At 47.8% G+C, this 185,010-nt stretch carries 157 protein-coding genes and 3 tRNA genes; 115 read left to right on the top strand and 45 right to left on the bottom strand.

Going from position 1 to position 185,010, the window contains the following annotated elements:
* Positions 1 to 595: 595 nt before the first annotated feature.
* Positions 596 to 1,252, top strand: a complete 657-nt coding sequence (locus tag MAQ5080_RS06150) for a hypothetical protein (protein WP_067206996.1) — start codon at positions 596 to 598, stop codon at positions 1,250 to 1,252.
* On the opposite strand, the gene MAQ5080_RS06145 is transcribed toward MAQ5080_RS06150, so the two are convergent.
* Complete coding sequence (locus tag MAQ5080_RS06145; protein ID WP_067206994.1) at positions 1,230 to 2,171, bottom strand: LysR substrate-binding domain-containing protein; 942 nt, start codon at positions 2,169 to 2,171, stop codon at positions 1,230 to 1,232. The genes MAQ5080_RS06150 and MAQ5080_RS06145 overlap by 23 nt on opposite strands.
* Positions 2,172 to 2,280: 109 nt before the next feature.
* Here MAQ5080_RS06145 and MAQ5080_RS06140 point away from each other — a divergent pair, with 109 nt between their 5' ends.
* Entirely contained in the window at positions 2,281 to 3,177 is an 897-nt protein-coding gene (locus MAQ5080_RS06140; RefSeq protein WP_067206991.1) for a DMT family transporter, read from the top strand.
* 42 nt (positions 3,178 to 3,219) lie between these two features.
* Here MAQ5080_RS06140 and MAQ5080_RS06135 read toward each other — a convergent pair whose 3' ends face one another.
* A complete protein-coding gene (locus tag MAQ5080_RS06135; RefSeq protein WP_067206988.1) occupies positions 3,220 to 3,783 on the bottom strand; it encodes a hypothetical protein in 564 nt (187 codons plus the stop codon).
* A gap of 234 nt (positions 3,784 to 4,017) precedes the next feature.
* Between MAQ5080_RS06135 and iscR the strand changes: the two genes are divergently transcribed.
* The 18 genes from iscR (at position 4,018) to MAQ5080_RS06045 (ending at position 21,985) form a co-directional block, all read left to right on the top strand.
* Entirely contained in the window at positions 4,018 to 4,509 is a 492-nt protein-coding gene (gene iscR / locus MAQ5080_RS06130; RefSeq protein WP_067206985.1) for a Fe-S cluster assembly transcriptional regulator IscR, read from the top strand.
* A gap of 50 nt (positions 4,510 to 4,559) precedes the next feature.
* The gene (sufB, locus tag MAQ5080_RS06125) at positions 4,560 to 5,996 is read left to right on the top strand and encodes a Fe-S cluster assembly protein SufB (RefSeq protein WP_067206982.1); all 1,437 of its coding nucleotides are present in this window, start codon (positions 4,560 to 4,562) and stop codon (positions 5,994 to 5,996) included.
* A 19-nt stretch (positions 5,997 to 6,015) separates the two neighbouring features.
* Complete coding sequence (gene sufC / locus MAQ5080_RS06120) at positions 6,016 to 6,801, top strand: Fe-S cluster assembly ATPase SufC (RefSeq protein WP_067206978.1); 786 nt, start codon at positions 6,016 to 6,018, stop codon at positions 6,799 to 6,801.
* Between the two features lie 2 nt (positions 6,802 to 6,803).
* The gene (gene sufD / locus MAQ5080_RS06115; RefSeq protein ID WP_067206973.1) at positions 6,804 to 8,027 is read left to right on the top strand and encodes a Fe-S cluster assembly protein SufD; all 1,224 of its coding nucleotides are present in this window, start codon (positions 6,804 to 6,806) and stop codon (positions 8,025 to 8,027) included.
* Positions 8,028 to 8,038: 11 nt separating this feature from the next.
* Entirely contained in the window at positions 8,039 to 9,256 is a 1,218-nt protein-coding gene (locus MAQ5080_RS06110; protein WP_067206971.1) for an aminotransferase class V-fold PLP-dependent enzyme, read from the top strand.
* 8 nt (positions 9,257 to 9,264) lie between these two features.
* The gene (locus tag MAQ5080_RS06105) at positions 9,265 to 9,618 is read left to right on the top strand and encodes a HesB/IscA family protein (RefSeq protein WP_067206969.1); all 354 of its coding nucleotides are present in this window, start codon (positions 9,265 to 9,267) and stop codon (positions 9,616 to 9,618) included.
* A 4-nt stretch (positions 9,619 to 9,622) separates the two neighbouring features.
* Positions 9,623 to 10,153, top strand: a complete 531-nt coding sequence (sufT, locus tag MAQ5080_RS06100; protein WP_067206966.1) for a putative Fe-S cluster assembly protein SufT — start codon at positions 9,623 to 9,625, stop codon at positions 10,151 to 10,153.
* 128 nt (positions 10,154 to 10,281) lie between these two features.
* Positions 10,282 to 10,707, top strand: coding sequence for a SufE family protein (locus MAQ5080_RS06095; protein WP_067206963.1), 426 nt, complete (start codon positions 10,282 to 10,284; stop codon positions 10,705 to 10,707).
* Between the two features lie 24 nt (positions 10,708 to 10,731).
* A complete protein-coding gene (locus MAQ5080_RS06090) occupies positions 10,732 to 11,883 on the top strand; it encodes an IscS subfamily cysteine desulfurase (RefSeq protein WP_067206961.1) in 1,152 nt (383 codons plus the stop codon).
* Between the two features lie 157 nt (positions 11,884 to 12,040).
* The gene (ndk, locus tag MAQ5080_RS06085) at positions 12,041 to 12,448 is read left to right on the top strand and encodes a nucleoside-diphosphate kinase (protein ID WP_067206960.1); all 408 of its coding nucleotides are present in this window, start codon (positions 12,041 to 12,043) and stop codon (positions 12,446 to 12,448) included.
* Between the two features lie 154 nt (positions 12,449 to 12,602).
* The gene (gene rlmN, locus MAQ5080_RS06080; protein WP_067206959.1) at positions 12,603 to 13,718 is read left to right on the top strand and encodes a dual-specificity RNA methyltransferase RlmN; all 1,116 of its coding nucleotides are present in this window, start codon (positions 12,603 to 12,605) and stop codon (positions 13,716 to 13,718) included.
* Positions 13,719 to 14,027: 309 nt separating this feature from the next.
* Complete coding sequence (locus MAQ5080_RS06075) at positions 14,028 to 15,029, top strand: RodZ domain-containing protein (protein ID WP_067206952.1); 1,002 nt, start codon at positions 14,028 to 14,030, stop codon at positions 15,027 to 15,029.
* An 8-nt stretch (positions 15,030 to 15,037) separates the two neighbouring features.
* Positions 15,038 to 16,150 (top strand): flavodoxin-dependent (E)-4-hydroxy-3-methylbut-2-enyl-diphosphate synthase, encoded by a 1,113-nt coding sequence (gene ispG, locus MAQ5080_RS06070; protein WP_067206948.1) that lies wholly within the window; start codon positions 15,038 to 15,040, stop codon positions 16,148 to 16,150.
* A gap of 11 nt (positions 16,151 to 16,161) precedes the next feature.
* A complete protein-coding gene (gene hisS, locus MAQ5080_RS06065) occupies positions 16,162 to 17,442 on the top strand; it encodes a histidine--tRNA ligase (protein ID WP_082861030.1) in 1,281 nt (426 codons plus the stop codon).
* Positions 17,443 to 17,485: 43 nt separating this feature from the next.
* Positions 17,486 to 18,127: a YfgM family protein gene (locus MAQ5080_RS06060; RefSeq protein WP_067206945.1), complete on the top strand. Its 642-nt coding sequence runs from the start codon at positions 17,486 to 17,488 to the stop codon at positions 18,125 to 18,127.
* A gap of 6 nt (positions 18,128 to 18,133) precedes the next feature.
* Complete coding sequence (gene bamB / locus MAQ5080_RS06055; protein ID WP_067206942.1) at positions 18,134 to 19,264, top strand: outer membrane protein assembly factor BamB; 1,131 nt, start codon at positions 18,134 to 18,136, stop codon at positions 19,262 to 19,264.
* Positions 19,265 to 19,361: 97 nt separating this feature from the next.
* Positions 19,362 to 20,699: a ribosome biogenesis GTPase Der gene (gene der / locus MAQ5080_RS06050; protein WP_067206938.1), complete on the top strand. Its 1,338-nt coding sequence runs from the start codon at positions 19,362 to 19,364 to the stop codon at positions 20,697 to 20,699.
* A 167-nt stretch (positions 20,700 to 20,866) separates the two neighbouring features.
* Complete coding sequence (locus MAQ5080_RS06045) at positions 20,867 to 21,985, top strand: enoyl-CoA hydratase/isomerase family protein (RefSeq protein WP_067206935.1); 1,119 nt, start codon at positions 20,867 to 20,869, stop codon at positions 21,983 to 21,985.
* On the opposite strand, the gene rsmS is transcribed toward MAQ5080_RS06045, so the two are convergent.
* Entirely contained in the window at positions 21,936 to 22,121 is a 186-nt protein-coding gene (gene rsmS / locus MAQ5080_RS17205; protein ID WP_082861033.1) for a pleiotropic regulatory protein RsmS, read from the bottom strand. The two genes, MAQ5080_RS06045 and rsmS, sit on opposite strands and share 50 nt — an antisense overlap.
* 104 nt (positions 22,122 to 22,225) lie before the next feature.
* Between rsmS and MAQ5080_RS06040 the strand changes: the two genes are divergently transcribed.
* The 5 genes from MAQ5080_RS06040 to MAQ5080_RS06020 all read left to right on the top strand — a co-directional run bounded on the left by MAQ5080_RS06040 (position 22,226) and on the right by MAQ5080_RS06020 (position 27,127).
* Complete coding sequence (locus MAQ5080_RS06040) at positions 22,226 to 22,867, top strand: thiopurine S-methyltransferase (RefSeq protein ID WP_082861029.1); 642 nt, start codon at positions 22,226 to 22,228, stop codon at positions 22,865 to 22,867.
* A gap of 99 nt (positions 22,868 to 22,966) precedes the next feature.
* A complete protein-coding gene (locus MAQ5080_RS06035; protein WP_067206930.1) occupies positions 22,967 to 25,273 on the top strand; it encodes a YgiQ family radical SAM protein in 2,307 nt (768 codons plus the stop codon).
* Between the two features lie 264 nt (positions 25,274 to 25,537).
* On the top strand, positions 25,538 to 26,137 hold the full coding sequence (locus MAQ5080_RS06030) for a YitT family protein (RefSeq protein ID WP_067207031.1): 600 nt from the start codon (positions 25,538 to 25,540) through the stop codon (positions 26,135 to 26,137).
* Positions 26,137 to 26,634: a GNAT family N-acetyltransferase gene (locus MAQ5080_RS06025; RefSeq protein ID WP_067206928.1), complete on the top strand. Its 498-nt coding sequence runs from the start codon at positions 26,137 to 26,139 to the stop codon at positions 26,632 to 26,634. Before MAQ5080_RS06030 ends, MAQ5080_RS06025 begins: the two co-directional genes overlap by 1 nt.
* A gap of 31 nt (positions 26,635 to 26,665) precedes the next feature.
* Positions 26,666 to 27,127 (top strand): methyltransferase family protein, encoded by a 462-nt coding sequence (locus MAQ5080_RS06020; protein ID WP_197464564.1) that lies wholly within the window; start codon positions 26,666 to 26,668, stop codon positions 27,125 to 27,127.
* On the opposite strand, the gene msrB is transcribed toward MAQ5080_RS06020, so the two are convergent.
* Positions 27,124 to 27,609 carry a peptide-methionine (R)-S-oxide reductase MsrB gene (gene msrB, locus MAQ5080_RS06015; protein ID WP_067206926.1) on the bottom strand — a complete coding sequence of 162 codons (486 nt, stop codon included), beginning with the start codon at positions 27,607 to 27,609 and terminating at the stop codon, positions 27,124 to 27,126. The two genes, MAQ5080_RS06020 and msrB, sit on opposite strands and share 4 nt — an antisense overlap.
* Positions 27,610 to 27,794: 185 nt before the next feature.
* Here msrB and efpL point away from each other — a divergent pair, with 185 nt between their 5' ends.
* Positions 27,795 to 28,367: an elongation factor P-like protein EfpL gene (gene efpL, locus MAQ5080_RS06010; protein ID WP_067206924.1), complete on the top strand. Its 573-nt coding sequence runs from the start codon at positions 27,795 to 27,797 to the stop codon at positions 28,365 to 28,367.
* A gap of 84 nt (positions 28,368 to 28,451) precedes the next feature.
* On the opposite strand, the gene MAQ5080_RS06005 is transcribed toward efpL, so the two are convergent.
* Positions 28,452 to 30,287, bottom strand: coding sequence for an ABC transporter ATP-binding protein (locus MAQ5080_RS06005; RefSeq protein ID WP_067206922.1), 1,836 nt, complete (start codon positions 30,285 to 30,287; stop codon positions 28,452 to 28,454).
* Between the two features lie 169 nt (positions 30,288 to 30,456).
* Here MAQ5080_RS06005 and MAQ5080_RS06000 point away from each other — a divergent pair, with 169 nt between their 5' ends.
* Genes MAQ5080_RS06000 through MAQ5080_RS05965 form a run of 8 tightly spaced genes read left to right on the top strand, consistent with a single transcriptional unit; the run spans position 30,457 to position 38,904 of the window.
* Positions 30,457 to 32,214, top strand: a complete 1,758-nt coding sequence (locus MAQ5080_RS06000) for an AAA family ATPase (RefSeq protein ID WP_067206920.1) — start codon at positions 30,457 to 30,459, stop codon at positions 32,212 to 32,214.
* A 47-nt stretch (positions 32,215 to 32,261) separates the two neighbouring features.
* Positions 32,262 to 33,587 carry a cobyrinic acid a,c-diamide synthase CobB gene (locus MAQ5080_RS05995; protein WP_067206918.1) on the top strand — a complete coding sequence of 442 codons (1,326 nt, stop codon included), beginning with the start codon at positions 32,262 to 32,264 and terminating at the stop codon, positions 33,585 to 33,587.
* A gap of 6 nt (positions 33,588 to 33,593) precedes the next feature.
* Positions 33,594 to 34,715, top strand: coding sequence for a cobalt-precorrin-5B (C(1))-methyltransferase (locus tag MAQ5080_RS05990; RefSeq protein WP_067206915.1), 1,122 nt, complete (start codon positions 33,594 to 33,596; stop codon positions 34,713 to 34,715).
* 8 nt (positions 34,716 to 34,723) lie between these two features.
* A complete protein-coding gene (gene cobK / locus MAQ5080_RS05985; RefSeq protein WP_067206912.1) occupies positions 34,724 to 35,500 on the top strand; it encodes a precorrin-6A reductase in 777 nt (258 codons plus the stop codon).
* Positions 35,497 to 36,138, top strand: coding sequence for a precorrin-8X methylmutase (locus MAQ5080_RS05980; protein WP_067206909.1), 642 nt, complete (start codon positions 35,497 to 35,499; stop codon positions 36,136 to 36,138). The genes cobK and MAQ5080_RS05980 overlap by 4 nt, the downstream gene beginning before the upstream one ends.
* Positions 36,139 to 36,158: 20 nt before the next feature.
* Positions 36,159 to 37,436, top strand: a complete 1,278-nt coding sequence (locus MAQ5080_RS05975) for a bifunctional cobalt-precorrin-7 (C(5))-methyltransferase/cobalt-precorrin-6B (C(15))-methyltransferase (protein ID WP_067206906.1) — start codon at positions 36,159 to 36,161, stop codon at positions 37,434 to 37,436.
* Positions 37,433 to 38,149: a precorrin-2 C(20)-methyltransferase gene (gene cobI, locus MAQ5080_RS05970; protein ID WP_067206903.1), complete on the top strand. Its 717-nt coding sequence runs from the start codon at positions 37,433 to 37,435 to the stop codon at positions 38,147 to 38,149. Before MAQ5080_RS05975 ends, cobI begins: the two co-directional genes overlap by 4 nt.
* A complete protein-coding gene (locus MAQ5080_RS05965; RefSeq protein WP_067206900.1) occupies positions 38,146 to 38,904 on the top strand; it encodes a cobalt-precorrin 5A hydrolase in 759 nt (252 codons plus the stop codon). The genes cobI and MAQ5080_RS05965 overlap by 4 nt, the downstream gene beginning before the upstream one ends.
* 7 nt (positions 38,905 to 38,911) lie before the next feature.
* On the opposite strand, the gene MAQ5080_RS05960 is transcribed toward MAQ5080_RS05965, so the two are convergent.
* The gene (locus MAQ5080_RS05960) at positions 38,912 to 40,063 is read right to left on the bottom strand and encodes a methionine aminotransferase (protein WP_067206898.1); all 1,152 of its coding nucleotides are present in this window, start codon (positions 40,061 to 40,063) and stop codon (positions 38,912 to 38,914) included.
* 192 nt (positions 40,064 to 40,255) lie between these two features.
* Between MAQ5080_RS05960 and MAQ5080_RS05955 the strand changes: the two genes are divergently transcribed.
* The gene (locus tag MAQ5080_RS05955) at positions 40,256 to 40,687 is read left to right on the top strand and encodes an acyl-CoA thioesterase (protein ID WP_067206894.1); all 432 of its coding nucleotides are present in this window, start codon (positions 40,256 to 40,258) and stop codon (positions 40,685 to 40,687) included.
* Between the two features lie 81 nt (positions 40,688 to 40,768).
* On the opposite strand, the gene MAQ5080_RS05950 is transcribed toward MAQ5080_RS05955, so the two are convergent.
* From MAQ5080_RS05950 to MAQ5080_RS05925, 6 genes are all read right to left on the bottom strand, one after another.
* Positions 40,769 to 41,281, bottom strand: a complete 513-nt coding sequence (locus MAQ5080_RS05950; protein ID WP_067206891.1) for a chemotaxis protein CheW — start codon at positions 41,279 to 41,281, stop codon at positions 40,769 to 40,771.
* Positions 41,282 to 41,389: 108 nt separating this feature from the next.
* A complete protein-coding gene (locus tag MAQ5080_RS05945; RefSeq protein WP_067206888.1) occupies positions 41,390 to 42,262 on the bottom strand; it encodes a Tim44 domain-containing protein in 873 nt (290 codons plus the stop codon).
* A 16-nt stretch (positions 42,263 to 42,278) separates the two neighbouring features.
* Positions 42,279 to 43,289, bottom strand: coding sequence for a tryptophan--tRNA ligase (locus tag MAQ5080_RS05940; protein WP_067206884.1), 1,011 nt, complete (start codon positions 43,287 to 43,289; stop codon positions 42,279 to 42,281).
* 99 nt (positions 43,290 to 43,388) lie between these two features.
* Positions 43,389 to 44,009: an alpha-ketoglutarate-dependent dioxygenase AlkB family protein gene (locus MAQ5080_RS05935; RefSeq protein WP_231870794.1), complete on the bottom strand. Its 621-nt coding sequence runs from the start codon at positions 44,007 to 44,009 to the stop codon at positions 43,389 to 43,391.
* Positions 43,999 to 44,850, bottom strand: coding sequence for a methylated-DNA--[protein]-cysteine S-methyltransferase (locus MAQ5080_RS05930; protein WP_067206877.1), 852 nt, complete (start codon positions 44,848 to 44,850; stop codon positions 43,999 to 44,001). The genes MAQ5080_RS05935 and MAQ5080_RS05930 overlap by 11 nt, the downstream gene beginning before the upstream one ends.
* 108 nt (positions 44,851 to 44,958) lie before the next feature.
* A tRNA-Ala gene (locus tag MAQ5080_RS05925) sits at positions 44,959 to 45,034 on the bottom strand.
* A gap of 259 nt (positions 45,035 to 45,293) precedes the next feature.
* Between MAQ5080_RS05925 and MAQ5080_RS05920 the strand changes: the two genes are divergently transcribed.
* Both MAQ5080_RS05920 and MAQ5080_RS05915 read left to right on the top strand, forming a co-directional pair.
* Positions 45,294 to 46,523 (top strand): EAL and HDOD domain-containing protein, encoded by a 1,230-nt coding sequence (locus MAQ5080_RS05920; protein WP_067206873.1) that lies wholly within the window; start codon positions 45,294 to 45,296, stop codon positions 46,521 to 46,523.
* A 60-nt stretch (positions 46,524 to 46,583) separates the two neighbouring features.
* Positions 46,584 to 46,669 (top strand) — tRNA-Leu (locus MAQ5080_RS05915).
* A gap of 40 nt (positions 46,670 to 46,709) precedes the next feature.
* Here the strand turns inward: MAQ5080_RS05915 and MAQ5080_RS05910 are convergent.
* Positions 46,710 to 48,008 (bottom strand): inosine/guanosine kinase, encoded by a 1,299-nt coding sequence (locus MAQ5080_RS05910; RefSeq protein ID WP_067207026.1) that lies wholly within the window; start codon positions 48,006 to 48,008, stop codon positions 46,710 to 46,712.
* Positions 48,009 to 48,076: 68 nt separating this feature from the next.
* Here MAQ5080_RS05910 and MAQ5080_RS05905 point away from each other — a divergent pair, with 68 nt between their 5' ends.
* Both MAQ5080_RS05905 and trxB read left to right on the top strand, forming a co-directional pair.
* Positions 48,077 to 48,829 carry a HesA/MoeB/ThiF family protein gene (locus MAQ5080_RS05905; protein ID WP_067206870.1) on the top strand — a complete coding sequence of 251 codons (753 nt, stop codon included), beginning with the start codon at positions 48,077 to 48,079 and terminating at the stop codon, positions 48,827 to 48,829.
* Between the two features lie 125 nt (positions 48,830 to 48,954).
* Positions 48,955 to 49,911 carry a thioredoxin-disulfide reductase gene (trxB, locus tag MAQ5080_RS05900; RefSeq protein WP_067206866.1) on the top strand — a complete coding sequence of 319 codons (957 nt, stop codon included), beginning with the start codon at positions 48,955 to 48,957 and terminating at the stop codon, positions 49,909 to 49,911.
* A 74-nt stretch (positions 49,912 to 49,985) separates the two neighbouring features.
* On the opposite strand, the gene ppa is transcribed toward trxB, so the two are convergent.
* A complete protein-coding gene (ppa, locus tag MAQ5080_RS05895) occupies positions 49,986 to 50,516 on the bottom strand; it encodes an inorganic diphosphatase (RefSeq protein WP_055463314.1) in 531 nt (176 codons plus the stop codon).
* 206 nt (positions 50,517 to 50,722) lie between these two features.
* Here ppa and ihfB point away from each other — a divergent pair, with 206 nt between their 5' ends.
* The 5 genes from ihfB (at position 50,723) to MAQ5080_RS05870 (ending at position 53,700) form a co-directional block, all read left to right on the top strand.
* Positions 50,723 to 51,028, top strand: a complete 306-nt coding sequence (gene ihfB / locus MAQ5080_RS05890; protein ID WP_471779520.1) for an integration host factor subunit beta — start codon at positions 50,723 to 50,725, stop codon at positions 51,026 to 51,028.
* 66 nt (positions 51,029 to 51,094) lie between these two features.
* Positions 51,095 to 51,415, top strand: a complete 321-nt coding sequence (locus MAQ5080_RS05885; RefSeq protein ID WP_067206863.1) for a lipopolysaccharide assembly protein LapA domain-containing protein — start codon at positions 51,095 to 51,097, stop codon at positions 51,413 to 51,415.
* Between the two features lie 4 nt (positions 51,416 to 51,419).
* Positions 51,420 to 52,592, top strand: a complete 1,173-nt coding sequence (gene lapB / locus MAQ5080_RS05880) for a lipopolysaccharide assembly protein LapB (protein ID WP_067206860.1) — start codon at positions 51,420 to 51,422, stop codon at positions 52,590 to 52,592.
* Positions 52,593 to 52,614: 22 nt separating this feature from the next.
* The gene (pyrF, locus tag MAQ5080_RS05875; RefSeq protein ID WP_067206857.1) at positions 52,615 to 53,322 is read left to right on the top strand and encodes an orotidine-5'-phosphate decarboxylase; all 708 of its coding nucleotides are present in this window, start codon (positions 52,615 to 52,617) and stop codon (positions 53,320 to 53,322) included.
* A 102-nt stretch (positions 53,323 to 53,424) separates the two neighbouring features.
* A complete protein-coding gene (locus MAQ5080_RS05870; protein WP_067206853.1) occupies positions 53,425 to 53,700 on the top strand; it encodes a ComEA family DNA-binding protein in 276 nt (91 codons plus the stop codon).
* Between the two features lie 48 nt (positions 53,701 to 53,748).
* Here the strand turns inward: MAQ5080_RS05870 and MAQ5080_RS05865 are convergent, their stop codons facing one another.
* Together MAQ5080_RS05865 and MAQ5080_RS05860 are read right to left on the bottom strand one after the other, a co-directional pair.
* Positions 53,749 to 55,467, bottom strand: a complete 1,719-nt coding sequence (locus MAQ5080_RS05865) for a SulP family inorganic anion transporter (protein ID WP_067206850.1) — start codon at positions 55,465 to 55,467, stop codon at positions 53,749 to 53,751.
* Between the two features lie 8 nt (positions 55,468 to 55,475).
* Positions 55,476 to 56,345: an MBL fold metallo-hydrolase gene (locus MAQ5080_RS05860; protein ID WP_067206847.1), complete on the bottom strand. Its 870-nt coding sequence runs from the start codon at positions 56,343 to 56,345 to the stop codon at positions 55,476 to 55,478.
* A gap of 204 nt (positions 56,346 to 56,549) precedes the next feature.
* On the opposite strand from MAQ5080_RS05860, the gene uvrB reads away from it, so the two are divergent.
* From uvrB to MAQ5080_RS05765, 20 genes are all read left to right on the top strand, one after another.
* A complete protein-coding gene (gene uvrB / locus MAQ5080_RS05855) occupies positions 56,550 to 58,583 on the top strand; it encodes an excinuclease ABC subunit UvrB (protein WP_067206844.1) in 2,034 nt (677 codons plus the stop codon).
* A 96-nt stretch (positions 58,584 to 58,679) separates the two neighbouring features.
* Positions 58,680 to 58,756 (top strand) — tRNA-Val (locus MAQ5080_RS05850).
* Between the two features lie 395 nt (positions 58,757 to 59,151).
* Positions 59,152 to 59,943, top strand: a complete 792-nt coding sequence (locus MAQ5080_RS05845) for a substrate-binding periplasmic protein (RefSeq protein WP_067206841.1) — start codon at positions 59,152 to 59,154, stop codon at positions 59,941 to 59,943.
* Complete coding sequence (locus MAQ5080_RS05840; protein WP_067206837.1) at positions 59,940 to 66,332, top strand: response regulator; 6,393 nt, start codon at positions 59,940 to 59,942, stop codon at positions 66,330 to 66,332. The genes MAQ5080_RS05845 and MAQ5080_RS05840 overlap by 4 nt, the downstream gene beginning before the upstream one ends.
* A gap of 25 nt (positions 66,333 to 66,357) precedes the next feature.
* A complete protein-coding gene (locus MAQ5080_RS05835) occupies positions 66,358 to 66,744 on the top strand; it encodes a response regulator (RefSeq protein WP_067206834.1) in 387 nt (128 codons plus the stop codon).
* Positions 66,745 to 66,780: 36 nt separating this feature from the next.
* Complete coding sequence (locus MAQ5080_RS05830) at positions 66,781 to 67,893, top strand: response regulator (protein WP_082861027.1); 1,113 nt, start codon at positions 66,781 to 66,783, stop codon at positions 67,891 to 67,893.
* A gap of 476 nt (positions 67,894 to 68,369) precedes the next feature.
* Positions 68,370 to 69,524: a methyl-accepting chemotaxis protein gene (locus MAQ5080_RS17665; protein WP_067206827.1), complete on the top strand. Its 1,155-nt coding sequence runs from the start codon at positions 68,370 to 68,372 to the stop codon at positions 69,522 to 69,524.
* Positions 69,525 to 69,541: 17 nt separating this feature from the next.
* Positions 69,542 to 69,826, top strand: a complete 285-nt coding sequence (locus tag MAQ5080_RS05820; RefSeq protein WP_067206823.1) for an STAS domain-containing protein — start codon at positions 69,542 to 69,544, stop codon at positions 69,824 to 69,826.
* A 10-nt stretch (positions 69,827 to 69,836) separates the two neighbouring features.
* Positions 69,837 to 71,495 carry an ATP-binding SpoIIE family protein phosphatase gene (locus MAQ5080_RS05815; RefSeq protein ID WP_067206820.1) on the top strand — a complete coding sequence of 553 codons (1,659 nt, stop codon included), beginning with the start codon at positions 69,837 to 69,839 and terminating at the stop codon, positions 71,493 to 71,495.
* Between the two features lie 8 nt (positions 71,496 to 71,503).
* Positions 71,504 to 71,869 carry a response regulator gene (locus MAQ5080_RS05810; RefSeq protein WP_055463302.1) on the top strand — a complete coding sequence of 122 codons (366 nt, stop codon included), beginning with the start codon at positions 71,504 to 71,506 and terminating at the stop codon, positions 71,867 to 71,869.
* Between the two features lie 36 nt (positions 71,870 to 71,905).
* Complete coding sequence (locus MAQ5080_RS17575; RefSeq protein ID WP_231870793.1) at positions 71,906 to 73,264, top strand: Hpt domain-containing protein; 1,359 nt, start codon at positions 71,906 to 71,908, stop codon at positions 73,262 to 73,264.
* A 47-nt stretch (positions 73,265 to 73,311) separates the two neighbouring features.
* A complete protein-coding gene (locus MAQ5080_RS17570; protein ID WP_231870792.1) occupies positions 73,312 to 74,127 on the top strand; it encodes a chemotaxis protein CheA in 816 nt (271 codons plus the stop codon).
* Entirely contained in the window at positions 74,105 to 74,587 is a 483-nt protein-coding gene (locus tag MAQ5080_RS05800) for a chemotaxis protein CheW (protein ID WP_067206818.1), read from the top strand. The genes MAQ5080_RS17570 and MAQ5080_RS05800 overlap by 23 nt, the downstream gene beginning before the upstream one ends.
* 80 nt (positions 74,588 to 74,667) lie before the next feature.
* The gene (locus tag MAQ5080_RS05795; protein ID WP_082861026.1) at positions 74,668 to 76,629 is read left to right on the top strand and encodes a methyl-accepting chemotaxis protein; all 1,962 of its coding nucleotides are present in this window, start codon (positions 74,668 to 74,670) and stop codon (positions 76,627 to 76,629) included.
* 89 nt (positions 76,630 to 76,718) lie between these two features.
* Positions 76,719 to 79,373 carry a methyl-accepting chemotaxis protein gene (locus MAQ5080_RS17500; protein WP_067206815.1) on the top strand — a complete coding sequence of 885 codons (2,655 nt, stop codon included), beginning with the start codon at positions 76,719 to 76,721 and terminating at the stop codon, positions 79,371 to 79,373.
* 32 nt (positions 79,374 to 79,405) lie between these two features.
* Positions 79,406 to 80,203: a CheR family methyltransferase gene (locus MAQ5080_RS05785; RefSeq protein WP_067206811.1), complete on the top strand. Its 798-nt coding sequence runs from the start codon at positions 79,406 to 79,408 to the stop codon at positions 80,201 to 80,203.
* A gap of 16 nt (positions 80,204 to 80,219) precedes the next feature.
* A complete protein-coding gene (cheD, locus tag MAQ5080_RS05780; RefSeq protein ID WP_067206808.1) occupies positions 80,220 to 80,831 on the top strand; it encodes a chemoreceptor glutamine deamidase CheD in 612 nt (203 codons plus the stop codon).
* 17 nt (positions 80,832 to 80,848) lie between these two features.
* Positions 80,849 to 81,901 carry a protein-glutamate methylesterase/protein-glutamine glutaminase gene (locus MAQ5080_RS05775; RefSeq protein WP_067206805.1) on the top strand — a complete coding sequence of 351 codons (1,053 nt, stop codon included), beginning with the start codon at positions 80,849 to 80,851 and terminating at the stop codon, positions 81,899 to 81,901.
* Between the two features lie 37 nt (positions 81,902 to 81,938).
* Complete coding sequence (zapE, locus tag MAQ5080_RS05770) at positions 81,939 to 83,066, top strand: cell division protein ZapE (RefSeq protein WP_067206801.1); 1,128 nt, start codon at positions 81,939 to 81,941, stop codon at positions 83,064 to 83,066.
* Positions 83,067 to 83,308: 242 nt separating this feature from the next.
* A complete protein-coding gene (locus MAQ5080_RS05765; protein WP_067206798.1) occupies positions 83,309 to 84,916 on the top strand; it encodes a sensor domain-containing diguanylate cyclase in 1,608 nt (535 codons plus the stop codon).
* Here the strand turns inward: MAQ5080_RS05765 and fdhD are convergent.
* The gene (gene fdhD / locus MAQ5080_RS05760; RefSeq protein WP_067206795.1) at positions 84,913 to 85,701 is read right to left on the bottom strand and encodes a formate dehydrogenase accessory sulfurtransferase FdhD; all 789 of its coding nucleotides are present in this window, start codon (positions 85,699 to 85,701) and stop codon (positions 84,913 to 84,915) included. The genes MAQ5080_RS05765 and fdhD overlap by 4 nt on opposite strands.
* A gap of 337 nt (positions 85,702 to 86,038) precedes the next feature.
* On the opposite strand from fdhD, the gene MAQ5080_RS05755 reads away from it, so the two are divergent.
* Positions 86,039 to 87,415 (top strand): peptidoglycan DD-metalloendopeptidase family protein, encoded by a 1,377-nt coding sequence (locus MAQ5080_RS05755; protein ID WP_231870791.1) that lies wholly within the window; start codon positions 86,039 to 86,041, stop codon positions 87,413 to 87,415.
* Positions 87,416 to 87,479: 64 nt separating this feature from the next.
* On the opposite strand, the gene rsgA is transcribed toward MAQ5080_RS05755, so the two are convergent.
* The gene (gene rsgA, locus MAQ5080_RS05750) at positions 87,480 to 88,463 is read right to left on the bottom strand and encodes a GTPase RsgA (protein WP_067206792.1); all 984 of its coding nucleotides are present in this window, start codon (positions 88,461 to 88,463) and stop codon (positions 87,480 to 87,482) included.
* Between the two features lie 331 nt (positions 88,464 to 88,794).
* Here rsgA and MAQ5080_RS05745 point away from each other — a divergent pair, with 331 nt between their 5' ends.
* On the top strand, positions 88,795 to 90,486 hold the full coding sequence (locus MAQ5080_RS05745) for a diacylglycerol kinase family protein (RefSeq protein WP_067206790.1): 1,692 nt from the start codon (positions 88,795 to 88,797) through the stop codon (positions 90,484 to 90,486).
* Here MAQ5080_RS05745 and MAQ5080_RS05740 read toward each other — a convergent pair.
* Both MAQ5080_RS05740 and hisA read right to left on the bottom strand, forming a co-directional pair.
* Positions 90,483 to 91,223, bottom strand: a complete 741-nt coding sequence (locus MAQ5080_RS05740) for a hypothetical protein (protein ID WP_067206788.1) — start codon at positions 91,221 to 91,223, stop codon at positions 90,483 to 90,485. The genes MAQ5080_RS05745 and MAQ5080_RS05740 overlap by 4 nt on opposite strands.
* 126 nt (positions 91,224 to 91,349) lie before the next feature.
* A complete protein-coding gene (hisA, locus tag MAQ5080_RS05735; protein ID WP_067206785.1) occupies positions 91,350 to 92,114 on the bottom strand; it encodes a phosphoribosylformimino-5-aminoimidazole carboxamide ribotide isomerase in 765 nt (254 codons plus the stop codon).
* A gap of 128 nt (positions 92,115 to 92,242) precedes the next feature.
* Between hisA and arfB the strand changes: the two genes are divergently transcribed.
* From arfB to MAQ5080_RS05705, 6 genes are all read left to right on the top strand, one after another.
* Complete coding sequence (arfB, locus tag MAQ5080_RS05730) at positions 92,243 to 92,656, top strand: alternative ribosome rescue aminoacyl-tRNA hydrolase ArfB (RefSeq protein WP_067206782.1); 414 nt, start codon at positions 92,243 to 92,245, stop codon at positions 92,654 to 92,656.
* A gap of 390 nt (positions 92,657 to 93,046) precedes the next feature.
* Positions 93,047 to 94,624: a cytochrome ubiquinol oxidase subunit I gene (locus tag MAQ5080_RS05725; RefSeq protein WP_067206779.1), complete on the top strand. Its 1,578-nt coding sequence runs from the start codon at positions 93,047 to 93,049 to the stop codon at positions 94,622 to 94,624.
* 1 nt (position 94,625) lies between these two features.
* Positions 94,626 to 95,762 (top strand): cytochrome d ubiquinol oxidase subunit II, encoded by a 1,137-nt coding sequence (cydB, locus tag MAQ5080_RS05720; RefSeq protein ID WP_067206776.1) that lies wholly within the window; start codon positions 94,626 to 94,628, stop codon positions 95,760 to 95,762.
* A 44-nt stretch (positions 95,763 to 95,806) separates the two neighbouring features.
* The gene (gene cydX / locus MAQ5080_RS05715) at positions 95,807 to 95,923 is read left to right on the top strand and encodes a cytochrome bd-I oxidase subunit CydX (RefSeq protein WP_055463284.1); all 117 of its coding nucleotides are present in this window, start codon (positions 95,807 to 95,809) and stop codon (positions 95,921 to 95,923) included.
* A gap of 42 nt (positions 95,924 to 95,965) precedes the next feature.
* Positions 95,966 to 97,690 (top strand): thiol reductant ABC exporter subunit CydD, encoded by a 1,725-nt coding sequence (cydD, locus tag MAQ5080_RS05710; RefSeq protein WP_067206773.1) that lies wholly within the window; start codon positions 95,966 to 95,968, stop codon positions 97,688 to 97,690.
* Positions 97,656 to 99,326, top strand: coding sequence for an amino acid ABC transporter ATP-binding/permease protein (locus MAQ5080_RS05705; RefSeq protein ID WP_067206770.1), 1,671 nt, complete (start codon positions 97,656 to 97,658; stop codon positions 99,324 to 99,326). Before cydD ends, MAQ5080_RS05705 begins: the two co-directional genes overlap by 35 nt.
* 71 nt (positions 99,327 to 99,397) lie before the next feature.
* On the opposite strand, the gene MAQ5080_RS05700 is transcribed toward MAQ5080_RS05705, so the two are convergent.
* A complete protein-coding gene (locus tag MAQ5080_RS05700; protein ID WP_067206767.1) occupies positions 99,398 to 99,658 on the bottom strand; it encodes an HP1242/YdcH family protein in 261 nt (86 codons plus the stop codon).
* 365 nt (positions 99,659 to 100,023) lie between these two features.
* Between MAQ5080_RS05700 and MAQ5080_RS05695 the strand changes: the two genes are divergently transcribed.
* Both MAQ5080_RS05695 and MAQ5080_RS05690 read left to right on the top strand, forming a co-directional pair.
* Positions 100,024 to 102,999, top strand: coding sequence for an NAD(P)-dependent oxidoreductase (locus MAQ5080_RS05695; RefSeq protein WP_067207017.1), 2,976 nt, complete (start codon positions 100,024 to 100,026; stop codon positions 102,997 to 102,999).
* A gap of 115 nt (positions 103,000 to 103,114) precedes the next feature.
* Positions 103,115 to 104,245 carry a glycerate kinase type-2 family protein gene (locus MAQ5080_RS05690; protein WP_067206765.1) on the top strand — a complete coding sequence of 377 codons (1,131 nt, stop codon included), beginning with the start codon at positions 103,115 to 103,117 and terminating at the stop codon, positions 104,243 to 104,245.
* 85 nt (positions 104,246 to 104,330) lie between these two features.
* On the opposite strand, the gene MAQ5080_RS05685 is transcribed toward MAQ5080_RS05690, so the two are convergent.
* The 3 genes from MAQ5080_RS05685 to rnt form a co-directional block, all read right to left on the bottom strand.
* Positions 104,331 to 107,549 carry a DUF748 domain-containing protein gene (locus MAQ5080_RS05685; RefSeq protein ID WP_067206762.1) on the bottom strand — a complete coding sequence of 1,073 codons (3,219 nt, stop codon included), beginning with the start codon at positions 107,547 to 107,549 and terminating at the stop codon, positions 104,331 to 104,333.
* A 164-nt stretch (positions 107,550 to 107,713) separates the two neighbouring features.
* A complete protein-coding gene (locus tag MAQ5080_RS05680) occupies positions 107,714 to 108,094 on the bottom strand; it encodes a YbaN family protein (protein WP_067206760.1) in 381 nt (126 codons plus the stop codon).
* Between the two features lie 124 nt (positions 108,095 to 108,218).
* A complete protein-coding gene (gene rnt / locus MAQ5080_RS05675; RefSeq protein WP_067206757.1) occupies positions 108,219 to 108,887 on the bottom strand; it encodes a ribonuclease T in 669 nt (222 codons plus the stop codon).
* A 155-nt stretch (positions 108,888 to 109,042) separates the two neighbouring features.
* Between rnt and MAQ5080_RS05670 the strand changes: the two genes are divergently transcribed.
* The 4 genes from MAQ5080_RS05670 to MAQ5080_RS05655 all read left to right on the top strand — a co-directional run bounded on the left by MAQ5080_RS05670 (position 109,043) and on the right by MAQ5080_RS05655 (position 113,300).
* Positions 109,043 to 109,894: a flagellar protein MotY gene (locus MAQ5080_RS05670; protein WP_231870790.1), complete on the top strand. Its 852-nt coding sequence runs from the start codon at positions 109,043 to 109,045 to the stop codon at positions 109,892 to 109,894.
* A gap of 152 nt (positions 109,895 to 110,046) precedes the next feature.
* Positions 110,047 to 111,276: an argininosuccinate synthase gene (locus MAQ5080_RS05665; protein ID WP_067206755.1), complete on the top strand. Its 1,230-nt coding sequence runs from the start codon at positions 110,047 to 110,049 to the stop codon at positions 111,274 to 111,276.
* 162 nt (positions 111,277 to 111,438) lie between these two features.
* On the top strand, positions 111,439 to 112,332 hold the full coding sequence (locus MAQ5080_RS05660) for a ribokinase (protein WP_067206753.1): 894 nt from the start codon (positions 111,439 to 111,441) through the stop codon (positions 112,330 to 112,332).
* 17 nt (positions 112,333 to 112,349) lie between these two features.
* Entirely contained in the window at positions 112,350 to 113,300 is a 951-nt protein-coding gene (locus MAQ5080_RS05655) for a nucleoside hydrolase (RefSeq protein WP_067206750.1), read from the top strand.
* Between the two features lie 46 nt (positions 113,301 to 113,346).
* Here MAQ5080_RS05655 and MAQ5080_RS05650 read toward each other — a convergent pair whose 3' ends face one another.
* The 9 genes from MAQ5080_RS05650 to metG form a co-directional block, all read right to left on the bottom strand.
* Positions 113,347 to 113,676 carry a hypothetical protein gene (locus tag MAQ5080_RS05650; RefSeq protein ID WP_231870789.1) on the bottom strand — a complete coding sequence of 110 codons (330 nt, stop codon included), beginning with the start codon at positions 113,674 to 113,676 and terminating at the stop codon, positions 113,347 to 113,349.
* 96 nt (positions 113,677 to 113,772) lie between these two features.
* Complete coding sequence (gene nth, locus MAQ5080_RS05645; RefSeq protein WP_067206745.1) at positions 113,773 to 114,408, bottom strand: endonuclease III; 636 nt, start codon at positions 114,406 to 114,408, stop codon at positions 113,773 to 113,775.
* A gap of 22 nt (positions 114,409 to 114,430) precedes the next feature.
* Positions 114,431 to 115,189 carry an electron transport complex subunit E gene (locus MAQ5080_RS05640; protein ID WP_082861024.1) on the bottom strand — a complete coding sequence of 253 codons (759 nt, stop codon included), beginning with the start codon at positions 115,187 to 115,189 and terminating at the stop codon, positions 114,431 to 114,433.
* Positions 115,190 to 115,197: 8 nt separating this feature from the next.
* Positions 115,198 to 115,815: an electron transport complex subunit RsxG gene (rsxG, locus tag MAQ5080_RS05635; protein ID WP_067206742.1), complete on the bottom strand. Its 618-nt coding sequence runs from the start codon at positions 115,813 to 115,815 to the stop codon at positions 115,198 to 115,200.
* Positions 115,815 to 116,873, bottom strand: coding sequence for an electron transport complex subunit RsxD (rsxD, locus tag MAQ5080_RS05630; protein ID WP_067206740.1), 1,059 nt, complete (start codon positions 116,871 to 116,873; stop codon positions 115,815 to 115,817). Before rsxD ends, rsxG begins: the two co-directional genes overlap by 1 nt.
* Positions 116,874 to 119,906 carry an electron transport complex subunit RsxC gene (rsxC, locus tag MAQ5080_RS05625; RefSeq protein ID WP_067206737.1) on the bottom strand — a complete coding sequence of 1,011 codons (3,033 nt, stop codon included), beginning with the start codon at positions 119,904 to 119,906 and terminating at the stop codon, positions 116,874 to 116,876. It abuts the gene before it with no gap.
* Positions 119,906 to 120,499, bottom strand: a complete 594-nt coding sequence (gene rsxB, locus MAQ5080_RS05620; RefSeq protein ID WP_067206734.1) for an electron transport complex subunit RsxB — start codon at positions 120,497 to 120,499, stop codon at positions 119,906 to 119,908. The genes rsxC and rsxB overlap by 1 nt, the downstream gene beginning before the upstream one ends.
* A 9-nt stretch (positions 120,500 to 120,508) precedes the next feature.
* On the bottom strand, positions 120,509 to 121,090 hold the full coding sequence (rsxA, locus tag MAQ5080_RS05615) for an electron transport complex subunit RsxA (protein WP_067206732.1): 582 nt from the start codon (positions 121,088 to 121,090) through the stop codon (positions 120,509 to 120,511).
* Between the two features lie 237 nt (positions 121,091 to 121,327).
* A complete protein-coding gene (gene metG / locus MAQ5080_RS05610; protein ID WP_067206730.1) occupies positions 121,328 to 123,376 on the bottom strand; it encodes a methionine--tRNA ligase in 2,049 nt (682 codons plus the stop codon).
* A gap of 229 nt (positions 123,377 to 123,605) precedes the next feature.
* On the opposite strand from metG, the gene apbC reads away from it, so the two are divergent.
* The 12 genes from apbC (at position 123,606) to MAQ5080_RS05550 (ending at position 138,122) form a co-directional block, all read left to right on the top strand.
* Entirely contained in the window at positions 123,606 to 124,667 is a 1,062-nt protein-coding gene (apbC, locus tag MAQ5080_RS05605) for an iron-sulfur cluster carrier protein ApbC (RefSeq protein ID WP_067206729.1), read from the top strand.
* Between the two features lie 8 nt (positions 124,668 to 124,675).
* Positions 124,676 to 125,260 (top strand): dCTP deaminase, encoded by a 585-nt coding sequence (dcd, locus tag MAQ5080_RS05600; protein ID WP_067206727.1) that lies wholly within the window; start codon positions 124,676 to 124,678, stop codon positions 125,258 to 125,260.
* 175 nt (positions 125,261 to 125,435) lie between these two features.
* On the top strand, positions 125,436 to 126,632 hold the full coding sequence (gene fdhA / locus MAQ5080_RS05595; protein ID WP_067206720.1) for a formaldehyde dehydrogenase, glutathione-independent: 1,197 nt from the start codon (positions 125,436 to 125,438) through the stop codon (positions 126,630 to 126,632).
* Positions 126,633 to 126,809: 177 nt separating this feature from the next.
* On the top strand, positions 126,810 to 127,859 hold the full coding sequence (locus tag MAQ5080_RS17495; protein ID WP_067332951.1) for a CobW family GTP-binding protein: 1,050 nt from the start codon (positions 126,810 to 126,812) through the stop codon (positions 127,857 to 127,859).
* 185 nt (positions 127,860 to 128,044) lie between these two features.
* A complete protein-coding gene (locus tag MAQ5080_RS05585) occupies positions 128,045 to 129,844 on the top strand; it encodes an acyl-CoA dehydrogenase C-terminal domain-containing protein (protein ID WP_067206713.1) in 1,800 nt (599 codons plus the stop codon).
* 40 nt (positions 129,845 to 129,884) lie between these two features.
* A complete protein-coding gene (locus MAQ5080_RS05580) occupies positions 129,885 to 130,199 on the top strand; it encodes an SCP2 sterol-binding domain-containing protein (RefSeq protein ID WP_067206710.1) in 315 nt (104 codons plus the stop codon).
* 80 nt (positions 130,200 to 130,279) lie between these two features.
* Positions 130,280 to 131,962, top strand: coding sequence for an AMP-binding protein (locus MAQ5080_RS05575; RefSeq protein WP_197464563.1), 1,683 nt, complete (start codon positions 130,280 to 130,282; stop codon positions 131,960 to 131,962).
* A 99-nt stretch (positions 131,963 to 132,061) separates the two neighbouring features.
* Positions 132,062 to 132,814, top strand: a complete 753-nt coding sequence (locus MAQ5080_RS05570; RefSeq protein ID WP_067206707.1) for an enoyl-CoA hydratase-related protein — start codon at positions 132,062 to 132,064, stop codon at positions 132,812 to 132,814.
* A 283-nt stretch (positions 132,815 to 133,097) separates the two neighbouring features.
* A complete protein-coding gene (gene fadB / locus MAQ5080_RS05565) occupies positions 133,098 to 135,248 on the top strand; it encodes a fatty acid oxidation complex subunit alpha FadB (protein WP_067206705.1) in 2,151 nt (716 codons plus the stop codon).
* Between the two features lie 26 nt (positions 135,249 to 135,274).
* Positions 135,275 to 136,450 carry an acetyl-CoA C-acyltransferase FadA gene (fadA, locus tag MAQ5080_RS05560; RefSeq protein WP_067206702.1) on the top strand — a complete coding sequence of 392 codons (1,176 nt, stop codon included), beginning with the start codon at positions 135,275 to 135,277 and terminating at the stop codon, positions 136,448 to 136,450.
* Positions 136,451 to 136,540: 90 nt separating this feature from the next.
* Complete coding sequence (locus tag MAQ5080_RS17200) at positions 136,541 to 136,996, top strand: hypothetical protein (RefSeq protein ID WP_082861023.1); 456 nt, start codon at positions 136,541 to 136,543, stop codon at positions 136,994 to 136,996.
* The gene (locus MAQ5080_RS05550) at positions 136,989 to 138,122 is read left to right on the top strand and encodes a GGDEF domain-containing protein (protein ID WP_067206698.1); all 1,134 of its coding nucleotides are present in this window, start codon (positions 136,989 to 136,991) and stop codon (positions 138,120 to 138,122) included. Before MAQ5080_RS17200 ends, MAQ5080_RS05550 begins: the two co-directional genes overlap by 8 nt.
* Here the strand turns inward: MAQ5080_RS05550 and MAQ5080_RS05545 are convergent.
* On the bottom strand, positions 138,119 to 138,586 hold the full coding sequence (locus MAQ5080_RS05545; RefSeq protein ID WP_067206696.1) for a hypothetical protein: 468 nt from the start codon (positions 138,584 to 138,586) through the stop codon (positions 138,119 to 138,121). The two genes, MAQ5080_RS05550 and MAQ5080_RS05545, sit on opposite strands and share 4 nt — an antisense overlap.
* 211 nt (positions 138,587 to 138,797) lie before the next feature.
* On the opposite strand from MAQ5080_RS05545, the gene MAQ5080_RS05540 reads away from it, so the two are divergent.
* Positions 138,798 to 139,205, top strand: coding sequence for a GFA family protein (locus MAQ5080_RS05540; RefSeq protein ID WP_067206694.1), 408 nt, complete (start codon positions 138,798 to 138,800; stop codon positions 139,203 to 139,205).
* Positions 139,206 to 139,249: 44 nt separating this feature from the next.
* Here the strand turns inward: MAQ5080_RS05540 and MAQ5080_RS05535 are convergent, their stop codons facing one another.
* The 4 genes from MAQ5080_RS05535 to MAQ5080_RS05520 all read right to left on the bottom strand — a co-directional run bounded on the left by MAQ5080_RS05535 (position 139,250) and on the right by MAQ5080_RS05520 (position 145,064).
* Positions 139,250 to 139,996, bottom strand: a complete 747-nt coding sequence (locus tag MAQ5080_RS05535; RefSeq protein WP_067206691.1) for a siderophore-interacting protein — start codon at positions 139,994 to 139,996, stop codon at positions 139,250 to 139,252.
* A 146-nt stretch (positions 139,997 to 140,142) separates the two neighbouring features.
* The gene (locus MAQ5080_RS05530; protein WP_067206689.1) at positions 140,143 to 141,606 is read right to left on the bottom strand and encodes a diguanylate cyclase domain-containing protein; all 1,464 of its coding nucleotides are present in this window, start codon (positions 141,604 to 141,606) and stop codon (positions 140,143 to 140,145) included.
* Positions 141,607 to 141,816: 210 nt separating this feature from the next.
* Positions 141,817 to 143,625, bottom strand: coding sequence for a sodium-extruding oxaloacetate decarboxylase subunit alpha (oadA, locus tag MAQ5080_RS05525; RefSeq protein ID WP_067206686.1), 1,809 nt, complete (start codon positions 143,623 to 143,625; stop codon positions 141,817 to 141,819).
* Between the two features lie 23 nt (positions 143,626 to 143,648).
* Positions 143,649 to 145,064, bottom strand: coding sequence for an acetyl-CoA carboxylase biotin carboxylase subunit (locus tag MAQ5080_RS05520; RefSeq protein ID WP_067206683.1), 1,416 nt, complete (start codon positions 145,062 to 145,064; stop codon positions 143,649 to 143,651).
* Positions 145,065 to 145,205: 141 nt separating this feature from the next.
* Here MAQ5080_RS05520 and MAQ5080_RS05515 point away from each other — a divergent pair, with 141 nt between their 5' ends.
* Positions 145,206 to 146,150, top strand: a complete 945-nt coding sequence (locus MAQ5080_RS05515; protein ID WP_067206680.1) for a LysR family transcriptional regulator — start codon at positions 145,206 to 145,208, stop codon at positions 146,148 to 146,150.
* Here MAQ5080_RS05515 and MAQ5080_RS05510 read toward each other — a convergent pair.
* The gene (locus MAQ5080_RS05510) at positions 146,147 to 147,646 is read right to left on the bottom strand and encodes a glycosyl hydrolase family 79 N-terminal domain-containing protein (RefSeq protein WP_082861022.1); all 1,500 of its coding nucleotides are present in this window, start codon (positions 147,644 to 147,646) and stop codon (positions 146,147 to 146,149) included. The genes MAQ5080_RS05515 and MAQ5080_RS05510 overlap by 4 nt on opposite strands.
* Positions 147,647 to 147,841: 195 nt before the next feature.
* On the opposite strand from MAQ5080_RS05510, the gene MAQ5080_RS05505 reads away from it, so the two are divergent.
* From MAQ5080_RS05505 to MAQ5080_RS17490, 3 genes are all read left to right on the top strand, one after another.
* Entirely contained in the window at positions 147,842 to 149,185 is a 1,344-nt protein-coding gene (locus MAQ5080_RS05505; RefSeq protein WP_231870788.1) for a DUF3422 family protein, read from the top strand.
* 148 nt (positions 149,186 to 149,333) lie between these two features.
* On the top strand, positions 149,334 to 150,515 hold the full coding sequence (locus MAQ5080_RS05500; RefSeq protein ID WP_067206674.1) for an AAA family ATPase: 1,182 nt from the start codon (positions 149,334 to 149,336) through the stop codon (positions 150,513 to 150,515).
* A 69-nt stretch (positions 150,516 to 150,584) separates the two neighbouring features.
* Positions 150,585 to 150,737 (top strand): hypothetical protein, encoded by a 153-nt coding sequence (locus tag MAQ5080_RS17490; protein WP_197464562.1) that lies wholly within the window; start codon positions 150,585 to 150,587, stop codon positions 150,735 to 150,737.
* Here the strand turns inward: MAQ5080_RS17490 and MAQ5080_RS05495 are convergent.
* Positions 150,720 to 151,340, bottom strand: coding sequence for a Fic/DOC family protein (locus MAQ5080_RS05495; RefSeq protein ID WP_067206671.1), 621 nt, complete (start codon positions 151,338 to 151,340; stop codon positions 150,720 to 150,722). The genes MAQ5080_RS17490 and MAQ5080_RS05495 overlap by 18 nt on opposite strands.
* Before the next feature lie 74 nt (positions 151,341 to 151,414).
* Here MAQ5080_RS05495 and MAQ5080_RS17195 point away from each other — a divergent pair, with 74 nt between their 5' ends.
* From MAQ5080_RS17195 to MAQ5080_RS05485, 3 genes are all read left to right on the top strand, one after another.
* Positions 151,415 to 151,672: a hypothetical protein gene (locus tag MAQ5080_RS17195; protein ID WP_231870787.1), complete on the top strand. Its 258-nt coding sequence runs from the start codon at positions 151,415 to 151,417 to the stop codon at positions 151,670 to 151,672.
* 172 nt (positions 151,673 to 151,844) lie between these two features.
* The gene (locus MAQ5080_RS05490) at positions 151,845 to 152,801 is read left to right on the top strand and encodes an LpxL/LpxP family Kdo(2)-lipid IV(A) lauroyl/palmitoleoyl acyltransferase (RefSeq protein WP_067206668.1); all 957 of its coding nucleotides are present in this window, start codon (positions 151,845 to 151,847) and stop codon (positions 152,799 to 152,801) included.
* 19 nt (positions 152,802 to 152,820) lie between these two features.
* A complete protein-coding gene (locus tag MAQ5080_RS05485) occupies positions 152,821 to 153,153 on the top strand; it encodes a YnfA family protein (RefSeq protein ID WP_067206665.1) in 333 nt (110 codons plus the stop codon).
* Here the strand turns inward: MAQ5080_RS05485 and glpD are convergent.
* A complete protein-coding gene (gene glpD, locus MAQ5080_RS05480) occupies positions 153,150 to 154,676 on the bottom strand; it encodes a glycerol-3-phosphate dehydrogenase (RefSeq protein ID WP_067206662.1) in 1,527 nt (508 codons plus the stop codon). The genes MAQ5080_RS05485 and glpD overlap by 4 nt on opposite strands.
* 311 nt (positions 154,677 to 154,987) lie before the next feature.
* Between glpD and glpK the strand changes: the two genes are divergently transcribed.
* From glpK to MAQ5080_RS05455, 5 genes are all read left to right on the top strand, one after another.
* The gene (glpK, locus tag MAQ5080_RS05475) at positions 154,988 to 156,469 is read left to right on the top strand and encodes a glycerol kinase GlpK (protein ID WP_067206659.1); all 1,482 of its coding nucleotides are present in this window, start codon (positions 154,988 to 154,990) and stop codon (positions 156,467 to 156,469) included.
* 132 nt (positions 156,470 to 156,601) lie between these two features.
* Positions 156,602 to 156,901 (top strand): antibiotic biosynthesis monooxygenase family protein, encoded by a 300-nt coding sequence (locus tag MAQ5080_RS05470; RefSeq protein ID WP_067206656.1) that lies wholly within the window; start codon positions 156,602 to 156,604, stop codon positions 156,899 to 156,901.
* Positions 156,902 to 156,937: 36 nt separating this feature from the next.
* Complete coding sequence (locus tag MAQ5080_RS05465; RefSeq protein ID WP_067206653.1) at positions 156,938 to 157,435, top strand: DUF7482 domain-containing protein; 498 nt, start codon at positions 156,938 to 156,940, stop codon at positions 157,433 to 157,435.
* A 152-nt stretch (positions 157,436 to 157,587) separates the two neighbouring features.
* Complete coding sequence (locus tag MAQ5080_RS05460) at positions 157,588 to 160,347, top strand: DUF2339 domain-containing protein (RefSeq protein ID WP_067206650.1); 2,760 nt, start codon at positions 157,588 to 157,590, stop codon at positions 160,345 to 160,347.
* The gene (locus tag MAQ5080_RS05455) at positions 160,344 to 161,741 is read left to right on the top strand and encodes a DUF3999 family protein (RefSeq protein ID WP_067206647.1); all 1,398 of its coding nucleotides are present in this window, start codon (positions 160,344 to 160,346) and stop codon (positions 161,739 to 161,741) included. Before MAQ5080_RS05460 ends, MAQ5080_RS05455 begins: the two co-directional genes overlap by 4 nt.
* Before the next feature lie 64 nt (positions 161,742 to 161,805).
* Here the strand turns inward: MAQ5080_RS05455 and trpA are convergent, their stop codons facing one another.
* Both trpA and trpB read right to left on the bottom strand, forming a co-directional pair.
* The gene (gene trpA, locus MAQ5080_RS05450) at positions 161,806 to 162,594 is read right to left on the bottom strand and encodes a tryptophan synthase subunit alpha (protein WP_067206644.1); all 789 of its coding nucleotides are present in this window, start codon (positions 162,592 to 162,594) and stop codon (positions 161,806 to 161,808) included.
* Positions 162,595 to 162,596: 2 nt separating this feature from the next.
* On the bottom strand, positions 162,597 to 163,847 hold the full coding sequence (trpB, locus tag MAQ5080_RS05445; protein WP_067206641.1) for a tryptophan synthase subunit beta: 1,251 nt from the start codon (positions 163,845 to 163,847) through the stop codon (positions 162,597 to 162,599).
* A gap of 650 nt (positions 163,848 to 164,497) precedes the next feature.
* Here trpB and hsdR point away from each other — a divergent pair.
* The 5 genes from hsdR (at position 164,498) to MAQ5080_RS05420 (ending at position 173,002) form a co-directional block, all read left to right on the top strand.
* On the top strand, positions 164,498 to 166,948 hold the full coding sequence (hsdR, locus tag MAQ5080_RS05440) for an EcoAI/FtnUII family type I restriction enzme subunit R (protein WP_067206638.1): 2,451 nt from the start codon (positions 164,498 to 164,500) through the stop codon (positions 166,946 to 166,948).
* Positions 166,949 to 167,038: 90 nt separating this feature from the next.
* On the top strand, positions 167,039 to 168,538 hold the full coding sequence (locus MAQ5080_RS05435) for an N-6 DNA methylase (RefSeq protein WP_067206635.1): 1,500 nt from the start codon (positions 167,039 to 167,041) through the stop codon (positions 168,536 to 168,538).
* Complete coding sequence (locus tag MAQ5080_RS05430; protein ID WP_067206632.1) at positions 168,538 to 170,313, top strand: restriction endonuclease subunit S; 1,776 nt, start codon at positions 168,538 to 168,540, stop codon at positions 170,311 to 170,313. Before MAQ5080_RS05435 ends, MAQ5080_RS05430 begins: the two co-directional genes overlap by 1 nt.
* A gap of 206 nt (positions 170,314 to 170,519) precedes the next feature.
* Positions 170,520 to 172,142 carry an ATP-dependent nuclease gene (locus MAQ5080_RS05425; RefSeq protein ID WP_067206629.1) on the top strand — a complete coding sequence of 541 codons (1,623 nt, stop codon included), beginning with the start codon at positions 170,520 to 170,522 and terminating at the stop codon, positions 172,140 to 172,142.
* Between the two features lie 2 nt (positions 172,143 to 172,144).
* The gene (locus tag MAQ5080_RS05420; RefSeq protein ID WP_067206627.1) at positions 172,145 to 173,002 is read left to right on the top strand and encodes a hypothetical protein; all 858 of its coding nucleotides are present in this window, start codon (positions 172,145 to 172,147) and stop codon (positions 173,000 to 173,002) included.
* A 105-nt stretch (positions 173,003 to 173,107) separates the two neighbouring features.
* Here the strand turns inward: MAQ5080_RS05420 and MAQ5080_RS05415 are convergent, their stop codons facing one another.
* A complete protein-coding gene (locus MAQ5080_RS05415; protein ID WP_067206624.1) occupies positions 173,108 to 174,034 on the bottom strand; it encodes a restriction endonuclease in 927 nt (308 codons plus the stop codon).
* Between the two features lie 526 nt (positions 174,035 to 174,560).
* Between MAQ5080_RS05415 and MAQ5080_RS05410 the strand changes: the two genes are divergently transcribed.
* The 6 genes from MAQ5080_RS05410 (at position 174,561) to MAQ5080_RS05385 (ending at position 181,738) form a co-directional block, all read left to right on the top strand.
* Complete coding sequence (locus tag MAQ5080_RS05410) at positions 174,561 to 175,385, top strand: TnsA endonuclease N-terminal domain-containing protein (protein WP_067206621.1); 825 nt, start codon at positions 174,561 to 174,563, stop codon at positions 175,383 to 175,385.
* Positions 175,378 to 177,579: a TnsB C-terminal domain-containing protein gene (locus MAQ5080_RS05405; protein ID WP_067206618.1), complete on the top strand. Its 2,202-nt coding sequence runs from the start codon at positions 175,378 to 175,380 to the stop codon at positions 177,577 to 177,579. Before MAQ5080_RS05410 ends, MAQ5080_RS05405 begins: the two co-directional genes overlap by 8 nt.
* Positions 177,580 to 177,632: 53 nt before the next feature.
* Positions 177,633 to 179,081, top strand: coding sequence for a TniB family NTP-binding protein (locus MAQ5080_RS05400; protein WP_067206615.1), 1,449 nt, complete (start codon positions 177,633 to 177,635; stop codon positions 179,079 to 179,081).
* Complete coding sequence (locus MAQ5080_RS05395) at positions 179,082 to 179,966, top strand: TniQ family protein (protein WP_067206612.1); 885 nt, start codon at positions 179,082 to 179,084, stop codon at positions 179,964 to 179,966. It begins immediately after the preceding gene.
* A gap of 1 nt (position 179,967) precedes the next feature.
* Positions 179,968 to 181,347, top strand: coding sequence for a TnsD family Tn7-like transposition protein (locus MAQ5080_RS05390; protein ID WP_067206608.1), 1,380 nt, complete (start codon positions 179,968 to 179,970; stop codon positions 181,345 to 181,347).
* Positions 181,348 to 181,453: 106 nt separating this feature from the next.
* Complete coding sequence (locus tag MAQ5080_RS05385; RefSeq protein WP_067206605.1) at positions 181,454 to 181,738, top strand: hypothetical protein; 285 nt, start codon at positions 181,454 to 181,456, stop codon at positions 181,736 to 181,738.
* Between the two features lie 1,001 nt (positions 181,739 to 182,739).
* Here the strand turns inward: MAQ5080_RS05385 and MAQ5080_RS05380 are convergent.
* Complete coding sequence (locus MAQ5080_RS05380) at positions 182,740 to 183,705, bottom strand: integron integrase (RefSeq protein ID WP_067206602.1); 966 nt, start codon at positions 183,703 to 183,705, stop codon at positions 182,740 to 182,742.
* A 362-nt stretch (positions 183,706 to 184,067) separates the two neighbouring features.
* Here MAQ5080_RS05380 and MAQ5080_RS05375 point away from each other — a divergent pair, with 362 nt between their 5' ends.
* A complete protein-coding gene (locus MAQ5080_RS05375) occupies positions 184,068 to 184,853 on the top strand; it encodes a hypothetical protein (RefSeq protein ID WP_156731483.1) in 786 nt (261 codons plus the stop codon).
* Positions 184,854 to 185,010: the final 157 nt, after the last annotated feature.

The following is a 185,010-nucleotide window of genomic DNA, read 5'->3' as shown; positions in this document are numbered from 1 at the left end:
CACTAAGCAGGCTGCTTCATGCTTAAACTCTGTTGAAAATGTACGACGTTGTTTTGTCATTGGACACCTCTTTTGATGTGGCTATATTACCACCTTAAATGGTGTCCGGTTTTATTAGACCACTACAGGACGCCTGAGATACCGCAACACAACCGCGATGTGTGGGAGGGGGCTCACCCCGATATGATATCCCGGTAGAATCGGGTCGTACGAGCTATCCTCTGACAGTGACATTTTCCCGCGGGAACCGCGGTCCTACAATGTGGTGCAGGCTTCGTAGGACTTCGCTGTGTGAAGTAAATTACCCCATGATAAAGCCTTTGCTCCTCGAACGGAGTCGGGTCGTACAAGTGGGGTAATGATGTCATTTCGATCCCCCCTTAACAGCGACTCAGGTTTGAAGGGAAAGAATCTGATCTCTGAAAATCCAGCGAATCCCATTTCGAATTCAAACGTTGGTGGCTGTTTCTGTTATAGCGCTCCTAATGCACGTATTTTGCATAATGATAAGTATTTAGGAACGCATCTTTGTCATGTATATCTAGGTTTGGAAATTGCTTAACATTAGCTTAATAAAAGTGTGTTAGGTGATCTAATGTTTATTTTGCGTGGTTTAATCTACTTATTGGCATTAGCAGGGATTGCACAGTGCATCGCTTTAGAGGCATTTCAATTCGGCACGGCTGCTGAGTATGGTGAGTCGTCTTTGGTGGAGCATCTGCAAGACCTATTTACCTTCTCGAGTGCGTTAACCTTTATGGTGTGTGCTTATCTGTCAAAGCCTTTGCGTCAAGCTTGTATTCTGCTTGGGGCACTCATGTTTATGATGTTTGTCCGTGAGTCGGACTCTCTGTTAGACGCTCAAGTCTTTGACGGCGCATGGCAGCTCATTGTCGGTGCAGTGATTATTGCCACTGTGTATGGCCTGCGTAATCAAGTAAAGGACAGCTACGACTCGTTAAAGCGTTTCTCTCAGACCTCAAGTTTTGGTTTTGTGGTCGCAGGCTTGGTGGTTGTGCTGGCATTCTCTCGCATGTTTGGTCGTACCAGCTTTTGGCAAAGTGTGATGGGCGATGCCTATGTTCGTACGGTAAAAAACATTGTCGAAGAAGGGACTGAGTTGCTTGGTTACAGTATTGTGATGATTGCTGCCACCGAGTTGTTGTTCTTTGTCTTGGCGGTAGCAAAAGAGCGCAAACATGTGCAGGCATCTGCCAAGGCCAGCTATGCTAAGGCAGAGTTAGCTCGTTAAGTTCATTGCGTAGCCAGCTTCTTAATTGAGTTAAAGCTGGTTCATGTCGTCTACTGTGCTTGTAGGCAATATAGAAGCTGTCTTGTGCATTGTGTATGGTGCAAGGCAGCTTAACCAAGCCATCCTCTGGCGTAGTTTCATTAAACATATAGTCATTCACTAGGGCGATGCCTAATGAATGCGCTGCGGCTTCATGGGCCAACATCAAGTGACTAAAGCGATGGAAGTTAATTCCTTCTGGTAGTGCTCTCTCTTGTTCTAAATACCACCTTCTCCAGTCCTCTGCATAACGCTCATACATACTGTAAGAAGTGATTAGTGGAAACTTTGCTAGCACTTCCGGTTGTTGTTTAAGAAGAGCTTCCAGTTCTTCCGTGGTGTCGATACCAAGTTCCGAGAGAAGGTCTTGATAGAAGCTTTGGCTACAGACAGGGAATAGTCGCTCGGTATAAAACCAATCAAACTCAAAGCCACGCTTATCGTTTTCAACCGTGATAAAACAGTCAGCAATACGGTCGGAGAGTTCTGGTTCTGAAAAAGTCATTTCAATGGTGAGATCGAGGTTGGGGTGTTGGCGCTTCAGCTTAGGTAACCTTGGGATGAGCCAATATACGGCAAAAGAGCTGTACACCGCTAAGCGAAGTTTGGTTTCTGTAATGCCTCTGACGTTTTCGGTGGCTCGCGCGATTTGGTTGAGGGAGCCGGTAATGTTGTCTAAGTATTGTCTTCCTTCCACCGTTAACTCGAGCTTTCTCCCAGAGCGGATAAACAGCTGCTCACCTAGGTAATCTTCTAGTCCTTTGATGTGGTGTGAGACTGCACTTTGGGTGATGTGTAGTTCATTGGCAGCCAAAGAGAAACTGTTTAAACGTGCCACAGCCTCAAACACAGGCAGGGATTTTAGTGGAGGTAGGTTCATATTTTTTGATCTAAAAAACTAATACTGAATAAAATTATATCATTTTATTGGATTTTAGACCGGCTCTATACTTCGCGCCAGTTGCAAATATGGGTGAGGAAGTTTTGCCATGTCTGGAAAGACGGTTAGTAGTGCTATTTTGGTGTTGGTACTGGGAAATTTGATGGCCACCATCTGTGATGTGTTCATTAAGTTAGCGGGGGCTGGTGAAGCGGTATTTCAGTTTACCTTTTACCGTGTTTTGTTTATGTGTCTGGTGTTGGCACCATTTGTGTTATGGCAACGTGCGGAGCAGCCTTTTGCGGGTCTTAAGCTGCATGTACTGCGTGGCAATCTATGGGTATTGACGTCAGTGCTGTTGGTGGTTTCTCTATCGCAGTTACCCTTGGCAACCGCCAATGCCATTTTCTATACCGCGCCTATTTTTATTATTTTACTCGCGGTGGTGTTTTATCGTGAAAAGTTAACCAAGACCGTGCTATTCGCAGCGTTGTCTGGCTTTCTTGGTGTGCTGGTGATCCTTAAGCCAAGTTATATTGGTTGGGGGATGGTGAGTGCGTTAGGGTTTGCGTTTGTACTGGCGGTCAATAGTTTGCTGGTGCGCAAGCTGCCACAAGGGCAGGGCGCGATGCATGGTCTATTTGTTGCCCAAGTATGTGCCTTACCTGTTGCCGCAGGGTTGGCTGTTTGGGAAGGTGGTGCGCTCTCTTGGGAGCAGCTCGGCTTGGCTTTTGGTTCATCGATCTGTTCCGTGTTATATAGCTTGGGATGCTTGGTGGGCTATCGCTATGTAGCGTCAAGCCAAGTGAGTTCGGCGGAATACTCAGGGCTGTTGTTTGCCATCTTAGCGGGTTTTGTGATGTTTGGTGAAACGATCGATATGAGCTTAATGCTTGGTGCAGCATTGATTGTGGTACCACTGCTTTACATTGGGCGAAAGGATATTTTGGCGGAACGCGCAAAGAATCGAGAACGTATGTCGGTGGAAGCAGCGGTAGAAGCGTAAGCGATGCCGACTAAAAAAGCCCGATCACGGATCGGGCTTTTTTTATGGGCTAGTGGTGGACTGTGCGGGCACGCTGGTGGAAGAAGCGGGTGGCTCGCCCGTTTTTAAGAGATTGAGTAGGGTGGTGCGCTCCATACTGGCCTTCAGAGCAATATCCATTTGATATTGATAGGTGGTTTCCCAGTCGCTGCTTCTTGGAACGAGTTCCCCTAAGTCACCAATTGCTTGTCGCATGACGGATAGATAGGCTTGGATGTTCTCTTCTTGATTGATCAAGATGTTCTTTAAAGCGGTAGCGCTGCTGTGGCGTAGATAGGTTTTAAGGGTTTCGTTTTCGGCGTTAATAGCACTTAAGGTGGCATTTTGCTGCTCTATACTCTGGCGCATGGCGGCAAGCTGTGTTTCGACTTCTGACTGCTGCTCAGTGATCAGTTGTGTCGGGTTGTTGGAGGTGACCAAAGAGTAGGTGATGCCAGCTGACGCGGCGACACTGAGCAAAAAGCAAATTAAAAAGCCCACGATAAGGCCGATTGGCAGGTTGCGTTTTGCCTTCTCAGTGCTGTCAGAGTTTTCTGTTTGTTCTTTATTTTCCGCTAACTTACTCATGGCGGCTCCTTAGTCGCTGGAAAGTTGGTTACTTATTATACGTATCGGACAAAACCATAAAGATATAACAACAAATATGCCGGAATTTATTCAGTTTTAGCATGGTTGCCCTTAAAATACCGCATAATCTAGGTAAGGGCTAATAACCTACTAACTTAGTCGGGTAAATACTTGATCAAAATAGTAGGTTTTTGTATGATCAAGGTTACCCAATAGCATGTAAGTGGAAAGTTTATGCGCTTAACAACAAAAGGTCGTTACGCGGTAACTGCAATGCTTGATCTGGCTCTGCACACTGATAATGGGCCTGTGTCGCTCTCAGATATTTCCAGTCGCCAAGGTATCTCGTTATCTTACTTGGAACAACTGTTTGCGAAGTTGCGAAAGCGTCAACTTGTGATCAGTGTCAGAGGACCAGGTGGCGGTTATCGTCTAAGTCGCGACCGAAGCGAAATCTTTGTCGCACAGATTGTTGATGCGGTAAATGAATCCGTGGATGCAACTGGTTGCCAAGGCCGCAGTGATTGCCAAGGTGGACATACGTGTCTGACTCACCATTTATGGTGCGACTTGAGTAATCAGATCCATGATTTTCTAAGTCAAATTAGTCTGGAAAATCTGGTCAAGCGCCAAGATGTTCGGCTGGTAGCCGAACGACAAAATAATGACAGCAAGATGTCGGCTTCAGCTTCTCAAGAGAAGATCTCTGCAGCCCTCATCGGTTAACGAACACAACTAGCAGGGTGTTACCCTGGAAGAATGAGTGAGTTTCTAATATGACTGAGCAGATTGATAAGGCGTTAGCTCGAGAGTACGAAGCGGGCTTCGTTTCTGCAGTGGAATCAGAAACCTTCGAGCCTGGTCTCGATGAAGACGTGATTCGCCGAATCTCTGAAGTCAAAGGTGAACCTGAGTGGATGCTCGAGTGGCGTCTCAATGCGTTTCGTGTTTGGCAAGAAATGGAAGAGCCTGACTGGGCTCACGTGTCCTACCCTAAGATCGACTACCAGGCGGTGTCATACTACTCTGCTCCAAAGAGTATGAAAGACAAACCTAAGTCGCTTGATGAAGTGGATCCAGAGCTTCTGCGTACCTACGAAAAGCTAGGTATCCCACTGGTTGAGCAACAAATGCTAGCGGGTGTGGCGGTGGACGCAGTCTTTGACTCGGTTTCAGTTGTAACCACTTTCCGTGAGAAGCTAGAAGAAGCCGGCGTTATCTTCTGCCCGATTTCTGAAGCACTTCACAAATACCCTGATCTAGTTAAAAAGTACATCGGTAGCGTTGTTCCGACTAAGGACAACTACTTCGCGGCATTGAACTGTGCGGTATTTACAGACGGTTCATTTGTTTACATTCCAAAAGGCACACGTTGCCCAATGGAGCTGTCGACTTACTTCCGTATTAACGAGCAGAACACTGGTCAGTTTGAACGTACCCTAATCATTGCTGATGAAGGTTCGTATGTAAGCTACCTAGAAGGTTGTACCGCGCCGCAACGTGATGAAAACCAATTGCACGCCGCAGTGGTTGAGCTTGTTGCCCTAGACGATGCTGAGATCAAGTACTCAACGGTACAGAACTGGTACCCAGGTGACGAAGAAGGTAAAGGTGGTATTTATAACTTCGTAACTAAGCGTGGTGTGTGTCACACCAATGCTAAGATCTCTTGGACTCAAGTTGAGACGGGTTCTGCAGTAACTTGGAAATACCCAAGCTGTGTCCTAAAAGGTGATAACAGTGTTGGTGAATTCTACTCTGTTGCCCTAACCCGTGGCCGTCAGCAAGCGGACACCGGTACGAAGATGATCCACATCGGTAAGAACACTAAGTCGACGATCATCTCTAAGGGTATTTCTGCCGGTAAAAGTAACAACTCTTACCGTGGCCTAGTGCGTATGAACCCAGGTGCAGAAGGGGCGCGTAACTTCACACAATGTGATTCCTTGCTGATCGGTGATCAGTGTGGTGCACACACATTCCCATACGTAGAAAGTCGTAATCCATCGGCGATCGTAGAGCACGAAGCGACCACGTCTAAAGTAAGCGATGACCAGATGTTCTTGTGTCGTCAGCGTGGCGTAGATCCTGAAAAAGCAGTCTCTATGATTGTAAACGGCTTCTGTAAAGAAGTATTTAAAGAACTCCCTATGGAGTTTGCCGTTGAAGCAGGCAAACTTCTCGAAATTAGCCTTGAAGGCTCTGTTGGTTAGGTTGAGGAACCCATTGAACATGTCAAACGAAAACACTTTGTTATCGATCAAAGATTTGCACGCGAGTGTAGAAGAAAAAAACATTCTCAAAGGTCTCAACCTAGACATTAAACCAGGTGAAGTTCATGCCATAATGGGCCCGAACGGTGCTGGTAAATCGACTACAGGCTATGTTCTGTCTGGTCGTGATGGCTATGAAGTAGACAGCGGTTCTGCCACTCTAGATGGTGAAGATCTACTTGAGATGGAAGTAGAGGATCGTGCCCGTGCAGGTCTTTTCCTAGCGTTCCAATACCCAGTTGAAATTCCTGGCGTGAGCAACCTTGAGTTCTTGAAAGTAGCGGTTGATGCGCAGCGTGAAGCACGCGGTGAAGAAGCATTGACGTCTGCTGAATTCCTGAAAATTGCCAAAGAAGCGTGTAAGCAAGTGAACTTGCCAGTGTCATTCCTTAAACGTGGTGTGAACGAAGGCTTCTCCGGTGGTGAGAAGAAACGTAACGAAATCATGCAGATGATTTTGCTACAACCAAAGCTTTGTATCCTAGATGAAACCGATTCAGGTCTAGATATCGACGCCATGCAAGTGGTCGCAAACGGTGTTAACAGCCAGCGTTCTCCTGAGCGTAGCTTCATCGTTGTGACGCACTACCAGCGTCTACTGGACTACATCAAGCCTGACTTTGTACACGTGCTTGCAGACGGCAAAATCGTGAAAAGCGGTGATGCGTCACTGGCGAAAGAGCTGGAAGCACAAGGTTACTCTTGGTTGCAAGCTGAGCCTACAGAAGACGAGCTAGAGGATTAATCATGAGTGAATGGTTACAACAAGCCATCGCTCGTGCCGACAGCATTCAAGATGGTTTTGAAGACCAGCGAGCGACGTCGCTTGCGCTATTAAAAGACATTAAATGGCCAACCCGTAAAACGGAAGCATGGAAGTACACACCACTTCGTGCAGTAGAGCGCAGTGCGGCCATTTTTAAAGAAGAATCTCCTGAGCTTGAACCGGTAGCGGTTGAAGGTCTTGAATTCCTTGAGTTGACGTTTGTGGACGGTCAGCTGGTATCGCTACCAGAAGATCTACCTGAAGGTCTGACGATTGAAATGCAAGAGTCGAGCTTGTTCGCAGAGATCAAGCCCGAGCGTCATGTATTCGGTCTAGTCAATGATGTGCTAGCCGCTGACGTTGCTGTGGTAACGGTTGCGGAAGGCGTAGCAATTGAGCAATTGCTACGTATCAACAACTTGCTAAGCAATGGTGCCCAAGGCCACATTCGTGTGATCGTTGACATCAAAGCCGGTGCTTCCCTTAAAGTAGTGGAAAACGCTGAAGGTCAGGGTGCGTCCCTAACCACAGCTTACACCGAATACCAAATCGGTGCTGAAGCAACGCTTGAGCATTACCGTTTTGCGTTGCAGGCTGCAGACAATGTGGCCATCGGTGGGTGTCACTTTAAACTGCTAGAAAGTGCGTCTTTGAACAGCAGCATCATTGGCTTTGGTAGCGATTTACAGCGTATTGATACAGATATCATTCACGCGGGTGAAAAAGCGGACGCTAAGCTGAATGCCATCTACCTGCTAGACGGTAAAGAGTTGTTCGACTTGCACGCTAACGTTGAGCACGCGGTGCCAAACTGTACCACGGAAGAAAATATTCGTGGTATTGCTGGCGATAGCAGCCGTGCGGTATTCAACGGCCGTATCCATATTCACCGTGATGCGCAGAAGACCTTGGCTGAGCTAAATAACCGCAACTTGTTGATGTCTGACAAGGCGGAAATCAATACTAAGCCTGAGCTGGAAATCTACGCTGACGATGTGCGTTGTGCCCACGGCGCGACCATCGCAGAGATCGATAAGAAGGCCTTGTACTACCTGCAAACACGCGGTGTTAGTCGTTCCCAAGCACAGCTAATGTTGAGCTTTGGTTTTATTAATGAGTTGATCGACCAGATGCCAACTGCAGAGTTGGCGGAATGGGTGCGTCCGATTATTCGTGACCGATTTTCTCAGATGGAAGTGAAATAAGCGAGAAGTCCATGAGTCTTGATGTCGCTGCTATTCGCGAGCAGTTTCCCATTTTAAAACGCGAAATCGATGGCAATCCTCTTATCTATCTTGATAACGCGGCGACGACCCAGAAGCCGCAGTGTGTCATTGATGCGCTGGTGGAGTATTACTCTCACTATAACTCGAACGTACACCGTGGCGCGCACCGTCTAGCGGATGAAGCGACGCGTAAGTTTGAGAATGCACGCGACATCATTAAAGACTTCATTAACGCGCCTAAGCGTGAAGAAGTAATTTGGACGTCTGGTACGACTGAAGGCATCAATATGATTGCCAACGGTTTGTCGAAACTGCTTACAAGCTCTGATGAAGTAATCGTGACGGGCATGGAACACCATGCCAACATTGTTACTTGGCAGCAAGCTTGTAAAGCAGCAGGTGCGACGCTTCGTACTGTGCCAGTAACCGATAAAGGCGAGCTGGACCTAGACGCGTACGTTTCATTGCTAAATGAAAATACCAAGCTGGTGGCTTTCCCGCATGTATCCAACTCGCTGGGTACGGTAAACCCGGTTAAATGGTTGACGGAGCAAGCGAAGCAATTTGATGCTTGGGTGTTCATCGACGGTGCTCAAGGTATTGCCCACGGTAATGTCGACGTACAAGACATTGGTTGCGATTTTTATGCCTTTTCAGGACATAAAATCTACGGTCCGATGGGCATTGGTGCGTTATGGGGCAAAGAAGAGTTGTTGGCTGAATGGCCTGTATGGCAAACCGGTGGCGAGATGATTTCTGTCGTGACGCTACAAGACGCGACTTGGAATGTGTTGCCTTATCGCCTTGAAGCGGGCACGCCAAATGTTGGTGATGCCATTGCCATGGGTGAGGCTATCCGTTGGTTCAGTTCATTTGACTATGCTGAGGTGGCGGCGCATGAAAAAGCTCTGATGGCGCGTGCAACCGAGCTTGCCAAAGAGTTTGATGGTTTGCGCATGATCGGTGAAGCGGAAGACAAAGTTGGTGCGTTCAGTTTTGTATTGGACCAAGGTCACCCTGCGGACATTGGTTTCTTGCTAGACCGTCAAGGTATTGCGATTCGTACCGGTGATCACTGTGCCCAGCCTTTGATGGCTCGTTTTGGCGTGCCAGGTACGGCACGTATGTCGTTCTCGATTTACACTACGATTGAAGAAGTCGAGCAATTCTTTAAAGCTTTGAAAAAAGTGTACATGATGTTGGCCTAGGAGGCATTATGTCGACAGAAACATTCGATCCGAATCAGTCGGTCACCATGACCGATGCTGCACGTAAGTTTTTTGCATCCAAGCTTACGTCGCAAAATGAAGGTAGCCTTGTCCGCCTGAGCACCAAAGAGAGTGGCTGTACAGGTTACGCTTATGTACTTGATATCGTTGACGCGGCGCAAGAGGGTGATGCCATCATAGATTTTGATGGTGTGAAGCTCGCGATTAACGATGAGTCTTTGACCTTGTTAAAAGGTACGGAGATTGACTTGGTGCGCGAAGGCATTAACCAAGTGGTAAAATTTAATAACCCCAATGTGGTTGCGGAATGCGGCTGCGGCGAAAGCTTTAGTGTGAATTAACAGCATGCAGAAAATGGTCGTAACTCAGCGCGAGTGTCCCGCTCGCCGAGTCCCAAGCGGTGAACCCACCACCATTCCAGAAGGTCAGTTTATTACCATCAACCAAGCGTTGGGTGGTAATTACACGGTGACTTTTCAAGGCAACATGCTACGTATTGATGGCACTGATGCGGATGCTATCGGTCAGGAGCCAGAAGTACTGAGCTTCGCGGACGATGGCTCAGGTCAGATTGTTGAAGAGCAAGTATGGCAAGCATTGGACAGTGTCTATGACCCAGAGATTCCCATCAGTTTGGTGTCCCTAGGTTTGGTTTATAAGGTAGCGGTTGATCAAGCAGACAAGGGCGTTGCTATTCAAATGACGCTAACGGCTCCAGGCTGTGGCATGGGACCTGTACTGGTAAGCGATGTGAAATATCGTGTGGCAAAAGTACCAAATGTTGCCAATGTGAATGTTGAGCTTGTATTTGATCCACCATGGTCACGTGAAATGATGAGTGAAGAAGCACAGCTTGAAGCTGGCTTGTTCTTCTAACGCATACAGTTCCAGCGTAAAATCGACTACAATAGCGACGGCCAATGACTTCAACCATTGGCCGTTTCTTTTTGTGCCATTCAATCTATCGCACTATTTAATTCAGAGACTCAATTTAGCGAGGCGTTATGTCTTTACCGACACCAGAAGAGATTATTGATGACATTTCTTTCTTTGATGATTGGGAAGAGAAGTACAAATACATTATCGACTTAGGCAAGTCTCTGCCTGAGTTCGACGACGCTTGGCGTACCCCAGAGCGCTTAGTGAAAGGTTGTCAGAGTAATGTCTGGATTCAACCTGGCAGTGCGCAAGATGCGACCAAAGGAGAGGTGTTAACCTTTTCTGTCGATAGCGATGCGGTGATTGTGCGTGGCTTGTTGGGGTTAGTGATGGCGGCTTACAACGAGAGAACGCCGGCCGACATTTTAGCATTCGACATTGATGGCTATTTCTCTGAGTTGGATCTTGAAAGTCACTTGAGTCCTACTCGTGGTAACGGCCTACGCTCGATTGTGGGGCGTGTACAAGCCATTGCCCAAGCATCTGTTTAACCTGCGTTACCTCGGAGAGTTCTAATGCAAACACCTGTTTACCTCGACAACTCAGCGACGACACCGGTAGATCCACGTGTTGCCGAAAAAATGATGCAATGTCTGACCCAAGACGGCAACTTTGGCAACCCTGCTTCGCGCTCGCACCTATTTGGCTGGCGTGCAGAAGAGGCTGTGGAAGATGCGCGTTTGCAGGTGGCGGAGCTAATCGAGGCGGATGCCCGTGAAATCGTTTGGACGTCCGGTGCAACAGAAGCGAACAATCTGGCGATCAAAGGTGTGGCGCAAGCGAATAAGCTGAAGGGGCGCCATATTGTGACCTCAATGATTGAGCACAAAGCCGTACTGGACCCTTGCCGCCAGCTTGAGAAAGAAGGCTTTGAAGTGACCTATTTACAGCCTAATGCTCATGGCGAAGTTGCCGTGGACAGCGTTGTTGCAGCGCTGCGTGACGATACGATTTTAGTATCGTTAATGCACGGCAATAATGAGTTAGGCGTCGTGACGGATATTGCGGCCATCGGCAAAGAGACTCGTGCCCGTGGTATTTATCTGCACGTGGATGCAGCACAAACGACTGGCAAAGTTGCGATTGATGTCAATGCAATGAACGTTGACTTGATGTCGTTGACGGCCCATAAAACCTATGGCCCGAAAGGCATTGGTGCCTTGTATGTACGCCGCTCGCCGAAAGTGAAGCTGGAAGCACAGATTCATGGTGGTGGCCATGAGCGTGGCATGCGTTCAGGTACATTGGCGACCCACCAAATCGTGGGCATGGGCGAAGCCTTTGCTATTGCCAAAGCGGACATGGCAAGCGACTGCGAGCGCATCACGGCATTACGTGAAAAGCTGTGGCAGGGTTTGTCGGAAATGCCTGGCGTACACCTAAATGGCGATTCAGAAAATCGTGTCGCTGGCGTGATCAATGTTGGCTTTGATGGTGTTGAAGGGGAAGTGCTGTTGATGTCGTTAGCCGACGTGGCGCTTTCATCTGGTTCGGCGTGTACTTCTGCCAGCCTAGAGCCTTCCTATGTGCTGCGTGCCATTGGTTTATCAGACGAATTGGCCCATGCATCACTGCGTATGTCGGTGGGGCGCTTTACCACAGCAGAAGAGATCGATTTCGTTATCGAAACCGTGAAAAACGCCGTATCTCAGTTGCGTGGCGCATAAATTGTTTAAAAACGCGTATTTTCGCGTTTTACCCTAAAAAAAAACGCTGTGGATACATACAAATTTCATAAAGACATGCGTATAATCCGCACGCTAAAACTTATTAGTCGGCCCCACAATATCGTGTGGCCATTGAAATTCAAATTTGGAGTTTAACATGGCGCTAGAACGCACTCTATCTATCATCAAGCCAGATGCTGTTGCTAAAAACGTAATCGGTGAAATCTACACTCGTTTCGAGCGTGCTGGTCTGAAAATCGTTGAAGCGAAAATGATTCAACTAGACGACGAGCTAGCTGGTGGTTTCTACGCTGAGCACAAAGAGCGTCCATTCTACAACGACCTAGTTGCATTCATGACTTCTGGTCCTGTTGTTGTTTCTGTTCTTGAAGGCGAAGGCGCTGTTCTACGTCACCGCGAGCTAATGGGTGCAACTAACCCTAAAGAAGCTGCTGCTGGTACTCTACGTGCAGATTACGCTGAGTCTATCGATGCGAACGCTGTTCACGGTTCTGACTCTGTTGAGTCTGCTGCACGTGAAGTTGCTTACTTTTTCGGTAAGTAATTGATTTAAGACCTACCTTTTCAATTTAGAAAAGCAGGTTTAAGAGGAAGCGGGCCTATGGCCCGCTTCTTTGCAGAGGCTTCTGAAAAGCGTAATCCCTTTTCAGAAGCTTTTTTGTCTACACTTAACGCTTTAGAGCGAATGATTGATACCTATGACTGACACCCCAAAAGTTAATTTACTTGGCCTTTCACCTGATAAACTCATCGAGTTCTTTGAGTCGATCGGCGAAAAGAAATTCCGTGCAACCCAAGTGATGAAATGGATTCATCAAAAGGGCGCTGAGTCCTTTGAAGAAATGACGGATGTTAGTAAGAAGTTGCGCGCTAAGTTGGAAAACATCTGTGAGATCCGTGCACCGGAAATTGTTTCACAGAACATTTCTACCGATGGTACGCGCAAGTGGATCATTCGCACTGAAGGTGGCCAGAATAACTGTGTTGAAGCGGTTCTGATTCCGGATGGTGATCGTGCGACCTTATGTGTGTCTTCACAGGTTGGTTGTTCTTTGGATTGTAGTTTCTGTTCGACCGGTAAGCAGGGCTTTAACCGTAACCTAACGCCTGCAGAAATCATTGGTCAGGTGTGGATCGCGATCAAATCTTTTGGTCCGATGGATCCAAACGGCCCGCGTCGCGTCACTAACGTGGTCATGATGGGCATGGGCGAACCGCTGATGAACTTTGAACCAGTGGTGGATGCCATGACGCTGATGATGCATGACAATGCTTACGGTTTGTCTAAGCGTCGCGTGACACTGAGTACTTCTGGTGTGGTGCCACGTATTTACGATTTGGTTAAGCGTACCGATGTATCCTTGGCGATCTCTTTGCACGCACCAAATAACGCGCTGCGTAATGAATTGGTGCCGATCAACAAAAAGTACCCAATCGAAGATCTGCTAGAAGCCTGCCAGCATTATTTGGACAACCTGCCAGACAAGCGTCATATCACCATCGAGTACACGGTCATGGCCGGTGTGAACGATCAGGAAGAGCATGCGCGTCAACTGTCGAAGTTGCTTGAAAACTTAGAATGTAAGATCAACTTGATTCCATTTAACCCGTTCCCGCATTCCGGTTACGAAAAGCCATCGAATAACCAAACGCGTCGTTACCAAAAAATCTTGGCCGACGACGGTTACACGGTAACGGTACGTACTACCCGTGGTGATGATATTGATGCAGCGTGTGGTCAGCTGGTGGGTGATTTCCTTGATAAAACTCGCCGTTCACAGAAATACATTGAACTGCGTGAAGTGACGGAATAAGCCCGTTATTGTAGGAAAAGAGTCTGATGTGGACGCCTGTTGTCAGTAACACGTCAGATTCACTCAAAAACCTGCCGTTGATAGAAAAGATTTTCATCATTTTCGCGTGATTGGTTTGATGGGCGGCCGCAATCTTGATTTAATACAAAGCGAATAAAAGAAAGTGCTTTTTATTAATATTCAGGCATTGGTTGGTCCGCTACATTGGACTGGTTACGCTACCGTTTTGTCAGTCCTGCGCGTCATTGCAGGGGGGGGCCTACATTTGGGTAGCTAAGCACTTTCCGCCTGCTTTACCAAGGTAAGATCATGACAACCGAATTAGAGATGGATATTGCTCCTGAGCAAGGCAAACAGGCTTTGGATATTGGTCAGACCCTCAGAGCGAAACGTCTAAGCCTGGCGCTGGATGAGCGACAGGTGGCTACCGAATTAAAGCTGTCCATTGACAGTGTCTATGCCCTAGAAAATGGTGCCTTTGAGCGCTTTCGTTCCGCTACTTTTGCCCGTGGCTATCTAAAAAGCTACTGCCGTCTATTAGGCCTAGATCATCATCAAGTGTTGGCTGCTTTTGATGAGCAGCAGTCTGTGAAAGAAAGCCATTTACGCCCAGTGGATAATGTTCAAGCGCAATCCTCTGGTCGTGACCCCATCTTTGTGATCGTTTCCGCGATCATTATTGCCATCATCGCTTTTGTAGTGTTTTGGTGGCCGTCGCAATCCTCAGAACCAGAAGAGAGCTCTGCTGTAGCACAAGAGCAAGTGAGCGACGAAATGACGCAAGCAGCGGAAGATGAAAACACCTCTAATATGGATACGATTGAAGCGCCTGCGGCAGCCACTCAAACTGATTCTGAAGTAACCGATGCTGAGATTGACTTTGCAGCGCTAACTGAGAGCCTAAGTGATACCACAGAAGAGGCGGCTGACGAGGTAGTGACAGGGTTGTCTGCTGAGACCATTGCCTTATTAGAAGATGCTGGGGTCGATACAGAACAAGTCGCCGAAGCGGCCCGTGAACCAGAAAACGTTGCCGAGCCTGCTACGGTAGCGCCTGAGCCCGTCGTCGCAAGTCATGACATTGTGCTGCAGTTTTCAGCCGATTGTTGGACTGAAATTCGTGATAGCAGCGGCCGAATTCTTTTTTCTGGCGTAAAATCTGCTGGCAGTAGCCTTGAATTAGATGGCCAAGCACCATACCGAGTAACTCTAGGTTATGCGCCTGGTGTGTCTGAATTTATTTACCAGGGAGAGCAGTTCGACTTCTCTTCTTACGTACGCAAAGATCTAGCTCGATTTGAGCTTGAGTAGAGAGAAACATGCATTTCGAATCACCTATTAAACGCCGTCAATCACGTCAAATCATGGTGGGCAATGTGCCGGTTGGTGGTGGTGCCCCAATCAGTGTGCAAAGTATGACCAACACAGAAACCTGTGATGTGGCGGCTACGGTTGCGCAAATTCGTGCGATCCAAGATGCTGGCGCGGACATTGTTCGCGTATCTGTGCCTTCTATGGACGCAGCGGAAGCTTTTAAGGCGATCCGTGAGCAGGTATCTGTGCCATTGGTAGCAGACATTCACTTTGACTATAAAATCGCTTTGAAAGTCGCTGAATATGGCGTCGATTGTTTGCGTATTAACCCCGGCAACATCGGTAACAAAGACCGTGTTCGTGCTGTGGTGGATTGCGCACGCGACAAGAATATCCCGATTCGCATCGGTGTGAACGCGGGTTCTCTGGAAAAAGATCTACAGAAAAAGTATGGCGAGCCAACACCTGACGCTCTAGTAGAGTCGGCCTTCCGTCAAATTGAGTACTTTGATGCGCTCGACTTCCAAGAGTTTAAGTTGAGCTTAAAAGCCTCTGATATCTTCATGACGGTGGACGCTTACCGTAAAATTGCCTCGCAAATTGATAACCCGCTGCATTTGGGGATCACCGAAGCCGGTGGCTTACGTTCTGGTACAGTGAAATCCTCGATCGGTCTTGGTTTGCTATTAATGGATGGCATTGGCGACACCTTGCGAGTGTCGTTGGCGGCGGATCCGGTACAAGAGGTAAAAGTCGGTTGGGATATGCTACGCAGTTTGAAATTGCGTAACCGTGGCATCAATTTTATTGCCTGCCCAAGTTGCTCGCGTCAGAACTTTGACGTGGTCAAAACCATGAATGAGTTAGAAGAGCGCCTAGAAGACATCAAGGTGTCGATGGACGTGGCCGTGATTGGCTGTGTCGTCAATGGTCCAGGTGAAGCTAAAGAAGCGGATCTTGGTCTAGCCGGTGGCTCACCAAATAACTTGGTTTACCTAGACGGTAAGCCCAACACAAAAGTTAAAAATGAAACTTTGGTAGACGATCTTGAACGAATGATTCGAGAAAAAGCAGATGCCAAAGAGAAAGAAGAATCCAATCTTATCGCTAAGTCATAAGGGCACGAATAGTGGGTCGTAAAGTACAAGCAATTCGCGGAATGAATGACATTCTGCCGGGCCAATCATCAGTTTGGCAGTACCTAGAAAAAACAGTTACTGAAGTGGTTAGTGGCTACGGTTATCAACAGATCCGTTTCCCAATCGTTGAACATACAGAATTGTTCAAACGTGGCGTGGGTGAAACAACGGACATTGTTGAAAAAGAAATGTACACCTTTGATGATCGTAATGGTGAGTCCCTAACCCTACGTCCTGAAGGTACCGCAAGCTGTGTTCGTGCAGCCGATCAAGCGGGCTTACTGTTCAATCAAACTCAGCGCCTTTGGTATGTTGGTCCGATGTTCCGTTACGAGCGCCCACAAAAAGGCCGTTACCGTCAATTCCACCAAATCGGTGTCGAATCATTCGGTATGTCGACCCCTGATATTGACGCTGAGCTGATTATTTTAAGCGCGCGTCTATGGAAAAAACTTGGCCTGCTAGAACACGTTGAACTGCAGCTAAACACCATCGGTGTGGCGGCTGCCCGTGAAGCCTTTAAAGCGGCATTGGTAGAATACCTAACCGAATTTAAAGATCAGCTAGACGAAGACAGTCAGCGTCGTCTTTCAACCAACCCACTGCGTATTTTGGATTCGAAAGATGAAGCAACGCAGAAAGTGTTGGCCAATGCGCCAAGCCTTGAAGACTTCATTGATGAAGAATCGCAACAGCACTTTGAGCGTTTACAAGCGATCTTGAAAGCCAACGATGTGCCATTCGTGATCAACCGTAAACTAGTTCGTGGTTTGGACTACTACGGTAAAACGGTATTTGAGTGGGTGACGTCTCACTTAGGTGCTCAGGCGACGGTTTGTGCCGGTGGTCGTTACGATGGTCTGGTTGAACAACTCGGTGGCCGTGCCACTCCTGCAGTGGGCTTTGCTATGGGCGTTGAGCGTCTCGTACTGTTGCTGGAAACGTTAGAGTTGATCCCAGCAGAAGCCAAAGACACGACTGACATTTTTGTGGTGAGCTTTGGTGACGCAGCGGAACTTCAATCATTTGTTGTGGCCGAAGCTCTGCGTAATGCTGGTCAAGGCTGGACCGTGCTACGTCATTGTGGTGGTGGTAACTTCAAGAACCAAATGAAGAAAGCCGATAAATCTGGCGCACGTTTTACCCTCATTCTAGGTGAAACGGAAGTCGCAGAAGGCGTGGTACAAGTAAAAGACATGCAGACAGGTGAACAGACGTCTTGCGCAAATGATGCGCTGGTCGCAAGCTTGTTGGAAAAGCTTAACGGTTAATATTGAGCACAGCCGTTCGCAATAGGATTATGAGGAACACAGTGTGTCTGAAGTAAAAACTGAAGAAGAACAAATCGAAGCGTTTAAAGCGTGGTGGAAGAAAAACGGTACCTCTCTGGTATTAGCGGTAGCTGTCGGTGTCGGTGGCTACTTTGGTTTCCAAGCATGGCAGACCAGCCAAGCTAACCATCTAGCGGAAGCCTCTTCGCTGTACCAAAATCTGACCGAAGCAGCGTCAGATCTGGATAAGGAAGAAAACCAGAAAACGGTACGTTTTATCGCTCAGCAATTAGCGGACGATTACGATGACACAGGCTATGCCATGTTTAGTCAGCTGTTCGTGGCGCGTATCGATGCCCAAGCAGGCAATTACGATGCTGCTGTGACGGCACTATCGACCGTGGTTGAACAGTCCGAAGATGCGGCGTTTGATGCGGTGGCGAATATTCGTATCGCTCGCTTACAAGCTGAGCAAGAACAATACGATTCAGCACTTGCAACATTGAATGCGGTACAACAGTCAGAGTTTGCTGGTCAGGTTGAAGAGTTACGCGGTGACATTCTGTTAGCGCAGGGCAAGCGAGACCAAGCTCGTGAAGCCTACGAAAGTGCCTCGGCAGCCATGGGCGAAGGTGCACAGCACCCTCTATTAGAGATCAAACTAAAAGATCTGGTGAAGGGCTAGTTAACTATGTGGAAGCCAATGATCGCGGCAGCCGTTGTCAGTGCTGCATTACTACAGGGTTGTTCAACTCGATTGTTACCGCCGCCAGCGGGTATTGATCAGCAAGTGTACTTCGATGCTCATTGGCGTACCAAGGTCAACGGCCAAGCGGGCGAGCAAACGGAAACCTACAACATGGTTGCCCAAGGCGACACCTTAGCGCTAGTCACCAATCGTGGTGATGTCTACGAGCTAGAGCAGTCTTCCGGTGGTCAAATCGTTCACGTTGCAACAGGCTTTCGTCCAAGTGCCGGCGTTTCTCGCTACGGTGATGACGTCTTCTTTGGTACCTACGATGGCGAGTTAGTCGCAGTTTCCTTAGCCGAGTCGAAAGTGCTGTGGACGAAATCGTTAACCTCTGAAATTTTATCAGAAACGGGTAACGGTCAAGGCCGTGTGGCCGTCTTAACCGGCGACGGTTGGCTAACAGTGATGGACGCAGAGACGGGCAATACCCTGTGGCGCGACAAAGAAGATTTGCCTGCCTTGACAGTGCGTGGCAACACGGCGCCGGTGATTGCCGATGGCAAAGTCATTGCTGGTTTTGCTACGGGTAAAGTGAAAGCTTACAACCTGCAAACGGGCGACCAGATTTGGGAATATGCAGTCGGCAAACCGGAAGGTCGTTATGAAATTGAACGCCTTTCTGATATTCGTGGTCGCTTTGTCGTGAGCAATGGCCTGCTTTATTCCGTGGCTTACAACGGCACGGTGACGGCGCTTGCACTGCAAACCGGTCGTCCTGTTTGGCAGCGTAGTATTTCCAGTGCGGTAGGGGTTGCGGTCAATGGCAGCGAGTTAGCGGTGATTGATCAAAATAACGTAGTGCACAGCTTAAATGCACGTAACGGCTCAACCCTGTGGGAAAACGATAGCTTAAAAGATCGTGATCTAGCATCACCGGTTTTTTATAAAGATTATGTAGCGGTGTTGGACCGCGGCGGCTGGATCCACTTGCTGAATCGCTCCACTGGAGAGGCAGAGGCTTGGACCTTAGCCGATTCTCGTCGTCCGGCTGGCAGTCGCATGGTGTCGAATGATGAACAATTGTTTATACTTACGCCAACTGCAAATGTGACAGCTTTACACTATTGGTAGTAGACGTTGTCTAGAGCGAAAGCTCAAAGCAATTTTTGAAGAGGCTGCTTCGCTCAAAAGGCGTAGCAGCCACTTTGTATTTTTATAGGTTGAAAAAATGATCCCAGTTATTGCATTGGTCGGTCGACCCAATGTTGGAAAATCTACCCTGTTTAACCAGCTGACACGCTCACGTGATGCGTTGGTAGCGGACTATCCTGGCCTGACGCGTGACCGAAAATACGGTGACGGTAAAGCAGGGGAACACGAATTTATTGTTATTGATACGGGTGGTATCAGTGGTGATGAGCAGGGTATTGATGAGCATATGGCGCGTCAGTCGTTGCTTGCGATTGAAGAAGCGGATGTGGTGCTATTCCTAGTGGACGGTCGTCATGGTCTGAACCCTGCCGACGAAATGATTGCCAATCACCTACGCCGTTCTGAAAAGCCGGTTTACCTAGTGGTCAACAAAACCGATGGTATCAATGAAGACATCGCACTAGCAGACTTCTACGCATTGGGCATGGGCGAACTTTACCCATTGGCTGCGGCCCATGGCAAAGGTGTTCGTTCACTGATCGATACGGTTATGCTGCCTTTCGCAGAACGTATCGCGGAAATGCGCGATCAGATCGAGTTTAATGCCAAAGGTATTCGTATCGGTGTGGTAGGTCGTCCTAACGTTGGCAAATCAACACTGGTGAACCGCATGCTGGGTGAAGAGCGTGTGGTGGTGTATGACATGCCGGGAACGACGCGTGACAGTGTCTACATTCCGTACAAACGCCATGACAAAGATTACACCCTAATCGATACTGCAGGTGTGCGTCGTCGTAAGCATGTTAAGGAAGCGGTTGAGAAGTTCTCCATCGTTAAAACTTTGCAGGCGATCCAAGACGCTAACGTGGTAATCTGTGTGATCGACTCCCATGAAGACCTGGTAGAGCAAGACCTGCACATGATTGGTTACGTTCTAGACGCGGGCCGTGGTTTGGTGATTGCCATCAACAAGTGGGATGGCTTGAAGAAAGAGGATCGTGAGCACATTAAGAAGGAAGTCGAGCGTCGCCTTGGCTTCGTACCCTACGCTAAGGTGCATTACATCTCAGCGCTACACGGTACCGGTGTGGGTGACCTGTATGACACCATCGAAGAGACTTACGAGTCTTGTTACGCTAAGTGGTCAACGAACCGTCTAACGCGTATTTTGGAAGATGCGGTAGCCGAGCACCAGCCGCCAATGGTCAGAGGTCGTCGTATCAAACTACGTTACGCCCACCAAGGTGGCTCTAACCCACCGCGTATTGTGGTACACGGTAACCAGACGGATGCTTTGCCAGGCAGTTACAAACGTTACCTCGAGAACAAATTCCGTACCGTATTGAACATTACAGGTACGCCGATTTCGTTTGAATTTAAGTCGTCTGATAACCCTTTTGCGCCGAAGCGCTAAGTCAGGTGATTGGTTCTTTTCAAAAGCCCCGTTTGAGTGACATCAAACGGGGCTTTTTTGCCTCTGCTCGACATTAGTCTTAAAACTATTGTTCCGCTCGCCCAGTTCCGCTACTTTGAAACAACAATAGGACGAAATAGACCAAGAAAAATAATAACGGAGCGCTTATGTCTCACTCGGTGGAATTCTCATCTCTGCCTTTTGCCAGCCATTTTAAGCTGGGTCGCATTCGGCTGAATTCAGCCAGAACTCTAAATGCCTTGTCGTTAGACATGATTAAAACCATGCAACAACAGTTGCAGGCTTGGCAAGACGATCCTTATATTGTCGCTGTTTTGCTGGAAGGGGAGGGCGAAAAAGCTTTCTGTGCCGGCGGTAATGTGGTCGATGTCTATCGCGCCATTGCCGAACAAGGGGACCAAGGCGCCTTTAGTCAGCACTATTTTGGCCACGAATATCAATTAGACCAACTGATTCAAGAGTATCGTAAGCCCATTATTTGCTGGGGCCACGGTTATGTGATGGGCGGTGGTATGGGGCTCTTTATGGGAGCACGCTATCGTTTGGTGATGCCCTCCAGTCGCCTAGCGATGCCGGAAATCAAGATTGGCCTGTATCCAGATGTCGGGGCCAGCTACTTTCTTAATCAGCTGCCTGAACATTTCGCCCGCTTTCTTGCTTTAACGGCTTACCAAGTCAATGCCACAGACGCCTGTGAGCTGGGGCTGGCCACTCATTATATTTGCGATGAAGCCTATCAAGAGCTGCTGGATCAGTTGGCCGCAGGTACCTTGGAAGACAACAGTCATGAGCATGTGGCGCAGCATATTGAGCGTGTGTTGCATGGCTTTACTTTGTCAGATGACTTGCCGTTGTTAAAACCTGAACTGATCGCCCATGAGAAAGAGCTGGAAAAGCTTATGAGTGGCGACATCGTCAATATCTACCACTCGTTTAAGCACTTTGATAATGACAGCCCAACCCTAATGGCGGCGCGTCATAATTTCCTAAAAGGGAGTCCTTTATCTGCCTGTTTGATTCTAGAGCAGCTAAACTGGGGGAAAGGACAGAGTTTAGCGGCGGTGTTTGAACGAGAAACCATTTTATCGGTCAATATCAGTGTGCATGGTGATTTCTGTGAAGGGGTGAGAGCCCTATTAGTGGATAAGGATCAAGCACCTATTTGGCAGCATCACTCTGTGATTGAGGCCGCCAAACAGCCTTTGGCGACGTTTTTTAATCCGCCGTCGATGATGGCGGAGCGGCCGTCGTATGAGGCGAGCTAGCGGCTTTTTGTTGGTAGTCTTGTAAGACAATTTTTAAGGCTGCAATGGCAGTATCGTTCGGGATTTCATTCTCTTCTAGCAGGGCGATCAAATCGACGGCTAGCTTGATATGGTCTGGAGCGGAATCTAATGACATGGATTTATTCTGCATATTTGCTGTCATGTTATTGGTATAAGCTTTTTATACAATGGTGTTATCCAACGTATTAAGCAAAATGTTAACACATCCTAGAGGTGCACGTGGTTACAAATGAATTTTGGTTAGAGCGCTGGCAGTCTGGACGCATTGGCTTCCATCGCGATGAAGTGAATCCATGGTTGGTACAATACTGGCCCCAAGTGGCCCGTGGTGCCAAAGTGCTGGTGCCTTTGTGTGGCAAATCAGCGGATTTATTGTGGTTGGCTAATCAAGGCTATAACGTAACGGGTGTGGAGCTGTCGCCAATGGCGGTAGTGGAGTTTTTCGGTGATAACGATTTAACCTATCACACTGAGCATGTGGGCAGCCTCAAAATCCACACGGCCAATGATCTACCTTTGCGTATCATCGAAGGCGACTACTTCGATTTTGAAGAAACTGGCTTTGATGCTTGTTACGACCGTGCCGCATTAGTGGCCATGCCGGAAGAAAAGCGTGAAGAATATGTCTTGCACACCAAGCAGCGCTTATCACCTCAAGCCTCTCTACTATTGATTACCTTGAGCTACGATGGGGATCAAATGGGGCCGCCGTTCTCGGTGTTGGATTTTGAAGTGACCGAGCTTTGGGGCGAGTGGATTCGAAAAGTGGCGAGCGAGGATCTACTGCAAGTCGATGAGCGCTACCAAGGGGAAGATCGCACCTTTTATGAAGAAACGGTGTGGCGCATTACCAGTCAATAATATCCCTATATACCTGACTAATTTTCTGGGATAATAGTGACCTCAACGCTTCCAGATTCACCAATCTCCCAAGCGATCATCGCTTGGGATAGAGTTCATATGATCAAACGACACAAAACCGCTCCAGATATTTTCTCTTATTCGCCTTACTGGGCAGAATGTTATGGCGTTGCGCCATTTTTACCGACTAGCCGTGAAGAAATGGATGCCCTAGGTTGGGACAGCTGTGACGTCATTATTGTCACTGGCGACGCTTACGTCGACCATCCAAGTTTTGGTATGGCGGTGATGGGGCGCGTGTTGGAAGCCCAAGGTTTCCGTGTCGGTATTATTGATCAGCCCGATTGGCGCAGCCCTGATGACTTTATGCGTCTTGGCCGTCCGAATTTATATTTCGGTGTCACGGCGGGGAACATGGACTCTATGATTAACCGCTACACGGCGGATCTTAAAGTACGTAATGACGATGCTTACACGCCCTATGGCGAAGGCGGTAAACGACCTGATCGTGCTGTCATCGTATACTCGCAGCGCTGTAAGCAAGCCTACCATGATGTGCCTGTAATGATTGGTGGCATCGAGGCGAGTCTACGTCGTATTGCCCAGTACGATTACTGGAGTGACGAAGTGCGCCGTTCAGTGTTGGTGGACTCGACTGCCGACATCCTGCTGTACGGTAACGCTGAGCGTGCCATCATTGATGTGACCCATGCGATTGCCAATGGCAAGAGTATTGACGACATCGTTAATGTGCGGGGTACCACCATTATTCGTGATCTGCCGCCAGGTGGTTACACTGAAATTGACTCTACCCGTGTCGACTGGCCAGGTAAGGTTGATCAAATCTACAGCCCTTATGAGTACATTCCTGAGGGCAAGTGCCAAACCGGTGAAGAAGACAAAGACGATGATGTGATGCCGATTCGAGTCATCCCGGCGCCGCTGCGCAAAGGGGAAAAACTCGACCCTGAGAAAACTTATATCCGTCTACCATCGTTTGAAAAAGTCTCCAAAGACCCTGTGTTGTACGCTCACACTTCGCGTATTTTGCACTTAGAGTCGAATCCGCATAATGCCCGTGCTTTGATTCAAAAACACGGCAAGAAAGAGATTTGGGTCAATCCGCCACCAATCCCATTGGAAACACCGGAAATGGATGGTGTGTTTGATTTACCTTATGCGCGCATTCCGCACCCAAAGTATAAAAAAGCCCGTATTCCGGCCTACGATATGATCAAAACCTCGATCAATATCATGCGTGGTTGTTTTGGCGGCTGTACTTTCTGTTCCATCACCGAACACGAAGGGCGCGTGATTCAGTCGCGCTCCCATGAGTCGATCTTGAACGAGATCGAAGACATTAAGCGCAAGGTACCAGGGTTTACCGGCCATATTTCTGACCTAGGTGGTCCGACTTCGAACATGTACCACCTCAACTGTAAGGACGATGAAATTCAAGCATCGTGCCGTAAGTTATCGTGTGTCTATCCGACGATCTGTTCGAACCTTAAGACCGATCACAGCCCGACCACAGAGCTGTATCGTAAAGCTCGTGCGGTAGAAGGCATTCATAAGGTATCGATTGCATCGGGTTTGCGTTATGACTTGGCGGTGGAAGACCCTGAGTATGTACGTGAGTTGGTGACTTACCATGTTGGTGGCTTATTAAAGATCGCGCCAGAGCACTCGGAAGAGGGCACCTTGTCGAAGATGATGAAGCCGGGCATGGGCACCTATGACCGCTTTAAGAAGATGTTTGATAAGTTCTCCAAAGAAGCGGGTAAGAAACAACACTTGATCCCATACTTTATCGCAGCGCACCCAGGCAGCAGCGATGAGGATATGATGAACCTTGCGGTGTGGTTGAAGAAAAATGACTTTAAACCAGATCAGGTACAGACCTTCTACCCATCGCCGATGTCATTAGCGACGGCCATGTACCACTCCGGTAAGAACCCGCTTCATGGTGTGACGTACAAGAGTGAAAACGTGCACACGCCAAAAGATTACAAAGAGCGTACCGTACAAAAAGGCTTCTTGCGCTACCACGATCCGAAAAACTGGCCAGCGCTGCGTGAAACCTTACGTGTGATGGGCCGTGCCGATCTGATTGGTAACGCGAAGCATCAGTTGGTACCGGACGAAGAGAAAGACCAGCGTACGCCACGTCGTCCAAGTAAGGCTAAGCCAGGTCAGAAGACCGGGGCATCTCATACCAGCAACCGCCCAACCATGGAGAAAAACGCTGAGAACGAGCGTAATCAGCGTAAATCGAATAAAGCATCCGGCAATGGTGCTGGAGCAAATCGACCAACCAGTCCCCGTCCTGCAGGTTCGAAACCAGCCGGTAAGGGCGGCGCCAATCGCTCGAAGAGTAAAGGCTCACCTGCACGCCGCACTCGTTAATGGGTAGAGAAACTAAAAGCCCCAATCGGCTCCTGCCGGTTGGGGCTTTTTTATAGCTGCTCTGTATTGAGGCGAATCGCCAGTGAATGTCTCGAAAAGGGTGCAAAAGTGACGAAAATCTCGCATAATCGGCCCTTATAGGTGGTACAAAATCTGCATCGCAACACATAACTCGGTGCAAACCCCGCGTTAACACCTCCACAAGAGGTGCGCGTTATTAACCTGCGCTCCACCAAAAGTGAGCGTATAGCTTGGGATCACATTATGAAACTCACACACCAATGGCTTTCTATTCTAGAAGGCTGCATGCTCGTGGCGCTTGGCCTACACCTGCTCAACTCAGTCGGATTGTTAATCAGTGGGACCGCCGGTATCGGTATGATCCTACTCAAGCTAACCAGCTTAACCTTCGGACAATTGTTTTTCGTGTTAAACCTACCGTTTTATATTTTGGCCTGGCGTGCCTTGGGTAAAGAGTTTGCCTTTCGCACCTTTGCTGCGGTCAGTATTCTCTCGCTACTCTCCGAAGTCTTCCGACACTACATCCACATCGATATTCACCCGATTGCCTCAGCTATTTTAGGCGGTATGTTGGTCGGTTTTGGCTTGATCATCCTATTTCGCCATAATGCCTCTTTAGGAGGCTTGAATATCCTGGCCGTGTATCTAGAGCGCCGTTTTAATATCCATGCCAGCAGAACTACCCTAATCGCCGATTTAGGGGTACTAAGCGCTGCAGTATTGGTATTGGATAGTTGGAGTCTGTTGTATTCTTTACTGGCATTTTTGCTATTGAGTTCTGTCGTTGGACGTTATCACCGCCCACCAAAATGGGCGCAAAACAATGAGACAAAACACGCTTAATGAATCCTAATACCGTAATTATCGAACCCTTTACTAGCCAAACTATGAATGTTCGCGAGCTGCTGGATGTATTTCACCGCAGTGTGCATGCCGTCCCGGATGCCATTTACTCAGCCGAGCAAAAGTCTGCGTGGGCACCTGACTGTGTTGATGCTGGGGCTTGGAACGAGCGACTGGCACAGCATCAAGTGTGGGTGGCACGAGATGAGAAGAACCGTGAATGTTTGGGGTTTATTGAGTTAGACCTTAGTGGTGATCTGGAATGTCTCTACATATGTCCAAGGGCGCAGCGACAAGGTATCGCCAAGCGCTTAGTGATCACAGCATTTGAGAATATGAGCCAGCAATTTCCCGAGAAAACCAACTGGCAAGTGCAGGCCTCGGACACGGCTTATGAATTCTTCCTAAAGCTAGGCTTTCTGCCCACCAAACGTAATCAGATTGAGCGTTTTGGTATCTTGCTGGAAAACACGACAATGGCGAAAGACATCTGCTAACCTTAATCGATAAGTGTGAATTGAGGTGTTAATGATGGACAGTTTGGAGTTAAAAGTACCACCGGCGTTGTCATTTTTGGCCACCGCTTTGCTCATGTGGCTCAGTGCCGATTGTCTGCCTGCACGGCACATCGGCTGGTTTTTGTGTTCGCTGGCATGGCTGGTGTTTATTGCAGGTGGCATATGCTGTCTGTTTGGGCTACTTGAGTTTCTCGCCCATAAAACTACCCCTGATCCACGAGATCCCCATCAATCAAGCTCCTTGGTGTGTCGCGGTATTTACGCCTACTCGCGCAACCCAATGTACTTAGGCTTTGTGCTGTTTCTGGCTAGCCTCATGTTATGGCTTGGCTCACCCTTGTTGGTGTTTTACATCCTAGCATTTGTTTGGTTCCTGACCCGTTTTCAAATTGAGCCAGAAGAACGCATCCTGCGTTACCGTTTTGGCCAAGCTTATCAGGACTATCTCTACCGCGTGCCACGCTGGTTCTAAGCGTCTCGAGCGACAAAGGTTAGCGCCACACCATTGATACAGTGGCGCAGCCCAGTTGGCGCTGGACCATCTTCAAAAATATGCCCCAAATGGCTGCCACAGCGACGACAGTGCACTTCGGTGCGTGTGACAAACCAGCTACGGTCTTCTTTTGTGGCCACAGCGTTAGGCAAACTGTCGTAAAAACTTGGCCAGCCGGTGCCACTGTCGTATTTGGTGTTTGAATCATACAGTGCCAAATCACAGCCTTTACAATGGAATATACCTTCGCGCTTTTCGTCATTGAGGGGGCTCGAGTAGGCTCGCTCGGTCGCTTCCTCGCGCATGACTTCGTATTCAAAGTCGCTCAGAAGGGCGCGCCATTCGGCTTCCGTGCGAGTGATTTCATATTGCGCTTCGGCGACGCCTGCTGCAATGGCCGTTAAGCCACGACTCATCAACAGCAGGGCAAGACCACCTTGGATAAAGCTTCTACGTTTCATTTTTTGACTCCGGTTGGCGACAAGCATGTCGTCTCTAGTTTTAAAATTAGACGAAGATGGCCGCCTTTTCTTACACCAGGTGTATTAATTAGTGGCACAAAATGGCTAACTCGCTTAGCATCAGCAGCTGCGACGAAGGGCTCGCGAAGAACCTTGGTTAAATTTTTTGTTTAGGACAATTGAAAATGCCAAAAGCCAGTGAAATCAAACGTAATAACGCCGTTGAATACGATGGTAAAACTTATATTGTGCGTGATATCGAACGTTCGGTACCACAAGGCCGTGCCGGCGGTAGCTTGTACCGTATGCGTATGTACGACGTCGTCACTGGACGTAAAATCGATGAAACCTTCAAAGATTCTGATATGTTGAATCTTGCTGATTTGATCCGCCGTCCAGCGAACTTCTCATACCTAGACGGTGATGAGTATGTGTTCATGGATCAAGAAGACTACACACCTTACAACCTACACAAAGATGCGATTGCGGATGAAGTGGCATTCTTTAACGAAGATACCACTGGGATTCAAGTGGTGTTGGTAAGCGATGCCCCAGTGGCTCTTGAGCTACCACAAGTGGTGGAATTGACCGTTACGGAAACGGACCCATCGATCAAGGGGGCCTCAGCAACGTCGCGTACTAAGCCAGCTGTGCTATCTACTGGTGCAACCATTCAAGTGCCTGAGTACATCGCCACGGGCGACCGTATCCGAGTTAACGTGGAAGAGCGTAAATTCTCTGGTCGTGCGGAAAAATAAGCACACCAGCTAATGCTCTGTTGAACAGTAAAAAGGGGCTGTGAATGTACTTTCACAGCCCCTTTTTTCATCAGAGTATGGTGGCTATTGATAACCCTTGGCTTGCAGGTTAAATAAATGAGCGTAGCGACCATCCACTGCTAATAGCTGTTCATGGTCACCGCGTTCGATAATCTGGCCATGCTCCATCACGATAATTTCATTGGCGAGGCGCACGGTAGAAAAGCGATGCGAGATCAGGATCGCCATTTTGCTAGCAGTATGCTCTTGGAAGTGGGCAAAGATTTCCGCCTCGGCGCCAGCATCCATCGCGGCTGTCGGTTCATCTAACACGAGAATATCTGCCTTCTCGCGCATAAACGCACGCGCTAGAGCAATCTTTTGCCATTGTCCCCCAGACAGTTCTTGGCCGCCTTTAAACCAACGACCCAGTTGGGTGTGGTAGCCGCTACTCAGTTGGTTAATAAAATCGGTGGCTTTGCCCAGCTCCGCTGCGTGATGCCAGCCCCCTTCATCCTGGAAACGTGAGTCATCGCCGACACCAATGTTTTCACCGACAATAAATTGATAGCGCACGAAGTCCTGAAAGATGACGCCAATCCGTTCCAGTAGGGCGCTTTCATTCCAGTCGTTAAGGTCTAAGCCGTCTAACAGAATACGTCCATGGGATGGCGTATAGAGGCGTGTTAACAGCTTGATCAGAGTGGTTTTCCCCGAGCCGTTTTCCCCGACAATGGCCAAACTGTTGCCCGGTTTAATATGTAAGGTGATGTCTTTTAAGGCATAGGCGTCACTGCCTGGGTACTGAAAAGACACATTCTCAAAACGAATACCATCGCCCATTAACGGCCCTTTATTGGCGCCTTTTTGTTGCGCTAAGGTGTCTTGTTCGAGGTATTCGTACAAGTTTGACAGGTACAAGTTGTCTTCATACATGCCACTGATGCTGGTAAGCGAAGACGCCACGGCGGCTTGTCCCTGTTTGAACAGCAACAGGTACATGGTCATTTGTCCTAGGGTAATGGCGCCGATTACGGTGGAAGTCACGATCCAGCCATAGGCGCCATAAAAGACTAGAGTACTGATAATGCCCAGCACAAAACCCCAGAACTCGCGGCGGACAATGAGGCGTTTATTTTCCTTGAACAGCTTCACGAAAATATCGCGATAGCGATTAATAAAGCGCTTACTCAATTGAAACAGGCGCACTTCTTTGATGTTGTCTTCCCGAGCCAGTAGGGTTTCTAAGTAGTTTTGCTGGCGTACTTCTGGGGAGCGCCAGCGTGCTAACAGAAAGGCATCGCCGCTAAACTTGGCTTCGGCGATAAAGGACGGTAGAGCTCCGATGACCAACACCAACAGCGCCCAAGGGGAAAACTGCCACAACAACACGGAAAAGCTGACCAAAGAAATAGCATTTTGCAGCAAGGAAAAGGTTTTATTGACCAGCGCTAGAGGGCGGCTGGAGGCTTCACGGCGGGCGCGTACTAACTTGTCGTAAAATTCCGAGTCCTCGAACTGGGACAAGCTAAGTTGCTGGGCCTTTTCCAAAATCATCATATTGACGCGCTGGCCAAGCAAAGCACGCAAGATGGCTTGTAGGGCGGCAAGCCCCCGTTGGCTGGCGCTGAGCCCTAATACCAGCACGCCTTCTAGGAGTACGTAATACATCGCCGGGAAGTAATGCAGCTCACCCGTTTCTTGATAGGTGTCCATCGCGGCAACCACGGCATCGACGATCAGCTGCCCGACATAAGCCATGGCGGCGGGCAAGACCCCGGCAAATAGGGTAAGAATGGCCAAGCCCAAGGTCAGCTTTGAAGACGTTTGCCATACCAAATGCAAGGCGCGTTTACTGTAGCGAAACACGCCCAACATATTCATGTCCACCGCGTTGGCATTCGGCATAGCTCGTTTCATACGATTTAGGTCCTTAATAGAGTCACTCTATTTTAACGGCATTTGCTTCTGTATCGAAGTGGTTCATGTGCAATGTGGGCTTTTCAATTTGACTTGGTTAGAGGGCACCGATAAGGTTCGGGATTAGATTATAGAAAGGTTTCAAGAACGAAACCTTCGGTAGGTACGCATGGCAGACGCTTCTTTTCACAACTTTCCTTTTACCGCCGTGGCGGGGCAAGAGTCCCTTAAATTGGCATTGATATTGACGGCCATTAACCCACGTATTGGTGGCGTCTTGATTGCTGGTCCCCGTGGCAGTGCCAAATCAACCCTAGCTCGAGGCCTAGCTGGGGTCATGCCCTTGCAGCAAGACCAGGAAACAGCCTTTGTCACACTGCCTCTGGGGGCAACGGAAGATCGTTTGCTCGGCTCTTTGGACATAGAGGCAGTGCTGAATGATAAGCAGGTGAAATTCCATCCTGGCTTACTGGCTCAAGCGGATCAAGGCGTGTTGTATGTGGACGAAGTGAATCTGCTGGCCGATAGCTTAGTTGACGTGTTGCTGGACGTCAGTGCCAGTGGTGTCAACCGTGTCGAGCGCGATGGGGTGAGTCATGTGCATGAGGCACGTTTTATCCTTGTCGGCACCATGAACCCAGAGGAAGGGGAGTTACGGCCGCAACTCCAAGATCGCTTTGGTCTGATGGTGTCTTTGTCCAATGACTATAGCTTGGAAGAGCGGGTGCAAATTGTGCGTCTACGCGATGAGTATGATCAGGACCCCAAAGGTTTCTGCGATGCCTTTAAGTACAAACAACGCAATTTGCGCCAAAGTATCAGCCAAGCCAAAGCGCGACTGTCCAGCATCAAATGTGCCGATGCCATTCGCATGGACATTGCCAGTCGTTGCCAAGATGCCATGGTCGACGGTGTGCGTGCCGACATTGTCTGGGTACGTGCCGCCGTTGCGCATGCGGCATGGCGTGGTGCACAAACCGTATCCGTGGAAGATGTACAAGCAGTCGAATCTTTTGTCTTAGCGCATCGTCGCCAAGCCTCGTCACCCTCTAAGCCGTCAGCACCACCGAGCTCACCACCGCCTTCACGACGACCACAAGATTCCCTCCCACAAGAAGAGGGCCCTGCGCCGGGAAAGTCTTTACCTTCACCACAGAGTGAATCTGCTGGTGAACTGTCTGTCGGTGAATGGGGCTCGATGCCGCCAGAGCGACAGCTAGCGGTCGAAGCCATAGGTTTGGGTTCCAGCTTATTTAGTGAAGCGTTTGTGCCGCCAGAGCGAAGTGTCACAAACGTATTGGCAGGCAAACAGCGAGGCATCAGCCAAGGCGGTGCGAATCTCGGTAAACAGCCAGCGGGTGCCATCGACGTCGCTCAGGCTTTGAGAAGCAGTGCTGGTGCCTGGCCACCACAGCAGTTAGTGCGCCGCAAAGCCCGTTCAGGCAAAGCGGTATTGCATTGCATCCTACTGGATACCTCTGGCTCGACGTTATCTGAGCAAACCTTTGCGAAGACCAAAGGGATGATTTTAGAGATTGCCTCGCGGGCGTATTTGCAACGGGAGCAGATCAGCATTTTAGGCTTTGGTGGCGACCAAGTGGATTGGCTATTGCCGCAAGTGCGTGCGCCCCAGAATATTCGTACACAATTAGACGAGTTTGGCGCCGGCGGTGGCACACCGATTCACCAAGCCCTAGACGATGCCGAACGTTATTTAGTGCAAGTCTCTCGTCAGCAACCAGAGCTGGAGCTGTACAGCTATATTCTGACCGATGGTCGGGTGACGGGCGAGTTTGCCACCAAACGTTGGCCGGGGAAACGGGTGGTAGTGGATACCGAACTAGCTGCCATTAAGCGCGGCCGTGCTCGAGATCTGGCTCAGGCGCTTCAAGCTGATTACATGACGCTGAGCCAGTTATTGACGTAAATCGAGCTGAAACACAATTTCAAACAAATTTAAGATAAGTAAACAAGATGACAACCAATGTGGTCCATTGCCCAGCCTTATTCCTAACCGCACCGGCCTCTAACCAAGGTAAGACGACTATTACGGCGGCTTTAGCACGCTATTTTACCGAGCAAGATAAGGTTGTGCGCGTATTCAAAACCGGCCCAGACTACCTTGATCCACAGATCTTGGCGCAGGCCTCTAAGCAGCCAGTAGAGCAGCTCGATATATGGATGGCTGGGGATGAGTACTGTCAAAAAATGCTGTTTGACGCCGCCCAAGAAGCGGACTTAATTTTGGTTGAAGGCGCCATGGGCATGTTCGATGGTGATCCTTCCAGTGCTGACTTAGCCGCTCGCTTTAATATCCCAGCGGCGATTGTCATGGACGTGCAAGGTATGGCACAAACCGCCGCGGCGCTGGCCACGGGCTTGGCGAACTTTCGGGGTGATGTAAAGATCGCAGGGTTAATTGCCAATCGTTGTGGCAGTGAACGTCACGCACAACTGATTCGCGATGCCTTGCCAGAAGATTTACCTCTGTTGATCAGCTTAAAGCGTGATGAAGAAGTGACCTTGCCGGAGCGTCATTTGGGCTTGGTACAAGCCTCTGAAGTAGGTGATGAGTTAGAAGAATGTTTTACGGCGGCGGTGCGCTGGCTCAGTGAAACCGAAGACAAAACGTTACTTAGCTTACCTGACGCCGTGGCGTTTTATGCGCCAGAACAGGACGTCACGTTACCAGACATTGGCACGCCCCTAGCGGGCAAAACCATCGCCATCGCTAAAGATGAAGCCTTTAGCTTTATCTACGATGCGAACCTGCGCGTGTTGGCTAAATTGGGCGCACAGGTGACCTTCTTTTCTCCGCTGCACGATCAGTATTTGCCTGTGGCAGATGCGTTGTGGCTGCCGGGCGGCTACCCGGAATTACATGCACAAAAACTGTCGCAAAACACAGCTATGCTCGACCAAATTCAGACCTTCTTTGCGGCGCATAAGCCCATCTTGGCGGAATGTGGTGGCATGCTCTATAGCCTTGAAACATTGACTGACCTTGAGTCCAATACCTATCCCATGCTGGGGCTTTTAAAAGGGGCGGGGGCCATGCGCGGCAAACGGGGTTGCCAAGGTATGCAAACCGCACCGTTGCCAGAGGGCGATATCCGTGGCCATGCCCATCATCGTTCCCTAAGTGAAAATACGCCAGAGCCATTAAGCCATGGCCGTCGCCAGCGTCACCCGGCACCGGGTGAGGCGATTTATCGTGAGAAAGGCTTAACAGCAAGTTACCTACATCTGTTTTTCGCCTCTAACTTCGCGGCCACCGCGGCCCTGTTTAATGGCGCTTAACTACCTATGTGGCCGGAAAGCAGTGACAGCCAGCGACCGCTTAGGTCGGGACTGACCACAGGTACCTGTGCCACCGCTTGTTCGGTGGCGGCAGCGCAGGCGCTACTGACCCAAGAACAAGCCAAACAGGTGTTTGTCACCTTGCCCAAAGGCCAAGAAGTAGCCCTTGATATTATTTCCTATGAGATAAGCGCTGATTCTGTGAAGGCGGCGACCACCAAGGATGCGGGCGATGACCCAGATGTCACCCATGGGGCAACCGTTTGGGTAGAGCTTTCGTTAACGCCAGAACACGGCATCGAATTTGTCGCTGGGCAAGGTGTTGGTACCGTGACGCGCACAGGGCTTTTGCTCGATGTTGGCGAGCCGGCGATCAATCCGGTACCGCGCAAAATGATCAGCGAGCACCTCATGGCCATTGCTCAAGAACAGGAATATACCGGGGGCTTTCGGGTCATGGTTGGTGTTAAAAACGGCGAGCAATTAGCGCTGAAAACTATGAATCCGCGCTTGGGGATTCTCGGTGGTATTTCCATTTTAGGCACCACTGGCATTGTGCGGCCATTTTCCTGTGGCGCTTACATTGCGTCGATCCAACAAGGGCTTGATGTGGCCCGTGCCAACGGCCATCGTTATATTGCTGCCACCACAGGCAACGCCAGTGAAACCGCTATTCGCGAGCGTGATGCTTTGCATGAGATGGCGTTGATTGAGATGGGTGACTTTGTTGGGGCACTGTTAAAACATGTGAGGCGCTTAGAAAGCCAAGCGCCGCAATTGGAGAAGCTCACTATTTGTGGTGGCTTTGGCAAGATCAGTAAACTGGCCCAGCAGCACATGGATTTAAACTCCCGTGCCTCCTCGATTAACCTAGAGGCGCTGGCGGAGTTGGCCCGAACGCTGGGCGCGTCAGAGGCGTTAGCGCGACAGATGTGCCAAGCTAATACCAGTGTCGAAGCGCTGCAATTGGCGCAACAGGAAGGCGTCGCGCTGGCCGATGCAGTGTGTCAGCAGGCGCTCGAATTTTGCCGCGGTTTTGTGCCAGCGCATATGGCATTAGAAGTGTTGGCCATTGATCGTAAAGGGCTGTTTGTCGGGCAAGCGTTGCAGCACAAGGCTGCAAATTAAGGATAGCTATGAAAATTCTCGTATTGGGCGGTACCGCTGACGGTCGGCATTTAGCCGAGCGCTTAAGTCAGCTTGGTGTTGAAGTACTGTACTCCATTGCAGGGTTGGTGCGCGTACCGACCTTACCCTGTGAAGTCCTAGTCGGTGGCTTTAGCCAATTTGGTGGCTTGGCCACATTTCTCAAACAGCGTCAGATTGATTTAGTGATCGATGCCACTCACCCCTATGCCGCGACCATGAGCAATACAGCGGTAGCGGCGGGCCAAGAAACCGGTATTCCTGTATGGCGCTTTTTACGTCCAGCGTGGCAGCCGCAAGCCGCTGATGATTGGCGTAACTACCAAAACGATGATGACTTGTTAGAGCAGCTGAAAGATTTTAAACGCCCTTTATTGAGTGCTGGGCAAATGACGCGAGAGCAACTATTAGCCATCACTCAGTCAGAAGGTTTTGAACAAGGTGTTTGGCGCACCGCAGTCTTACCCAAATTTGACGTGCCCGAAACCATCACTTGGCTTAAGGCCATTGGGCCGTTTGACTTGGATAGTGAGCGTGACTTACTTAAGCGCTATCAAATCGATGTCATCGTCAGCAAAAATAGTGGTGGTGATTCTACCTCCGCCAAACTGGATGCGGCCCGTGAGTTGGGCATTCGTGTCTTATTGCATCAGCGCCCACAAGTGAATAAGGCGGTGCGCACCTTTTCCGAATATTCTCAGCTTATCGAAGCGGTGCAGGCTTTTAGCGCCTCAGCATCTAGCACTCAGGAACCTCAGCAACAGTGACATATCAGTACGATCCGACGCCGCAAGGCATTGAAAACGAGAGCTTTCGTCAAATCCGTGAGCTGACTCAGCTCGATCATTTATCCCATGATGCCCAGCAAGTGGTGATGCGCGTGGTGCACAGTCTAGGTTTACCAGACGTGGCGCAACAGGTTCGTTTTAGCGACAACGCCTGTGAAGCAGGACGCGCAGCGTTAGCGCAACACAGTCCTATCCTATGCGACGTGGAAATGGTCAAGCAGGGCGTTACCAAACGTATGATTGAGCGTGAGCCACTGTGTTTCTTAAACGATCCTCGTACCGCAGACCTGGCTAAGTCAAACGGCGAGACACGTTCTATGGCGGCCTTAAGTCTCTGGCAAGAACAACTAGAAGGCAGTGTGGTGTTGATCGGTAATGCGCCGACCGCCTTGTTTCGTTTATTAGAAATGATTCGTGCTGGCGCGCCTAAGCCAGCACTGGTGATCGCTATGCCGGTGGGCTTTGTCGGCGCGGCCGAGTCTAAGCAAGCTCTTTGGGATGACCACAAAGCATTGGGCATTGAGTGTATTACCATGCTCGGTCGTATGGGGGGCAGTGCGGTGACCTCGGCCAGCTGTAACGCGTTGCTGCGTTGTAATATTGGTGAATACTATTAATTAAGCGGTAAGGGAAAACGGTGAAGATTCACGTTATTGGATTGGGGATCAACGAGCAGGCACAACTGCCGAAAGAAGCGCAAGATGTGCTCGTGAAGCTCACAGAAAACGATAAGCTGGTGGGCAGTGAACGCCAGTTATCCATGGTGCATGCTTATGGTACCAAGGCGCAAACCCATGTGCTGCCAAAGCTGAATGACCTGAAACACCATATGGATGAATGGGCTTCGTTAGGCGTCGAACGGGTGGCGATTTTGGCCTCAGGGGACCCGCTTTACTATGGCATTGGCGCCTGGGTGCACCGCTCGTTTGCCGAGCAAGAAGTGCGTTTTTACCCAAATGTGTCCAGTATTCAAGCTGCTTGTCACCGTTTAGGAATTTCCCTACAGAACGCCCAAGTGTTCAGTGTTCATGGTCGTCCTTTAGCGTCGATCCGTACCCAGTTGCACCCCTCGAAAACCCTGCTGTTGTTAACCGATAAAAGCAACAACCCGCAAGCCATTGCCAAGGAATGTGTTGAGATGGGCCTTGGCTTAAGTGAGTTGTTTGTGTGTGAACGTTTAGGCTATGAGCATGAGCGTGTCACGCGCTATACGGCGAATAGCTTGGCTCATGTGGAAGATAGCTTTGATCCGCTTAACGTAGTGATCATTAACACCAGTGCTCAGCCAGGTCGCTTACCGTCCACGCCGGGCTTTAAAGATAGCCTCTTCATCACTGACAAAGGTGACGGCCAAGGCATGATCACCAAGCGCGAGGTACGTTTGGCGGTATTGTCCTATCTAGGTGTCGAAGCCAAAGAAGTGGTGTGGGACATTGGTGCAGGCTGCGGTGGCGTCAGTGTGGAATTGGCCTACTGGAACCCAGAAACAGAGGTATATGGCATTGAGCATCATGAAGCGCGGCTAGCTTGTCTTGAAGCCAATCGTGAGCACTTTGGTGTGGTGAAGAATCTGCATGTGGTGCATGGTCGTGCCCCAGAGGCCTTTGCCAATTTGCCCACTCCTAAGCGTGTCTTTATCGGCGGTAGTGATGGGGAAATGGCGCAATTATTAGATGAGGTTTGGCAACGTTTGCCACTTGGTGGCGTTCTTCTAGTCAATGCAGTGACCGATGCGACCATGATGGAGGCCATGGCCTTTCTTGCTAAGCGCGATGCGGCGCAAGACGCTTACGATGAAAGCTCGACCATTCAAGTTTATCGCAGTGAGCGTTTGGCGGGTAAGCGTATTCGTCGACCGCATTTGCCAGTGAGTCTTTGGCGCTTTGAAAAGTGTTTACCAGGAGAGCAGGCATGAGCGGTACGTTTTTCGGCATAGGTGTGGGGCCAGGCGATCCTGAGTTATTGACGCTTAAAGCGGTACGTTTGATTCAACAAGCGGATGTATTGGCTTACTTGGTTGGCGAGTCGGGTCAATCACAAGCCAAGCAAATCGCTGTGTTAGCTCTGGAGGGCCGTATTGCAAAACACCAGGATATTGTCATCCCAATGCCTATGTCGACGCGTCGAGAGGCGGCTAATCAGGCTTACGATGAAGGGGCGCAAGCCATTCGCGAGGCATTGTCTCAAGGCCTCAATGTGGCGTTCTTATGTGAAGGAGACCCTCTGTTCTTTGGCTCCTTTACTTATCTAATGGAGCGCTTAGCGGGTGAGTGCTCGATTCAAGTGGTGCCGGGGATTTCCAGTATTCATGCAGCGGCGGCGGAACTACGGCATCCGTTAACCATGTTAAAGGAATCCTTTTGTGTGGTCAGTGGTCGTCACACAGAAGAGCAATTAGTAGAAGCGCTACGACAGCATGATTCGATCGTGATTATGAAAGCAGGGCGTGCACGGCCAAGCATTCTAAAGGCGTTGTATCTTACTGAGCGAGTGGATGACGCCAAGTATGTGGAATACGTCGGACGTGACAATCAGTTGGTCGAGAACGATGTGCGCCAGTTAAAGAGTGAGCAGGGGCCTTACTTTTCCTTATTTATTGTTTCGCGTAAAGAGCGCTGCACACGATGATTCGTATTATTGCTCTGACCGACGCGGGTCAAGTGCTTGGGAAACGCTTACAGACCCTAGTGCCGAATAGTGAGTTACATTTTAAGCCCAAGCCGTTTGCCGAAACCGTACAGGACTTTTTCCGAGAGGGGGACGCGCTGCTATTTATCTGTGCCACCGGCATTGTCATGCGTACCTTAGCACCTGTGATAGAAAGCAAGTTACAAGACCCACCCGTACTGGTGTTAGATGAGTTAGGTCGTTTTGTCATTCCGCTGTTATCAGGCCATGAAGGCGGCGCCAATCAGTGGGGCAGTGACGTGGCTAAAGTGCTTAACGCTGAGCTGGTGATGACCACTGCCAATGCCTACTTAAATCCAGTCTACACGTTGGGCATGGGCTGTGAGCGCAATTGTCCATTAGAGTATTTGGAAAGCTTAATGCTAGAGGGACTTGAGAGAGTAGGCTTAGCGCCTGAGCAGATTTCTGGGCTGTACAGCATTGATATCAAAGCCGATGAAACCCATTTGATTGAGCTGGCTAAAAAGTACCAGTGGCCGTTTATGACCTATTCTGCAGAGGCGCTAAAAGCCGTCGAGCCGTTGTTAAGTACGCGTTCTGACTATGTGTTTAACACGGTTGGGGTGTATGGCGTGGCGGAGTCTGCAGCCTTGCTCGGAGCGCAGAGGTTGACCAACGCTAGCCCAGAATTGCGCCTAAACAAGATCAAAAACCCCAAAGCCACCTGTGCGGTGGCGCGGGCGTATCAGATATAAACGCAGTCTAAAGTGTGATTAGATTCTGTGCGGCAGCGCTTAAAGTGCTGGCTTGTTTGGCAAAACAGAAGCGCACTAAACGCATGTCTTCTGGCGGTGTTTGATAAAACACCGAGATCGGAATCGCCGCGACACCAGCGGCTTCAATTAACCATAAGGCAAATTCCGTATCAGGGATATCTTTGATAGCACTGTAATCCATTAATTGAAAATAGGTGCCGGGCGACGGGGTGAAGGTAAAGCAACTCTCGCCCATGGCTTTGTTGAAGAAATCACGTTTTTGCTGATAGAAGCTGGGCAATACCTCATCGTGCTCAGGGTGAGTGCTTAAAAAGTCCGCTAACGCCAACTGCATCGGTGTGCTGGTACTAAAGGTTAGGTATTGGTGCACTTTGCGGATTTCTGTCATGAGTGGTGCAGGGGCAACACAGTAGCCAATTTTCCAGCCAGTGGTGTGGTAGGTTTTACCAAAGGAGGAGACCACGACACTGCGCTTCGCTAGTTCCTTATGGCGCAACACACTTTGATGGTCAGCCCATTCAAAGACAATGTGTTCGTACACCTCATCGGACAACACCAATAGATCGTGCTGCTCAGCAATCTCATACAATGCGTCTAAATCATTGGCGGAAAACACTGTACCCGTTGGGTTATGGGGCGAGTTGACGATAATAGCTTTGGTGTTGTCGGTGATCGCATTGGCAACGGTTTGCCAGTTAATAGCAAAGGTCGGTGGTAGCAACGCGATGTGCACAGGCGTACCGCCGTTGAGGCGAATCGCTGGGTCGTAGGAGTCATACGCCGGATCAAACACAATCACTTCATCACCAGGACGCACAAAGGCTGAGATGGTGGCGAAGATGGCTTCCGTCGCACCAGATGTCACCGTAATGTCGCTATCCACATTGGCTTGGAAATCGTAACAGCGCTTAAGTTTGCTCTGGATGGCTTGGCGTAAAGAGGGCACGCCCGTCATGGGCGCATATTGGTTAGCGCCCTGTTGGATGTAATGATTGACTCGATCTAACAGCTCGCTTGGGCCGTCGAAGTCGGGAAAGCCTTGCGACAGGTTAATGGCTTGATGTTTGGCGGCCAGTTCAGACATTTGCGTAAAAATGGTGGTGCCGGTACTGGGAAGTTTGCTGTCGAATTGGCGCATGGCGTGTTCCTTTGTGCAACGAATCAAAATCGAAGCGCTCATGCTAATCCAGCTTTTGCAGCAGATAAAGCGCAGATTGCACAGGCTTAGTGAAATCTTGGCCGTAAAATGGCGTCGCTACATTCTTTTTACTGAATATCTTGTGAAGCTTTGTTATAACAGTGCCCATAATCGGAACGAAGGAGTGCAGTCATGTCCGAAGAGTCAATGCAAACGAAGGGGCGTTTAACGACCCGTACTGTGGCCATGCCAGGGGATACCAACCCTGCTGGCGATATTTTTGGTGGATGGGTGGTGTCTCAAATGGACATCGCCGCGGGTATTTGTGCTGGTCAGCGTGCTCAGTCCCGTGTGGTCACCGTGGCGCTAGATGGTATGAGCTTTATACGTCCAGTGAAAGTGGGTGACATTCTAGGGGTATATACCGATGTGAAATCGGTGGGTACCACTTCTATGAACATTCATGTGGAAGCTTGGGTGCGTCGTGGCCGAATCGGTATCCGCGAAAAGGTCACCGAGGGGACGTTTAAGTTTGTCGCCATTGATGAAAACGGTAAGTCGAAGCCGATCCCTGCTGAAGAAGATTTGCCAGATTACGTGAATGAATCGATGCATGAGTGGTAGCACAGGCGTGCACTGTTGCGTAACCAAAAAAAGCAGCCTATGGCTGCTTTTTTACTTTTCGATGTCAGCGTGTCTCGCTGATTAGATCATTGAGCCAATCGCTAGTTGTTCATTGTCGGCATCGATCATTTTATTTAGGTCCAATAGAATCACCAGTTCTTCATCTTTCTGGTAAACCCCTTGGATAAACATCAAGGCTTCGTCATTACCAACGCTTGGGCTCTGCTCAATCTCACCTTGGTATAGGTAGAATACTTCTTGAACCGCATCCACAAGCATACCGATTTGCTCGCCATCGTGCTCAATGATGATAATACGAGTGTCATCGGTGATGGTGCATTCTGGCAAACTAAAACGCACACGCGTATCAATCACGGTGACCACGTTACCACGTAGGTTAACGATACCAAGCACATAAGACTGAGCGCCAGGAACGGGAGCAATCTCACTGTAACGCAGTACTTCTTTAATCTGCATTACGTTAATGCCGTAAGTTTCATCCAATAGCTTAAAAGTAAGGTATTGCAATAACTCGCCTTTCTTACTTTCAGCGGGCAAATTTCCTGCTTCTTTGATAGTCGCTAATTCAGACATGGTTTCTAAACCTATTATCAATCCGGTGATACGCGCAAATGCGCTGCTCGATCATTCTGGCAAGAATAGACGAAATGCAGCGCATTAGCTTGAGAAATTAAGTAACAATTAGTTGTCTTGTTGGATACCAACAATGGTCCAATTGCCACGTGCATCTTCTAGGTTTTTCTCTAAGTGCCATACTTCGTTGGTTTCGCTGGTCTGATCGCCTTCTTTGATCCAGCCAGTAAAACGCAATGAAATAGACGCTGTTGAGCCGATAAACTCACCGCGAACCAAGTCGACCATTAGGGAAACGACTTCCGTACGTGGTTTATCTGCACCGTATTTCGCACGTTCTTGACGCAACATATCACAAAGATCTTGACTAAAGTAGTCACTGATCTCATTGAAATCGTTTTCGTCCCATGCTTTTTGTAGCGTCACATAGTGATTTTTCGCTTCCGCAATAAAGGCTTGCTCGTTAAAGCCTGGTGGCAATTGGATTTCTGGCTGTGCGCCAAAGCCTGACATGCCCGCCATTGGCGAAGGTTGTACGTTGTCGCGCGTTGAGTGCGGCATCTCACGGTACATGCCCTGCGCGCCTGCAGCTTGCGCCGCTTGACGTTTTTTCGCAAAGAAGAGTTTGTAAATCAAGAAACCGATCACTGCGAACAATAGAATGTCGCCGAATGCTAAGCCGTCAAAGGCACCACTGCCCATCAGCGCAGCAAATAGACCGCCTGCTAACAAACCACCAAGAAGACCACCTGCTAGACCACCAAAAAGACCTGACTTTTTAGTGGTACCTGCAGCGGCTGCTGTGTTTGTCTTAGAGGTACCACTGGTTGCACTAGAGCTGGTTGGGCTTTTACTAATAGAGTAGCTTTTGCCGAAGCTTTTGCTGCCGCCAAGTTTCTTGGCATGGGCATCCGCGGCAAAGCCACCGCCACCAATTACTAAAACAAATGCCATTAAAAAGGCATAAACTGCTGATTTCACGTCGTTTCTCCAGAAGTTAGACGAAGTTAACCAAACCTACTGCGTTACGAAGGTCAGCGATTAGGGCTCGTGCTCGAGCACGGGCTTTATCAGCACCGGCCTGTAAAACTGCTTCGATTTCGGCAGGGTTCGCCATAAGCTCAAGGTATTTTTCTCTTGGCTCGGCTAGTTGACCATTGATCAGTTCAAAAAGTTCCTTCTTGGCTTCGCCCCAAGCAATACCATCAGCAAATTTCTGACGCATTTCTGCGGTTTGCTCCGCTGTGGCGAAGGCTTTGTAGATATCAAATACGGTTGAGCCGTTTGGATCTTTTGGCTCACCTGGCTCTAGCAGGTTCGTAACGATCTTATTGATGCCTTTTTTCAACTTTTTCTCAGTGTCAAAAAGTGGGATCGTGTTGTTGTAACTCTTACTCATCTTGCGGCCATCAAGACCTTTGAGAATCGCACTGTCGTCTTCTGCGACTACGGCTTCTGGCAACACAAAGTGGTGGCCAAACAGGTGATTAAAGCGCGCCGCAATATCACGGGCCATTTCAATGTGTTGGATTTGATCACGGCCCACCGGTACCTTGTTGGCATTGAAGGCTAAGATGTCTGCGGCCATCAACACTGGGTAGCAGAATAGCCCCATGGTGACGCCATAGTCAGGGTCTTGGCCATTGGCCACATTCTCATCGACACTGGCTTTGTAAGCGTGTGCGCGGTTCATTAAACCTTTGCCAGTGACACAGGTCAGTAGCCAGTTAAGTTCAGTGATCTCTGGGATATCCGATTGGCGGTAGAAAGTTGCTTTGTCAGTATCTAAGCCACAAGCAAGCCAAGTAGCGGCGATTTCAAGACGAGACTGTTTAACACGCTCTGGATCTTGGCATTTGATCAATGCGTGGTAGTCAGCCAAAAAGAAGAAAGACTCAGTGTCTTCACGGTGGCTAGCTTCGATAGCTGGGCGGATGGCACCGACATAGTTACCTAGGTGAGGTGTGCCTGAGGTCGTGATACCCGTTAAAACAATTTCTTTACCCATTTTCCCTTACTCAATCATATAAAAAGGTGTGTGTACCCTACCACAAAAAATGGGGCAGACGTAGCCAAAAGCCGCCGCAAATTTGCAGTAAATGTACTACTAGGCTGATACGGTGCGAATCTGGCGAAAAGTCAGATTGATTCTCGAGGTATGGACTTTTTTAGTGGTAGGAAGGGAGTGCAACCAGTGGCTTTGGGTGGCATCTTGCATGACCAATAAGCTGCCGTGTTCTAATAGGACAGAACGTGTTTCTTTGCTGTTTTTGTGTTTGAAGGAAAACTTGCGCTCAGCACCCAAGCTTAGCGAAGCAATGCTACCGTTTTCCTGCAGTTCTTTTTCTGCATCACTGTGCCACGCCATGCCTTCAGAGCCATCGTGATACAGGTTGAGTAAGCACGAATTGAAACTTGTCTGAGTATGCGACTCAACCAGCTGTTTCAATTCCAATAAAAGTGGTGTCCAAAGTCGAGCGGTCTTGGTGGTTTTCGAGTAGGTGTATTGAAAGGGCTGGTCTGCGTACCAAGCGACCTTGCGTTTGGTAACGATACGTTTGCCATAAATGACAGCTTCATCGTGTTGCCAAGCAATACAGTGCCACAGTTGCTCAAAGTAGTCGTCGGCTTGCTCATGAGTGAGGATGGCACCGTGATACCGTACTGAGCCGTCGTAAGGTAGCAACTCTAAGTTCTCCGTTTGTTCGGCAAATAAATCATTCATCATGGTTTCGTTCGCTTTCTAGTTGTGCCGCTTCCCAGCCAATGATGGCGTTTTTCCTCAGACTCCCCCAACGATAGTTACCCAGCTCGCCAGTATTTCGGATCACTCGATGGCAGGGAATAATATAGGCGATCGGGTTTTTAGCAATGGCACTGCCGACCGCGCGGGCCGCTGTCGGCTGATCGATGGCGTGAGCGATCTGTGCGTAATTCGAGAGTCCCCCGAGCGGGATGCTGAGTAAGCTTTGCCAGACTTTTATTTGGAAGGGCGTGCCAGCGAGATGCAATGAGATAGCGTAGGGGCCATCGTCGGATGCGCTAAAAATGCTCAGACCATCGTCATGGTGTGGGTGTGGTCGTTGGCTCAGGGTGGCATGATCGAAAAAGGTGTTGAGCTCCGCTAGCGCCTTTGTTTGATCATCGCAAAAGGCCATATGACAGATACCTAGGTCAGTGGCGGCGATCAGCACCGTGCCAAACGGTGTACTGTAAAACTGGTAATCGATGTGTAGGCCAGCGCCACCCGATTTGTATTGCCCAGGCGTCATGCCTTCAATCGAGACAAACAGGTCATGTAAACGGCCTGTGCTTGATAAGCCGACCTCCAAAGACGTTTGTTGCAGTGTTTTGTTACTTCCAAGCAGGGTTTTGGCGTGTTCAACACTTAGAAATTGCATGAACTTTTTAGGGGAGACGCCAGCCCAGTGTTGAAACATGCGCTGAAAGTGGAATGGGCTTAAATGCACAGATTGAGCAATCGCTTCTAAGGACGGTTGCTCGGTTTTGTGGGCGACGATAAATTCGATCGCTTGCTGAATGCGCTGATAATCTCGAGAGTCTGACATAGGCGGTACACATTACACGGCTTGAATACGCATCATGTTAGCGCAACTCAATCAAAGGTCGACCCGAAACTTGCGCAGTGTCTAGAAATGTCTTGGATGTTAGAGGATTGGTGGAGCCTAGCGGGATCGAACCGCTGACCTGTTCGCTGCCAGCGAACCGCTCTCCCAGCTGAGCTAAGGCCCCATAAATGGCTGAATAAAAGCCTAGGATGTAACAAGATTGAAGAAATTCGCTGGTACCCTTGAATTTCGAGCGCTATTTTATTGAGCGCCTATTCGCCTGTCAACGAACTTTTTATAGATGTGAACTTTTTTTCCATAATTTGTTTCTTCTTCAAAGAAGCACTGATATAAAAAGGCTTCTGTGAGCGTTAAGTAGGGATGCTGTAACGAAAGCATTAGCAATCACTGGCAGGTCGTCGGTGTTATCCTAGGGTAAAAAAATGGATTTAGAAAAATATACTAACTATGACGAATTGATGATGGCGCAACAGCCTATCTACGATCGTCATAAAAAACTGTTTGGCTATGAGCTTTTGTTTCGGGGAGAGCATGAAGACCGAGCAGTGGTCGACAATCCTGAAGTGGCGACCAGTCAAGTGCTGGTCAACTTATGCATTGGCATCAGTGAACTGGAAGTACAAACCAGGCGGCCCTTTTTTATCAATATGACCAGCGATCTGGTGTTGTCGGATGCCTTCTTCCCGATTTCCCCAGAAACGGTGTACATCGAAATTCTTGAAGATCAACCCATCACGCCCGCATTTGTCGAAGCGGTAAAAGGCTGGTTTGAGAAAGGCTTTCGTTTTGTCTTAGATGACTACCAGTTTAGCGCTGAATATGCGCCGCTTTTGCCATATGTATCCATGGTGAAGGTCGATGTGCTCAGCACCCCGCCGCATACTGTTTTAGGCGAAATTGAAGCGTTAAAACAACGTAAGATCCAACTGATCGCCGAGAAAGTTGAGAACCAAGAGATGTTTCAAGTGTGCTCGGAGTTAGGCTTTGAATATTACCAAGGCTACTTTTTGAGTCGTCCAGAAATCGTCAAAGGTAAGAGAATAGAAGCGGATGTGCAAAGTGCCTTGCGTTTGCTTAATACACTACAAAATGAAGCTGTCAGTATGACTGCTGTGGCACAGTTGGTGGGGCAAAGCCCAACGTTGTCCTATCAAATGCTGCGCTTGCTTAACAGTCCTGTGGTTGGGCTGACCAAGAATGTTGAGTCGATTAAAGAAGCGGTGGTCTACATCGGCTTAGAGCAACTAAAACGCTGGTCAATGTTAATCACGCTCAGCTCGCAAAAGTTAAATGACCCTGAAGTATTGAAAATGCTGCTGATTCGAGCGCGTTGCTGTGAACTGCTGGCAGCGCAATCAAAATCCATTTCCACTGATCAAGCTTTTACCGTGGGGATGATTTCCGGCATGGACCGTATTTTACAGATCTCAAAGCAAGAGCTGCTCAGTCAAGTGGCGCTTAATCGTGAACTACAAAGTGCGATTTTGGAGTTTGAAGGGCCCTTGGGGCGTATTTTATTCAGTGCCACCAGTATTGAAGAGGAACGCTGGGATCGAATTGCTCAATTACCGACCAAAGTACGTGGCTATTTAAACGCGGCTTTCTTTGATGCCTTGCAATGGGCCAATAAAATTACCGTCGCATTAAAATAATTTTAACTAAACCATTGACAGTAAAGTTAAAAACACTAAAATGTGCCTCACAATTTCAAAGCCAGTGTGGTGGAATTGGTAGACACGATGGATTCAAAATCCATTGCCTATAAAGCGTGCCGGTTCGAGTCCGGCCACTGGTACCATATAAAGAAGCCGACTTATCTAAGTCGGCTTTTTTTATTTCTATCTTGCCCAATAGGCTTGTTCTAAGCTGTCTTCTTTCTCGGGTAACCCTTTCGATAATCTTGGCGAATGCTGGCTTAAAATCTCATAGCTGACACGGTTGGCGTATTTACAGATTTGTGCAAACGACGAATACGCTAAATGCTGGGTCGTATGCTTACTGCTGTGGGGGACTTGTTGTTGATGGTAGTGGTTAGCCGCTATATCGTGGAGTAACGCCGAGAGTGCCCCATCACCTGCGCCATTGGTATTATGAATCTGTGCTGGGCCGCCCAGATAGGGATCAATGTGTGAGTACACCTTGATCGGAGTGTCGCAATCTGATGGTCGCTGTGGTCGAGAGAACTCCCATTGGTTAAAGTCGCTAATGGCTTGGGATTTAAGCGCATGTGTGGTGCCCCGCTTGGATTGATCGTCCGTATAGCCACATAAGTACAGTCCCTCTGCCCCCGCTGTCAGTAGCACCATATCACACCATTGCAATGCTTTTTCGGCGGCTAATAGTGTTTGCGCTTCGCCAGTGAGGGCCTCAGCCTCTTGCTCGTTCATCGCCACCACGGAAGCGTATTGTTCGATAATGGATTGAATCTCATCGCGATATTCTTCAACCAGGTGCTGTGTCCCTAGGGTGATAATGACGGGGACTTGATGCTGTTTAGCCAGTGCTAAGCACTTCATTAAAGTGTCTTTGATCGGCTTGCCTGCGTGGCGTAATGGGTAAGCGCAGGTAACAAAGGCTGCGGCGTTAGCAATAACGTCTTCGTTAACACTTTCTGGTGCAATATCGTCCATGGCATTGGGGGCGATGGCAAAGGTGCGTTCGCCGTCTGCGGTGATCAGAGTGATGCCACGGCCAATGTCGCCTGCGACACCTTGTAGGTGATGCATATCGACCTTGCTACTGGTAGCACAAAGATAATGATATTCAGGAGAGTTGAGGGCGATGTGCTGTGACATCACGCCGAGCAAGACGGACTTATCATCCGCTAACACCGAATAGTTATGCAGTGTGTTGCCAATCGTGCCGCCGGCGAAGTGATCCGAGATGCGTTGCTCGATAACCAGTTCTTGATAGATGGCGCTGGCTTGCTCTGGGGTGACTAGGTTTGAGAGGCCTTTTCGGATACCATGTCGCGCCAGAAATTCCTCATCAACCGTCGCAATGACATCCACAATGGTTTCATCTAAGCCGACAATATAGGTGTCTTGGTTGGGTTGAACTTCCGATTTGGGTAAGCTGCTGTTGCTTTGAGTAACAGGGAAATAATGCTTTATCTTTCTGCGGCCGGGAAATTTCATCTTTTTATTCCAGTAAAACAATGCGTACATATTAGCAAAACACTGACCGAACAGGCAGGAATAGCTCCATGAATGAACAATCGCTACTGCGCTACAGTCGCCAGTTGCTTCTCACCAACTTTGATATTGACGGCCAGATGAATCTCTCTGGTAAGCAGGCGGTCGTGATCGGCGCGGGTGGCCTTGGCAATATTGCGGCCACTTATTTGGTCGGTGCTGGGGTTGGCTCGCTCACTTTGATCGATGACGATGAGATTGAATTGAGCAATTTGCCGCGCCAAGTGCTTTACACCGAGCAAGATGTACAAAAGCCTAAGGTGCTAGCGGCACTAGAGCAACTGCAAGCGCGTAATGCAGAGGTTCAAATTCGCACCCATCAGCTGCGCCTAAACGAAGACAATATCGATCAATGCTTGGCGGCATGCGATGTGATCTTGGATTGCTGTGATAACTTTGCCACGCGTCAGATGGTGCACCGTTGGGCGCAGACCCACAAGGTTCCACTGGTCAGTGGCGCTGCCATTCGCTGGGAAGGGCAGTTGGTGGTGTTTCGCTATGATGAGCAGTGCTCGCCTTGCTATGAGTGTTTGTACCCAGACTTGTCAGATCAGCAGCTAAGCTGCAATAGCAATGGCATTATTGGGCCTGTGGTGGGCACGATCGGCGTGCAACAGGCGCTTTCGGCGATCAAATTACTGAGCGGTAAAGGCACAGTGAAACACGGTGTGTTGCAGTTGTTTGATGGTCTAAGTGGGGACTGGCGCAGTATGCGTCTGTCGCAAGACCCTGAGTGCCCTTGTTGTGGCGCGCAAAATTCATAGAATACCTCTATTTTCGTAATTAATTTTCTTCGGTGTCTATTTGTTAACGGTTTCTTTATCCTATGCCCACATAACGAAGCCGTGTTACACCTCGGCTAGGATATCTAATTTAAGGAGCATTCCAAATGAGCGATGTTAAGCACGCTAAATTAATGATCTTGGGCTCAGGCCCTGCAGGCTACACTGCAGCGGTATATGCCGCACGTGCCAACCTAAATCCAGTGATGGTTACTGGTATGCAAATGGGTGGTCAGCTGACAACGACGACTGAAGTCGATAACTGGCCAGGTGATGTGGAAGGTCTGCAAGGTCCAGATTTGATGGAGCGTATGCGTCAGCACGCTGAGCGTTTTGAAACAGAAATCGTATTCGACCACATTAATAAAGTCGATCTACAAAACCGTCCGTTCCGCCTAGAAGGTGACAGCGGCGTGTACACTTGTGATGCATTGATCATTGCCACGGGTGCCAGCGCTCAATACCTAGGTATGGAAAGTGAACAAAAATTCATGGGTCAAGGTGTATCCGCTTGTGCAACCTGTGACGGTTTCTTCTACCGTAACCAAGATGTGGCGGTGATCGGTGGTGGTAACACGGCCGTGGAAGAAGCGCTTTACCTAGCGAACATCGCTAAGTCTGTGACTGTGATTCACCGTCGTGACAAGTTCCGCTCTGAGAAAATTCTTGCTGACAAGTTGCTGGATAAAGCTGAGAACGGCAATGTTAAAATCGAGTGGCACAGCGAACTAGACGAAGTACTTGGTGATGACGCGGGTGTTACCGGTGTTCGTATCAAGAACAACCAAACTGGCGAAACCAAAGAACTAGCTGTGGCAGGTCTATTCGTAGCGATCGGTCACAAGCCAAATACAGACATCTTTGCTGGCCAGCTAGACATGAAAGACGGCTACCTAACGGTTCAGTCTGGTACACAAGGTAATGCGACTCAAACAAGTGTTGAAGGTGTGTTCGCAGCAGGTGACGTAAGTGATCACATTTACCGTCAAGCGATCACATCTGCGGGCACTGGCTGTATGGCTGCCCTAGACGCAGAGCGTTTCCTAGATGGTCTAGAAGGCTAATCTAGCCTTGTTCTAGAGCATGAAAAAAGCCGATCCAATGGATCGGCTTTTTTGTGTTCAGAGTAATTCAAAGATTACTGAGCGTTGTAAGCTTCTACGCCTTCAACTAGGGCTTTGCGAGCTTCTTCAGCGTTCGCCCAGCCTTCCACTTTCACCCATTTACCTTTTTCAAGCTTCTTGTAGTTTTCGAAGAAGTGCTCGATTTGGTCGCGTAGCAATTGTGGAATGTCGTTCACGTCTTGGATGTGACCGTATTCTTTGCTTAGTTTCTCGTGTGGTACCGCTACAAGCTTAGCGTCCATACCTGCTTCGTCAGACATGTTTAGTACGCCAACTGGACGGCAACGAATCACAGAACCAGGAACCACTGGGTAAGGAGTGATAACCAAAACGTCAACTGGGTCGCCGTCGTCTGCAAGAGTGTTGTTTACGTAACCGTAGTTTGCTGGGTAGAACATAGGCGCCGTCATGAAACGGTCTACTACTAGAGCGTCCATGTCTTTGTCTACTTCGTACTTAACTGGGTTTGCCTCAGCAGGGATTTCGATGATTACGTTGATATCGTTTGGCACATCGCGGCCAGCAGGAATGTCTTTGAAGCTCATTGTTTTATATCCACTTGTGTTAAGTAATGGCGGCAATTATAGAAGTTAGACCCGTAGGATGCTAGTCATCGCAAAGTGTTCACAGAAATAATCGTTATCGAAAGCCGAAAAAAGCGGGATTTTTCCGCTAAATCAACGTTAAGTTATTGCTTTCTTTCTAAATTTAGCTAGTCTAAGGGTGTGATCAAAATATAGTCGAGAGGACACTGATGACAAAATCTGAGCTGATAGAAATGCTAATTGACCAGCAGCCTCATCTACCAGTAAAAGATGTTGAGTTGGCGGTTAAGGCAATGCTTGAGCATATGTCCGAGGCGTTGGCGAACGGCGAGCGTATTGAAATTCGTGGTTTTGGTAGCTTCTCTCTCCATTATCGAGCTCCGCGCGTGGGCCGTAACCCGAAAACGGGTGAATCAGTCGAGCTGGGATCTAAGTACGTTCCACACTTCAAGCCTGGTAAAGAATTGCGTGAATTGGTCAACTCTGTCGCAGATACGAAAGAGTTGAGCTAATTTTCTATCGAATTTTTCACTGCTCAACGGCATAATAAGCCGAATAACGCAGGATATGGGTGTTTTATGCTTAAGTGGCTGAAGCGAGTGGTGCTAGTAGTAGCCCTAGCTTTTTTCTTATTTATCGGTCTTTTCTTCGCAATCCGTAACGGTCAAGTCATTAGCTTGGATCTTGTGCTGTGGCAATCGCCAGAGCTGAGTGTAGCCTTGTATATGATCATTGCCTTTGCCGTGGGTATCGTTTTAGCGCTTGCTTCTTCTAGTGCTTTGCTGTTCCGTTTGGAGCGCAATGTACGTAAGAAATCTAAGCAGCTGGTTAGCCTGCAATCTGAAATCGACAATCTACGCAAAGCGTCCCTATCTTCAGAATTGTCGGAGCGGGAGTAGTCCCTTGACCGAGTGGGGCTTATTTGTTGTTCTCTTTGTCGCTTTATTCATCGGCTGGATGTTAGGGCGGCGCCGCGACAAAGAAACCCAAAAACAAGAGTTAAAAAAAGTCCCGAATGATTACTTTCGGGGCTTAAACCACCTTCTCAATGGCCAACAATCGGAAGCCATTGACGCCTTTGTTGATTCCCTAGAAGTCAATTCTGACACCTTTGATATCCACCTGACTTTGGGCAATCTGTTCCGCAAAAAAGGTGAGATTCAAAAAGCCATCAATATTCATCAAAGCCTGCTGGCACGCCCAGATATTTCCCCTCGAGATACCCGCTTGGTGCAGCTGGAATTGGCCAGTGACTTTATGTCGGCAGGTTTATTGGATCGCGCCGAACGACTGCTGCTTAATATCGCCGCTCGCAAAACCGAATTTCAAAAAGAAATCTATACTCTGCTGGTGGATTTGTACGAGTTTGAGCAGAGTTGGGATAAGGCCATCCGTATTGCCCATCAATTGCAATTAGACTTTCCTAGTCGCAGGCAAGCCCAGCGTTTGGCACACTTTTACTGCGAGGTAGCAGAAGAAGCCATTGCCAAAGAACAGTGGACCCAAGCATTCCAGAAATACAAAGCCGCCATTGAGGTGGATATCGACTGTGTCCGTGCCAGCATTGGCCTAGCCGATATCTACATCAGCCAAAAGCGTTACCGAGATGCGATCAAAGAACTCAAAAACGTTTCCGATCAAGACCACGAGTTTCTGCCCATTGTTATCCCTAAACTGCGCGAGTGTTTTTTGCAGGTATGGGGTGGCGGTGGCTACATTAAGTTCTTGCAAGAGCAGTTGAAAAAGCACCCATCGGCCACTTTAATTCGTGCTTTGACAGAACATTACGCTCAGGATGACAAAGAGTTCGCAGAACAGTTTATAATAGAGCAATTACGTGCCCACCCAACCATTAAGGGGTTCCAAGAGCTGATTGATATGCAGCGCGCTGACTCCGAGGGGCACGACCAAGAAAACCTAAGTGTTTTGTACGAACTTATCGAGCAATTAACCTCTTCTAAACCGAAGCATCGCTGTCGACAGTGTGGCTTTTCGGGACACCAACTGCACTGGCAATGTCCAAGTTGCAAGAGTTGGGGGACTGTTAAGCCAATTCATGGCTTAGAAGGGGAGTAGACTTTATATCAGAGGAATTTTCATGACTTGCCAATCTCCAATCGTTGTAGCATTAGACTATCCGACAATCGAACAAGCTACGGCGATGGCAAAACGCTTAGATCCAGCATTGTGTCGCGTAAAAGTCGGTAAAGAGCTGTTTACCAAAGCAGGTCCAGCGATCTTGGAAGAACTTCACAAGCTAGACTTTGATGTTTTTCTAGATCTTAAATTCCACGATATTCCAAACACTGTCGCGAACGCGGTATCCGTCGCTGCAAAAGAAGGCGTTTGGATGGTGAACGTACACGCTAGTGGTGGTCGTCGAATGATGGAAGCCTCTGCCAATGCGCTGGCACAAATTCATGATCACAATACGTTGTTGATTGCGGTAACTGTATTAACCAGTATGGATGAAACGGATTTATCTGAAATTGGTATCGACCTATCGCCACGTGATCACGTTATGCGTCTAGCGAAATTGGCGCAATCGTCTGGCATGGACGGTGTGGTGTGTTCGGCGCAAGAATCACAAATGTTGTCAGAGACCTTGGGCAAGGATTTTGTCTTGGTGACACCAGGGATTCGCCCTGCAGGGGCTGATCAAGGCGATCAGAAACGCATCATGACGCCGAGTGAGGCAATGCAAGCGGGCAGCCATTACTTGGTGATGGGTCGTCCCATTACACAAGCAGCGGATCCGATTGCAGTCTTAACCCAAGTCAATAATGAGTTAGGTGTGGCAGGTTAAAGCTTGTACAGTTGATTTGTTGTGCTACTCTAAAAACCGATCCCTCCAGATCGGTTTTTTATTTTTGGCATGAAGCCATTATTCAGCATAAGGAGTATGCAAATGAAGCTTTCAATTAAGCGCCTATTGGCGTTATCTCTGTGTGTTTTTCCTATGGCGACCTTTGCGGCTGAGCCGCTAGATTTGAATAGCGCCACCGCTGACCAATTAGCCCTCGCGCTCAATGGGGTAGGAGAGAGTAAAGCGGACGCCATTATTGCCTATCGTGATCAAAATGGTCCGTTTGTCACGGTGGATGACTTGACCAAGGTGAAAGGCATTGGTCCTGCATTACTGGATAAGAATCGCATGATTCTGCAGATCAAAACGCCAGAGTAATCTAGACCCTCATTAATGGAAGTTGACAAAAGAAGGGTGATCTTAGGATCACCCTTCTTTCTGGCAGAGCTCTTCAAACGCTTGGTTCTGAGTCAGATAAATATTGCCACTGAGATGGGAAATCAAACTAGAGCCTTTTAAGCGGTCCATCACCGGCCCTTTTACCTCTGATAAATGCAAACGAATACCGGTGGAGTGCAAACGTTCGCAAATCATTTCAAGACTTTCTAAGGCGCTGGCATCGACCATATTCACCGCCGTACACATTAACACCACCTCTTTGACGTCTTTATTGTTAGCGATTAGCTGGGTGATTCTGTCTTCCAGGACACGAGCGTTGGCAAAGAATAAGCTTTCATCAATGCGTACGGTTAACACTTCTTTGTTGGTTTCTACTTGGAAGCGCTCCACATTGCGAAAGTGTTCGGTACCTGCAACGCGACCGACCACCGCAATATGAGGGTGGCTGGCATGCCATAGGAACAGCAGCAAAGATAAGCTTACGCCCGTGATGATGCCGGCTTCTACACCCACTAATAGCACCACTAAAAAGGTGGCAATCAAGGCACTGGCGTCTTGTTTTGAATAGCGCCACACTTCAACAAAGCCTTTTAAGTCGATCAGTTGCACGACGGCGACGATGATGGTGGCTGCTAACACCGCTTTGGGTAAGTAATAAAATGCCCCCGTTAAAAAGCTCAGGGTTAATAAGATTAAAATAGCGGTAAACACACCGGTCATGGGGGTTTGGGCACCGGCATCAAAGCTCACCACTGAGCGTGAAAATCCACCAGTGACTGGGAAGCCACCACTGAAAGCCGAGCTCAGGTTAGCGGCCCCTAGGCCAACGAGCTCTTGGTTTGGGTCAATGCTTTGACGACGTTTAGCAGCAAAGGATTGGGCCACGGAAACCGATTCCACAAAACCAACAATGCTGATCAAAATGGCCGCAGGCAGTAACTCCACAGCCAAGTGGAAATCCATGTTTGGCAAAGCCAAAGGCGGAAAGCCGCTGGGGACATCGCCGACGACGTTAACACCAGCTTGGTCCAGTTGCAGTAGAGCAACGACCAGAGTTGCCATCACCACGACTAAAACAGGGCCGGCTTTAGAGGCCAGTTGCGCGTGCTGATTGGACAGTCCAAACGTTATTAAGATGGCTTTGAAATATTTGCGTAGTAGCTGCAGCGCAATAATAGCGCCGACACCAATCACAACGGTGGTTATGTTGGTGCTAGACAAGTTGTGCCACATGGTTTCCAGCATTTCGACTAGGTTGTGTCCCGAAGCCTTGATGCCAAGAATATGCTTTACCTGACCTAATGCAATTAAAATGGCTGAAGCGCTGATAAAGCCAGAAATCACCGGATGGCTTAATAAGTTGGCCAAAAAACCTAACTTAAATAAGCCAAGCAATAACAAAAACAAGCCAGAAATAGCGGCTAGCAGAATCACCACCGTGAGATATTCCGCTGTGTTAGGGGCGGCAAACTGCAGTGCTGCCGTCCCTGTCATCATCGATACCACCGCAACCGGTCCCACGGCCAACGTTCTACTTGAACCAAATAGAGCGTAAGCCACCAACGGCAGAATACTGGCATACAAACCTACCGCTGGCGGAAGGCCGGCGAGCATAGCATAGGCCAAGCTTTGCGGGATCAACATGATGGTGACAATAAGACTGGCCATCATATCGGTTTGCATGTCGCTGCGAGTATAGTCTTTCAACCAGACGCTGGCAGGCAAATAGCGGTGTAATCGATTCATGGTGCGCCTTATACCAAGTTAATCGGGGTTTTAAGGTAGCGGGTACCATTTTCTTCTGCAGGTGGAAGATCCCCCGCGCGCATATTGACTTGAACCGATGGCCAAATCAGGCGCGGCATCGCCAAGGTGGCATCTTTGCTGGTACGCATCTGGCAAAAGTCGTCTTCACTGATGCCTTGATGAATATGCACGTTGTTGGCTTGTTGTTCGGCGACGGTGGTTTGCCATACGTATTCTTCACGCCCTGGGGCCTTATAGTCATGGCACATAAATAGACGAGTAGCTTCAGGTAAGGCAAAAATCTTCTGGATTGAACGGTAAAGCGTTGCTGCGTCACCGCCAGGGAAATCACAGCGTGCGGTGCCGTAATCGGGCATAAACAAGGTGTCGCCAACAAAGGTTGCATCACCGATAACATAGGTTACACAAGCAGGGGTATGACCAGGGGTGTGTAATACCTCAACACGTTGTTCACCAAAGGCTAGCGTATCACCTTCGTGCACTAGGTGATCAAACTGAGAGCCATCTCGTGCAAATTGTGGTTCAGCGTTTAGTAGCTTGGCAAACGTATTTTGCACTGTGGTGATGTTGTCTCCAATCACGATTTTGCCGCCAAGGGCGCTTTTTAGATAGGGCGCGGCCGATAAGTGATCAGCGTGCACATGGGTCTCTAAGATCCATTCAACGGTCAATGATTCATTCTTCACGTAGTCAATGATGTCGTCAGCTGAAGCGGTAGAGGTGTTGCCAGAGGCATGATCGTAATCTAAAACAGAGTCGATAATGACACAGGCTTTAGTCGCCTTATCGCTGACGACATAGGAGACCGTAAAAGTGGCTTCATCAAAAAATGCTTGGACAAGTGGTTGGCTAGACATGCTGTTACCTCTTTAAAGGTTATAAGGATATTCCTTTATGGTATATAAATCGTTTTATATTAGCAATATTGAAGATAGAGCGATTTGGACTAGCTGTTTGGGCTTTTATATTGTTTCTTTCTAATGTCATCTTCTAGTTAAGACGTATGTCAGTAAATTTGGTAGTCTTGGGGTCGTTCGGAATAAATAGGATAGGGCGTAAAAGTGTCGCAAGAGTTTCAAGTTGTTTCGCAATATCAACCGGCTGGTGATCAACCAGGGGCTATCAAGAAACTGGTGCAAGGGGTGGATGCAGGCTTAGCGCATCAAACGCTTCTGGGGGTAACTGGATCGGGTAAAACTTTTACCGTTGCCAATGTGATTGCTGAGGTGAAGCGGCCAACCATTATTATGGCGCACAACAAAACCTTGGCGGCACAGCTGTATGGTGAGTTCAAAGAGTTCTTTCCAAACAACGCCGTTGAATACTTTGTATCCTACTATGACTATTACCAACCGGAAGCCTATGTTGCTGCATCGGATACTTTCATAGAGAAAGACGCCTCGGTGAATGAGCACATTGAGCAGATGCGCTTGTCGGCGACTAAGGCTTTGCTTGAACGGGAAGACGTTATCATTGTCGCGACCGTGTCGGCGATCTACGGCCTAGGTGATCCACAGTCCTATTTGAAAATGATGTTGCACCTTGATCGCGGTGATCGTATTGATCAACGCTCGGTATTGCGTCGTTTAGCAGAGTTACAATACACCCGTAACGATATGGTGTTTGAGCGTGGTAATTTCCGCGTCCGCGGTGATGTGATCGATATCTTTCCTGCGGATTCCGAGGATGAAGCGATTCGTATCGAGCTGTTTGATGATGAAGTGGATAACCTAGCGGTGTTTGATCCGTTGACTAACCGTACTATCCGCAAAGTACCTCGTATTACCATTTATCCGAAGACCCACTATGTCACGCCCCGTGAAACCATTCTAGAAGCAATTGAAAAGATCAAAAAAGAGTTGGATGTTCGCCTTGAGCAATTGAAGTCGTTAAACAAGTTGGTGGAGATGCAGCGTTTAGAGCAGCGCACTAACTATGACTTAGAAATGATGCAGGAGCTGGGCTATTGTTCGGGCGTTGAGAACTACTCGCGCTATTTATCAGGGCGTCCTGAAGGTGCGCCACCACCAACGCTGTTTGATTACCTTCCCGATAATGCGTTGTTAGTGATTGATGAATCTCACGTCACCGTGCCGCAAATTGGTGCCATGTACAAAGGTGACCGTTCCCGTAAAGAAAACCTAGTGGAATATGGCTTCCGTTTACCTTCGGCGTTAGATAACCGCCCCATGCGTTTTGAAGAATGGGAGCAGATTAAACCGCAAACCATCTTTGTCTCGGCGACACCTGGCAAGTATGAAGAAGAACACCAAGACTGGGTGGTGGAACAGATTGTCCGTCCGACAGGTCTGATTGATCCTGAGCTTGAAGTACGTCCAGTAGCGACTCAGGTCGATGACTTGTTATCAGAAATCAATCTGCGCTTGCCAAAAGGGGAGCGTGTGCTAGTGACGACGCTAACCAAGCGCATGGCAGAAGATTTAACCGATTACTTGCATGAGCATGGTATTCGTGTGCGTTACTTGCACTCCGACATCGATACGGTGGAGCGTGTGGAAATCATCCGTGATTTGCGTCTTGGGGAGTTTGATGTACTGGTGGGGATCAACCTGTTGCGAGAAGGTTTGGATATTCCGGAAGTCAGCTTGGTGGCGATATTGGATGCCGATAAAGAAGGCTTCCTACGCTCGGATCGTTCATTGATTCAGACCATTGGTCGTGCCGCCCGTAACGTCAACGGTAAGGCGATTTTGTACGCCGATAAGATTACTGGCTCCATGCAGCGCGCGATGGATGAAACCATTCGTCGTCGCGCCAAGCAAGAAGCCTTTAACGAAGAGCATGGCATTGTGCCGCAAGGGATTAACAAATCGGTCGAGGACATTCTTGAAGGGGCGTACAACCCTGGTGCCGGTGGTCGCAACAAGGGCAAGCAAACCCGAAAAGTGGCTGAGAAGGTGAAAGATTATCAAATTGAAAACATGGACGATGTGGCCGAAGTGCGTAAAGCCATGGTGCAGCTGCAGAAGGAAATGGCCATTGCAGCAGAGAACCTTCAGTTTGAATTAGCCGCTGGCTATCGTGATCAAATACGTACCTTACAGAAGAAATTAAAAGATGTAGGTGAGGCTTGATGAATCGAAAATTCATTAAGTAAAAACAAACACTTAAAATTTTTCTTAAAGTGCTTGAACTGGTTTAATCACTGCGTATAATAATCAGCACTTTCTAGGTCTATAGCTCAGTTGGTTAGAGCGCTACCTTGACATGGTAGAGGTCAGCAGTTCGAATCTGCTTAGACCTACCAGAATTTAAAGTGTGGTTTTAAATCAAAAATCATACAACAGAAGCCGAGCCACAAGCTCGGCTTTTCTGTTTCTAGCGCAGCTGTTTTATGCCTTAAAACAGTGCTCTGTGTCCTCCTTGTGATCTTCCAATAACCCTCTACATTGCCATGACAATGTCAGAGTCCAGCCCTCTTTATGTCTCGTGTTCAAAAAGTGCAGAGCTTTTATCTCATTAATATAAATGACTTAATCAGTCGCTTATTATTTGAAATAACGATGGATGTACTATAGTTCAATAGATAGATCGTAATGCAATGTTGAACAAATCAAAGCTGCTTGGGTCGAGGTGGAAGGCTTTTTTATGTGCTAAAACCTTGAAATGGCTCGCAAGCGCAATGCTAAGGGATATGGCCGAATGGAACGACTACGACGACTTATCGTACTGTCAGTGCTGTTGATGCTCGCTGGAACCAGTCTCGCCAGTGAGAATAAAGTGCTAAGAGTTGGGCTAGCGGAAGACTTTGCCCCTTTCTACTATCAAGATCAGCAAGGCCTTTTTCATGGCGCGTCCTACGAAATACTTTTGGCGGTGACTGAAAAGCTTGGTTACCAGTTGAAGGTACGCCGCTATCCCAGCATGCAATTGTTGTTAGCAGAAATGAGACAGGGCAAGGTCGATATTAACCCAAACCTTAGCAACACACCTCAGCGAGCAGAAGTCGCGCTCTTCACTCAAACTCCCCATATCTTCGAAACACAGGACATCATTACCCGCGCCGACCACTCAATCAACTTTTCAGGGCATATGCTGCAATTAGCACCTTACCGAATCGGTGTTAATTTCGGCTGGACCTACGGTAAAGCCTTTGATTCTGCGGATTATCTTAATAAAGCCTACAAAGCAGACTCGGTGGCTCAGTTAAAAGGGTTGTTAGCGGGGGAGTACGATGTAGCGATCAATAACCGTCAGTTTTTTATGGAGACGGCCGCCAAATTAAAAGCCAGTCAGGCGTTTGAAGTAGTGGCTACCCCCGTATATCGCTTACCAGTCACCATTGCCATCGCTAAGTCCTATAACAACGCCAGCGTCCTAAGAGATCAATTGGAGGTTGAGATCGTTAAGTTCAAAGTAACGGACGAATATAAAGACATCTTGACCCGTTATGGCTTTCAATCACAGCTTGCAGAAGAGGGAGAGGCTTTATGATGATTGCCTTAATCCGGTTGGTACGCGGTGGGTTGTTGGTTTTGTTAATGCTTTCTTGCGGCCTTGGCAGAGTGGCTTGGGCGCTAGAGGAGCGCAATTCAACCGATGAGCTTTTGCAACTGTTAGAGCTAACACAAGAATTAACGCTTCAAGATGAGATTTTAACCAGTTCAATTACCACTTACAGCTACTCAGGCGATCAACAATGGCTGTCTCGATATCAAGAGGCAGCACAGATGTTCGATGACACCTTGTTTGCTATTAAAGAAAATTATCAGGGAGGTGATCGTCTTATTTCACTGATTCATGGAGCCAATGAATCATTGTTGGCGATCGAAGAACGAGTTCGAGTTGAAGTGGGGCGAAGAGATCTTAGTACCGCGATCGCGCTTCTGCAATCGACAGACTATTTGGAAAATAAAAGCCAGTTAATAGAGGCGATAGACAGTCTTAGCAACCTTATTGATGAAGAACTATCTGGTGTGATTGAAAACTCTGAACAGAGTAGCTTAATGACGCTGGATAGGGTTGTGACAAGTGGTATCGGTTTGACCGAGGCTGAGCAAGCTTGGATTGCTGCAAACCCTACTGTGCTAGTGGGTAAAGAAGTAGATTGGCCACCCTTTAATTTCATTAATCAAGCAGGCGATCACGTTGGTATTACCATTGATATTTTAGAGTTAATCGCTAAGAAAACTGGACTACGCTTCCGTTTTTCAGAGCCCGCAGCATACGCGCAGCTCCATGAGCAACTCAAAAGTGGGGACATCGATGTGATCGGCGCGGCGTATTTTTCGGAGGATAGAAGTGAGTATGCTCTTCATACGCCTAGCTACATTTTATTGAGAGAGTTTGTTTTTACTCGTTCTGGTTCCGATATAGCTACCATGTCGGACTTAAAAGGACGAAGTCTAGCCATCCCATCAGGCTATTCGACGATCGGCATCATCCAAGAAACGATGCCAGAAGTTAATATTGTGGAAACTTCTTCCATTATTGAAGCCATCGAGCAAGTGCTGGCAGGGCAAGTGGATGCCACCATCGACTCGCAAAGTGTGGTTGAGTACTACTTACGAGAAAATGCCTTATCTGGCCTTCGTTCCTTCCCCAGTGAACTCGGGAGCAGCCCCCTTAGAATGCTAGTAAATGGTGATAGGCCAATGCTGCATAAAATTCTGACCAAGGCGATTGTCTCCATTACTCGTGATGAACGGGTCTCTATTTTATCGAATTGGCTCAAGCCCGAGCAGAGCGGAGCCCGGGGACAGTCAACTTCCCGTGCCAACTTAAGCAACGAACAGCTCATGTGGCTTAATAATCATCCGGTTATCAGCTTTGGTGCCGATAATGATTGGCGCCCCTTCGAGTTCCTTGATGAAAATGGCCATCACAAAGGTATGATTGCGGATTACCTAAAGCTGCTCGGTGCTCAGCTTGGAGTCGAGTTCCAGCTGAAGTCTGAAGAAAATTGGTCCGCGATGATTGCTCAAGCAAAGTCGGGTGAAATCGATATTTTGCCAGGGCTGACACCGACGCCTAGTCGAGAAGATGACTTTCTCTTTACCGACTCTTACCTATCGCTGCCAACTGTCATCATTACGCGCAAAGAAACGCCTAAAGCGACTTCGATCGAGGATATCCAAGACTTTAAATTTGGTGCCATTACAGGGTATGCCAGTTCTCAATGGCTTAAAGAAAATTACCCAGAGTTAGAGATTATTCCAGTGGCCAATCTTACTGAAGGGCTGGAACAAGTAGCCAATGGAACATTGGATGCCATGTTGGCAAATCAGTTTAGTGCCCTCGATCGCGTTGCGGCATTAGGGCTGACAAACTTAAAAAACAACTTTAGAACCGAATTTAGTTACGATCTCGCCATCGGGGTTCGAAAGGATTGGCCCGAATTAGTTGAGATTTTTAACCGTGCTTTTCAAGCCATTACTCCTGCGCAACGAGATCGTATTCGCTCCAAATGGATCAGTGTTGGCTTGGATGTTGAAACAGAGCAGGTTGTTGAGGCTTCTACAGTCGGTATCCCGATTATCCGCGTGATTTTGATTACCGTAGGTTTAGCTGCGATATTTTTATTGGCCGCCTGGTGGCTGAGTCGTAAAGGTGGTGATGCGTTATTGCTTTATCAGTCGGGGCGCTTTCGTGCTCTAGGCATGCTAGGTCTCTGTGTCATTCTTGTGCTGATTTGGGCTCTTAGTTGGAGTGCACTGACAAGAGAGGAAGCCATAGCAAGAGAGCGTGCGGGACAATCTTTGCAGACTGTACTCCATGCCACCCATGAATCGTTGCGTTTCTGGGTACAAAGTAGATTACAGCTAGTCACAGTCATTGCTAATGAAGCCGGCCTCAATACTATGTTTGCTGAGGCGCGACGGCAAGCGGAGTGGACGGCCAATAATGAAGGGCTGGAATCCTTAATGCAGCGCTCTAATGTTAGCGGCGAAGATTGGCAATATTATATGGTGCTGTCAGATGGTACCCCTGTGTTTGATAATACCCCATCTTTGGAGCACATCTTAAGTGAGGTCAAGAGCCGTGTGTTTGCAGGTGAATCGCTGTTTATCCCCCCTGTTAAACGCTCTGCCACAGAAGCCGCTGAGGTATTTATTGCGGCCCCTGTGGTGGATTATTCCGGCAATGTGATTGCGGCGATTATTGCGGCCATTGATGCTGACAGCGTGCTCAATGCCATACTCAGGAAGGGGCGTATTGGTGACACGGGTGAAACCTACATGTTTGACGGTGCTGGGGTATTGTTGACTCAGTCTCGTTTCATAAGAGAACTGGAGCAATTACTTCCGCAAACTGAGCCCGGTTATATTCAATTAACGTCCCCGGCCTCTTTTCAGCCAGAGCGGCCTGAAGCCTTGGCAAGCCTTATTCAACCTGTGGCCAATGCAATCGAAGGTGATAGTGGCTTAAATACCAACGGCGCTTTGGGGTATTTAGAGACACGAGTCATCAGTTCATGGACTTGGGATCCAGTATTAGGTGTCGGCTTAGCAACAGAAATTTCCGAGGCGGAGGCCTTGCGTGGATTCTATATTTCTCGAGCGACATTGTACTTAGTGTTAGGGGCAGCTTTACTGCTGTCGTTAAGCCTGATGGCCATCAATACTTGGATTGGTGCCCGTGCGACAAGGTCATTGATTCGCGCCCGAGACGATTTAGAGATCAAAGTGGCAGAGCGGACAACAGAGTTAAGCCAGAGCAAAGATCAGTTTATGAATTTGCTAGAGTCGGCACCGGATCCGATGGTGATCACTGATAAAGACGGTCGAATCACCATCTTGAACCGTCGGGCACAGCAACTGTTTGGCTATGAGAAAGAAGAAATTCTCGGCCAACATGTCGAAATGTTAATGCCTGAATCCGCTCGCAAGCGTCATGTGCGGCACCGATACAACTATATGACCAAACCCAAGGTGCTCTCAATGGGGGAGGAAGTGGAGCTCACAGCCTTGTCCAAAGCTGGCAAACACATTCCGGTTGAGGTCAGTCTTAGTCCAATAGAAACCTCGAATGGCTTACTGGTGGCGACTTCTCTGCGTGACATTACACAGCGCAAGGAGTCGGAGCGGGCGCTGGCTGAGTCCAGAAAGTTGCTGCAATCGGTGTTGGATAATTCGCCAGCTCTCACCTATATGAAAGATATCGAGGGACGCTACATTTTGGTCAACAAAGTGTGGGAGTCGGTGGTAAATCTTAAATTTGATTCGGCGATCGGCAAAACGGACTTTGAAATCTTGCCAAAGGAGGTCGCAGAAGAGTTTGCCTTAAACGACCGACAAGTGGCGGAAACGGGAGAAACGTTAAGGTTTGAAGAAACCATTAAGTTTGCAGATGGCTCTGATCATATCTTCGTCTCGTTCAAGTTTCCGGTTTACGATACCGATGGCAAGCTATATGCCATCGGTGGTATTTCCACAGACATTTCTGAACTGGTAGAAGCGCGTGAAGAAGCGTTCGAGGCAAATAAAGCCAAGGGTGAATTCTTGGCCAATATGTCCCATGAGATTCGTACCCCTATGAATGCCGTCATCGGCATGAGTTATCTCGCTCTGCAGACGGAGCTAACGCCTCGGCAAGAAGACTACCTCAACAAAATACATTCGGCGGCTAATGCCTTGCTGGGGATTATCAATGACATCTTAGATTTCTCGAAAATAGAGGCGGGTAAGTTGGAGTTGGAAAATATATCTTTCAACTTAGATGAAACGCTGAGCAACCTTACCAATATGATGTTGGTGAAAGCGCAAGAGAAAGATTTGCAGTTGCTGCTGTCGGTGGAGTCCGATGTGCCTAAGGGCTTGATCGGCGATCCGCTGCGGATTGGTCAGATTCTGATTAACTTGGTCAACAATGCCGTGAAGTTTACCGAGACTGGCGAAATTGTGCTGAATATCTCTGTCGACGACCTCAAAGATGACCATGTGAAACTGCTCATCAGTGTCGCGGATACAGGCATTGGGATGACGCCAGAACAGTGCGCGGGTTTGTTCCAGTCTTTCAGTCAGGCTGACGCTTCAACCACGCGAAAATATGGCGGTACAGGTCTAGGTCTCAGCATTTGTAAGAATCTTACTCAGATGATGAATGGTGATATTTGGGTGGAGAGTGTATCTGGCCAAGGCAGTACCTTCTTCTTTACCGTTGAACTTGGGCTGGATGCAAACGCTGAACAGTTGGAAATCTTGCCGGACCCGGATTTACGCGGCTTGCCGGTATTAATTGTTGATGACAGTGCAGTGGCGCGACAAATACTGGAGCAGACTGCTGAGTCTTTAACTTTTGAGCCCATGCTAGTGGCTTCAGGAGCGGAAGCGCTGGAATTGATCGCGAAGAACGATCAAGCCGGTTGCCCATTTAGTATTGTATTCGTTGACTGGAAAATGCCAGGAATGGATGGGCTAGAATTCAACAAACGGCTCAGAAGCATGACGGAATTAGCATCGCCGCCAAAAGTGGTCGTGGTCACCTCTTACGACACCAATGAAGTGCTACGTCGTGTGGGCGATACGGTATCAAGTGTGCTGAGTAAGCCTGTTACGGCATCGGCGCTTTTGGATGCATCGATGTATGCCCTAGGGCGTGACGCACAACCTAACTCATCGTTTGCTAAAGCCAGCGACGAGACGATTGCCTCGTCTGTGTCTGGTGCCAACATTTTGTTAGTGGAAGACAATGAGATCAATCAGCAAGTGGCGACCGAGCTACTTGAGCGCGCGGGCATGCGGGTGGACATTGCCAGCGATGGCGAATTAGCGTTAAACCGTATTAAAGAAAAGCCCTATGACATTGTTCTAATGGACCTTCAGATGCCTGTTATGGATGGCTTTGAGGCGACTAGGGCAATTCGTAATGATTCCCACTATAAGGATTTACCTATTGTCGCCATGACAGCGAACGCTATGTCAGGCGATAAAGAGCGCTGTTTAGAAGCAGGGATGCAAGATCATATAGCTAAGCCCATCGACCCCGTTGAGCTTTATAAAGCCTTAGTTAAATGGATCACCCCCCGAGAAGGGCTAGGTGAGGCGCAGCGAGCGGCTCCATTGGCGCAACAAGATGGCATGGACTATGCACTACCTAATTTAGAGGAGCTGAACATCGAGGCAGGCCTGATGAGGCTAGGTGGCAATCGTAAGCTCTATCGGGAGTTGATACAGCGCTTTATTAAAGATCAAGCCGAGTCTGCAGAAGAGATTGACGCCGCTATTGCTGCAGGGGATCTTGCTTTGGCCGAACGATTGGCGCACACCGTCAAAGGGGTTGCTGGCAACCTTGGCGCAGAGGGGATTCAGTCCATTGCCAAGCGGCTTGAAACCGCCATCGCAGAGCAACAGCTTGACTCCGTTGCACCCGTTTTAAGCGATTTCTCACAGCAAATGGCGACCTTGATTGCGGGGCTGCTGGAGTTTGAGTCTGAGCACGAATTAGTCGCTTCGTCCGCGCCTTCATCATCAGCGTCTCAACAGCAGTGTGTGACTGTCCTCACGCAGTTAAGGCGCTACTTAGAGCAAGATGATGGGGATGCGGAAGACTGCTTTATTGAAAACCGGAAAATGATCAATGCAGTGGTTGCTACAGACCTTGTCACTCAGCTTGCTGAGAAAATCGAAAATTTTGATTATGAGGGGGCTTTAGCAGTGCTATCAAAAATCGAGTCTGAATTGCCTGTGTCAGACATTCATGCGGGCATTCAGGAGCTGCTGGCACTGCTAGACAACGATGATGGCGATGCCTTAGATAAGTTTGCAGGGCTGAGTGATGAATTGGCCTTACAAATGGACGCTGAGGTATTTGAGGCACTGCGCAATGCCATTGATGATTTTGAGTTTGGGCGTGCCGCAGAGATTTTGCGGTCGGCAAGCTGAAATGTGCCAGTAAAGGAGAGTTGAGATGAGTGATGGCGATCAAAAAACGATCCTGCTATTAGACGATTCCCCTGCGAATATCAAAGTGCTGAATTCGGCTTTAAAAGACCACTACCGAACTAAAATTGCGACGAACGGTATCAAAGCGCTCGAAATAGCCAGTCGAGATCCACAGCCGGATTTGATCTTGTTAGACATTATGATGCCGGAAATGAACGGTTTTGAAGTGTGTTCACGCTTGAAAGAAAGGCCTGAGACAAACGCTATCCCAGTGATTTTTTTGACTGGCAAAACATCTGATGAGGACAGGGAGAAAGGGTTGTCTCTTGGCGCAGTTGGTTTTCTGGATAAGCCAATTAATGTGAGCCTGGTCGTCGAATGTTTACAGGAACAGCTCGGCACAAAAACCTAAACTAAGCTTAGGTTAGTAACAGTGATGGAGTACGAAATGAGTGATAAAAAAACAGTATTGATTGTTGATGACACTCCGGCGAATGTGTCACTCCTGTATAGCGTTCTCAAGGACAGTTACAAAACGAAGATTGCGACCAATGGTGATAAAGCGCTGCAGCTGGCATTTGCTGATAATGCCCCAGACCTTATACTGCTCGATATTATGATGCCTGGTATGGATGGCTATGAAGTGTGTGAGCGTTTAAAAGCCGATCCGCGCACAAAAGACATTCCTGTGGTGTTTTTAACCGCTAAGGTGGCAGTGGAGGATGAAACACGTGGCTTAGCTATGGGAGCCGTTGATTACATTACCAAACCCATTAGTCCGCCTATTGTGCTGGAGCGTGTTAAAAATCATCTAATCTTGAAAGAGGCCCGCGATTTATTGCAACGGCAAAATGAGGTGCTCGAAGAAAAGGTGCTGGATCGGACCAAGAAGCTGGACGAGTTACAAGATGTGGTGATGGAAGCCATGGGCGCATTAGCCGAGTCCCGTGACCCAGAAACGGGGAATCATATACGACGCACGCAACTCTACGTAAAACTACTGGCCGAAAAGCTTCGCGAAAAAGACGCTTTCAAAGACTATCTTACTCCCGAACGTATTACGTTACTTTATAAAGCAGCCCCCTTGCATGATATTGGTAAAGTGGGGGTGCCGGATGCCATTTTGCTTAAGCCTGGAAAGTTGACGCCGGAAGAGTTTGAGCGCATGAAGTTGCATACGGTCTATGGCCGAGAAGCCATCGAAGCGGCTGAGAAAAAATTATCAGAGCCTAATGAGCTGCTTACCTTAGCGAAAGAAATTGCCTACTCGCACCAAGAGAAATGGGATGGCTCCGGTTACCCAGATGCTCTGTCGCGGGAAGATATTCCTATTTCGGCTCGCTTAATGGCCATTGCCGATGTTTACGATGCCTTGATTAGTCGACGGGTGTATAAACCGCCATTCACACATGAAAAAGCCATATCCATCATGGTCGAGGGGAAGGGCAGTCATTTTGACCCAGTGATGCTGGAGGCTTTCTTGGAAATTTCGAACGAGTTTTATCGCGTAGCAGAGCGTTATCAAGATTCTGAAGATGATGTGCAAAGTGCTCATCAATAATGACTCAAAAAATGTAAAACTGACCATCCAAATTATGAGTACGCTTTGCTCGTATTTAAAGGCGAAGTGGACAGTGTTTGAGCAGGTTTGCTGGCATAGAAATATGGATCTATAACAAAATTTTATAATTTCTGGATAAGTTGATCTGCATCAACTCTTTAAGGGCGCAAATATTTTTCGTCGCTATCTAAACCGCGGCGACGATATTACACTAGCCTTATTCTCTAAAACGCGGCTTCGAAAGTGTTTTTATGTATACTTTGGATTGCCACAGAGTAGTTTTTTGTAGCGCTAGGCTTGTGTTTTATAGAAAACTGATCCAAATTAATTACTTAGCAAATGTAATGTTTCGTTAGCCAAGGATGCACTGAAACAACTTTGCCTTATAATCGCTCTATGAGTGCATTAACGAATGCCGTCGGCGCGAGTTGCAAGATGCACTAGGCGCTGTTAAAAGGTTACTAAGGATTGTCTCTATGCTGAAGTTGTCTCTGATACATATATTCGCAGTGGTTGTGGCGGGTGTGCTTGGTTTTTCCGGTTATTTCTGGCCTGCATTGTTGGTGCTAGTGTTATCGGGCACCTTACTCGTTTTTCTTGCGCGGCATGATTCAAACGACCGTTCAAACGACCTTTCTAATAGCGATGTGCTTAACGCTGAAGCAAATAATCTGGTGGATAAAAAAGAAGCGCAAAAGCTATTCCACGATGAATTGGTCCCTATCTTAGATGTGTGTAACGACGATCTTGAAAATGTCCTAACAACGCAACACAGTGCGATTGTGTTGTTAAGCGAATCGTTTGACGATACCCACCGCCTGATCCGACAACAAGAAGAGTGCATTCGCTCCTTGATCAATGATAGCCACGACGATTGTCGCAGTCACAGTGAAGTGATGCAAAGTTTTGCCGATCAAACGGCGAAAACACTGGACCGCTTTATCAATACTACAGTTGAAATGTCCGCGGAATCGATGGATTTGCTAAGTAAAGTAAATGAAATCCATGAAGAAATGCCGGTCGTGACAAAAGCCTTGAAAGATATCGACGATATTGCTGAGCAAACCAACCTATTGGCATTAAATGCCGCCATTGAAGCAGCACGAGCTGGCGAAGCCGGTCGTGGTTTTGCGGTAGTGGCTGACGAAGTACGAACACTTTCGAATCGCTCAGCAGGCTTCAGTGTCGCCATCCAATCGCAATTGCAAAAGATTCAGGAGCAGGTGTCAGCACTAACGACTTCTATGGAAAGTTTGGCGGCGCATGACGTAACCTACATTATGGAATCGAAGCGTAAAATGCAGCAAGTGCTGGAGCACATTGTTGAAAAAGCAGAAAGCGATGCCAAGGTTACAAATCAGCTAGACGAACTAGCAGGTGCGATTGAGAATGCCATCTTTGCCGCGACCCGTGGTCTTCAGTTCGATGACATTAACCGCCAAAATATTGAGTACACCATCGATACGTTGAAGTTTATCGGTGAGCACTTAGAAAGTATCAAAAACACGTCTTTTGAAGATCTTGAACAGGTCATGAAAGACAAACTCCAAAAGATTAAAACACGCAGCCAAGAACGTCATAACCCTGTTTCACAGCAGGATGTGGGCAGTGGTGACATCGATTTATTTTAAAGTTTTTAGGAAGCAATATGTCTCAGCAACCGTCAGTAGTTATCAGTATTCCGGAACGATTCGATTTTAGTACGCATAAATGGTTCACAGAGAGCTATGAGCAGGCGCTAGAGAAAACCAATAATATTGTTTTGGATTTTTCCCGTGTCACTTATGTGGATTCCTCTGCGTTGGGCATGATGGTGTTATTACGTCGTAAGATTAGTGCAGTGGGCGGAAAAGGCTACGTTCGAAATGTGACTGGTACAGCAAAAGACATTTTAGAAATGGCTAACTTCCAAACCTTATTCGAATACGAATAGGCGACTTATTATGTCATCAGGAAGCAGTGTTTTAATTCTGGAAGATGATATCAGTACGCGTTTGATTGTATCCAAGTCGTTATCGGCGCAAGGCATTCAAACCGTTACGGCCACCACGATATCAGAAGCGGAAAATCTTATTCCCGAGCACGATATTTCGCTGTTTCTGTTGGATGTTCATTTGCCTGATGGCGATTCAACGGCTTTAGTTAGAAAACTGCGTGTCAGTCACCCCTTGATCCCTATTCTTGTTATGACCGGGGATTATGAGCAGAATCGTGTGGCCGAGTTCTTTGATTTAGGGGTGCGGGATTTTATCAATAAGCCTGTACATCCTATTTTATTGGCCAGTCGGGTGCGCAGTTTTATTCGAAACTCTATTACCGAGCGTGCACTGTTTGATGCCAATGAAATGTATCAGCGCATTGCTCATGAAAAAGAGCAAGAAGAAGAGCTGGCTCATTACGTCTATGATCACATCTTAAAAGTTCATACCAGCAAGATGGATGGCTTGGATACGGTGATACGTTCATCCGGTAAGTTTTGTGGCGACATGCTGCTGTCTGCCAAAGCCCCTAACGGTAATTTGATTGTCTTATTAGCGGACGCAACTGGACACGGTATGGCCGCCGCACTGACGATTTATCCGATGGTATCGACCTTTGCGGCCATGGTGGCGAAAGGCTTGTCATTAGGTGCAATTCTGAAAGAGCTTAGTGCCAAACACAGTCAGTGTATTCCGCAGAACCGCTTTGTTGCTGCCATATTGCTTGAGCTGTCTTTGGTCGATAATACCATCAGGGTATGGAATGGTGGCATGCCTGCCGTACTCATGTTTGATAACGAGGGCAACCTAAGTAAAGTTACCTCGAAGCATGTGGCGATCGGTATCATGCCTGACGACATGGTTAGCACGAAAATGGAAGTGTTCGAGCTCGATCAAGTCAGCAAAATGGCCTTGTTCAGTGATGGTCTGATCGAAAATAAAGTCATGGATGGACGCACTTTAGCGTTTAACGAAGTGTATGACATGATTGCTACGAATTTGGATGATCCGAAAGGTCTGCTGGATACCATGCATGGCTATGAAAATTTCACTGATGACTTAAACGATCACGATGATATGACCCTAGCGGTGTTGGACCTGCACCGGTTAACGGAAGAGCTCAAGCAAGTCGAAGAAGACAATAAGCCTCTTCCAGGATCCTTTAGCTTTGATTTTGAATTAACGGGCAGTGCGCTAAACAATGAGAAGTTTGCCTACAACTTAATCGAGTTACTGGGCACTTATGGCTTTCATAAAGACTTTTGTCAGAAAGTGTTTACCGTGATGACAGAGTTGTTTGTTAACGCGGTCGATCATGGGATTTTTAATATTCCATCGAAATTAAAAGAAGATGACTTTATTGCTTACTTGTCCATGAGAGAAGAGAGGCAAGCGACACTTAGCGCGACTGATAAAGTAAAGATCACGCTAGCTTGGGATCAGGCATCCCATCAATTAACGATTATCTTAGGCGATAGCGGAACGGGCTACGCGACAGATAAATTAAAAGATCTGGGTGATGAGGTGGCATACGGAAGAGGCTTGAAGCTGATTGCTTCGCTTTGCCACTCCTTTACCTATGATCAAATAACTAACACTACCCATGTGACTTTGGAATACTAGAGGGCTTTATGAGCAAGAAACTGCTTATCGTTGATGATTCACCATCTGTTCGTCAAATGGTTGAAATGACTTTAAAAGGGGCTGGGTACACGGTAAAAGCCGCTAAGGATGGTCAAGAGGCGTTAAATTTCTGTAAGACAGAGCGTTACGACTTTGTTTTAACCGACCAGAACATGCCAAATATGGATGGTATTACGCTGATTAAATCCCTACGTGCCATGCCGGCCTACGCACGCACGCCACTGATTGTATTGACAACAGAGGCGAGCGACATGATGAAACAAAAAGGCAAAGCCGCAGGTGCAACGGGCTGGATGGTCAAACCTTTTGATCCTAAGAAATTGCTAGAAGTGGTATCAAAAGTATTGCGTTAACGATCAAAGCCAATCTAGTCCTGCACGGAGAGTTTGATGGATAACTTAAGCCAGTTCAATGAAGCCTTTTTTGAAGAGGCGCAAGAGCACTTAGAGACAATGGAAACCCTGTTGTTAGATTACGACGTGGTTGAACCAGATATTGAAGTGCTTAACAGTGTCTTTCGTGCTGCCCATTCGATTAAGGGCGGCAGCGCCATCTTTGGTTTCACGGCAATGACTGGCTTAACGCACGTGATGGAGAACATGCTTGACCGTGCGCGCAACGAAGAGCTTGAGTTAACCAATGAATTGATCACCGTATTGCTTGAAACGGTCGATGTGTTAAAGGACATCCTGCATAACTATCGTCATGATGAAGAGATTGATTGGGACACCATTGAATCCAGCAAAGCTCGATTAGAGTCTGAGTTAGCGCAAGCCATGAATCAACAAGGCAGCACTCAGGGGGCTGCTGATGCCGCTTCTCAGCAGACTGAGGAAGAGGACGGTTTTGGCTTTTTTGACGAGCCAGGGGACAGCGGTGATGATGAAGGCTTTGGTTTTTTTGATGAAGAGATTGCGGCGTCGGGTGAATCAGAAGACGAGCAGGGTTTTGGCTTCTTTGACGAAAACATTGCCAATGATGACGAGCAGGACGCAGGTTTTGGCTTTTTTGAGGATGCTCCAGGCATTTCAGAAAACGAAGAAAACGAGCCTTCTACCACCGATGAGATAGAGGGCTTTGGCCTCTTCGATCACTCAGACGAAGACAGTACAGAACAAGTCACTTCTGCAGAGGGGGATGAGCAAGCCCCCCCTGCTGAAGCGGCTAAACAAGAAGACAATCCTGAAGCTTCTGCGGAAAAAGCCCCAGAGGCAGAAGGCTATGGCTTCTTTGATGAGGCCATGAAAGCGCGCCACGAGCAGGATAAGATTGATAATGTCAAAGGCTATGGCATTTATCCTAAAGAGGAAACGGCCGCCGCAGAAGTGTCTTCTAAGACATCTAGGAGCACGGCAAAAGCGCCTACTAAAGCGGGTGGCGATGCGAAAAATACTGAAGCGAGCAGTATTCGTGTTGAAACCGTCAAAATCGACAAGCTGGTAAATTTAGTCGGCGAGCTGGTGATCACCCAGTCTATGTTGAATTTGATTGGCAACGAAGTTCAGGAAAGTGTTGCCGAGAAAATGATGGGCGCTTTGGCTGAGCTGGAGCGCAATACGCGTGAGATACAAGAAGCGGTCATGTCAGTGCGCATGCTGCCTATTTCATTTGTCTTTAACCGTTTCCCGCGTTTGGTGCGTGATTTATCGGTGAAGATGGATAAACAAATCGAGTTAGTGATTGAGGGTGCCAGCACTGAAATCGATAAGAATTTAGTGGAGAAAATTTCTGACCCACTGACCCACTGACCCACTTGATCCGCAACAGTGTTGATCATGGCATTGAAAATGCCGACGTGCGCAGAGCAGCAGGCAAAGTTGAAAAAGGCACTGTACGTTTGTCTGCTATGCAAAAAGGCGGCGAAATTGTTATCTCTATTCTAGATGATGGTGCTGGATTAAATCGTGATCGTATCCTTGCTAAGGCCGAAGAGAAGGGCATTGAATTGCCTAATCCATTGACCGATGAGGCGGTGTGGCAATTGATCTTTGCACCAGGATTCTCAACCGCAGCGGAAGTCACGGATATCTCAGGTCGTGGCGTGGGCATGGACGTGGTACGTCGTAATATCGAATCCTTAGGTGGTCGTGTTGAAATCAACTCATCGCAGGGGATTGGCACTGAATTTGTGATCAGTTTACCGCTCACGTTAGCCATTCTCGATGGCATGTGTGTGGAAGCGGAAGAGCAAATATTTGTTGTGCCTTTGATGAATATTATTGAAAGTATTCAGCCTATGGCAGAGCAAATCCGAGTGATTAAAGGCAGTAAAATTCTTTGGGCACGCGATGAATACTGGCCTTTAGTCGATATCGGGCGTGTGCTTGGTGGTCGAGAGGAAAGCATCGACAACATCGATTTATCGCAATACATCATCGTCTTGGTGGAAACCGCGAAGAATCGATTTGGCTTGGTAGTGGATACATTGGTGGGCCAGCAGCAAGTAGTGATTAAAAGTTTAGAACGCCATTACCGTCGTGTGGACGGTGTGGCAGGGGCAACCATCATGGGTGATGGTGGGGTTGCACTTATTCTCGATGTCGATTCATTGACTCAGTTTATTAGTTCAGATTTAGGAGGCCCATCTTATGCCGTCAGAGCAGCAGGGTAACGTTTCATCTATGCCAACTCGTGAATTTCTGACCTTTGTTTTAGGCGATGAAACCTATGCACTGGACATCATGACTGTGAAAGAGATTCGTGGTTATGAAGCCACGACCAAAATTGCCAATGCGCCAAGTTTTATCAAAGGGGTGATTAACCTTCGTGGTGATATCGTGCCGATTATCGATCTACGTATTAAATTTGGTATTGGCGAAGCCACCTATAACGAGTGGACCATCGTCATCATGCTAAATATCCATGATCGTATCGTGGGTATAGTGGTGGATGGCGTATCGGATGTAATGAATTTGGAAGATGAAGAAATCCGACCCGCACCAGAGTTTGGTGTGGCATTTGATAGCCAGTACTTGCATGGCTTGGCGGCCCTGGAAGACAGTATGGTCATTATTGTTGATATCGAAGCGCTGATTTCCAGTGATGAGCTGGGCATTTTTGAAGCTGTTTAATGACGAACAGGGTGGTGATGTGGCGAAGACCGCAACAGCAGCTTAGATAACGGACGAACCAAGGTAAGAAGGCGAAAATTATGTTTAAAGGCTTATTTGCTAAACCCTTACAAGAGGGACAAGTGATTGTCTCGCAAAGCGAGCTGACCAATCTTCGCGGCCAGCTTGATGCGTTATCTAAGTCCCAAGCTGTGATTGAATTTGATGTAAAGGGCAATATTTTATCTGCCAACGATAACTTCTTAAACGCTGTGGGTTATACGCTTGATGAAGTGGTTGGTAAACACCACTCTTTGTTCGTCGATGATGCGACCCGCAACAGTAACGAGTACCGTGCTTTTTGGTCGAAGCTTGCTGCGGGTGAGTTTCAGTCAGGTGAATTTTGTCGCATTACTAAGCAAGGTAAACGCATTTGGATTGAGGCAAGTTACAACCCGATTTTCGATGAATATGGTAAGCCTTTTAAAGTCGTTAAATTTGCCTCGGATGTGACACAAAAGAAAAATCAAAATGCAGATTATGCGAGTCAGCTAGAGGCGATTTCTAAGGCGCAAGCCGTGATCTCATTTGACCTGGAAGGCGTGATTTATGAAGCCAACGATAACTTCTTAAATGCGCTGGGGTATACCTTACATGAGGTACGCGGCCAGCATCACAGTATGTTTGTCGACAAAGAGTATGCGCAATCTGAAGAGTACCGCGATTTCTGGCGTAAGTTAAAAGCGGGCGAGCACTTTGTCGGTCGTTTCCCAAGGGTGCGCAAGGATGGCAAGGTTATCTGGATTCAAGCGATCTACAGCCCGATTCGTGACGCGTTAGGCAAGATATACAAAGTGACTAAGTACGCGACCGATATTACCGCTCAAGTGGAAGCTGAGCAGCAACTGCAAAATGCGGTTGAGCAGGTCAACGAAGCCATCGAAGCGGCGATTTCTAACGACTTAACCAAGCGAGTATCGCTGGATGGAAAAACCGGTTCCTTATTGAGTTTGTGTCAAGGTGTGAATGGCTTGCTAGTCACCATGACCGATGTGATTACGCAAATTAAAAGTGCATCCGATGCGGTGTATTTAGGGGCCCGTGAGATCTCTAATGGCAATACCGACTTGTCCCGTCGTACCGAGCAGCAAGCGGCGAACTTGCAAGAAACCGCCTCGAGTATGGAACAGTTAACCAGTACTGTGCGCCAAAACTCCAGCAATGCTCTACAAGGTTCGGGCTTGGCTTCCAATGCCGTGTCCGTGGCCACTGACGGCGGTGAGTTGATCGGGCAGGTGGTCGCAACCATGGCCTCGATAAACGAATCTTCACAAAAGATTTCAGACATTATTGGTATGATCGATGGCATTGCCTTTCAGACCAATATTTTAGCGCTGAATGCGGCGGTGGAAGCGGCACGAGCAGGTGAGCAAGGTCGAGGCTTTGCCGTGGTAGCATCCGAAGTGCGAACGCTAGCTCAGCGCTCTGCCAATGCCGCGAAAGATATTAAAGGGCTTATTTCCGAATCGGCTTCTAAGATTTCCGTGGGCAATGATTTGGTGGGCAAATCTGGTGCCACCATGCAGGAAATTGTCGAGGCGATTAAGCAAGTTAGTAGCATCATGGATGACATCTCGTCGGCATCGTCTGAGCAGTCTTCCGGCTTAGATGAAATCGGTAAAGCGGTGTCACAGATGGATGAAATGACACAGCAGAATGCAGCCTTGGTAGAAGAAGCTGCTGCGGCATCAGAAAGCCTGCTCAATCAAGCCGATCAGCTGGCCACTAACATGAGTCATTTTGTGATCGATGAAGGGCCGATGAGTGCATCGTTTAAGCCTAAACCGGCTTTAACGGCGCCCAAACCAGCGCTTTCTCCTGCCAAGCCTGCGCTGAAAAAGCCTGAGCCTTCGCTGAAGTCAGAGCCGAAAGCTAAGCCAGCAGTACCTAAGCCGACGGCTCCTAAAGCTTCAGCCCCGAGTAAACCAGTTTCAAAACCCATGCCAAGTAAGCCAGTGCCAAAGCCAGAGGTACAGGATGATGACGGTTGGGAAGAGTTCTAGCTATTAAAATAGACGGAACGTTAAATTCGTAAAATAGCCTTCCTTAGTGTGGCAAACTGTTAATCGAATGGACCTTTAAAGGACTTTCTATGAATATCAAACTATCAATAAAATTTGTTATTTTGGCGGTGTTAGTGGTCATTGCCATCGGGGTGCCGACAAAGTTTTTCTTCGAAACAGAGTCATCACTAATTAAGACAACTGAGATGGAACTTGGGGGGATTGATCCCACCGCGAAGTTAGTTTTATCCATGTCGGCTATGCAAGACTACCGCGATATGGCGATCGTACAGGTGAGTCAAGGTAGAATCGATAAAGGCCGATTACAGCAGGCTTGGCAAACGGCTAACGCGGCGCTGAAATCGATGCAAAGCTCGTTAGCAGAGACTTACCCAGAATCTGATTCGAATATGCATTTGGCGAATGCCGTCAATAATTTTAATGCAGCCCACAGTCAAATTATCAGTCGTGAGATTTCCGCAGCAGACATATACGTGTCTTTTGAGCAAGTGTCTGATGAGCTGCTGTATGAGGTGATTCCTCATATTATGGAAGAGTCAGGTTTAAGCTATGACCCAACGGCTGCCACCTACCATTTGATTATTGCGAATAATCAAAATCTACCGCCAGTGCTTGAAAGTATTTCTCTACTTCGTGCGAAAGGGACTGAGATTTTGGCGAACAATGTGATGGCTCAAGCGCAGCATATTAACAGTCTGAATCTGATTATGGCGGAAGTGAAAGTGCCGCTGGAAAACTTGGTTCACAACCTAGAGTCTGCCTCAGAGTCTACTAATGATCCTCGTGTGGCAGCACAGCTGCAGCAGGCGCGTGTGATTCAGAATGAAATCGAAGTGCTGTTTGACCTGACTAAACGAAACATCATTGATGCTTCCGTCCTGAATTATGAAGCACAGGCATTCTTCCAAGATGTCACCACTCAACTAGGTGCGCTAAATGCGTTTTTCACTAGCAGCGAAGAGGTTTTAGCGTCGATGCTGGAAGCGCGTATTGAAGAATCCAATGCCGCCATGATGAGTAGTCTAGTGATCATCGCAGTGGTGCTGATTGCTTTGGTGCTGATTTGTGTATTGGTAGTTCGTGGTCTAAATCGTTCCTTGAAAGCCGTTGCGGATGCCGCGAATTCGATTGCTAATGGTAATTTCAACATTGTGTTAGACGTCAATCGTAACGATGAATTTGGCCCAATTAACCAGGGCATCGTTGCCATGGCGAAGCGTCTGGGTGAAGCGCAACAAGAAGCCGAAACTCAGGTAGAAGAAGCACAGCAAAGACTGGTTGAGTCGACACGTATTGAAGAAGCGTTAAATGCAACATCGACCAACGTGATGATTGCGGATGCTGAGCGCAACATCGTTTACATGAACCGTTCTGTAGAATCTATGCTGCGCGGCGTGGAAAGTGAGCTACAAAAAGTACTACCGCATTTTAAAGTGGATTCTATTGTGGGCTCGAAAATGGATATCTTCCATAAGAATCCATCTCATCAAGCGGATCTATTAGCTTCGCTTGAGAAAGTTCACCAAGCTCAGATTAAAGTTGCGGACTTGCACTTCCGTCTGATTGCCAACCCAATCTTTGATAAGAATGGGCAGCGTATCGGCTCCGTTGTTGAGTGGGCCGATCGCACCAGTGAAATTCAAGCAGAACAAGAGATCAGTCACCTTGTAGAAGAGGCGGTTGCAGGTAACTTTACGATTCGTGCCAAAGAGGAGAATAAGCAGGGCTTTATGCTGTTTATGGCGAAGTCTCTGAATGAGCTAATGTCGACCGCGGATCATGGCTTGTCCGATGTGGCTCGAGTATTGATGGCCATGTCAGAAGGGGATTTGACACAGCGTATCACTGAAGATTATGAAGGTCAGTTTGAGAATCTAAAACGCTTCTGTAATGAAACCTGTGAAAATCTAACCGGTATGGTGCGTGAGATCCAAGAAGCCGCTGAAACCATTAACCATGCGGCCTCTGAAATTGCACAGGGGAACTCGGATCTTTCTGCACGTACGGAAAGCCAGGCCTCAAGCCTAGAAGAGACTGCTTCCAGCATGGACTTGATGACTGGTAACGTGCGTCAAACGTCAGAAAACGTTCGTAGTGCTAGCAGTCTAGCGAACGATGCGTCGAAAGTAGCGAAACAAGGTGGCGAACAGGTACAACAAGTGGTTAGCACTATGTCGTCTATTAATGAGGCGTCTCGTCAGATCGCGGACATCATCAGCATCATCGATGGCATTGCCTTCCAGACCAATATTCTGGCCCTTAACGCAGCGGTGGAAGCTGCACGTGCAGGTGAACAAGGTCGTGGTTTTGCCGTGGTCGCTTCAGAAGTTCGTACCCTAGCACAACGTTCTGCGAATGCCGCGAAAGACATTAAAGAGTTGATCAATGATTCTGTGTCTAAAGTCGAAGATGGTAACAAGCTGGTGAATCAGTCTGGTCAAATTATGGAGCAGATCGAGTCGTCTATCAGCCGTGTCAACGAGTTGATGTCGCAAGTAGCGTCTGCGTCGACAGAACAAGCCACTGGCTTGGATGAGATTAACCAGGCGGTTGTGCGTATGGACGAGATGACGCAACAAAACGCTGCTCTAGTAGAAGAGGCGGCTGCGGCGGCCGACAGCATGCGTTCACAAGCGTTTAACTTGCAGCAAAACGTACAACGCTTCAATGTTGAAGGTGGTGGCGGCGCGACACCGACATTACGTTTGACTCAGGGACACTGATCGCTTTTAACTTAACATAGGTTGTAGAGGGTATGAGCCGTGAGTTTGGCTACACTGATGCGGACTTTAATAAAGTCCGCTCAGAGCTTCGGGCTTTAGCAGGGATCAACCTTGCCGACAGTAAGGTATCGTTAGTTTACAGTCGGCTTGCGCCTCGCGTGCGAAAATTAGGCTTGAAGGAAGTTAAGCAATATTTAAACTACCTAGAAACACATCCAGATGAGCAAGAGCATTTTATTAATGCTTTAACCACTAATCTGACGTCGTTTTTTCGTGAACCGCATCACTTTGATATGCTGCAAGAGTTTATTCAGTCAGGGGAACGTTGTGAGCGTCTTTGGTGTGCCGCGTCGAGTACTGGTGAGGAACCTTACTCAATCGCCATGACCTTGGTGAAAGCCTTTGGCCGATTTGATATTTCCAGTCGTTTGGTGGCATCGGACATCGATAGCAGTGTGCTGAATAAAGCCAGCTCGGGGGTTTACCCGCTTGATAAAGTCGACCCGATAGAAAATAAGAAGAGCTTTTTCCTACGCGGCAAAGACGCTAATTTGGGGTACGCCAAAGTCGTGCCACAGCTGCGTAACTTGATTGAGTTCAGAAAGGTTAACTTATTAGATAATAGCTACCCAATCCAGGCAGGATTGGACGTGATTTTCTGTCGTAATGTGATGATCTATTTCGATAAGGAAACACAGGTACAGATTCTTGAGAAGTTACTTGAGAAATTGCGCCCAGGCGGACTATACATCGCCGGCCATTCAGAGAACTTCAACCATTTGGGGCATCTAATGACGCCAATTGGTCGTACCGCATACAGGAAGGTTTAACAGGAGGTGGCGCAGTATGCCATTAAAAGAAGCTGCACAAGAGCATTTAGCAACCAGACGATACTTTGATCGTCAATTTGAAAGCGATGCAATGAAGGTGCTGCCGGGGGAGTATTATGCGACCTCCGAAGATATGATGATTACCACCTTGTTGGGGTCTTGTGTCGCCGTTTGCCTGTATGACCCGATTTCAAAAGTCGGGGGGATGAATCACTTCTTGCTTCCAGAAGGTGACCCGAATGATTTACTGTCTGCCTCGGGCCGCTATGGTGTATACGCCATGGAACTGCTGATTAACCACCTGGTGAAATTGGGGGCTCGTCGAGATCGCTTTCGTGCCAAAATTTTTGGCGGAGGCGCCGTTATCCGAGGCATGGTGCACAACAATGTCGGTAAAAATAATGCCGAGTTTATTCAGGCTTACCTACACAATGAGCTGATTCCCATTGATGCGTCGGATTTACTGGATATCTACCCTAGGCGGGTTAACTTCTTTCCCGCTTCTGGTAGAGCGTTAATGAAAAAGTTGAAGAATCATTATGATCATGAGTTAATCGATAACGAGCTGCGCTACAAAAAAGCTGTGGTGGAAAGTCAGATTGATTCCGGTGAAATTGATCTATTTTGATTAAGGTAGCAAGCTGTATGTCACACCAACCCATTCGCGTATTGGTCGTCGATGACTCTGAAATCATTCGAAGATTATTAACCGAAGTACTCAACTCGGACCCAGACATTTCTGTTGTGGGGACGGCAAAAGATGCCTATGAGGCGAAGAAGCTGGTCAATCAACTGGCGCCTGACGTTATTACGCTCGACGTTGAAATGCCAGAAGTTGACGGTATTCGATTTCTCGAAGTCTTAATGAAAGCCAAACCGACGCCTGTGATCATGATTTCCACTCTGACACGTTCTAAAGCAGAGGTGACCCTGAAGGCCCTAGAGCTTGGCGCGGTGGATTATATCGCTAAGCCTGTAATTGATGATCTATCAATGTTTCAACGATATAGCACCACGGTTACCAGTAAAGTCAAAATGGCAGCTCGCAGCCGCGTTGGCCATGCTAAGCAAATGTCGAAAAAGCCGGTTATGACGTCTACAGGTGTCAATCGGGTGATTGCGATTGGTGCGTCTACTGGCGGTACCGAAGCAATTAACAATGTGCTGCAACAGCTGCCGGCTCATAACTTCGCCGTAGTGATGACTCAGCATATGCCCGCGGGGTTTACCACAACCTACGCGGATCGGCTCAGTCGTACTACGGATTTTACGGTGATTGAGGCCAAGGGTGGTGAACAGCTGCGCCCAGGCTATGCTTATCTGGCGCCTGGCGGCTATCATTTACGCGTGATTCGTAAAGGAAACCTGCTATACACCGATGTGTTTAAAGGGGAAAAGGTCAGTGGTCATTGTCCTTCGGTGGACGTGTTATTTGACTCCGTAGCCAAAGAGGTTGGTAAGTTTGCCCTCGCCGCGTTATTAACGGGGATGGGCAAAGACGGTGCTCAAGGGTTGAAAAAAATCCATGACAATGGTGGCTTCACTGTGGCGCAAGATGAACAAAGTTGCGTAGTGTTTGGTATGCCAAGAGCGGCGATTACCTTAGGGGCAGTGACGCAAGTGGCCTCCCTTGAGGACATTGGTGCGACCTTGGTGGCTGGGCTAAAACAGCAGAAAAGCGCCGTTTCCTCCATTTAATTTTCATCAGCTTGACCCCCATTTATCTATGACTGTTATGGTTTCACCTAGTGCTCTTTATTATCAGCGTGTTGAACAAGGTGAGGTCGCCACCGATGTCCATCAACTCGAGGCGTTAGCGGCGTTAGATCAGCTATGGCATAGACTCTCTGCTGAGGTAGACAATGACGCTGATGCTGCGTTAGGCGTGTACCTATGGGGCAGTGTGGGGCGCGGCAAGACCATGTTGATGGATCTGTTTTTTGAAGCCCTGCCTGAGGGGATGGGGCGGCGACAACATTTCCATCATTTTATGCGTGCGCTGCATCGCGAGTTAAACACCACTTTTGGGGTCGCCAACCCGTTACAAGGTATTGCTGCGAGAATGGCTCGTGAGGTCAAAGTTATTTGCTTTGATGAGTTCTTCGTATCCGATATTGCCGATGCCATGCTACTGGGTAACCTGATTCAGGCGTTGTTCCAGGAGGGCTGTTATTTGGTGGCGACCTCCAATATCCCAATCTTTGGATTATTCCAAACTCAAATACAAAAAGACCGTTTTGCTCCGGCCATTGCAGTACTGGAGTCTCGCTTATTGAGCTTTCATTTTGCTGGTGACAAGGATCATCGCTTTCGCTTACCCGTCAATCAGCCGATCTTTTTTACCTCAGAAGCTGATTTTGATGACTCAGTGCACGCCCTATTTGATGATCAAGCCACACTGCAGGGGGCGCTCACGGTCAATCATCGAGCACTGCCTTTTATCAAAGTGTCAGAGTCTGTGCTCTGGTGTGAGTTTGACGATTTGTGTGTCAGTCCGCGTTCTGCACACGACTATATCCATCTCGCTCAGTGCTACCAATGCATCATTGTGTCCAATATTCCTGAATTAAGCAGTACACCCTATGAGCACATCAAGGCCCGGGGCACAGAAGATGGCGCACTGGGGTCAGGGCAAACTGGAGAGCGGCAAGTATCCCTCGGTATTCACGATGATGCCGTGAGGCGTTTTATTAGCCTGGTGGATGAGTGCTATGACCAACGCATCAGCATGTTGTTTTTGGCCGATGTGGCGCTGGCAGAGTTATACACAAATGGCATTTTGTTGTTTGAGTTTCAGCGAACCTTTAGCCGGATTTCTGAAATGCAAACCTCCGGATACATAAAAAAACAGCAACAGCACTGAAATCTATCGCGAGGTATGATTTATTGAGGCCAGCATGGGCTGGGGAGGTATCGAATTTAATGATATCTGCGCTTGAATTCAAATAGGCTAGCGCATGATTTGAATGTGTTACCCGAGCGTTATTCGCTACACTGGCGCCACGGCTTTTACTTAGGGATTGGTGAGGTCAGTCGTTTTTACCGAATAGACAGTATATTCGCTGTGTTTGAGAGGCAACGAATATATGCAACTGTGAGTTTGAAATGCCACTTATACGATTTGTTGTTCGTACAGACTTGCGTCGATTGATATTGATGCTGACGGTAGCCAGTGTTTTGGTCACGTTAGGTAACAGCTACTTCGCGGTTTACAATGTGCAGCGCCAGCTCTTGGTCGAGAATACCTTAGAAGCTAACCAACGTTATGCGGCCAAAGTGGCTGAATCAGCACAGATGATGTTGAACAGTGCGCAGCATACCATTGCTTTTAGCGCCACCTTATTGGCCGGTAGTGGGCGCAGTGAAGCCAGTGCCGAGGATGAAGTATTCCGCTTGGTGAATCAATCGGAGCTGTTTAACTCGGCTATTGTGGTGAATAACCAAGCACAAGTGGTAGCGGCTTACCCTGAAGGGACAGTCAGCAAAGGTTATGTTTTGCCTGAAAATACCCGCCAGTCGTTCTACGAGCGCGCGCCCTTAATTACCAATCCTTTCCACTCGGTTTCCGGTCATACCATTGTCAGTATTTCGCACCCTATTTGGGGGGAGCATGGCAATTATTTGGGCTACATCTCTGGCACCATTTATTTAGATGAAAATGGCTCCCTTTCGCGCTTAATGCGCGAGCACTTTTTTACCGATCACACCTATCTGTACGTGGTTGATGAATATGGCGAGCTGCTGTTCCATATTGATCCAAAGCGTGTCGGCGAAAACGTAGCGCAGATGCCGTTAGTGCAAAAGGCTATGTCGAGAACCGAAGGCAGTGAAGAAGGGCGTAACTCGAAAGGCATCGATATGATTGCTGGCTATGCCCCCGTGCATGCAGCGAATTGGGGGGTGGTCGTGCAGCGTCCTAAAGAGCAGGTAATGGCGTCCTTAAACGAACAGATGAGCCAGGTATTTTGGCGTAGCTTACCCATAGTATTGCTAACCTTGGTGGTCATCTGGTTTATGGCATTGCTGATCTCTAGGCCTTTGCGACAGTTGGCCCGACATGCCGAAAACGTCAATGATAAAGACGTGCAACAACAGATCGTCACTGTGCGTTCTTGGTACTATGAAGCGGCTCAGCTAAAGATGGCAGTATTAAATGCCATCGGTTTATTAAATGATAAGATTCATCAGCTGGATGCCGACAGTCAAACTGACCCCTTGACCAGTCTGGTGAATCGCCGAGGTATGCAACGTTTATTGGATACATTTGAGGCGAACAAACAGCCGTTTGCGATACTGGCTTTGGACATCGACCACTTTAAAAACGTAAACGATCGTTATGGCCATGATGTAGGGGACTTGGTGATCCAGCATTTGGCCCTGCGTATGAAAGCCTTTTTACGTGATCAGGATGTCGCCTGTCGTGTGGGGGGGGAAGAGTTTTTGATCTTCTTGCCCAACACCAGTGCGGAGAGCGCCATGTGTATGGCGCAGTCGCTTTGTGAGCACATTGCCAGCAGTGAGATGCCGAAGGTGAAGCGTATTACGGTCTCTATTGGGGTCAGCTGCCTAGTGGATCATGTCTCTACGCAAGATATGGATAGGGCGATCAAACAAGCTGACACGGCACTCTATGAAGCGAAGAACGCCGGCCGCAATTGTGTCCGCAGTGTGGCGCTCAAGGATCCTCTAAGCGTTGCTGAGACTGAGGTTTAATTGTAATAACGCGGCTCAGCTCGTCTTGGAATATGGATCAGATGCAGGCCATACTGTTTGGCTTGTGCTACCGCTAGGGTGCTAGGGGAGGCGAGATGTCCGAGGCTAGCCACTTTCGCGCGCACCGCTTTTAGAATCAACTCGGTGCTACAGCGGCTACTCATTAAAATATGACTGTCTGCAAGCGTTGTTTGCTCAAGCAGAGCTTTACCAATCAGTTTGTCCAGCGCATTGTGGCGGCCGATGTCTTCTGCAAAGCAAAGGAATTGTCCTGCGCTGTCCATTAGCATCGCACCGTGAATGGCCCCCGAGATACCGCCCACTTCTTGATAGTCGGAGAAATGTTGCTTAGCTGCTAACCATTGCGACGCTGTCAAAGAGTCTGCTGCTGTTAGAGGCTCCAGTTGAGGGAAGCTTTGCTCGATGGCTTCAATGCCGCACAGTCCACAGCCGCTGGTGCCTTTTCGTTGGCGCATGATACCAGAAGAACGGTGCTGCGCTCGGCCTGTCAATTTGAGATTAGCATCGATATGCGTCGGTACATCGTCGTGTTCGGTTTTCACTTCTTCGATCTCTATGTCTAGAATTTCATTGGCTTGGACGATTAAGCCTTCAGAAAAAGCAAAGCCGACGATAAAGGCTTCTACGTCCACAGGGGTAATCATAATGACGGCGTAGTTCAGGTCGTTAATGCTGATGGCGATGGGAACTTCTTGTACCAGTTCGATATCAAATTGACCATCTTCATTGGTATAGGACTGGGTTTGGGTGCCAAGTTGGTTCATAGAGGATGCAAAGCCTAACAAGAAAGAGGGTGATAGCGTTCAATGTATCTTAAAATGGGACGCCAGAACAGTTACTGCGCTCAGACTACTTTTACGATGTGTGTGAAGCGTTTACGAAACCAATGGAATCATAATAAATATAGCGGATTTTGAGTATCAAGATCATGTAATGGATTAGATTTCATGGGCTTGCATGATCTGATGGACTTTCATTTTTATTGCGACTCAGGCAAGATGTGACAATCTTTTAACAACTGCAGGTATCTTACCTGATTAACATGGCATCAATTGTCTATTATGGCAGCGGAGAGCTGCCCCGGAAAGAAGTTTACTCTCTATGGTTCAACCGAAAAGGAAACTAGCTTGGCTGCCACGTGGCCCGCGGCTTTGGGCACTGGTACTGGTCTCAGTCTTTGTACTGTTTTTAATGGTTTATGAAGGCGCTGTAGAGGACGATCAGCGTGCGGCCAATTTCGATGCTTTACCCAACAGTCGAATTGCTCTGAGTCCCATTAAAACACAGGTCCCAGAGGCACCATTACCGCCTGCACTTGATTCATTAGCGCCGCCAGAAGGCATAGGTATGCGAGAGCCGCAAGACGGCTCCCTAGTTGATCAAGTGACACAGTCGGTGCCAAAACCTCGTAAGGTTGAGCACTTGATCAAATCGGGAGATACCCTAGAAGGGATTTTCCAACAGTACGGCTTTCCGATTAAAACCCTCTACAGTGTGCTAGAAGCGGATCAGGAATACTTGGTTTTAGAGCCATTGCAAGTGGGTGATCGCTTGCGTTTTGAAACCAATGAGCAAGATGAATTGGCGTCGATTTCTCGAAAAATTGACCCGAGTAAAACGATTGCCTTTGTTAAGCATGAGGATGGAGGCTTCGTCTACAAAGAAGATCTCAAACCTATTTCATGGAGCCAGCTAACCAAGCATGGCGAGATTGAAGGCAGCTTCTATTTGTCGGCAAAACGAGCAGGTTTATCGGACGCCAATGTCATGGTTATCAGCGACTTGCTTAAAGGCCGCCTAGACTTTCGCCGTGATGTGCGTGCCGGCGACCCGTTTGATGTGGTCTTAAAGCAGGGCGATGTTGACGGTGAATTGGTTGGTGGAGAGCTAGTGGAAGCGGTGCGTGTCAAAGTACGTGGTCAGTATTACCAAGCGTTTCTTAACCAAACCGACGGCCGTTTTTACGACGAAGATGGCAACAGCTTAACACCCGCTCTGCGTCGTTGGCCAACCGCTGTCAGCTATCGTATCAGTTCGCCATATAACCCAAATCGATTGCATCCTGTAACCGGGCGCACATCGCCCCATAACGGTACCGATCTTGCGACGCCGACGGGGACCAAAATCCTGGCGACAGGGGATGGTATCGTGACTCGTACCGCCAATCATCGTTATGCAGGTAAGTACATTGATATCGATAATATCGGCAAGTACAGCACGCGATTTTTGCATTTGAGCAAGATTATGGTTAGGAAAGGACAACGCGTAAAGCGCGGCCAAGTGATTGCCTTATCGGGGGCGACTGGTCGTATCACAGGCCCACATTTGCATTATGAGCTGCATGTTAATGGTCGTCCTGTGAACCCGATGACGGCGAGGATCCCGACCTTGCAATCCATTCCTAAGGGAGAGCGGGCGCAGTTTGACCAAGCGATAGCCTCTTGGACCGAGATGATGGATGCCAAAGACGTGTTATAAGACTTTGGCGTGGTAAGACAGACGAAAAAAAAACCTGCATTTGCAGGTTTTTTTTGTTTGTCGCTTACTCGGTGAGGCTGTGCTTTCTGGCCCGGGCATCGGAATGGGCACTACGATGGAACTTATCATGTGGCTTTGATCTGGCCGCACTGTCGTCGTCATAGGAGAAGTTGGCACGTTTGAAGGCCTGTACTCGTTGCTCTTCCAGTTCACCCTCATCAATGGCTTTTCTCACGGCACAACCTGGCTCATTGGTGTGTGTGCAGTCGTTAAAGCGGCATTTTTCAGCCAGTTTGGCAACCATCTCAAAGCCAGATACTGAGCTCATGGCTTCATTTGCCTGTAACTCACGCAGTGCTGGGGAATCCAGTAATACCGAGCCATTGGGCAGCCGGAATAGAGAGTCTTGCGCGACATTGAAGTTGGTATGAGCGTTATCAAGGTCGATTAGACTGCGTACAAGGCGTGACTTTCCGGCACCTGGTGCCCCCAGAATGGCAATGGTTTTGCCTTTCTTAAAGAAGCCTTTTAGCGCATCTAAAGACGCTTCAGATTTGCTGTTAACCGTTTCTATCATCAGCAGAGGGTTGAGACGCTGGACCATGTCTCGTTTTACTTCCACTTCTGCCTCATCGCACAAATCTGCTTTTGTCAGCACGACGATGGCGTCAGCTTCAGCATCATGTACTAATTCTAGATAGCGCTTGATTAACTCGATATTAAAATTGTCATCAAGTGCACTTACTATCAGCACCGTATCCATATTTGAGGCAATCAACTGTTGCTCTTGATTGAATAGGGCACTGCGATCAAGTTTACGAACGAATTGATTATCAGAATTCACAATCACCCAGTCACCGATGGTCATTTTCGGCTGCGATGATTGTATTGCTAAGCTAATGAGACCTTGCTCAGAAAGTAAGGCGTAATTGGACGGTTCTACTTGGCAAACACGTGCAATTTTATGCGCTTCTAGGTCATCCAATGACAATTGTTGTTGGAAGTAGGTTTGCCATCCTAATTCGAACAAAGAGATAGATGCATCCATTAAGATAACTCCAGGTGTAAAAAGCACCAACGAACGTGATAAAGAAAAGCCACTAGAATGCAAAAGTCGCCCTTCCCGTGAACTATTGACTATGGTTAGAAAGTGATCAATAACATTTAGTCAACTCTTTTCGAGATTAGCATAGTGTTTAATCAGGAAAAATGTATTTTTAGGGTTTTTATCGCCTTTATTAGTGTCTCGTGAAATGCACTAAAATAGGCATATCCTCAACAAAGGTTTACGAATAAATAGCTTATGGTTAAGGTGAAGACAGTGACATGAGCTTTGGTAAACGTATAACGGATTTAGTTCGCGCAGTAGAGGAGCCAATATGCATTTGCATACGAATGTCTATTTATTTTTTGCGTTGGTGTTTGTGCTGTTAGGGATCACCACCGCGGACCTGTACTTTCGCAGTGCTTGGGCATGGGCGGCGCTGTCATTCTTTGTGGTCAGTTTGGCGTATATTTTTAACAACCCATCTATTTTTAGAAAGCGCTCAAACGGCACCATCCCCGTGGCGATTCGCTGGACATTATGGCCATTTCTATGGGCGACACAGGTGTATAACGTGATTGCGCGCAGCCGTGATAAAGTGCCCGCCATCCAAGAGATTGAGCCCGGGCTTTTTCTAGCGCGAAGATTGTTCCCATCGGACATACATTTCTTAAAGTATCATGATATTTGTGCCGTACTGGACGTTACCGCAGAGTTTAACTCCCTCAACTGGACCCTACTTGGGGAAGAGATTGACTACTTAAATGTGCCGATTCTAGATCATGCAACACCGTCAGAAATGCAGGTCACGCGTGCTTTAAACTGGATTCATACTCACCGTAAGGGCGGCCGCAGCGTGGTGGTGCACTGTGCCTTAGGGCGTGGCCGTTCAGTGTTTATGATGGCCGCCTACTTATTAAGTCAGCATGCGGAAAAGACCACGGCGGGGGTGATTAAGCAAATCAAAGCTGTGCGTAAAAGTGCTCATCTTAATAAGCGTCAGTTCCATAAGCTCACAACCATGCACCACAAGGGCTTGTTGCGGGTACGCAACAGTGCTTGGTTAATCGCCAATCCTGTGGCGGGCACACGGCAATGGAAAGAAAGCAAAGAGCAGATTCTAGAGCAGCTAGCGCCGTATTATGATTTAACCATTCGCACCACGTCAGAAACCCATAATGGTAGCTATTGGGCACAAAAAGCACTGCGTCAGCACCCTGATGTCATCATTGCTTGCGGTGGTGATGGTACGGTGGCTGAAGTGGCCCAAGAGTTGGTCAATACGCAAGTCAAATTGGGCATCATTCCCTTGGGGACCGCGAATGCTTTAAGTCATGCCCTATGTGGTATTGGCGTTAAGATCAATCCGATTCAAACCGCCTGTATGACGTTGATTGAAGGCGTTGAAAGTCGTATTGATACGGCCTGTTGTAATGATGAAGTGATGTTGCTGCTGTGTGGCGTAGGCTTTGAGCAGCAAATGATCGAAAAGGCCGATCGTGCTAAGAAGAACAGCAGCGGCCAGTTGGCTTACCTACAAGGGTTGTCAGAGGCGGTGGGCGATAACAAAAGTACTGTGTATGAGGTGCAGATCAATGATCAAAAGGCAATCGCGATTGATACGCCAAGTTTGACCATTGCCAATGCCGCTCCAGTGACGACACTGCTGGCTCAAGGTCGCGGGGCGCCGGACTTGACCGATGGGGAGTTGGACTTAACTTGGCTGTCACCTGAGCGTCCGCAGATACTCAATTTGTTGGAGCTGGTCGGCCATGGCTTAACCAATCGCTTTGAAGATCATGAGTACGAAGGTGTCCATCATGCCACCGCGTATCGAGTGAGTTTGAGTGCGTCGGATGGCGGCCTAGTGTCTTATGTATTAGATGGGGAAAACCGAGAAGCTGAGAAGTTGGTGATTGAGGCGATACCAAAATCACTATCGGTGATGGTGCCTGCCAAGCCCCATGCAGAGCAAGAGAAAGAAGCTGAGGAAGCCGAGCAGGCTTCCTCAGCGGCAGCACATTAATCGGGGATACGGATTTTTAATGTGCCGACAATTTGGCCTGCTTGGTCGGCAGTCGGCGCATCGAATTCCAGTTCGTACTTACTACGGTTCGGGCCAAAAGTACCAATCAATTTTTCATTGATGATGATTTGGTAGGTTTCCGTGTAAGTAAGATTCAGGGGCTCAGAGGTGCCATTTTCCATTAGGAAGTTTTCATTTAAACGCACCACACGGGATTCACCACGAATCCAATTGCCCACTAAAGGCTGTGCTTTAAACGATGTCTGGTGATCGACTTCAAGTGCTGATAGATGCACTTGCAACAGATCGCCTTTATTAGGTTGGTCGCGACGCTCAACGACACGTTTGTCGAGTGCTAAAATTTGGCTCGACAAATCACTGGTGTAATCTTGCAGTTGTGCCACTTTGCTCTTCAATAAGCCCATATCATCGGTCGATGGGATCGATAGGCTCATCTTACTAATAGAGTAGCCAAGACGGGTTTCCAATTCTTCAATATTCTGCTCAGCCAATGTTTGCAAGGATTGGTATTTTGCTAACAATTCTTGGTGAGAAAGTTCTGCTGTTTCTACCTCATTCCCCTGGGCGGTGTTCGCGTCAGTTGCTGGTTCAACCTTTACGTGACCGAGTGTATCGGCTTGGTTGGTGCTAGAGTCAGAGGAAAAGGGTTTGGTCGGGAAGGAACACGCCGCTAATAAAAGGGGAAGTACAACAAAACCTGCGCGTAAGATCCTCATGGTCGAAATGTTTCCTAGTGTAAATGAGATGTGCGCCAAGTATGCGGTAATGGGGCGAGGATGTCGAGTAAGGGAATGCGCAACAAATCGAGGGCTTCGTAAAGAGCCCCCGAAGTTATTGGAAGGTTACTGCTGAGTGTTCCAGCTAATGCAGTCATCAAGGGTAACACCATGGCCACCAAAGATGTCCAGAGCACTGCCAATGGTTAAATCTACTTGGCCATTTGATAGCTCGTGAACACGCTTTAAATCCGCCAAAGAACGAGCGCCACCCGCGTAAGTGACATCGATCGGGCAGCCTTGGCCTAACAGTGTTACGAGTTTTTCATCGATGCCAGCTTGTAGACCTTCAACGTCCGCGGCATGGATCAGAAACTCATCACAGTGGTTGGCCAGCTCGACTAAGTTTTCCATGTTCACCTCCGTGGAAGTGATGGTTTGCCAGCGATCGGTGGCGATAAACCAACTTTCGCCAACACGACGGCAGCTTAAATCAAGCACTAAGCGCTCAGTACCGGTTTCGCGTTTGATTTGATCCAAACGATCCCAAGAGAATTCGCCATTTTCAAATAGGTAAGACGTGACAATGACGTGGGAAGCGCCGGCTTTTAAGTAGTCTGCGGCGTTTTTGACCGTGACACCGCCACCGTATTGCAAACCATTTGGGTAAGCGCGTAGAGCACTTAAGGCTTCCAGTTTGTTTTCTGGATCTTTACCCAGCGCAATCACGTGACCGCCCGTTAAAGCATGTTCACGGTAAAGATTGGCGTAATAGGCAGCGTCATAGTCGCTAATAAAGTTTTCTTTAGCGCCAGTGTCATTCAAGCTCCCCCCTACAATCTGTTTCACTTTGCCTTGGTGTAGGTCGATGCATGGACGAAATAGTGTCACTGATAGCTCCAGTCTCAAATCAAAAAGGACAGTGATTGTAACGAACTTGTCAAAAGATGCGAAGTAACATTATGAAACCAAAGTGCCCTGTTACAATATGGTTTGACTACTAAGCAGTGAGCACAGACATGGCATTAAAGATCTCCAACACCGTCGAAATACCAGATTATGAAATCGAAATGAGCGCGATCCGAGCTCAGGGGGCGGGCGGTCAGAACGTTAACAAGGTCTCCAGTGCGATCCATTTACGCTTTGATATTCTGCAGTCGTCGTTGCCAGAACGGATTAAAGAGCAACTTATGTTGTTAAAAGACAGCCGCATTTCCAAAGAGGGGGTGTTAGTCATTAAAGCGCAGCAATACCGTACTCAAGAAGCGAATCGTGAAGATGCTTTGCTGCGTTTACAGCAGTTGATTCAAGAAACCTGTCGACCACAAAAAGTGCGACGCCCGACCAAACCTAGCAAAAGCTCTCAGCGTAAACGCGTCGATGCCAAGAAACAGCGCGGCGCCATTAAGAGTCAACGACAAGCAAAATGGTAAGCAGGCTAACAAGTTATCACGCTCCGTTATATTAAAGTTCTGTATATTTCACATTGATCTAAGCTTATATCTTTTTGTGTTGACTCGGTTAGATAATAAGAATCTAATATGCGCCGTAGTACTGCTTATGGTGATATGCCGCTTAGTGTTGAACGTTATTAACTTAGATGTTTCCTGTAAGGATTGTGTAAGTTGGACGAGAGTTGAGCTATTAGTGTCATTTATTGATCTATCGCAATGCCCCATAAGCAATGCTAATAAATAATTCACGTGTATGCCTGCCATACATTTTGTGAATGATTAGGCATTTGTTGGCGACCAAAAGAAATAAGAGCATTGAAGTGCCTTGGAAGCGCCGCCGTTTTCTTACGTTAGACATGGGTTAAGATCATGATTAATGAAGCAGTTGTAGAACTCTCGCGGTTCCAGTTTGCGCTAACGGCCATGTACCACTTTTTGTTTGTACCTCTGACCCTCGGCCTTTCTTTTTTACTTGCGATAATGGAGTCCGTGTACGTCATTACTGGCAAGCAAGTGTACAAGGACATGGTGCGCTTTTGGGGTAAGTTGTTTGGTATCAACTTCGCCCTAGGTGTTACAACCGGTTTGACTATGGAGTTCCAATTCGGAACCAACTGGTCTTACTACTCGCATTACGTAGGGGATATCTTCGGTGCGCCCTTGGCGATCGAAGGTTTGATGGCCTTCTTCCTTGAATCCACATTAGTGGGTTTATTCTTCTTCGGCTGGGACCGTCTAAGCAAAGTTAAACACTTAATGGTGACTTGGCTGGTGGCATTGGGTTCTAACTTATCCGCATTGTGGATCTTGATCGCCAACGGCTGGATGCAAAACCCTGTCGGTTCTGAATTTAACTACCAAACCATGCGTATGGAGTTAGTGGACTTCGGTGCCTTGCTGCTTAACCCAGTGGCGCAGGTGAAGTTCGTTCACACTGTATCCGCTGGTTATGTCACAGGCGCGATCTTTGTATTGGTGATCTCAAGCTACTACCTGCTTAAAAACCGTGACCTGGCGTTTGCCCGTCGCTCTTTCGCCATTGCTTCGGCGTTTGGTCTAGCGGCGACGTTAAGTGTGATCATCCTAGGGGATGAGTCGGGTTATGAGCTAGGTGAAGTGCAGCGTGTGAAGTTGGCTGCTGTGGAAGCTGAGTGGGAAACCCATGAGCCGCCAGCACCTTTCACCGTGATTGGTTTCCCTAATCAAGAGCTAGAAGAAACAGAATATGCTTTGCGTATCCCAGGGTTGATGGGCTTGATTGCGACGCGCTCTTTAGATGAAGAAGTCATTGGTCTTAAAGAGCTAAAAGAATACCACCGCCAACGCATCATCAACGGTATCTACGCCAACCAGCTATTGGCTGAGCTACGTTCTGGTAACGAAGACCCTCAACTGATCGAAAACTTTGACAAAGTTAAAGATGACCTAGGCTACGGTCTACTGGTGACGGCGTTTACAGAAGATCTAAATAACGTGACGCCTGAACAATTAGATATGGCGGTCGAGTACTCGATTCCTAAAGTGGCACCACTGTTCTGGTCATTCCGTATTATGGTGGCATGTGGCTTCCTAATGTTGGTGACTTTTGCGGTGGCTTTTTATCAAAACGCTCGACGTCGTATTGGTCAGAACCGCCTATTCCTAAAAGCCATTATGTTTACGCTACCGTTGCCATGGATTGCCTGTGAAACAGGTTGGTTCGTTGCCGAATACGGCCGTCAGCCTTGGGCGATCGGTGAGGTGTTGCCAGTACACGTGGCGGTATCCAATTTAACAACTGGCCAAATTTGGTTGTCACTCGGTCTAATGACTGCTTTGTACACTGTGTTCTTGATTGCAGAAATGTACTTGATGATCCGTTTCGCGAAGAAAGGGCCTTCAAGTCTGCATACTGGTCGCTATGCGCTAGAGAAAGAAACAGACCAGCTTAAAGCGCAGGAGGTTTAAGATGGATTACGAAATGCTGAAAGTCATCTGGTGGGTATTGGTTGGCGTATTGCTAATCGGCTTCGCCATCACGGACGGCTTTGATATGGGCGTTGGCTCGCTTTTGAATGTCATTTCAAAGGACGACTCAGAGCGCCGTATTATGATCAACTCGATTGCCCCTCACTGGGACGGTAACCAAGTATGGTTTATCACCGCAGGCGGTGCCTTGTTCGCGGCGTGGCCAGTGGTGTACGCGACATCCTTCTCGGGCTTTTACTTTGCAATGATCTTAACCTTGGCGGCGTTGTTCTTCCGTCCGATTGGTTTTGACTACCGTTCGAAGCTTGAAGGCACTAAGTGGCGTAAAAACTGGGACTGGGGCATTGGCTTTGGCTCTGCGGTGCCACCCATCATTTTCGGTGTGGCGTTTGGTAACCTGTTGCAGGGCGTACCCTTCCAGTTTGATGAGTTCCTGCGGGTAACTTACACCGGCTCATTCTTTGCGCTGCTTAATCCGTTTGCGATCCTATGTGGTTTGGTGAGCTTGCTAATGCTTGTGACACAGGGTGGTGCTTGGTTGCTATTGAAAACCGAGGGCAACTTATTTGCCAAAGTGCGTAAAGCAACCATGGTGTCAGGTGTTTTAACGGCGGTGTTGTTTGCGCTAGCCGGTGTTTGGCTGGCTTACGGTATTGATGGCTATGTGATCACCAGCGAATTCAATGGTAACGCTGCCATGACACCGCTAATGAAAACAGCAGAAGTGCAAGCGGGTGCTTGGTTGGCTAACTACAGTGTCTTTCCAGCTCTGATTTTGGCACCAATTGTTGGTATTGGCGGTATGTTGCTAGCTGGCCTGATGGGTGCAGCGGGCCGTGGTGGCATGGCCTTCCTACTATCATCGCTGGGTATTGCTGGCATCATCATGACTGCGGGTGGCTCTATGTTCCCATTCCTAATGCCGTCTTCTACTTTCCCAAGTATGAGCCTGACGATGTGGGATGCGACCTCCAGTGAAACCACACTGATGATCATGTTTGTGGTGGCCTGTATCTTTGTGCCAATCGTATTGTCCTACACTGTATGGAGTTACTTTGTGATGTTTGGTCGCTTGTCCAAAGAGCACATTGCGAAAAACTCTCATTCACTTTACTAAGATGCGTAGGGGTAGGGAAACCTACCCCGTTATAAGGAGTCATTATGTGGTATTTTGCTTGGGTGTTGGGTGTGCTACTTGCGTGTTCATTCGGCATCATTAATGCGGTCTGGTTAGAGTTCTCTGGCTACGATGGCGAATCTCCAGAAGATTCAATGTAAGACTTAAAGGTTAATCACCTTAAATGATGAAAGGCTATTGCGATGCGCAAACCGGTTAAGACGCCAGAACAGCAATTTCTTTTCGACTTGCAACAGGCCGAAAAGGGACGCTTTCAAGCAGTAAAATGGTTAGGGGTCTTAATCGCGTTAGCGATCGTGGCGCAAGCCTTAGGTTTGGCAACGGTGTTTGCCGAGCTGGTTCTTGAGGGGCGCTTCCCCCTCGAGGCCGCTGCCTTAGCGGGCGGTGCTTTTGTATTAAAGGCGGTGTTGCAGTTCTGTCGTGAACAAATCTGCGCCACCGCCAGTCGTAATATTCGTTTTTCTCTGCGCCAACGACTGATCGATCATCTAACCTTCTTAGGGCCGAAGCGTCTTGAGTTGGATGAAGACGCAGGCTTGTCGACCCGTGTCTATGAACAAGTGGATGCATTGGACGATTATTTCAGTCGTTATGTACCGCAAGTTTTTCTCGTGACATTCGTGCCACTGACCATACTGTTTTCTGTATTACCCGTGTCATGGATAGCGTTTGCTATTTTTGCCTTCACAGCGCCCTTAGTGGTCTTCTTTATGATCCTAGTGGGTCATAAAGCGGCCAACGCCAACCGTAAACAGTTCCAGGTACTGTCGCTGTTATCCAATCAGTTTATGGACTTAAACCAAGGTTTAGCAGAGCTTAAACGACTCGAACAGACGGACAGCGCACGCGAGCGCCTAGCATTGACGGCCAGTGAATATCAGAGAACCACCATGGGAGTGTTGCGCTTGGCCTTCTTGTCCACCGCGACCCTCGAACTTTTTTCTTCTGTCGCCATTGCCATGGTGGCGTTGTATCTCGGTCTGGGCCTGTTAGAGCAACTGCCTTGGCAGGTCGGTGTCGCACCTGTCAGTTTGTTAGCGGCTTTTTACTTATTATTGTTGGCCCCTGAGTTCTATTTGCCATTGCGACAATTGGGCAACGATTACCATGCTAAACAAAAAGCCGAAGCCGCGGCCACGCAAATCGCCGAGGTGTTAGCGCTGACCCATGCAGACAGTTGTGACCTGGCTGCCACAAACGATCCTGCTGCATCCGCTGCACAAGCCTTGCCTTTGATCGAATTCAAAGCGTTGCATTGGTCTAATGGCGGGCGGGTACGTTTGGCAAATCTGTCAGCTCAGATTAACCCGCGAGACCGAGTTTGGTTAAGAGGCCACTCAGGTGTTGGTAAGTCCAGTTTGATGGCCATTTTGCTGGGCTTTGAACAGCATTTTCAAGGGCAATTCCTCATTGAAGGTCAGCCGCTACGGCCGACTGAAATGGCGGCCTGGCGACGTCGTTTAGCCTGGTTGCCGCAAACCCCAGAATGGGTGCAAGGCACGATTCGTCAAAATCTGGAATTAGGGGTGGGGCACTGTACCGATGACGCCTTAAGAAATGCCTTGATCAAGGCGCAATGCTGGGATTTTGTCGGCAGTTTACGTTTTGGTTGGGATACCGCGATCAGTGAGGCGGGCACTGGGTTATCGGGTGGGCAAATGCAGCGTTTGTCCATTGCGCGAGCGTTATTAAGCCAAGCTGACATTTGGTTACTGGATGAGCCGTGTTCCAGCTTAGACAGCGAGACCGCAGAGCAGGTCTTGAATACACTTGATGAAGCCAGTTATGGCAAAACCGTATTAATCATCAGCCATGACACGCACCCTGTGATCTGGGCGAATCAGCAATGGCTTATGACTGAGGAAGGTGTGCATGTCGAAGCGCAAACCCCCATTACTTACGTTTAAATCCCTATTGCTGGAAAACCCGTTTGGGTTATTAGTGGCGACCCTGATCGGTATCGTTGCCAGCTTGGCGGCAGTAGCGTTATTAGGCATCTCCGGCTGGTTCCTCTCGGCGGCTGGATTGGCGGCTGCCAGCGGCGCCGCATTGAGCTTTAACTATTTTACGCCGGGGGCGTTGGTGCGTCTGATGGCGATATTACGCACCGCTGGACGTTATGGCGAACAAGTCTTTTCCCATGATCATTTATTAGGCCTGTTACGCAGTTTGCGCTTGTGGATTTGGGATCAACGGGTCAAAACACCGCTGAATTCGGTTTATCGTCAGACTCGTGGGGATCTGTTACAGCGCCTAGTGGGCGATCTAGACATGATTATTAAGTGGCCGTTAGCCGTGATCATGCCGTGGTTGTATGGGCTGCTGGGGTGTCTAGCCTTGTTGGCTTTGGCGTCTTTCGTAGAATGGCAACTTGCTGCGCCAGTGCTGGTATACAGCGTGCTGCAGCTGGGGCTGGTGTTATGGCTGGCGAATCGCAAAGCTCTGCCTAGCGTATATCGCATGCAGGCGTTGTCGGTGCATCGTCGCAGCCGCTTTATGTCGGTATTCTCTGCTCTGATTACCTTGACGATTCGGGGCCATTGGCAGCATTACAGTGATCGCTTAGCGGTGTTGGATACGCGACAAAAGACGCTGCAGCAAGGTTTGCAGCGCGTCATCTCCATGCAGAAGCTCATTAGCCAAGGCTTATCAGGCGCTTTGATCGTGGCTGTGTTGGCGCTGTGCTTGGTGTGGACGGAGCAGGGCGTGGTATTAGCCGCTGAGGTAGAGGCGACTTGGTTAGTCGCCCTAGTGCTAGCAGTGCTTGGTGTGAATGAGTTAATGCAGCCCCTTGCGAACTCGGTTCTCTCTCAAGGTCAGTCTAAAGTGGGGCTAAAGCGTTTAAATCAATTGGCCGTAAACCAGCCAACAGACACGCTTGAGTTCGGTCCGTTGCCCAGTGCCGAGACGCTAGAGTTGCGCAAGTTTGTCGGTTTCCATGATCATTTGTCTTTGCTACATTTGCCGAAACTGTCGCTACAGATCCAAGCTGGGCAGCGCCTGCGTTTGACAGGACCGAGCGGCGTCGGCAAGAGTACTTGCCTAGCTGCGCTAGCGGGAGATTTACCCTACCGTGGTGAAGTGTTGCTAAATGGGCACTGTGTGAGCCTTACGGATCATCCTAAATGGCGCAGTCAAATAGCTTACTTAGCCCAGCAGTCAGTGATATTTCAACAAAGTCTGGCGTCGAATTTACGCCTTGGTAATCGCCAGGCCAGCGATGAGCAATTGTGGGAAATCTTGCAGTTATTGGGCTTAAAAGAGTGGGCGGAGGCGTTGCCGAATGGCTTGGATACATTGTTGGGCGCTCAGGGACGGGATATCTCCGGTGGCCAAGCGCGTCGCATTTGTTTGGCAAGGGTGATGTTGCGCGGCGCCCAAGTGATGATTTTAGATGAACCGTTCGATGGCTTAGACAGCACTAGTATTCAACGTATTTGCGACGCTCTGGAGCGCTACACATTCCGCCCCAAACTGCTTATTTACGTCAGCCACATCGATACACCGCTGGATTTGCAGTCGCGTCATCTAGAGCTTATTTAGAGCGGGGCAGCGCCGACAAAAAAGCCCACTTTAAATAGTGGGCTTTGCTATCTGGATAGTAGCACTAGTGCTTAAGCGGTCGCTTCAGAGTCCTTGGCTTTACGCAGCATGTCAAACATAGTGTCTTTCAAGTGCAAACGTCGCTTTTTGAACTCTTCTTCTTCCATTGTGCTGGCGAGCACAATCTCTTTTTCGATGTTTTCAATTTCATGAGTGAGGAAGTGGTACTCCTCGAACAAACGACGGAAGTTCTCATCGTTCATTTTCAGTTCGTGAATCTGATCTTTGTACTCAGGCAGTTCATTAACTAGACTATGGTTTTCAATTGGCATGGTCGTTCTCCTTGTTTGTCCTCTATACCCTTAGAGTACGCTTCTTGCGATTGAGGTAAATTGATTTTAGTCACTTGTGGATTAAATGCATTATTTTGACGTTTTTAGTCTGGTTGTAGATTAAATGCATAATTTTGCCGTTTTCAGGTAACTATTACCCATTTAAACAATATTAAACTGAATGACTAGTTCATGTATTGAATTGATGTACGGCATTCTCATAAGGCGAGCATCTGTTAGATTTGAGAGCGTTGGAGCAATCGAAGTAGTTTGTTTCAGCGAAAAGCCAACGAGCTATTGAACTGACAGAACAAAATAATACGCCAGTACGTATGCATTTTAACTATCTTGCAGGTAACACGTTTATGACTTCTATTGAGCAAATTAAAGCCGCTCGCGAAAGTGCGCTTTCTCTAACTCAAAACGGCGCTCCACAGGCCACTAGCAACCAATTCTTTGGTGTAGGCCCTATCACAGACATGACATTGAACGAAGTTGATGCTCGTCAGCTACGTTTTGAATTCGATGCATGGTTAGAAGAGAACTACCCGAAACTGGACGATAAAGGCAACCGCATTGGTAGCTTCACAACTGCTGAAATCGGCCGTGGTATGCACCGTGGTTACCCAGCAGATAAAGTCCTAAACGACATGATGCGTGAAATCCACCGTTACTTCGGCTTCCCTAAAGCGAACAGCATGGCTGTTGGTCTAGGTGGTGGTCACAGCGGTTTCACAGCAGCAGCTCTACACCTAATGACTGCAAACGATCCGTCTCAGATCGTATTTGTTGATACACCAAAGCCTGAATCAGAAGAAGGCAAAGCTGGTGGTTTCTTCCGTCAGTCTTGGGGTACTCAGCTAACAGAGCTTCAGCGTTACGCTGCGAACGGTGACGAAAACCGTATCCTTTTCGCAGAAGGCGAAGGCGCGATCCCAAGCGCTTCTTTCCTACTAGAGAAAGGCGTTAAACTATTCTTCGGTGTAGGCCACGAGACAACTGGTGCGACTACTTACACTGAACAAGAAATCCGCAACCTACTTGAGTGGGTTGATGCGAACCCAGAAGAACACCACGCGGTAATCGACGCGACTTCTCTTCTAGGCGCTATGCCTTGGTCAAAAGAGCTAGTAGATGGCGTGTTGACGAAATGTAACATGTTCATGCCGTTCCAAAAGGCAATCGGTGGTATCTCTGGTTACTTCATCGTATCTCTAACTAAGCCAGCACTTGCGCGCATCAATGCGAACCAAAAAGATCCAGCATGGGCGATCCCACGTCAGCTAAAAATTGCTGTGCCACGCGATGCAAAAGCACCGCTATCAAGCGAAAAAACCACTGATCTTGGTCCGATCTACGACGCTGAAAAAGATCAAATGTTGGGTGGTATCATCAACACATTCAGTACGCTTGCGTTCGCAGAAACAACATTCGCTGTGCTACGTAACGAGCGCATGATCGGTGATGTTTACACACTAAACGAACGTTCTGCTGCAAACCGTGTGATCGTTAACGAATGGATCGCTAACAGCGACCTATTTGAATTGGGTGTAGAGAATTCTGATTCTCGTGGTGCTGCAGTTACACTTCTTAAAGTAACTGACAAAGACATCACTGATGCAGACGTGCACAACCGTATCATCGTGAAATCTAAGCAAATGCTAGGTTACGAAGGTATCACTCACACAGATGGTACGCATGAGAAAGGCCTAGACGTTGCACGTTACGTGAACGCATTCCCAGGTTCTCCAGGTGACTACCGTGCATGGATCGGTGGTATCCGTCCAAACGAAGACATCACAGCACTACTAGAAAACATCCAGTACTGCTACCTACGTGCGAAAAACGCTGTGCTAGAAGAAATCCTAGCTGAGAAAGGTGAGTCTTTCGAAAGCGCTGTGTCTGCCTCTTCTTCTGCAGACGTACGTGTAGACGACGCTAACCGTGCTTACAAAGTACTGATCGCTGACCTAGTTGGCATGGTATTCGACGCTGACGGCAACGCTGACTGCTCTGAAGTGGCTGCTTACATCAAGTCTCAAGGCGGTGAGTTCCACTTCGGTTCTGTTGCTGAAGCAGGCGAGCTAGAAACTGGTAAAGTACACTTCTTCTACCAGCCAAGCCTAAGCCGTGAAGACGAGCTACTAGCGGAAACTGGCGAAGGTCAATACGACGCTGTGATCGCTGCTGCGACATTCTTCCCAGCTGAATCTAAATTCGAGCTAGGTGGCGTACGTATCGGTGCAGGTACTGGTAACATGGGTTCTGCTAGCTGGGGCGGCGGTAACGGTGAAGGTGGTGTAGCACCACTGATGAACACACCAAGCTTCAACTCTCGTGCCACTGCACAAGCAGCCATGAAAGCGCTTCTTAAAGTTCTTCCAGATCTACAAGTTTCTGCAATGCACGATCGCGTTGTTGCAGGTGACTTCGACACAGGTAAGAACCTAGCTGAATTCCCAACGACTAAGCTTGAAGGTAAGAAGCTAGCAGTTGTTGGTTACGGCAACATTGGTCGTGAAGTAGCGAAACTAGGTGCTGCATTCGGCATGAACGTTTCTATCTACGCTCGTCCTGCTCACCAACAGTGGATCGAGTCTGAAGGCTTCACTTACGCTGCAAGCATCGTTGAAGCAGCGAAAGACGCTGATGTTCTTAGCCCACACACTGGTCTAGGTGCATTCAACGCTGAAACAGGTAAGTTCGCTAACTCTGACATCATCAACGCAGAAGTATTCGCTGCGATGAACCAAGGTGCAGTACTAGTAAACTACGACCGTGGTGAAGTAGTTGACATCGAAGCTCTTGACGCTGCACTAGCAAGCGGTCAAATCAGCTACGCTGCAATCGACGCTGACCTATTCAAAGATCCAGAGACTGGTGAATTGTCTGGTCCAATGGTTCCATACCGTAACATCTACGAAAAACACGTAGGTAAGATGGAGCTTCTACCACACGCTGCAGCAGACACTGAGCACGTATCTCGTGTAGAAGGTGCTAAGCAAGCAGTTGACCAAATTCTATCTGTTATCAAGTTCCGCAAAGTAGTTAACCTAAAAGGTGATCTACCAGCTGGTTACACTGATGGCGGTGCGAAGACAGTTAACGGTGTGGGCAAAGTAAACTCTAGCTCTGTTGCGAACCTATCTGACGAGCAAGTTAAACAACTTGCTGACAGTGCGACTCAATTGGCTGCATACTGGGGTGCGATCAACGCTACTCAAGACGCAGACAAGCGTGCAGCGCTAATTGCTGAGTACACTGAAATGATGGTGTTGAACTCAAATATCTACGGTACACTACTAGCTCAGAACGGTCTTCAAGGTCCATTCGGCAAATAATAGTTAGTATCTAGTTACATAGATATCTCGATAAGCCGCATCAACGCCGTGACGTAAGTCCTGTTGATGCGGCTTTTTTATGTACTATGCCGGTAGGTAAATAAGGAGAATAGGTTTGAGTTCACTTGATAAAGAATCAGCCATTAAAATTTTTGAGTCTGCCATCGATGCTGTGGCTGGATACAACGCGACGCATCGTGCGGTATCAGCGTTTGACGGATTCCAACCAGATCAAATCATCGCCGTGGGTAAAGCGGCAAGCGGCATGTGCGCTGGTGCCTTGGCGGCGCTAGGTACGGATTGTCCAGCATTATTGGTGACTAAGTACGACCACACCGAACAAGCCATGTGGGATGCGGAAAACGTAACCGTGATTGAATCGGCACACCCAGTGCCAGATCAGCATTCTTTGGATGCTGGTAAACAAATGCTTGCGACGGTAGACGCGATGCCGTCAGGCAGCCAACTGCTATTGTTGGTGTCAGGTGGTGCTTCAGCACTGTCAGAGGCTTTGCCTGATGATGTGACGCTTGAAGACTGGCAGCAGCTGACGGATCAAATGTTGGCGGCTGGTTACAACATTGGTCAAATCAATACGCGCCGTAAAGAAACATCGCAAATCAAAGATGGCAAACTGCTGGAAAACTTCAAAGGCGCAGAAGTACGTGTGTTGGCGATTTCTGACGTTGAAGGCGATAGCATTGGTACCATCGGCTCGGGTACCGGTGATACCAAGCGTTGCCCATCTAAGTCGAGCATCGATTTGATTGCCACTAACGAAGTGGCACGTATGGCGGCCGCAGCGAAAGCGAAGGCGCTAGGTTACACGGTCAACGATAACCAAGAATGCCTATACGACGACGTCGCTGTACTGTCTGATCGTATCGGTCAAGAGCTTGCCAAAGCCGCGCCAGGTGTTTACATCTACGGTGGTGAGCCAACCGTGAAACTGCCTGAGAACCCAGGTAGCGGTGGTCGTAACCAAGCGCTTGCTTTGGGCTTAGCACAGCATATTGTCGGTCGTGATGATGTCTTGGTGCTGGTGGCAGGTACAGACGGCAGTGACGGTCCAACTGACGCTGCGGGTGGTATCGTTGATGGTTCAACGGCTGCTGATATTGAGGGTGCGAGTGACGCGCTAAAACGTGCCGATGCGGGGACTTACTTGCGTGAGCACGGTGCTATCTTTATCACAGGCCCAACCAACACTAACGTGATGGATATTGTGGTTGCAATCGTGCGTTAAGCACGAGTGGTCAAACACTAAAAAGCCTCGACCCTTTGCAGGGTCGAGGCTTTTTTTATGCTTTGCCGTATCTGTCTAAGCAGGCTTAGAAAGTAAAGGTCACATGAGGTAAGGCGTTCTTGTCTTCATCGATTGATGGTGTGCATAAGAATACCCGTGACGAGGCAATGCCGTTATCCACCAAATAGCGCTTCAGTGACTCAGCACGACGATTCGCCAATGCCAGCAAGTCGGCACGGTCTGCTTCACTTAGTAGTTGGTAGGTGATCTCATCATTGATATCACGTACCACAGAGACACCACAGGCTTTTAATTCCGCATCTTTACGATCTTTCATCAACTTAATCATCTGATCCAAGAAAGCTTCTTGCTCAGGTGCGGTAATGTCTTCCTCGTCCAAGGCAAATTGCAGGGGCTCCACACGCAAACGCAGCACTTGTTCTCCGGCAAATTGCACCAGCGTTATGACGTTTGCATAAGGAATAAAGGTTTGCATTAAGTAAGTGCTGGAGGCTTTAAATAAGCCTTGGCGAATCGGCAGCATGAAAAAGTTTTGCCAATGGAAATTGGGGTTTTCAATGTCACCTTTCATGGGCAGGTCTAAGACAATGTTGTTATCACGATTCTTTAGGGTGTCTACGGCAAGGTTTAGCGGGATGGCGCCGGCTTTAAGAACGGCATTGCTGTCTGTCTTGCCGCCAAGGTCGAACTGACGCAAGACGATGTGTGAATTGCCGTCTAACACCCCTTGATTGGATTTAAGGTTTAAGTCCATGTTCAGTTGACCGGCGTTGATATCGTAGCCTAACGCACTGGCCACATAGGGGGATATAGGAGGCAGTTCCACTTCGCGAATAGTGGCTTGCGCTTCCATGGTTAAGCGGTTGGCGGCAGGTGTCATTTTAATATCGCTATCAATGGTCGCGTATTCGCCATCTTTCGCTCTTAAAACCACATGCATTTGTTCGTTCAGGTCACGAGTATTGAGGTTTTCAATGGTTAATTGCTCAATGTCTAAAACTCGGCTAAGAGGCGGTTTGATACCGTGATCAGAGAAGATAAATTGAGACTCGGGGGATACCTGTATCTGATGTACCACGGCATAGAAAGCGGCCTCTTGCTCGGGTGTGTCAGGTTTTCCAGCTTTGGGCTCGGTTTTGTTTTCTTGCTCTGATGCTGGTGTAGTTTGCAGATAGTCAGGTAGCACCAAATTGGCAATGGAACGGTCCTCTGCGAGGGCAATCCCAGACAGTAATTTATCCAAGCTGACCTTATCAATGGTCACGCCGTTTGGCGCTAACTGAATGTTACTGGCGTTCAATTGATCAAATGCCGCCAGTGCCGGTTGAGGTTGTTCGCTATTCGGTTTCGAGGCGAGGAATTCCTGTACCTGAAACGACTCGATCTGCGCAGTGATGCCTGCATCAATCATGGCGATGTTCGAGCTATTGATCGACACATCTTTCCAGTTCAATAGGGCAGAGCCATCGCTAAGGGTAGAAGCTAGGGCCCCCAAATGGAGCTGGTTGTTTTGCACTGCCAGTTGCTCCAAGCCATTATTGTTCAGCCCTAAGCGAATCTGATCACTGTTCAGCTGCAGGGTTTGAAGTAAACCCGTTAGCGTGTTCGCCTGTTCAACGCCAAGGTTTGAAAGGGTTAAACTGTTTTGACTTGCGGCGAGCGTGCTTTGTTCATTGTTCTGCTGCCATTCGATATCACTGCTAACGGTTAACTGGTTGTAATTAACGCTGGTTGGAGGCTGCTGTTCTGCAATTTGGTTGAGTAATACACGAACGTTATCCGAGTTAAGTTGGCTCTGAGTGGAGAGTGATAGAGAGCTGTTGTCTTGCTTAATCTGCGTGTTTTCCAATGCAAGGGTCAATGTGTCTAATTGCGCGACAAGGTCGTTGCCCGAAAATTGGCCATTATTTAACGACACTTTAAATTGAGGGGCGACAAGGCTGCGATCCTCTTGCTCAAGAGTCAGCTGTATTGGTGAGCTAATGCTTAATGCCTGAAGGTCAAAGTCTTGCCCTTGCGCCAATTGCCCCACCACAGTATTGGCTGCCAGCGTGATATTGCCCGCGGTGCTGCCTGTGAAGTCACTTAATAATAATGTGGCCGTGACGTCGTTCAGTTGAGTTGTAAATTGAGCAAGTTGGACACTATTAGCACCACTTTTAAGGTGACTCTGTTCCAATGTTAGCTGTGTATCGGCTTGTTCAAGTTGTAGCGTATCAGCTGTTTTGCTTAGCTTTAGATTGTTGTTAAGGCGGAGGTTGCCAAAGTCCAAACGTTGCTCTTCGCTCTCCATACGTAGGTCATCTAATGATAGAGCGCTATTGGACTCTATTTGCAGAGTATCTGTGTCAATCATATCAACAGATAAGTCAGCAAAGCTTGTGTTTAATGATTGCCAAGTAATTGTTTGCTGTGCCTCTTCAAGGGTGAAGTCCTGGCTATCAATTGTTATCAGTGGTGCCGTAAAACTTAGCATCGGACTGTCGTTAAAACGATAGATGGTTTGAGTTTGGCCTTCTAGCTGCAAGCCATTGGCGGACAAACGCCCCAAACCGGCCGGTAAAAAGTGTGCCACATCCGTACTCGACAGTTGTAGGTTGCCCAAATTCACATCCGCGTTGACTTGCTCTTTATCAGCGCGAATATCACCTGCCAGCACAGCAGTGCCGTTATTAATAGAGGCTTCAATGTCGAAAATACCGCGCCAAATAGATGTGTCATGGGACACTTCTGTGATGTTTAGGTTGTCGATGGCGAAGCGATCATCTCCCTTCTCTGTCGTCAGATTCACTGAGGTGTCTTTGATCGAAGCATTACGAACAAAGAAGGTAGGGGGGACGCTGCCGGCTTGATCTTCTTCTGCGGTCACTTCTTCTTGCTGCGCAGAATCAGACGAATAGGTTGGGATGCCCGCTACAACCCAGCCTTCTGGTCGTTGCTCGACTTGCATGTTAAAGCCATCAATTAAGATGTGGTTGACATGAAAGGCACCCGTGAACAGGGGCCAAAAATCTAAGCCAATGCTGAGTTGTTCTAGGGTAAAGGTGGTTTGGTCCTGCTGTGAGATAGCCACATTGAATAGGCTTAAACCAATCGGAAACAGATCTGGGTTGATTTCAGCTGCGCTAAACTCTGCTTGATGCGGCTCTAGATATCGATTAGCCAACCACTTAGTGATCGTAGGGATCAGGGCCCAAAGCACAGTTAGAGTGATCAGCAACGCCACGGTCGTGATAAGTGTCTTCTTTTGCCATGGTTTTAACTGTGTGAACAACTTCGTCATAACCTACTCCTTGCTGTCTGCTCTGACAGACCTAGCCAAAGCGATGCTGATTATTAAATTGTACTTAGATGTATAGGGTGCGCTACATTCAATACTCGGTAAGTATTGTTAAAGAAATGTACTCAGATAGCGCAACCTAGAGAGCGTGTGGCCGAGCGGCATCATCAGAGCTCTTTTTCTTCGTTGCGTAATGGCATGCGTAAGAGATGAAAGCTTACCGCAGTGCCGATGAAAAACAGACCAAGTGTCGCCCAAAAGCGCCAGACAATAAACATGGACAGCAACATGCCCGCCCACATAAATAATAGTGCACGATTGCGCGCTTTTCTCGGGATACCTTGATCCGATTGCCAGTCGGAAACAATCGGCCCAAAGTATTTATGATTGAGCAGCCAAAGGTGAAAACGCTCGGAGGACTTGGAAAAACACCAAGCGGAAAGCAAAACCAGAGGAGTGGTGGGAAGTAATGGTAAAAAGATGCCGATAATGCCTGTAATCAGGGATACCCATCCTAGGATTATTAATGCCAGTCGTTTACCCGTCATAACAAGGCTCTATATTCGAATGATGTCATTACTAGCGCGCTGCACGATGGCGGCAGCGCGTTCAATCATAGCGAACCAGCAAACTTAAATGCCAGCTCTGCACAGTAGCTGAAATGCTAAAGGCCTAATTTGCTGCCCCAAATAGGGACTCCATGGTGTCGCCTTCAGAATCGGCTACCAGACTCCAGCCGCCTAAGCGTTTCCAGCGGTTAACGATTTCACAGAACAACTCGGCGGTTTTTTCGGTGTCGTACTCCGCTGAGTGCGCTTGCGAATTGCTAAAGGCAATGCCAGCCACTTGGCAGGCTTTGGCTAATACTGTTTGACCAAACGCCAATCCTGATAGGGAGGCGGTGTCAAAACTGGAAAATGGGTGGAACGGGTTACGCTTAATGTCGTTGCGATCAATGGCGGCGTTCAGGAAGCCGTGATCGAACGCTGCGTTGTGGCCAACCAAAATGGCGCGTTTACAACCTGTGGATTTCAGCTCTTTACGCACCTTGCTGAACATCTGGGTTAAGGCTTCTTTCTCAGGAAGGTCATCGCGACCCGGTGCAAATGGGTCAATACCAGTAAAATCAAGCGCTTCTTTTTCGAGGTTGGCACCTTCAAACGGCTGGATATGAAACGACATAGTTTCATGAATATACAACTCGCCATTTTCATCCATTCGTAGAATGCTAGCGGCTAATTCAAGTAATGCATCGGTTTTTGCATTAAAGCCTGCCGTTTCTACGTCGATAACAATGGGTAGGAAGCCGCGGAATCGATCTTTGATTTCGTGAGTAGACAAAAGAGAATCCTTAATTCTGCCATTACGATCAGAAATTTAATGAGTAGTTGATGGAAGATGATAACATACAAGCTAAGTCGAGAACGAGAACTCTTACCGTGATAGCCAAACCTTTCCTCAACAGCGCATGGATATTAGTCGGATGTCTTTTTGCCATGCACAGCAGCGCTTTGACACGCTATGAGTCCAGCATTGAAGAGTCAAAATGGTCATTGTCCGGTGATATTTTTGCTTGCACCTTAGCGCACCCCATTCCCCATTTCGGCACAGGTGAGTTCACTAAGGAAGCTGGTGAACCGATGAAATTCGTGTTGCATCCTGAGAATGAAAAGATTGGTCCTGGGCAGGTGTATATTATTTCCCAAGCGCCTAGCTGGATACCGGGTATTTCTCCCGAAACCCTCGAAGTCATGCCTTACCCAGGCTATGGTTTGACCGTGGAAGTAGGGGGGCAAGTTGCCGAGCAAATGCTGACTTCTCTTGATCGTGGCCGTCATCCTGTGGTGGCGGGCTCCGCTTGGGAGAATGGTCGAGAGAGCGTCGAAGTGGCCCTCAGTAATATCAATTTTAACCCAGCTTACGATGAATTCCGTCGCTGCATGGCCAGCTTATTACCGGTGAACTTTGAGCAAATTGCCCGTACCGCGGCCTTGTTCCCGAATAATGGCACCGAGCTGACCGATCGTATCCGACGACGTTTGGATCTGGTGGCCATGTATGTGGAAGCCGATCCGACCATAGAATACATCTACATTGATGGTCATACAGACATCATTGGCTCACGCCGTGATAACCGTGAATTGTCCAAGTTACGGGCTGAGCGCGTGACCGAATACTTACTGCAAAAGGGTATTGCGCCAGAGAAAATTGTCTCCCGTTACCATGGTGAGCGTTACCCGGCGGCAGATAACCGCAGTATTGATGGCCGCGAGCGTAACCGTCGTGTAACCATTCGTCTGGAACGTACGAGCAATAATGCCCAGTCACTATCTGAGCCAAGTCCATAAAGTCTTGCTTTGAGCCGATCAAAAGCGTCTATTTTCCGGTACGCCCCTTGCTAAGCAGGGGGCGAAATTTTACACTTAGCGCCTATTTTATATTAACTACGCGTAGTCCGTCTGTTGGGCTGCGCTGAGTCTCGTTGAGGAGAAAGAAAAGAATGTCTGACGTGAAGAAGGTAGTGCTAGCCTACTCGGGCGGCCTAGACACTTCAGTAATCGTGAAGTGGCTTCAAGAAGAGTATCAGTGTGAAGTGGTAACTTTTACCGCTGACTTGGGTCAGGGCGAAGAAGTAGAGCCAGCACGCGCGAAAGCTCAAGCGTTGGGCGTTAAAGAAATCTACATCGAAGACCTACGTGAAGAATTCGTTCGTGACTTCGTATTCCCAATGTTCCGTGCGAACACTGTGTACGAAGGTGAGTACCTACTAGGTACGTCTATCGCTCGTCCACTAATCGCTAAGCGTTTGATCGAAATCGCTAACGAAACCGGTGCTGACGCGATCTCTCACGGCGCAACAGGTAAAGGTAACGACCAAGTTCGTTTCGAGCTAGGTGCATACGCGCTTAAACCAGGTGTACAAGTGATTGCACCATGGCGTGAGTGGGACCTAACGTCTCGTGAAACGCTAATGGCTTACTGTGAGAAGCACGACATCCCAGTGGATTTCTCTAACGCTAAGAAGAAATCTCCATACTCAATGGATGCCAACCTTCTTCACATCTCTTACGAAGGTGACCTACTAGAAGATCCTTGGGCGAGCGCTGAAGAAGACATGTGGCGTTGGTCTGTATCGCCTGAGCAAGCACCAGATGAGCCGACTATCATCGAGCTTGGCTTCGAAAAAGGTGATGCAGTTTCTATCAACGGCGAAGCAATGTCTCCAGCGACAATCCTTGAGACACTGAACAAAATCGGTGGCGCAAACGGTATCGGTCGTGACGACCTAGTTGAAAACCGTTTCGTAGGCATGAAGTCTCGTGGTTGTTACGAAACTCCAGGGGGCACTATCCTTCTGAAAGCACACCGCGCAATGGAATCTATCACGCTAGACCGTGAAGCAGCTCACCTGAAAGATGAGATCATGCCTAAGTACGCGAAAGTGATCTACAACGGTTTCTGGTGGTCTGAAGAACGCCGTATGCTGCAAGCATTGATCGACGCTTCTCAAGAGTTCGTTTCTGGTACGGTTCGTCTGAAACTGTACAAAGGCAACGTAATTGTTGAAGGTCGTGAGTCGCCATACAGCCTATTCGACAGCACAATCGCTACTTTCGAAGACGACGCTGGTGCATACGATCAGAAAGACGCAGCAGGCTTCATCAAGCTAAACGCGCTACGTATGCGTATCGCTGCTCAAAAAGGTCGTACTTTCCTAGATCGCGACTAAACCATTTCGCTGCGGCGAATGTGATAAATACGAAACGCCCGCTCTGCAAAGAGCGGGCGTTTTTTTATGCCTATTGACGTTTCGCTGGGGCAGGCTATGTTAATCACAATGAAATCATGTTTTTATTGACTGTTTGGTTAGAATAATAAAACAAGGTGACCTATGACCGTTTTTAACATCGGTTCGATCAATATCGATCACTTATACGAAGTGGAGCATTTTGTGCGTCCAGGTGAAACCCTGAGTTCCACCAGCTACCAACAAGTGCTCGGTGGCAAAGGGGCAAACCAATCGGTGGCGCTTGCCAAGGCGCAGGCCGAGGTAAAGCACGTTGGCGCTGTCTGTCGTGCCGACCAGCATATTCTGCAACAGCTACAAGAATACGGTGTGAACACGGACAATATTGCCCAAGTAGAGCAAGTATCAGGGCATGCCATCATCCAGCTGACGCCAAGTGCAGAGAACAGTATCATCCTGCATGCGGGCGCTAACCATCAGTTATCACAGGTACAGATTCAAAACGTCCTCGAGTCCCTTTCTGAAGGGGACTGGGTGCTGCTGCAAAATGAGACCAATCTCGTGGCAGAAACCCTCGAGTGGGCGCAACAAGCGGGTGCTAAGGTAGCGTTTAACCCTGCGCCCATGGATGCTGAGCTAACCCATCAAGTATTACCCTTTATTGACCTGTTGATCGTTAACGAAGTAGAAGCGATGGATTTGGCGGATACGGACTCGATTGAAAAAGCGACGCAGATTTTACCCAAGCAGTACCCTGAGCTGGCGGTGATGATGACCCTAGGTAAAGACGGTGTACGCTATTTTTCTCAGCAAGAAGATATCCAAGTGGCGGCGTTTACAGTAGCAGCCAAAGACACTACTGCCGCAGGGGACACTTTTATTGGCTTTTGCTTAGCAGAGTTGGAGCGTGGCTCAGATTACGCCACTGCCATGCGCACCGCCTGTGCTGCGTCAGCGATTGCTGTGACGCGTATGGGGGCTGCACCTTCGATTCCAAGCCTAGTGGAAGTCCAAGAGTTTTTAGCACAACAGCCTTAAGAAATAACGAGAGAACCATGACACGTAAAATTATTATCGATACGGATCCTGGCATTGACGATGCGATGGCGATCTTCTTTGCCTTCCAAGCCAAAGAGCTTGAGGTATTGGGCTTAACGACCACTTACGGCAATGTGCCGGTGGAAATGGCTACTCAGAATGCCCTGACGCTGACGGAAATTGCTGGCGTGGATGTGCCCGTTGCCGCTGGTGTCGCTGTGCCATCTCAGCAGGCGCCACGTCCATTCCCTGATTTTGTCCATGGCGCAGATGGCTTTGGTAACATTGATTACCCTGCGCCAGCGAAACAGGCACTAGAGCAAAGTGCAGCCGAATTTATCATCGAACAAGTACGTAAATACCCAGGTGAAGTGACGCTTGTGGCGCTAGGGCCTTTAGGTAACTTAGGCAAAGTATTGGAACTTGATCCAGAAGTAGCCAATCTGGTCGATGAGGTGGTTCTAATGGGCGGCACGGCCATCGAATACGGTAACGTGTCACCGGTCGCCGAAGCGAATATTATTAACGAGCCCCATGCCGCAGATGCGGTGTTTACCGCCCCTTGGCAGGTGACCATGGTGGGCTTAGATGTGACTCACCAAGTGCTACTTGATAACAGTGTGCTAGAGCGTATCAAAGCCAAGAACCCAGAGCAGGGGACTTTCCTTTACGACTGCGCCCAGTTCTACATTAACTTCTACAGCGACCGCTTCGGTGTCAATGGCTGCTACTTCCACGATGCCTCGACCATTGCTTACTTATTGGACCCAAGTATCTTTGCAGTGGAGCTGGGGGCGATTCGTGTGGTCACTGAGGGTATTGCTGTAGGCCAGACCATCTTTGCCCCGCAAGGGATGGAATATCCAGAACCCCATTGGGATGGCGTACCGATGACACAAGTCTGCATGGAAGTCGATGGCGAGCGTATGTTGAAACTCTATGAAGAGGTGATGGTTGGCGCGCTTTAATCGTTGACTTAACGCCATCAAAAAAGGCGCCGCGGCGCCTTTTTTGTTAGCTATGAGCTTTGACAAATTTATCAATAAAGTCCCGCTCAGCGGCAGAAATAGTGCCAAAACTCATCTTGATGTAGTGCTTATCGTGTTCGTTGAGAATGTCTGCCGAAGGTAGGCAAATGGTTTTGATTAGGATCTGCTTGCCTTCGTGAATGGCATTTAACTCAAGTTTGACTTTCTTAGAACCTTGTAGGCCAATAGGGGATTCTATTTCCACCAGATCATGGGAAATATGAGTGCAGTGGATATCGGTAATCTGACCGTTGGTCAGGAACATCTTACCAGTCCAGAAACAGCGTACGTAAGGGGATGAATGAGACTTAACCACGTTTTGTTATCCGTTATATCGCTAAAACTAAATCGCCAATGATTATAGTGTTTTATTGCCTCTATAGCAGCTTATATATGCTGGACTGGGCGCGATTTAGGTGGACGTCTTTTCTTTAAACTCGCACAAATCTTCAATGATGCAGGCGTCGCACTTGGGCTTTCGTGCAGTGCAAATATAGCGTCCATGTAGGATGAGCCAGTGGTGTGCATCGAGCAGGAATTCTTTTGGCACAAAACGAAGCAGTTTCTCTTCCACTTCGAGCACGTTTTTACCTGGGGCAATCTTGGTACGGTTAGAGACACGGAAGATATGGGTATCCACGGCCATAGCAACTTGGCGAAAGGCGGTATTCAGTACCACGTTAGCGGTTTTACGACCGACCCCAGGTAAGGCTTCTAGCGCTTCACGGGTCTGCGGCACTTCACTATTGTGCTTTTCAATCAGCATTTGGCAGGTCTTGATGGCGTTTTCCGCTTTGGCGTTAAACAGACCAATGGTTTTGATGTATTCCTTAAGGCCATCCACACCTAGGGCGTACATTTTCTCTGGTGTGTTGGCGACGGGGAATAAGTGGCGCGTGGCCTTGTTGACGCTGACGTCGGTGGCTTGGGCTGAGAACAGTACCGCAATCAGCAGTTCAAATGGGGAGCTGTATTCAAGCTCGGTGACAGGGTTAGGATTCTCATCGCGTAGGCGCGTAAAAATCTCATGTCGCTTAGCTTTGTTCACAGCAGCCCCTTTTGAATATCAATTAGTCAGTGATACGAACACGACGAGACACTTTCTCTTGGCCTGCTTGCTCGGCCGCAATGCGTTGTTTCTCTTTTTCGTCGTAGTAGTTCTTAATGGCGATCAAGATACCAAGGCCGATAAAGGCGCCTGGTGGCAAGATGGCGAACAAAACATTGGGGTAATCACTGAAAAGTGTCAGCTTCCAGCTTGTCGCCATATCGCCAAACAACAGATGCATGTCTGCGAATAGCGTCCCTTGACCGATCAGCTCACGCATGCCGCCCAGCAGCATCAAGACGATGGTGAAGCCCACCCCCATCCATAAACCATCGACCGCAGAGGGCAGTACTGGGTTACGGCTTGCAAAGGCGTCAGCGCGGCCCAAAATCGCACAGTTGGTCACGATCAGTGGGATAAAGATACCTAGGATTTGGTACAGCTCATAGGTGTAAGCTTGCATGATCAACTCGATACAGGTGGTAAACGAGGCAATGATCATCACAAATGCAGGCAGGCGCACCGCTTCCGATACGTAGTTACGAATCAAAGAGACGGCAATGTTCGAGCCCAGTAACACCACCGTAGTGGCCAAGCCCAGGCCAATGGCGTTTACCACAGTGCTGGTGACGGCGAGCAAAGGACATAGGCCCAATAGTTGAACCAAAGCCGGGTTATTCTTCCAAATACCGTTGTACAGAATTTCACGGTAGTTGGGGCCAGTGGCAGCGGGTGTTTCTTCCACTGGTGTGTCGGGTGCAAGAGTATCTTGAGCGCTCATAGCTAATCCTAACGCGACAACAGCGCGTCTTTGTTCTCATTAAAGTAAAGTAACGTGTTTTTCACTGCGCGAACCACGGCGCGAGGGGTGATGGTCGCCCCGGTAAATTGGTCAAATTGGCCGCCATCTTTTTTCACGTTCCACTGCTTCATGGTGGTGTTTTCAAATGACTTATCACTGAAAGATAAGATCCATTTTGACTTTTGTAGATCGACTTTGTCGCCCAGCCCTGGTGTTTCTTTGTGGCTGATCACACGAGAGCCAGTCACCACACCATTGCGGTCTACCGCCACCAATAAGTCTAGGTTGCCGTTGTAGCCACCTGGCGCGATGGTTTCAAAAATGATGGCGCTGACTTCGCCGTCTTTACGCGCTACGAATGCTGGTACTGGCTCCGCTGAGCCAAGCAGCGGGTCGGCTGGCAACATAATGTTGGCTTCCGCTAGATTGTTATCATAGCGATCGCTTGGCAAAATTTCGTTAAACGCAGACAGCTGTGCGTGCACGATGTTGTCTTCGATCGTGTGTTCCGTGAGCTGGTGCGTTAGCGCAATCAAGCCAGCGGTCAGCACCGCAAATAAGCCCAAACCAATGCTGTTTTGGCGAATAGAGCTGATGATATTCATTACTTCTCTCCTCCAATGGTTAGGCCTTTCTTCGCTTTCTTGTGACCGTAAGCGCGTGGTTGTGTGTAGTAGTCGATCAGTGGTGCGGCAAAGTTCATTAGCAGTACACCAAAGGCGATACCATCAGGGTAGCCGCCCCAAGTACGAATCACATAAACCAAGATACCAATGCCGGCACCGTACACCAATTTGCCGCGGTTACTGGTACAAGAACTCACCGGGTCCGTGGCAATAAAGAAAGCCCCCAGCATCGCCGCACCTGAGGTTAGGTGGAACAATGGCGTTGCCGCATTGCTTGGGTCGATGGCATAAAAAATACCCGACATCAGCGCTAGCCCCGCCAACAGTGCAACGGGCGTGTGCCAAGTGATGATACGCAGTGCAATCAGCACTAGACCGCCTGCTAGGTAAGCAAGGTTAACCCACATCCAGCTAGAAAGGCTGGCAGCTTGTAGGCCAGGAACACTGGCAAAGGCTTCGCTCGCCATCAAACCATCTTTGTGTTTGAACGCATCCAACGGCGTTGCCATGGTGTAGGAGTCGATCGTTGGCAGTGTGCCAAAGATGGCCGCTAAACTGTCACTAAAGCTCGGTGTCATGCCTGCTTGAATCAGTTCTGACGCACCAATCCACTGGGTCATTGGCACCGGGAAAGACACAAGACAGATGGCATAGCCAACCATGGCAGGGTTGAATGGGTTATTGCCCAAACCACCATAGACCTGCTTAGCAAAAATAACGGAGAACGCCACCGCGGTGACGGTTAGCCACCAAGGCACAGTAGGCGGTAGGGCTAATGCCAACAAGACCGCCGTGAGAAGGGCGCTGTAGTCTTTTAGGAAAAAGCCAATCGGACGATTGCGAAGCTTTAGGATAATCGCTTCGCTGACCAGTGCAGTGATACCGGCGATCACTAGATTGATCAAGGTGCCGTAACCAAATAGCCAAGTCTGTACCAATAGCCCTGGTACCGTGGCTAATATCACCATTTGCATGACCCACGATGTACGTTGGCCCGCGCGATGTGTATGTGGTGAGGTGATACGCAATAATGCCATTTAACGATTCTCTTGCGTGTTAGTTAACTGTTCTAGTTTTGCTTCTTCTTCCTGCTGCTTTTGTTCTGCAGCCGAAAGCTCCTGTTGCAGAGATTCTGCCGTGGGATCCGCATCTAGTTGACGTTTAAGTTTGTTGACCTGCGCCTTTGCTAGGGCAGCCGCTACTTTTTGCTTTTTCAGGCGCTCTTTGAATGCCGCATCCTCTGCAGCATTAGCGCTATCGGCTGGAGCCTGCGCGCTCACTTGACCACCGTTTTGCAATGCTTTCTCAATCTCTTCAGCATGGGCCTTCGCTTTAGTGACTTGCTGCTCGAGGCTGTCTTTGTCATCTGAGCCCAGCTCAATGGCTTTGGTTAAGGCTTTCTCGGCCTTTTTAACCGCCGCTTTGGCAATCGCTGCATCGATTTTTAGCTTGCGTAGCGTCTCTTCATCCGCTGCAGGCGCAGCTTGAACGGGAGCCTCGGTAACAGCAGGTGCTGCGGTCGGTGCTTCAAGGGCCGCTAAGCGTGCTTCGGCGTCTTTAAGAGCTTTTTTAAACTCTACCACCTTACCTTGGAGTTCACTGTTTTGCGCATCGTCTGCTAACTGCTTTTGCAGTTTTTTCAGCTTGGTGCTAGCGAGCGCAACGTCCACTTTGGCCTTTTTGTACTCATCCGACATCGCAGGCTTGGCTGCAGGCGTCGCTGCTGCTGGGGCAGAGTCTAGTTCAGCAAGGCGCGCTTCGGCTTCTTTGAGTGACTTCTCAAAGTCAGCGGCTTTCGCTTTTAACTCGTCGTTATCCGGCTCATCGGCGAGCTGTTTCTGAACTTTCTTCAGCTTGGTGCTAGCCAGTGCTACGTCGACTTTGGCTTTCTTTGCTTCGTCACTCAGCGCAGGTTTCGCTGCTGGAGCCGCTTGCGCGCTAGGTGCTGAGTCAAGTTTGGCAAAGCGTGCTTCTGCCTCTTTTAGATCGTTTTCAAAACCTTCGACTTTGGCTTTTAGTTCAGCGTTGTCAGGATCTTCCGCCAATTGCTTTTGCGCTTTCTTAAGCTTGGTGCTGGCTAACGCCACATCCACTTTGGCTTTCTTCGCTTCGTCGCTCAGCGCTGGTTTTGCGGCCGTCGCAGGGGCTGCTTTGACATCGCCGCCAAGTTTATCGAATGTCTCTTGAGCGGCTTTTAGGTCTGCAGTAAAGCCTGCAACCTTGTCTTTCAACTCTTGGTTGTCAGGGTCTTCAGCAAGCTGTTTTTCAGCTTTCTTAAGCTTGGTGCTGGCAAGGGCCACATCGACTTTGGCTTTTTTCGCCTCGTCGTTTAGGGCTGGTGCGGCGGCTTTCTTCGCAGGTGCCGCTGCTGGTGCACTTGCCACCAATTTATCTAGTTCAGCAATGTCTTTCTTGGCTTCGTCTACTTGAGTTTGCAGTGCACTGATTTCTTCAGTGTGCTCTTTCTCTTGGGCTTCCAGGAGCGCTTTCTCAAGTTTCTTAAGCTTCGCCTTAGCAATGGCTAGATCCACCTTAGCTTTCTTGGCTGCTTCGTCTGCGACCGGGGCAGCAGGTGCTGCATCTGCTTTTTCTGGTGCCGGTTTCGCTGGTTTCTTCGCCGCTGGCTTGGCTGCGCCTTGGCGTGCCAAGCGTTTCGCTTCTTTTTCCGCCGCTTCCGCTTCGTGACGGGCTTTACGGGCTTCGAAACGTTGCTTAGCGATATCCGATTTCACCGCGGCTTCGCGGGTATCGCGAATCTCGGCTTTGGTATGACGGTAGTACTGCACCAAAGGAATGCTACTTGGGCAGACATAAGAACAAGCACCACATTCGATACAATCGAATAGGTTGTAGTGTTCGGCTTTTTCCAGTTCTTGGCTTTTTGAGAACCAGAGTAACTGCTGTGGTAGCAAGCTGGCAGGACACGCCTGTTCACACATACCACAACGAATACACGCTTGTTCAGGGTAGGGGGCCGGTAATTCTTTCTTAGTTGCAGCTAGGACACAGTTGGTAGTTTTTACCACTGGCACATTGCCTGAATCTAAGGTGAAGCCCATCATAGGTCCGCCCATGACTAGACGGCTCAGCTTTTTGTCTTGCAGGTCAGCGTATTCCAACAAATGATCAATTGGCGTACCTAATAGCACTTCCACGTTTTGTGGCGCTTTTAGGGCATCCCCTGTCAATGTTGTATAGCGTGAAATTAATGGGCGACCTTGTTGAATCGCTTCGTATACCGCGACACAAGTACCGACGTTTTGACACAGAATGCCGATGTCAGCAGGGTATTGGCCACTGGGGACTTCTTTGTCCGTGAGTAGCTTAATCAGCTGTTTCTCACCGCCTGAAGGGTATTTGGTTGGCACCACAGCCACTTGAATCGAGCTTTGACGCTCACGCAGTAGCTGCTGTAGGGCGTTAATCGCGGTTGGCTTGTTGTCTTCAATACCAATGACCACGTTTTCCGCTTCAACAATGTGCTGCAGAATTTCGATCCCCAATACCAATTCCAGCGTTTTCTCGCGGATTAGCATATCGTCAGCGGTGATGTATGGCTCACACTCTGCCGCATTGATAATAAAGTGAGTTAGCGGGTGCTTGTGGGCACCTTGTAGCTTCACTTGTGTCGGGAAGCCGGCACCGCCCATACCGATGATGCCTTTCTCAGAAAGGAACGCCAATACGTCGGTTTTGCCGATCTCTTTCCAGTTCGCTAACGGCTCAAGCTCGGTCCATTCATCGGCACCATCTGGTGTTAAGATGATGCTCATATCGCTCAAACCCGATGGGTGAGCAATTGGACGAGACTCAATCGCGCTGATAGTGCCGGATGTTGGCGCGTGCAAGAAGCTCGACAAGAAGCCGTTGTTCATGGCAATTGCTTCGCCTTTCTTAACCTTAGCGCCCACTTCCACTAATGGACGTGATGCTTGGCCGATATGCTGACCTAACGGCAAAATCAATTCACGCGGCAAGCTTGGTTTACCTAAAGGCAACTGCAAGGACTGCGCTTTGTTCTCTGGTGGGTGAATACCGCCGTGGAATGAGTAAACAGGAGGTGTTTGCATTACTGAGCTGCCTCCGTCTGGCGATCTGTTGCAATGATGTGTGCAGATTGCACTCCCACACCTTGTGGTTTTTCCCACGACCAAGTACGTGATGTCACACCAACTTCAACCATATCAATACAATCTACCGGACATGGCTCGACACAAAGGTCACAGCCAGTACATTCATCTGAAATAACTGTGTGCATTTGTTTTGCGGCACCCAAAATGGCATCAATCGGGCACGCCTGAATGCACTTAGTACAACCGATACATTCGTCTTCGCGAATCACGGCAACTTTTTGCACAGGTTCTTCTTCACCGCCGTCTAGAGGGATGGCTTCCACATCCAGAAGATCCGCTAGCGCTTGCACAGTGGCTTGACCACCAGGAGGACAGCGGTTAATCGCTTCACCATTAGAAATGGCTTCCGCGTAGGGGCGACAGCCCGGGTGGCCACACTGACCACACTGTGTTTGCGGCAAAATAGCATCGATCTGATCGACAATTGGGTCACCTTCCACATGAAAACGCACGTTGGCATAACCCAAGATCGCACCAAAGACGAGGGCGAGGGCAACTAGGATTCCGATAGCAAGTAAAACAGTAAACATAAAAGGCTCCTAGATTTGCACCAGACCAGTGAAGCCCATGAACGCTAGGGCCATCAAGCCGGCGGTCACCATGCCGATTGCTGAGCCTTTGAAAACCACTGGCACATCGGCCACGTTAATGCGTTCACGCATCGCTGAGAATAGAACCAAGACAAACGAGAATCCCACTGCAGCACCAAAGCCATACAGGATGGACTCAACAAAGCCGTTCTGCTTTGAGGTATTTTGCAGTGCGACACCAAGCACGGCGCAGTTGGTTGTGATCAGAGGCAGGAAAATACCTAACACGCGATACAATAGTGGGCTGGTTTTGTGAACCACCATTTCTGTGAACTGCACCACAACGGCGATCACCAAGATGAAGGAAATGGTTTTCAGATATTCAAGCCCAAACGGCTCAAGAATAAACTCGAACGTGAGGTAACTACATAAGCTCGAAAGTGTCAGTACGAAGGTGGTCGCCATGGCCATACCAATCGAGGTTTCCAGTTTGCTAGAAACCCCCATGAATGGGCAAAGGCCAAGAAATTGTACCAATACAAAGTTGTTTACTAGTATGGTACTGACGAGTATTAAGAGATATTCGGTCATCTCGCGTCCAATAAATACAGTGGTGTCTACGGATAAAATAAGAACAGCCGAGCAAACAGGTTCGGCAAGCGTAACTATATCAAGCTGCTTATAACTAACAAGACTAAAGCGCTATGCATTCTAGTTTATTTTAGAATATGGATAGCACGCAGCAAGTATAAGGTTTCGTAATCGTTTTCTAAAACAACACCGCCTACAAAAGTAGGCGGTGGGTCTAATTTTACGCTGATGCGTTGATTACATCACGCGCTGGCCAGGCTTGGCGCCGTCATGTGGCTCAAGCAGGTAAATCTCTTCACCGCCAGGGCCAGCTGCCAATACCATGCCTTCTGATAAGCCAAACTTCATCTTGCGTGGTGCCAAGTTGGCCACCATCACGGTTAGCTTACCTTCCAGGTCTTCTGGGTTGTACGCGGACTTAATACCAGAGAATACCGTACGTGTTTCGCCACCTAAATCTAAGGTAAGTTTTAAAAGCTTATTGGCTTTCTCAACGTGCTCAGCTTTGGCGATTTTAGCGATGCGTAGGTCGACTTTGGCAAAGTCGTCGAAGTTGATTTCTTCCGCGATCGGCTCTTTGCTTAGCTCAGTTTCCTGTGCGGCGCTGGCCTGTTCTTTCGCTTGTGCTTCCGCCTCAGCTTCCACTTTACCTTCTTCGATCATAGCGTCGATTTGTGGTGCTTCAATACGTGCCATCAAGGCTTTAAATTTGTTTACTGATTTGCCAAACAGTAATTCGCTACGGTTATCCCACGTTAGCTCTTTGTTTAGGAAGGCTTCCGCGTCCGCCACCATGTTTGGCAGAACTGGTTTCAAGTAAGTCGCAAGAATCGCGAACAGGTTAAGAGAAACTGTACAGATCTCTTGTACTTGTGGCAGCGTCTCTTCGTTCTTCGCTTTCACCCATGGCTCTTCGTCAGCGATGTAAGTATTGGCGATGTCCGCAAGACGCATGATTTCACGCATGGCTTTGCCGTATTCGCGTGTTTCGTAGAGCTCAGCGATTAGATCGCCGGCATCGACGAACTCTTGAATCATGGCTTCTTGAGCGGGCGTCGTTTGTAGCTGACCATCGAACTTCTTATTGATGAAGCTTGCGGTACGGCTAGCGATATTCACCACCTTGCCGACCACGTCCGAGTTTACGCGCTGTACAAAGTCACCTAGGTTCAAGTCGATGTCATCGACGCGAGAATTTAGTTTCGCCGCGAAGTAGTAGCGTAGGTACTGTGGATCAAGGTGGTTTAGATAAGTACGAGCCTTGATAAAGGTGCCGCGCGATTTCGACATCTTCTCACCGTCTACGGTGACGTAACCGTGTGCGTTCACGGCAGTAGGTGTGCGGTAACCGGCGCAGTCCAACATCGCTGGCCAGAACAGAGCGTGGAAGTTGATGATGTCTTTACCGATGAAGTGGTAAAGCTCCGCTTCAGAGTCTTTGTTCCAGTACTCGTCGAAGTCTAGGCCTTCAGTACGGTCACATAGGTTTTTGAAACTTGCCATGTAGCCGATCGGGGCATCTAGCCATACGTAGAAGTATTTGCCTGGCGCATCAGGGATTTCAAAGCCGAAGTAAGGCGCATCACGGCTGATGTCCCATTCGTGCAATTCTGAATCTAGCCACTCAGCCAGTTTGTTGGCCACTTGGTCTTGTAGGGTGCCGCTACGAGTCCACTGTTTTAGGAAATCTTGGAACTCTGGCAGTTTGAAGAAGTAGTGTTCAGATTCTTTTTCGATCGGTGTTGCGCCTGAGTAAACTGAGCGCGGGTTGATCATTTCCATTGGCGTGTAAGTCGCAGAGCACACTTCACAGTTGTCGCCGTATTGATCTTCGGCTTTACACTTAGGGCACGTACCTTTGATGAAACGATCCGCTAGGAACATTTCTTTCTCAGGGTCATACGCTTGCGTAATCGAGCGTACCGAGATTTTGCCATTGTCACGACACGCTTTGTAGATTGCTTCAGAAAACTCGCGGTTTTCTGGCGAATGTGTCGAGTAGTAGTTGTCGTAGCCGATGCCAAAGTCATTGAAGTCGGCCATGTGTTCTTGGCGTACACCGTCGATCAACTGTTCAGGTGTAATACCGTTTTGCTCAGCTTTAATCATGATCGCTGTGCCGTGGGCATCGTCCGCACACACTGCTGTACATAGGTGACCGCGTAGCTTTTGGAAACGCACCCAAATGTCAGTTTGAATATGCTCCAGCATGTGACCTAAGTGAATAGAGCCGTTGGCATAGGGAAGGGCACTGGTAACTAGAATTTTACGTTGCGGTTGAGCCATTATAATTAAGCCTGCTGGATTGTGATTTTAAACGGATAAACGACGCCCTATGTCGTTGAAAGGTAAACAGGGCGATTTGTCTGTATTAATATAAGCGCGACATTATAAGTGGCCGTGCATATCGTGCAAGCTTCGGGCTTGCTTTTCCGCATTTTGCCCCCACAAACCGCATCATCGAAGTGAACACATGACAAATAGCGCCATCGAGTTGCTATTTTTAGGAGAGAACATGTCTGTAAATCCACAGCTACTTTCACAACTGGCGGCGTTGGTCGACCTTAACACCAACCAACCTTATGGTGATGTATGGCAGGTGCAAGAAGATGCAGCCGGCCTTTCGGTAATCGTAACCCTGCCATACGCAGCGCAAACTGAGCGTGATGCTCTTAAAGCGCGCGTTGAAGAAGTGGCGGGTCAAACGGTGACCTTGGTCTTGCAACAAGACATCAAAGCCGCTTCCACGCAAGGTGCGGCATCGAGCATGAAAGGTGTGAAAAACATCATTGCGGTAGCGTCTGGTAAAGGCGGTGTGGGTAAATCAACGACCACAGTCAACCTTGCCCTAGCGATGGCACGCGAAGGCGCGAAAGTGGGTATCTTGGATGCGGACATTTATGGTCCAAGCCAAGGTCTACTATTAGGTTTTGCTGGCGATACGCGTCCAGGTGTACGCGGTGAGCAATTTTTTGTGCCGCCAATCGCCCATGGCATCCAAGTGATGTCGATGGCTTTCCTAACGACGAAAGACACGCCCATGGCATGGCGTGGTCCAATGGCGACCGGCGCCTTGATGCAGATCCTAACGCAAACTGAGTGGCAAGATCTGGATTACCTATTTATCGACATGCCGCCGGGTACGGGTGATATTCAGCTAACCCTGTCTCAGAAAGTACCGGTTTCAGGTTCTGTTGTAGTGACTACCCCTCAAGACATTGCACTGTTAGATGCGCGTCGTGGTATTGAGATGTTTAACAAAGTAAACATTCCGGTATTAGGTGTGGTTGAAAACATGTCGACACACATCTGTTCAAACTGTGGTCACGCGGAAGCCATCTTTGGTGAAGAAGGCGGTAAAGCTTTGGCGGCGGAATACGGTGTGGAAGAGTTAGGTAAGTTACCGCTTAGCCTAAGCATTCGTCAGCAGGCTGACGCAGGCAAACCAACGATTCTAAGTGAGCCGGATTCAGACGTGGCGGCAATTTACCAGTCGATTGCACGTAAGGTTGGTGCTACTCTTGCGTCCCGTTCTGAACAGTTCTCTATGCCGGTGATCGGCATGAGTGATGATTGAGGTAAACCATGCGACTGTGTGACCGTGACATTATCCAAGCCCTAGACGATGGTGTCATTGCTATTGACCCACGCCCTGACAACAGTGTGATCAGCGGCGTGTCTTGTGATTTGCGCCTTGGCAACTCGTTTCGAGTGTTCCAGGGCCATCCTGCGCCTTACTTAGACTTAAGCGGCCCCAAAGCAGATTTGAATGTGGCGATTGAGTCGGTCATGAGTGAAGAGATTGTGGTCGATGACGACAAGCAATTCTTTATTCACCCAGGGGAGTTGGTGCTTGGGGTGACAATGGAATCGGTCACACTGCCAGATAATCTTGTTGGTTGGTTAGATGGACGTTCTTCGTTAGCTCGACTAGGCTTGATGGTGCACGTTACTGCGCACCGAATTGATCCTGGTTGGAGTGGTGCGATCGTGTTGGAATTTTTAAATGGTGGCAAGTTGCCGATCGCGCTGCGTCCAGGTATGACAATTGGTGCGATTAACTTTGAAACCATGTCAGGCTCTGCTGATCGTCCTTATAACAAACGTGACAATGCTAAATACCGTGGTCAAAACTCTGCGGTAGGTAGTCGTATTAGTGGCGATCAGTAAGGTATTTATAGGTCGTTTTTTGTTCTGAATTGCCCAAAATTGCCTAAAAACTAAGCGGATGTCGTAAATGTGCAGCTTAACGGCGTTATTCGACATCTGTTTTTGTTGATTGAGGTCTACCTTCTCCGATGCAATTCATAGAATAAAAACCACAACACAGTTAAGGAGTACTTCTATGTCTCAACCGTCTAACCGTGGCGTCGTATACAAGGGCCCAGGCAAAGTCGCAGTAGAGTCTATCCCTTTCCCGGAGCTAGCACTTGGTGATCGTAAATGTAACCACGGTGTTATCCTGAAAGTTCTTACAACTAACATTTGTGGTAGTGACCAACACATGGTTCGTGGTCGTACTACTGCACCTGAAGGTTTGGTTCTTGGTCACGAAATCACAGGTATCGTCCTTGAAAAAGGTAACGATGTAGAATTCCTAGAAGTAGGTGATATCGTATCTGTACCATTTAACATCGCTTGTGGTCGTTGCCGTAACTGTAAAGCTGGCATGACTGGTATCTGTCTAAACGTAAACGGCGACCGTCCAGGTGCTGCATACGGTTACGTTGACATGGGTGGCTGGGTAGGTGGTCAATCTGACTACGTAATGGTGCCATACGCAGACTTCAACCTATTGAAGTTCCCAGACAAAGATCAAGCTAAAGAGAAGATCGCAGACCTTACTCTTCTATCTGATATCTTCCCAACTGGTTTCCACGGCTGTGTAACTGCAGGTGTAGGTCCAGGCTCAACTGTATACGTCGCAGGTGCAGGCCCAGTAGGTCTAGCGGCAGCAGTTTCAGCTCAGCTTCTAGGTGCTGCGTGTGTAATCGTTGGTGATATGATCGAAGATCGTCTTGAGCAAGCTCGTAGCTTCGGTTGTGAAACAATCGACCTACGTCAAGAAGGCGATATGGAAGATAAGATCGAAGCAATCATCGGTGAGCGTGAAGTTGACGCTTTCGTTGACTGTGTAGGTTTCGAAGCACACGGCTGTGGCTGTAACGCTGGTAAAGAAGCGCCAGCAACAGTTCTTAACTCTGCGATGCAAGTAACTCGCGCGGGTGGCCAAATCGGTATCCCAGGTCTATACGTAACTGACGATCCAGGTGCGGAAGACGAAGCTGCGAAAGAGGGTGCTCTAAGCATGCGCTTCGGTCTAGGTTGGGCGAAATCTCACTCGTTCCACACTGGTCAGTGTCCAGTTATGAAATACCACCGTGCGCTAATGCAAGCGATCCTTTTCGACAAAGTTAAGATTGCTGATGCAGTAAACGTTCAAATGATCTCTCTAGATCAAGCTCCTCAAGGTTACGCTGACTTTGATGGCGGCGCTGCGAAGAAATTCGTAATGGACCCACACGGTGAATTCGTAGCGTAATTAATCGCTTCGTTTTGATTGTTAAAAAGCCACGCTTAGCGTGGCTTTTTTTATGGGCGCAAATCCGCTATCAAGCTCTTTGTGGGTGTGATTCATAGCAAGTTGAGTACTTTTTATTGTTACACTATAACGTCAAGCGTTACTCTAAGCGCTTAATCAATCTATACAGGTGTCGATGTGCAGTTTCAAAACATCAAAGTAAACGTGATCACAGGCTTTTTAGGGTCAGGCAAGACAACGCTTATCAAGCGTCTGTTGGAGCAGGCACCCAATGATGAGCGCTGGGCGATACTGGTTAATGAATTTGGTGAAGTCGGTATCGATGGCGAGCTGATTCACGATGGCGCGGTAGCCATTAAGCAAGTCCCAGGAGGGTGCTTGTGCTGCGTCTCTTCAGCGGCGTTTAGTGTGGGTTTGAATGATCTGATTAAAACGGCCAAGCCTGATCGCATAATCATTGAGCCGACGGGTATTGGTCATCCCCATCAAATTGTCGAACAGCTTAGCGCTGAACATTATCAAGGTGTGCTGGAGGTGTGTGGCACAGTTTGTATGATGGATGTGCGTAATCTCTCTGACCCGCGTTACCTTGGCCATCCGGCTTTCTTTGATCAAATTGATGATGCCGACATCCTAATCGGTAGCAAAGCGGATCTGTATGATGCCGATCTTGAACAGCGCTTTTTAGAGTTTGCGAAACAGTTTGAGCCGGCCAAAACGTTGATCGCATTGAGTGCAAATGGCGAGTTTGATGGTGCTTGGCTTGATTTGCCGCGCGCGACCTCCAACGCTGACCACGACCACGACCACGACCACGACCACGACCACGACCACGACCACGACCACGACCACGACCACGACCACGACCACGACCACGACCACGACCATCATAGTCATGTGCAGAGCAGTCAGCCCGCTGCCGGGGTGGTCTGTTATCAGAAACGCGATCAGGGAATGGCCAGTATTGGCTGGGTAACCAATGCGTCATGGCAAATCTCTGCTGAACGATTTGAACAGTTACTGACGACATTAAAGCAACAGCCTGGTTTTTGGCGTTTTAAGGGCATCCTGCAGATTGATGGGCGTTATGAACAACTTAATATGACCGCTACAGAGCTACAGCGAGAGACAGATGAGAGCTCTGCAAGCTCAAGATTTGAATGCATTTTTGCAGATGATGAACAACTAAACAGTGTGTTGGATATGCTTCAAAAGCAGCTGTTCTAGTATTGAAATTACCAAGTTCAAGTGACCAAACGCGCCACTCGTTGATTCGAGCTGGCGCGTTTTGTTAGGTAACTTGCGTCGATATGTTATTGAGGGAAAGACGCACTTCGACAAAGCTTAAGACAAGTGGTTAAACAAACGTCCATAACCAATAGTTTCTTATAAAAATAATGTCGAGGTGAGTTATGCCTGATTACAAAGCACCCTTACGTGACCTGAAATTCATTACCGATGAAGTGTTAGGGATTCACCAGCATTATGCTTCTTTAGCGGGCGCAGAAGACGCAACACCGGATATGGTGGAAGCGATTCTCGAAGAAGGGGCGAAGTTTGCTGAGCGTGTGTTGGTGCCGTTAAATCAAGTGGGTGACCAACAAGGTTGTCAGTTCGACAATGGCGTCGTCACCACGCCAGAAGGCTTTAAAGAAGCCTACCAACAATATGTTGAGGGTGGTTGGCCATCTCTGTCCCATGATGTCGCAATGGGTGGTCAGGGCTTACCTGAGTCCCTTGGTATGATGGTGACGGAGCTGATTGCCACCGCCAACTGGGCTTGGGGGATGTACCCAGGGCTTAGCCACGGTGCCATGAATACGCTTGAGCTGCACGGTACAGATGAGCAAAAACAAGCCTACCTAACCAAGCTGGTCAGCGGCGAGTGGACCGGTACCATGTGTTTAACCGAACCACACTGTGGTACGGACCTTGGTATGCTAAAAACCAAAGCCACCCCGAATGAGGATGGCAGTTACACCATTACGGGGACAAAAATCTTTATTTCCGCGGGTGAGCACGATATGGCTGAAAATATCGTACATATCGTATTGGCCCGTCTGCCTGATGCTCCGGCTGGAACCAAAGGCATTTCTTTGTTTATTGTGCCTAAGTTTAATGTCACCGATGCGGGTGAGGTGGATGAGCGCAATGCCGTTCATTGTGGTTCTATCGAGCACAAGATGGGGATTCATGGTAATGCTACCTGTGTGATGAACTTTGATGGTGCCAAGGGCTTCTTGATCGGTCCACCACATAAGGGTCTAAATTGTATGTTTACCTTTATGAATACGGCGCGCCTAGGTACAGCCTTACAAGGCCTTGCGCATTCAGAATGGGCTTATCAAAACTCGTTAGCTTACGCCAAAGACCGTCTGCAGATGCGTGCTTTGTCAGGGCCAAAAGCGCCGGATAAAGCCGCTGACCCAATCATAGTTCACCCCGATGTCCGTCGCATGCTACTGACGCAAAAAGCCTTTGCAGAGGGCGGTCGAGCGTTGATTCATTATTGTTCTATGTTAGTGGATAGCGTCAAAGCGGGCCCCGAAGAGGATAAGGCCGAAGCGGAAACCTTACTGTCTTTATTGACGCCAATTGCCAAAGCATTCTTGACTGAAACGGGCTTTGAAGCAGCGAACCATGGTTTGCAGGTATTTGGTGGTCATGGCTACATCGCGGATTGGGGGATGGAGCAAAACGTGCGTGATAGCCGTATTTCTATGCTTTATGAGGGCACCACGGGCATTCAAGCATTAGATCTGCTCGGCCGAAAAGTGTTGATGACTCAAGGTGAAACCCTAAAAGCCTTCACTAAGGTCATCCATAAGTTTTGTCAGGCGAATGATGCTGATAAAGCGCTTGAACACCTTATTAAACCGCTTGCTGAACTGAATAAAGAGTGGGGTGAGGTGACCCTAAAAGTGGGTATGAAAGCCATGAAGGACCGCGAGGAAGTGGGCGCCGCTTCGGTGGATTACTGTATGTACTCAGGCTACATCACGCTGGCTTACCTATGGGCGCGTATGGCGCAGGTGGCGCAGCAAAAATTAACTGAGGGCACAGATGAAGAAGCCTTCTACCAAGCCAAATTGCATACCGCGACCTTTTATTTTGAGCGCATTTTACCGCGCACCAAAGCCCATGCTGAGATGATGTTGGCCGGTGCAAGTAGCTTGATGGCGATGGATGAAGCGCAATTCTTTTTACGTTAATGCACACCATAATAGTTAAACAGAATGAGAGGGTAGCAATATGGGTACAGCAAAAGACATCTTCGATACTATGATTAATCGCTTCGATCCCATCGCTGCAAGCGAGATGGATGCTATATTTCAGTTTGAGCTAGACGATGCTGAGCCCTACTTTGTCACCATCAGTGATGGCAGTGCGGTGGCAGAGCAAGGTGAGCACGACGACGCAACGGTGACCTTAGGCATGGACACAGCAACACTGTCTGAGGTGATGACTGGCGAATTAGACGGCATGCAGGCATTTATGCAGGGCAGAATCCGTGCCGATGGTGATATTATGTTGGCTACAAAACTGACGCAAATATTCCCAGTGTGATGAACTTTGCCAGTTATATGGCATCACAGAATTAGACATTTGTAATCTCTCCATATAACGACAATAACGGAGACTTTTTTATGCAGAACAACGATGTAGCAGTATCCATGGATTATGAACCGGGCACCTATATACCTGACCAGCTTAACCCTAAAGGGTTTGAATCCGTTATTGATGTATTGACGGAGGCTTGTCAGAAGTTTGCCGACTTGCCAGCTTTTACCAGCGTTGGGCGAACCATTAGCTACGCTGAGCTAAAGCAAAAAGCCGATGCTTTTACCGCGTATTTGCAACGGCACACCGATTTAAAACCAGGGGATCGCATCGCGGTTCAGCTGCCGAACGTCGTGCAGTTTCCGGTGGTGGTATTTGGCGCCATGCAGGCTGGGTTGGTTGTGGTGAACACCAACCCCCTGTATACCCCCCATGAGCTTGAGCACCAATTTAATGATGCGGGCGTCAAGGCCGTTGTGGTGTTTGCCAATATGGCTGCCAATGTCGAAAAAATTCTCTCAAAGACATCGATAGAGCATGTCATTGTCACGGAAATCGCGGACTTTCATGCGCCGGTTAAACGCCTATTGATTAACTCGGTGGTGAAATACGTTAAGAAAATGGTGCCGGCTTATCATTTGCCGCAAGCGAAATCACTGAATGAGGCGCTGGCGCTAGGAGCTCAGCATGCGCCTGATATTGTTGCGTTAAAACGTACCGACTTAGCTGTGTTGCAATACACAGGCGGTACAACAGGGGTCGCGAAGGGTGCCATGTTGACCCACGCTAACCTGATTGCCAATATGCACCAGCTGAAAATTCGCTTAGATTACCTGCTTAAAGATGGTCAAGAGATCTTTATCGCGCCCTTACCTCTGTATCATATCTACGCCTTTCTGATACACGCCATGACGCTGGTTGAGTATGGCGCCCATTCTATTTTGATACCAAACCCACGAGATCTGCCAAACTTTGTTAAAGAGCTGAAAAAGTGGCGCTTTACCGGTTTTATCGGCCTAAATACCCTGTTTGCAGGCCTGTGCAACCGTGAAGACTTTAAAGAAGTGGATTTCTCAGCGTTAAAATTGACGGCTTCAGGTGGTATGCCACTGACTCATGCGGCAGCCGATCGCTGGTTTGAGGCAACCGGCTGTAGTGTCTCAGAAGGCTATGGTCTGACCGAAACATCGCCAGTAGTGGCTTTTAACCCGATCGGCAAAGAGCAGATTGGCACCATTGGCTTGGCGGTGGATTGCACCGAAGTGAAAATCATCGATGATCAGGGCAATAAGGTAGCACTCGGTGAACCTGGCATGTTGTGTGTCAAAGGGCCGCAGGTGATGCGTGGTTATTGGCAACGGGAGCAAGCGACCAAAGAAGTGATGACAGATGATGGCTATCTCATTACTGGGGACATTGCGACGCAGCAAGAAGATGGCTATTTAAGTATCGTTGATCGAGCAAAAGATCTGATTATTGTGTCAGGTTTTAATGTCTACCCGACTGAAGTCGAAGATGTGATCACGCAACACCCAAGTGTGTTGGAAGCCGCCGCCATTGGCGTTGACGATGACAAAACCGGTGAAGCAGTGAAGGTGTTTCTAGTGCTTCGAGAGGGGGCAACACTTGATGAGAAAGCCATGCACGATCTCTGTAAAGAGAATCTGGCTGCTTATAAGGTTCCCAAGCAATACGAAGTCCGTCAGGAGTTACCAAAAACCAATGTTGGTAAGATTCTGCGCCGCGCACTGCGTGAGCCAGAGCAGTAAAAAGTTATCTTGGCGCAATCAGAGCGTTTGATACCTTAGCAAACAAGATACTATCCAAGGGTAGTCATCATCAGGCAACGATTTATTGTGGAGAGCAGCATGACGGAGCACATCAGCGAAAAGGTAGAACAGGGAATTCAGATCCTTTCGTTAAACCGTCCGGAAAAGAAAAATGCGATCACCGTGGATATGTATCAGGCTCTTAGCGATGCGCTGCATCACGCCGAGCTGGATGATGACATTAAGGTGACTATCTTGACGGGGGTGGGGCCGGACTTTTCTTCTGGCAATGACATCAATGACTTTTTGGAAATCTCCCATACGCCGGAAAAAATGGCGCCAGTGATGTCGTTTCTACAAGCCCTGACGAGCTATAAAAAACCACTGATCGGCTGTGTAGAAGGCTGGGCAGTGGGGGTGGCCGCGACCATGATGTTGCATTGCGATATGGTGTTTACTGCCCGCAATACCCAGTTCGTGTTTCCCTTTGTGCAACTAGGTTTGGTGCCCGAAGCCGCGTCAAGCTTTCTACTGCCGAGAATTGTAGGCCACCAAAAAGCGTTTGAAATGCTGATGTTTGGTGAGCCCATCGATGCGGAGATGGCCTATCAACTGGGGATGGTGAATCATCTATGTGAGCCCAAGGAGTCATTGTGCTTAGCACAAAAATACGCAGAGCGGCTGTCTGAGCTGCCGAGCGAGGCGGTGTTGCTGTCTAAGGACTTACTAAAATGTCGCACCATTGATGATATTCAGATGGCGCTGATGCGTGAAGGTCGTATCTTCAAAGACCGTCTTGTTTCGAGTGAAGCTCAGGATCAGTTTCGCCGCTTCCTCAGCAAAGAGGCTTAAGCTGGTATTCTTGGAAATCTGAACTAGACTGTTAATTGTATGTAATCGTACTCCTTAATCCACCTTGGTTTTTCGACCATTTTGCGCCCTAACTTACCTTAGGGCGTTTTTGTATCTGTAACCGGTGGATGAAGGGGAGCATGGTACAAAATGTCACTAAACAGAGTCTTTTTTGTTATTGAGGAAAGACGCCATCTCTCTAAGCTTAAAGTACCTAACAGGATATCCGCGCGCATGGCGCGATCACGTGCTCATGCTAGAAAAATAAAAGGTGGAGGCGATTATGAAGTTCGAAGGAAACACACTTCGGGTAGCATCTAATGACGCAGGGATTGCAACCCTGACGTTGGATCTAAAAGACAGTTCGGTCAATAAATTTGGTGCTCAAGCACTCTCCGAGCTGGCTCAAGTGGTGACGCAATTAGGTCAAGATCAAAGCGTGAAAGGTTTGCTGATCTGCAGTGCCAAAGACGCCTTTGTAGTTGGAGCTGACATAACAGAGTTTTTGACCTGGTTCCAACTTGATGACGAGGCCTTGGCGCAGAAGTTAAGAGAAGCCCACGACATCTTTACTAACATTAGCAATCTGCCTTTTCCAACCGTCGCCGCGATCAATGGTCTAGCATTAGGGGGCGGTTTTGAGCTTTGTTTAGCCTGTGATTATCGTGTCATGGCGGACTCGGCTAAGGTGGGCTTACCGGAAACTCAATTGGGGATTTACCCTGGCTGGGGTGGCACGGTACGTTTGCCCCGTTTAATTGGTGTCGACACGGCCTGTGAATGGATTTGTGGCGGTCAGCAAAAACGCAGTGCTGATGCCCTTAAAGAAGGCGCGGTAGATGCGGTGGTGGCAGCGGCTGACGTGGTCGATTCTGCTCAGCACCTACTTGAACAGGTGTTAGCGGGGAAACTGGATTATCAAGCGCGTCGAGACGCCTTACAGGCACCGATGCAGTTCTCTCCAATTGAAAAAATGATGGTGTTTGAATCTGTACGAGCGGTGGTCGGGGCCAAAGCGGGCAAACATTATCCTGCGCCCATGGAAGCCATCAAAACCATTGAGAAGGGCATCTTTCAAGCGCTCGATAAAGCCATTGAAACAGAGATTAAAGGCTTTGTGAAAATGGCCAAATCGGATGTGGCACGCTCTCTGGTCGGCCTATTCTTAAACGATCAACAGGTGAAAAAGGCGGCCTCACAGTACCGACAACATGCCACTGACATTAAGCATGGGGCGGTCTTAGGGGCGGGCATCATGGGCGGCGGTATTGCCTACCAGTCGGCTTCCAAAGGTACGCCGATCGTAATGAAAGACATTCGTCATGAAGCACTTGATTTGGGCATGAGTGAGGCGAGCAAACTGTTCGCTAAGCAAGTCGAGCGAGGTAAATTGACCACCGATCAAGCCATGCAAGGCCTCGCGAAAATCACGCCAGTGCTTAGCTATGGTGAAATGAACGATGTCGACATCGTCGTTGAAGCCGTGGTGGAAAACCCCAATATTAAGCAATCTGTGTTGGCGGAAGCCGAAGCCCAATTACGTGACGACGCGATTTTAGCGTCCAACACTTCCACCATCTCTATCTCCCATTTGGCCTCAGCATTAAAACGACCAGAGAACTTCTGTGGTATGCACTTCTTTAACCCTGTGCATCGTATGCCCTTGGTGGAAGTTATCCGCGCTGAAAAAACCTCGGATGAGACGATTGCCAAAACCGTTGCCTATGCTCAAGCGTTAGGGAAAACCCCAATAGTCGTTAACGACTGCCCTGGCTTCCTTGTGAATCGTGTGCTGTTTCCTTACTTCTCCGGTTTTTCTGCGCTGCTAAAAGATGGCGCTGACTATCAGGTCGTGGACAAGGTGATGGAGCGCTTTGGTTGGCCTATGGGGCCTGCGTATTTATTGGACGTGGTGGGCATTGATACCGCGTTCCACGCCGATCAAGTGATGGCGCAGGGCTTTCCTGATCGCATGGGGCACGAGGGCGAAAACGCCATTGATCTGTTTTATGAGTTGAAGCGCTTCGGTCAAAAGTCTGGCATGGGCTTCTATCTCTACGAGCAAGACAAAAAAGGTAAACCTAAGAAACTAAAATCAGAAGAGTCTGTGAAGTTGTTACAAGGCTTGCATGGCGAGACGAATGATCTCGCTGAAGAGGAGATCATTGCTCGTATGATGATTCCACTGTGCATCGAAACCTCTCGTTGTTTGGAAGAAAATATTGTCGCGACGGCGGCAGAAGCAGACATGGGCTTGGTGTATGGCATTGGCTTTCCTCCTTATCTAGGAGGGGCGCTGCATTATATGGATGAAATGGGGGTAGCCGCATTTTGTGACTTGGCGGATCAATATCAGCACCTTGGCAAGTTGTATCAACCGACTGACAAGATGCGCGAGATGGCTGCTCAGCAACGTCGTTATCACCCATATTAATCCCAAAGGAAGAGAGGAGTTTGATTATGAAGTTCCATCCAAATGATGCTGTTATTGTCGATGCCGTTCGCTCTCCAATGGGGAAATCTAAAAATGGCGCGTTTCGCCATGTGCGTTCAGAAAATTTGTCGGCCAATCTAGTTCGCGCTTTGCTGACACGTAATCCTGAGGTCGATCCTGCTACGATCGAAGACTTGATCTGGGGTTGTGTTAATCAAACCCTAGAGCAAGGCTTTAATATGGCGCGTGCGGTGGCCTTGCTTGCCGGTATGCCTGTCACAACCTCTGCACAAACGGTTAACCGTCTGTGTGGCTCGTCCATGTCCGCTATTCACACGGCGGCACAAGCCATTATGCTAGGGCAAGGAGACACCTTTATCGTCGGCGGGGTTGAGCATATGGGGCATGTGCCCATGATGCATGGTGTAGACGTTAACCCTGAGTTGTCAAAATACATGGCAAAGGCTTCTATGATGATGGGCGTAACGGCAGAAATGCTGGGTAAAATGCATGGTATTTCCCGTGAGGCGCAAGATGAGTTTGCGTTACGTTCCCATCAAAAAGCGCACGATGCCACGCTTAATGGCCGTTTTGCCAAAGAGCTCATTCCAATGGAAGGGCATGACAGTGCTGGTAATAAAATTCTATTGGAAATAGACGAAGTGATACGTCCTGAAACGTCATTGGAAGGCTTAGCTAGTTTGCCAACGGTGTTTATGCCCAAAGGTGGGACCGTGACAGCAGGTTCCTCGTCGGCGTTGTCTGACGGAGCCTCGGCGTTACTGATGATGTCTGCAGCGAAAGCCGATGAGCTTGGTTTGACGCCGATCGCGCGGGTGAAAAGCATGGCGGTTGCTGGCTGTGATCCGGCTATTATGGGCTATGGTCCAGTACCGGCGACCAAGAAAGCTTTGAAACGTGCGGGGTTGTCGATTGAAGACATGGGCCTAGTGGAGGTAAATGAAGCATTTGCTGCGCAATCGCTTCCCGTGTTAAAAGATCTAAAGTTACTGGACCTTGTGGACGATAAGGTAAACTTAAATGGTGGTGCCATCGCCTTAGGTCACCCATTAGGGTGCTCAGGGGCCCGAATCGCCACCACCTTATTGAACCAAATGCTGGCCAAAGACGTACAATTTGGTTTGGCGACCATGTGTATCGGCATGGGGCAGGGGATCGCAACCGTCTTTGAGAGAGTGTAATGTAAAGGGGTTGCCGAAAGTTAGTTGATCGCTAAAAATCAGGGCGCGTTAGGCGTGTCCTGATTTTATTATTAAAAGGACTTCCCAATCATGAAAGCCATCGTAGTGTTCTGTTGTATCGGGCTAATGGCTTTAAGCAGTCATGTTTTTGCATTAACGCTGGTCAATGGTAAACAGCAAGTTGATATCAGTACCTCGCAACTATTGGCAGATGCCAATGTTAGTCATGAAATGTACGCTCCGTTTCGGCGACAAAATGTTCTTTTTGAGGGCTACATGCTGTCCGATTTCTTACAGCAAGCACTGGGGGCGCAAGTGACAGCAGCGCGTTTTATCGCCATTGATGGCTATGACCTGAGCTTACAGAATATTGATGAGCGTAGCCTAATGCTGGTGGTCAAAGAGAATGGTGAGGCGCTCACGATTCGTAATCACGGCCCGTTACGCTTAATTGAAACGGACTTAGGCGGTCGCGACCCTAAAAATATTTCTTTGTTTGATGACTGGGTATGGATGATAAAGCAAATTGAGGTCGTGGATGAATAAACCGTCACGAACCCTTAGCTTTATCAGTCTTACGTTATTATCCGTTGTCTTTACCCTCACCTTAGCACTGTTAAATACGGTGCGTTTTGATGACTCACTGCGAGCCATTTTTAATCGTGACCATGGTCTTTATGATCAGGCCTTGTCGGAACGTTCACAAAGCTATCTGTTAAACGTTTTGCCACTGATGGAACCCTTGCAGTCTGAGCCGAGTGACCGCGATGACTTACGCGCCAGGGCCTTGGAGCAGCTGGATCTTGCCTATGCTTACTTAAATGTCGGCCGTTACCTAGAGCGTTATGCCTGTGTCTCCATCAGTCTTGAGCAAATTTTGCTGCTACGAGAGCGGGTGGCAGAGGGCGGTAATCAGCCGTTTTTGTTTGATGAGTTGTCGCAAGTGCTGAGTTGCTACAGTCTTATTAACCGCAATCAAAATGAACTAAAAGCCAATATGATTGAGCGGGCCTTGGTGGCCTCAAGAAGCAATCAATTCTGGATGAACGTTGGCATCATCGTGGTCTATGCGTTGGCAATTATGTTGTGGTTCCTGTTAGAGCTACAGCATCGTCGTGGGCATAAGAGCGAAACGGAAAAGAAAGCCTGGCAAAACCGTGCTATGACGGATCACCTGACGTCCACCTACAACCGTATGGCCTTGCATGAGAGCTTAGAGAACCTAGTCAGTGAGTGGCCGGATAGTCAAAACACGGTAGGCTTGGTGTTTTACGACATTGATCACTTTAAGCAGTTTAACGATACCTTTGGCCATGTCGCCGGTGATGATGCCCTACGAGATGTCACTGCGGCAGTCAATGCATTATTACCGGGTCATACTGAGCATTTTCGTTTTGGTGGTGAAGAATTTTTTATCGTCAATCACGGTCAAAGCCACGCCGAAGTGGTGAAGTTAGCTGAGCAAATGCTGGCCGCCGTGCAGGATTTAAATATCCATCACCCCAAAAGCACCACAGGCATACTCACGGTCAGCGTGGGGGTGTATATGTTGGAGCAACGCGAGTATTCAGTGGATGAGTTGATCAAAAAAGTAGATCAACTGCTATATGTTGCCAAACAACATGGCCGCAACCGCGTCGTCGACGAATTTGTGAGTCATGAAGAAGCCTAGCTGATGTGATGTTTCAGCTTTAAGGCTTCGCGGTCAGCGTGGTGTTGCTGCTTCAGCTTAGTGAGCAGGCATTGCGCACTTTTCTTAGCCTGTTGTAGTAGTTGGGCGGTTTTTACGTTTTGCTCGTATTCATCGAGCACGTCGTCGACCTTGTCTTGATAGTCTTCTTCCAGCGCATGTAAGGCCAGATAATACTCGTTAAAGGCCTTTGAAATGTCAGTTTTGTAAGCGACATGCTGCATGTCTGAAGACTGGGGATGAAGTGCACCTGAGGTGTGCCAATGCACTTTTAGGGCGGTCGTATCGCGATCAAGCTGAATTTCGTTGGCTGAATGTACTGCATAAGAAGGAGCATTACGCGCAGCATTGTTATCGGTTTCAGCACTGGCTGAGGGGTGAAACAGCGAGAGCATGAGCAGCGATGACAAAGAGCCTAAGTGCTTTTTGCGAATGATGATCTTCATAAAGGCTCCTGTTTAATCTGATGCTGTTTTATTCGAGAATAATGGAAAGGCTTGGCATTGAGCAATGACCAATATTTGTTTTGCACACTGTTGTGCAAATTGCCTATTAAGCAGTCAAATACTAGGGGAAAGTAGGCATCGGGTTCCTTAAACGCTGTTTGTTTCCAGCGCTACATTAATGTGTGTTTCACTTGTAGAGGTATAGTCTGTTATGCAATATCCAATCTCTGGTAGCTGCCAATGCGGTGGTGTCACTTATCGCCTGTTGGCAGCCCCGAAAATGGTGGTGGCCTGTCACTGTAAGGAGTGTCAAAAACTCTCAACCAGCGCATTTAGTATTACGGCCATGGTGGACGCCGCAGATCTAGATATCCAAGGGGCGTTGCAAGATTGGTCGCGTAAAGCTGAAAGTGGTAACACTTCGGCCGCCAAATTTTGTCCAACCTGTGGCAATCGTATTTACCATTATGACCCAGCTAACCCTTCTGCGATCAAGCTTAAGCCCTCAAACCTCAGTGATACTCGTATCATTCAGCCGACGGCTCATGTATGGGTCAGTGAAAAGCAGGATTGGTATCAAATTCCTGAAGGCGTGAAGGTGTTTGACAAGCAGCCGTAAATAACAGGTTCAGCGCTTGCTTGAGCAGCACTGAACCTGCACCATTAGGCCGCTTCGTTATCGTCTAAATCTTGGCGCTTTTCGACTTTGTGCTGGTCTTCATTCAAGCCATGTTTCCAGTAGCTTGAGACATAAAGATTGCCTTTACTGACCTCATCACGCCCTTTGAAGTAAGCACGTAGGGCACGCATTGAGCTGAATTCACAGGCGGCCCAAATCGCCACATCGCCTTCCAGCCAAGACAAGGCTTTAACGTGTTCAAGTAGCGATTGGCTGTCTGCTCCAGGGTGGGCATTAACAATCCAGCGTAGTTCGACACCTTCAGGCTTAGACAGCGTTTGGATATCATCGTCACTTTGCACTTCTAAAATAGCGTAACCGCGCGTATCACTTGGCAGCTGCGCCAAGTTAACGCTGATCGCAGGCAGCGATGTCATGTCACCAACAAAAATCATCCAATCGGCGTCTTCAGAGATCAGCTTCTTAGGACCTGGCCCTCCCACTAAGATTTCATCGCCCGCTTGTGCGTGTAGGGCCCAATGACATGCCACACCTGAATCACCATGAATGGCAAAATCAATGTCCAGCTCATCAGAGCGTTGTTGGCGGATGGTGTAGGTGCGCATCAAGTGTTTGCCATCGGTAGTGGGAAACATCAGTTTGACGTAACCACTTTCTTGATGTTCAGGGAAGTCGGCTAAGCCATCGCCACCCAGTGTGACTCGAAGCATATTAGTGGTGACAAATTCTTTGCGCAGAACCTTAAGTAGGCGTGGTGTGGGCTTGGCCATGTCCTCTCCTGTGTGTTGTATTTGTTAAGTGAGAATGGCTATCAATGTATATTAGAGGGTGCTCAAAAGCAATGAAACGCACTGTTGCATTTTAGTGCCTTAATACCATGTTAGGGCACTAAATGAGGTGGTGTATGCCTTCTGTTCTAGCCTTCCCACTGGATAAGGTGGACATTGTGGCCGTTATGATTCTTCTTCGCCTGATACATGGCTTTGTCGGCTTTTGAGATAATTTTAGTGGTATTGGACTGTTTACCTGTAAAGGTGGTGATGCCGATGCTGGCATCAATATAGAGGATCTCACTGCCCACATAGTAGGGCGCCTTTAAGGATTCAACCAAGTATTCCGCCTTGGCGATAGCGCTTTCTTCATCGCGTATATTTTGCAGCAGTAGAATGAACTCATCGCCACCGTAACGGGCAATGTGGAAGCTGTCGCTGACAAATTGCTTCAAGCGAAAGCCTACTTCTCGAAGGATCATGTCGCCCTTATTGTGACCAAACGTATCGTTGATTTGCTTGAAGTTATTCAAATCTAGAAACATTAAAGCGTATAAGTGATCGCTGCACGCAAGCTGATTTTGCTGGTTGAAATGCTCTTCAAACGCCATACGGTTGTCTAAGCCTGTGAGAGGGTCTTTATAGGCAAGGCTAGACAGCTGCTCGCGCTCGGCAAAGTCTTCACTGACATCTTCGATGCGCCATACTATCAAGTGCTTGTCGTCTTGATAGGCGCTGGTTTTCTCGACTTTCACAATGGCGCGATGGGTGGCCAGAAAAGACAACTGCCAGATGCCTTGCTTATCGGGGTAGGGAATGATCAGGTCTTCTATCTTATGTTGTGCCGCGCTGTCTAAATCCAAGCCTAGCAGTGCGGTAAACTTAGGGTTGGCTTGAATAAGATGGCCTTGATCATCAGTGAACACCATCGCCGAAGGCATGCTGTTCAATAACGAGTCGATCAAAGACTGTTCCTGTTCCAACGCTTGTAGACGCAGGCGGTATAACCAAAACGCGGCAACGAAATTGAGCATGCCCAAAATAAGTGCAATGGTCTGTAGTAAGCGGATTTGCCCGGTTTCATAACGGGCTTGGGTTTCAATCGCCAGCGCCAGCTCATTCATGTAATTCAACAGTAGAGTGCTTTGTGCATCCAGTCGTTGGTTGATACGTAAAAACAGCTCAGCCGTTGGTGTCTTGGTATAGTTGTTTAAATCCTGCCGCATCGGCACCCAAGTGCCCCACGCTTTTTCAACAAGCTCAAAATAATGACGGTTGTTAAACGTGTTGAGAGTAACAAGGTTGCCATCGGTATCAAGGGTGGTGCCCCCCATGCGAAATGCATTCAAGGTGCGATCAAACAAATTGACTGTTTGACTCAGTTTTTCGCGTAAGTCAGGTGTCGCAGCCCCTGGTGGTGCGTAAAGAAATTCCTTGACCATTTTCTGGGATAGCATGCGTTGGCGGCCCGCTAGGTTGAGTTCTATGGTCTGGTTTTGGACCCGTTGCGTGAGCCAAATATTGAGACCCAATGCGGTGCCATCAAAGATGAAAAACAGTATCACAGCATAGGTTAAATAAGGGTTGGTTTTATTGTTTCGCCAGCTCATCCTAATTCTCCGATCGACAGTCCTGCTTATATAGTGTCGATTCAACTGCGGCTTGATAAAAACGAATAGTCGCTACTTAACTAATGGTTAAACGAAAAGTCAGTATTATATTAGAGGCAACGCAATAATTTAGCCAAGTTATAGTGGCTATTCCTGATGGGATAAAAAAAGGGGGACCAAAGGTCCCCCGAACGAACAACACACTTTAAGTTAGTGTGGAACTATCTCGATGAGGGTTTCACCCGGTGTGACACGGTCCCCCTTCGCCACATGAACGCCAGCCACTTTGCCGGCGATCGGCGCTTGAATTTCTGTTTCCATCTTCATCGCTTCGGTGATCAATACCGCTTGGCCGGCGCTCACTTCGTCGCCGACATTGACCAGTACATCGACGATATTGCCTGGCATCGCCGTGGTGATGTCGCCCGGGCCCGATGCCTTGCCGCGTTTACCACCTGACGCTGCGCCGCCGTCGTACTCGTTCAAGGATTCGAACAAGACTTCTTCTGGCATGCCATCAAGGGTTAGGTAGATGTGGCGCTTACCTGAGTTATCGCCACCGACGCCAGTGATTTCCACTTGGTAGGTTTCACCGTGTACGTCGATCTTGAATTCAGTCGACACTGGCCCTGCCGCTTTGGCTGCCCCTGCAGTAGCGATGGGCTCAAGGGCTTCTGGCACTAGGGTGCCGGCTTCACGCTGCTCGAGGAACTGTTTACCAATGTCTTGAAACATAGCGTAGGTTAGAACGTCTTCTTCGCTCTTCGCCAAAGCGCCGATGTCTTTACGTAAACGGTCCATTTCGGCGCCTAGTGCGTCCGCAGGGCGGCCTTCGATCGGCTGCTCATGACCAATGGCTTTGGTGCGAACGTTTTCGTTTACCGCTGCTGGTGGCTGACCGTAGCCGCCTTGTAGGTAGCGTTTCACTTCATTAGTGATGGTTTTGTAACGCTCACCTGCTAATACGTTTAGCACCGCTTGCGTGCCCACGATCTGTGACGTTGGTGTCACCAGAGGAGGGAAACCAAGGTCTTCACGCACACGTGGGATCTCAGCAAACACTTCGCGGATACGATCCAGCGCATGTTGCTCTTTTAGCTGGTTCGCTAGGTTTGACATCATGCCGCCCGGTACTTGGTTGATCTGTACCGATACGTCTTCTTTGGTGAATTCGCTTTCAAATTGGTGGTATTTCTTACGCACTTCTTTGAAGTAGTCGGCGATCTCCGTTAGCAATTCAAGATCCAGACCTGTGTCCCATTGCGTACCTTTCAGGGCCGCAACCTGCGACTCGGTCGCAGGGTGACTGGTACCGGATGCGAACGATGAAATCGCGGTATCAATGTGTTCAGCACCGGCTTCGATGGCTTTCAATTGACACAGTGGCGCCAGACCCGCTGTCGAATGGCTGTGCACGAACAGTGGCAAATCCACATTGTCTTTGATGGCTTTGACTAGGTCGTAAGTCGCGTAAGGCGTCAGTAGTCCAGCCATATCTTTGATGGCGATCGAGTCTGCGCCCATGTCTTTTAATGCTTGTGCCTGTTCCACAAATAGGTCCAGAGTATGAACTGGGCTCGTGGTGTAACAGATCGTACCCTGTGCGTGTTTACCGGCTTTCTTAACCGCTTTGATCGCTGTCTCAAGGTTGCGAAGGTCGTTCAGTGCGTCGAAGACACGGAAGACATCGATACCGTTTTCCGCAGCTTTAGCAACGAAGGCTTCAACCACATCGTCCGCGTAGTGGCGGTAACCAAGTAGGTTTTGGCCACGTAGAAGCATTTGTAGGCGAGTGTTTGGCAGTGCCTGGCGCAATTGGCGCAGACGCTCCCACGGGTCTTCTTTCAAGAAGCGAACGCAGGCATCAAAAGTCGCGCCACCCCAAACTTCCAAAGACCAAAAACCCACAGCATCAAGCTTGTCGCAGATAGGAAGCATATCTTCAGTACGCATGCGCGTTGCAATCAAAGACTGGTGTGCATCACGCAAGATAACGTCTGTAACCTGTACTTTGCTCATTCGGTGTTCTCCTCGTTCTCTTCCTAAACTGCCGCGTGTGCCGCAATGGCTGCAGCGATCGCCAAGGCAATTTCACTTGGTGCGCGTTTGTCAGAGTAATTCAATAGCTCAGGGTGATTCGGTACGAAGCTGGTATTAAAGAAGCCGCTTCTAAACTCATCGTTTTTCAAAATTTCTTGGTAGTAGTTGGCCGTGGTCTTAACACCCTGTACGCGCATGTCTGCGAGCGCACGAGCCCCACGATCCAACGCATCTTCCCAATTCAGTGCCCACACCACTAACTTCAGACACATGGAGTCGAAGTAGGGCGGGATGGTGTAACCAGTGTAAATTGCCGTGTCGGTACGCACGCCTGGGCCACCGGGTGCGTAGTAACGGGTAATACGACCAAAGCTTGGCAAGAAGTTATTTTTAGGGTCTTCGGCGTTGATACGAAACTGCAACGCATAGCCACGGAACGAAATGTCTTCTTGGCGGTAGCTCAATGGCAAGCCAGAGGCGACGCGAATCTGTTCACGGACAATATCGACACCGGTGATCTGCTCGGTAATGGTGTGCTCAACCTGTACCCGGGTGTTCATCTCCATAAAGTAGATGTCATTGCCCGTGACAAGGAACTCAACCGTGCCCGCGTTTTCGTAGCCCACCGCTTTCGCGGCTTTGACCGCTAGCTCGCCCACGTAAGAGCGTTGCTCTGGGGTGAGCTGAGGGCTGGGTGCGATCTCGATCAACTTCTGGTTGCGACGCTGAATCGAACAATCACGCTCGTAAAGGTGAATGGCATCGCCTTGGCTGTCGGCCAAGATCTGTACCTCGATATGTTTCGGGTCGACGATACATTTTTCTAAGAAGACTTCGGCTGAGCCGAACGCTTTCGTGGCTTCTGAGATCACCCGTGGGTATTGATCGCGTAGCTCCTGTTCGCTGTCACAGCGACGAATACCTCGACCGCCACCACCGGATGTCGCCTTCAGCATCACTGGGTAACCAATGCTATTGGCTAGTACCACGGCTTCTTCGATGTCAGCAAGGTTGTCTTCAGAGCCTGGTGTGACAGGGACACCCGCGGCAATCATGCTCTTACGTGCTTGGGTTTTATCGCCCATCTTGGCGATGACGTCTGCTTTTGGGCCAATAAAGGTAATTCCGCGCTCTTGGCAGATGCGAGCAAATTCTGAGTTTTCCGATAGAAAACCATAACCTGGGTGAATCGCGTCACAGCCGGTTTCGACCGCAAGGTTCACAATACGGCGCGCATCGAGGTAGCCCGCTAGCGGGTCTTCACCCATGCTGTAAGCTTCGTCGGCACGCTTAACATGTAGCGCGTGACGATCCGGCTCTGTGAAAATTGCCACCGAGCGAATGCCCATTTCGGCGCATGCACGAACGATACGAACGGCAATCTCTCCACGGTTAGCAATCAATATTTTCTTCAGCATTATTCTCTCCATCTGCTCACATCAAGCATGGGATTTACAGTATTCGAAAGTCACATAAATAAAAAATTGATATTTTTTTGGTATACCATAAGTAATAGATTATACTTGATTTAAATGATTTATATTTCAGTAGGTTAGATAATGATTTACACGCTAGGTCAGCTTTTAAATCGCCTCACTTTTCGTCAATTGCAGGTGTTTCAGGTGGTGTTTCAAAAGCTAAGTTACTCCAAAGCGGCAGAAGAGTTGGGTTTAACGCAACCGGCGGTGAGTGCGCAGATGAAGCAATTGGAAACCGCCCTTGGTCAGCCTATGTTTGATTACGTGGGTAAGCAGCTTTATGTCACCCCAGCGGGGGCGCAACTTGAGCGCGTGGTGCGTGAGATTTTCAGTGACTTGGAAACCTTGCAAATGGACTTGTATCAGCTCGAAGGACAATTGCGTGGGGAGTTACGCCTCTGTGTGGTCAGTTCGGCCGAGATCATAGTGCCGTATTTGCTAAAGGGTTTCTTAGAAAAGTACCCGCAAGTGGAGGTGCGCTTAAATGTGTTTAACCGTACTAACGCCACCGACCGTTTGCTGCAAAACCAAGACGACATTGTCATTACAGGCATTGTGCCGGATACCCGTTTACTCAGTCGTCAGCCGTTTTTTGATAACTTACTGGTGCCAGTGGTAAAGGCCGATCATCCGATTTTGACAGCGGAAAATATCACGCCACAGCGGTTTTTTGACGCGGGCTTTTTGCAACGGGAGCAGGGCTCTGGCTCCCGTGGTGCGATTGAAGGCTTTTGCAAAGACCTTAGATTGCAGTTAAAACCCGTATTGGAGTTAGGCTCCAATGAATCCATTAAACATGCCATTTTAGCGGGCTTAGGGGTGTCCCTGTTACCGCTGGCCAACGTCATCACCGAGCTGAAGATGGGCTCATTGGTGAAGCCTACGATTAAAGGCTTTCCGATCAAACGCAGCTGGTGTGCGGTCTACCCCAGTAGTAAACAGCCCACTCCCGTGATGCAGGCCTTTTTAGAATATCTACGCGATGAAGGTGACGCCTGCTTAAAACAAGAGTTTAGCTTTGTTTAAAAGACACCTTCGCCGAAAAAGGCCTCTTCTTCTGCTTCTAGGTCGGTAAACGTCCAGAAGTTAATGCTGTATGGGGCGACCAGATCCAGTTTGGGTAATTTGGGAAAGTCTTTTAGACGTACTTTGCCTTTACGAAACTTTGGAATAATGCCGTTGATCAAGACCTTCTTACTGGTTAACGAGTCGGCGGTGATTTCGTAGCGCTTCTTTGGTGTACCAAAGGATTGAAACTTCAATCGGTGTGGCTTGTTGGTCATATTGATGATCAACAGGGTCATGCGATTCTGTTTGTGGCCGCCGTGGCAATAGACGATCAAATCAGGATTTTGGCAGCTTACTTGATAGACCTGTTGCCCCATCAAACGCTTCCAGAGCCAGCTGACCCAAAAATCAGGGTTAGGTTTTAAGCTTTCCCGTTGAATCAAACCGTAGTCACCGCCGATCAGCGACTGACGTACCATCACCTTTTGCCCAAGCTTGGCGCCGCGGCCGAGTTGATCCGCCCACCAGAAGCTCGATGCAAAGCGATCGGACAGTTTCGGTTGGCCACCGCATTGGGCTGAGCCGGATTCGCCGGTCCACAGCTCGGCCTGCGGCTGAAAGCGTTGGCGATAAGCTTCCAATTTGTTGGAAAACTGCTCGAAGTCTTGCAAAGAGCGTTGGTCCAATAGCTTCTCAATGCGCGCAGTGCGCGTACGAATCGGCGAACGTTGGCTTTGAAATGGGTAATAATGCCAATCGACGATGTCCAGTTGACCTTCTAATTGTTCCAAAAAGCCCGGGGTAATATTGGAAAGATACTTAATGGTTTCGCCTAAATAGGGCCAAAAGGCACTGCCGGGGCCAGCGATGCGGCTATCTGGGCTTAGCAAGCGTACCTGATTAATAAAGCGCTGGTAGTCGAGCACCAGCTGTTTGGTGCGCGGTTGCGCCGATAGGCCATGAAAGGCCCAATAGGCATTCAGTTCGTTGCCCAATTCACACACATCAATCGTGACGCCGCGATCTAAAGCATGCTGCAGCAGGGCGGCACTGTCAGCGCCGTTCCATTTACCGTGCTGTTTACGATCGAAGGCGCCGTATTTGAAGGTAAACATAAACTTCAGTTGATGCTGTTTGATAAAGTCCAGCAAGCGGTTCCAAATGGCTTCACTGAGTTCCGGCTCTTTCTCGTGGGGCAATTCATGAGAACAGAAATAGTGGATGGTGTCCGCTTCTGAGCCACCCACACGCAAATAGGCTGGCTTAAGATGCTCCACATATTGGCTGAGCTTTGGGTGATTCAGCTCCAATGGCGGTACGCGGTTGGTGCCTAGTCCTCGGCTTGACGCGTTACTGCCTTCCCACCATTGGCCGCCGATGATCAAGGAAATATCAATCGAAAAAGACAAGTAGCAGGGATCCACTTGGTGAATGGGTTGTTCTTGTTCGAGCTTGATCAAATTGATCGACTGCGTGCGCGGGGTGATTAAGCGACGAAACGGGTTCAGGGCCATAGCGATCTCCATTCTGATCCATCAGTTTGCCAAGGAAATATGACACTCAGGTGAAGTTGATAAGCTTAACTAATCGGAACGATTCCACGTCACATGGGCCAATTTGGTCTTGTTAGCGACCTCAAGAGTTGCAATGAAATTCAATCCAGCCAATGATTTAGCTAAGTTTAATAACAAAGAATAAGAGAGCTGCCTGTGAATTCTGCTGCCAACCCTTACGGATTGACCATGCACGAACAGCGAGACGACTTGTACGCCGAGTTGCATTCGCGTCCCTTCCATGTGATCAAAAGCCCTGCTCGCATAAGCTACCTAGCGGTGATGCTGGACGTCACGCGCAAGCAGGCAGACTTTGAGCACTTCTGTGAGCTTTATGGGTATTTTGGTCAAACGCCACCGAGTCATGATTCTGTTTGCTTGGAGGTGGATTTTGGCGATTGGCGCATTCGCCGTGAGACGCATTTAGAGTTCGTGTCATATACCATCCTTAACCAAGGTGTGCCTTTCCTAGACGATCCATTTGCCAATACTGGCGTCAGCCGATTGCCAAAAGAATGGCTGCAAAGTCTTGGCGGGACGGTGGTGTCAGCGTTTCATGTGGCGATTGAAGATGCGCGTCATCAACCAGAGCCTGAATTGGCACAAGTGAGATCCTACTTTGAAGGCATGCGCTTGGTGGGCAGTCTGCCACAAAATGGCGATGCGCAAGTGTGGACCACGTTCAAAATTCACAGTGATGGCTTTGGCCGTATGGCAGTCTATAACCGCGGCATGAGCAGCAGTCAGCTGGGCCGCATGGTGCAGCGCTTGATTGAAGTGGAATCCTACCGTTTGTTAGCGCAGCTAGGCTTGCCGTTAGCACGTCATTACAATCAACACCTGGCGCAAATGGATCAGCAGTTGGTGGGGCTGACCCAGCAGCTCTCTGGCTCCAAAGATGAGTTGGATGAGCAGGCGGTGCTGACCAAAATCATTGATATGGCGGCTTGGGTGGAATCTGCGCGCGCCGCCACCACTTTCCGTTTTAATGCCACCGCGGCTTATCATGACTTGATACTTAAACGTCTCAGTGACCTGAAAGAAGATGAAGTCTCTGGGCACTTAACCATCAGCGAATTTATCACGCGCCGCTTAACGCCCGCGGTACGTACCTGTAAAACCGCTGGTGAAAACCTAGAGAACTTGTCCCGTCGTATCGACCGCGTGTCCGATATGATGCGTACCCGTGTGGACATGTCGATTCAATCGCAAAACCAGCATCTGTTAGCCTCAATGGATCGCCGTTCGAAGATTCAGTTAGCTATGCAGCACACGGTCGAAGGCCTATCAGTGGCGGCGATCTCTTACTACAGCATTGGCTTAATCAAATATCTGATCGAAGCGGCCTACGAAAAAGGTGCACCGATTGATAAAAGCTTGGCTGTGGGTCTTGCGGTACCGCTGGTAATTGGCGGTGTGTGGTGGGCCACACGACGTATTCATAAACGCTTCTTAAAGCTCGCGAAAGAGCAAATGGATATTGGCGAAGGGGAGCATTAAGAGTCGGCTTTGTCCTGAGATATTTGTTAAGGTATTCCATGCGTTTAATTGGCGCCGACGATCGAAGGGAGGAACGACCGGAGATGTGCGCAAGCCAATTGAATGGCATGGAATGCTATGAACCGTTTGAGCTAAGAGATGCGGGTTAATGATTAAAACCATTGCTATAGAAAACTACCGCTCGATTATCCGTTTAACCATCCCGCTAGGGCAGTTAAATCTGGTGACGGGTGAGAATGGCAGTGGTAAGTCCAACCTCTACAAAGCCCTGCGCTTGCTCGCCAAAGTCGGTGAGGGCGGTATTGTGCGTTCTTTGGCGGAAGACGGTGGCTTAGAGTCGGTGTTTTGGGCGGGGCCCGAGAAGATCTCCAAGCGCATGCGCTCTGGTGAAGTGCCTGTGCAAGGTGGCCCAAGGCAAACTAAACGTCAGCTAAAGCTAGGTTTTGCTGGGGAAGACTACGGTTACTCGGTGGCGCTGGGGTTGCCCAAGTTTGGCGTGTCCATGCCCACCACAACCCCCACCTTGTTTAAACTCGATCCTGGCATTATGCGAGAAACCATTTGGCACGGGGAGTATTACCGTCCTGCGGCGGCCTTGGTGGATCGTCAAGATAACGCCATTAAACGTCGCGCTGGGCGCAGCTGGGAGGTGGTGTCTTACCATGCGTCGAGCTTCGATTCCATGTTTGACCTCGCCGCCGATGCCCAACAAGCCCCTGAAGTGTTCTTTATGCGCGATCGCATTCGTAAATGGCGTTTCTACGATCACTTTCGTACCGACCAAGGTGCGCCAGCCCGTCAGCACCATTTAGGAACCTTTACGCCGGTGTTACATCATGATGGCCGTGATGTGGCTGCTGCGCTGCAAACCATTATTGAAATTGGTGATGCGGATGCCTTGCATGAGGCGATTAATTTTGCCTTTCCTGGCGCGCGTCTTGAGGTCCTGCGAACCGATGAAGGTCGCTTTATGCTGCAGTTTTATCAGCATGGCTTGCTACGTCCACTGACCGCCGCAGAGCTGTCCGATGGCACCTTGCGTTATATTCTGTGGGTCGCGGCTTTGTTAACCCCAAGACCACCAGAGTTAATGGTGCTTAACGAACCGGAGACCAGCTTACATCCCGACCTATTGCCCGCCTTAGCAAGGCTGATTATCTTTGCTGCCGAGCATAGCCAAGTATGGGTGGTGTCCCATGCGCCGCGTTTAATTGCCGCGCTTGAACAGTCTGAATGGTGTCACTCGATTCGCTTGGAAAAAGACTTTGGGGAAACGCAAATCCCCAGCTTTGGCATGCTCGATTTGCCCCCTTGGCACTGGCCCGCTTAATTGCGAAGAATGGGCTTTTACGTTACGATGAAACTATCCTTTGATGGCCCTGTTGGAGCTTAACCACGCATGAAAGCCGCCAAGAAAAAAGTCACGCAGCAGATGATTTATCGCTCAGTTGCCAGCTCTACTGCCATCGAAACGGGCGCTGCGATTCGCGGCATTGAGCGTAAGCTTGCGCAAAACAAAAAGAAGTACAGTGCTTTAACTCTCGCCGTCTAAAATATCCCTTACCAAACGCTCAATGTATTGGTAATCACCGCCAACCCCCGCTTGTATCGAGCGAAAATAAAACGCTTTGTGGGTATCCCATAAGCTGTAATCGAGCAACCCATAGCCTGCTTGCCAGCTCATATAGTCCATTAATAAACGACTGATGCGCCCATTACCCTCCCGAAAGGGGTGAATCAAAATAAATTCCACATGGGTTTGCGCCAACAAGGATACCAACTCATCTTTGCTAAGCTGTGAAATCTGCGGGATTTTGGCTAAGTAGGCCTGTTCAAATTGATGAATCAATTTGACGATCTGTGGTGGGGCGGCAAATTCAAAGCCTTGCTTGGACATCCGTACATTACGAATGCGCCCCGCCCAATAATAGACATTGCCCAGCCACTGGCGATGCCATGAAATGATGTCTTGAAAGGTAAAGGCCTCGAGCTCGGTGGGGTGGGAAAACACTTTGGTATACAGTAAAAACAGCAACTGTGCTTCAATATCATGCATCTCCTCAAGATCCGTCACATTGAGCTTATTCAGCAGCACCTGATGATTGGATCCGGGCTGATATTTCGCTTCGGCGGTGTCTAATTGATAACGTGACATGATGATGCACTCTGCTGTTTAAGAGTGTTCAAAGTGTAGGTGTTGTGGGCGAAATCGTCCAAGTAGGGAACAGCATGAAGGAAACAGAACCTATGTACGCCGTGATTTTTAAAGCGAAAACCAAAACCCCTGACGCCCACTATTCACAAACGGTAAAAGTCATGCGTGAGCTGGCCTTTAGCCAATACAACTGCCAAGACTTTATTGCCGTCACCGTAAGGCGACGAAGAGATCGCCATTTCCTATTGGGAAAGCGAAGCCGATATCCAGAATTGGCACCGAGACAGCCAGCATGCCCTGGCCCAACAGTTTGGCCGCGAGAAATGGTATGAGTCCTATGAGGTGGAAGTGGTCAAGGTTGAAAGGCGTTACACATTTACAGGCTAGTGAACGCTTAAATCCTTTTTGCTGCGGTGACTATCGTTCTGCTCATATCCTCCACATTACGCCAAACACCAAGTAAGTCGCTAACGGCGCTCAATTTTTCCGTCATTTTGCGTTAGAATGTCGGCGAATTTTCAATGGGTGCATGACGTCGTGGTAGAACAAGCGCAATTCTCTAAAGCATTGCTTCATCCCAAACACTGGGGACTTTGGTTCGGTCTAGGTTTAGGCCGTCTGTTATCTATGCTGCCGCTACATTGGCAGATGAGGCTGGGTAAAGCCATTGGTCGCTTTATGATGAAGTTTGCCAAGGGGCGTGTAAAAACCGCCAAGCGTAACCTTGAGCTTTGCTTCCCTGAGATGAGTGACGCTGAGCGCCAAGACTTATTAAAGCGTAACTTTGAAGCCACTGGCACAGCGATTTTCGATACCGTCTGTGCTTGGTGGTGGTCAGACAAGCGCGTGCAAAACCATATGAACATCAAAGGGCAAGAGCACGTACAAACGACGCTGGATAATGGCCAAGGCGTGATTTTGTTTGCCGTACACTGTTTACCGCTGGAAATGGGCGCACGTATTTTCGGTCAGTTTAACCCAGGTGTTGGTGTGTATCGCCCACACAATAATCCTGTCATGGAATACCTGCAGGTGAAAGGTCGTCTACGTTCTAACAAAGCCTTGATCCCGAAAAAAGACATGCGCCAAATGGTGCGTAGCCTACGTGCCCCAGATGTGATCTGGTACACCGCTGACCAAGATTTTGGTCGTTCTAGTGCAGTGTTTATTCCATTCTTTGGTGTGCAGGAAGCGGCGACCATTACCGGTGGTACGACGCTGGCCAAGCTGGGTAAAGCCAAAGTCTTGCCGTTCTTTGTTGAGCGTAATGCTGATGACAAAGGGTACAGCATTGAGATTGGAGCACCATTGGAAGACTTCCCTGGGGAAAACGAATTAGCGGACGCGCTTCGCGGTAATAAGATTATCGAACAGCTAATTAGCCGTAATATGGCCCAATATATGTGGTTACACCGCCGCTTTAAAACGCGCCCAAACGAAGACGCCCCGTCGCTCTATTAAAGGTGTTTTGAGTGTGCCTATGCCTGAGCTAAAAACCGTTGGTTTATTTTTGCTGACCGCGCTAGCGGAAATAGTGGGCTGCTATTTGCCCTATTTGTGGTTGCGCGAAGGCAAATCGATTCTGTTTTTAGTGCCTGCCGCAGTGAGTTTGGCACTGTTTGCTTGGTTGTTGTCATTGCACCCTGAAGCGTCTGGGCGTGTCTATGCGGCCTATGGCGGCGTCTATATCTTTGTCGCCATCTTTTGGCTGTGGCTGGTAGATGGCATCAAGCCAACGATGTGGGACATCGTTGGCTCCTGTGTCGCCGTTGCGGGCATGGCCATTATTATGTTCGCCCCGCGAGCGGCTTAAGACGCAATCAGCTCCCGCGCATAGTCCTGTTCATGGGCCATCTCATCGGCGAGGTAATCGTCTAGTTTCTGCACTTGTTCTGGTGTGAACTCCAAGCCCAGCTTAGAGCGGCGCCACAGCACATCCTCGGCGGTGCGCGCCCATTCGTGCTCGATCAAATAATCCACTTCTTTCTGATACAGGTCCGCACCAAAGCAAGGCCCCAGTGCCATTAACGACGATGCATCCCCTAACAGCACATAAGACTGGGTGCCGTAGCTGGCGGTAAAGCGCCGTGCGAGGCGCTCGTCGAGGAAGGGAAACTCTGTCATTAATTGCTGAGCAAATGCCTCATGATCATGGTTCATATCGCCACCTGGTAGAGGGTGCGCATGGGTCCACTCTTTGCCCATCTGTGGGAAGTAGTCTTTGAGGTCATGCATGGCCGTTAAAGCCAACTGGCGATAAGTGGTGATCTTGCCACCAAAGATGCTCAGAAGCGGTGCTTTGCCATGGTCATCTTCCACATGCAAAGTGTAGTCACGGGTGACGGCCGAGGCATTTTCAGTCTCATCATTGAGCAGCGGGCGTACTCCTGAATAGGTCCAGACAATGTCGGCGCGGCTCAGCTGCTTATTAAAATGCTGGTTTGCCACGTCCAAAATATAATCGGCCTCGGCGTCACTGATGGCCACGTCCTTAGGGTCGCCTTGATACTCCTCATCGGTGGTGCCGAGTAAGGTGTACTGATCACGATAAGGAATGGCAAACACGATGCGCTTGTCGGCATTTTGCATAATAAAAGCATTACTTTGCTCAAACAGTTTTGGCACCACAATATGGCTGCCTTTGATCATGCGGATGTTGTAGGGAGCAGGTCGCTCGAGCTTGGTTTCAATAAAGCTCGACACCCAAGGGCCCGCCGCATTAATCAAACCGTCGGCGGTAAAGCGTTGGCGTTCTTGAGTGAGGGTGTTGACCACATCAATCACCCAAACTCCGTTTTCTCGTTTCGCGGATTCACAGCGTGTGCGAGGCATAATTAAGGCGCCGTGCTCTTGAGCGCTCATGGCGTTAACGATCACCAAGCGGGCATCGTCGACCCAGCAGTCTGAATATTCAAAACCTTGCGTGATATCGCTTTTGAGTGGGCTATCCTCACCGTAAGCCACATTAAAAGAGCTTTCGAGCAGCTCACGTTTGCCAATATGATCGTACAGAAACAGCCCCAGACGAATCAGCCAAGCAGGGCGTAGGTGAGGGCGATGAGGTAGCTGGAAGCGCATTGGCGTGACCAGGTGCGGGGCGATTTTTAATAACACTTCGCGCTCGCCTAGGGCTTCGTGAACCAAGCGAAATTCGTAGTGTTCAAGGTAGCGCAAACCGCCATGAATTAACTTGCTACTGGCAGATGAAGTGGCGCTGGCCAAGTCATTCATTTCGCACAAGGCGACCGATAAACCACGCCCTGTGGCATCTGCCGCAATGCCTGTACCGTTAATACCACCGCCGACAACAAATAAGTCAAAATGAGCCTGTTCCATGGTCTACCTCGTCTCAATTTGGTTTGGGTGACCTATGTTGCAAGATACCGATTGATTTAGGTCAATATATTCATTTCGATGCTAGCCATCTAGTAGGGGATAAGCAAGCATCGCCAGCGCCAAACTAGTCGACTTTTATTGCAATCCATGCAGCGAGTGTGATGAAAATAGCAAAACCGCAGCCGTTTTATGTCGAAGATCAAGGCCATGTCATTTCTTCAATAATGCGACTTATACTATAAGAAAAGCCTGTCAGGATGACCGCAACCTGGTGTTAGTGGGGTATCCGACACAACCGAGAGTTCGAGGCTATGAACCAGTTTTTACTTGCGATTGATCAAGGCACCACCAGTAGTCGTGCCATTATTTTTAATCAGTTTGGGCAGATTATCGGTCAGGGTCAACAAGAGTTTGCGCAACATTTTCCCGAAGATGGTTGGGTCGAGCATAACCCTAGCGATCTCTGGCAAACCACCTTGCAAGTCTGTAAGGAAGCACTGAAAGACGCCGGCTTAAATGCCAGTGATATCACCAGTGCGGGCATTACTAACCAGCGTGAAACGACCTTACTGTGGGACATGGAAACCGGTAAGCCGGTGTATAGCGCCATTGTTTGGCAGGACCGCCGTACCAGTGACTACTGCCAAAGCCTAGTAGAGCAGGGTTATAGTGATAAGGTGCAGCAAAAGACCGGTCTGCTGATCGACCCTTACTTCTCCGCCACTAAAATTCGCTGGATGCTGCACCATGTGGTCGGCGTAAAAGAACGTGCCGAACAGGGTAAAATCGCGTTTGGCACCGTCGACAGTTATTTGCTCTGGTGTTTGACCGATGGCCAACAGCACCGCACCGATGCCACCAATGCCGCGCGCACCATGATTTTTAATATTCATAGCCAAGACTGGGATCAGGAGTTGATTGAGCTGCTCGGCATTGGCACGGTAAAGCTACCAGAGGTGATGGATTCTAGTGCTGACTTTGGTGTGATCAATGAAAAATGGCTGGGAGCCGAGATCCCAGTGCAGGGCATTGCAGGGGATCAACAAGCGGCGTTGTTTGGGCAAGCGTGCTTTGCACCGGGGATGGTGAAAAGCACCTATGGTACCGGTTGTTTCTTGATTCTTAATACTGGCGATCAAGTGCTGAAATCCGAACACAAGCTGCTCAGCACCGTGGCGTATCGTCTGGATGGCCAGGTCACCTATGCCTTAGAAGGCAGTATTTTTGTCGCGGGAGCGGCGATTCAATGGTTAAGAGATGGCTTAAAGCTATTTTCCCATGCCTCGGAAACGGAAAGCCTGGCGCAGCAGGCGCTAAATGCCGATACCGTTTACTTGGTGCCTGCCTTTACTGGGCTAGGCGCGCCTTATTGGGACCCTGATGCCCGTGGTGCCATGATCGGTCTCACTCGCGATACCAGTGTCTCAGACATTGTCAGTGCGGGGTTGCGCTCAGTCTGCTATCAAACCAAAGACTTAGTTGATGCGATGGCCAAAGATGGGGCCCACTTTAACTCACTACGTGTGGATGGCGGCATGGTGGTCAACGATCTGGTAGTGCAGTTTTTAAGCGATTTATTGGGCATTGCCGTGGAGCGTCCCAAAGTGACCGAGACGACGGCCCTTGGTGTGGCTTATTTAGCAGGGTTAAAGGCTGGTGTGTACGACTCTTTAGAACAGATCAGCGAGCTTTGGCAGGCAGAGCATGCCTTCCATCCTGAGATGGGTCACGACAGCCGTGAAAAGTTGTATCAAGGGTGGCGCAATGCGGTGCATCGAGTTCGTACCAGTTAAGTTTGCTTGATAAGGTAATGGGGGATGGGTTATGTCGTGCGTTTGCGTCAAATCCGTGCTTACAATAAAGTGCTGATATGGTCTTTAATTAATAACAATAACTCTCCCGTCTAACATGAGAAGGAAGACAAGATGATTCGTGTGATTTACGAGTGGCAGGTAAAGCGAGAAAACCTACAAGAATTCAGTGAGGCTTGGGAACAGACCACGGTGTTGGTACGAGAAATGTACCAAGGTGCTTTCGGCAGTACTTTGTTGCAGGATGGGCTGAAGGTAGACCACTTATTAACCATTGCTCGTTGGAGTTCAGAAGAAGACTGGCGTAACTTTTGGTCTTCAGACAATCCACCGGAAGTAACCAAAATGAGTAAGCTGGGCAATCTAGTGTCCATCAAAATATACGAAGAGCTTGGCAATCATATTTCCAAGTAGTACGGATAGCACTCTCTAAAGGAAGCAGAGCAAAGCATGAAAAAGCGATTAATGGCAGGTTTGGTGGCTGGCAGTTTGTGGCTGACCGGCTGTGCTAGCACGGCGCCAATGACCGTTTCACTGCCGTTGCAGCAGGCATGGTTCAATGATCAGATCGTGCATTACGTGACCACGGATGTGTCCGATCAGGACATGGCCAAAGCCATGGGGGCGAATTATGCCCCGCGCTTGCGTGATGCCATCCCCAATTACCCCAAACCCCCGCGACAAAAAACTGTGATCGAGCGTGTGTACGGCTTTCCTAACGGCGAGCAGCGTAATATTTTTCCTTCCGCACCCACGCCAGTGGGCTTTGAAAGCACAGATGCGGCTTATTCCCCCATCTGGCTAATCTACCAAGTGCAATGGGTCAACCCTAATCAGGCGGTTGAATTGACCTCTGAAGGCGCTCTGTTGGACGCCGAAGCCAAGGGCTTGGTCAATATTGAGCGCACCAATATTGTGGTCAATTGCCCGATTGTGCCAGCGCCGTAACTTCCAAATATGCACATTATCGACAACACTTAAGTAATAGTCTGAAGAAGGGGAAGGGCCCATGACAGGGGCCTGATACCCTTCTAAGTCCACATACAGCTGAACTCTAAGCATCCCAAAGCAGCACACATTCAGAAGGGAAGGAATGATCCATGGGTAAGATCATAGTCGCGATCATTATTGGCCTCTTTGTGGGGGAGATAGTTTTGTCAGGCCCATTTGGTTGGTTGTTTGGTGGTTTGGTTGGGCTGTCACTGGGGCAGGTTTGGCAATTATCGTCACGTGTAAAAGGTTTAGAAAGAGAAGTCTCGCGCTTACAGACGAACGCTTATAAAGAACGAATGGCCACAGCGCGACCAAGTGAAGAGCAAGCGGTTCCCGCAGCAGACGCGCCTGGCCCCGAGGCACCCACTGAGCAGAACACTATGCAACCGGCCGCACCTCAAACTGAAGCCCTGCAGGAGGCCGACCGTTGGCTCGATAAAAACGTTGGCCGCGACAGCCGAGACGAAAATCTGGCACCTAAGTTCCAATTTCTTAACCAGCTTAGCGAGCAAGTGCGACGCTTCTTTAGCCAAGGCAACCCCGTGGTGCGAGTGGGGATGTTGGTGTTGTTTTTTGGCCTAAGCTTTTTGGCCAAATACGCTTCCAGCGCGGGATTATTCCCGATTGAGATGCGCCTCACAGTGATTGCGCTGATTGCCACCGCGCTATTAATCATCGGCTGGCTCACCCGTCATCGACAGCATGGCTATGGTTTGATACTACAGGGCGGGGGGATCGCTGCCTTGTATCTAACGATTTTCGCGGCGGGTAAATTTTACGACTTAATGCCGATTACCATGACCTTTGCCCTGATGACCGTGATCGTCGTGTTTGGCGTCACCTTAGCGGTAATGCAAAGCGCGCAAGGGCTGGCGCTGATGGCGACCATCGGTGGCTTTCTTGCCCCGATACTGACCTCTGATGGGGCAGGTAATCACGTGGCGCTGTTTGGCTTCTACTTGTGGTTAAGCCTAGGCATCTTGGCCATTGCTTGGTTTAAATCCTGGCGCTTGCTCAACTGGGTAGGCTTCTTCTTTACCTTTGCGATTACCTCCGTTTGGGCGGTACTGCGCTATGAAGCGCAATTGTACAACACAACACAGCCCTTTCTAATTGCCTTCTTCGTGTTGTATCTGCTGGTGTCGGTGCTGTTCTCTATCAAGCAGCCGCCGAAACTAACGGGGCTTGTGGATGGCAGTTTGGTGTTTGGTTTGCCTGTTGTTGCCTTTGGGCTACAGACATTGTTACTGAAAGATTCGGAGTACGGCTTGCCCATCAGTGCCGTGACCCTCGCTGCGCTCTACCTTGCTCTGGCGGCTTTGCTTTTGAAAAAATACCAGCAGACCCAGCGACTGCTCAGAGAGTCCTTTATCGCTCTGGGGATTATCTTTCTTACCCTTGCCGTGCCCTTGGCGCTGGATGCCAGCTGGACCTCAGCCACCTGGTGTATTGAAGCGGCGGGCCTTGTTTGGATTGGTGCACGACAGCAGCGTTGGTTGGCCCGAGCGGCGGGCTATTTGCTCTATATTGCCGGCGTGGTGTCTCTGCAAGTAGCGAACAATTTCTATTTCTCAAGTCTACAGGTCGCAGCGGACAACGTGATGAGTTTGCTGATTCTTGCCTTTTCTATCTTCTCGATCGGTCTGATTTTGCAGCGCCATCGTGGTGTTCTCAAGCGTTATGAAATGAAGCTGGAGGGAGTGTCCATCCTAGTGGGGCTGGTGTGGTGGTATGCGGCGGGTAGCATTAAATTATTCAAGGAAATGTCCCCTGAGCATGTATTTGCTGGGATGATTACATTTGTGTCCCTCTCCGCTCTGGCCTTTATGATGTTTAGCCGTCGTTTGCATTGGCCACATTTGTTAAACAGCGCCTACAGTCTGTTACCTCTGGTCGCTTTGTGGTGTGGTGTGTATACAGTGTTTTCCCTATATGGTGGTGATCTATTACGTCCTTATGAAGGATTGGGTGGTTTGGCGTTTGCACTATTCGCTGGTGCTCAGTACGGCTTCCTGTGGCTAAAAGGCAAACAACTTGCTGCCAATCCGGAGCCAAGTAAGGAAAGCCTTGTTGTTAAGAGCTGGCATGTATTCACGGTTTGGGCATTATTGGCGAGCTTAATCTGGGAAGTCAGCTGGTATCAATACATGATGCTCTGGAATCAAGTCACTTCTTTGCTGATTTGGTTTGCCACCTTTACAGGTCCCATGTTGATACTGATGTGGCTGCTTAATCGCCCATTTTGGCCGATCACTCAATACCGTGGGGTCTACAAGGATGTGGTACCGATTCCTATGGTGTTGCTGCTATTGCTGTGGTTCTACTCCGCGAGTTTTCACTCCGGTGCGACGCCATGGTTCCACGTACCCATCCTGAACCCAATGGATTTAGCTCAACTGGCATTGGTGATCCTAATGGCTTACACCTGCCGCCAGAGCATTATGGCGACGAAACGAGTTAGACAGGGACTAACCATAGTCGTGCCAGCCGTACTTGGCTTTGTCTGGTTGAATATTGTGTTGCTCAGGGGCCTACATCACTTTATTGAAGTGCCATACAACAGCTATGCGTTGTGGCATTCCAGCACGGTACAAATGTCCTTATCGATTCTTTGGAGTCTGTGTGCTTTGGTGATTATGAATGTTTCCCGTCGCCAGCAAAGCCGCAAAATATGGCTATTGGGCGTCAGTGTACTAGGCGTGGTGCTGTTAAAACTCTTTACCATCGACCTGCAAGAGACTGGCAATTTAACGCGCATAGTGTCTTTTATGGCGGTAGGAGGATTGATGCTGTTAATTGGCTACTTATCACCGATTCCAAACCGTGCGGATGAGGCTAAATCCGATCAAGAGGAGCCAGCACCATGAGCACGATGTTCAGCATAAGCGTTTGTTGGTCGGCGATAGCGCTCAGTGTGCTCGGCAGCCAAGCGCTGTTAGCCCAAGAAAATGCGACGGCGCTGTATCAAATTGAGCCAGCTACTGAGCCGGCTAATGTCTATCTAGAAGCCTCGTTATCGGCGGAGATCTATCGCTATACAGAGAATGCTCTGCTTAAGGATATTGTGGTGCTTGATCGCGACGGTACGGTGTTGCCATCGCGCATTCGTACGGCCGATCCAGACGAAGCACCTGAGCCAGACATCATTGGGCTGAATTTCTTTCCAGTACGGGTCGGCACACCCTTAACCGGTGCCATGTTACAAGGCAAAACTCAGCTACAGATCGATAAGGGCTCGATTGCGATTTCGGTTGATCAGAGCGATACCACGCCGACGCCTGAAGAATACTTCTACCTGATCGATTTGCGTGAGCAGGACCAAGCTCTAAAGAATCTTGAACTCAGCTGGCCTAGTGATCCATCGAGTCAGTACTTGGCGGTTCAACTCAGTGGCAGTCAGGATCTTAGTCACTGGCAGCACGTGGCTCGTGATACCTTAGTTCAGCTCGAAAAAGGCGATGCCCGCTTACTACGCAACAGCCTCGAGCTGAGGGGCAAGGCACAACACTATGACTTCCTGCGCATTGAGTTTCCTAATAACCCAGAGGTAGCGCTTACGGCGGTACAAGCCAGCCTTACGCAGCCAGCGGCAACGGTGCCGGAACTGAGTTGGAGCCTTGCAGGAGCATTGTCTGAGCAGCAGGACTCGGTTTCAAACAATCTTGGTCCTGTCAGTGCGTGGGAATATGTACGTGAGGACAAAGCGCCCATTCAGCAGCTAAGTCTAGATTTGGGTGAGGTGGCTTATGGCGATAGCGTGCGATTGTATTCGCGTCAAACCGCTCAGGGCGACTGGCGTTGGCGCTACCGTGGTGTCTGGTTTAATGCCAAAGTGGGTGATGAGTGGCAACAGAGCAAAGCCGTTAACTTGTCGCGCAATACCGACCCTGAGTGGCGCGTGGAACTGGCCAGCGGGCTACAAGATCAGCTAACGCCCAGCATAGTGTTCCATCATCCACAACAAATCCTACAATTTATCGCCAATAACAATGGTCCTTACCGTATTGGCAAAAATGCGAAAATGTCCCAGCAAAATGCTTCGAGTACCGTCTTTACTCAGCTACTAGGGGAGAGTGAAATCGAGTGGGCAAGGGTGGCTCTCAAGCCGCTAGAAAATGTCAGTTTGCCTAAGGAAAAACAGCCCAAGCAAAATTGGACCGATATTGTGTTTTGGCTCAGCTTAGCTGTGGCCGTGATGGTGTTGTTGTTCTTTGCGATCAAGCTATTGCGCCAGTTACCGCAGCAAAACTCTGAGAAATAAACGAAAAAACGGAACCTTGTGCAAGACAAGACTCCGTTTTTCTATGAATGGCTTCTAATTTGAATTAAGCGTTAAACAAGCTATTAAACAGCTTCAAGCCTTCTTCTTTACCGCCTTTGTTGTAAGCGTCTAGCAGTGCAGAACCAATGATCGCCACGTCTGCTTTACCTTTTAGTGCGTCCACATGGGCTTTTTCACGGATACCAAAACCCACACCAATCGGTGCATTCGAGTGTTCATTGATTTCCGCGAGGTACTCATCCAATGATTGCTGCTCGCCGCCATTGTGGTTGGAGTTACCTGTGACACCTGAGCGCGCCACACAGTATAAGAAACCGCTGGCTTCGCTCGCCAAAAACGCCAAACGATCTTTGGGTGTGACCGGCGTTACCAACCACACTGGATCAATGCCGTTGGCTGCACAGTATTCACGTAGATCACCAGCTTGCTCATATGGTAGATCCGGTAGGATCAAACCAAGGATGTTTTCTTCGGCACAACGCTTTACCAGCTTTTCCAAACCGTAACGGTACATTGGGTTTAGGTAGCTCATCAGCGCGATACGCGCTTGAGGGAAATCACGACCCAATTGACCGATGTCTTTTAGACACTGCTCAACTGTTAACGTCTGATCGTGCAGCGCACCGTGACAGGCCGCCACAATCGTAGGGCCATCGGCCACAGGATCCGAGAACGGGAACTGTACTTCGATAAAGTCCGCGCCCGCTTCTAAAAGCGTCGCCATCCAATCCAAACTTTCTTTTACAGAAGGGTAGCCATAGACCACGTGTGTCATCGACAGGATTGGCTTTTGCTGACGTTTCTCAGCGATGTATTGTGCTAACTGACTCATGCTTACGCTTCCCCTTCGTTATCTGAATTGTAGTCTGCCATGTAATCTTCCAAGAACTCAGGGAAGGTCGCATCGTTCATTGCTTTCGCCACGTTAAAGATGTCTTTATCGCCACGGCCTGACAAGTTGATCACGATACGTGACTCTTTTGGCAGATTTGGCGCATCTTTAAACGCACCCGCTAGGGCGTGAGACGATTCCAATGCTGGGATAATGCCTTCTTTTTTCAGCAACAAAGAACAGGCTTCAACCACTTCGTCGTCCATGGCGTAGGTCATCTGAATGCGACCTTCTTGCGCCAAGTGAGCAATGATGGGGGACACGCCCACGTAATCTAGACCCGCCGCGATAGAATGTGTTTCTTGTAGCTGACCGTTTTCATCTTGTAAGAACATAGTCGCAAAGCCTTGCGCGATGCCTTTTTGACCCAAACCGTTGGATAGACGGATCGAGTGTTGGCCTAGCTCCAAGCCTTTACCGCCGGCTTCAACGCCGACCATTTCTACTTGTTTTTCCTCTAGGAATGGCAAGAACAAACCACAGGCATTGGAACCGCCACCCACACACGCGTACAAGCGATCAGGGTATTGGCCAAACTGCGCCATACTTTGCTCTTTCACTTCTTCACCGATCACCGACTGGAAGAACGCCACCATCTCTGGGAATGGCGCACAACCACACGTCGTACCGATCAGGTAGTGGCTGTCTTCATGGCTCGAAGACCAGTCACGTAATGCTTCGTCCAAGGCGTCACGCAGCGTCTGCGCACCTTCGGCTACAGGCACAACGGTCGCACCTAGTTGCTTCATCCAGAACACGTTCGGGTACTGACGCTTCACGTCTTTCGCGCCCATGTAAATCGTACATTCAAGGCCCAAACGCGCCGCGATCAACGCCGTCGCTACCCCGTGCTGACCGGCACCGGTTTCTGCGATCACACGCTTCTTACCCATACGCTTCACTAACAGCGCTTGGCCGATTACGTTGTTCATCTTATGCGCGCCAGACTGGTTCAAGTCTTCACGCTTTAGATAAATCTGCGCACCACCGAAGTGATCAGTAAGGTTCTTACAGAACGTCAACGGCGTAGGGCGGCCAGAATAGTTCTGCCAAGTGTCCTTCAACTCCGCAATAAATGCTGGATCGTTCTTCGCCTCTTCAAAAGCGTGAAGAATTTGCTGCTGGCTAGAGTAGAGAATCTCAGGGATGTAACTCCCGCCAAACTCACCGTAGTAACCATTATTGCTTTGCATGAAAGACTCCTATCGGATGAAACAATGCCTCTTGGCATCAAAATTAATAACTAAACGATAAGGTAAATTAATAGAGATAAAGCCCATCGTCAACCCTTTTTATTTACTATATCGTTTAGTTAATAAATTCCTGCAAAATTCACCCTCATTGAACCGCTGTTCCGAACTAATGAAAACGAAGAAGAAGATAATTCAGTGAAGAATAGAGATTGTTCTTCGCTGAAAAGAGAGTGGATGGAATGATCTGTTATCTCCAAAGGTCAGCAAGGTCAAACCCTAGAGGAATTAGGCATTTGGTTAATAGCTTGGATGTCCAAAAATCCATGTATTTGAGTAACTAGTTATTCAAATCAAATAGTGATGCGAATACGCACAATATTCGCATCAAATTGTGATGTGAATACGCACAATATTCGCATCAAATTGTGATGTGAATAGGATGAGTTTTCACATCATTTACTGATACAAGCCTCTTAGTTCTAGCTCATAAGGTTGTTCTAGCTGACTAAAATTCCGAAAATTACGACTTGCATAAGAAAATATCGGTGATCTGAGTGATGCTTTCCAAGAACTGTCACATTGGTTCTATCGGAATGGTCTAAAAAGTAAGTTAATATCAAGTCATCTACATATAGTTATGGATTACTTGCATGCCTCAAGGGATTAACAAAGCCAATCTTACTGAAACCGATATCATCACTAAGCTCGTTCTGCCTGCTGTCAAAAGCGCAGGATGGGATGATATGACCCAGATTCGTCAGGAAGTGAAACTGAAAGACGGTAAGGTGGTGGTTCGAGGGCAGATGGCCGCCCGTCAAAAAGTCAAAGCCGCAGATATCGTGCTGTATCACAAAACGGGTATGCCGTTAGCGGTCATTGAGGCTAAAGCCAACAAGTTTGAGATTGGCAAAGGTATGCAGCAGGGCCTTGGCTACGCCAAGCTGTTGGAAGTGCCATTTGTGTTTTCCACCAATGGCGATGGTTTTTTATTCCATGACAAAACCAATACCGCACAGATTGAAACTGAAATTTCTTTAGAAGACTTTCCAACGCCAGAGCAGCTGTGGCTTAAGTTCGCGCAGTGGAAAGGCTATGAAAGCGATCAGTTGCCAATCGTGACGCAAGACTACCACGACGATGGCACAGGCAAAGCACCTCGTTACTACCAGCTTCAAGCCATCAACAAGACAGTTGAAGCAATTGCCAGAGGGCAAGATCGTAACTTGCTCGTAATGGCAACAGGCACAGGTAAAACCTATACCGCCTTTCAGATTATCTGGCGATTGTGGAAGGCGCGTGCCAAGAAGCGAATTCTGTTTTTGGCAGATCGTAACGTTCTTGTGGATCAGACATTCATCAACGATTTTCAACCGTTTGGCTCAGCCATGACAAAGATTAAAAATCGTAAAGTTGATCCCTCGTACGAGATTCATTTGGCGCTTTACCAAGCCTTAACTGGCCCTGAAGAAGCGCAAAAAGCCTACAAGCAAGTAGATCCAGACTTCTTTGATCTGATCGTTATCGACGAGTGTCATCGCGGTAGCGCTGCTGAAAACAGTGCTTGGCGTGAGATATTGGATTACTTTAGCAGTGCGACTCAAGTTGGTTTGACCGCGACGCCAAAAGAAACGGAAGAAGTGTCCAACATCGAATACTTCGGTGATCCGATCTATACCTATTCACTGAAACAAGGTATCGAAGACGGTTTCCTTGCGCCTTATAAAGTCATCCGTGTGGATATTGATATCGATGTTCAAGGTTGGCGTCCGAACAAAGACCAGACCGATAAAAATGGTCATGTTATCGAAGACCGCATTTACAACCAGAAAGATTTTGATCGAACGATTGTCATTGATGATCGAACAAAGTTAGTTGCCGAAACCATCACAAACTACTTAAAACGCACCGATCCGATGGCCAAGACGATCGTCTTTTGTAACGACATTGATCATGCTGAGCGTATGCGTCAGGCCTTGGTAAACCTTAATCCTGAGCAAGTCAAAAAGAATGAAAAGTATGTGATGCGTATTACCGGCGACGATGATGCAGGTAAGGCTCAACTAGATAACTTTATCAATCCGAAAAAAGCGTACCCAGTGATTGCAACGACTTCGGAGCTAATGACCACAGGCGTAGACGCTAAGACCTGTAAGTTAGTGGTACTGGATCAAGGTATTCAGTCGATGACTAAGTTCAAGCAGATCATTGGTCGTGGCACACGCATCGATGATAAATACGGCAAACTTTGGTTTACCATTTTGGACTTCAAAAAAGCGACCGAACTGTTTGCAGATCCACGCTTTGATGGTGAGCCAGAACAAGTGAAAGTGACTTGTCCTGGAGATTTCGAAGACGATGAGATACTCGACACCATCATTGAAGGTGATGAAGACAGTATTCTAACCGATGACAATATTGATCCTGACTCTGTTCAAGAGCCGGAAAAAGAGTATCAACACGATGATTCGAGCTCATCAGATAACGGTGATTACAACCTGACAGAGGATGACTGGAATGATGAAGTTAAGGTACGCAAGTTCCATGTCAAAGGTGTGAAAGTTAAAACCCTAGCTGAGCGTATTCAATACTACGATTCCGATGGCAAATTGGTCACTGAGTCGTTTAAAGACTACACCCGTAAGACTATTAATAAACAGTTCGCCAGCCTCGATGAATTCGTGAAGAAATGGCAAGACGCCGATAAAAAGCAAGCCATCATCGAAGAGCTGGAAGAGCATGGTGTGATCTGGGAAATCCTAGAGCAAGAAGTCGGTAAAGACCTCGACCCGTTCGATATGATTTGTCATATCGTATATGATCAGCCGCCTTTGACCCGTAAAGAGCGTGCGAACAACGTCAAAAAGCGCAACTACTTCACGAAATTCGATGGCGTGGCTCAGGATGTACTTAGCCGCTTATTGGATAAATACGCCGATGCGGGTGTGAACGAGATTGAAAATATCAATGTGCTAAAAGTGACGCCATTCGATGAACTAGGCCGTCCCCTAGAAATCATCAAAAAAGGCTTTGGAAGTAAGGAGTCTTACTTCGCCGCCGTACACGATTTAGAAAACGAGCTATACCAGCCTAAATCCGCCTAATACAAAGCATTACAGCCAAAGAAACGTAACTCTTTGGCTGTAATGATCTGACGTTTACGTCACTACAGAATTCAGTTAATAGAGAAACTTATGTCGATCAGTACCGTTATCAAATCCATTCAAGACATTATGCGTAAAGACGCCGGTGTAGACGGCGATGCTCAGCGCTTAGGCCAAATGTCTTGGCTACTATTCATGAAAGTCTTTGACGCTCAAGAAGAAGAGCTAGAATTTGAACTAGACGACTATAAAGCCCCGATTCCAGAAAACTACTTATGGCGTAACTGGGCGGCTGATCCTGAAGGCATTACCGGTGAAGAGCTTTTAGACTTCGTAAACGACGATCTATTTCCTGATATGAAAGCGCTGAACGCTCCGCGAGATTTAAACCCGCGTGGCTTTGTGGTGAAAGAAGCCTTTAGCGATGCCTACAACTACATGAAAAACGGCACCTTACTGCGTCAGGTGATCAACAAACTTAACGAGATTGATTTTACAGACTCTCAAGAGCGTCACTTATTTGGTGATATCTACGAGCAGATTCTGCGTGATCTACAAAGCGCGGGTAATGCAGGCGAGTTCTATACGCCACGCGCTGTGACTAAGTTTATTGTAAGTCGTCTAGACCCTAAGTTGGGCGAGAACATCATGGACCCTGCCGCAGGCACAGGTGGTTTCCTCGCGTGTAGTTTTGACCATGTTAAAGACAACTATGTAAAAACCACCGAAGACCATCAAACCCTGCAAAAGCAAATCCATGGCGTAGAGAAGAAACAGCTACCGCATTTGTTGTGTATCACCAATATGATGCTGCACGGTATCGAAGTACCTTCACAAATACGTCATGGCAATACGCTTAACAAACCGCTTTCGAGCTGGGACAGCGATATTGATGTGATCGCCACCAACCCACCATTTGGTGGCACAGAAGAAGACGGTATCGAAAAGAACTTCCCGGCGGAGATGCAAACCCGTGAAACGGCGGATTTGTTCTTACAGCTTATTATTGAAGTTCTTCGCAACAAAGGGCGTGCTGGCGTGGTACTACCAGACGGCACGCTGTTTGGTGAGGGCGTAAAAACCAAGATCAAAAAGCTACTGACCGAAGAGTGTAACTTGCACACCATCGTGCGTTTACCCAATGGCGTATTTAACCCATACACCGGTATCAAGACCAATATTTTGTTCTTTACCAAAGGCCAGCCAACCAAAGACGTTTGGTTCTACGAGCATCCGTATCCAGAAGGTGTGAAGAACTACAACAAAGGTAAGCCGATGAAGTTTGAAGAGTTTCAAACGGAAATCGACTGGTGGGGCAATGAAGAAGATGGCTTCGCCAGCCGCGTCGAAACCAATCAAGCGTGGAAAGTCTCCATTGATGACATCATCGCTCGTAACTTCAACTTGGATATTAAAAATCCATACCAAGAAGAAGTGGAAGTGCACGATCCAGAAGAGCTACTGGCAACTTACCAGCAGCAGCAAACCCAAATCAGCGAACTGCGCCTACAGCTGAAAAATATCTTAGGCGATGCACTAATGAGCACGGCGAATAGCCAGCAAGACGACTCGGAAGAGGAACGTGGCTAATGGCTGTGCTTCACTCTCTACAAAAAGACCTTCCACAAAAAGACAAGGTACAACAGCTGATTACCCAGCATATTGACCTTTGGACAGGTGCGGTTAAAGACAAATCCAGCGCGGGTCGTGGAGGCGGTAGTAAGCGAGAATTTTACGGCATTAAAAAACTACGTGAGCTGATTCTTGAATTGGCGGTGCGCGGCAAACTGGTTGCCCAAGATCCTAATGATGAACCCGCTTCGGTATTGCTAGAGCGTATTGCAGCTGAGAAAGAAGAACTGGTAAAACAAAAGAAAATCAAAAAGCCTAAAAAACTGCCAGAGATTAGCGAAGACGAAAAGCCCTTCGGGCTACCGGAAGGTTGGGAGTGGACTAGAATCGCTGAATTGGCAGAGGTTGGCCCAAGAAACCCCGATGTAGAAGATGAAACCATAGTTTCATTTATTCCTATGCCACTAATTTCAACAAGGCTAGACGGTTCTCATGATTCTGAACCTAGAGCGTGGAAAGATGTTAAGAAGGGGTATACCCATTTCGCAAATGGTGATTTTGCTATCGCGAAGATAACGCCCTGCTTTGAAAATAGTAAAGCAGCCGTTTTTCGCAATCTTGAATCTGGTATTGGAGCTGGTACAACCGAACTACATGTTGCTAGACCAATTCCTGATACTCTTAACCCTCAATTTGTACTGTTATATTTAAAAGCGCCAATGTTTCTTAAGGTTGGTGAAACAAAAATGACAGGATCAGCAGGTCAAAAGCGAGTTCCAAAAGACTTCTTTGCACTCAATCCCCTACCATTTGCACCTTTAACCGAACAGCACCGTATCGTTGCTAAAGTCGATGAGTTAATGGCTCTTTGCGATCAGCTGGAGCAGCAAACCGAATCCAGCATCAATGCTCACCAAACCTTGGTGCAAATCCTACTGGATACCCTACTACAAAGTGCCGATGCCGAAGAACTAGGGCAAAACTGGCAACGCCTAAGCGCCCACTTTGATCTGCTGTTTTCCACCGAGCAAAGCATCGACCAGCTAAAACAAACTATCCTGCAACTCGCCGTGATGGGCAAACTTGTACCCCAAGACCCCAACGACGAACCCGCGTCGGAACTACTCAAACGCATCGCCGCCGAAAAAGAAGAGCTGGTTAAGCAAAAGAAAATAAAAAAACAGAAACCACTACCGCCGATCCGCGATGATGAAAAACCATTTCAACTGCCCAAGGGATGGGAGTGGTGTCGGTTTGCTTCTATTGTAAATGTGAAATCTGAACTTGTTCAGTCTAGTGACTTCCCTGATTTTGAGCAGGTGGCACCAGATAATATTGAGAAAGGGACAGGACGTTTATTGTTTAAAAGGACTGTCAGAGAGGCTGGAGTCAAAGGACCTAATAATAGGTTTTACCAAGGGCAGATTTTATATTCAAAAATTCGTCCTTCGCTGTCTAAAGCTATTATTGCTGAGTTTGATGGGCTATGCAGTGCAGATATGTATCCGCTAGAGGCTATGATAAATGCTCCCTTTGCGTTGAAGACCATTTTGTCTGAGCCTTTTCTAGTTCAAGTAAGAGCACTGGAGAACCGAATAAAGATGCCAAAACTAAATATCGACAGCCTATCAAATATTGTGGTCGCGATACCGCCCAAGAAGGCTCAGTCAGATATTTCAGCCAAAGTCGATCAACTAATGGCCCTCTGCGACCAGCTAAAAGCCAAACTCGCTGACAGCAAAGCCACCCAGCTAAAGCTAACCGATGTCCTAGTGGATGGAGCTACAGCTTAAGAGCACCATTAGAGTGCAGAAAAGTAGTTGATGTAATAGCTCACTAAAGCAAGTTAGAGAGCTCATATACACAGCTTTTAGCGAGTGAGTAACAAATTAAAAAGGATTATTTAAATGGCTGACTACAGTAGGAAAGGCATATTTAGTACCCTTAATGATTAAGGGCTATTATCGGAGTTAGTAGCGGTTTAAATGGAGCTCAATTTGTGAAAAAAGATTATGATTTAAAGGTTTTGTTTGGCTACACTCCTACATTTGAAAAAAATACAGTATTTATAAATCCTTCTCATGAACGTTGGAATGATTTTGGTTATGGAATAAAATGTGAGATTACTGTTTTAAATGAGGGTAGTGATTCTCTTTTTACGTTTAAAGCCTTTATTGGTTTTTTAGCTGTTGAAATAGATGGAGATCCATTAGATGAAGTTGAAAAAGAATTTTCTTTCTTATTTAATCATGCACCAGAAGAGATAAATGGCCAATTAAAGAAATTGAAATTTTTCACTATGTTGCCGTCTATGGGAGACTATCGTTTTGCACTAGATGAATTAGGACCTGATTTTTTTAGATCAGTTTTGGCTAAAATTAATGATGTGGTTTTCTATAAAAATTCTTCTGAAAGTTGGCTTGATAAAATCCAAAAGTCTAAGCTTTTTAAGCTTGGTTTTATGCGAAACTCAGAAAGTTTCTTCGCTTTCCACAATGCAAATAGCCTGATTTCTGAGGAAATTAATGAAAGATTTGATGGGGTTTCAAATAACTTGAAGCTGAGGTTTAAGCTTGATGGATTTGATAATGATCACATTGTTAACTTGAAATACGAAAAAAATAGTTTAATCCCAAAAAGGTTAAATATTTTAATCGGAAAGAATGGCCTAGGGAAAAGCCATGCATTAAGATCGTTTTGTAGGGCAGCATTACAATATAGCGACTCTAATATATCTCTTACGGATATAAGCAGTCGGAATGATCGCCCTATGATCAATAGGCTTCTAGCTATATCAACGCCTGGTGAAGCGCAGAATACTTTTCCAAGTGAGCGTCCCTCCACACAAAAGATGTATTACCGCCGATTAATATTGACTAGAAATGGGAGATCTAAAAGATCCCGCTCTATAAATGAATTAATTATACAACTAGTTCGTAACAAACAACGTATTGGGCATAGTTCAAGGTGGGAACTATTTACAAACGCCTTGCGCATGAGTATGCCTGTTCACAACTTGGTGCTTAAAACAGATATAGGAAAAATTATTGGACTATTAGAACTGGATAGGCTTGGGGGTGAGCAAGCTTCACTTGAAATTTGGGGTAGTATCGATACAAAGTCTGAGCCAAAATTTCAGTTTGAAAGTGGTCTATTTTCATTAAGTAGTGGCCAATTAACTTTTTTAAAGTTTGCCCTTTTATGCTGTTTGCACATTGAAAATGGATCTTTCGTATTGTTAGATGAGCCAGAAACTCACATGCACCCTAATATGATTTCAGATTTTGTTGGATTGCTAGATCAACTTCTTGAAAAAACAGGCTCACAAGCATTAATTGCTACTCATTCAGCTTACTTTGTTAGAGAAGTATCACGTGAGCAGGTGCATGTTTTTAAAAGATCTGACAATAACGAGATATCTATTTCCTCTCCTAGATTAAGAACTTTTGGATCAGATATTGAATCGATATCGCAATTCGTTTTTGAAGAGGATGTTGATAACAATCTTGTGGAAAAGGTTTATTCTAGAGTGAAAGGAATGAGTTTTGAGCAAGTTAATGATCAATTAAGTAATGAGGTTTCTCTCTCGACTCTACTTCATTTAAAAGATCGGATGTCTTAGTTATGAAGAAAATGAATTTTCCAGAAGTGGATGATATTAAAGTTTTAGATGATCTGTCAAAAAATAAATCCTTGTCTAGGACAAGCTATCCATTACTTCTAAGAGATAAAAATAAAGTAGAGAATTCTTACAGAGATTATAATCAAAAAAAAGGAAACGCATTCAATGTTTCTTTTGTGAGAATAGATTTGGATTTAAAATCTGCTTTATTGAAAAATTATAACTCACCTCCTAAAGAGTTATCTTTTATATCTATTCTAAGAGACTCATCACCAGAAGTTTGCCCTATGTGTGGAGCATTCTATCCCCAGGAGTTAGATCACATCATGCCAAAAGAAGACTATCCAGCTTGGACTGTTTTTTCTAGAAATTTGGTTCCTGCTTGTAGTTGTAATAAAAAAAGAGGGAGAACTCTAAAAGGAAATAATAATGAGCGAATATTGCATCCGTACTTTGATAACTTCTTAAAAGATAGGCTTTTAACAATATCTTTTTCACACGATGCCAATAAAAAATTGATCGATCCGAAAATTGATTATGTGGATGAGAATCATAATGAGATATTATCTATTAAGTTTCATGCGGAAAGTATAGTTTTAAAAAATGGAATAGAAAAATGGCTTCGCGGACAAATTAATTCTCTAAATGTGTTTCCTGCGAATGTAATTAAAAATATTCCAAGGAAGAAAAAGATAAAAATTAGAAAGTTGATCAAATTGCTAGAAGAATTGTTAGAAAGTTATGATGATCAGACTGGATCCAAAAATAACTGGAACTCTATTTTAATACATGGTCTTCTTCATGCACCATCAAGCTTACATCGTTTTATTGTTAAACAACATAACAATTCTATAAATTGAATGGTGAAAGTATAGGTCATCTGAAAGAATTAGAGAAAAATCCCCTAATTTACTGTCACACATATAACTTAAAAAGAGCTTATTTTCAGTACTTCTAAGTAATTATTACCCTTCAAAAAACTCTTCATCAATCTTCTTAAGGTGAAGAGTCTGCTCATTACGACTACCAATGTTGTAGCGCAACATTAGCTTTGCAAGTTGCTGGCCGTTAATTAGAACTATGCGCGATCCAAGGTCTCTTGCAGTGCTTGTAGCAGAGGCTGTGAAATCGGACGTGGTGATGAATAGGCCTTTCTGGGCTCGCTTCAAATTCAGTGCACCAAAGAAATCCCTTATGTCCCCAGAGCTGACGTTATTGCCAGCCGCGTAGCGTTTAGCCTGAATGTAGATCTGATCAACCCCTAAAGGATCTTGGTTGATTACGCCATCCACACCGTTATCTCCGCTTTGACCTAGTGCATGAGCTGTACTTTCACCTGTTCCACCGTATCCCATCGCCATTAGTAGATCGATAAGTAACTGTTCAAAGAATGCAGGAGAGACTTTTCTAGTTCGAGTTAGAAGTTCTTCTTCAAGTGCTTGGTTAATACGGTGATAGGCCTTAAGTAACGCTTCATCTGGGGTGATGTCATCATTATCAAGAGGTTCTTGTGTGTGGCAATTGTTATCAGCGACCTCTATCTCATTGCTTTTATTCTTAAAAGCAATGAACTCGTCGAACTGCTTTAGGTACTCATTATTGATCTCTATGTTTTCTGATAGAGCTTGTTTACCACGTTCTGTAATAACGAAATGAGCTCGTTTAGGGCTGTCTATTAGGCCTGCTTTCAGCAGATAAGTACGAGCCCAACCCACACGATTATCGATCATTCGCTGCTTACCACTTGGCAAAAGCTCATTCTTTTCCTCGTCAGAGAGGCCAAAATGAGACGATATTTGGTTAATTAGGTCGCGAAGCTTGCTCTCATTTTCTTGATCTGAATTAAGAAAATGAAGGAATGGGCGCATGATTTCTTGGTAATTTGGGATCAATTTGCTCGTCCTTAAGCGCTCAAAAGAGGCCAATTTGGCATGATTTCTTTGAGATTTACGGGGCTTATTATACAGGTATTAGGTCTTAAAAATGACTATTTAACGCCTCACGTCTGCATTTTTTCAGGCCCTAATCTGATTTTTTCACACCTGTGATCTTACTTTTTTGCACAAGTTTATCTCGGCTGATGTGACTTTCTGAAACGAAATCCAACCCTTGAAACCAGCTAACCATCAGAAATTAAAGACATTTCCCTATCACAAGACTGTGATCCTTACTGACGTAAAATCTGACTTATTATACACGAAATGAAATAGCCTTAAATTAGTGACAAATATTACCATTTGTTTTTTTTGATTTCGAAATGTGTATAAAAAATCAGATGGATTTAGATAATATACACGAAATAATATCAATAAATTCAAAGGCTTATGATTTAAAAAAGTTCTTGACGGTAAAGCTTTTGTTGGCTAATTCTATATGTGTGTTCTAGTGACACTATCAATCATGTTGGAGTTAGGTGAGATGGGAAAGAAGCTAAAGGGGGTAACTATTGAGAGGCAGCAAAAGTGGTATGAAGAACACATTCAGAGTTTGAAGCCTGAATATATGTACACACCTTTCTGGCGTGCAGATGACATAAGAAGCTCTGGAGTTAAGGTGAAGATTCCCCACAAGTTTACCCATGGAAGGCTGGTTCATTTACTGTCACTAAATGAGCTGTGGATGTATCTCCATCTAGCGCGTAATCCCTTGGTGGTAGATGTTTATGAACAATTTGCCATCCCATTAAACTTCAGTTTGGGTGTTGCAGATGATTTTGGAATCGAACATCCAACTCACGATAAAGTGAGTACACCCGCAGTCCAAACGATTGACTTCGTTGCAGAACTTATCAGTCCAGAGACGGGTGAGATTGAGACGCATGTCATCGCGGTTAAGCATGAGGAAGAAAATGATCTTACTTTTCGAACAGAGGAGAAGCTTGCCCTTCAGAAAGCGTATGCAAAAGATCAGGGGTATATCTACCACCTTGTAACAGGCAATAAACTTAGAACTGTTTTTAGTGTGACATTGGAGATGTTATATCGCCATCGAACTTTACCTAATTACTTAGCAACGTTAAGCAAAAGCTGGTTGAACAATTTTGCAGGCGCTATTTTGGACGCACCTCATGAGCGTACTGCTTACTTGATTGATCAAGCATCTAAGTCAACAGGTTGTAACTATCAATTGGGGGTACAGTTATTTTACAACGCAATGTGGCACAAGAAGTTAGTATGGGATTTCAATCAGTACTTAAAACTTGAAGTGGCTGCCTCAGATCTGGGGGTGCATTTAAATGACTGATTTAATCGATGAGAATACTTACCCTGCTTCTCAACTAGAAGAGAATTCAACGTTTTTGTCCTTAAATGTAAATGTAGGGATAGTGAAAACCGATACTGAATTAAGCGTTGAACATGGTGAAATAGAAACAGCTAATACATACCTTGTTGTTCGTATTGATATAGCCCGAGATAAAGTATGGTTAATCAATCACGAAAAACCCCCGACCTTTCCGTTCAGCACCTCCTATAAAGATCTTCTGAATGCTATCGACGATAACACTCTTGAACTGATTGAAGTTCATCAGGACCTTCGTGCATATATGGCATTAGACGATCTATCTGAAAAAGGACGTAAAAAAGCATTAGAACGTTATGAAGTCATCAAGCCGTTATTAGATAACTATGACGATTTATTTATGAATCACCGAACCGGTGATCTGATATTAAAAACCATCAAAGAATCCAACCGCTCAGCACAATTTGTCTACGATGTATTAAATGCATATTTTTACTATGGTCAACGTATTGCGGCATTGGCTTTGCCAATTGGAAAGAGCATTCACGCCGAATCTAAAGCGAAGAATAAGACCCCGAAAAAACTCGGTCGTCCCAATATCTACGGAGATGAAGGGAAGGCGCTCGTTGAATACGATCTAAAGGCTATGGACTACGCTTACAGGCGTTATAACGTCAAGAATGGACCAACTATGGAGCAGGCCCATGAAAAGATGTTAATAAATTTTTATCGCCTTAAGAAGGTGAAACTCAGTAAGCAAGAGCAGCTCATTGCTGGTAGAAAGTATAAGTATGAGTTTAGGCTTCCTACTGAGTATCCATCTATCAATCAGTTAAGAAGGCACTTCGACAAGAAAGGTGATGGGCTTATTCCTGTTCGAGATAGGAATAGGTCTAACGATATAGACCGTAAAAAAGATAGAGCTGGGCGAACAGGTAACGCTCATGTCGAATGTAATGCTTTTGGTCAAGTGTTTGAAATCGACGAGACTCCACTCGACGAAGAGCTTGTTTCCATTTGGGATGTAACTCGAACACGAAAAATTGGTAAAGCAACGCTTTACTTTGTAGTTGATCGATTCACTAAGTATATCGTTGCCGTTTACATTACAACCGAGAATCCTTCATTCAATACGATCCGCCAAGCCATATTGCTTGCAGCAACAGACAAAACCGAATTTTTAGAATCTTTAGGGTTTAATTCGGGTGAGATCAGTTGGCAATACTATGGCGTTCCATCCGTCATTTTTGTCGATAATGCTGAATTCAAAAACAAGGTATCTGAAGGGGCCGTATTTGATCTTCAGACGACCATCAAATTCGCTCGACCAGGTCGTGGTGACGATAAACCAAATGTAGAAAAAATGTTCGACTCTTTCTCGAAGGTATTTCGAGGAATTAGCAAGGCCCATCAGACAAAAAGTATCAGCGATATCAGTGCTCAACTTGCACGAAAGCACGCATGTCTAACGATAAGAGAGCTATACATCATAGCGGTTATATTCATTAACTATCGTAACAATACTCATCTGGTCAAAGATTTTCCTAAAGATCAAAGCATGCTACTGGATAACGTCGAGGCTGTTCCTGCAAAGTTATGTGAGTGGTCTGAAATCTATCGTCCAGGTTATGTCGTCGAATATCCAAAACATGAGTTGTATAGAAAATTGATGCCTAAGGGTGAGGTAAGTGTCCATCGAGAAGGTATCCATCTACTTCAGAAGGGGCTTCGATATAACTGTGATTATATGCTGGCATCAGGCTATCAAGATCAGAAACTTAATCGCAACAAAGCCTACAGATTTCCATGTCGTTACAGCGAATCTCTCGTTGACTTCATTTATATCGATACTCCAGATGGCCTCCAAATAGCTGAGCTAGACAGTAGGGATCGTCGATTTCTAGGAATGAGTTTTTATGAGGTGAGACTTCTAAAAATTCAAGAAAAGAAAGAGGCCCGCACTCATGAACATAATGAGCGTGGGTACAGAGCTTATTTAACTAATACTTTAGAAAGCTTCATAAATAGAGCAAATTCCATGAAACAAGATTCACCTATGCCGGATATCTCAACCATAAAAGAAAACCGATATTTTGAAAGCATGGTTAATCGATTTTCTGATGTGCATTTATACCTACAGGCTATTAATGACAGCATAGATAACGAGGATGAAGATATTGAAGACGACGAGGATTAATCAAGTTTTCACTATTCATAAGAGACTAATAAACCTAATTTTCAGGAAAACATATGACAATTATAAAAGCACGCTATCGTGATGATATTCAGTTTGAGCTTGCGAAAAATCCTTTGATTGCTGCGCTACCTGATCGCGTAGACTCAAATCGACTTTCAGAGCTGTTAACTCGAATAATTAAGTCACAGGATAGAGATACGCTCAATCAGAATGAATTAGAAATGGAGATAAAAAAGCTGAAGCATTCTTTCATCATTACAGATGATCACAAGGCATTTTATACTGAGTTCTATAAGATGATTGAGGAAGGGTATTTACATCGTAACCCAATGGACGTCGAAGTGGTTAAGTTTAGCTATGACATAGCTGATCCGAATATCGATGTTTCCGAATTGTCGCTTTATAAGAGTGCGAGTCTAAATACTGATACAACATCTGAAGCCATGTTGGTCACAGGGTTTAGCGGAAACGGAAAAAGTCTGATGACAGAGCGAATTACAAGCATTTGTTTTCCTCAAGTCATCGATCACGACATTGAAGGCTTTCAAGACGCTCAGGTGGTCTTTTTGAAGGCTGACATGCCTCATAACGCTTCACGGTCTGGGTTGATTATAGCTATTTTGGAAGAACTGGACCGTGCAATGTCTAAAAGCAAATATGGGCCCACTAATCATTCGGAGGCACTAAAAGGTTCGAGAAAAAGCATTACTGTTGAACGGATGACACAGAAGCTAATTGCGGCCTTGAATCAACATCACGTTGGGGTGCTGATAATTGATGAGTTCCAGAACTTGGAAGTCTCGTCAGCTCGATTTCGATCAGAAATGATTAATCTATTTGACCAGCTATCCAATCAACTGAAAATTCCAGTGGTGAAAATAGGTACGCCGGACACCATCAAGCTGTTTGGTAATAAATCCTATAACCGACGCCGATTGGGTAAGTTAATGGAGCTACAAACGCTAGGCGATGATGCTTGGGATAAGGCAATGGAGCAGATTTTTCTATTTCAACCTCTTCCAAAACCAATTGAGCGCAAAGAAAGCCTAGAGAATGACTTGAAAGATTATACCGCTGGTGTTCCTGCATATCTGTTTAAGTTGTGGCAAGAATGCCTTTTGGAAGTCATTCAGAGCGGAAAGAAAAGTATTTCTACAACCTTGATAAAACGTGTTCACAAAAAGCAATTTCCTCTATTGGGGAGCGCTATTAAATTCATTAAGTCAGGAAAAGCAGGTAATTTTTCTGATCTATTAACAGTTCAGCAATTTTTAGATGAAGGAAGCTACGGACCGGCTATTAATAGTTTAAAACACTTTGTGGATCATTCGACCCTAAAAGGAGAAGCCGCTCAAGAAGTAAAAAGCGATATTGAAAAAGCTATCAATGAGAACAAGTTGAGCCCTTCGCAGAAAAAGAAATTTCGTGGTCTTAAAGAGTCTTTGGAGTCAAAACGATTGGTGAAATTAGGCCCACAGACAATAGAGCACGAGGGGAGTTAAGTGAACTATATTCAATTATTTCCAGATGAGCACATTTACAGTGCTGTGATACGTTATTGGTATAAGTCTGGAGATATGTTTTTGACTCGTCGTCATCGATTTAAGCTCCATGACATACCATTTCATTCATTCAAAGTGAAAGCGCCTTTGTGGACTGATATCAATCGAGTGATTGAGCGTTATCGCTTCTCTGAACCGGATGAATATCTGCTAAGGCTAAATCATACAACTCTTCCATTATTGCTAATATCAGCAGAGTACGAAGACCTTTATAAGTATGTTTTAAGTGGAAAAGGATATCGATATCGAGAAGCACGAATCAACTCAGATCATCGGTGGCGTCTCTGTCCCATATGCTTTCAGGAAGAGCAGCAACGTATCGGTATTGCATATTGGCATGTGTCTCATCAGTTGCCTAGTTTGATGTATTGCACAGTTCATAATGTGAGATTGCATACGCATGACTCTCTTAGTGTTTTGGATAATCAATTACCACATCACGTTATCGATATATCTGAGCCTATCTTGGAAGCTGAAGAATGGGAGCGGCCTTGGCAAGACTTCATCGTTAAACTATACGACAAGATGAAAACCAATCCGCAATGGATACAAGAAGCGCTTACTGAAATTAAGAGTGAAACTCAGCATTGGCATAGGCCTGAAAACTTTGGGCGAACCAAACATATTCATTCCTTTCGCCGTGAAATCGAAGCTGATATCGGATTTAGTTTTGATTATCTAACAGATTTTACGACTAATACACCAAAAGACGTTTTTAATATGTTCTGGCATCCTGAACAGTTATTTAAAACTCGCGTATCTCCCTCTTCTGTCTTGCTAGGACTATTTTGGAAGCGTGATCACTTAAAGTGCTTTGAGGTGTAGTGTGAGAACTGTAGTCATCGAGCCGTTTGAGACTGTCTATAGTTGGGTGACACGAATTCATCGTAAGCACGGCTTCATGGATCTTGAATATACCTATGGTGAATTGTTCAACATGCAACGTGTCCATATTCATCCATTTCTTCCATGTCTTCTAGGAAAACTAGCAAATGCTACAGCTACAGATGTTGAAAACCTGATAATGAATCATACGCTTTTCCCGCTGTTTAATTACTTTCAAGCAGAGAATAGCGAGTGTCGTAAAACTATGATTTGGAGCGACCATGCACCGATACAAGCAAAGAGCTTAGTTGGGACTGGTTCAGGCTTTATTAATCGACATAAATTTTGCCCAAAATGCGTTGACGAGATGAGGGCTCAGAGGGGATATGCAATTTTGGATATCCGACATCAAATTCCCAGTGTTGAAGTATGTTTTAAACATGAATGTCAACTGATTAGCATTCAGGCTAAGCCTTCTTCTAATGAAGAACTGAAAAGCCCGATAGACGGATGTGAAGCGGCTGCATGTAACGATAAGACAAAAGCTTTCGCCCTGTACTGTAACGATTTTCTAGAATCTAGAATAGTTTCTGTTCAAGCCCAATATGATCCTATCGTATATGCGCAAAGATTAGATGACATGGGGCTTATTGATAAAGCGGGTTTTATAAACCATAGCGCGTTAAGAGAAGGCTTTTTTGAATATCTTTCTGACCTAGAGCTAGATTCAGGGATGAGAAGTAACTTATCAATTAAGTTCGTGAATCAACTTTTTCTGCACAAGACTCACGACAAAGTACATCCTGCATACCATATGCTCTTTTCTTTTTGGTTATTCGAGGGGGGGATTGGACCGTATGACGAGATAAGTTACCGAAGTGGCGATGTCATCAGCCTAGTAAACCAAGGGCAGACCTTAACAGACATTGCTCAAGAGACTGCGGTAAGTCTTAACGTCATAGCGTGTATCAAGAAGCTTAATATAACACCGCCAGCTACCAGAAAAGAAACAGCCGAGATGAAAACCAAAAGGGAAAAGCTTGAGAAGGAAATCCGCTATCATCTGATAATTTTAACACTGTTAGGCCGTAGTGATGAGAGAATTGCAAATCTTCTAGGGATTGATATCAAGGCAGTGAAAAGAGAGGTCGACAAAATTAAAGGGTTGAGAATGTGGCGATTTTCTCTAAAAAGAAAACGGCGACTTGTTGAGTCTGCAAACGTGATTAGACGTATCGTGAATGAGCATCCTGAGTGGACTAGACTTAGGATTTCAAAGGAGTCTTATACAGAATATCAGTACCTATATCGGAACGATAGAGCCCTATATGAAAGCATTCTCCCTCCAGCATTAGTTAGAAGAAAAAAGACAGACTCGTAATCAAATCATACCCAAACACCATGGTGCATGATCTTGGTTCCTGCTCGATTTTTGAACATGTTCTTTCTATCCTTCAAGTATCTACAATATAAACGGAGAAAGGGTTATGTATATCGATCATGATGTACTAATAGGCCTGATACCATGTGAACATCCTTTCACGTTTTACCCTGTAGTAGACATATCAGAACCTTACCTTTTTGTTTTCTTAAGAATGCTACAAGAGCTTAGTGAGCTTCCTTACACCCTTGAAGTCCTTCATGTCGATATCGATCAGACCTACCGCATTCCCACCGCTCAGCTTTATTCAAACAGCCCAAAAAATGAAATTGATCCAATCTTGGATCGTTATGGTGCACTGTTAAGGCAAGTGGCGGGGCTAAGCAGTTAGCGACTTTAGCAACCATTCGTTGAGATCGTCTGTTTGGTCTTTTCCCGAACTATTCCGTCAAAGTTAAATCACTCTTCTGAAACATTAACTAAGCCTTCTATTGGTAGCTTTATAGCTGACATACTTCTGGTCTGACTGATGTAGGTCGATTTCTGGGAGAGTGTAAGTGTATATGGTTGTACGAAATTTAGTCTATTCTATTAGAGAGGCTGTGAAAATCGAGTTCAATATTTGCTTCAGATTTGGATGAAATACAGCATCTCTTCATCCATGATTTGAGTAGAGAAAGTCCTAGAATGTACAGCAAAGTTGCGCCTACCAGCTTTTGAATAACTGCATATTTTAAATACTTGTAGCTTTTTGATTTATAAAAAGTTTTTCTATTCTTCGTTAAATATACTTTTTAGATGCAAATACACACCCCGTAATACGTGGCTTACAGGCCGATCTATTCTTCACTTTAATTATGTCGGAACACCGCTCTCCGAACTCCGTAGGAGCGGTCTCCGACCCGCGACCAAACCAACAACCTCCACGACAAACCGAAACCCCAAAGCCGTACGAGCGGTCTCCGATCCGCGACCAAACCAACAACCTCCACGATAAAGCGAAGCCCCAAAGCCGTACGACCCGACTCAGTCGGGGATGAATCTCGCAACCTTGATGGTATCGCTAGATTGCTGATAACCAGCTTCGGCTTCACCAACCGCTTTGCTGCGCCATTCCCTGCAATTCAATTTGCTTGCGCACGTCTCGTCTCATTCTTCGACACCGACACTTTTGTTTGTAGATAGCGCGCAAATCAAACGCATGGAACACCACTAACCGGTTCTTGTAGGAGCGGACTCCGCTCCGCGATCAAACCAGCAATTCCCACGATAAATCGAAGAATCAAAGCTGTAGGACCTCGGTTCCCGAGGGATCAACCAGCCAACTCGGTAATCTCACTAGGATACTGATAAACAGCTTTGGCTTTACCAACCGCGCTTTGCTCCCTTAATTCAAAGAATGCTATCAAGAGGACTGTTGGTTCCGGCAAAGTATTGTCCAATAACATGAGTGTAGATCTGTGTTGTAGAAACATCGCTATGCCCCAACAGCTCTTGTACAGTGCGAATGTCTCTACCAGCCATTAGCAGATGGGTCGCAAACGAATGCCTAAAAGTATGGCAATTCACACGTTTGGTTTGAATGTTAGCTAGCTGAACAGCTTTTTTGAGGATTTTTCTAGGCACTGAGTCATGCAGGTGATGGCGACAAAGCTCACCTGTTAAAGGATGAGGGCTTAATGTGGTCGAAGGGAATAAGTACATCCAACTCAATTGCCGAAATGCATTAGGGTATTTTTTGCTTAAAGCGAAGGGAAGTGATGGCCCGTAGCCTTTAGCATTATCTTGCTGTTGAACTAATTGCACTGTTTCAATTTGCTTTGAAATACTGCTTTCTAATTTTCTGCTTAAAATAGTCGTTCGATCTTTATTGCCCTTACTGCATCGAACAACAAGACTGCCTTGTTCCAAGTTTAAGTCTTGAATTCTAATCCTCAAACACTCACTGATCCTAAGCCCGCTGCCGTAAAGCAACGCAAACATCAGCCTATCTCGCTCACTCTCAATTTGATCAATGATCAACTTCACTTCGGCGGCAGAGAGTACTGATGGCAAACGCCGACCTTGCTTGGCATGCTGAAAACCAAGATTTCCAAGAGGCTGTTCAAGTACTTTGTTATATAAAAATGCGAGCGCATTCAGAGCAGATTTCTGTGTATTGATAGCAACATGCTGTTCTGTTGCCAGAAAGGAAAGAAAGGCTCTTACCTCGTTGGCTCCCATTTGATTTGGGTGTTTGAGCTTATGAAAGCGAATGAAATAACGAATCCAATATAAGTAAGATTTCTCCGTTTTCATGCTGTAGCCGCGTATACGTAACTCGTTTCGAAGGTGATTCATAAATGGGCTGGAAGACATCGCACACTCCTTGTGGATGATTTAATGATACTGTTTAAATATACAGTTTATTTTTGTTCTCACAAGTTGTTTGCCTGTTTCTATGATCTGAATGCGGTTCGCTTTCTTGGTTTGACATAGAAGCGTCAATGAAAGTGTATTAAGATCAATAACTAACCAATGACGCAGCCAGAATAACGTGCTGTGGACAAATGATATAACGCGCATGCTCGATTTTCTGTCTTGAGTTGTTGTGGGGTAAGTCTAAAAAGTGGTGTTAAAACAGGTTTTTAGAGAGGACTATTTAGGTTCTCCGGCACTGCGTAAACGAGCATGCGTACTATTAAAATGTTACATGTCTATATCTTTTCCAGACTGAGTTAATGATGAGTAGTAAAAAAAACAGATCTATAAGTGTCACAGATACAATTTTACTTGTTACGAATGCAGGAGGTCGATGTAGCTTCAATTATGAAGGAAAATATTGTAATAAAATACTTTCTGATGGCCGTGTTAATCTTGGAGAAAGAGCGCACATAGTTGGTGTTAATGGACCTAGAGCAAACGAATCTATTAAATGTGATAAAAATGCATATGAAAATCTGATCTGGTTATGCCGAGACCATCACAAAATTATCGACCATACCTCAAATTTGAACATCTACACGGTCGATGCCCTAAGAGAGATGAAAGCACGGCATGAAGCGAAAATAAGTACAGGCCGCTACCCATATTACGGTAGTGATCAAACGACGCATGACTATAGTGTGCTGAGTTGTCTTTTTGAGTTTATAGATATTCATACGCTGTATTCATGTGCAGCATCTTATCCCAGAATCCACCTAGATTTTTTTGATGTTAGCGATATGTGTTTTCATTTCAGAGAAGGAAATCCAGGTGCTTTACCTCTAAAAGATCCAGTGCTTAGACGTGCATTTATGAATTTTGAAAGCTCACATTATAACCTTGCACAACTATTACGCCCAAATAATACAGTTAGTGAAGATATGTTTACCCATATTTATACATGGCCAAGAACAATTTTCGGTGAAAATCGTGTTTATAAATATCTACTTGATGTAGAAAGGTTAATTGATCTTATTGAAAGTAGATTTCCTCAAATACTTCACCAAAAAGTTTATGATCCATTTCCAGAAATTAACATGTAACAAGCGGGTGCAGCGGACCCACGAAGCCTGCAGGGCTCGAGCATACTTTGTTCTCTTTTTAACCAAACAATAATTGAGCACGATAATCATCGCTCCAAGTAGCTCTTTTTAGCTTCTGCCGTTGGCTCGGGGAGTCATCATTACATTGCCTAAGTAT

Origin of the sequence: Marinomonas aquimarina (genome assembly GCF_900089755.1) — a bacterium.
In the GTDB taxonomy this organism is placed as follows: Bacteria; Pseudomonadota; Gammaproteobacteria; order Pseudomonadales; family Marinomonadaceae; genus Marinomonas; species Marinomonas aquimarina.
The sequence above is the reverse complement of the archived record's forward strand: the minus strand, read 5'-3'. Positions and strand labels throughout refer to the sequence as shown.

Bases quoted from the DNA above. Each gene is read 5' to 3' on its own strand.
- MAQ5080_RS06150 (WP_067206996.1), top strand. From the start codon at position 596: ATGTTTATTTTGCGTGGTTTAATCTACTTATTGGCATTAGCAGGGATT.
- MAQ5080_RS06145 (WP_067206994.1), bottom strand. From the start codon at position 2,171: ATGAACCTACCTCCACTAAAATCCCTGCCTGTGTTTGAGGCTGTGGCA.
- MAQ5080_RS06140 (WP_067206991.1), top strand. From the start codon at position 2,281: ATGTCTGGAAAGACGGTTAGTAGTGCTATTTTGGTGTTGGTACTGGGA.
- MAQ5080_RS06135 (WP_067206988.1), bottom strand. From the start codon at position 3,783: ATGAGTAAGTTAGCGGAAAATAAAGAACAAACAGAAAACTCTGACAGC.
- iscR (WP_067206985.1), top strand. From the start codon at position 4,018: ATGCGCTTAACAACAAAAGGTCGTTACGCGGTAACTGCAATGCTTGAT.
- sufB (WP_067206982.1), top strand. From the start codon at position 4,560: ATGACTGAGCAGATTGATAAGGCGTTAGCTCGAGAGTACGAAGCGGGC.
- sufC (WP_067206978.1), top strand. From the start codon at position 6,016: ATGTCAAACGAAAACACTTTGTTATCGATCAAAGATTTGCACGCGAGT.
- sufD (WP_067206973.1), top strand. From the start codon at position 6,804: ATGAGTGAATGGTTACAACAAGCCATCGCTCGTGCCGACAGCATTCAA.
- MAQ5080_RS06110 (WP_067206971.1), top strand. From the start codon at position 8,039: ATGAGTCTTGATGTCGCTGCTATTCGCGAGCAGTTTCCCATTTTAAAA.
- MAQ5080_RS06105 (WP_067206969.1), top strand. From the start codon at position 9,265: ATGTCGACAGAAACATTCGATCCGAATCAGTCGGTCACCATGACCGAT.
- sufT (WP_067206966.1), top strand. From the start codon at position 9,623: ATGCAGAAAATGGTCGTAACTCAGCGCGAGTGTCCCGCTCGCCGAGTC.
- MAQ5080_RS06095 (WP_067206963.1), top strand. From the start codon at position 10,282: ATGTCTTTACCGACACCAGAAGAGATTATTGATGACATTTCTTTCTTT.
- MAQ5080_RS06090 (WP_067206961.1), top strand. From the start codon at position 10,732: ATGCAAACACCTGTTTACCTCGACAACTCAGCGACGACACCGGTAGAT.
- ndk (WP_067206960.1), top strand. From the start codon at position 12,041: ATGGCGCTAGAACGCACTCTATCTATCATCAAGCCAGATGCTGTTGCT.
- rlmN (WP_067206959.1), top strand. From the start codon at position 12,603: ATGACTGACACCCCAAAAGTTAATTTACTTGGCCTTTCACCTGATAAA.
- MAQ5080_RS06075 (WP_067206952.1), top strand. From the start codon at position 14,028: ATGACAACCGAATTAGAGATGGATATTGCTCCTGAGCAAGGCAAACAG.
- ispG (WP_067206948.1), top strand. From the start codon at position 15,038: ATGCATTTCGAATCACCTATTAAACGCCGTCAATCACGTCAAATCATG.
- bamB (WP_067206942.1), top strand. From the start codon at position 18,134: ATGTGGAAGCCAATGATCGCGGCAGCCGTTGTCAGTGCTGCATTACTA.
- der (WP_067206938.1), top strand. From the start codon at position 19,362: ATGATCCCAGTTATTGCATTGGTCGGTCGACCCAATGTTGGAAAATCT.
- MAQ5080_RS06045 (WP_067206935.1), top strand. From the start codon at position 20,867: ATGTCTCACTCGGTGGAATTCTCATCTCTGCCTTTTGCCAGCCATTTT.
- rsmS (WP_082861033.1), bottom strand. From the start codon at position 22,121: ATGTCATTAGATTCCGCTCCAGACCATATCAAGCTAGCCGTCGATTTG.
- MAQ5080_RS06035 (WP_067206930.1), top strand. From the start codon at position 22,967: ATGATCAAACGACACAAAACCGCTCCAGATATTTTCTCTTATTCGCCT.
- MAQ5080_RS06030 (WP_067207031.1), top strand. From the start codon at position 25,538: ATGAAACTCACACACCAATGGCTTTCTATTCTAGAAGGCTGCATGCTC.
- MAQ5080_RS06025 (WP_067206928.1), top strand. From the start codon at position 26,137: ATGAATCCTAATACCGTAATTATCGAACCCTTTACTAGCCAAACTATG.
- MAQ5080_RS06020 (WP_197464564.1), top strand. From the start codon at position 26,666: ATGATGGACAGTTTGGAGTTAAAAGTACCACCGGCGTTGTCATTTTTG.
- msrB (WP_067206926.1), bottom strand. From the start codon at position 27,609: ATGAAACGTAGAAGCTTTATCCAAGGTGGTCTTGCCCTGCTGTTGATG.
- efpL (WP_067206924.1), top strand. From the start codon at position 27,795: ATGCCAAAAGCCAGTGAAATCAAACGTAATAACGCCGTTGAATACGAT.
- MAQ5080_RS06005 (WP_067206922.1), bottom strand. From the start codon at position 30,287: ATGAAACGAGCTATGCCGAATGCCAACGCGGTGGACATGAATATGTTG.
- MAQ5080_RS06000 (WP_067206920.1), top strand. From the start codon at position 30,457: ATGGCAGACGCTTCTTTTCACAACTTTCCTTTTACCGCCGTGGCGGGG.
- MAQ5080_RS05995 (WP_067206918.1), top strand. From the start codon at position 32,262: ATGACAACCAATGTGGTCCATTGCCCAGCCTTATTCCTAACCGCACCG.
- MAQ5080_RS05990 (WP_067206915.1), top strand. From the start codon at position 33,594: ATGTGGCCGGAAAGCAGTGACAGCCAGCGACCGCTTAGGTCGGGACTG.
- cobK (WP_067206912.1), top strand. From the start codon at position 34,724: ATGAAAATTCTCGTATTGGGCGGTACCGCTGACGGTCGGCATTTAGCC.
- cobI (WP_067206903.1), top strand. From the start codon at position 37,433: ATGAGCGGTACGTTTTTCGGCATAGGTGTGGGGCCAGGCGATCCTGAG.
- MAQ5080_RS05965 (WP_067206900.1), top strand. From the start codon at position 38,146: ATGATTCGTATTATTGCTCTGACCGACGCGGGTCAAGTGCTTGGGAAA.
- MAQ5080_RS05960 (WP_067206898.1), bottom strand. From the start codon at position 40,063: ATGCGCCAATTCGACAGCAAACTTCCCAGTACCGGCACCACCATTTTT.
- MAQ5080_RS05955 (WP_067206894.1), top strand. From the start codon at position 40,256: ATGTCCGAAGAGTCAATGCAAACGAAGGGGCGTTTAACGACCCGTACT.
- MAQ5080_RS05950 (WP_067206891.1), bottom strand. From the start codon at position 41,281: ATGTCTGAATTAGCGACTATCAAAGAAGCAGGAAATTTGCCCGCTGAA.
- MAQ5080_RS05940 (WP_067206884.1), bottom strand. From the start codon at position 43,289: ATGGGTAAAGAAATTGTTTTAACGGGTATCACGACCTCAGGCACACCT.
- MAQ5080_RS05935 (WP_231870794.1), bottom strand. From the start codon at position 44,009: ATGATGAATGATTTATTTGCCGAACAAACGGAGAACTTAGAGTTGCTA.
- MAQ5080_RS05930 (WP_067206877.1), bottom strand. From the start codon at position 44,850: ATGTCAGACTCTCGAGATTATCAGCGCATTCAGCAAGCGATCGAATTT.
- MAQ5080_RS05920 (WP_067206873.1), top strand. From the start codon at position 45,294: ATGGATTTAGAAAAATATACTAACTATGACGAATTGATGATGGCGCAA.
- MAQ5080_RS05910 (WP_067207026.1), bottom strand. From the start codon at position 48,008: ATGAAATTTCCCGGCCGCAGAAAGATAAAGCATTATTTCCCTGTTACT.
- MAQ5080_RS05905 (WP_067206870.1), top strand. From the start codon at position 48,077: ATGAATGAACAATCGCTACTGCGCTACAGTCGCCAGTTGCTTCTCACC.
- trxB (WP_067206866.1), top strand. From the start codon at position 48,955: ATGAGCGATGTTAAGCACGCTAAATTAATGATCTTGGGCTCAGGCCCT.
- ppa (WP_055463314.1), bottom strand. From the start codon at position 50,516: ATGAGCTTCAAAGACATTCCTGCTGGCCGCGATGTGCCAAACGATATC.
- MAQ5080_RS05885 (WP_067206863.1), top strand. From the start codon at position 51,095: ATGCTTAAGTGGCTGAAGCGAGTGGTGCTAGTAGTAGCCCTAGCTTTT.
- pyrF (WP_067206857.1), top strand. From the start codon at position 52,615: ATGACTTGCCAATCTCCAATCGTTGTAGCATTAGACTATCCGACAATC.
- MAQ5080_RS05870 (WP_067206853.1), top strand. From the start codon at position 53,425: ATGAAGCTTTCAATTAAGCGCCTATTGGCGTTATCTCTGTGTGTTTTT.
- MAQ5080_RS05865 (WP_067206850.1), bottom strand. From the start codon at position 55,467: ATGAATCGATTACACCGCTATTTGCCTGCCAGCGTCTGGTTGAAAGAC.
- MAQ5080_RS05860 (WP_067206847.1), bottom strand. From the start codon at position 56,345: ATGTCTAGCCAACCACTTGTCCAAGCATTTTTTGATGAAGCCACTTTT.
- MAQ5080_RS05845 (WP_067206841.1), top strand. From the start codon at position 59,152: ATGGAACGACTACGACGACTTATCGTACTGTCAGTGCTGTTGATGCTC.
- MAQ5080_RS05840 (WP_067206837.1), top strand. From the start codon at position 59,940: ATGATGATTGCCTTAATCCGGTTGGTACGCGGTGGGTTGTTGGTTTTG.
- MAQ5080_RS05835 (WP_067206834.1), top strand. From the start codon at position 66,358: ATGAGTGATGGCGATCAAAAAACGATCCTGCTATTAGACGATTCCCCT.
- MAQ5080_RS05830 (WP_082861027.1), top strand. From the start codon at position 66,781: ATGAGTGATAAAAAAACAGTATTGATTGTTGATGACACTCCGGCGAAT.
- MAQ5080_RS17665 (WP_067206827.1), top strand. From the start codon at position 68,370: ATGCTGAAGTTGTCTCTGATACATATATTCGCAGTGGTTGTGGCGGGT.
- MAQ5080_RS05820 (WP_067206823.1), top strand. From the start codon at position 69,542: ATGTCTCAGCAACCGTCAGTAGTTATCAGTATTCCGGAACGATTCGAT.
- MAQ5080_RS05815 (WP_067206820.1), top strand. From the start codon at position 69,837: ATGTCATCAGGAAGCAGTGTTTTAATTCTGGAAGATGATATCAGTACG.
- MAQ5080_RS05810 (WP_055463302.1), top strand. From the start codon at position 71,504: ATGAGCAAGAAACTGCTTATCGTTGATGATTCACCATCTGTTCGTCAA.
- MAQ5080_RS17575 (WP_231870793.1), top strand. From the start codon at position 71,906: ATGGATAACTTAAGCCAGTTCAATGAAGCCTTTTTTGAAGAGGCGCAA.
- MAQ5080_RS05800 (WP_067206818.1), top strand. From the start codon at position 74,105: ATGCCGTCAGAGCAGCAGGGTAACGTTTCATCTATGCCAACTCGTGAA.
- MAQ5080_RS05795 (WP_082861026.1), top strand. From the start codon at position 74,668: ATGTTTAAAGGCTTATTTGCTAAACCCTTACAAGAGGGACAAGTGATT.
- MAQ5080_RS17500 (WP_067206815.1), top strand. From the start codon at position 76,719: ATGAATATCAAACTATCAATAAAATTTGTTATTTTGGCGGTGTTAGTG.
- MAQ5080_RS05785 (WP_067206811.1), top strand. From the start codon at position 79,406: ATGAGCCGTGAGTTTGGCTACACTGATGCGGACTTTAATAAAGTCCGC.
- cheD (WP_067206808.1), top strand. From the start codon at position 80,220: ATGCCATTAAAAGAAGCTGCACAAGAGCATTTAGCAACCAGACGATAC.
- MAQ5080_RS05775 (WP_067206805.1), top strand. From the start codon at position 80,849: ATGTCACACCAACCCATTCGCGTATTGGTCGTCGATGACTCTGAAATC.
- zapE (WP_067206801.1), top strand. From the start codon at position 81,939: ATGGTTTCACCTAGTGCTCTTTATTATCAGCGTGTTGAACAAGGTGAG.
- MAQ5080_RS05765 (WP_067206798.1), top strand. From the start codon at position 83,309: ATGCCACTTATACGATTTGTTGTTCGTACAGACTTGCGTCGATTGATA.
- fdhD (WP_067206795.1), bottom strand. From the start codon at position 85,701: ATGAACCAACTTGGCACCCAAACCCAGTCCTATACCAATGAAGATGGT.
- MAQ5080_RS05755 (WP_231870791.1), top strand. From the start codon at position 86,039: ATGGTTCAACCGAAAAGGAAACTAGCTTGGCTGCCACGTGGCCCGCGG.
- rsgA (WP_067206792.1), bottom strand. From the start codon at position 88,463: ATGGATGCATCTATCTCTTTGTTCGAATTAGGATGGCAAACCTACTTC.
- MAQ5080_RS05745 (WP_067206790.1), top strand. From the start codon at position 88,795: ATGCATTTGCATACGAATGTCTATTTATTTTTTGCGTTGGTGTTTGTG.
- MAQ5080_RS05740 (WP_067206788.1), bottom strand. From the start codon at position 91,223: ATGAGGATCTTACGCGCAGGTTTTGTTGTACTTCCCCTTTTATTAGCG.
- arfB (WP_067206782.1), top strand. From the start codon at position 92,243: ATGGCATTAAAGATCTCCAACACCGTCGAAATACCAGATTATGAAATC.
- MAQ5080_RS05725 (WP_067206779.1), top strand. From the start codon at position 93,047: ATGATTAATGAAGCAGTTGTAGAACTCTCGCGGTTCCAGTTTGCGCTA.
- cydB (WP_067206776.1), top strand. From the start codon at position 94,626: ATGGATTACGAAATGCTGAAAGTCATCTGGTGGGTATTGGTTGGCGTA.
- cydX (WP_055463284.1), top strand. From the start codon at position 95,807: ATGTGGTATTTTGCTTGGGTGTTGGGTGTGCTACTTGCGTGTTCATTC.
- cydD (WP_067206773.1), top strand. From the start codon at position 95,966: ATGCGCAAACCGGTTAAGACGCCAGAACAGCAATTTCTTTTCGACTTG.
- MAQ5080_RS05705 (WP_067206770.1), top strand. From the start codon at position 97,656: ATGTCGAAGCGCAAACCCCCATTACTTACGTTTAAATCCCTATTGCTG.
- MAQ5080_RS05700 (WP_067206767.1), bottom strand. From the start codon at position 99,658: ATGCCAATTGAAAACCATAGTCTAGTTAATGAACTGCCTGAGTACAAA.
- MAQ5080_RS05695 (WP_067207017.1), top strand. From the start codon at position 100,024: ATGACTTCTATTGAGCAAATTAAAGCCGCTCGCGAAAGTGCGCTTTCT.
- MAQ5080_RS05685 (WP_067206762.1), bottom strand. From the start codon at position 107,549: ATGACGAAGTTGTTCACACAGTTAAAACCATGGCAAAAGAAGACACTT.
- MAQ5080_RS05680 (WP_067206760.1), bottom strand. From the start codon at position 108,094: ATGACGGGTAAACGACTGGCATTAATAATCCTAGGATGGGTATCCCTG.
- MAQ5080_RS05670 (WP_231870790.1), top strand. From the start codon at position 109,043: ATGCACAGCAGCGCTTTGACACGCTATGAGTCCAGCATTGAAGAGTCA.
- MAQ5080_RS05665 (WP_067206755.1), top strand. From the start codon at position 110,047: ATGTCTGACGTGAAGAAGGTAGTGCTAGCCTACTCGGGCGGCCTAGAC.
- MAQ5080_RS05660 (WP_067206753.1), top strand. From the start codon at position 111,439: ATGACCGTTTTTAACATCGGTTCGATCAATATCGATCACTTATACGAA.
- MAQ5080_RS05655 (WP_067206750.1), top strand. From the start codon at position 112,350: ATGACACGTAAAATTATTATCGATACGGATCCTGGCATTGACGATGCG.
- MAQ5080_RS05640 (WP_082861024.1), bottom strand. From the start codon at position 115,189: ATGAGCGCTCAAGATACTCTTGCACCCGACACACCAGTGGAAGAAACA.
- rsxG (WP_067206742.1), bottom strand. From the start codon at position 115,815: ATGAATATCATCAGCTCTATTCGCCAAAACAGCATTGGTTTGGGCTTA.
- rsxD (WP_067206740.1), bottom strand. From the start codon at position 116,873: ATGGCATTATTGCGTATCACCTCACCACATACACATCGCGCGGGCCAA.
- rsxC (WP_067206737.1), bottom strand. From the start codon at position 119,906: ATGCAAACACCTCCTGTTTACTCATTCCACGGCGGTATTCACCCACCA.
- rsxB (WP_067206734.1), bottom strand. From the start codon at position 120,499: ATGTTTACTGTTTTACTTGCTATCGGAATCCTAGTTGCCCTCGCCCTC.
- rsxA (WP_067206732.1), bottom strand. From the start codon at position 121,090: ATGACCGAATATCTCTTAATACTCGTCAGTACCATACTAGTAAACAAC.
- metG (WP_067206730.1), bottom strand. From the start codon at position 123,376: ATGGCTCAACCGCAACGTAAAATTCTAGTTACCAGTGCCCTTCCCTAT.
- apbC (WP_067206729.1), top strand. From the start codon at position 123,606: ATGTCTGTAAATCCACAGCTACTTTCACAACTGGCGGCGTTGGTCGAC.
- dcd (WP_067206727.1), top strand. From the start codon at position 124,676: ATGCGACTGTGTGACCGTGACATTATCCAAGCCCTAGACGATGGTGTC.
- fdhA (WP_067206720.1), top strand. From the start codon at position 125,436: ATGTCTCAACCGTCTAACCGTGGCGTCGTATACAAGGGCCCAGGCAAA.
- MAQ5080_RS05585 (WP_067206713.1), top strand. From the start codon at position 128,045: ATGCCTGATTACAAAGCACCCTTACGTGACCTGAAATTCATTACCGAT.
- MAQ5080_RS05580 (WP_067206710.1), top strand. From the start codon at position 129,885: ATGGGTACAGCAAAAGACATCTTCGATACTATGATTAATCGCTTCGAT.
- MAQ5080_RS05575 (WP_197464563.1), top strand. From the start codon at position 130,280: ATGCAGAACAACGATGTAGCAGTATCCATGGATTATGAACCGGGCACC.
- MAQ5080_RS05570 (WP_067206707.1), top strand. From the start codon at position 132,062: ATGACGGAGCACATCAGCGAAAAGGTAGAACAGGGAATTCAGATCCTT.
- fadB (WP_067206705.1), top strand. From the start codon at position 133,098: ATGAAGTTCGAAGGAAACACACTTCGGGTAGCATCTAATGACGCAGGG.
- fadA (WP_067206702.1), top strand. From the start codon at position 135,275: ATGAAGTTCCATCCAAATGATGCTGTTATTGTCGATGCCGTTCGCTCT.
- MAQ5080_RS17200 (WP_082861023.1), top strand. From the start codon at position 136,541: ATGAAAGCCATCGTAGTGTTCTGTTGTATCGGGCTAATGGCTTTAAGC.
- MAQ5080_RS05550 (WP_067206698.1), top strand. From the start codon at position 136,989: ATGAATAAACCGTCACGAACCCTTAGCTTTATCAGTCTTACGTTATTA.
- MAQ5080_RS05545 (WP_067206696.1), bottom strand. From the start codon at position 138,586: ATGAAGATCATCATTCGCAAAAAGCACTTAGGCTCTTTGTCATCGCTG.
- MAQ5080_RS05540 (WP_067206694.1), top strand. From the start codon at position 138,798: ATGCAATATCCAATCTCTGGTAGCTGCCAATGCGGTGGTGTCACTTAT.
- MAQ5080_RS05535 (WP_067206691.1), bottom strand. From the start codon at position 139,996: ATGGCCAAGCCCACACCACGCCTACTTAAGGTTCTGCGCAAAGAATTT.
- MAQ5080_RS05530 (WP_067206689.1), bottom strand. From the start codon at position 141,606: ATGAGCTGGCGAAACAATAAAACCAACCCTTATTTAACCTATGCTGTG.
- oadA (WP_067206686.1), bottom strand. From the start codon at position 143,625: ATGAGCAAAGTACAGGTTACAGACGTTATCTTGCGTGATGCACACCAG.
- MAQ5080_RS05520 (WP_067206683.1), bottom strand. From the start codon at position 145,064: ATGCTGAAGAAAATATTGATTGCTAACCGTGGAGAGATTGCCGTTCGT.
- MAQ5080_RS05515 (WP_067206680.1), top strand. From the start codon at position 145,206: ATGATTTACACGCTAGGTCAGCTTTTAAATCGCCTCACTTTTCGTCAA.
- MAQ5080_RS05510 (WP_082861022.1), bottom strand. From the start codon at position 147,646: ATGGCCCTGAACCCGTTTCGTCGCTTAATCACCCCGCGCACGCAGTCG.
- MAQ5080_RS05500 (WP_067206674.1), top strand. From the start codon at position 149,334: ATGATTAAAACCATTGCTATAGAAAACTACCGCTCGATTATCCGTTTA.
- MAQ5080_RS17490 (WP_197464562.1), top strand. From the start codon at position 150,585: ATGAAAGCCGCCAAGAAAAAAGTCACGCAGCAGATGATTTATCGCTCA.
- MAQ5080_RS05495 (WP_067206671.1), bottom strand. From the start codon at position 151,340: ATGTCACGTTATCAATTAGACACCGCCGAAGCGAAATATCAGCCCGGA.
- MAQ5080_RS17195 (WP_231870787.1), top strand. From the start codon at position 151,415: ATGAAGGAAACAGAACCTATGTACGCCGTGATTTTTAAAGCGAAAACC.
- MAQ5080_RS05490 (WP_067206668.1), top strand. From the start codon at position 151,845: ATGTCGGCGAATTTTCAATGGGTGCATGACGTCGTGGTAGAACAAGCG.
- MAQ5080_RS05485 (WP_067206665.1), top strand. From the start codon at position 152,821: ATGCCTGAGCTAAAAACCGTTGGTTTATTTTTGCTGACCGCGCTAGCG.
- glpD (WP_067206662.1), bottom strand. From the start codon at position 154,676: ATGGAACAGGCTCATTTTGACTTATTTGTTGTCGGCGGTGGTATTAAC.
- glpK (WP_067206659.1), top strand. From the start codon at position 154,988: ATGAACCAGTTTTTACTTGCGATTGATCAAGGCACCACCAGTAGTCGT.
- MAQ5080_RS05470 (WP_067206656.1), top strand. From the start codon at position 156,602: ATGATTCGTGTGATTTACGAGTGGCAGGTAAAGCGAGAAAACCTACAA.
- MAQ5080_RS05465 (WP_067206653.1), top strand. From the start codon at position 156,938: ATGAAAAAGCGATTAATGGCAGGTTTGGTGGCTGGCAGTTTGTGGCTG.
- MAQ5080_RS05460 (WP_067206650.1), top strand. From the start codon at position 157,588: ATGGGTAAGATCATAGTCGCGATCATTATTGGCCTCTTTGTGGGGGAG.
- MAQ5080_RS05455 (WP_067206647.1), top strand. From the start codon at position 160,344: ATGAGCACGATGTTCAGCATAAGCGTTTGTTGGTCGGCGATAGCGCTC.
- trpA (WP_067206644.1), bottom strand. From the start codon at position 162,594: ATGAGTCAGTTAGCACAATACATCGCTGAGAAACGTCAGCAAAAGCCA.
- trpB (WP_067206641.1), bottom strand. From the start codon at position 163,847: ATGCAAAGCAATAATGGTTACTACGGTGAGTTTGGCGGGAGTTACATC.
- hsdR (WP_067206638.1), top strand. From the start codon at position 164,498: ATGCCTCAAGGGATTAACAAAGCCAATCTTACTGAAACCGATATCATC.
- MAQ5080_RS05435 (WP_067206635.1), top strand. From the start codon at position 167,039: ATGTCGATCAGTACCGTTATCAAATCCATTCAAGACATTATGCGTAAA.
- MAQ5080_RS05430 (WP_067206632.1), top strand. From the start codon at position 168,538: ATGGCTGTGCTTCACTCTCTACAAAAAGACCTTCCACAAAAAGACAAG.
- MAQ5080_RS05420 (WP_067206627.1), top strand. From the start codon at position 172,145: ATGAAGAAAATGAATTTTCCAGAAGTGGATGATATTAAAGTTTTAGAT.
- MAQ5080_RS05410 (WP_067206621.1), top strand. From the start codon at position 174,561: ATGGGAAAGAAGCTAAAGGGGGTAACTATTGAGAGGCAGCAAAAGTGG.
- MAQ5080_RS05405 (WP_067206618.1), top strand. From the start codon at position 175,378: ATGACTGATTTAATCGATGAGAATACTTACCCTGCTTCTCAACTAGAA.
- MAQ5080_RS05400 (WP_067206615.1), top strand. From the start codon at position 177,633: ATGACAATTATAAAAGCACGCTATCGTGATGATATTCAGTTTGAGCTT.
- MAQ5080_RS05385 (WP_067206605.1), top strand. From the start codon at position 181,454: ATGTATATCGATCATGATGTACTAATAGGCCTGATACCATGTGAACAT.
- MAQ5080_RS05380 (WP_067206602.1), bottom strand. From the start codon at position 183,705: ATGTCTTCCAGCCCATTTATGAATCACCTTCGAAACGAGTTACGTATA.
- MAQ5080_RS05375 (WP_156731483.1), top strand. From the start codon at position 184,068: ATGATGAGTAGTAAAAAAAACAGATCTATAAGTGTCACAGATACAATT.